Below are 230,686 nucleotides of genomic sequence, written 5' to 3'. Positions count from 1 at the left end.
GCCGATGACCGTTGGCCTGAGCTGAGCGAGAGTTTTGGCTGGCCGGTGGTAACCAATGTAGCGGGGTTGGCTGCGCTGGAGGTTCAGGTAGGAGGAGCCATTGCGGCGATTGGCAATAACGCCATGCGTGAACAGTGCGTCAAGGCCATTCTTACAGCTGGGCTGCCGCTGGTAACGGTGGTGCACCCCCGAGCCTGCGTGAGTCCTAGCGCAACCATTGGCGCGGGCACGGCAATAATGGCGCTGGCGATGGTGGGCGTCGATGCGACGATTGGCGAGGCAGCTATCGTCAATGCCAATGCAACAGTCGATCATGATGCCAGTCTTGGCGATTTTGCTCATCTTGGGGTCGGTGTTCAGTTGGCCGGCGGGGTTCAGGTTGGCGCTCGGGCTTGGTTACAGGCAGGGTGTAGCGCGGGGTATCAGGTTGTGGTTGGCGCCGGGATGGTATGTGCGCCCGGTACGGTATTGCTAGCTAACTAGGTCGTGAGTGTTTTTTGGGCATGTGACCTGGCTTTGATCGCTGGATGTGCCTTGCATGCTGTTTAGTGTGGATGGCGGTGCGATGCTTTTGATTGTTGGGCGGACGGTGTCCGCCATCGCCGCGGGGCGCGCCTCCTACAGGGGGGCGGCGTGCTTTGCTTATGTAGCTGACAGGCATTCGCTGTTAGGCTTTCCGATCAATAGTCATGGTTTTACCCGGCGGAGGGCTTTACCTCGCTGGTTTTCATGCTCCAAGGATTGAGGTGTTGTTGTGTTGAGACTTGCCGAGAAATTGCGCAGCCGTCTGGTCAATCTGCCACGACGGCATAAACGACTGATTCAGGTGACCATGGACGTGGTGCTGGTCTGGATAGCGCTGTGGCTAGCCTTTGTCGTGCGTTTAGGCGATTCGGAGAGTATCGAGCCTTTTGATGGTCATGCGTGGCTTTTCATCTCCGCACCGCTCATCGCCATTCCGCTATTTGTGCGCTTCGGTATGTACCGGGCGGTGATGCGTTATTTCGGCAACGATGCGCTGCTTGCCATCGGCAAGGCGGTCACGCTGTCGGCCTTGCTCCTGGCATTGGCGGTGTACTGGCATCAGGGCGCGCCCAAGCTGATTCCCCGTTCGATGGTGTTCAACTATTGGTGGTTGAGCCTGGTGATGATTGGTGGGCTGCGGCTTGTCATGCGCCAGTACTTTATGGGCGACTGGTATTCATCGGATAAACCTACTTGGCTCAAGGGGCGTGATAGCAGTTTGCCTAAGGTGGCGATATATGGTGCTGGCGCGGCTGGCAACCAGTTGGTTGCTGCGTTGCGGTTGGGCCGGGGTATGCGACCGGTGGCCTTCATTGATGACGATTCAAATATTGCCAACCGGGTGATCGCCGGGCTGCGGGTCTACACCTCCAAGCATATCCAGCAGTTGGTCGATGAAACGGGCGCCGACGAGATTCTGCTGGCGATTCCTTCGGCTAGCCGGGTTCGCCGTCGCGAGATTTTGGAGCTGTTAGAGCACTATCCACTGCATGTGCGCAGTGTCCCTGGGTTTATGGATCTGGCCAGTGGTCGGGTCAAGGTCGATGATGTGCAGGAAGTGGACATCGCCGACCTGCTCGGGCGCGATGCGGTGCCACCGCAGCAGGCGTTGTTCGAGCGTTGCATCCGTGGCCAGGTGGTGATGGTGACCGGCGCGGGTGGTTCTATTGGCTCGGAACTGTGCCGGCAGATCGTAGCCACAGGGCCGACGACCTTGTTGTTGTTCGAGCACAGCGAATTCAATCTTTACAGCATTCACAGCGAGCTGGAGCAACGCATTCGGCGCGAGTCTCTGCCTGTGCGTTTGGTGCCGATCCTGGGTTCGATCCGCAATGCCGGGCGTTTGTTCGACGTGATGCGCACCTGGGCGGTGAATACTGTGTACCACGCTGCGGCCTACAAGCATGTGCCGATGGTTGAGCACAACATCGCCGAGGGTGTGTTGAATAATGTGCTGGGCTCCACCTTCACCGCTCAGGCGGCGGTGAAGGCCGGGGTTGAGCACTTCGTGCTGATCTCCACCGATAAAGCCGTGCGCCCGACCAATGTGATGGGCAGCACCAAACGTCTGGCCGAGATGGTGCTGCAGGCCTTGAGCGCGGAGCCCGCTCCGGTGTTGTTCAGAAGTGAAGATGGTGTGCATCAAGTCAATACGACCCGTTTCACCATGGTGCGTTTCGGCAACGTTTTGGGCTCTTCGGGCTCGGTGATTCCACGGTTCCATGATCAGATTCGTCGGGGTGGCCCAGTGACGGTAACCCACCCGAATATCACCCGTTATTTCATGACCATTCCCGAGGCTGCTCAGTTGGTGATTCAGGCCGGCGCCATGGGGCAGGGCGGCGATGTGTTCGTGCTGGACATGGGCCAGCCGGTGAGAATCGTCGAGTTGGCGGAGAAGATGATTCATCTCAGTGGCCTCAGCGTGCGCTCGGAGAAGAACCCTCACGGTGATATCTCCATCGAGTTCACCGGTTTGCGCCCTGGCGAGAAATTGTATGAGGAGTTGTTGATAGGCGATAACGTCAGTCCAACTAATCATCCGATGATCATGAGGGCCAACGAGGAATGCCTGTCTTGGGAGGTCTTCAAGAAGGTCTTGGCCGATCTGCTCAATGCGGTTGAGCGCGACGACTACGACCGCGTGCGCCAACTGTTGCGTGAAACCGTGAGCGGTTATGCACCTGAAGGTGAGATCGTAGATTGGATACACCTGCAACGGCGGGTTGAGCCTTAGTCAGCGGATTTTCGGTGCTGCTTTTGCGGGAGGGCTGATCTCAGTGCGATGCTTTTGATTGTTGGGCGGACGTTGTCCGCCATCGCCGCGAGGTCGCGCCTCCTACAAGGGGTCGCGGTACTGGCCGCTTTTGTTGGAGGGTCCGGGCGGCGCTCCGTGACCTCGGCGCGATGTTTTGGGTTTTTGGAAAGGAATCCATCATGCTAAAGGACAGTTCACCCGCGTCTCGGCGGCTACGTGCGGGGCGTTGGTCGGAGGTTGGGCGGATCTATCTTGTTACTGCGGTAACTCGCGATCGTCTCCCGCTCTTCGACGACTTTGATATGGCGCGGATGTTGATAGGCACTATGCGGGAGGACCAAGCCAGGGGCTCACATCAGACCTTGGCGTTTGTGGTCATGCCAGATCATCTGCATTGGCTGCTGGAGTTGAAGCAGGGATCACTTTCGCATTTGATCGGGCGGGTAAAATCTTTGTCTGGGAAGCGAGTGGGGCGATCCGTCTGGCAGGATGGTTTTCATGATCGGGCCCTGCGCCGAGATGAGGACTTACAGGCCGTGGCACGTTACATCGTTGCCAATCCTGTGCGTGCCGGCTTAGTGGAGCGTGCCGGGCTGTATTCGCATTGGGATGCAGTTTGGCTGTAGTGACAGTGTGTTTTTGTGGCAGGGCCGAGCCGGCGCGATGCTTTTGATTGTTGGGCGAACAATGTCCGCTGTCGCCGCGAGGTCGCGCCTCCTACAGGATGTAGCTGTGTGGTTGATATTGTGTGAGGGTCCGGGCGGCGCTCCGTGACCTCGGCGCAATGTTTTTGATTTTTTGAGCGGATGTTGTCCGCCATTGCGCGTGGTTGAGACCCTGCTGTTCAGCGCGGGTACAGCGGTGGCAGTGGGCTGGTTTCCTGGGTGGCGGTGTTGCTGCCGGCTTCGTTGCTGGGGAGGGTGCGGATGGCGCGCCAGAGGTCTTCGCCTTGCCAGTGCTGACCGGTTTCGCTGTAGAGCGCGCCGTTCAGGCCGTCCAGGGCGTCGGATAGCGGCACGAAACGGGCGGCCATTTCTGCCAGGGTTTCCGGTTGTTGGCGGGCCCAGGCGTCGAGGGCGTGGCGGGTGGCTTGCGAGTCGTTGGCCAGGCAGGCGCGCTTGAGGTCGTCGAGCAGGGTGCGCGGGCTGGGGCCGGTCTGGTTGGCGCGGGCGATGGCTGGCTGGCGGCGGGCATGCCACCAGAGGCCGAAGCCAAGCAGAGTCGTGATGGTCAACAGGGCGCTGCTCAGTTGCCAGGGCCACAGTGTCGGGCCCTGGACCCAGGCCTGGGACGGTGTTTCGTCGGGCAACGGCTCTGTTTCCAGGCCGGGGGCGGGCGCAACCTCGAGTCTGCGCGCCGGCAGGCTGGTGCGTTCCAGGCGATCTTCGTGGGTATTCCACCAGACGATTTCTACCGCTGGCAGTTCGAATTGTCCGCTGCGATTGGGCACTAGGGCTTCGCGTTCCTCGCGGCTGCCGATCACGCCGCTGTCGCTGATCTGGTTGGCCAGTTGCGGCTGGTCCGGGTAGCGCCGCAGGCCTTTGACTGCGGTTGCGGGTAAGGGGGAGAGTTGTGCACTGGACAGTCCATCGACCTTGAGCAGCAAGCTGCGGGTCAGCGATTCGCCGACCTTGGCGCTGTCCGGTTGCGGGCTCCAGGTTTCCGCCAGACTCAGCGCGCGGGCCGGCAGCCAGGGGGCGTCGCTCGGGTAACCGGCGGGCTTGGCTTTGACCGTCAGGGGGATCTCCGGTGACTTGACCCGTGCGACCTTGCCGGGACGCGGGCCGAATGGCTGGAAGTCGTTGCTGTTGGCGCGGTCGACCAGGGTGGCGCTGAACGCCTGGGCGGGAATGGTCAGTTCGCCGCTACGCTGGGGGAAGATCGCGTAGCGCAGTTCGATCACGCCATGGCGGATGCCGTTGATGTCTTTTTCGTAGGTGCGCGGCTCGCCCAGTGGTTCGATGCGTGCCTCGGGCATTTCCAGTGGGCTCAGGCTGCTGTCGTCATACAGCGAGACGGAGTGGTAGATGCGCAGGGTCAGCACGCTCTGCTCCTGAACGTAGACGCTTTCCTGGTCCAGGCTGGCGTCGATGAATACTGGTGCCAGTTTGCTCGTCGCACTGTCGCTACCGGCTTCCTGTACGTGAAGGCTGATCGGCAGGGTCCGTAGTTCGCCCAGGCTCAGCGGCGGCACGACCACGTAGCCGCTGTGTTTCGGTTGCAGGGTAACGATCCAGCGGTTGATGGCGCGGGACTCGCCGTTGAGCGTGGTCAGGCGATTGACCTGGCGGCTGCCGTGTACCTCGAACAGGGTGTCGAGCGGGCTGAGGTCGGGTTTGCCGAATTGGGTGGCGTCGTCGGATTCTAGGGTCAGTTCGAAGGTTTCGCTGGCACTCAGGCGGGCGCGGTCGATGCTCGCGGTGAAGCTTTGCGCGCTGACCTGGAGTGCCAGCAGGCTGAGGAGAAGGGTGCAGAGCAGGCGGGTCATCGTTTTTGTTCCTGACGCTGTTGCTGTTCGTACCAGAATTTACGTCGCAGTAATTCACCGGGTTCATCGGGGATTTGCCGCAGCCATTGTTCCAGGGCCTGGCGCCGCTCGCTATCGAGGGGCGGCGCGGAGCTGGCGATTTGTTCTTCGCTCTGGAGGTCATCGTCCGGTTCGCTGGGTGTTGGCTTGTCGCTGTCGCCGGGCGTGGGCTGGCTGGGCGCTTGCTCCTCGTCGCCCGGGCTGGTTTGGCCGGAGGCGGGCGGCGGTTTGTCGGCATCAGGCTGCGCGGGCCCGGCCTGCGGTTGCGGTGGGGTGGGTATGCTGTCCGCTTGTTCTGGCGAATTTTGCTGCTGGTTTTGCTCTTGTTGGTTTTGCTGCAACAGTTGTTCGATCAGGGTTTTGTTGTTCTGCGCCGGGAGCAGGTCCGGCTGCAATTCCACGGCTTGGCTGTAGGCATCCAGGGCGGCTTCGAGTTCATTGCTGCGGGCCAGGGCGTTGCCACGGTTGTAGTGGGCGATGGCGTTGTCGCCGCGAGCGAAACGTTCGGCCGCGGCCGGGTAATCGCCCGCCTGGTAGAGCGCCAGACCCTGCCACTGCGGATCCTGGAAGCGTTCGGCAGCTTCGCCCGGGCGTTGCGCATCGAGCAGGCGCTGGCCTTGTTGATCGGCGCGCCACCAGAGGTCGTCAAAACTGAAGGCGTAGCTGGTCTGCGGTGCGCCGAGCAGCAGTAGCGGCAGGCAGAACAACCAGCCGCGGCGGCCGGCGCAGGCGGCTAGCAGCAACAGCGGCAGGAGCAGCCAGTGGCCTTGATCGGCCCAGGCCTGCAGGCGCGTCTGTTCGCCGTCGCGGTGCAGTTGTTGGGGCGCCGCGAGCAGACCGAGGTTGCGCAGGTCGCGGTCATCCAGGCTGACCTGCTGATAACGCCCGCCGATCTGTCGGGCGAAGCGGGCGAGGCCAGCGCTGTCGAGGCGCGGGATGAGGATTGCGCCTTGGGCGTCTTTGAGAAACGAGCCGTTTTCCTGAACGATAGGCGCACCCTCGGTGCTGCCGATCCCAAGCATATGCAGGCGTGCACCGTTGCTGCCGAGCGCCTGGCGGATACCGAGGCGTTCCTGCTGATCCAGGCCGCTGCCGATCAGGAGGATGCGGCCCTGGCCCTGGCCGCCCTGTTCAAGCAGTTGCAGCGCCTTGTTCAGCGCCAGGTCCGCGCGCCGGCCGGGCTCGGGCATGATCGAGGGTTTGAGTGATTCGAGCAGGTTGCGACTGGTGGCCAGGTCGTCGGATAGCGGCACCAGGGTGTGTGCGCTGCCGGCGAAGACCACGATTGCAGTCTGCGCATCGCGGCGCGCCTGGAGCAGGTCGAGCAGCTTGCGTTTGGCCTGCTCCAGGCGGTTGGGCGAAGTGTCGCTGGCGAGCATCTGTGGGGTCAGTTCGAGCATGATCACCAGCGGGTCGGCGGGTTTCAGATTGCTCTGCTCCAGGCGTTGCCAGCTGGGGCCAAACAGCGCCAGCAGGGCCAGCAGCCAGGCCAGCCCGAGGGCGATCGAGGGCAGGCGGCTGGTGCGACCTCGGCCGCCGCTGAGCAGCGCCGCGTGAAACGCCGGCGGCAGCAGCAGTTGCCAGCGCCCGGCGCGTTTCTCCCGGTGCCAGAGTTGCCAGAGCAGCACCGCCAGCAGTGGCACCAGCAGCAGCCAGTAAGGGCGCAGCCAGTGGGGCCATAAACCCAGTAGCCAATCTTCGATCATGGCTGTCTCCGCCAGGGACGTTGCGCCAATAGGCGTAGCCGTTGTTGCGGTTGCGGCCAGAGTTCGCGGCCCACCAGCAGCATGCTCAGCAGCAGCGCGGCGCTCAGTGGCCAGGCATACAGCGCCTGGGCCGGACGGGCCAGGGTCGGCTGCTGAGCTACCGGTTCGAGGCGGTCGAGCTGCTGCTCGATGGCACGCAGTTCGCTGCTGTCGCGGGCGCGGAAGTATTCGCCGCCGGTCACATCGGCTATCGCGCGCAGGCTCGGTTCGTCCAGATCCAGCCCCGGATTGAGACCGAACAGGCCAGCGATCCCGCCTTGTTGCGGGTCTGCGCCAATGCCGATCGGGTAGATCTTAATTCCTTCCTCGGCGGCCAGACGTGCCGCGATCATCGGTTCGATCTCACCACCAGTATTGGCGCCATCGGTCACCAGCACCAGCACGCGACTATCCGCCGGGCGTTGGCGTAGGCGCTTGACCGACAGGCCGATGGCATCGCCGATGGCGGTGTTCTTGCCGGCGATGCCGATCACCGCTTCGTCGAGCCAGGTGCGCACGGTGCGCCGGTCGAAGGTCAGGGGCGCCTGCAGATAGGCCTGGCTGCCGAACAGGATCAGGCCGACGCGGTCGCCCTGACGGCCTTCGATGAAGTCGCCCAGCAGGTGTTTGACCAGGGTCAGGCGGTCGACTTCCTCGTCTTCCCAGCGCATGTCGGCGTAGGCCATGGAGCCGGACACATCCACCGCGAGCAGCAGGTCGCGGCCGCTGGCGGGCATTGGCAGCGGTTCGCCGACCCATTCCGGGCGGGCGGCGGCTGTAAGTAGCAGCAGCCAGAGCAGGGCGAAGGGCGCCTGCTGGCGCCAGGCCGGCAGGTTGGCCCGCGCGCGGCGTCCGGCCAAACCTTCCAGCTCGCCGAGGAAGCTGACTTTCAGGGCCGCCTCGCCGCTGTCTGCCGCCGGCAGCAGCAGACGCAGCAACCAGGGCAGCGGCGCGAGCAGGATGAGCCACGGCCAGGCGAATTCAAACATGCTTGCGAATCCAGATGGCGACCGCCTGGTTGAGCCCGTCGATGGCCTTGTCGTCGAGCGTGCAGTGCGGTCGATAGGCGCCTTCGACCAGAATCATCCAGCGGGTCAGGCCGGCCGCCGGGCAACGGCTGTCGAGAAACGCCAGCCAGCCTCGACTGCTCAGGGTGTGGCTGTGGCTTTGCGGGTAGTGCTGGCGGCACAGGCGCTTGAGCAGACCGTTGAGCTGTTGCAGCCAGGGGCCGGCGGGAGCACCGTCGTAGGGTTTGCCCAGTTGTTCGAGCTCCACCAGGGCGGCTACCCGCAGCGGATCGAGGGCGTTGTCGCTGACGTTCGCTGTGCGCGTGCGGCGTAGACGTTGCAGCAAGCGCGTCAGGCCCCACAGCAGCAGTGGCACGAGCAAGGCCAGCAGCCACCAGCCAGGTGCGGGCGGCCACCAGTCGATCGGCGCCGGGGCGATCAGGGGCTCGAGTTGATCCAGCGGGTTCATAACCGTTTACCGGGGCGTTGCGCGTTGAGGTGGTCGCGCAGTTGTTCGATCATCTCACGCTGGGTGCTCAGCGCGAGCAAGGGCACACCAAGCTTCTGCGCCAGGCGTTGCCAGCGTGCCTGGCGCTCCTCGCCTTGGCCGCGATAGGCCTGGCGCAGGCTGGCGTCATGGGTGTCGAGCTCCAGTTGCGCGCCGCGTTCGGCAAAGCGCAGCAGGCCGGCGGCCGGCAGGGCATGGTCGAGCGGGTCGGAGATCGGCAGCAACAATATGTCGGTGTGGCGCGCCAGCAGGTTCAATTGTTGTTCGCTGCTGTCGCCGAGGGTGCGTTCGTCGCAGATGATCACCGCCAGGCTGCCGGGGCGCAGTACTTCGCGGGCGCGGCGCAGGGCCAGGCCGAAGCTGTCACGACTGGCTTGGCCGTCGCTGGACAGCGCCTGGTTGGCGCGGGCCAGGCGATTGAGCAGCTGCAGCAGGCTCTGCTTGCTGCGCCGCGGTTTGATTTCGTGCTGCTCCCCGCCGAATACCAGGCCGCCGATGCGGTCGTTATGACCCAGAGCGGCCCAGCCGATCAGGCTGGCGGCCTGGGCGGCGAGCACCGATTTGAACATCAGCCCGGAGCCGAAAAACAGCCGCTGGCTCTGCTCCACGAGGATGTAGGTCGGCCGCTCGCGTTCCTCATGGAACAGCTTGGTGTGCGGCTCCTGGGTGCGCGCGGTGACCCGCCAATCGATGGTGCGCACGTCGTCGCCCGCCTGGTAGACCCGCACCTGGTCGAAATCCACGCCGCGCCCGCGCAGCTTGGAGTGGTGCAGGCCGATTAGCGGGCTGCGCTTCGCCGGCGTGGAGAATAGCTGTACCTCGCGCACGCGGTGGCGCATCTCGATCAGTTCGGCGAGATTGACTCGCACGCCGGGTTGGGTGGGCTGGCTGTGCATGGCGGTTCAGCAGCGCGCCCGGATGCAATCCGGGCGCGCTGTTCGGTGCTCCCCGGATTGCATCCGGCTTATGGCTTGCGGCTTATGGCTTATGGCTTGCTGCTGCATTTATGCCACCGCCACCACATCGAGAATGCGCTGGACCACGCGATCCTGGTCGATACCGGCGGCTTCAGCCTCGAACGACAGGATGATGCGGTGGCGCAGCACGTCGAACAGCACGGCCTGGATGTCTTCCGGGCTGACGAATTCGCGCCCGGCCAGCCAGGCGTGGGCGCGCGCGCAGCGATCCAGGGCAATCGAGCCGCGCGGGCTGGCGCCGTAGGCGATCCATTCGGCCAGTTCCGGGTCGAATTTTGCCGGCGTACGCGAGGCCATCACCAGTTGCACCAGGTATTCCTCCACCGCATCGGCCATGTACAGGCCGAGGATTTCTTTGCGCGCGGCGAAGATCGCTTGCTGGCTGACCCGGTGCTCGGGCTTGGTTTCGCCATGCAGCGCTTCGCCGCGGGCCTGGGCGAGGATCTTGCGCTCGACGCTGGCATCCGGGAAGCCGACGGTCACGTGCATCAGGAAACGGTCGAGCTGGGCCTCCGGCAGCGGGTAGGTGCCTTCCTGCTCGATCGGGTTCTGCGTGGCCATCACCAGGAACAGCGGCGATAGCTGGTAGGTGCTGCGGCCAACGCTGACCTGGCGTTCGGCCATGGCCTCGAGCAGCGCCGACTGCACCTTGGCCGGGGCGCGGTTGATCTCATCGGCCAGCACCAGGTTGTGAAAAATCGGCCCCTGCTGGAACACAAAGCTGCCAGTCTCCGGACGGTAGATCTCGGTGCCGGTGATATCGGCAGGCAACAGGTCCGGAGTGAACTGGATGCGATGGAATTCGGCTTCGATCCCTTCGGCCAGTTCCTTGATCGCCTTGGTCTTGGCCAGCCCGGGCGCGCCTTCGACCAGCATGTGGCCATCGGCGAGCAAGGCGATCAGCAGCCTCTCGATGAGTTTCTCCTGGCCAAGGATCTGGGTAGAAAGAAAGGTTCGCAGCGCGAGCAGCGCTTCACGGTGTTCCATCGTTGGACTCTTTTGGCGGGGGAATGCACGTCGTGCCGGGCGCAACGACGGCTATGACTTTAATGCATTTGCCGATGCCTCGGCTATGCGTGACTCGGCATCCTCGCCAGGTGACAGGCGCTTGGCAAGGGGCTGCGGAAACAATCACCGTCTTGCTGCCACTGGCACTGCCATATTCGAGTGGTGAGGGCCGTTGCGATACGGTCGGATGGCTAATGTGCATTTGCTCGGTGAGGGGCTGAGGCATTCTCATTAGCCGGAGGGCGGTACAGGCGCCCGGCAGGCCATCGATACACTGCTCGATGTATGGTCCACCCGCGCCAAGTGGTGTGCCTCTGACGGGGTTTTAGAGAAGCAACGGCTGCTCAGTCCTCAGCCTTGCCGCCATTGCTTGAGCAGGCGCAGGTGCGCCTCTTGCGCCGATTCCTGCTGCACCGGCGCCAGGCGCAGCTCCTCACCGGGCAGACACTGCGCCAGGCGCGCTACTGCTTGCGGGGTGAGGGCGCCGAGGCGCGGGTAGCCACCGATGGTCTGGCGATCGTTGAGCAGGACGATCGGCTGGCCATCCGGCGGCACCTGCACGGCGCCCAGGGGAATACCTTCGGAAACCATGCTCGAGCGGCGGCATTGCAGCTGTGGGCCGAGCAGGCGCATGCCCATGCGATCCGAGCGTGAATCAATCTTCCAGGCGCTATTGAATACGTCGAACAAACTCTGCCCACTGAAGTCGCCGATTTGCGCGCCCATGACCAATTGCAGTTGCGGTGCAGGCGTGAATACGGGAATTAGTCGCTCATCGATCGTGCGTTGCCGCCGCTCGGCACCGGACCAGTTCAGCCGCTCGCCGGCCGCCAGTGGTTTGCCGTTACCCTGCAAGCCGCCCAGCTCTTCGCGGGCAATGCTGGCGCAGCTGCCGAGCACGCTGGGGGCATCGAAGCCGCCGGGAGCCGCCAGGTAGGCGCGCGCGCCGTGACGCGGTTGAGCAAACTTGAGCTGCTGGCCTTGGCGCACCATGAAGCTGTGCCAGGGTGCCAGGGGCTGGCCGTCCAGGCTGGCGCCGAGATCGGCGCCGGTCAGGGCGAGGCAAGCGTCCTGTTCGCAGATCAGGTTGAGATTGCCCAGGGTGATTTCCACTACGGCGGCGCCGAGCGGATTACCCAGCAGCCAGTTGGCCCAGTACATGGATATCCAGTCCAGGGCGCCGCTCTGGGTCACGCCCAGGTGGCGCACGCCGAAGCGACCGGCATCCTGCAGTTGGATAAAGGGTGTGCTGCGTTCGACGCGCAAGCCGCCAGTCTTGGGGGAGTGGCTCATTACGTCATCTCCAGGGGGCTGTCATCGCCGCCGAGGCGGATGAATTCGGCGTGGTCGATGGGCGCGAAACGCACCCGGTCGCCCGGCTGCAACAGGCTGTAGCCGTCGATGCTGCGGTCGAACAGTTGCGCGGGGCTGCGCCCGATCAGGTTCCAGCCGCCGGGCGAGACCACCGGATAGACGGCGGTCTGGCGTTCGGCAATGCCCACACTGCCGGGGGCGATGCGTTTGCGCGGGGTGCTCAGGCGTGGCGTGGCCAGGGCTTCTTCGACCAGCCCCATGAAGGCGAAGCCGGGTGCGAAGCCGATGGCGAACACCTGGTATTCATGGCCACTGTGGCGGCGGATGACTTCGGCCTCACTGAGGCCGCTGCGCTGCGCCAGCAGCGGGAGTTCCGGACCGACGCTGCGGTCGTACCAGGTCGGCAGACTATGGCAGCGACCCCCTGTGGTGCTGGCTGGTTGCAGGTCGGCGAACGCCTGGGCGATCAACTCACGGGCCTGGGACGCGCTGATGTGTTCGAGGTCGTAGTGCAGTAGCAGGGTGGTGTAGGACGGCACCAGGTCGATCAGCGCGGCGCCGAAGCTGGCGCGCAGGCGCTCGGTGGCGGCCAGCATCCAGGGCATGTTGCTTTCTTCGATGCAGTCGAACAGGCGCAGGATCAGGCTGTCGATGCCGGCGACTTCGAGCCGGGGTACAGGGGCACGTGCAGTCATGCCTGGGCCAATGCGTCGAAGGCTTGGCGAATGCGTTGTACCGCGGCGACCGAGCCGGCGTTGTCGCCATGCACGCACAGGGTGTGGGCCTGCAGGGGCAGGGCGCTGCCATCGCTGGCGACCAGTGCGTCGCCCTTGGCCAGGGTGACGGCCTGGTTGACGATGACGTCGCTGTCGTGATGCACCGCGCCGGGCTGGCTGCGCGCGACCAGAAAACCGGCCGCGTCATAGGCGCGGTCGGCGAAGGCCTCGAACCACAGGCTGATGCCGAATTCGTCGCCGATGGCTTGCGCCTGGCGGTTGTCGCTGGTGGTCATCAGCATCACCGGCAGGCTCTTGTCGTAGCTGGCCACGGCGCGCATTACCGCGCGGAGAATGTCCGGCTTGCGCATCATGTCCTGGTACAGCGCGCCGTGCGGTTTGACGTAGCTGACGCGAGTGCCTTGGCTGCGGCAGAGCGCTTCGAGGGCACCGATCTGGTAGAGCAGCAGGTCCTCGACCTCCTGCGCCGAGCAATCCATCGAACGGCGGCCGAATCCAACCAGGTCTTGATAGGCCGGGTGGGCACCGATGCGCACGTCATGACTGACCGCCAGGGCAACGGTCTTGCGCATGGTGCTGGGGTCCGAGGCGTGGAAGCCGCAGGCGATGTTGGCGCAGTCGATATAAGGCATGACCTCGGCATCCATGCCCATTTGCCAAGGGCCAAAACTTTCGCCGATATCGCAGTTCAGAAGCAGGCTGTTCACGGAAGTGTTCCTCTGGGCGGAGCGTCATGCGCTGGTCGGTCAGACGCAGGCTACGACGGCTGTTGAGTGGCCACTGCACGGGTTTGTCTATGAAAAAATGGACCGTATAGCATTCTTGATCGGGCCACCTGACGCGTCCAACTAATTAAAACGTGCACCGGAGATAGGAAAAGTCGATGGCAGTTAGGAACTGCCGGCTACGTCATCGGCTCGCAGCACGCTGCGTCGCTGCAACGATGAAGTAAGGGGCAGGGCATAGGCTTTCCGAATTCGCCCCTGCGTTTCTTGTGACGTGCTCCTAATCGCTGGCAAGCAGCAGAAACGGGGCAGCGACGGGCCGACGCTACCCGCCCGTCGGCCGTGCAGCGCTTTACCAGAGCGCCACGCTGTAGCTGAGGATCAGGCGGTTCTCGTTCAGGTCGTTGCCGAAGTTCGAACGCACAGTCGCATTCCGCCATTTGACGCCGAAGTTCTTCAGCGCGCCTTGCTGGACGACATAGGCGATGTCGGTGTTGCGCTCCCACTCCTTGCCACCGTTGCTGGCGCCAACCTGTACGTTATCGCCGGAAACATAGCGGCTCATGAACGTCAGGCCGGGCATACCAATGGCCGCGAAGTTGTAGTCGTAGCGCGCCTGCCAGGAGCGTTCGTCGATATTGGCGAAGTCATTGATCTGGATGAAATTGACCAGGTAGGGATCGCTGCTGGCGATGTACGGAAACGGGTCGTCGCCGCTCATGCGCTGGTAGCCGGCGCCGAAGGCATGGCCGCCGAGGGTGTAGGTGAACATGGCGCCGAAGGCCTGGTTGTCGATGTCGCGGAAGTTGCCGTCTTCCTGGCTCCTGGAGAAGCGCAGGTCGGTCTTGAACGACTGGCCTTCGCCCAGTGGCTTGAGGTAGACCAAGGTGCTGTAGTACTGCTGGTAGATGTCTTGCAGATTGCCGTAGTGCAGGCCAGCGCTGAGCTCGGGGGTCAGCTTGTAATCGCCGCCGCCGAACACGAACGAGTCGCTGCTGCCACCGATGCGGTTGGCGCTCATCGCGGTGTAGTCGCTGGAATTGTTGGCCTTGATCCGGTCGATCTTGCCGCCCTGCAGGGTGAGCTTTTCGATCTCTTGCACATTCAGCAGTGCGCCGCGGAACGATGCGGGGAGCAGGCGCGTGTCATTCGAGGAAACGATCGGGCTGCGAAAGGCCAGGGATCCCACTCGCAGGGTGCTCTTGGATGCTCTGAATTTGGCGGTCAGGTCGAGCTTGGAATACTCGTCCTGCGAGCCGCCGGAGCGGTCGGCTGGCAACAAGCCGCTGCCAGAGGTGCCGTCACCGGAGTCGAGCTTCAGACCGAGCATGCCAAGCGCATCGACGCCTATGCCGACCGTGCCTTCGCTGTAGCCTGACTCCAAGCGCAGGAGAAAGCCCTGGGCCCATTCTTCCGCCTTGTCGCGTGCGTTGTGCTGGCGAAAATCACGGTTGAAGTAAAAATTGCGCAGATCGAGGCTACCTTTGCTGTCGCTGATGAAATCGGCGTTGGCCAGAGCGGGCAGGCTGCTGGCGATCAGTAGGGCAGCTATTCGTTGGTTCGGGGTCATCCGGAGTATCTCCTGGACGCCATGCGCGCAGCGTAGAGGCGGTTGCTGGGCAGGGCGCAGTTGTATATTTGTTTTTATTGGGGCTTGCGATACCGCCGGCGCATTCTTGGTAGGGGAAGGAGTAAGCGTCCAACGAGAAAAAGCAGGGGGCCGGCGATAAGAAAATCCAATGCGCCACCGAGGTGGCAGGCACGCAATTGGCATGCGGCCTGTTTCGCGTGCATCATTGCGACTTGTTCTACCCGCAACAGAACTTCATTACCCAGAGGGTGCCGTCGGCCATGAACCTGAGATTTCTCGAGACTTTTGTGTGGGTGGCGCGACTGAAGAGCTTTCGTCTCACTGCAGAAAAGTTGTTCAGCACCCAGGCCTCTATTTCAAGTCGAATTGCTGCGCTGGAAGACGAGTTGGGGGTGCGCCTGTTTCTGCGTGACTCGAAGGGCGTTTCGCTGACGCCGGAAGGGCAGAAGGTGCTCGAATACGCCGAACGGATGATCGACACCATGCAGGCGTTGAAGCAGTCGATCAGCGATACCGGCAACATCCAGGGGCGCATCCGGGTCGGGGCGATGGACACGGTTATTCACACCTGGCTAAGCCCCTTCGTGACCAAGATCATGGAGCGTTACCCGGCAGTGGAAATCGAGCTGACGGCCGATACCGCGCGTAATCTCTGCGATCAATTGCAGAAGGGCTATCTGGATATCATTTTGCAGACCGACATGGTCAACGGCGACAGTGTGCGCAATCTGGAACTGGCGAACTTCCCAGTGCACTGGATAGTGCCGACTGGCTCGTTGTATCACCGTGGCTATGCATCGATGAATGAATTGGCTAAAGAACGCATCATTACCTTCTCGAAGAATTCCCGCCCGCACCAGGACATCCTCAACCTGCTGCACGCCGGCAATGTCAGCGCGCCGCGGATCAGTTGCGTGAATTCCGTGGCGGCCATGACGCGCTTGGTTCGTGACGGTTTCGGCATCGGCGCGTTACCGGCGGCCTTGGTCAGTGAAGAGCTGAAGCAGGGTGTGCTGACCATCCTCGATGACGTACCGCAACCTTCGCCACTCGGCATGGTTGCCACGTGGCGCACCGGTGCTGGCCTCGAGCTGAGCGAAGACATAGTCGCGCTCGCCTGTGAAGTGCTCTGCGAGTACGCCGAGCAGATGGGCGAAGCCATGGTTGCGTTGACCATCCCTAGCGCAGAACACCGGGCGGACTGAGTCGGTAGTACCGGCGTCGCCGCTACCGACCGTGACGAGTCGGTTCGCTGAGAGGGCACGCGAGCGCTGTTGCACGAATTTCTGCGCGCTACAGTCGCGACTGCAATCCAGTCATCGACTGCGCCATAAAGGGCAGGCCACGTAAAGCCACCCCTTTCCCTAGCATGGATGCACATCGATGGTGCGTGGGTTCTGTGCCTGCCGCGTTTCGCCTCATAACAATTTCCGATCATGCGTTCCCGGTTTTTCTAGTTGGACAGGCTTTGCCTATTAAACAAGACTCGGGGTGTTTTCCCTCAAGCGCCGGCACAGACCATTGCGCCTACAACAATAATCTGGAGAAACTCATGAAAAGTACTTCGTTTCGCTTCGCACTGTCGGCTATGGCCTGTGCCTTGAGCATTGGTGCGTTTGCCGCGCAGGCCGCCGAGCGCTGGAACATGTCGGTCGAACAGCCCGACGGCAACTTCATTACTACCGTGGCCAAGGACTTCGCCAAAGATGTCGAAGCCGCCACCGCTGGCGAGTTGCAGATACGCATCCATGCTAACTCGGTGCTGTTCAAGCGCCCCGAGGTCAAGCGCGCGGTGCAAACCGGCCAGGTTCAGGTTGGCGACGTGCTGATGTCAGTCTTGGGCAACGAAGACCCGATCTATGAAGTGGATAGCGTGCCGTTCCTTGTGCGCAATTACACGGATGCACAAAAACTTTGGGTGGCCAGTCGCCCCGCGGTGGAAGAACGTCTTGCCACGCAGGGCATCAAGCTGCTCTATGCCATGCCCTGGTCGCCGCAGAGTATCTACAGCAAGACCCCGATCAGCAGCATGGATGACTTCAAGGGCATGAAATTTCGGGCCTACAATCCAGCGACCTCGCGCATAGCCGAGCTGATGGGGGCTATTCCGACGATTATCCAAACCGGTGAAATCCCTCAGGCGTTCAGTACCAGCATGATCAGCGGCATGCTGACGTCCCCGACTACCGGAGTGGACTCCCAGGCCTGGGATTTCGTTAGCTACTACTACGACGTTAAAGCGTTCATTCCGAAGAACTTCGTGATCGTCAATGCACGTGCCTTTAAGCGTCTGCCACCAGCATCGCAAAAGGCTGTGCTGGAGGCCGCTGCGCGTGCCGAAACGCGCGGCTGGGCGATCGCGCAGGAGGAGACCAGCAAGTTGGTGAAGACTCTCGCCGATCACGGTATGCAGGTCGCTGAAAGCGCGCCTGAGGCAGTCGAAGCCGGCTTCGATAAAATCGGTGAAACCATGCTCGACGAATGGCTGGAGAAATCCGGTGCCGACGGTAAGGCCATTATCGACGCGTACAAAAACTGACGCCGTCGGCTCAAGTCGCCGGGGTTAGCGAGCATCTGTGAATGCAGTGTGCGTTGTATCCCGGCATCTCTACCAGCGATCAGGGGAGTCTTGACCATGACGCCATTGCATAAGCTTTACACCCTATCCGGATGGCTGTCCGGTGTGTTTCTCGTCCTGATCTGCCTGTTGGTAGTCGCGCAGATCGTCGCGCGTCAGCTAGGCACGATGGTGCCTTCGGCGGATGAGTTTGCTGCTTACGCCATGGCCGCCTCAGGCTTCCTGGGGTTGCCTTATGCCTTGCAGCGTGGCGCACACGTGCGCGTCGAAATGCTCTGTAAGTTGTTGCCGGCTCGTGGGCGTTTTTTTGCCGATGTGCTGAGTACCTTCATCGGGCTGTCGATCGCCGCCTATCTGGCCTGGTATTGCAGCCTGTTCGTGATCGAGTCCTACGAGTTCGACGAAGTATCGTCGGGCCTGCTGCCCATTCCAATGTGGTTGCCGCAGCTGTCGATGCTGCTGGGCACCCTGATCCTGGTTATTGCGATGGCCGAGCGTCTGGTGCTGGTCTGTCTGGGGCGGCGCTTCGAGGTCGCCGAGGTCAGCACGGCGATGAGCGAATGAGCGCTACCCGAGACGTTGTTCTTTTCTGCGGCCGTGCCCGCATCGCATTAGTGAGCTAGCCATGGAACACACAATAATTACAGTCACTCTGCTGGTGGCGTTGTTTGCGCTGCTGGGTGGGGGAGTATGGGTCGCGCTGTCGCTGATCGGCGTCGGTATTATCGGCATGGAGCTGTTCGGCGGCGCGCCGGCGGGCTCTATTCTCGCCTCTACCAGCTGGGCTTCGAGTGCCAGCTGGACGTTGACGGCATTGCCGCTGTTTATCTGGATGGGCGAGATCCTTTACCGCACGCGGCTTTCGGAAGACATGTTCAATGGTCTGTCGCCGTGGATGCGCGGGCTGCCGGGACGCCTGCTGCATGTCAATGTAGTTGGCTGCGGTATCTTTGCGGCGGTCAGCGGTTCGTCGGCGGCCACGGCGGCGACCATTGGCCGGATTTCCCTGCCGGAACTGAAGTCTCGCGGCTATCCGGACAAAATTGCCATGGGCTCGCTGGCGGGTGCCGGCACCTTGGGACTGTTGATTCCGCCGTCGATCATGATGATTGTCTATGGCGTGGCTGCGCAGGTGTCCATCTCCCGACTGTTCATTGCCGGCATCCTGCCGGGTCTGCTGTTGCTGGTGATCTTCAGTGGTTTTCTCATGCTCTGGGCGACATTCAATCGCGACAAGCTGCCGGCAGAAACCGAAGCCATGCCGTTTATGGATAAGCTGCGGGGTTCCAAGTTACTGATTCCCGTGGTGCTGTTGATCGTGGCAGTGATCGGCTCGATCTACGCCGGCTTTGCTACGGCGACTGAAGCGGCAGCGGTTGGGGTTGTCGGTGCCTTGCTGATTGCCTTGTGTTCCGGCTCACTGAGCCGCGAGACCTTCATGGCGAGTTTGATGGGCGCGGTTTGCACATCGTGCATGATCTTTTTCATTTTGCTGGGGGCCGCTTACCTGACGTCGGCAATGAGCTTCACTGGGCTACCTTCGGCGCTGGCCGACTGGATCATCGCCAAGCAACTGTCGCCCTACCTGCTGCTGTTGGCGTTGAGCGTGTTGTTTATTGTCCTGGGCTGCTTTCTCGACGGTATTTCGATCATCCTGCTGACCACCGCGGTGGTGCTGCCGGCGGTGCAGGCGGCGGGAATCGACCTGCTATGGTTTGGCATCTTCCTCATCCTGGTGGTCGAGATGGCGCAGATAACCCCACCGGTGGGCTTCAATCTGTTCGTCATTCAAAACCTGACGGGCTATGACATGTGGACAGTGGCCAAGGCCAGCTTTCCATTCTTCCTGCTGCTGGTGCTGGCGGCGATCCTGATTACCGTCTTTCCGCAGATCGTTCTGCTGTTACCGCAGGCGATGCGGGGCGCCTGAGTCCGCCTTGGCTAAGGCGGCTGCGACGCCTTTTGCCAGCGATCGAGCCGCCACTTGACGCTGCAAGTGGGTGGAATGGCCTTCTTTTCATCGCATTTGCCTGCCGGGGGAACAGCCTTGAAAGAAAATGTCGCAGCGCGGCAAGCGCTGCAAGGCGTTCCCTCGTTAAGCTCATGCGGCAATTGTGACCAGCGAGTCGTTGCTGTCGCCACACCTTAGGGGCAAGCATTTGAATGCAGCAAATGCGACCTGGACTAAGGTTGTGGCGTAAGTGCAAGGCTCGCGACTGCCTTTAGCCTGCTAATCGAATCTCAAGCCAATTGGAGCTTAACCATGGCGTTCTTTACGGCGGCCAGCAAAGCCGACTTTCAGCATCAACTGCAAGCGGCCCTGGCGCAGCACGTCAGTGAACAAGCATTGCCACAAGTCGCGCTGTTCGCCGAGCAATTCTTCGGCATCATCGCGCTAGACGAACTTACCCAGCGCCGGCTTTCCGACCTGGTCGGTTGCACCCTGTCATCCTGGCGTATGTTGCAGCGCTTCGATCACGGCAAAACTGAAATTCGCGCCTTCAACCCCGATTACGAGAAGCACGGCTGGCAGTCGACGCATTCCGGCGTGGAAATCCTGCGCAGCGATATTCCCTTCCTGGTCGACTCGGCACGCATGGAGCTGAATCGCCGTGGCTACAGCATCCACACCCTGCAGAACACCGTGTTCAGCGTACGCCGCAATAAACAGGGCGAGCTGCTGGAAATCCTGCCCAAGGGCACCCAGGGTGAGGGGGTGCTGCAGGAAGCGCTGATGTTCCTGGAAATCGACCGCTGCGCCAGCAGTGGCGAGCTGAAGATCCTGGAAAAAGCCCTGCGCGAAGTCTTCGAGGAAGTGCGCCTGAGCGTGGTTGATTTTAAACCGATGAAGGCCAAAGCCCAGGAGCTGCTGGCCTGGCTGGGCAGGGCAAAACTCAATGTCGAGGGCGCCGAAGTCGAGGAAATCAAGGTTTTCCTGAGCTGGTTGCTGGATGACCACTTCACCTTCCTTGGCTATGAAGAATTCACCGTGGTCGATGCGCCGGGTGGCGGCACCATCGTCTACGACGAGCAGTCCCTGCTGGGTATGTCCAAGCGCTTGCGCGGCGGTCTCAAGAGCGAGGACCTGAGCATCGAGCCGGAAGCGCTCAGCTACCTGCGTGAGCCGCTGCTGTTGTCCTTCGCCAAGGCGGCGGTGCCGAGTCGCGTGCACCGTCCGGCCTATCCTGATCTGGTGTCGGTACGTGAGCTGGACAGCAAGGGGCGGGTAATCAAGGAATGCCGCTTCATGGGTCTGTACACCTCGGCGGTGTATGCCGAGAGCGTGTGGAACATCCCCTATATCCGCCGCAAGGTGGCGGTGATCGAGGAGCGTGCCGGTTTTGACAGCAAGGCGCACCTGGGCAAGGAACTGGCCCAGGTATTGGAAGTGCTGCCGCGTGACGACCTGTTCCAGACCCCGGTCGATGACCTGTGCGATACCGCCATGGCCATCGTGCAGATTCAGGAGCGCAACAAGATCCGCGTGTTCCTGCGCCGCGACCCCTATGGTCGTTTCTGCTACTGCCTGGTCTATGTGCCGCGTGACGTCTACTCCACCGAGATCCGGATGAAGATCCAGCAGGTGCTGATGGAGCGCCTGCAAGCCACCGATTGCGAATTCTGGACCTTCTTCTCCGAGTCGGTGCTGGCGCGCGTGCAGTTCATCCTGCGTGCCGACCCGAAGAACAAGGTGCAGATCGATCCGGTGCGCCTGGAGAAGGAAGTCATTCAGGCCTGTCGTTCGTGGAAGGACGATTACGCTAGCCTGATGGTGGAAAGCTTCGGCGAGGCTCAGGGCACCAATGTGCTGGCGGATTTCCCCAGTGGTTTCCCGGCCGGTTACCGTGAGCGGTTTGCCCCGCATTCGGCGGTGGTCGATATGCAGCACCTGCTCAACTTGAGTAGCGAGCGGCCGCTGGTGATGAGCTTCTATCAGCCGTTGGCCGATGCCGGTCAACAGCTGCATTGCAAGCTATACCATGCCGACACGCCGTTGCCGCTGTCGGACGTGCTGCCGATTCTGGAGAATCTTGGCCTGCGCGTGCTCGGTGAGTTCCCTTATCGCCTGCACCAGCAGAATGGCCGCGAGTTCTGGATTCACGATTTCGCCTTCACCTACGCCGAAGGCCTGGACGTCGATATCCAGCAGCTCAACGACACGCTGCAGGACGCCTTCGTCCACATCGTCGGTGGCGACGCTGAGAACGATGCCTTCAACCGCCTGGTGCTGACTGCGGCCATGCCGTGGCGTGACGTGGCGCTGCTGCGCGCCTATGCGCGTTACTTGAAGCAGATTCGCCTGGGCTTCGGCCTCAACTATATCGCCAGTACCCTGGTCAACCATGCCAACATCGCCAAGGAATTGGTGCGTCTGTTCAAGACTCGCTTCTATCTGGCCCGCAAGCTCGGCGCCGCAGACCTGGAGAGCAAGCAGCATAAGCTGGAGCAGGCCATTCTTGCTGCGCTGGATAACGTAGCGGTGCTCAACGAAGACCGCATCCTGAGGCGCTACCTGGACCTGATCAAGGCCACCCTGCGCACCAACTTCTACCAGCCCGATGCCGCAGGGCAGAGCAAGTCCTACTTCAGCTTCAAGCTCAACCCGCGGGCGATTCCGGACATTCCCAAGCCGACGCCAAAATTCGAGATATTCGTCTATTCGCCGCGAGTCGAAGGCGTGCACCTGCGTTTCGGTGACGTCGCCCGCGGTGGCCTGCGCTGGTCGGATCGTGATGAAGACTTCCGTACCGAAGTGCTTGGCCTGGTCAAGGCGCAGCAGGTGAAGAACGCCGTCATCGTGCCGATGGGCGCCAAGGGCGGCTTCCTGCCGCGGCGTATGCCGGTGGGCGGCTCGCGTGACGAGATCATGGCCGAGGGCATCGCCTGCTACCGGATCTTTATCAGCGGCCTGCTCGACATCACCGACAACCTCAAGGAAGGCGCGGTGGTGCCGCCGGCCAACGTGGTTCGCCACGATCAGGATGATCCCTATCTGGTGGTCGCGGCCGACAAGGGCACCGCAACATTCTCCGATATCGCCAACGGTATCGCGGGCGATTATGGCTTCTGGCTGGGCGATGCCTTCGCTTCCGGTGGTTCGGCCGGGTATGACCACAAGGGCATGGGCATTACCGCCAAGGGCGCCTGGGTTTCGGTGCAGCGTCACTTCCGTGAGCGCGGTATCAACGTGCAGCAGGACAACACCACGGTGATCGGGATCGGTGACATGGCCGGTGACGTGTTCGGCAACGGCCTGCTGCTGTCGGACAAGCTGCAGCTGGTCGCGGCCTTCAACCACCTGCATATCGTTATCGACCCCAACCCGGATGCGGCCATGAGCTTCGTCGAGCGCAAGCGTCTGTTCGACCTGCCGCGCTCCAGCTGGGCCGATTACGACACGTCGCTGATTTCCGCGGGTGGCGGGATCTTCCTGCGTAGCGCCAAGAGCATTCCCATCAGCGCGCAAATGCAAGAGCGCTTCGACATCAGCGCCGACAAGCTGGCGCCGAACGAACTGCTCAATGCGCTGCTCAAGGCGCCGGTGGACCTGATCTGGAACGGCGGTATCGGTACCTACGTCAAGTCGAGCAAGGAAAGCCATGCCGATGTTGGCGATAAGGCCAACGATTCGTTGCGCGTCGACGGTCGCGAGCTGCGGGCGCTGGTCGTGGGTGAGGGCGGCAACCTCGGCATGACCCAGTTGGGTCGCGTCGAGTACGGCCTCAATGGCGGGGCGAGCTATACCGACTTCATCGATAACGCCGCCGGGGTGGATTGTTCCGACCATGAGGTAAATATCAAGATCCTGCTCAACGAGATCGTTGCGGCTGGCGACATGACCGGCAAGCAGCGCAACAAGCTGCTGGTCGAGATGACCGATGCGGTGGGCGGCCTGGTCTTGGCCAACAACTACAAGCAGACCCAGGCCCTGTCGTTGGCCGAGCGTCGTGCGCGTGAACGGCTGGGCGAGTACAAGCGTGTGATGGCTGGGCTGGAGGCTGCAGGCAAGCTGGATCGTGCCCTGGAGTTCCTGCCGTCCGACGACGAACTTAATGAGCGTGCCGCCAAAGGCCAGGGCCTGACTCGCCCGGAGTTGTCGGTGCTGATCTCCTACAGCAAGATCGATCTGAAAGAGTCGCTGCTCAAATCCCAGGTGCCGAACGATGAGTACCTGGCGCGCGAGATGGAAACCGCCTTCCCGCCGCTCCTAGCGCAGAAGTTCGGTGAGCAGATGCGTCGTCATCGCCTCAAACGCGAAATTGTCAGCACGCAGATCGCCAACGATCTGGTCAACCACATGGGCATCACCTTCGTGCAACGCTTGAAGGAGTCCACCGGCATGAGTTCGGCCAACGTCGCCGGGGCCTATGTCATCGTGCGCGATGTGTTCCGCCTGCCGTATTGGTGGAAGCAGATCGAGGCGCTGGACTACCAGGTGCCGGCCGAACTGCAGTTGCAAATGATGGATGAGCTGATGCGTCTGGGGCGTCGGGCCACCCGTTGGTTCCTGCGTAGCCGCCGCAATGAGCTGGATGCGGCGCACGACGTGGCGCATTTCGCGCCCCGCATCGAGGCGCTGGCGCTGAGCCTCGACGAGTTGCTCGAAGGCCCGGCGCGTGAGCAGTGGCTCGCACGTTTCCAGGCCTATGTCGAGGCCGGTGTGCCTGAAGTGCTGGCGCGTATGGTGGCCGGTACCAGCCATCTGTACACCCTGCTGCCGATCATCGAGGCGTCGGATCTCACCGCCCAGGATCCGCAGCGGGTTGCCGCAACCTACTTCGCTGTTGGCGGGTCGCTGGATCTGTCCTGGTATCTGCAGCAGATCACCGGGCTGACGGTGGAAAGCAATTGGCAGGCACTGGCGCGGGAAGCCTTCCGTGACGATCTGGACTGGCAGCAGCGGGCGATCACCGTGTCGGTGCTGCAGATGGTCGAGGCACCGACAGAGGTCGAAGAGCGGCTGGTGGTCTGGCTGGAGCAGCATCGCCGCCTGGTCGAGCGCTGGAAAACCATGCTCGCCGAGTTGCGTGCGGCGACAGGCTCCGATTACGCCATGTATGCGGTCGCCAATCGCGAGCTGATGGACCTGGCACAAAGCGCCCAGCGTGGGGTGTGCGCGCCCTGAGTCGCGCCTGAGCTGAACCCGAGCCCCGCCTAGTGCGGGGCTTTTTACTGTGGGTGCGCCGTTCGGTTCGCGGGCTGTGAGCTGGAGGGCTTGGCGGTCGGAGGGGGCGGCACGGGTGTGCGGGTGACGGCGGCTGCGCAGGAATCCCAGGCAAAAAGGCTGGCCTGGCGCTACATTGTTCAGCGGCCTGTCAGCTCCGCGTATGCAGGCGTGGGGGGGAGGAGGCGCGATAAGTAGTGGTGGGCCGCAGCAGGTCGCTGCTGGCCCACCCTACAGCCCATCTTGCCAGGGCTCAGTCTGCCTAGGTCAGGGGATCAGGCCCTGGCTGCGCAGGTAGTCGTCGTAGGTGCCGCTGAAGTCGATTACGCCGCTGGCAGAGAGCTCGATGATGCGCGTGGCCAGGGAGCCGACGAACTCGCGGTCGTGGCTGACGAAGACCAGCGTGCCCGGATAGTTTTCCAGCGCCAGGTTGAGTGCCTCGATGGATTCCATGTCGAGGTGGTTGGTCGGTTCGTCCATCACCAGCACGTTAGGCTTTTGCAGGATCAGCTTGCCGAACAGCATGCGGCCCTGTTCGCCACCGGAAATCACCTTCACCGACTTGAGGATCTCGTCGTTGGAGAACAGCATGCGGCCGAGGGTGCCACGCACCAGTTGCTCGCCGCCCTGGGTCCAGCGGCCCATCCAGTCGAACAGGTTGCTCTCGTCTTCGAAGTCGGAGGCGTGATCCTGGGCGTAGTAGCCCAGTTCGGCGCTTTCGGTCCATTTGACGGTACCGGCATCTGGGTACAGCTCGCCGACCAGGGTGCGCAGCAGGGTAGTCTTGCCGATGCCGTTGGGGCCGATGATGGCTACGCGTTCGCCGGCTTCGACGGTGAAACTGAAGTTCTTGAACAGCGGCTTGCCGTCGAAGCCCTTGGCCATGCTATCGACGATCACGGCCTGGCGATGCAGCTTCTTGTTCTGCTCGAAGCGAATGAACGGGCTGATCCGGCTGGACGGCTTGACCTCGGCCAGCTGGATCTTGTCGATCTGCTTGGCGCGCGAGGTGGCCTGCTTGGCTTTCGAGGCGTTGGCCGAGAAGCGGCTGACGAAGGACTGCAACTCGTTGATCTGGGCTTTTTTCTTGGCGTTGTCCGACAGCAGTTGTTCGCGCGACTGGGTCGCGGCGGTCATGTACTCGTCGTAGTTACCCGGGAACAGGCGCAGTTCGCAGTAATCCAGGTCCGCCATGTGGGTGCACACACTGTTGAGGAAGTGGCGATCGTGGGAAATGATGATCATGGTGCTGTTGCGCTGGGTCAGGATGTTTTCCAGCCAGCGGATGGTGTTGATGTCCAGGTGGTTGGTCGGCTCGTCGAGCAGCAACACTTCCGGATCGGAGAACAACGCCTGGGCCAGCAGTACTCGCAGTTTCCAGCCTGGAGCGACTTCGCTCATCGGGCCGAAATGCTGAGCCAGCGGAATGCCCAGGCCCATCAGCAATTCGCCCGCGCGGGATTCGGCGGTGTAGCCGTCCATCTCGGCGAACTCGGTTTCCAGTTCGGCCACGGCCATGCCGTCGTCTTCGCTCATTTCCGGCAGCGAGTAGATGCGGTCACGCTCGGCTTTGACCTTCCACAACTCCTCGTGGCCCATGATCACGGTATCGAGCACGCTGAAGTCTTCGTAGGCGAACTGATCCTGGCGCAGCTTACCCAGGCGCACGTTCGGCTCCAGCATCACCTGACCGCCGCTCGGTTCCAGGTCGTTGCCGAGAATTTTCATGAAGGTCGACTTGCCGCTGCCGTTCGCCCCAATCAGGCCGTAACGGTTGCCGCCGCCAAACTTGACGGAAACGTTCTCGAACAGGGGTTTGGCCCCGAATTGCATGGTGATATTGGCGGTGGAGATCACGTAATCGTTGTCCAGGAAGCGAGCGCGGGAGCGCGAAAGGGGCAAGATTGTACAGCTTTATGGCCCGGCAAGGCAGCGGGGAGGACAGATGGGAGGGTTTTGCCGGGTGATCTGCGGTTGTGAAAATATCGAGCGCCGTCGCGAGGCTGCCTCAAGGCGTCCGCAGCACGCCGCAGCGGACGTTTGGAGGCTGCCGCAGTAGGCGAGAGTTTTTTCACAAGCGCTCTGCTCTCAGTCGCGGTAGAACACCTGTACCAAGTGATAGCCGAACTGGCTCTTCACCGGGCCATGCACCTCACGCAGGGGTTTCTTGAAGATGACCTGATCGATCGCTCGGACCATCTGTCCGGGGCGCACTTCGCCGAGATCGCCGCCGCGCTTGCCGGACGGGCAGGTGGAGTACTGCCGTGCGAGCAGATCGAAGGCCTCGCCGGCGGCGATGCGCTTCTTCAGTGCCGCGGCTTCTGCTTCGGTTTTCACCAGAATATGGCGGGCCATTGCTTTTGCCATGACGAGTTCCTCATTTCTACCGGGCGCGTATTGTGCCAGTGTTTGCTGCGCCATCAGAATGACGTCACTGTTCAGGTTTGCCGATTCTCCGGGGGCACGGCTGAATTCTGGCCTAACGTATTAAATCCAATCGACGGAAACGCTGCTCATGGATATCCACGCAATGTTGAAAGTCCTGGCCAGCCAGGACGGTTCTGACCTCTATCTGTCTACCGGCGCGCCGCCATGCGCCAAGTTCAATGGCGTGCTCAAGGCGCTCAGTCAGGAACCCTTGAAGGCCGGCGAGGTGGCCGCCATCGCCGAAGCGGTGATGGATGTCGCCCAGCGTGAAGAGTTTGAGCGCGAACTGGAGATGAACCTGGCGATTTCCCTGTCTGGCGTGGGGCGCTTTCGTATCAATATCTTCAAGCAGCGCAACGAGGTGTCCATCGTTGCGCGCAATATCAAGCTGGATATCCCCAAATTCGAAGACTTGAAGCTGCCCGAAGTGTTGCTCGGCACCGTCATGGAGAAACGCGGCCTGGTGCTGTTCGTCGGCGGCACCGGTTCGGGCAAGTCCACCTCCCTGGCGGCGCTGATCGACTACCGCAACCGCAATAGCGGCGGACACATCATCACCATCGAAGACCCGGTGGAGTATGTCCATCGGCACAAGAAATCGATCATCAACCAGCGGGAAGTCGGCGTCGACACCCGCAGCTTCCACGCGGCGCTGAAGAACACCCTGCGCCAGGCGCCGGATGTGATCCTGATCGGCGAGATCCGCGACCGCGAGACCATGGAGCACGCCCTGGCCTTCGCCGACACCGGCCACCTGGCGATCTCCACGCTGCACGCCAACAACGCCAACCAGGCGCTGGACCGCATCATCAACTTCTTCCCGGAGGATCGCCGTCCGCAGTTGCTCAACGACCTGGGCAACAACCTCAAGGCTTTCGTTTCCCAGCGCCTGGTCAAGACCATCGATGGCAAGCGCCGCGCCGCGGTGGAGGTGCTGCTTGGTACGCCGACCATCCGCGACCTGATCAAGCGCAACGAGTTTTCCGAGATCAAGGAAATCATGGAAAAATCGAAGAACCTGGGCATGCAGACCTTCGACCAGGCGCTGATCGATCTGGTCAATGAAAACGTTATCGACGAAGAAGAAGCGGTGAAGAATGCCGACTCGGCGAACAATGTGCGTTTGAAGCTCAAGCTCTACCGCGACACCCCCGCGCCTGCGGCACCGGCAGCACCGATTGCCACGCCGGCACCGACCGCCAAACCTGCTGCTGACTGGGGGCTGGAGTTGACCTTGGAGGATATTGATGGGCCGGAGTTGCCCGAAGATCCCGGCCGCTCAGGGATTTAGCTAATAGTTGCCGGTCGTTCGCCTATGCCTTCATGAATGCGCAACAGATCACCATCGGGGCCGCTGACGAACAACTCTCGCGGGTCGTATGCCACTGCAGCGCCGCGGTACCAAACGGCGTACATCTGTTTGGCCAGGGCGAGCGCGGCCCGCTGCAGCAGACCCACCTGGACTCCACACCCACCTGAACGTGCAGGCCCTTGTCCGTGGGCAGCATGGATGAGGAAGGTAGGAAAAAAAGACTATGTACCCATTAGTTGTTGCATCTCTCGTAGGGTGGGTTAGCCGCGCAGCGGCGTAACCCACCATTGCTGCCGCAGGCAGCACCTTCACCTCGCAACACCATTGCCGACCTGACGGCCGGATGGCGGGTTACGCCTTCGGCTAACCCACCCTACGTGAAGGGTTACCCACGCAACAGTTAACGGGTACATAGCCAAAAAAAATATCCGGAACATTTTCGAGCGCGGCGCGGCGGCCTGCCAGGTTGTGGACAGGCTTGAGTCCATGGATAAACGGATTAACCGATCAGGCCACTAGGCGCTCAACGCACAAGCTGATACCGAAGATGCCCTGATAGAAGCGTCTGCGATGGGGTAGTCCTCGCTCAGCAGTTCGGCTATCAGCTTGTTTCATTCCAAGGTGTGGGATTGCTTGTCTAACGTTCTTCGGCTTTGAACCAGAATTCGATTTCGTCGGTTTCCTCGGCAAACTCGGCGGCGTGCAGCATGCCGGCCGGCACCTGATACCAGTCGCCGATCCTGTAGGTGGTGGTCTGCCCGTCGATGGTCAGCTGCAGCGCGCCCCGGGTGATCACCCCGTAATTATCGGTGTCATGGCTATGGGCTGGGATCGAGGTGCCCGCCGGGTAGGAGGCGAACAGCACGTCACTGCCCATGGCCGCCAGCTTGTAGGCGTCGAAACGGCCGTCATACAACGGCAGGGATTTTATTTTATCGGGGTACTGGCCGGCCATGATGTTGCTCCTTGTGTGTGATGTCCTGGGCCTATGACCCTCTTATCTAGTTGCTGTTATGCAATAGCGGCAGGGCTTTGGCAACGGGGCGTGAACACGGCCTGTGCTATTAGCCGAGCTCGAAGCTGGTCACGCCGAATACGCGCTCGACCGGCAAATTCGGTGGGGTGCCCAGGTACATGCGTGCGGTCTCGAACGAGACCTGCATGCCGTAGCGCTGCGCCAACGCGACTGCCGCAGGGTTCAGCTCCGGCGTATCCAGGAAAAGCTCCGCGCCCGCTGGTGCGCTGGCTTTGAGGGCGAGAAAGAGCTGTTCGGCGAGCTCGCCACTGTTGGCAAACAATGGGCCGATCTTGTAGCCGCTACGGCACTTGCGCAGCATCGCGTAGCCGGCCAGCTTGCCCGCCTGCAGGATGCCCAGCGCGATGCTTGCCGGCTGCTCGATCCAGCAGCGCAGAAAGGCCGTGCGGTTCTCGGCAAACAATGCCTGGTCGTAGGCGTCTAATTCGGCAAAGGGCCGCGTGGACAACGGCACTATGTCGGGATTGGCCGGGAAATTTCCGCCAGCGATACCCTGATAACGAATATTGGTGCAGGCCAGCGTGAACCCCGATTTCATGTAGTTGTCTTGCTGCGCCACCACGCCGTCCAGGCCAACGGTGCGCCCCAGCAGAGAGGTCAGCCCGGCCTTCCAAATCTGCATGCCATAGCCCTGGCCACGGTACTCCGGCTTGACGATGTAGCAGCCGAGAAAGCCAAAGCCGCTGCCGTACTTCACCACCGAAATGAGCGCAATCGGCTCATCGCCCAGCAGCCCGATCAGAAAGCCATTGGGGTCGGCCGCATAGAAGCACTGCGCATCATGCAGCCCAGGATTCCAGCCTTCGGCCGCGGCCCAGTCGATGGCGATATCGACTTCTGCACGGGTCATGGTTCTGATCTTGTAGTCGGGCTTGTGCACGGTCTTTGTCCATTGCCTAAGGCAGGGCTGGGCGCGACGGTGTGGCAGCCAACGCGCGCAAACCGTCGCCGTTCGACGCTATTAGATCTTTTCTGCCCTGTCCATCCGTCAGCAGCAGTTGGACAGTCGTTTATCCGGCGCCACCAGCTGGCTGGGATGGTCTGGTCTTGGTGATCAGTGCTGCAGCTCCGGCAGATTCCGATACAACTTCAGCGCCTGGGGGTTGGCCAGGGCGTCGGTGTTCTTCACCGGCTTGCCGTGCACCACGTTGCGCACCGCCAGCTCGACGATCTTGCCGCTGAGGGTGCGTGGAATGTCGGCCACGGCGATGATCTTGGCCGGTACGTGGCGCGGCGTGGTGTTGCTGCAGATCGCCTGGCGAATGCGTGCCTGCAGTTCATCGGTCAATGTCACGCCGTCGCGCAGACGGACGAACAGCACCACGCGCACGTCATCGTCCCAGTCCTGGCCGATGGCGATGGACTCCAGCACCTCCTCGATTTTCTCCACCTGGCGGTAAATTTCCCCGGTGCCGATACGCACGCCGCCCGGATTGAGTACGGCGTCGGAGCGACCGTGAATCACCAGGCCGCCGTGGCTGGTCTCCTCGGCGTAGTCGCCGTGGGCCCAGACGCCGGGGAAGGTGTCGAAGTAGGCGGCGCGGAACTTCTCGTCAGCCGGATCGTTCCAGAAACCCACCGGCATCGAGGGGAAGTGTTGGGCGCAGACCAGTTCGCCTTTCTGGCCAATAACCCGCTGGCCTGCCTCGTTCCACACCTGGACATCCATGCCCAGGCCCTTGCACTGCAACTCGCCGCGCCAAACCGGCAGCAGCGGATTACCCAGGGCGAAGCAGGAGACGATGTCGGTGCCGCCGGAAATCGATGACAGGCACAGCTCGCTTTTGATCTCGCGGTAGACGTACTCGAAGCTCTCGTGGGACAGCGGCGAGCCGGTCGAGAGGATGGCTTTCAAGCGTGCCAGTTTGTGCGAGCTGCCCGGCTTGGCGCCAGCCTTCTCTAGGGCGGCGAGGTACTTGGCGCTGGTGCCGAAGATGCTGATGTTTTCCGCGTCGATCAGGTCGATCAGGCGTTCCGCGTCGGGGTGAAACGGCGAGCCGTCGAATAGCACCAAGGTGGCGCCCAGAGCCAGGCCGGAAACCAGCCAATTCCACATCATCCAGCCGCAGGTGGTGTAGTAGAACAGCGTGTCGCTGGCGTGCAGGTCGCTGTGCAGGCCGAGTTCCTTGGCGTGCTGCAACAACACGCCGCCGGTGCCGTGGACGATGCACTTGGGCACGCCGGTAGTGCCACTGGAATAGAGGATATACAGCGGGTGATCGAAGGGCACGGCAGTAAACTGAGGTTCGCCGCCGGCCTGGTAGAAATCCTGCCAGAGCGCGACCTTGGCTTCCGTGGTGAAGTCGTCGACCTTGGCTTGTGGCCGGGAGTAGGGCACCACGATCAGCTGCTGCAGCGACGGCAGGCGTTCGAGTATCTCGTTGAGTTTGCCGGTCAGGTCGAGGTTCTTGCCGGCATAGCGGTAGCCGGCGGCGGCGATCAGCACCTTGGGCTCGATCTGACCGAAGCGGTCGATTACCCCTTGGGTGCCAAAGTCCGGCGAGCAGGATGACCAGGTGGCGCCGAGGCTGCTGGCGGCGAGCATGCCGACCAGCGTCTGCCAGGTGTTGGGCATCAAGGCCACGACCCGGTCGCCTATGCCTACCCCGGCGGCCTTGAGGCTTTGCTGCAGGCCGGCGACATGGGCGGCCAGCTCGGCGTAGCTCAGTTGCTCGCGCGAACCGTCCTCGCCGACAGCCACCAGCGCCGGGTGGTCATCGCGGCGGCGCAGCAGGTGCTCGGCGAAGTTCAGCTGGGCGCCGGGGAACCAGCGGGCGCTGGGCATGACCAGGCCTTCTTCCAGCACGGCGTGGGGTTGCTCGGTGAAGCGGATCTCGAAGATGTCGACGATGGCCTGCCAGAACGTCTCGCGGGCAGCCACGCTCCAGGCATGCAGGGCCGGGTAGTCGGGCAGTTGCAGGCCATGGCGCTGGTTGACGAAACGGCGGAAGGCGTCCAGCCGGGTGGCGGCGATACGGTCCTTGGAGGGGGTCCATAAGGGCTTTTGCATGTCTGTTCCTCCGAGGCTCTTGTTGTGCCAGGCCATCGTGCATGGCGATGGCACCATAGTCTGCCGAGCGGCGGTCGCCTTGGACTGCAACGACCTTTACTACAAGGGATCCGACCTCCGGCCCAGTGGCATGGACAAAGCCTGCGGGTAACGGCTCGTTTGCCCCGCAACAACCTGGGGCAGCTGCAGGCCACCGCAGCCCGCCATCAGGCTGACCGCCACAGTTGGCTGGTGCCGTGGACTGCAACGCCGATGCTGGCTCGTCGGCCCGATGCCGGATACGGGCGGCATCAGGGGTCAACCACGTGACGGCCATAGGTTCTGGAGCGGCCGGTTCATCGCTACCCCGACGTATGCTTTACATAATGGCACGCAGTCGGCGGCGTTGCCTGGCGGGCACCGTCAGCTGCCGTTCGGCGGCGTTTCGACCCGTGGAAGATTCAGGCTGTTCCAGTCCGTGACGTGTAGCAGCACATCGCTGAGGGCTTGGGCCGCGCTCGACAACTCGTGCCCGGCCAGGCGCAACAGGCCGACGCGGCGTTCCACCCGCGGCTCGGATAGGGCGATGCAACGGGCGCCGAGCTCTTGCATCTGCTGGATGCACAGGCTCGGCACCGCGCTCACGCCGAGGCCCTGGGCGACCATGCGGCCGACGGTCACCAGCTGGTGGCTCTCAAAGGCCACCCGCAGTTTGCCATGTTGGGCCGCGATGCTTTCCTCCAGTAGCAGGCGCACCGCAGACGGGCGCTGCAAGGTGATAAAGCTCTCTTGCAGCAGCTGCGCCCAGCTCAGTTCGGGCAACTCGGCCAGCGCACAGTCAGCGGGTACCACCGCGACAAAACGGTCGGTATAGAAGGGGATAAAGTCCAGGCCATCGAGGGATTCCGGTTCGAAGGCAATGCCTAGCTCGACCCGGTGGTTGCGCAGCATCTCCAGCACCTGTTCGTTGATGACGTCATGCACCGCCACATTGACCTTCGGATGCCGCGTACGAAACGCCTTGAGGGCAACCGGCAGCAGGTTGCCGGCGAAGGAGGGCATGGCGGCGATGGCAACCTTGCCCAGCTGCAGGGTGAAGTGCTGGCGTAGCAACTCCTCGGTGTTGTCCCAGTCGGCCAGCAGGCGTCGGGCGATCGGCAGCAGCAGTTCGCCTTCCGGGGTCAGGCTGACACTGCGGGTGGTACGCACCAGCAACGGGCCACCGAGGGATTGCTCCAGGTTCTTGATCGCCAGGCTCAGCGCCGGCTGGGACAGATGCAGGCGCGCGCAAGCCTGGACGAAGCTCAGGCTCTGCGCCACGGCGAGGAAGGCACGCAATTGCTTGACGGTCATTGGTTTGTTTTTCTGATTAATGGCTTAGAAAAACAAACTTAACAAATTAGTCCGTAGCGGTGAAGCTCTCACTTGCTTTCTGGCGGCACGGCTGCCGAACCGACAATTACAAGAGGCGCAGCGATATGAGTGGACTCGACAAGCGGGTAGGCAGTTATGCAGAGGCCTTGGCCGGGCTGACCGACAACATGACCGTTCTGGCCGGCGGCTTTGGCCTGTGCGGAATTCCGGAGAACCTGATCGCCGAGATCCGCCGCCTCGGCGTGCGCGGCCTGACCGTGGTCTCGAACAACTGCGGGGTCGATGGTTTCGGCCTCGGCGTGCTGCTGGAAGACCGGCAGATCCGCAAGATGATTGCCTCCTACGTGGGTGAGAACGCCCTGTTCGAGCGGCAGTTGCTCAACGGCGAACTGGAGGTCGAGCTGACTCCACAAGGCACCCTGGCGGAGAAACTACGCGCTGGTGGCGCCGGCATTCCGGCCTTCTTCACCGCTACCGGCTACGGCACCCCGGTCGCCGAAGGCAAGGAAGCACGCGAATTCAATGGCCGCCATTACATCCTCGAACCGGCCATCACCGGCGACTTCGCCATCGTCAAAGGCTGGAAGGCCGACCACTTCGGCAACGTGATCTATCGCCACACCGCGCAGAACTTCAACCCGCTGGTGGCCACCGCCGGGCGCATTACCGTGGTCGAGGTGGAGGAAATCGTCGAACCCGGCGAACTCGATCCGGCACACATCCACACCCCGGGCATCTACGTCGATCGCATCATCCAGGGCAGTTTCGAGAAGCGCATCGAGAAGCGCACCCTGCGCGCCTGATCAGACTACAACAAGAGGATTTCTCCATGGCACTTACCCGCGAACAGATGGCTCAGCGTGTGGCGCGCGAATTGAAAGATGGTTACTACGTGAACCTGGGCATCGGCATCCCGACCCTGGTGGCCAACTATGTGCCGGAAGGCATTGACGTGATGCTGCAATCGGAAAACGGCCTGCTCGGCATGGGCGCGTTCCCGACCGAGGATGAGCTGGACGCCGACATGATCAACGCCGGCAAGCAGACGGTGACCGCGCGTAAAGGTGCGTCGATCTTCTCCTCGGCCGAGTCCTTCGCGATGATCCGCGGTGGCCACGTCGATCTCACCGTACTGGGCGCCTTCGAGGTGGATGCCAACGGCAACATCGCCTCCTGGATGATCCCCGGCAAGTTGATCAAGGGCATGGGCGGCGCCATGGACCTGGTCGCCGGTGCCGACAACATCATCGTGACCATGACCCACGCCTCCAAGGATGGCGAGTCCAAGCTGCTCAAGCATTGCAGCTTGCCGCTCACCGGCTGCGGCTGCATCCGCAAGGTGCTCACCGACCTGGCCTACCTGGAGATCGACAACGGCAGCTTTATCCTGCGTGAGCGCGCACCGGGCGTGAGCATCGAGGAGATCGTCAGCAAGACCGCAGGCCCGCTGATCGTGCCGGACGATGTCATCGAAATGACCTTCTGAGCACCTCCCCGCTGCGCAGGCGTGCCACCACGCATGGCGCCCCGCGCAGCGGTTTTTCATTTGTAGGATGGGTCGGGCGGCGTTCCGCGAGCGCAGCGTTACCCATCGATTGTCGATGCCCCGAGCGGCATCGACGCCACTCGCAGGAGTCTCACCATGCAAGAAGTCGTCATAGTCGCCGCCACCCGCACCGCGGTCGGCAGCTTCCAGGGTTCGTTGGCGGGCATTGCTGCCCCCGAACTGGGCGCCGCGGTGATCCGCCGCCTGCTGGATCAAACCGGCCTGAACGGCGCCGAGGTCGACGAAGTGATCCTCGGCCAGGTGCTCACCGCAGGCAGCGGACAGAACCCGGCACGCCAGGCGGCTATCCTCGCCGGCCTGCCCCATGCGGTACCGGCACTGACCCTGAACAAGGTCTGCGGTTCGGGCCTGAAAGCCCTGCACCTGGGCGCCCAGGCGATCCGCTGCGGCGATGCCGAGGTGATCATCGCCGGCGGCATGGAGAACATGAGCCTGGCCCCCTACGTCATGCCCGGCGCCCGTACCGGTCTGCGCATGGGCCACGCCCAGCTGGTCGACAGCATGATCACAGACGGCCTGTGGGACGCCTTCAACGACTACCACATGGGCATCACCGCCGAGAATCTGGTGGACAAATACGCCATCAGCCGCGAGGAGCAGGATGCCTTCGCCGCCGAGTCGCAGCGCAAGGCCTGCGCCGCCATCGAGGCCGGCCGTTTCAAGGATGAAATCACCCCGATCCTGATCCCACAGCGCAAAGGCGAACCGCTCAGCTTCGCCACCGACGAACAGCCGCGCGCCAGCACCACCGCCGAATCATTGGCCAAGCTCAAGCCGGCGTTCAAGAAAGACGGCAGCGTCACCGCCGGCAATGCCTCCAGCCTCAACGACGGCGCCGCCGCGGTGCTGCTGATGAGCGCAGAAAAAGCCCAGGCCCTCGGCCTGCCGGTGCTGGCGCGTATCGCCGGCTACGCCAACGCCGGCGTCGATCCGGCAATCATGGGCATCGGCCCGGTCTCCGCCACCCAGCGCTGCTTGGCCAAGGCCGGTTGGAGCCTGGAGCAGCTGGACCTGATCGAGGCCAACGAAGCCTTCGCCGCCCAGGCCCTGGCCGTCGGCAAGGAATTGCAGTGGGACGCGAGCAAGGTCAACGTCAACGGTGGTGCCATCGCCATCGGCCACCCGATCGGTGGTTCCGGCTGCCGGATTTTGGTGACCCTGCTGCACGAGATGATCAAGCGCGATGCCCACAAGGGCCTGGCCACTCTGTGTATCGGTGGCGGTCAGGGCGTGGCTTTGGCGATTGAACGCTAACTTCACGCCCAGCACGCGCATTTGCTGCGTCGGCGTCGCTTGCCGTAGTGAATCTACTGTCTGCGCGCCGCCTCCTTGCTACTACGGGCGCTGGACAAGAAGTCCTCACAGCCAAACGCCGGTCGCCCATCGATGGAGGGCGCCGGCGTTTTTTCGCTTATCTGCGAGAGCGGCTGGTTGGCGAACAAAAAAAGCAGCGGCACAGGGTGACCACGGCCAGGGAAAGGCGTGGAAGTGTTCAGGCCTGTGCCTGGGCCAAGCGAGCGCGGGCCACCCGTGAGCCGTTGGGCTTGTCGAGCACCGCGCAGATGCGCGCACCGGCTTGGATCAGCAGATCCATATCGATACCGGTGCTGATGCCCAGGCCATTGAGCAGATACAGCACATCCTCGGTCGCGACATTGCCGGTGGCGCCCTTGGCATAGGGGCAGCCGCCGAGGCCGGCGACTGAGCTGTCGAACACCTCGATGCCTTCCAGCAGGCTGGCGTAGATATTGGCCAGGGCCTGACCGTAGGTGTCGTGAAAATGCCCGGCTAGCTTGTTGCGCGGGACCTTGCCGCCGACTACTTCGATCAAGCGCCGGGTTTCTCCGGCGGTGCCGGCACCGATGGTGTCGCCGAGGGAGATCTCGTAGCAGCCCATGTGGTAGAGCTCGCGGGCCACATCCGCCACTTGGGCCGGGGCGATGGTGCCCTCGTAAGGACAGCCGAGTACGCAGGACACGTAGCCGCGCACGCGAATGCCCTGCTGCTTGGCGGCGTCCATCAATGGCAGAAAACGCTCAAGGCTTTCGCCAATCGAGCAGTTGATGTTCTTCTGCGAGAAGGCCTCGGAGGCGGCGGCGAAAACGGCCACTTCCTTGACTCCGGCCGCCAGTGCCGCCTCGAAGCCCTTGAGGTTGGGGGTCAGGGCGGCGTAGGTCACGCCGGGCAACTGCTGGATCTGGTCGAACATCTCGGCGCTGCCAGCCATCTGCGGCACCCACTTGGGCGAGACGAAGCTACCGACTTCGATATAGCTCAAGCCGGCGGCGCTGAGGTCATCGACCAGACGTACCTTGTCGGCCACGCTGATCGGTTGTTTTTCATTCTGCAGGCCGTCACGTGGGCCGACTTCGACCAAGCGCACCTTGCTGGGAATTGTCATCGCGTCATCTCTTGAATCGGGATCTTGGGCTTCGTATCCAGGCAGCACCTTACGAAGGACCTTAGACGGTAGGATGGGTTGAGCCCCGCGTTACCCATCGCGTGGTTGATGGGTATCGCTTCGCTCAACCCATCCTACGCAGTCAATTCAGCATTCGACAGCAGCGAGCCGTCAGGCTTCGTCCAACTCAACCAGCACGCTGCCTTCGCCGACCATCTCGCCTTCGCTGCAATACAGGGCCTTGACGGTGCCGGCATGCGGCGCGCGGATGCTGTGCTCCATCTTCATCGCTTCCAGCACCACCAGGGCGGTGCCGGCCTCGACCTGCTGGCCGGCTTCGACCAGTACGCGGACGATGCTGCCGTTCATTGGCGCCGTCAGGCCACCGTGCTGGCTGTGGCTGGCCTCGACGGCGGCAATTGGGTCGACGCGATTGACCGGGTGCAGCTCACCATCCCACTCGACATACAGGGTGTCGCCTTGGCGAATCGCCGTGTGACGCCGCTGCACGGCTGTAGGCGCCCGTGATTCGCCTTGCAGGCGGACGTCGCCACTGAGCTTGACGGTCTGTTCACGGCCATTGCAGTGCAGGCTGATCGAGCACTCGCTGGGCAGCCCGGCACGCCAGCCGCTGCTGGTTGCCCACGGCGAATGGAAGTCTTCGTGCTTGCGCCGTAGCGGCTCGCTCTGCACGAAGGCCTCGCCGGCCAGTTGCCAGAATTCGGCGGGCAACTCGCCTGGCGGCGGCAGCAGTTGCGCTTCGTGGCGCGGGATAAAGCCGGTATCCAGTTCGGCGTCGGCGAAGGCTGGGTGGGCCAGCACGCGGCGCAGGAACGCCAGGTTGGTCTTGACCCCGCCGATGCAGGTTTCATTGAGCATGGCCAGCAGACGCAGGCGCGCTTCCTCGCGGTTGTCGCCCCAGGCGATCAACTTGCCGAGCATCGGGTCGTAGAAGGGCGACACCTCGTCACCTTCGGCCACGCCCATATCGACCCGCCGGCCCGGCCCGGCACTGGCCTCGCGGTACAGCGCCAGGGTGCCGGTGGAGGGCAGGAAGTCATGATCCGGGTCTTCGGCATACAGGCGTACCTCGATGGCATGGCCGATCAAGGGCACCTGCTGCTGGGTCAGCGGCAGCGCCTCGCCACGGGCGACGCGGATCTGCCAGGCGACCAGGTCGAGGCCGGTGATGGCCTCGGTGACCGGGTGCTCGACCTGCAGGCGGGTGTTCATCTCCATGAAGAAGAAGTCGCCGCGCTCGTCCAGCAGAAACTCCACGGTGCCGGCGCCGACATAGCCGATGGCCTGGGCTGCCTTGACTGCGGCCTCGCCCATGGCGCGGCGCAGTTCCGGGCTGAGGCCCGGCGCCGGCGCTTCCTCGACCACCTTCTGGTGGCGACGCTGGATCGAGCAATCGCGCTCATTCAGGTACAGGCAGTGGCCGTGTTGGTCGGCAAATACCTGGATCTCCACGTGGCGCGGTTTGAGTACGTATTTTTCCACCAGCATGCGCGAGTCGCCAAACGAGGACTGCGCCTCGCGCTGAGCGCTGGCCAGGGCTTCGCCCAGTTCACTTTCGCGCTCGACCACCTTCATGCCCTTGCCGCCGCCACCAGCGGTGGCCTTGAGCAATACCGGGTAGCCGATGACTTCGGAGGCGGCGCGGAAGGTCTCCAGGTCCTGGGCCTCGCCGTGATAGCCAGGCACCAACGGCACGCCGGCGGCGTCCATCAGCGCCTTGGCCGCGGACTTGCTGCCCATGGCGTCGATGGCGCTGGCGGGCGGGCCGAGGAAGAGCAAGCCGGCCGCTTCGATGGCGCGGGCGAAGCCGGCGTTCTCCGAGAGAAAGCCATAACCGGGGTGGATGGCCTGGGCGCCGCTGGCCTGGGCTGCGGCAATCAACGCGTCGATACGCAGGTAGCTGTCGGCCGGCTTGGCGCCGCCCAGGTCGATGGCGATGTCCGCCTCGCGCACGTGGCGGGCGTTACGGTCGACGGCGCTGTGTACCGCCACGGTCGTGATGCCCATGGCCTTGGCCGTGCGCATGACGCGGCAGGCGATTTCGCCGCGGTTGGCGATCAGCAGGGTGTCGATGTGCGTGCTCATGCGTGTTGCTCCTGCCGGAGGGATTGACGTTTATCTAGCCAGCTGCCGCACTGAACGGTATGGAGCACTAGATCGCGAGGAATAGTCATTGTTGCTCCTGCCAGAGGGATTGGCGTTTATCGAGCCAGCTGTCGCACTGGACGCTATGGAGCACTAGATCGCGAGGAATAGTCATTGTTGCTCCTGCCAGAGGGATTGGCGTTTATCGAGCCAGCTGTCGCACTGGACGCTATGGAGCACTAGATCGCGAGGAATAGTCATTGTGGCTCCTGCCAGAGGGATTGGCGTTTATCGAGCCAGCTGTCGCACTGGACGGTATGGAGCACTAGATCGCGAGGAATAGTCATTGTGGCTCCTGCCAGAGGGATTGGCGTTTATCGAGCCAGCTGTCGCACTGGACGGTATGGAGCACTAGATCGCGAGGAATAGTCATTGTGGCTCCTGCCAGCTGGGTTTGCGTTTATCGAGGAACGCGCGCAGGCCTTCCTGGCCTTCGGCGCTGACGCGGATGCGGGCGATGGCGTTTTCGGTGTAGCGGCGCAGGGCTGGAGTGAGCACGCCGCTGGCGACTTCCTTGAGCAGATCCTTGCTCGCCTTCATGGCCTGCGGGCTGTTGAGCAGCAGGTTGGCGACCCAGTCGTTGACGGCGTCGTCCAGCGCGTCAGCCGGATAGCTCTCGGCAAACAGGCCCAATTCACGGGCCCGCTCGCCGCTGAAGCGTTCGGCGGTCAGGGCATAACGGCGCGCCGCGCGTTCGCCGATGGCCTGCACGACGAAGGGACTGATCACCGCCGGGGCCAGGCCGATGCGCACTTCCGACAGGCACAGTTGCGCGTCGTCGGCACCGATGGCCATGTCGCAGCAGGCGATCAGCCCTAGCGCGCCGCCGAAGGCCGCACCCTGGACCACGGCCAGGGTCGGAATCTTCACCTGGTAGAGGTTGTGCATCAGTTCGGCCAGTTCACGCGAATCGGCCAGGTTGGCGCTGTAGTCGAGGGTCGCGGCGTGTTGCATCCAGGCCAGGTCGGCACCGGCAGAGAAGTGCTTGCCACGCCCGCGCAGCAGGAGGAAACGCAGGCTCTTATCGGCCTGCACGTCATCGAGGGCGAGGATCAGCTCGCGGATCATCTCGGCGTTGAAGGCGTTGTTCTTGTCGGCGCGATTGAGCCAAAGCGTGGCGAAACCGCGTGGGTCTGTTTCGAGCTGGATGGTGGTGAAATCGGTCATGGTGTCAGGCTCATAAAGTTGTCCGGTGCGCTGTGGGAGGGGCCGGGCGGCGGTCCGCTTTAGCCGCGAAGCGTCTAGGCCAGTCGCGGCTAAAGCCCCTCCCACAAGGGTGATCACATGCGGAACACACCAAAGGTGGTCGGCTCGATCGGCGCATTGAGGCTGGCGGACAACGCCAGGCCGAGCACCTCGCGGGTCTGCGCCGGGTCGATCACGCCGTCGTCCCATAGCCGCGCGCTGGAATAGTAGGGATGGCCCTGGCGCTCGTACTGTTCGAGGATCGGCTGCTTGAGCTTGGCCTCATCCTCGGCGGAGAAGTCGTGGCCGGCGCGTGCCGCCTGTTCGTGTTTGACCTGGACCAGCACGCCGGCGGCCTGTTCGGCGCCCATCACGCCGATCCGCGCATTGGGCCACATCCACAGGAAACGCGGGTCGTAGGCGCGGCCGCACATGCCGTAGTTGCCGGCACCGAAACTGCCGCCGATGATCACGGTGAACTTCGGCACCTTGGCGCAAGCCACCGCGTTGACCAGCTTGGCACCGTGCTTGGCGATGCCACCGGCTTCGTACTTCTGCCCGACCATGAAACCGGTGATGTTCTGCAAAAACAGCAGTGAAATGCCGCGCTGGCAGGCCAATTCGATGAAGTGCGCGCCTTTCTGCGCCGATTCCGCGAACAAGATCCCGTTATTGGCGAGGATCGCTACCGGGTAGCCCTGGATATGCGCGAAGCCGCAGACCAGGGTGGCGCCGAACAGCGCCTTGAACTCGTCGAACACCGAGCCGTCGACGGTGCGCGCGATCACCTCGCGTACATCGAACGGCTGCTTGGCGTCGGCGGGAATCACGCCATAGAGCTCTTCGGCGTCGTACAGCGGGGCGATAGGCTCACGATTGTTCAGCACGCCGAGCTTGCGCCAGTTCAAATTGCTGATGCTGCGCCGGGCCAGAGCCAGGGCGTGCTCGTCGTTGTCGGCGTAGTGGTCGGCCACCCCCGAGGTCTTGCAGTGCACGTCGGCGCCGCCGAGATCCTCGGCGCTGACCACTTCACCGGTGGCGGCCTTCACCAGTGGCGGGCCGGCGAGGAAGATGGTGGCCTGGTTGCGCACCATGATGGCCTCGTCGGCCATGGCCGGCACATAGGCGCCGCCGGCGGTGCAGGAGCCCATGACCACCGCGATCTGCGGGATGCCCATGGCGCTCATGTTGGCCTGGTTGAAGAAGATCCGGCCGAAGTGCTCGCGGTCGGGAAACACCTCGTCCTGGCGCGGCAGGTTGGCGCCGCCGGAATCCACCAGGTAGATGCACGGCAGGCGGTTCTGCTGGGCGATGGCCTGGGCGCGCAGGTGTTTTTTCACGGTCAATGGGTAGTAGCTGCCGCCTTTTACCGTGGCGTCGTTGGCCACGATCATGCACTCGACGCCTTCGACCCGACCGATGCCGGCGACTACGCCAGCGGCCGGCACTTCTTCGCCATACACCTCGTGGGCCGCCAGCTGGCCGATCTCGAGGAACGGCGAACCGAGGTCGAGCAGGCGGTTGATCCGCTCGCGCGGCAGCAACTTGCCGCGTGAGGTATGCCGATGCTGAGCCTTCTCGCCGCCACCTTCGTGGACGCGGGCGAGCAGGGCGCGCAGGTCGTTGACCTGGGCGAGCATCGCCGCGCTATTAACGGCGAACTCCGGGGAACGGTTGTTGATCTGGGTATGCAGGATGGCCATCGAGTTGGCTCCGTGAAAAACCGTAGGATGGGTTGAGCTTGCGATACCCATCGCAAACACCGGCATGGGTATCGCGTTGCTCAACCCATCCTACGGCTCTGGCTTATTTGGTTTCGTTGAACAACTCGCGGCCGATCAGCATGCGCCTGATCTCACTGGTGCCGGCGCCGATCTCGTAGAGCTTGGCGTCGCGCAGCAGGCGGCCGGTGGGGAATTCGTTGATGTAGCCGTTGCCGCCGAGGATCTGGATCGCCTCCAGGGCCATCTGCGTCGCACGTTCGGCGCTGTAGAGGATCACCCCGGCAGCGTCCTTGCGGTTGGTCTCGCCGCGGTCGCAGGCCTGGGCCACGGCGTACAGGTAGGCGCGGCTGGCGTTGAGCTGGGTGTACATGTCGGCCACCTTGCCCTGGATCATCTGGAACTCGCCAATGCTCTGGCCGAACTGCTTGCGGTCGTGGATATAGGGCACCACCACGTCCATGCAGGCCTGCATGATGCCGATCGGGCCGCCCGACAACACCACGCGTTCGTAATCCAGACCGCTCATCAGCACCTTCACGCCGCCGTTTTCCTTGCCGAGGATGTTCTCGGCCGGTACTTCGACGTCATCGAAGAACAGCTCGCAGGTGTTGGAGCCGCGCATGCCCAGTTTGTCGAACTTGCTGCCACGGGAAAAACCCTTCCAGTCGCGCTCGACGATAAAGGCGGTGATGCCGTGCGCGCCTTTCTCCAGGTCGGTCTTGGCGTAGATCACATAGGTGTTGGCGTCTGGGCCGTTGGTGATCCAGGTCTTGCTGCCGTTGAGCACAAAATGGTCGCCACGGCGCTCGGCGCGCAGCTTCATCGACACCACGTCGGAGCCGGCATTCGGTTCGCTCATGGCGAGGGCGCCGACGTGCTCGCCGCTGACCAGCTTGGGCAGGTACTTGGCCTTCTGCTCGGCGCTGCCGTTGCGGTTGATCTGGTTGACGCACAGGTTGGAGTGGGCGCCGTAGGACAGGCCGACCGATGCCGAAGCCCGGCTAATTTCCTCGATGGCGACCACGTGGGCCAGGTAGCCGAGGCCGGCGCCGCCGTATTCCTCGGAGACGGTGACGCCGAGCAGGCCCATGTCACCGAACTTCTTCCACATGTCGGCGGGGAACAGGTTGTCGCTGTCGATGGCCGCGGCGCGCGGCGCCAGTTCAGCGGCGACAAAGGCCTGGACCTGATCGCGGAGCATGTCGATGGTTTCGCCGAGGGCGAAGTTGAGGCTGGAGTAGGTCATGGGGGCTACCTTGTTTGTTGTTGTCGGGTGAGGCACCTAACAGGCCGTTGAAAAACTACTGCGCTCGGGTATGCGGCGTTGAAATCGGCCTCACAAAAGCGAAGCGTTGAACGCGCTTCAGCGTGGATCCAAAGGGTGAGCGAAGCGAATCTAATGGTCATGTACACCACGTAAACGGTGCTTTTCGCCGATTGACTCGCTTCGCTCGCCCTGCGGGCCAGCCTCTGGTTGTTACTCCGCTTCGCCTTGCCTGGCCTTCGCTTGCTACATTTTTCAACGGCCTGCTAAGTGGTTGTCAGTGTGTATTGCTTTACGTTAACGTAAAGGTGACTTCGGGGGCTGTCAACTTCGAATTCAGGTTGACGCTGAATACCTAACCTCACAAAAGCACAAAATCGAGGGGATTTATGACTTCACCAAGCTATACCCACGGTCCACAGGATAAACCCTTGTTAGCGATGACTATCGGGGCGGCATTCGATCAGACGGTTTCTCGCTTTGCCGAGCGTGAGGCGCTGGTGGTGCGTCATCAACACCTTCGTTATAGCTGGGGTGAACTGGGTGAGGCGGTGGATCGCTGCGCCCGTGCCTTGTTGGCCATCGGCATGCAGCCCGGCGAGCGCCTCGGCATCTGGGCGCCGAACTGTGCCCAGTGGTGCATCGCCCAGTTCGCCAGCGCCAAGGTCGGCGTGGTGCTGGTCAATATCAATCCGGCCTACCGCCTCAGCGAACTCGAGTATGCGCTCAAACACTCCGGCTGCCGCTGGCTGATCTGCGCCGATGCGTTCAAGAGCAGCGACTACCACGCGATGCTCGGTGAACTGTTGCCGGAGCTGGCCGGTTGCGCCGTCGGTGCACTGCAAAGCCGCCTGTTGCCCGAGCTGCGTGGGGTGATCAGCCTCGGCCAGCAACCGAGCACCGGTATGTTCGGTTGGTCGGCGTTCCTCGACCGGGGCGATGAGGTCGGCCCGGAGCAGCTGCGCGCCTGCAGTGCCCAGTTGCAGTTCGACGACCCGATCAACATCCAGTACACCTCGGGCACCACCGGCTTCCCCAAGGGCGCGACCCTCAGTCACTACAACATCCTCAACAACGGTTATATGGTCGGCGAGAGCCTGGGTTTGACCGAGCATGATCGCCTGGTGATTCCGGTGCCGCTGTACCACTGCTTCGGCATGGTCATGGGTAACCTCGGCTGTCTGACCCATGGCAGCACCATGATCTATCCGGGCGCAGCCTTCGAGCCGCTGGCCACCCTGCAGGCGGTGGCCGAGGAGCGGGCCACGGTGCTCTACGGCGTGCCGACCATGTTCATCGCCGAGCTGGATTTGCCGGAGCGCGCCGACCTGGACCTGTCCAGCCTGCGCAGCGGGATCATGGCCGGCGCCACCTGCCCGATCGAGGTGATGAAGCGGGTGATCGGCGAGATGCACATGGCCGAGGTGCAGATCGCCTACGGCATGACCGAGACCAGCCCGGTGTCGACCCAGACGGCCGCCGATGACGATCTGCAGTGTCGGGTCACTAGTGTCGGTCGGACTCAGCCGCATCTGGAGAGCAAGGTGATCGACGAACAGGGACGCATCGTCCCGCGCGGGCTGGTCGGCGAGTTGTGCACCCGTGGCTACAGCGTGATGCTCGGCTACTGGAACAACCCCGCGGCCACCGCCGAGGCCCTGGACCCGGCGCGCTGGATGCACACCGGCGACCTGGCGGTGATGGACGAGCAGGGCTACCTGAGTATCGTCGGGCGCAACAAGGACATGATCATCCGCGGTGGCGAGAACGTTTATCCGCGCGAGATCGAGGAGTTTCTGTTCAACCATCCGGCGGTGGCCGACGTGCAGGTGGTGGGCATTCCCGACGACAAGTACGGCGAGGAGATCGTCGCCTGGATCAAGTGCCACCCGGGCCACCAGGCTGCTGCGGCGGAACTGAGCGAGTTTTGCAAGGGACGCATCGCCCATTTCAAGGTGCCGCGCCACTTCCTCCTGGTCGACGAGTTCCCCATGACGGTAACCGGCAAGGTGCAGAAATTCCGCATGCGCGAGCTCAGCATCGAGCACCTGGACCTCACCCCGAAACCCTAGGCGTTGACCCCTGTGGCGTCTGTGAGCCGGGCGTCGCGTCAGATAATGGAGTATCCGATGTCCCCGCAGATCAGCCGCTTTGCCCTTCCCGAAAACCTTGAACAATTACCGGACGACCTGCGCCAGCGAATACTCGCGGTGCAGGAGAAGGCTGGCTTCGTGCCTCATGTGTTCCTCATGCTGGCCCACCGTCCGGACGAGTTCCGGGCCTTCTTCGCCTACCACGACGCCCTGATGGAGCGTGAGTCCGACAGCCTGACGCCGGCGGAAAAGGAGATGATCGTGGTCGCCACCAGCGCCCGCCACGGCTGTCTGTACTGCGTGGTGGCGCATGGCGCGGTGTTGCGCATCTACAGCAAGGATCCGCTACTCGCCGACCAGGTGGCGGTCAACCACCGCACGGCGCCGATCGGCGAGCGCCAGCGCCTGATGCTGGATTTCGCCTTTCACGTCGGCCTCGAGCGCGGCGGCCTGGATGGCGACTGGCAGGCACGCCTGCAGGCAGTCGGCTTCAGCCTCGACGACATCTGGGACATCGGCGCCATCACCGCCTTCTTCAGCCTGTCCAACCGCCTGGTGTCGCTGGCCGGCACGCCACCCAACGCCGAGTTTTACCTGATGGGCCGCGTGCCCAGGGCGCCGTGTTGAAACTGCGCCCATAGCCGCAGCGCAAGCTCCCTGGGCATGCCGGGGAGCCGAGCATGACTTTTTCGTCTTTCCAGTGCGCGTTCAGGGGCGTGGGCAGGGCTGTGCGCGGCGAATGTGGAGGTTCAGGCTGATGAGGTATTTATGCATAACGCACCTGAGAATTTGCTCATTATTATTTTATAAATGCCTGCCTATACTCTGACTTGCCGGTCATGGGCGCATTGTCCGGCAGGCTCGCCAGCAAAAACCGCGGTCGGAATAAGTGGGGTCTGAGCGCATCAATACCTGTTCTCAGCATGAGGCGTCATATTCAGACTTTCTGGTCATAGGTAGACCTTCGTATAGTGTTTTCGTTTACGTAAAGGTAATAGTGTCAGCAGCGCCATAACCAATAAAAACAAGCAAGGTTAGAGGGCTCCACATGTCACCCGAATTCGTTTTGGAAACGCGCGGATTGACCAAGGAATTTCGCGGCTTCACCGCGGTGGATTCGGTCGATCTTCGTGTGCAGAAGGGGCATATCCATGCCTTGATCGGACCCAACGGGGCCGGCAAGACCACGGTATTCAACCTGCTCAGCAAGTTCCTCGCGCCCACTAGCGGCGAGATCATCTATCAGGGCAAGACCATCACCGGCCTGCAGCCGAACCAGATCGCCCGTCTCGGCCTGGTGCGTTCCTTCCAGATTTCCGCGGTATTCGGTCACATGAGTGTGATGGAGAACGTCCGCGTGGCCCTGCAGCGCAAGCTGGGCAACTCCTTTCACTTCTGGAAGTCCGAGCGCAGTCTCGAAGCCCTCAACGAGCGCGCCCTGCAGATGCTCGACGAGGTGGGCCTGCTCGAATACGCCGACACCCTGACCATCGAATTGCCCTATGGCCGCAAGCGCGCGCTGGAGCTGGCCACTACCCTGGCGCTGGACCCGGCCGTGCTGTTGCTCGACGAGCCGACCCAGGGCATGGGCGGCGAGGACGTGGAAATGGTCATCGGCCTGGTACGCCGCGCCGCAGTGGGGCGCACGGTGTTGATGGTCGAACACAACCTCAGTGTGGTCAGTCAGCTGTGCGATCGCATCACCGTACTGGCCCGCGGCGCGATCCTCGCCGAAGGCGACTACGCCAGCGTGTCCGCCAACCCCCTGGTGCGCGAGGCCTACCTGGGCAGCGAAGCGGCCGTCATCGAGGAGGCCGGCGCATGAGCAGCCTGCATAGCCCGGATTACGAGCAACTGCGGGTCAGCGACCTGCATGCCTTCTATGGCGAGTCGCACATTCTGCATGGCATCGACCTGTTGGTGCGCCGCGGCGAACTGGTGACCCTGCTCGGGCGCAACGGCTCGGGCCGCTCCACCACCCTGCGCGCGATCATGAACATGGTGGGCCGGCGCACCGGTTCGATCGTGATCAACGGCAATGAGACCCTCGGTATCGCCGCGCACCTGATCCCGCGCCTGGGCGTTGGCTTTTGCCCGGAAGAACGCGGCATCTTCGCCAGCCTCAACGTCGAGGAGAACCTGCTGCTGCCGCCCATGGTGCGCAGCGGCGGCATGAGCCTCGATGACATCTACGAGATGTTCCCCAACCTCTACGAGCGGCGTTTCAGCCAAGGCACCCGGCTGTCCGGCGGCGAGCAGCAGATGCTGGCCATGGCGCGCATCCTGCGCACTGGCGCCAACCTGCTGCTGCTCGACGAGATCACCGAGGGCCTGGCTCCGGTGATCGTGCAGAAGCTCGCCGAGGTGCTGATCAAGCTCAAGAACAAGGGCCTGACCATCGTGTTGGTGGAGCAGAACTTCCGCTTCGCCGCCCCCTTGGCAGATCGGCATTACCTGATGGATCACGGCCAGATCGTCGAGGAAATCAGCGCCGCCGAGCTGTCGTCCAAGCAGGAACTGCTGCACCGCTGCCTGGGCGTCTAAACCCAGTTTTACCCCTCGAAACATGCAGTACGGCGTGGCCCAGGCCCGCCGTGTCGGGGTTGCTTTGCCCGGTACAACAACAATAACTGTGGAAGGTAACGAGATGAATCTGTTCCAGAAGACTGCTAGCACCATCCTCGCCACTAGCCTGATTGCCAGTGCCGCCCAGGCGCAGCTTAGCGACGACGAAATTCGCATCGGCTACCTGGCCGATATGTCCGGTACCTACCGCGATCTCTCCGGCCCGGGTGGCCTGGAAGCACTGAAGATGGCGGTCGAGGACTTCGGCGGCCAGATTGATGGCAAGAAGATCGTGATCTTCAGCGCCGACGACCTGAACAAGCCGGATGTCGGCGCCAGTACCGTGCGGCAGTGGGTCGATGAGCGCAACGTCGACATGGTCACCGGCCTGGTCGCCTCCTCGGTGGTGCTGGCGGCGAGCCAGGTGGTGGAGCAAGCCGGCAAGCTGGCGCTGATTTCCGGTGCCGCGGCCTCGAGCATTACCAACGAATACTGCTCGCCCAACCACATCCACTGGACCTACGACTCCTACGCGCTGGCCAACGGCACGGCCAAGGCGGTGTTGGCCAATGGCGGCAAGAGCTGGTTCATCCTAACCGCCGACTATGCCTTCGGCCATGCCATGGAAGCCGACATCACCAAGGTGGTCAAGGCCGATGGCGGCTCTGTGCTGGGCACGGTGCGTCATCCATTCCCGAGCAGTGATTTTTCCTCCTACATCCTCCAGGCCCAGGGCTCCGGCGCCGATGTGATTGCCCTGGCCAACGCCGGTGCCGACACGGTCAATTCGCTGATGACCGCTAGCCAGTTCGGCGTTGCCCAGTCCGGGCAGAAGCTGGCCGGCATGGTGGTATTCCTCAACGACATCCATGCCATGGGCCTGGACGTGACCCAGGGGCTGATGCTGACCACCGGCTGGTACTGGGACCTCAACGAGGAAACCCGCACCTGGTCCAAGCGCTACGAGGACCGTTTCGGCAGCAAGCCGGGCATGGTACCGGCGGGTATCTACTCGGCGACCATGCATTACCTGAACGCGGTCAAGGCCGCCGGTAGCGACGAGGCGCAGGCGGTGCGGGCGCAGATGATGGCGACCCCGGTCAACGACATGTTCGCCAAGAACGGCAAGATCCGCGCCGATGGCCGCATGGTCCACGACATGTACCTGGCTCAGGTGAAGACCCCGGCCGAGTCGAAGGGCGACTGGGACCTGTACAAGATCGTGCGCACCATTCCGGGCGACGAGGCCTTCCGCCCGCTGGCCGAGAGCCAATGCAAGCTGCTGTCGCAGAACTGATCGAACTCATCACCCGGCTGCCAGCAGCCGGGTGTCACTGACTTTCAGCGGGTAGTAACTCATGACTATGGTATTCGACATACCGCTGACCGTACTGCTCGGCCAGCTACTGCTCGGACTGATCAACGGCGCTTTCTATGCCTTGCTCAGCCTGGGCCTGGCGATCATCTTCGGTCTGTTGCGGATCATCAACTTCGCCCATGGCGCCCAGTACATGCTGGGGGCCTTCGCCGCCGTGCTCGGCCTCAACTACCTGGGCATCAACTATTGGATGGCGCTGATTCTGGCGCCGCTGCTGGTCGGCGCCCTCGGCATGCTTATCGAGCGTGGCCTGCTGCGGCGGATCGCCGGCGAGGATCACCTCTACGGCTTGCTGCTGACGTTTGGCCTGGCGCTGATCGTCGAGGGCTGCTTCGTCAAGCTGTTCGGCGTCTCCGGCGCGTCCTACCCGATGCCCGAGCTGCTCAAGGGTGGTTACAACCTCGGCTTCATGTTCCTGCCCACTTACCGCGCCTGGGTGGTGGTGGCAGCGCTGGTGGTGTGCCTGCTCACCTGGTACATGATCGAGCGCACCCGACTGGGCTCCTACCTGCGTGCCGGTACCGAAAACCCCAAGCTGATGCAGGCCTTCGGCATCAACGTGCCGCTGCTGATTACCCTGACCTATGGCTATGGCGCGGCGCTGGCGGGGTTGGCCGGGGTGCTGGCCGCACCGATCTATTCGGTCACGCCGACCATGGGCGCCAATCTGCTGATCGTGGTGTTTGCCGTGGTGGTAATCGGTGGCATGGGTTCGATCATGGGCGCGATCGTCACGGGTTTGGCCATGGGCGTGATTGAGGGGCTGACCAAGGTGATCTATCCAGAAGCGGCCAACACCATCGTGTTCCTGGTGATGGTACTGGTGCTGCTGGTTCGTCCCGCGGGACTGTTCGGCAAGGAGACATAAGCATGACCAATCTGCACATCAAACAGGACAGCTTGGTTCTGCCGCCGCAAGTGGTACGCGAGCGCCAGCAGGCGGCGCAGCGGCGCAAGCTGTGGTTCTACCTGGCACTGTTGGGCGTCGCGCTGGTCGCGCCCCTGGCGGTGTACCCGATCTTTCTGATGAAGCTGCTGTGCTTCGCCTTGTTCGCCTGCGCCTTCAACCTGTTGCTCGGCTATGCCGGCTTGTTGTCCTTCGGCCATGCCGCCTTTTTCGCCACTGGTGGTTACATCACCGGCTACTTGCTCAGCGAGTACAGCGGCCTGGGCACCGAGCTGGGAATACTCGCCGGCACCCTGGCGTCCGCCGTGCTCGGCCTGCTGTTCGGCCTGCTGGCGATTCGGCGCCAGGGTATCTACTTCGCCATGATCACCCTGGCGCTGGCGCAACTGGTGTTCTTCATCTTTGTCCAGGCGCCCTTCACCGGCGGCGAGAACGGCCTGCAGGGCGTGCCGCGTGGGCAGTTGTTCGGGCTGTTCGACCTGAACGACAACCTGACCCTGTACTACTTCGTCCTCGCGGTGTTCATCGTTGGCTTCGCCATCATCCAGCGCACCATCCACTCGCCCTATGGCCAGGTGCTCAAGGCGATCCGCGAGAACGAGCCGCGGGCCATTTCCCTGGGCTACAACGTCGACGCGCACAAGCTGTTGGCCTTCGTTATTTCCGCCACCTTGACCGGCCTGGCGGGCTCGACCAAGACCGTGGTGTTCCAGCTGGCCTCGCTGACCGACGCGCACTGGCACATGTCCGGAGAGGTGATCCTGATGACCCTGCTCGGCGGCGTCGGCACCGTGCTCGGGCCGCTGGTCGGCGCCAGCGTGGTGGTCACCCTGCAGAGTTACCTGTCCAACGGCCCATTGGGCGAATGGGTGCACGTGATCCTCGGGGTGATCTTCGTCACCTGCGTGCTGCTGTTCCGGGCTGGCATCGTCGGCTGGGTGCTGAAACTGGCGAAGCGCAACTTCTAAAGCAAGCCTCCTGCTGCCTGTTCAAGGTGCGGACCCTGATCCGCGCCGGGGGGCTGTTTGCCTGATTTTTGCTCTGCCGAGTCGTCGGCAGGGTTGTCTGGACGCCACGGGGAACCCCGTGGGTAACGGGCCGGTTGCATCGGCCGTCGCGGGTAGTGCTTGGCAGTTGGCTGCCTGGCGTTGCTGCACTACCCACCTACAAGAAGAGAGACCTATGCACGTTGAAAAATTGATCACCAAGCCCGTCAAGGCCAAAGTCCTCTGCGTGGCGATCACCGCCAGCCTTGCTGGCTTCATGGCGCCCGCCAGCGCCGACACCGCGTCCGACATGAAGGCGTTGAAGGCGCAGGTCGAGGCGCTGCAGAACAGCATTGCGGCGCTCGAGCAGAAGCAGGCCGAAACCGCCAAGGCCGTCGCGCCCGCCAACAGCGTGACCGCCGGCACCACCCCAGGTTCGTTCAAGCTGCCCGGCTCCACTACCTCGGTCAAGTTCGGCGGCTACGTCAAGGCCGACCTGTTGTACAGCGACACCAGCGCGGGCGTGGGCAGCACGCTTGACCAGTTGCTGGTTCCGGGTTCGATTCCCCTGGACGGCGACACTAATACTGAAGACGGTCAGATTACCCTCCACGCGCGCCAGACCCGTCTGAACTTCGCCACCAGTACGCCGACCGCTTGGGGCGATCTCAAGACCTTCGTTGAGGCCGACTTCTTCGGCTCGAATGGCAACGAGGCCGTCAGCAACTCCAATGGCCCGCGCACCCGCCATGCCTTCGGCAGCCTCGGCGGCCTGCTCGCCGGCCAGACCTGGTCTACCTTCATGGACGCGGGCTCCCTGCCCGAGACCCTGGACTTCGGCGGCCCGGTCGGCGAACTCTTCGTCCGCCAGACCCAGGTGCGTTGGACCGAGGGCTTCGACGGCGGCTCCTGGTCGATTGCGGCGGAAAGCCCCGAGTCCTTCCTGACCACGGCCAATGTCGGCGGCGGTACCAATGCGCTAACCGACGACGACAAGGTGCCCGATCTGGTTGCTCGACTGGACTTCAACACCGCCGTCGGCCGCTTCGCCCTGGCCGCGATGGCGCGCAACATTCGCGTCGATACGGCCGCCGGTGCCGACGACCAATGGGGTGGAGCGCTCGCCGCTTACGGCGTGGTGCCGACCGTCGGCAAGGACACCTTCCAGTTCTCGCTCACCGCCGGTAACGCGCTCGGCCGCTACATGGGCCAGGCCGTATTCTCCGACGGCAGCGTCGATACCGCCGGCGAACTCAGCCTGAACAACCAGTGGGGCGCGATTCTCGCCTACCGCCACTTCTGGATGGATAACCTGCGTTCCACCCTGGCGCTGTCGACCGCCCGCGCGAGCAACCCGAGTGGTGTGACGACTGCGAACATGAACGAAAGCTCCGACACCGCTCACCTGAACCTGCTGTGGAGCCCGGTTGCCAGCACGACGTTCGGCCTGGAACTGATTCACGCCAGGCGTGAAACGGAAGATGGCCGCAATGGCGATTTGAACCGCGTGCAAACCTCGGCGCAGTACAACTTCTGATCGCTCGCGCCGTTTGACGGCGCTGCGGCCGGGCACGATTCATTCTTGTGCGTTGTGGCGGGATGCTCCACCCGTAGCAACCTGGACGAGAACCACTTGATCGTCAGCAAAAGCTGCCGCTCTGGTAAGCCCGGGCTAACCGCTCGATCCGATTGCTCCTTGGTGTGAAGTTTGCCGGGCCCTGGTGGCCCGGTTTTTTTTGTCTTCGATTTGGCATTGCGCAGGTCCGAGCGCCTACCGACAGATCATCACCATTGCCTGCCGGAGGGCCGCTCTCGCGGGGGTGGGGCGAGTCGCTCGCGTTGACGTTAACGTAATGAGTTGTTAGCGTTCCAAGGCTTATAGCCATGAACCCATGTCGCGGGAGCCCCTGTGCGGCATGGCTCGTGGACAATCGACCAAGGATCAAGCATGACGGCCAAGACCTACAGCATTTCCGAACTGGCGCGCGAGTTGGATGTGACCACTCGGACCATTCGTTTCTATGAAGAGCAGGGCATGCTGATACCGACCCGTCGCGGCCAGGAGCGGATCTTTACGGCCAAGGACAGGGTCGCGCTAAAGCTGATTCTGCGCGGCAAGCGCATTGGCTTCTCCCTGGCCGAATGCAAGACCCTGATCGAGCTGTACGACCCGCAGGGCGACAACCGCAACCAGCTCGAGATCATGCTGGGCAAGATCGCCGAACGGCGTCTACAGCTGGAGCAGCAGTTGCTGGACATCCAGCAGATGCAGCTGGAACTGGACACGGCCGAAGAGCGTTGCCACGCCGCCTTGCAGGGCATCCCCGCGACGCAATAAAGACTCGGCTGGCGCCGCAGCGGTCGTTTGGCGGCGGCCGCAGTCGGCGTGAGTTTTATCACTGGCTCTCAGTCCTGGGGCGCGCGCAACGCGCCGCCCAGCGCGCTCAGCACCATGTCGCGCAGCAACGCGTGGCGTGCCGTCGGGCTCATCTCGGGCGCCTCGACCCAGGCCGGTAACTGATTGAGCAGGGCCACGATGCCGTTCAACGCGGCGCGGCGGCTGTTGCCGGCCGGCTGGCCGGTAAGTCGCTCCACGCACTCGACCAGCAGCTGTGTGTAGCGCGCGCGTAGTTCGCGGATGTGCGCCTGCTGCTCGCTGGCCAGGCAGTGACTGTCGTATTCGGCAAGACGAAAATGCGCGGCCATGCTGGCGTGCAACCGTAGGTGCGCCTCGAGCAGGCCGTGCAGCCGTTCGGCGGGCGTGGCAGCGCGCCGTTGCACCTGGCGGGCGCCGTGCAGCAGCTGTTCGTAGAGCTCCTCGATCAGCTCGAACAGCAGCGCTTCCTTGCTTTCGATGTGGTTGTAGAGGGAGCCCGGCTGGATGCCCAGGTGCTTAGCCAGGTCGCGCATGCTGACAGTGCTGAAACCGCGGCTGGCAAACAGGCTCAATGCCTTGAGGCGGGTGGACTGATAGCGCGAGGAATCGGGGATGGGCTGGGTGGCTGGCATGAAGGTGTTCGGCAGGTGGTGGTCGAGCGCCGAGCATGGCGCTCCGGGCGGGTAAAACCCAGGTCGCCAGCGCTCGGTTTGCCTGAGCGATTTGGCCAGTGGCCGTTTACAGCGGGTAATGCGCCAGTTCGCGGGCGATCAGCAGGCGCTGGATCTCGCTTGAGCCCTCGTAGATCTGGGTGATGCGCGCGTCGCGGTAGTAGCGCTCCACCGGGTAATCCTCCAGGTAGCCGTAGCCGCCATGGATCTGCAGCGCCTTGGAGCACACCCGCTCGGCCATCTCCGAGGCGAACAGCTTGGCCTGCGAGGCCTCCGACAGGCAGGGATGCCCGGCGCTCTTCAGGCGTGCAGCATGCAGGATCAGCAAACGCGCGGCGTTGAGCTGGGTGTGCATGTCGGCAAGCATGTTGGCGATGCTCTGGTGCTCCGCGATCGGTTTGCCGAACTGGATGCGCTCGCGGGCATAACCCAGGGCGGCTTCGAAAGCCGCGCGGGCGATGCCCAGGGCCTGGGCGGCGATGCCGATGCGGCCGCCTTCCAGGTTGGACAGGGCAATGGCCAAGCCCTTGCCGCGCTCGCCGAGCAGATTGGCCTCGGCGATGGTGCAGTCATTCAGGGTGACCGCGCAGGTATCGGAGGCCTTGATGCCCATCTTGTGTTCGCTGCGGTCGACGACGAAACCGCGATTGTCGGTCGGCACCAGGAAGGCCGACAGGCCCTTCTTGCCCAGCTGCGGATCGGTGACGGCGAAGACGATAGCCAGCTTGGCGCGTTTGCCGTTGCTGACGAACTGCTTGGCACCGTTGAGTACCCACTGGCCGTCGCGCAGTTCGGCGCGGGTACGCAGGTTGTGTGCTTCGGAGCCGGCCTGTGGCTCGGTCAGGCAGAAGCAGCCGATCGCCTGGCCGCTGGCCAGAAGCGGCAACCAGCTGTCTTGCTGCGTCGGGCTGCCATATTTCAGCAGGGGGCCGCAGCCCACCGAATTGTGGATGCTCATCAAGGCGCCGAGGGCACCGTCGCCAGCCGAGATTTCTTCCACGGCCAGGGCGTAGGCTACATAGTCGGTGTAGCTGCCACCCCAGGTGTCGGGCACCACCATGCCGAGCAGGCCCAGTTCACCCATCTGCGCCACCACGGCGTCATCGATCCAGCCGGCCTTCTCCCAGGCTTGGGCATGCGGCGCGACTTCGCTGCGGGCAAAGTCGCGGGCCATGTCGCGGATCATGCGTTGTTCTTCGGTCAATTGGCTGTCGTGCATGGCAGTGCTCTCCTCAGTTCTGGCCGCGCCATTCAGGTGCGGTGCAGGGGGTTGCTGGCAGCGGGGCGCAAGCCGTTGAAGAAGGCCTGTACCCGCTGCGGGTCCAGTTCGGCCAGGGTCGCTGGGTTCCAGCGCGGAGTCTTGTCTTTGTCGATGATCAGCGCGCGGATGCCTTCGATCAGGTCGCCGCGTTCGAACCATTGATAATCCAGGTGCAGTTCCTGAGCGAAGCAGTCGGCCAGCGCTAGGTGCTGACCGCGCTGCAGCAGCTCCAGGGTCACCGCCATGGCGAGCGGCGAGCGGCTGTCCAACACCCGCACGGTGTCTTGAGCCCAGGCCTGCAACTCTGGGCGGCTCTCGCTGAGCAGGGCGGCGCGGATCGCCGGCAGGTCGGGCAGGGCGAAGTAATCGTCGATGGCCTGGCGCAGGGCCTTGAGCTCGCCACCGGGCAGATCGCTGCAGGTCATGCTGTCGAGCAACTGCTGCAAGTTATCCATTGGCGCTGCCGACCAGCTCAGAGTGTCCAGCGCCAGGTCGAACTCGGCCAGCCGTTCGCTGGCCAGACAATGGTCGGCCAGCCCAGCGTAGAGCGCGTCGGCGGCGCCGACCTGGAGGCCGGTGAGACCCAGGTAAAAGCCCAGTTGGCCGGGCAGCCGGGGCAGGAAGTAACTGCCGCCGACATCCGGGAAGAAGCCGATGCTGACTTCCGGCATGCCCATCTTCACCCGCTCTGTGACTACCCGCAGGGCAGCCGCCTGGGCCAGGCCCATGCCACCGCCGAGAACGAAGCGGTCGAGTAGCGCCAGCACCGGCTTGGGGTAAGCATGCAGGTACTGGTCGAGGGCGTACTCCTCTTCGAGAAACAGCTCGTGCTGATTGCTGCCGCCGGTGTAGCTGTCGTACAGCATGCGAATATCGCCACCGGCGCAGAAGGCCTTTTCACCGTTGCCACGCAGGACCACGGCGAGCACTTCAGGATCCTGCTCCCAGGCATGCAGGTGCTGCAGGAGCAAGCGCACCATGGGCAGGGTCAGGGCGTTGAGGCCGCTCGGGCGGTTGAGGGTCAGGTGGCCGATGCGGTTGCGCACCTCGGCCAGGACCGCCGCTTCGGCGCTGCTCATGCCTCGCTATCCCGACGGTACAGCTTGATGATGGCGGAGAAATCCAGGCCGCCATTACCCTGCTGGCTGAAGCTTTGGTACTGCTGCTGGGCGGCGGCGCCGAGCAGTACTGGCTGGCGCACGTGCTTGGCCGCTTCGGTAGCCAGGCCGAGGTCCTTGAGCATCAGGTCGGTGCCGAAACCGCCGCTGTAGCCACGCGAGGCCGGAGCGTTCTCCAGTACGCCGGGGAACGGGTTGTTGATTTCCGAGCTCCAGCAGCGGCCGCTGGATGTGTTGATGACCCCGGCCAGCACCTTGGCGTCCATGCCCAGGGCCACGCCCAGGGCCATGGCTTCGGCGACGCCGATCATGGAGATGCCGAGCAGCATGTTGTTGGCAATCTTGGCCACCTGGCCGTTGCCGCTGTCACCGCAGTGGACGAGGTTCTTGCCCATGGCGCTGAGAATGGGCCCGGCCTGGTCGAACGCACTTGCCGGACCGCCGACCATAAAGGTCAGGGTGCCAGCCGCGGCGCCACCGGTGCCGCCGGAAACCGGCGCATCGAGCATGGGGTTGCCTTGGGCGATGGCCAGGGCGGCCACTTCGCGGGCACTGAGCGGGTCGATGGTCGAGCAGTCGATCAGCAGCACGCCCTGGCCGACGTGCGCCAGCAGGCCATCTTTGCCCTGGTAAACCTGTTTCACCTGAGCCGCCGCCGGCAGCATGGTGACGATCGCCTCGACCTGAGCCTGGGCCACCGCCGCCGGCGAAGTGGCACTCGTGGCGCCGGCCTCGACAAGGGCGGCGACAGCTTGGGCGCTGGGGTCGAAGACGGTGACGCGGTGGCCGGCCTTGAGCAGGTTGCAGGCCATTGGGCCGCCCATGTTGCCGAGACCAAGAAAACCGATATGCATGGTGGATACCTCTGTAATTAGGGGGGCTCAGCGGTGCTTAAACTGCGCTTGGCGTTTTTCCACGAAGGCGCGCATGCCTTCTTTCTGGTCGTGACTGGCGAACAGCGAATGGAACACCCGACGTTCGAAGCGCACACCCTCGTTGAGGCCGAGTTCGAAGGCTCGGTTGACGCATTCCTTGACCAGCATGCTGGCCGGCAGCGATTTGGCGGCGATACCTTGGGCCACCTTCAGGGTCTGCTCCAGCAGCTCGGCGGCGGGGAAGACCTGGGCCACCAGGCCGGCACGCTCGGCTTCTGCGGCGCCCAGATGGCGGCCGGTGAGGCACAGTTCCATTGCCTTGGCCTTGCCCAGGGCATGGGTCAAGCGTTGGGTGCCACCGATGCCGGGGGTCACGCCCAGGCTCAGCTCAGGCAAGCCGAAGCGGGCGTTGTCGGCGGCGTAGATGAAGTCGCACATCAGCGCCAGCTCGCAACCACCGCCCAGGGCGTAGCCGGCGACCGCCGCAATCAGCGGTTTGCGCCGGTTGCCGATGCGATCGGCGGCGGCGAAGAAGTCGTCGAGGTAGATCGACGGGTAGTCCTTGTCGACCATCTCCTTGATGTCGGCACCAGCGGCGAACGCCTTGGCCGAACCGGTGATGACCATGCAGCCGACCTCGGGGTCGGCTTCCAGGCGGTCGAGGACCAGGTTGAGTTCGCTGATCAGCTGGCTGTTCAGCGCATTGAGCACTTGCGGTCGGTTGAGGGTGATCAGGGCGACCCGTTCGCGCACCTCGACCAGCAGGGTTTGATAGTCCATGGTGATATCTCCCAGGGGGCCGGCCCCAGAGCCTGTTCACGATCTGCTGCGCGTCGGCCCTGCTGCGTTAAAAGCAGGCTCGGAATGCTCATTTACAGCTCGTAAACTCCGCTTCCTCGCCTGCTTTCGCCTTGCATGGCTCTAGCTCGCGAGATCGTGAACAGGCTCTCTTGACCGGCCGATTGGTTACTTGAGGGTGATGGTGGTGTTGACCACGGCGCTGCTGTCGTCCTCGTCGAACCAGCGCTGGGTGACCGTCTTGGTCTGGGTGTAGAAGGTCACCACTTGCTTGCCGTAGGGGCCCAGGTCGCCGAGCTTGGAGCCGCGCGAACCAGAGAACGAGAACAGCGGCACCGGGACCGGGATCGGCACGTTGATGCCCACCTGGCCGACGTCGATTTCTTCCTGGAAGTGCCGGGCAGCAGCGCCGGAGCGGGTGAACAGGGCGGTACCGTTGCCATTCGGGTTGGCGTTGATGATCTCGATCGCCTCGTTGAGGTTGGCGGCATGCATGACGCACAGCACCGGGCCGAAGATTTCTTCGCGGTACACCGACATTTGCGCCGTGACGCCGGAGAAGATCGTCGGGCCGACGAAGTTGCCGTCCTGGTAGCCAGGCACACTCGGGTTGCGTCCGTCCAGTTCGAGCGTGGCGCCTTCTTCGATGCCGCTGGCGATCAGGCCGTTGACGCGCTCCAGGGCCGCGCAGGAGATCACCGGGCCGATGTCGGTGCCAGGCTCGGTGCCGCCATTGATCTTGAGGGTCTTGGTCCGCTCGATCAGCTCCGGCAACCAGGCCTGCGCTTCACCCACCAGGATCACCACCGGCAGGGCCATGCAGCGCTGACCGGCGGCGCCAAAGGAGGCGCCCAGCAGGCTGTTCAAGGTCTGCTGCTTGTTGGCATCCGGCAGGACGATGGCGTGGTTCTTGGCGCCCATCATGCACTGCGCGCGCTTGCCGTTCTGGGTGGCGCGGTTGTAGACATGGGTACCGACCTTGGTCGAGCCGACGAAGGACACCGCCTTGATGTCCGGGTGGTCACAGATCAGGTTCACCGCGTCGACGCCGCCGTGGATGACGTTGAGCACGCCCTTGGGTACGCCGGCCTGCAGCGCCAGCTCGACCAGGCGCATGGTCACCAGCGGATCCTGCTCGGACGGCTTGAGGACGAAGGTGTTGCCGGTGGCGATGGCCATGGGGAACATCCACAGCGGGATCATTGCCGGGAAGTTGAACGGGGTGATGCCGGCGCACACGCCCAGTGGCTGCATCAGGGTGTAGGTGTCGACGCCACTGGCGACGTTGTTGGCCAGTTCACCCATCTGCAGGTTGCCGATGGAGGCGGCATGCTCGACCACTTCCAGGCCGCGGAACACGTCGCCCTCGGCGTCCGGCAAGGTCTTGCCCTGCTCGGCGGTGAGCAGGGCGGCCAGCTCCTTGATGTTCTCGCGGATCAGTTGCTGGTACTTGAGGAAGATCCGCGCACGGGCGCCGATCGGGGTCTTGCGCCAGGTCTTGAAGGCTTCCTTGGCGCTGGCCACGGCGGCGTCCATTTCCTCGGCAGTGGCGAAGGGCACACGCGCCAGGACTTCCTGGGTGGCCGGGTTGACCACGTCGCGCCATTGGGTGGTCTTGGATTCGACGAATTCGCCGTCGATGAGCAGCTTGACGCTGGGAACTGTGGAAGCGGTCATATTCGGGTCCTGTCTGCTGTCGTAGGTCGAGTGCGCCCCCTCGGCGCCGATGCCGAGTGGGCGGGGGAGTGGTTGGCTGGGCCGGCGCGCCGGCCCGGTTCAGCCCTTGAGCTGCGGAAAGTCTTCTTCGAAGTGTTCCTGCGGCCCGCGCGTGTCGCCCTGGCGGCGCTCCAGCTCCATCTGCCGCAGGTCCACCCGGCGGATCTTGCCGGAGATGGTCTTGGGCAGTTCGCTGACGAACTCGATGCGCCGCACCCGCTTGTAGGGCGCCAGGTGCTCGCGGGCGAAGGCGAGGATGTTCTTGGCCAGTTCGGCGCTGCCCGGCTGGTCGTGGGCCAGGATCAGGAACGCCTTGGGTACCGCCAGGCGCAGCGGGTCGGGGCTGGGCACCACGGCCACTTCCATCACCGCCGGGTGCTCGATCAGCGCGCTCTCCAGCTCGAAGGGGCTGATGCGGTAGTCGGAGGCCTTGAACACGTCATCGGCGCGGCCGATGAAGGTGATGTAGCCGTCGGCGTCGATGGCCGCGGTGTCGCCGGTACGGTAGAAACCGTCACGCATCGCTTCGGCAGTCTTCTCCGCGCTGTCTTCGTAACCGAGCATCAGGCCCAGCGGATGGGGGTCCAGGGGCAGGGCGACTTCGCCTTCGTTGCCAGGCTGGCCATCCGGGTCGAGCATGCACACGCTGTAGCCGGGCAACGGCCGGCCCATGGAACCGGGCTTGAGCGGCTGGCCGGGGGTGTTGCCAACCAGCGCGGTGGTTTCCGACTGGCCGAAACCGTCACGCAACGGCAGGCCCCAGGCTTCCTGGATTTGCTCGATGATCTCCGGGTTGAGCGGCTCGCCGGCACCGACCAGTTCGCGCAAGCGCAGACGCTCGCGGCAGCCGGCCAGGTCTTCCTGGATCAGCATGCGCCACACCGTGGGCGGCGCGCACAGGCTGGTGATGCCGTAGCGCTCCAGCACCTCGAGCAGCGCCGGGGCACTGAAACGCGCAGTGTTATGGATGAACACGCAGGCGCCGGCGTTCCACGGGGCGAAGAAGCAGCTCCAGGCATGCTTGGCCCAGCCCGGCGAGGAGATGTTCAGGTGCAGGTCGCCCGGCTGCAGGCCAACCCAGTACATAGTGGACAGGTGGCCAACCGGGTAGCTCTGGTGGCTGTGCAGGACCATCTTCGGCTTGCTGGTGGTGCCAGAGGTGAAATACAGCAGCAGCGGGTCGCTGGCCTTGGTCAGGGCATCGGCGTGGAACTGGCTGGCACAGTCGACGGCGCTGTCGTGATTGATCCAGCCGCTGACTGCCGCGCCGACGCAGATGCGGGTGCAGCCCAGGGCTTGCTCAGCAAACTTGTCGGTATGGTTGCTGCCCACCACCAGGTGGCGCACACCGCCGCGCTCGATACGGTCGCGCAGGTCCTCGGCGGTGAGCAGGGCGGTGGCCGGGATCACCACGGCGCCGAGCTTGAAGGCCGCGAGCATGGTTTCCCACAGGGCGATATGGTTGCCCAGCATCAACAGGATGCGCTCGCCGCGGCGCACGCCCAGCTCGCGCAGGTGGTTGGCCACGCGATTGGAGCGCTCGGCCAGTTCGGCGAAGCTGTAGCGCTGCTCGCTGCCGTCCTCCTCGACAATCCACAGCGCCGGGGCCTGGTTGCCCGCGGCCATGCTGTCGAAATAGTCCAGCGCCCAGTTGAAGGTGTCGAGCTGCGGCCAGCGGAAATCGCGCACGGCGGTGGCATAGTCGCTGCGGTTGGCCAGCAGGAAGTCGCGGGCAGCGAGAAAGGGGAGGCAGTTGCTATTCATGATTCTGGCCCTGTTTTGTTGTTGTAGGGACTGGCCTGATGCCCAGCTCAATCAGGCTTGTGCATCGAGTATAGATAGGCGTTTGCGCAGTAAGAAGGCGCAAATTAACCGAATGGATATGCAAAAATATAATTACTGTCGGGGCTCAGCCGACTCGGCATCTAGCAGCTTGGCCTCGCCAAGGCAGTTGGCGCGGGGTATATGTGTGCATATTTACGGCGACCACTCTTGTAAATAGACGAGTGCATATGCAAAAAAATATGGTTAGCGACAAGCTCAATTGGGACGACCTGCGTTTCTTCCTCGAAGTGGCGCGTACCCGCACTGCCAGTGCGGCGGCCCGGCGCCTGGGGGTGGACTACACCACGGTATCGCGGCGTATCCGCACCCTGGAGCAGAGCCTCGGGGCCCTGTTGTTCGAGAAATCGCGCGCGACCGGCTTTGCCCTGACCGTGGAGGGCCAGCGCCTGCTGGGCTACGCGGAAACCCTGGAAAGCACCTTGCTGGCTGCCTGCGAACAGGTGTCCGGCACCCGCCTGGGGCTTTCCGGGCACCTGCGCATCGCCAGCACCGAAGCGTTCGGCTGCTGGTTTGTCAGCGCGCAGATGAGTGGCTTCCTCGAGCGCTACCCGCACATCTCCCTGGACATCCTGCCGGTGCCGCACTTCGTCAGCCTGTCGCGGCGCGAGGCGGATATCGCCATCACCCTGGAACGCCCGGAGCGCGGGCCCTACGTCTGCTCCAAGCTATGCGACTATCGCCTGCGGATTTACGCCACGCCCGGCTACCTGGCCAGCCATGCGCCGATCCACACGCGCGAGGACCTGGCTGACCACCCCTTCGTCACCTACGTCGACGATCTGGCGTTCAGCTCCAGGTTGCTCTACCTCAACGACTTGCTACCCGGCGCTACCAGCCACCTGCGTAGCACCAGTGTAATTGCCCAGTACCACGCCACCCTGCAGGGACGGGCCATGGCCATTCTGCCGAGCTTCCTGGCCGGGCCGGATCCGCGCCTGTGCGAAGTGTTGCCGGATCAGGTCGACATCATTCGCCAGTTCTGGCTCTCCTACAGCGAAGACCTGCGCAAGCTCAAGCGCGTGACCCTGGCCGCCGAGTACCTGCGCGCCTGTGCCGACCTCAATCGGCCGTTGCTGATGGGGGAGTCGAGCGAAATGCATTACCTGGCCATGGACTGAGCCTGCGGGCAGCGATTCTGCTGGTTCCGGCTGCGCTACGCCCTTGCCCCCAGGAAGGCAGGGCGAGCATCCGGCGGCGCTGCGGGCGCTTGATCCATACGACCAATGGGTGACTGGACGACCGGCGCGGCCTTGCTATAGCTTGCCGTTAACGTAAGGATAAGGCTGGATTCTCGCAGGGGCTTCTAAGCTCTGTAGGCCACCCCATTACAAGCACAAGAAGGGCAAGCCATGAATCACCCCAGCTATACCCGTGGCCCGCAGGACAAGACGCTGCTGGCCATGACCATCGGCCAGGCGTTCGATGACACAGTGGCGCGTTTCGCCGAGCGCGAGGCCCTGGTGGTGCGCCACCAGAACCTGCGCTACTCCTGGTCCAAGCTGGCCGAGCAGGTCGACAGTTGTGCCCGTGCCTTGCTGGCGCTGGGCGTCGAGGCGGGCGAGCGGGTCGGCATCTGGGCGCCGAACTGCGCCGAGTGGTGCATTACACAGTTCGCCAGCGCCAAGCTTGGTGCGATTCTGGTCAACATCAACCCGGCCTATCGCGGTAGCGAGTTGGAGTACGCGCTGAAGCACTCCGGCTGCCGCTGGCTGGTCAGCGCCGATGCCTTCAAGAGCTCCGATTACCACGCCATACTGATCGAACTGTTGCCGGAACTGGCCGCCAGTCAGTCGGGCGCGCTGCACAGCCCGCGCCTGCCGGAGTTGCGCGGGGTCATCAGCCTGGCCGCGCAGGCGCCGGTAGGCTTCCTCTGCTGGCATGAACTGGCGGGCCTTTCCACCCAGGTCTCTGCGGAAAAACTGGCCGAGCGCCAGGCGCTGCTGCAGTTCGACGAGCCGATCAATATCCAGTACACCTCGGGCACCACCGGCTCGCCCAAGGGCGCCACCCTCAGCCACTACAACATCCTCAACAACGGTTACCTGGTCGGCGAGAGCCTGGGCCTCACCGAGCACGATCGGCTGGTGATCCCGGTGCCGCTGTACCACTGCTTCGGCATGGTCATGGGCAACCTCGGCTGCCTGACTCATGGCAGCACCATGATCTACCCGGCACCGAGCTTCGAGCCGGAGGCCACCCTGTTGGCAGTGGCGGAAGAGCAAGCCACGGCGCTGTACGGCGTGCCGACCATGTTCATCGCCGAGCTGGATCACCCGCGCCGCGCCGAGTTCGACCTGTCCAGCCTGCGCACCGGGATCATGGCCGGCGCCACCTGCCCGATCGAGGTGATGAAGAGGGTAATCGGCGAGATGCACATGGCCGAGGTGCAGATCGCCTACGGCATGACCGAGACCAGCCCGGTGTCGACCCAGACGGCTGCCGATGACGATCTGCAGTGTCGGGTCAGCAGTGTCGGCCGCACTCAGTCACATCTGGAAAGCAAGGTGATCGACGAGCAGGGACGCATCGTCCCGCGCGGGCAGGTCGGCGAGCTGTGCACCCGTGGCTACAGCGTGATGCTCGGCTACTGGAACAACCCGCAGGCCACCGCCGAGGCACTCGACCCGGCGCGCTGGATGCATACCGGCGACCTGGCAGTGATGGACGAGCAGGGCTACCTGAGTATCGTCGGGCGCAGCAAGGACATGATCATTCGCGGCGGCGAGAACGTCTATCCGCGGGAGATCGAGGAATTCCTCTTTGGTCACCCGGCGGTGGCCGACGTGCAGGTGATCGGCGTGCCCGACGCCAAGTACGGCGAGGCGATCGCCGCCTGGGTGCAACTGCATCCGGGCCACACCTGCGACGCCGAGGCGCTGCGCGCCTACTGCAAGGCCAATATCGCCCACTTCAAGGTGCCGCGCTACTTCAAGTTCGTTGACCAGTTCCCGATGACCGTGACCGGCAAGGTGCAGAAATTTCGCATACGCGAACTGATGCAGGCGGAGCTGGAGCAGGGCGCCAGCTGATGGCGGCGAGCATGCAGTGGGCATGACGGCGACCGCGGTCGAGAAGGGCACCATCTCCGTGCGCCTGGTCGGCGAGGCCCTGCAGCAGTGGCGCGCCCAGGGTCAGGACTGCGCCGCGTTGCTGAGCCAGTCCGGGATCGCCCCGGAATTGCTCAACAAGCCCTATGCGCGGGTGTCCGCGCAGGCCTATGCGCGTCTGTGGCTGGCGCTGGCCAAGGCGATGGACGACGAGTTCTTCGGCATGAACCCGCGGCGAATGAAGTCCGGCAGCTACGCCTTCATGACCCGCGCCGCGTCGCGCGAGCCGACCCTGGGTGCGGCCCTGGACAGTGCCCTGACGTTTCTCGGCCTGGTCTTCGATGGCCTGACCCCGCGCCTGGAGCGCCAGGGCGGGATGGCGGCGATCGTCATCGACGAGCCAGCGGGGCAAGCCTGTCGGGCGTTCGGCTGTTTCACCCTGTGGATGATCGTGCATGGCCTGGCCTGCTGGCTAGCGGGACGACGTATCCCGATCCTGGCGGTCGAGCTGCACTGCCAGGCCCCGGATTATCTTGAGGATTACCGGGTGATGTTCAGCAGCAACCTGCGCTTCGCCCGCCCGCGCAGTCGCCTGCTGTTCAATGCCGAGTGCCTGGAGCAACCGCTACGGCGCAGCGAGCGCGAGCTCAAGCGCTTCCTCGCCGGCGCGCCGGCCAACATTCTGGTGCGCTACCGCGACCCGCGCAGCCATGCCGCGCGGATCAAGGTCTACCTGCGCAGCCTCAAGGCCGAGCGCTGGCCGGATTTCGAGGCGCTCTCCAGCCACTTCTTCATGGCGCCATCGACCCTGCGGCGCAAGCTGGCCCTGGAAGGCCAGTCCTACCAGGGGCTCAAGGACCAGGTGCGGCGCGACCAGGCCATCGCCCGCTTGGACAGCGGCGCGGGCAACTTCACCGAGCTGGCCTTCGAGCTGGGGTTTGCCGACAGCAGCGCCTTCTACAAGGCGTTCAAGAAGTGGACCGGCACCACTCCGGGGCAGTATCGCGCGCTGATGCATCCCGAGCAGTAGCCACCCTTTGCGATGGTGTGAAAGAACTCTCGGTTACTGCGGCCGCCTCCAAACGACCGCAGCGCGCTATGCCACGAACTCATGCAGTCGCACTTGCGACGACGCTCGGTATTTTCACAACCTCTGAGTCCAGTTGTCCAAATTGCTCAGGCCGATAGACGCCTGTCGACATTGTCGCCGCCAGCCTGCAGCGCGACTATTCCGAGACAACAACAAACTAGGAGTCACCGCCATGCAGGATTACCTGAGCGCTGCCCGCGACTTTGATCTGCCCAGCACGGCCGCCGCCACCCTGGCCGGTTCTCTCGACGCCCTCAACGCCTGTGTCGAATGCTGCGACCGGCATGCCTTGCCGGGGCGCATCGCGCTGTTCTGGGAAGGCCGCGACGGCAGCAGCGCCAGCTACACCTTCTGTGAGTTGCAGGAGCAGGCGGCGCGTTTCGCCAACTTTCTCCAGGCCCAGGGCGTGCGCCCCGGCGATTGCGTGGCGGGCATGCTGCCGCGCAACGTCGAGCTGCTGATCTGCATCCTCGGCACCTGGCGCCTCGGTGCGGTGTACCAGCCGCTGTTTACCGCGTTCGGTCCCAAGGCCATCGAACATCGCTTGCAGGGTTCCGGCGCCAAGGTTGTGGTAACCGATGCGGCCAACCGCGGCAAACTCGATGAGGTCGAGGGTGCACCGCTACTGGTCACCGTCGCTGGCGCCAAGGGCCAGGGCATCCAGCGTGGCGACTTCAGTTTCTGGGCCGAGCTGGAGCGCCATTCTGACGAATTCGAGCCGGTGCTGCGCTCGGCCGAAGACCCTTTCCTGATGATGTTCACTTCCGGCACCACCGGCTTGGCCAAACCGCTGCCGGTGCCGCTCAAGGCGATCCTGGCCTTCGTCGGCTACATGCGCGAGGCGGTCGACCTGCGCCCCGAAGACGCGTTCTGGAACCTGGCCGATCCGGGTTGGGCCTACGGCCTCTACTATGCGGTGACCGGACCATTGGCCATGGGCCACCCGACCACCTTCTACGAAGGGCCGTTCACGGTGGAGAGCACCTGCCGGATCATCCGCAAGTACGCCATCAGCAACCTGGCCGGTTCGCCCTCCGCCTACCGCCTGTTGCTGGCCGCCAAACAGCAGGTCGAGCCGTTGCTCCGTGGGCGTCTGCGCGCGGTCAGCAGTGCCGGCGAGCCGCTGACCCCGGAGGTGATCCGCTGGTTCGAAGGCGGCCTGGACACCTGCATCCACGACCACTACGGCCAGACCGAGCTGGGCATGGTGCTGTGCAACCACCATGCCCTGGCCCACCCGGTGCGCCTTGGCGCCGCCGGTTTCGCCATTCCCGGGCATCGCGTGGTGGTGCTGGACGAACAGAATCGCGAATTGCCGGCCGGCCAACCGGGCATTCTGGCGCTGGACCGGCCGCGCTCGCCGCTATTCTGGTTTCCCGGTTATCTGGGCATGCCGACCAAGGCCTTCGTCGGTGACTACTACCTCAGCGGTGACACCGTCGAGCTGAACCAGGACGGCAGCATCAGCTTCGTCGGCCGCAGCGACGACGTGATCACCACCTCCGGTTACCGGGTCGGCCCCTTCGACGTGGAAAGCGCGCTGATCGAACATCCGGCGGTGATCGAGGCGGCGGTGATCGGCAAACCGGACCCGGAACGCACCGAGCTGGTCAAAGCATTCGTCGTGCTGCAGCCGCAGTTTCGCGCCGATGCCGCGCTGGCCGAGGAGCTCAAGCAGTACGTGCGCAAGCGCCTGTCGGCACATGCCTACCCGCGCGAGATCGAATTCGTCGACGAGCTGCCAAAGACCCCGAGCGGCAAGATCCAGCGCTTTCTCCTGCGCAATCAGGAAATCGCCAAGGCCCAGGCGGCCGCTAACTGAACAAGGAACCGCAAACATGCGTATCGAAGACCGAGTATTTCTAGTCACTGGCGGTAGCTCCGGGCTGGGCCTGGCCACTGCCCGTGCGCTGATCGAGCAGGGTGGCAAGGTAGTGCTCGCCGACATCAACGCCGAAGCCGGTACGGCCCGCGCCGAGGAGCTGGGTGGTAACGCGCGTTTCGTGCAGACCGACATCACTCGCGAGGCCGACGGTCGCCACGCGGTGGCCGCTGCGCTGCAGGCCTTCGACGGCCTGCATGGCCTGGTCAACTGTGCCGGCGTGGCGCCGGCCGAGAAGATTCTCGGGCGTAACGGCGCCCATGGCCTGGACAGCTTCAGTCGGGTGATCCAGATCAACCTGGTCGGTAGCTTCAACATGCTGCGCCTGGCTGCCGAGGCCATGGCTCAGGGCGAGCAGAACGAGCAGGGCGAGCGCGGGGTGATCGTCAACACCGCCTCGGTCGCCGCTTTCGACGGGCAGATGGGCCAGGCCGCCTATGCCGCCTCCAAGGGTGGCGTGGCCGCCCTGACCCTGCCGGCGGCGCGCGACTTGGCGCGTTCGGGGATCCGCGTGATGTGCATCGCCCCGGGCATCTTCGAGACGCCGATGATGGCCGGCATGCCGCAGGAGGTGCGCGATTCGTTGGCGGCCAACGTGCCGTTCCCGCCGCGCCTGGGCCGCCCGGACGAATACGCCGCGCTGGTGCGGCACATCATCGAGAATCCCATGCTCAATGGCGAGGTCATCCGCCTGGATGGCGCCTTGCGCATGGCGGCCAAATAAAGCGGTCCAACTACTATAAGGGCTCGATAGTGCTAGCTAACGGGCCAGAGACAGATCGGGTAACGCGCAGCGAAACCCGCCGATGAGGGCAACGAACATGAGCAAGCAACAGGATCCGGTAGTCATCGTCAGCGCCGCACGCACGCCCATGGGCGGCTTTCTCGGCGACTTCAAGGAGGTCAGCGCCGCGCAACTGGGCGCCGCGGCGATTCGCGCCACCCTCGAACGCGCGGGCCTGGCCAGCGATGCGGTGGACGAGGCGATCATGGGCTGCGTGCTGCAGGCCGGCCAGGGTCAGGCGCCGGCGCGCCAGGCAGCCTTGGGCGCGGGCCTGAGCCAGGGCACGGTGTGCTCGACGGTGAACAAGATGTGCGGCTCGGGGATGAAGGCGGCGATGTTCGGCCATGACCTGCTGCTCGCCGGCAGCGCCGAGGTGGTGATCGCCGGCGGCATGGAGAGCATGTCCAACGCGCCCTATCTGCTGGAGCGCGCGCGTAGCGGTTACCGCATGGGCCATGGCCGGGTGCTCGACCACATGTTCCTCGACGGCCTCGAAGACGCCTACGACAAGGGCCGGCTGATGGGCACCTTCGCCGAGGACTGCGCGCAGACTTACGGCTTTACTCGTGAGCAGCAGGACGCCTTCGCCATCGCCTCGCTGACCCGCGCGCAGCAGGCCATGAATGCAGGGCGCTTCGCCGCCGAGATCATTGCGGTGGAAGCCAAGGCCGGCCGCGAGCTGCGCCTGATTAACAGTGACGAGCAGCCACCCAAGGCGCGTCCGGACAAGATCCCCACGCTCAAACCGGCCTTTCGTGAGGGCGGCACGGTGACCGCGGCCAATGCCAGTTCGATCTCCGATGGTGCCGCCGCGCTGCTGCTGATGCGCCTGTCCGAGGCCGAGAAACGCGGTCTGACCCCGCTGGCGGCGATCCGTGGGCACGCCACTTTCGCCCATGCGCCAGGGCTGTTCGCCACCGCGCCGGTCGGCGCCTTGCAACGGCTGATGACGCGCACCGGCTGGGAAATCGGCCAGGTCGACCTGTTCGAGGTTAACGAGGCCTTCGCCGTGGTGCCGATGGCGGCCATGCGCGACCTCGACATCCCCCACGACAAGCTCAACGTGCACGGCGGCGCCTGCGCCCTCGGCCACCCGATCGGCGCGTCCGGCGCGCGGGTACTGGTGACCCTGCTCAGCGCCCTGCGCCAGTACGACCTCCAGCGCGGCGTCGCCTCGCTGTGCATCGGCGGCGGCGAAGCCACGGCCATGGCCATCGAGTTGCTCAACTGAACCGGGAGAGCCCCATGATTCCTTCTGAACAAGACCTGCAGATCCGTGACATGGCCCGGCAGTTCGCCCAGGAGCGGCTGAAACCCTTCGCCGCCGACTGGGACCGCGAGCACCGTTTCCCCGCCGAGGCCATCGCCGAGATGGGCCAGTTGGGTTTCATGGGCATGCTGGTGCCGGAAGACTGGGGCGGCGCGCAGACCGGCCACCTGGCCTACGCCATGGCCCTGGAGGAAATCGCCGCTGGCGATGGTGCCTGCTCGACCATCATGAGCGTGCACAACTCGGTGGGTTGCATGCCGATCCTGAAATACGGCAGCGAGGAACAGAAGCAACGCTTCCTCAAGCCGCTGGCCGAAGGCACGATGCTCGGCGCCTTCGCCCTCACCGAACCCCAGGCCGGTTCCGATGCCAGCGATCTGCGCACCCGCGCCCGCCGGGACGGTGAGCACTATGTGCTCAATGGCAGCAAGCAGTTCATCACCTCAGGCAGCCACGCCGGCATGGTGATTGTCTTCGCCGTGACCGATCCGGCGGCCGGCAAGAAGGGCATCAGCGCCTTTATCGTGCCCACCGATACGCCCGGCTACTCGGTGGTGCGGGTCGAGGAAAAACTCGGCCAGCATGCCTCGGACACCTGCCAGATCCAGTTCGACGACCTGCGCCTCCCGGCCAGCCTGCGCCTGGGCGAGGAGGGCCAGGGCTATCGCATCGCCCTGGGCAACCTGGAGGGCGGGCGCATCGGCATCGCCGCCCAGGCGGTCGGCATGGCCCGTGCGGCGTTCGAGGCGGCGCGCGACTACGCCCATGAGCGGCAGACTTTCGGCAAGCCGATTATCGAACACCAGGCGGTGGCGTTCCGCCTGGCCGACATGGCGACGCAGATCGCCGTGGCGCGGCAGATGGTCCATCACGCCGCCAGCCTGCGCGAAGCCGGGTTGCCGTGCCTGACCGAGGCATCGATGGCCAAGCTGTTCGCCTCGGAGATGGCCGAACGGGTCTGCTCGGCGGCGCTGCAGACCCTCGGCGGCTACGGCTACCTCAAGGACTTCCCGCTGGAGCGGATCTACCGCGACGTGCGCGTGTGCCAGATCTACGAAGGCACCAGCGACGTGCAGCGGTTGGTGATCGCGCGCAGTCTCTAGCGGGCTGTATCGCCTGTCAGGTCGCCTCGCGTGCGCCAATGCGCCACACGGGGCTGCGCCCTGACTGCTAGCTAGGCTTCGCGCGGGCTCTGCGGCGGCGGGTTGATGCCCATGGACAGATAGATGCTGGTGAAGGCGTCGACGCCGATATTGGCTGGCTTGACCCATTCCACCGGCACATACAGCAGGCCGCCACCGATGGGGATAGGCGCGGTGGGCACCAGGACGGCGTAATAGCTGCGGCCATCGATATCAATGGGTTGTGGGTTGGGCATCAGCGCCAGCACGGCGACCCCATCGCCACCGAACAGGCACCAGACGGGGCTCATGGCGTTGATGTCGGCCCCTTCCTTTTTCTCCAGCAGGTCGACAAAGCGGTCCGCCAGGTTGTACAGCTTGCCGAACAGCGGAATACGCCGCAGGGTCAGGTTGGTCAACCATTGCAGCGGGCGGCGCAGCCCGAGTTGTACGCCCAGGCCCAGTGTATAGATGCCCACCAGCAGCGCCGCAGTACCCAGGGTGTACGCCAGGTAGGCGTTGCTGGCGAATGGCTGGCCCATGCTGGCAAATACCTGGCCGATATAGCTGGACGGTCCGATTGCCCGGTTCAACAGGCCGACTATCCAGGACAGCAGCGTCAGGCTCAAGGCCAGCGGCAGCAAGACGATCAAGCCGGTTAGCCAGGTAGCGAGGAGGGCGTTGGCGCTTTTCTTGATCATGGGTGAGATCCGGTCGAGTGGCGGTAGCAGGCAGACAGCTGCGCAGGGCATGTGAGTGGACTGCACATTCAGGCGATGGTTTTAAGGGTGAAGACTTCGCTGATCCGCTGCAGCTTGCCATCCCAGACGTAACGCAGATGCACGCCCTGGTGCGGAATGCTCGCCGCCGGCGGGCGGAACAGGGCGGCGCATTCACCTTCAGGGTGGCGCACGCTGCGGTAAAGCAGGCCCCAGGAACCCTGCTTGCGCTGCTCAGCGGCGAAACGCTGGGCGATCGGGTAGGCGGCCGGGTCCGGGTCGTGCAGGTGTTCGTGATCCTGGCGAATGTCATCCAGCGCTTTGACCACCCGGCAGACGTAGGCACGCAGGGTCAGTTCCAGGCTCGGCTCATGGGTCGCGCGCAGGAAACGCTCGCGGTGGTAGCGGGTTTCCGCCACCGCGGTGTGCAGGCTGTCGCCACAGTAGTAGACGCCATACTGGCCGGCGGTGAAGCGGCTGACCGCGCCGATATGGGTGAAGGCGGCCATCAGTGGCGACGAACCGGGGCCGCTGACCCGGTCTGCTGGCGCCACGTGGGCGAGCAGGCCGGCTTCTTCGCGCAGGCGGTCGTTGGTCAGGCCCTCGATCAGGAACGCCTGTTCGAGATCGGCGGCGTCCAGCACATCCTCGAACACCGAGATTGGTGGAAAGGCGCTGGAAACCAGGCGATAGGCCCGCGGCCAGGCGGGCAGGGTCTGCCTCAACCCCTGACCCCGTCGAGGTAGCGGCGCACGTCGGCGAGGTCGACCACGCCGCCGGCGAGCATCAGCTCGAGCGCGCTGTTGCCATTGAACGGCGCCTCACTGTTGGCTTTTCTCACCCATTCATAGGTCGAGGGTTTGTCGCCGAACAGGATGCGCAGCGACTTGTGAATGCCCATCAGGTAGGAGACTCGCTCCATGGTGTCGCGGGGCAGGCGCACTTCCGGCAGTTGCCGGTATTTGTACAGGGTGCTGCGGCCAATCGAGCCCAGCAGAACCATCTGCTCCTCGACCGAGCACTGCCACTTGTTCATCAGGTTGAAGAAGAATTTCAGCGCGACCTGACCCGCCTTGGTCGATTCGATGTCGAGGGCTGGAGCGTTGCGTTGCGCGGTAGCCGTCATGCTGGCTTCTCCATTTGTAGACTTATTATCAATACTAGTCTTCATCTGGAGTCGTGGCAACGCCTCGTCAAATACCCGCAGCACAGCTGAGTCCACCCTGGCCGAGTCCTGGGTAATAAGCCGCAACCGTTCTCGATAACCTTAAATGGTGGGCAGGTGCCGCTCGGCAGCTTTTCGATAATGGCCGTGTGCGAGGCTTGTCGAACACCTTGGTTAGCGCTAACATCGCTTCAAACAATGAGCGGCCCCACGCCGATGGCGCCCTGGAGAACCCATGCAGACAGTCAATCCTGCCACCGCCGTTAATCCGGCACGCCGCACCCTGGTGGTCATGGGTGTGAGTGGCTCCGGCAAAAGCGAAATCAGCCAGGCCGTGGCCAGCGAGCTGACCTGGCGGCATATCGAAGCCGATCATTTCCATCCCGAGGCCAACGTCGAGCTGATGCGCGCCGGCACTGCCCTCACCGATGACGACCGCATTCACTGGCTGGATGCGTTGAGCGCCGAGATGCAGGCCGCGCAGGCTAACGGTGAAGGCTTTGTGCTCGCCTGTTCGGCGCTCAAACGCATCTACCGCGAACGTCTGCGCGCCGCCGTGCCGGGTTTGCAGTTCGCCCATCTGGATATTGATCGGACCACCGCCTTGCAGCGGGTGGGTGCCCGCCCCGGGCATTTCATGCCGATCTCGCTGGTCGACAGCCAGTTCAATACCCTTGAGTCGCCCCTCGACGAAGCCCATGTATTCAACGTCAGCGCCGCGCAGAGCCGCGCCGAAGTGGTTGCGCAGGTGTGTGCCTGGGTACGCCGTGACGCCACCGGTGAGGAGATCGAGGCGCAAGTGGATCTTTCTTCGCAGCCGTTTGATAGCGCTAACCATGCGCCGCAACTGACGGCCGAACCTATCTACGGCGGTGGCTTGGCGCAGTTGTTCGACCGCCTCACCGACGGCCTGATGGCTGCACTGATGGCCTTTATGGTGGCCGCGGTATTCATCAACGTAGTGCTGCGTTATGCCTTCGGCACTGGCTGGGCCGGTGTCGAGGAACTGTCGCGCCTGGCTTTCGTCTGGTTGGTGTTCGTCGGTGTGGCCTCGAGCATGCGCCGCGGCGAACTGATGACCTTCCGCATGATTCGCGACCGTTTTCCCAACGCCATTCGCCGCCTGGTCGACTCGCTCAGCTGGCTGCTGGTGATCGGCGCCAGTCTGCTGTCGGCCATGGGCGCCTGGAGTCAGGTGCAGTACGGCTGGGGCAATCACAGCACGGTGGTCGGCTACCCGGTGGTGCTGGCGATGGTGCCGGTGTTGGCCAGCATGGCGGTGCTGGCGCTGTTGGCGCTGGTGCAACTGATCAACGTCTGGCGCCGACCCAGCGAGCAGGCAGCGGCACCGGCCAATGTCACGGCCGATTGAGCGGTTTTTCGCGTTGCATTCATTAGATAACAAGATCGGGCACTGCCCACCGAGGACCCGCTGATGACCGTCGCTGTCTTCCTTGCTTCACTCCTGGGTTTCATGTCCTTCGGCATGCCCATTGCCTTCGCCTTGATTCTTACCGGCGCGGTGCTGATGTGGTACCTGCAGTTCTGGGACGTGCAATTGCTGGCGCAGAACCTGCTCGCCGGGGCCGATAGTTTTCCGCTGCTGGCCGTACCCTTCTTCATCCTGGCCGGCGAGCTGATGAATGCCGGTGGAATTTCCCGGCGCATCATCAACATGGCCCAGGCCTACTTCGGCCACCTGCGTGGCGGCCTGGGCTATGTGGCGATCGCCGCGTCCGTGTTGCTGGCCAGTATGTCCGGCTCGGCCCTGGCCGATACCGCGGCGTTGGCGACCCTGTTGCTGCCGATGATGCGTCAGCGTGGTTATCCGCTGCACTCCTCGGCGGGGTTGGTCGCCGCTGGCGGCATCATCGCGCCGATCATTCCGCCGTCGATGCCCTTCGTGATCTACGGCGTGGTGACCAATACCTCGATCAGTCAGCTGTTTATGGCCGGCCTGGTGCCGGGCCTGATCATGGGCGGTGGTCTGATCTTCGCCTGGACCCTGATCGCCCGCGGTTTCACCGAACCGACTCCGCCCAAGGCGAGCAAGGCCGAACGCCGCCACGCATTGGTGGACGGTGCCGCCGCGCTGATGCTGCCGGTTATCATTGTCGGCGGCCTGCGCTTTGGCATCTTCACCCCGACCGAAGCGGCGGTGGTGGCGGCGGTCTACGCCCTGGCGGTGTCGACGCTGCTGTATCGCGAGCTGAGCTGGGCGGCGCTGAGCGAAACCATGACCCGTGCCAGTCGCACCACCGCCTCGGTGATGTTTCTCTGCGCGGCGGCCACGGTGTCGGCCTATATGGTGACCCTGGCCCAGTTGCCCGAGGAAATCGGCGCCATGCTCGGGCCGCTGCTCAACCATCCGCATCTGCTGATGGTGGCGATCATGCTGCTGATGGTCGCGGTCGGCATGGTTCTCGACCTGACCCCGACCATCCTGATTCTGGCACCGGTATTGGCCCCCATCGCGGTCAAGGCCGGTATCGATCCGGTGTACTTCGGCGTGATGTTCGTGCTGATCGGCTCCATCGGCCTGATCACCCCGCCGGTGGGCACCGTGCTCAACGTGGTCGGAGGTATCGGTCGGCTGCGCATGGAAATCCTGGTGCGCGGGGTGATGCCGTTCTTCCTGATTTACCTGGGCATAGTCGCGCTGCTGATCGCCTTCCCGGCCATCGTCACGGTGCCGCTGGCATGGTTGCGCTGACGCCGTGGTTTTCCACGCCCGCTGGCAAGCCGGCGGGCATCGCGTAATACGTTGCACAAAATAGTCGTTTTACTTCTCACAACAATAAGAGGCACTTGCTGATGAAACGTCCACTGATCACCGTTCTGGCTGCGGCCATGCTGTTGAGCCCGCTGGCCACGCTGACCGCGCAGGCCGATGAAGTCCGCTCGCGCATGATTCGCTTCGGCTACGGCCTCAACGAACAGAGCAACCAGGGCCGGGCGGCCAAGCTGTTCGCCGAGGAAGTCGGCAAGGCCTCCGCAGGCAAATTGAAGATGCGCACCTACGCCGCGGCCAGCCTGGGCTCGGACGACCAGATGCAGAGCGCACTGATCGGCGGCGCCCAGGAAATGATGGTCGGTTCCACCGCCACCCTGGTTGGCATCACCCAGGAAATGGCGGTGTGGGATACGCCGTTCCTGTTCACCCGCGAGCAGCAGGCCGATGCGGTGCTGGACGGCCCGGTCGGGCGTCAGGTGATGGACAAGCTGGAAGAGAAGGGCCTGGTCGGCCTGGTCTACTGGGAAAACGGCTTTCGCAACATGACCAACAACACCCGGCCGATCACCAAGCTGGAGGATTTCTCCGGGATCAAGCTGCGCGTAATGCCTAATCCGGTGTTCCTCGAAACCTTCAATCTGATGGGCGCCAACGCCGTGCCGCTGCCGTTCTCCGAGCTGTTCACCGCGCTGGAGACCAAGGCGGTGGATGGTCAGGAAAATCCCTTCAATACCATCCTCTCGTCGAAGTTCTTCGAGGTGCAGAAGTACCTGACCGTGACCAACCACGTCTACAGCCCGTGGATCGTCACCGCCTCCAAGCGCTGGTGGGATGGTCTGTCGCAGACCGAGCAGGGCATCATCATGGACGCGGCGCTCAAGGCCCGCGACTTCGAGCGTCAGGACACCCGCGCAGAAGCGGCCAAGGCGCTGGCGCAACTCAAGGAAAACGGCATGCAGGTCAACCAGATCAGCGCCGACGAGGTGCAGCGCATGCGCGAACGGGCGAAGCCGGCGATCCAGCAGGTGATCGATACCGTCGGCCAGCCGCTGTTCGACCAGGTGCAGGCCGAGTTGGCCAAGACCGAAAACTGAACCGTGCGGCGCGCACCTGGCATGCTTTGCCTGGTGCGCGCGGTGCACCCGACAGATGCTAGTCGCTGCTAGAATCGCCTGCCTTTTCCAGGGAAGTAGTCATGAGCCCACGTCGTCGTCGCTCCGCCGAACGCGTCACCCTGTCCGATGTGGCCAAGGCCGCGGGCTGCTCGCTGATGTCCGCCTCGCGCGCCTTGTCGCAACCGGAGCGGGTTTCCGATGCGCTGCGCGCGCAGGTCATGCAGGCGGCCAAGGAGCTCGGCTATGTGGCGAATCCGGCCGCGCGGGCGTTGGCCAGCTCCAAATCGAACCTGGTGGCGGTGTTGATTCCATCGCTGTCCAACTCGGTGTTCGTCGACACCGTCGAGGCAATCCAGCGGGTGCTGATGCCCGCCGGCTTCGAGATGATGATCGGGGTCAGCCACTATCGGCCCGAGGAAGACGAGCGCTTGCTACGGTCCTATCTGGCACATCAGCCGGCCGGCCTGCTACTCACCGGCTTCGAGCGCAGCGACACGGCGCGGGAGATTCTTGGCGGTTGCCGCGGCCCGATCGTCACCATGATGGGGCTGAGCGATGCCGAGGACGAATACTGCGTCGGCTTCTCGCAACTGGACGCCGGCGCGGCCATGACCGGCGCGCTGATCGAGCGTGGTTACCGGCATATTGCCTTCGCCGCCGCCCAGCTCGACCCGCGCACCCTGCAACGTGCCGAGGGCTATAGGCAGTGCATGCAGGCGCACGGGCGTTATAACCCGAGCCTGGAACTGCTCACCCCGGAGCTGTCGTCCATCGGCCTGGGCGCGAATCTGTTGGACCGCCTACTGGCGCAACACCCAGAGATAGACGCGGTGTTCTTCAACAATGACGACCTGGCCCTGGGTGCATTGTTTCGCGCGCGTCAGCTCGATCTGGCGGTGCCGCAACGCCTGGCGATCGCCGGTTTCAACGACCTGCCGGCCGCCGCCTGGGTGCATCCGGCGCTGACCACCGTGCGGACCATCCGTGGTCGTATCGGTCAGTTGGCCGGGGAAATGCTGCTGACCCTGATGCGCGGCGAGCAGCCGGCCGCGCACTGCATCGATGTAGGCTTCGAACTGGTGCTGCGCGATAGCGCTTGAGGTGGCTCACTGTTGATAAAAAAGCCCCGGATTCGGGGCTTTTTTATCAATGGTTTACAGCGCTAACTTGAAGCTTTCTCGAGTTTCTTTTCCTGGGCGATGACATGCTGGCAGATCTCGATGATCTGTTCGCGCATCCAGCGGTTGGCCGGATCCTGGTCGGTGCTCTCGTGCCAGTACAGGTGGGTTTCCAGGGCCGGCACGTCGTTGACCGGCAGCTCCATGTAATGCAGATCGTTACGCCGGGCGAAGCGTTCCGGCACGGTGATCACCATGTCGGTGTTATGCAGCACGGTGGAGGCCATCAGGTAATGCTGCGAGCGCAGGGCGACCCGCCGTTTCAGGCCGATCTTGCCCAGCGACAGGTCGATATAGCCGAGGCCGCTGCGGCGGCTGGAAATCTGGATGTGGGTCAGTGACAGGTATTCGTCCAGGCTGATCTTGTCCTTGGCCAGGGGGTGGCCCCTGCGCATGGCGCAAACGTAGCGATCTTCCATCATCTTGACGTGACGTACCTGGGGATCGGTGTTGAGCGGCGCATCGACGGCAAAGTCGAGGCGGCCCGCGGCCAGTTCCTTGGTGGTGTCGCGGCGCCGGGCGAGCATGCTCTCGAGGCTGACCTTCGGCGCCAGGCGGTGTAGGCGCTGGAACAGCGAGGGCAGCACCACTGCCTCGGTGAGGTCGGTCATGCTGATGCGGTAAGTCTTGTTGGCCTCGGCCGGATTGAAAATGCGGCTTTCCTGCACCGAGATGCGCAATTGCTGCAAGGCACTGCGCACCGGGGCGATGATGTTCTGCGCCATCGGTGTGGGCACCATGCCCTGGGCGGTGCGCACGAACAAGGGGTCGTTGAAGGTCTCGCGCAATCGGGCGAGGGCATTGGACACGGCCGGCTGGGTGATGCCAACGATCTGCCCGGCACGGGTCAGATTGGCCTCGGTGTAGATGGCATCGAAGACGATAAAGAGGTTGAGGTCGACCTTGTTCAGATTCATTCCGCGCTCGCTTAGAGTTGTCGGGATCCGTGGATCATATATCGGTGATGAATGTTTATACACGGTGAGAATAGATTAGATAAATCTTAGTCCCTGTTCTAGCATCATTTTCAGATCGAACACCTCACCAAATTAGCCGCAGAAGGTAGCTCCCATGGATTTCGCCTACTCCCCCAAAGTTCAGGAACTGCGTGAGCGCGTCACCGCGTTTATGCAAACCCACGTCTATCCGGCCGAGGCCGTTTTCGAACAGCAGGTCAATCAAGGCGACCGCTGGCAGCCGACCGCGATCATGGAAGAGCTGAAAACCAAGGCCAAGGCCGAAGGCTTGTGGAACCTGTTCCTGCCGGAGTCGGAGCTGGGCGCCGGCCTGACCAACACCGAATACGCGCCGCTGGCGGAAATCATGGGCAGCTCGCTGATCGGCCCCGAGCCGTTCAACTGCGCTGCACCGGACACCGGCAATATGGAAGTGCTGGTGCGCTACGCCAACGACGCGCAGAAGGAACAATGGCTCAAGCCGCTGCTGGCCGGCGAGATTCGCTCGGCCTTTGCCATGACCGAGCCGGGCGTCGCTTCATCGGATGCCACCAATATGGAAGCCAGCGCGGTGCGCGAGGGTGACGAGTGGGTGATCAACGGCCGCAAGTGGTGGACTTCCGGCGCCTGCGACCCACGCTGCAAGATCATGATCTTCATGGGCCTGAGCAACCCGGATGCGCCGCGTCACCAGCAGCATTCGATGATCCTGGTGCCGATGGACGCGCCTGGGGTCAAAGTCGTGCGTTCGCTGCCGGTATTCGGCTACGACGATGCGCCCCATGGTCACGCCGAAGTGTTGTTCGAGAACGTCCGCGTACCTTACGACAGCGTGTTGCTCGGTGAAGGTCGCGGCTTCGAAATCGCCCAGGGTCGCCTTGGCCCAGGCCGTATTCACCACTGCATGCGCTCGATCGGCATGGCTGAGCGCGCACTGAAATTGATGTGCGAGCGCTCGGTCAACCGCACCGCCTTCGGCCGGCCGCTGGCACGCCTGGGTGGCAACATCGACCTTATCGCCAACTCGCGCATGGAGATCAATATGGCGCGCCTGTTGACCCTGAATGCGGCGTACATGATGGACACCGTGGGCAACAAGATCGCCGCCAGCGAGATCGCCCAGATCAAGGTGGTGGCGCCGAATGTCGCGCTCAAGGTGATCGACCGCGCCATCCAGATGCATGGCGGCGCCGGGGTCTCCAACGACTTCCCGCTGGCCTACTGGTACGCCATGCAGCGCACCCTGCGCCTGGCCGACGGCCCGGACGAAGTGCACCGGGCGGCGATCGGCAAGTTCGAGATCGGCAAGTACATGTCGCGTTAAACGCCCAAGGCCAGCCGCTAAAGACGCTGGAGCCGGGTGGTAGTGATGCCACCCCGCCGCCTCAAATGACCAGGTCCGCATTTATGTGGGCCTGGTCATTTGAGTCGACAGCTATCTAGGCGCTCAGTTGTCCTGGTTGTCCTTGACTACCTGCTCCTTTAGCCAGGCAAGACGTACATGCAGCTGGGCGGCAAAGCTGCGCGCAGCCAGTTCTTCGTGAAAGGTCAGCGCACGCCGGCCCATGCGTACCTGCCAGAGTTGGCGGCCGCGTTGTTGCAGGGCTTCGATCCGTATCTCGGAGTGAATCAATGGGTTGGCCGATCCTTTGCAGGGTGATTGCGGGTTTTCAGCAACGACAACATCACGCCGCCCGCCAGTAAACCAAAGGTTACGCTAAGCGACACCAATGCTGGAATCTTACCGATAAAGCCGTGCAGGAAAATCTTCCCGCCGATAAAGATCAGCACTAACGCCAACGCGTATTTCAGGTAGATAAAGCGGTGCATCAGCGCGGCCAGGGCGAAGTACAGGGCGCGCAAGCCAAGGATCGCGAAGATGTTCGAGGTGTAGACGATAAACGGGTCCTGGGTGATGGCGAATACCGCAGGCACGCTGTCCACCGCGAATACCAGGTCAGCCAGTTCGATCAGCACCAGTGCCAGCAGCAGCGGGGTGGCGTAGCGTAGCAGCTGGCCGCTGGCCGGGTCACGCAGGCGCACGAGAAAGCGCCCGCCATGCAGTTCATCGGTGACCCGGATGTGCCGGCGCAAGAATTTCAGCACGGGGTTTTGCGCCAGGTCCGGGTGCTCTACTTCGCGGCTGAACAACATCTTTATCCCGGTCAGCAGGAGAAAGGCGCCGAAGACATAGAGAACCCAGTCGAACCGCTGCACCAGTGCCGTACCCAGGCCGATCATGATCGCGCGCAACACGATGACCCCGAGGATGCCCCAGAACAATACCCGGTGCTGGTAGCGTCGAGGAATGCCGAAGAAACCGAGAATCATCGCCATGACGAACACGTTGTCCATCGACAACGATTGCTCGACCAGAAAGCCGGTGTAGAACTCCAGCGCCTTGCCCGCCCCGAGTTGCCCCCAGATCCAGCCGCCGAACAGCAAACCCGCGGCGAAATAGCCGCTGTACAGCAGCAGGCTCTCGCGCATTTCAATTGCATGCTGGTCGCGGTGGAGTACGCCGAGGTCGAACACCAGCAGCGCCAGGACAACGGCGATAAAGGCCAGCCAGAACCAGGTAGGTGTGCCAAGAAAGGGGGCGGTAAACAAAGCCTGCAGAGTGTTCATGAGCCCTCCCTGTTATCAGCCTAAGTTGAGAAGCAACTTAGTGACTCCGACATCACGGTGAGGGATTCACCGCCAGAGGGGCCCGGTGTCACATGCCTAAAGGCTAGGGGTGAAATGCGGACTCGGCAACATCGTAATGGTGTCCCAGGCGGGGATGCAGTGGCACTGAGAACATGAAAACTGCTGCCCCGGATCGGGGCGCAGTGCATAACGCTGATTGCCTTGGTGCGCAACCCGGCGACCCCACTGCATCGGGTAGGCAGAACTCAATACACCCAGACCTCGACACGGCGGTTCTTGATCCGTCCCTCATCGACGTTGTTGGCGGCCACCGGCAGCTCGTCGCCGAGCCCGATAATCTCGTGAAATATCACCCCGCGCTTAGCCAGTTCGCGGCGCACCGCCATGGCCCGCAGTTTTGACAGCAACTCGGCCCTGGCCGGATCGGCCTTGGGGTCGCCGAAGCCTACCAGCACTACCTTGTGCTGCAGTTTGTCCTGGGCACTCAGGTAGGCGAGTAGCCGTTCCAGGTCGCGCTGGGCCTTGTTGTCCAGCGCGGCGCTACCTTGCTGGAAGCGGAAGTTCACCGACAGGCGTTGCGCCTCACGGGCCAGGGTCTGATAGGCCTCGGGCATGGCGCTGTCAGGGGCGACCTTTATCGCTCGCACGGTCTGCGCGATAAAGCCGCTTTGCGCGACTATGGCCTGCCCGCGCGGACTATGGGCAAAACTGATCAGCGCCTTGGCCCAGGGATTGGACACGTCCGGTTGGTTATAGAGAAACAGTCGCCGCGACAGCGGGTAGTCCTCGGTGGCGATCAGGGTCACGCTGGGCAGCATGGCTTGCGACTTGCCGGCGGCGATGGCCACGGCCTTGGCCTGGCGAATATAAGGCAGGCCGATAAAGCCGATGCCGTTCGGATCTTGGCTGACCGCGTCGGACAGTGCTTCGCTGGACTCGAAGCGCGGCGCGCTGGCCGCCAGGGTTGCGCCGTTGGTACTCAGCACCAGTTCCTTGAAGGTGTCGTAGGTGCCCGAGTTGTCATCGCGCGCATACAGCTTGATCGGCCCACTGTTACCGCCAAGCTGCGCCCAGTCCTGCAGCTCGCCAGAGAATATCCGCGCCAACTGATCGATGCGCAAAGCCCCGAGCGGGTTGCTCGGGTGGAGGATGATCGCCAGGCCATCGATGGCGATGATCTGTTCGGCATCGCGGCTTTGCAGGTCGCCCAGGGCCACCAAGGCGCTGGCCTCGCGGTCTTTGATCGGGCGCGAGGAGGCGGCCAGGTCGGCGCTGCCATTCTGCAAGGCGGTGAAGCCGGTGCTGGAGCCATGGGCGGCGACTTCTATGGTCACGCGGCGACCGTCGTTGCTGGTGCCGATGATCTTCTGTTCGTTGTCGACGCTGCCGGCCTCGATGCGTATCGCGTTCAGCCCCTGTGCTTCGAGCAGGCCTCTGACCAGCGCCGGGCCAAGGGTCGCACCGATGGTGTTGGAGCCCTGGATACGCAGGGCGCTGCTGTTGTCAGCGGGGATCGGCAGGGCGGCGAATACAGGCCAGGGCAGGGCATAGCAGATAAAACCGAGCAGCAGGACGGTGCAGGTCCTGCTCCAGGTTGGCTGATTACAAGCAGGCAGGGCGCGCGGTATGCGGTAGACACCTTGTAGAGGCAATTGAAGGTGTCGTGACGATAAGACAAAAAGATGACTGGAACATGACAGTGGGGTGTTGGCCTGGCCGCTCTAGCGCGGCTGCGTAGGGCAGCACAGGCGGCGATCCGTGCGGAGGTAGGGCGGCCTCGGAGCGCAGCGACAGCCCGCCAGCATTGTGCTGCACAGCTAAACCACGGTGCACTACCGGCGGCAATGTCTACGGATCGCGGACTGCTCGAGGTAATGGGTCGGGGCGTAGGCCACCACTTCATGGCGGCGGCCGCAGCAGGCGAGAGCCTTTTCAAGACTCTCAGCTCAACTCAGTTCCAGCCAGATCGGCGCATGATCCGAGGGTTTTTCCATGCTGCGCAACTCGTAGTCGATTCCTGCATCCTTGAAGCGCGATTGTAGGGGGAGCGAGGCCAGGATCACATCGATGCGCAGGCCGCGTTTGGGCTCATCCTCGAAACCGCGACTGCGGTAGTCGAACCAGCTGAATCGATCATTCACCGTGGGGTTGAGGTGGCGGAAGCTGTCGACCAGGCCCCAGTCCTTCAGGCTGGCCAGCCACTCGCGCTCTTCTGGCAGAAAGCTGCACTTTCCGCTTCTGAGCCAGCGTTTGCGGTTTTCTTCGCCAATGCCGATGTCGCAGTCTTGCGGTGAAATATTGATATCACCCATTACCACAAGCGCTTGTTCTGGCTGGAACTGGCTGAGCAAGAGCTGCTGCAGGTCGGCGTAGAAGCGTTGTTTGGCGGGGAACTTGGTCGGGTGGGCGCGACTTTCGCCTTGCGGGAAATAACCGTTCATTACGGTTACCGGATTGCCTTGGGCATCGGCGAAGGTGCCATAGATAAAGCGCCGCTGGCTGTCCTCGTCATCGTCGGGGAAGCCCTTGTGTAGCGCCAGGGGTTCCTGGCGCGAAAGCAAGGCGACGCCGTAATGGCTTTTCTGGCCGTGGTAGTGCACGTGGTAGCCGAGTTGGCGAATTTCCGCTTCGGGGAATTGCTCGTCGGATACTTTGATTTCCTGCAAACCGATCACGTCAGGCTGGTGTTTCTCGATCAAGGCCGCCAATTGATGGGGGCGTGCGCGCAGGCCGTTGATATTGAAGGAGACGATCTTCATGGGCGGCAAGTCCTGGGGTCGTTGTAACAAGTCGATGATGCTAGTCGATCCGGTGACCCCTAGGCCAGTTCTGGCTGTCGCCGGGTTGCGGTGCTAGGGTGGCTACAGGCCAAGTAGATCAAGAAAAATCAGAGGTCGCACCCTATGCCGAACAGTCCTGCTGAAGTCCGAATGCTTGATAGCGGCTATGCCCGCGAAGCGCGTTCGCTGCTGTACCACGCCTATCGCCATGAACCGACCTTTTCTTACCTGTTCGAAGCCGAACGCCCTGGTTATGACCAGCGTGTGCGCGCCACCGTTCGCGAGTTGGTGCAGCAACATTTCAGCGAGGATCTGCCGGCGATTGGTCTACTGATCGATGACCGCCTGATCGGCATGGCGCTGATCGCACCACCCCAGCGCCGGCTGGATATCACCGAGAGCTGGAACTGGCGTATGCGCATGCTGCTGACCACCGGTTTTCGCTGTACCAAACGATATTTGGCCTATCACGATGCCATTCTGGCCTGCCTGCCGCCTGGGCCTTACCACGTGCTGCCATTGATTGGCGTACACCCCGAGTTCCAGGGCAAGCACCTCGGCGAGCAGTTGCTCGAAGCGTTGCACAACTGGTGTGCCGAGGATGCAGGCTCGCTCGGCGTGGTGCTGGACACCGGTAATCCGCACTACCTGGACTTCTACAAGCGTCATGGCTACGAAGAAATTGGTGAAGTGGCGGTTGGGCCGATCATCGAACACGTGTTCTTCCATCCCAACCCGCAACAGGCCGTCAAAGCCAGCGCTTGATGGCGTGCTGGCCTGCAGAGGGCGTCGCGCAGACGGGCGTTTCCTCGCTGGGCTGAAACGGATCGCCGCCTGATCCAGCCTGAGGCGCTGGGGTACGGTAATAAAGAGTAATTGCGAGAACATTGCCAGGTGCTCTAGGTTGCTGCGTGGCACGTGCTAGCATCGCGTTCATGAGAACGTTTCCCACATATTGCGCCGGATTGGCGTTGTTCCTGCTCGGCTCGTCGGTACTGGCGGAGGCGCGCTTGGTGGTCAGGGTGCAGCCGGCCAATGCCGCGCTCAAGGCGAACGTGGAAGGCTATATCGGCGGCCTGGGCGAGCGCGACCTCGATGCCTTGCAGCGTTTTAGCCGGGTGGCCGAGGCACAGGCGGAAAAAGCTGCGCAGGCCCTGGGTTACTACCAGGCGCAGATCGTCAGCGAGGTCAGTGAAGGCGATCCATTGCGCCTGACCATCCGCATCACTCCCGGCGAACCGGTCAGGCTGCGTGAGGTGATCCTGCGCATCGACGGGCCGGCCAACCAGTTGCGCGAATTTCGCCTGCCTAGCGGCTCCGGACTCAAAGCCGGCGCGGTACTCAATCATGGCCGGTACGACGCGGCCAAGCGGCAGATCCAGAACCAGGCCTCGCGCTATGGTTTTTTCGCGGGGCGCTTCACTCATCAACGCCTGAGTATCGATCCGCGTGCCGGGGTTGCCGACATCGAACTGATCTACGACAGTGGTCCGCGCTACCAGTTGGGTGCAGTGAGTTTCGCGGGCGATGCTCCGTTTGATGAGCAACTGCTGCAACGCATGGTGCCGTTTGCCGCCGAGTCACCCTATGACTCCGAACTGATCGCCGAGCTGTACCAGGCGCTGCGTTCCAGTGGTTATTTCGAGTCGGTGAGCGTCGATGCCAATCCGAACGCCGCCGAGCAGCAGCGGATTCCGGTGAGTGTTCAGTTGCAAACGCGCAAGCCACGCAGCATGGGGCTGGGGCTGGGTTTTTCCACCGATGTCGGTCCGCGTGGGCGCGCCAACTGGACACGTCATTGGGTCAATCCACAGGGCCACAGCTACGGCGCCGAGATGGAGTTGTCGGCGCCGCGGCAGAACGTCGGCCTGTGGTACGACGTGCCCGGTGATCCACCCCTGACCGACAAACTGCGCTACGCCGGCGGTTACCAGTATCAGGAACTGGCCGACACCGACAGCCTCAGCCGCCTGCTGACCCTGGGGCCGGAGTGGCACAGCAAGCTGGACAGTGGCTGGCAGCGGGTTATCTCGCTGAAGTGGCAACATGAGCAATACCAGCTCGGCGATGATTCCGGGCTGAGTACCTTGCTGATGCCCGGCATCAGCTATGCCTACCTGCACAGCGACAATCAGGTCGATCCGCAGCATGGATATCGCCTGCAATTCGATCTGTCGGCGGCCAAACGCGGCTTACTCTCCGATGCCGACGTGCTGCACGGCACTGTCCTGCTCAAAGGCTTGACCACCCTGGCGGACAAGCATCGCCTACTCGGGCGGGTGCAGTTCGGTGGTACCGAATCCGGCGGGTTTGCCGCGGTGCCGCCATCGCTCAGGTTCTTCGCTGGCGGCGATCAGAGCGTGCGCGGTTACGACTACCAGAGCCTGTCACCGGAAAACGCCCAGGGCGATAAAATCGGCGGCCGCTATCTGTTCGCCGCCAGCGCCGAGTACCAGTACAGCGTGGCCGAGCGCTGGCGCGTGGCGACCTTTGTCGACCAGGGCAACACCTTCAACTCGCTGGACTTTCCCTCCTTGAAAAGCGCCGTCGGCATCGGCCTGCGTTGGGTCTCACCGGTCGGTCCGCTGCGCCTCGACCTGGCTCATCCGCTGGATGACCCGGGCGGTGTGCGGGTGCATTTCTCCATGGGGCCGGAACTGTGAGGAGCGGGCTCAAATACAGCCTCTATGCTTTGCTCGGCGCCCTGCTGATGCTGGTGTTGACGCTGACCTGGATACTCGCCAGCAATACCGGCAGCCGCTGGGCGTTGGCCCGGGTTGCGGGTTTGCAGGTGAGCAATTTCACTGGCCAGTTGGGCGGGCAGTGGCGCGCCGAGCAGTTGCGCTGGCAGCAAGGCGAGCGGCTGGTGGACATCCGCCTGGCCGAGGTGGCTTGGTCGCCGCTCTGCTTGCTGCGTATGACCCTGTGCGTCGAGCGGCTGCAGGTCGAGCGCATCGAGCTGCTGTTGCCGCCTGGCGAGGAGGAGGGCGACGCGCCCTTGCATTTGCCGCAGTTGCAGCTGCCTTTGGCCCTGGAGTTGGGTGAGGTGCAGATCGGCAGCGTGCAACTCAATGGCGATGAACAGCTGCAAGGCCTGCATCTGGCGGCACGCTGGACCAGCACCGGTGTGCAGCTCGACAGTCTGCGCCTGCAGCGCGGCGACTTTGCCCTGGACCTGAGCGGCCAATTGCAGCCCAGCGGTGACTGGCCATTGAGTCTCGTTGGCAAGGTGAAACTACCGGCGCCCGAGCAACAGGACTGGCAGCTTGCCGTACAGATTGTCGGTGATCTGCAGCAAAGCCTGCAGGTCAGCGCCGATAGCACGGGCTACCTGAATGGCCGTTTGCACGGCGACGTGCAGCCGCTGGCGGATAACGTCCCGGCCAGCCTGCAGTTGCACGCCGACGGCTTCAAGGCCAGCAGCGAGCTGGCGGATACTCTGCGCCTGAACAAGATAACGCTGAATGCCAGCGGCGATCTGGCCGACGGTTACCACGTCAGTGGCAACGCCGAGTTGCCGGGCGAGGGCGAGCCACTGGCGCTGACCCTGCAAGGGCTGGTGAAGGCTGATGGTGCCCAGATTGCTAGCTTGACGCTAGGCGCCAGCGCCGAGCAGCAGCTGCGCCTCAGTGGCCAGTTGGACTGGCGCGAGGGGTTTGGCCTGGACAGCAGTTTCGACTGGCAGGATTTTCCCTGGCGCCGACTGTATCCCGATCTTGCACAACCTGCGGTGGCATTGCACCGCCTGAGCGGTGAGCTGAGCTATCGCGACGGCAACTACCTGGGCCACTTCGCCGCCGAGCTGGATGGCCCGGCCGGGGCTTTCACTCTGGCGAGTCCGCTCAGTGGTGATGTGCAGCAGCTACAACTGCCCGATCTGCAGCTGCGCGCAGGTCAGGGCCGGGCCGATGGCCAGCTGACCCTGGGTTTTGCCGATGGCCTGCGCTGGGATGCGCGCTTGCAACTGCATGAGTTGGATCCGGCCTACTGGCTGGCAGAACTGCCGGGCACTCTGGGCGGACCGCTGCATAGCCAGGGCGAGCTGAAGGATCAGCAACTGAGCCTGAATGCGCAAATCGACCTCGACGGCCGGTTGCGTGGCCAGCCGGCGCAGTTGCAGGCTCAGGTCACAGGGGCCGGGCAGCGCTGGGGGCTGCAGCGATTGGCGCTGCGCCTGGGCGACAATCGCATCGACGGCAGTGCTGAGCTGGATCAGCGCCTGAGCGGGCAATTGCGCCTGAAACTACCGCGCCTGGGCCAGCTATGGCCGCAGTTGCAGGGGCAACTCGAGGGCCAACTCGACCTGGCCGGCAGCCTGCAGGCGCCCCAAGGCCAGCTGACCCTACAGGGTCAGCGCCTGGCATACAGCGACCAGCGCCTGCAGCGCCTTCAGCTCGATGCCAGTCTCGATAGCGGCCAGCACGCGCGGGTCGAACTGGATGCCCAAGGCATTACCCTGGGCGAGACCGAACTGGGCCGGCTGACGGCCAGCGGGCAGGGTGATCAGCGTCAGCAACGCCTGCAGCTCAAGCTCGCGGGCCCCTTGCTGCAGAGCGCCTTGGCCCTCGATGGACGTCTGGATCAAGGTGCCTGGCGCGGACGCCTGAGCAGCGGCGAGGTACAAAGCGGCGGTCAGGATTGGCGTTTGCAGCAACCCGCCGCCCTGGTGCGCTTGGCCAACGGCCAGATCAGCCTCGCGGCGCACTGCTGGCGTTCCGGCGCGGCCAGCCTGTGTGGCGAGGATCAACGTCTGCAGCCTGAGCCCAAGCTGCGCTATCGTCTGCGCGATTTTCCCCTCGACAGCCTGGCCCAATGGTTTCCCAAGGACTTCGCCTGGCAAGGCAAGCTGAATGCCGAGGTGCAGCTCGACATGCCGGCGGCAGGGCCGAGCGGACAGGTAGTGCTGGATGCCGGCAGCGGCACCTGGCGCATCCGCGACCGGGGCCAATGGCTGGACTTTACCTATGACAGCCTGCGTCTGGAGAGCCAGTTGCGGGCGCAGCAAATCGATACGCGGCTGAATTTGCGGGGGCCGAAAATCGGTGAATTGTCCCTGCAAGCCCGTCTCGATCCGCGTCCGGCGAGTAAACCATTGACCGGCGATTTCCGCCTGACGGGCCTTGATCTGGCTCTGGCGCGCCCGTTCCTGCCGATGGTCGAGCATCTGGCTGGGCGGCTCGACGGCAGTGGCAGCCTGTCCGGCAGCTTGCTGGCGCCGCAAATCGATGGTCGCTTGCAACTCAGTGGGGGCGAACTGTCCGGCGGTCAATTGCCCGTGACGGTCGAGGCGTTGCAGGTGGACGCGCGGATTGCCGGGGAAAGCCTGCAACTCAGCGGTGGCTGGCGCAGTGGCGAACGTGGGCAGGTCAGTCTGGTCGGCGAGTTGTCCTGGCGCGATGGGCTGCTCGGGGAATTGCGCCTGCGTGGTAGTGGTCTGCCGGTCAATATCGAGCCCTATGCGCAGCTGGAGGTCGAACCGGATCTCACCCTGCGCATCGCTGCCGAGCAACTGTCCATCGCCGGCAAGGTGCTGATCCCGCGCGGCAAGATTGTCATCCGCGAGTTGCCGCCGTCGACGGTCAAGGTTTCGGAGGATGCGGTGATCGTCGGCAGTGCAAGCAATAAGCAGCAGCCGGTGGCGATCGCCATGGATATCGATGTCGAGGTGGGGCAGGAGCGCCTGAGCTTCAGTGGTTTTGGCCTCAATGCCGATCTGGCCGGACGCGTGCATGTCGGTAATGACCTCGACACCCGCGGCGAGCTGAGCCTGAACAACGGCCGTTATCGTGCTTATGGCCAGCGCTTGACCATTCGTCGCGCACGTTTGCTGTTCGCCGGGCCGATCGACCAGCCCTATCTGGATGTCGAGGCGATTCGTCGGGTCGATTCGATGGTCGCCGGTTTGCGCCTGAGCGGCAATGCCGAACAGCCCACCACCGAGGTGTTTTCCGAGCCGGCCATGAGTCAGCAGCAGGCGCTGTCGTACCTGGTGCTCGGCCGGCCGCTGGGGCAAAGCAGCGGCGACAACAACATGCTGGCCCAGGCGGCGCTCGCCATGGGTTTAGCCGGTAGCGCCTCGGTGACCGGCAGCGTGGCGCAGGTGCTGGGCATCACTGATTTCCAACTGGACAGCCAGGGCAGTGGCATCAGCACCAGTGTGGTGGCCAGCGGCAGCCTGTCGGAGCGCCTGAGCTTGCGCTATGGGATCGGCGTGTTCGAACCGGCAAATACCATCGCATTGCGCTATGAACTGAGCAAGCGCCTCTATCTTGAGGCTGCCAGCGGCCTGGCCAGTTCTCTTGACCTGTTCTATAGGCGCGATTTTTAGTCACGCTGGGGCGTGTCGAGTGGTCGCTGGCGCTTGATGGACAAGGTTGATCGCTGAATATGCGGTGTCTTTCCGGTATACGGCTATCTATCTCTGGTTTATTCGCCTATTAACGGTAAATACAGCTAAGTATTGTCTTCTAAACAGTTAAATAGACTGCAATTCTCTTCTTATACTGGCGCCCGCTATAGCTAAGGGCATGCATCTTCATGCATACCCTCTTGCTGAATCTGTAGCTGATGGCGTCAGTCGGTCAAACAGCACTGCCTACCCGGCGGTCGAGCATGCGAAGGGTACCCAACCTCGCGATTACTACAAGAATAAGGAACCTTAGATGGAAACCCTCAACAGTTTGGTCAATCAACTCAATGGTCTTGTCTGGGGCCCGCCGATGCTGGTGATGATCCTCGGCACCGGCCTGTTCCTGATGCTGCGCCTGAAATTCATGCCGCTGAGCAAGGTCGGCGCCGGTTTCAAATTGATGTGGCAAGGCCGCAAGAAAGGCGATAGCGAAAGCGGCGAAATCACCCCGTTCCAGGCACTGATGACCTGCCTGGCGGCGACGGTCGGTACCGGTAATATCGCCGGCGTAGCCACTGCAATCTTCCTCGGTGGCCCCGGCGCGCTGTTCTGGATGTGGTGTACCGCGTTGGTTGGCATGGCCACCAAGTACGCCGAAGTCGTACTGGCAGTGCATTACCGCGAGAAAGACGAACGCGGCGAGCACGTTGGCGGGCCGATGTATGCGATCAAAAATGGCCTGGGCAAGAAGTGGCTGTGGCTGGGTACTGCGTTCGCCATCTTCGGCGGCTTCGCAGGCTTCGGCATCGGCAACATGGTGCAGGTCAACAGCATGGCCGCGGCCCTCGAGGCGACATTCGCCGTGCCGTTGTGGCTGACCGGTCTGGTCACCATGTTCTTCGTCGGCCTGGTCATCCTCGGTGGTATCAAGCGTATCGGTAAGGTCGCCGCAACCCTGGTTCCCTTCATGTGCGTGGCCTATGTCATCGCCGCCATTGTGGTGCTGGTGGTTAACTCCGCACAGATCCCGGCTGCGTTCGAGATGATCTTCACCTACGCCTTCACCCCGGTTGCAGCGACTGGCGGTTTCGCCGGTGCGGCGGTCATGGCGGCAATCCGCTTCGGTGTGGCGCGCGGTATCTTCTCCAACGAAGCGGGCCTCGGCACTGCCGGTATCGCTCAGGCGGCCGGTACCACCAACAGTTCGGTGCGCTCGGGCATGATCGGCATGCTCGGTACCTTTATCGACACTATCGTCATCTGCACCTTGACCGGCCTGGCGATCATCTGCTCCGGCGTCTGGACCAGTGGTCTAAGCGGTGCGGCACTCTCGGCCGCAGCCTTCGAATCGGCCATGCCGGGTGTCGGTGGTTATATTCTGACCGTTGCCCTGGTGGTGTTCGCCTTCACCACCATCCTCGGCTGGAGCTACTTCGGCGAGAAATGCTGGGAATACATGGTCGGCACCAAGGCCATCCTGCCGTTCCGCATTCTCTGGGTCCTGGCTGTGCCGTTCGGCGCGGTGGCCCACCTGGACTTCGCCTGGTTGGTCGCAGACACCCTCAACGGTCTGATGGCAATCCCCAACCTGTTGTCCCTGCTGCTGCTCAGCCCGGTGGTGGTCAAGCTGACCCGCGAGCACTTTGCCCGTGAGGCTAGCGTGGGTGGCATCGCAAGCCAGCAGCGCTAGGTCGCTCATGGCCAGGGTCTGAATAGACGCTGGTTATCCGCTGAAATGAAAAAGCCCTGCACTGCAGGGCTTTTTTGTGGGTGCGCCAGGCATGGCGCGTTGCGCGCAAGCGCAACCAGTTTGGCTGTGGTGGCCACGCTGGTGACTTGGAGGTGCAAGTCCTCTACACACCCGGCAAGGGGAAGTGTTAGCCAGAGGCAAGGGTGTCGTGGGTGACTGCGAATCTGAAGGAAGCCCGAGGCAAAATGCTGGCCTGACGAACAGGAAGCGGATAGAGGCGGCGCAGCGAGGTGAGGCGGCCCATACCGTCAAAGCCCAATACTTGCACGGAACGCTGCGACGTAGATCCGACAGGCATAAGCAGGAAGGTCGCGCGAATTACCCTGGGAGATCTGCATGTTTGCCAGTGTGCTACCGAGCGCCGCGAGGCGTCGGGATGAGCGTGCAGAAGTCAGCCGACGCCGTAATAAGTGGTGAATAACCGCGCCACCAAGGGCCGAACAGGTTATGCCGCCAGTAGGCGTCAGAGTCTCGTCGAATGTTGAAACGCAGAATATTCTCCAAGAGAAAACTGTTACCCCAGGTCCCGGACGGTATCCGAGGATGACGGCTGACAGGGCGCAAGCATCGACGGCGTCTGTGGCGTGGACGAACGCGGAGCCGGACACGCTGATGGAGCGGGTGCTTGCACCTGCCAACCTCAAACGTGCGTATCGCCGCGTGGTCAGCAACAAGGGTGCGCCGGGTGCCGATGGCATGACGGTCTACGAATTGGCGGGCTACGTGAAACAGTATTGGCCAACCCTCAAGGCGAGGTTGCTGGCCGGCGAGTATCACCCGCAAGGTGTGCGCGCCGTTGACATGCCCAAGCCCAAAGGCGGCACAAGACAGCTGGGTATCCCCAGCGTCGTGGATCGCCTGATCCAACAGGCTCTGTTGCAACAGCTCACGCCAATCTTCGACTCGCTGTTCTCGGACTACAGCTACGGCTTTCGTCCGGGCAGAAGCGCCCACCAAGCCATCGAAACAGCCCGTGCCCATGTGGCGGCAGGCCACCGCTGGTGCGTGGAACTCGATCTGGAGAAGTTCTTCGATCGGGTCAACCACGATGTATTGATGGCCCATGTGCAGCGCCAGGTTGAAGACAAGCGAGTGCTCAGGCTGATTCGCCGTTATCTCGAGGCCGGGGTGATGTCGGGCGGGGTCACCAGCCGCCGGCAGGAAGGGGCGCCGCAAGGCGGCCCGCTCTCGCCGTTGCTGTCGAACATCCTGCTCAACGAACTCGATCGCGAGCTGACAAAGCGGGGCCATCGCTTCGTACGCTATGCCGATGACGCGAACATCTATGTGCGCAGCCAGCGAGCCGGTGTGCGCGTAATGGCCAGCGTTGAGCGCGTCCTGAACCGGCGGCTGAAACTGACGCTGAATCGGGAAAAGAGCCGAGTGGCACGCCCCTGGATCTGCGACTACCTGGGCTATGGGATGAGCTGGCACCAGCAGCCGAGACTGAGAGTGGCAACCATGAGCCTGCGTCGCCTGCGCGACCGACTCAGAACGCTTCTGCGTAGCAACCGGGGACGCAAGATGGCGCATGTCATCGAGCGATTAAATCCGGTACTGCGAGGCTGGAGCGGGTACTTCAAACTGAGCCAAAGCAAACGACCGCTCGAAGAGCTTGATGGCTGGGTGCGCCATAAACTTCGCTGTGTAATCTGGCGACAATGGAAACGGCCCTTTACGAGGGCGCGTAACCTGATGCGTTTAGGACTCAGTGAAGTGCGCGCCTGGAAATCGGCAGTCAACGGTCGGGGGCCATGGTGGAACTCAGGGGCATCGCATATGAATCAGGCGCTGCCAAAGAAGCTGTGGGATCGGCTTGGGCTGGTCTCAATACTGGATACGATCAACCGGCTTAGCCGCATAGCCTGAACCGCCGTATACGGAACCGTACGTACGGTGGTGTGAGAGGACGGAGGCCGTGAGGCCTCCTCCTACTCGATGTGTCCCGTCCTGAACAAGGTTTTCTCCTGCTGAGCTAACTAGCAGGAGGATGCGCTGGGTTTGGAGAAGAGGCGCAGCAGGGCGATTACCTCCTTGCCTTTATTGGCCGGTCGTCGATCCGGTCGATAAGGGCCTGCGGGGCCTGCACCGCTCTACAGCGCGGCGCAGGAGGCGAGCGCTGCTCTGGTATTGGCCTGTCCTCCCAATACCAGTCCGACTTCCTCCCAAAGTACCATTCTGTCGCGCGCTGTTTGGGTGCATAACTAGCACTACCGGAATTTGCCGGCTTGATAAGAAGAGGACCGCGCCATGTGGACTAAACCCGCCTTCACCGATATGCGTATTGGTTTCGAAGTCACCATGTACTTCGCCAATCGTTGATTGGCTTTGCCCCGACACTGTCGGGGCATATCACCCGGAATTCACCATGCATATCCAGATTCTCGGTTCCGCCGCCGGCGGCGGCTTTCCCCAGTGGAACTGCAATTGTCGCAACTGCAGTGGCGTGCGCAGCGGTAGCCTGCGCGCGCAGCCGCGCACCCAGTCCTCGATTGCCCTGAGTGACAACGGCAAGGACTGGATCCTGTGCAACGCTTCACCGGATATCCGCGCGCAGATCGAGGCGTTCCCGGCCCTGCAGCCCGCGCGCAAGCCGCGGGACACGGCGATCGGCGCCGTCATGCTGATGGACAGTCAGATCGATCACTGTACCGGCTTGCTGACCCTGCGCGAGGGTTGTCCGCATCAAGTCTGGTGTACCGAGATGGTGCATCAGGATCTGACTACGGGCTTTCCTCTGTTCAACATGCTCGAGCACTGGAACGGTGGCTTGCGGCACAACCTGATCGAGCTGGATGGCGTGCCGTTCAGCATTCCCGTCTGCCCGGATTTGCAGATTACCGCGATTGCCTTGCGCAGCAGCGCGCCGCCGTATTCGCCGCACCGCGGCAACCCGCACCCGGGCGACAACATTGGCCTGTTTGTCGAAGACCTGCGCACGGGTGGCAGCTTGTTCTACGCTCCCGGCCTGGGCCAGATCGATGATCGGCTGCTGGCCTGGATGCGCCGCGCCGATTGCCTGCTGGTCGATGGCACCTTGTGGCGCGACGACGAAATGCGCCAGTGTGAGGTCGGCGACAAGCTCGGCAGCGAAATGGGCCATCTGCCGCAAAGCGGTCCTGGCGGCATGATCGAAGTGCTCGACGGCCTGCCGGCCAAACAGAAAATTCTGATTCATATCAACAACACCAACCCGATCCTTGATGTCGATTCGCCAGAGCGCGCCGAGCTGAATGCGCACGCCATCGACGTTGCTTGGGACGGCATGAGCATCCAGCTGTAAGGAGCCAGGCACATGAGCCAACCCGCGATGAGCCCTGCCGAGTTCGAGCAGGCATTGCGCGCCAAGGGCGCCTACTACCATATCCATCATCCATTTCATCGGGCGATGTACGCCGGCCAATCCAGCCGCGAGCAGATCCAGGGTTGGGTGGCGAATCGGTTCTATTACCAGGTGAACATCCCGTTGAAGGACGCCGCGATCATGGCCAACTGCCCGGATCGCGACACCCGACGTGAATGGGTGCAGCGCATCCTCGACCATGACGGCGCGCCCGGCGAGGAGGGTGGTATCGAAGCCTGGCTGCGCCTAGCCGAGGCCGTGGGCCTGGAGCGTGAGCAGGTGCTGTCGCAGGAACTGGTGTTGCCGGGGGTGCGCTTCGCCGTCGATGCCTACGTCAATTTCGCCCGTCGCGCCAACTGGCAGGAAGCGGCCAGCAGTTCGTTGACCGAACTGTTCGCCCCGACTATTCATCAATCGCGTCTGGATGCCTGGCCGCAGCATTACCCCTGGATCGACGCCAGCGCTTACGACTACTTCCGCAAGCGCTTGAGCGAGGCGCGCCGCGATGTCGAGCACGGGCTGCGCATCACCTTGCAGCACTACACGACTTACGAGGGTCAGCAGCGCATGCTGGAGATCCTGCAATTCAAGCTGGACGTACTGTGGAGCATGCTCGATGCCATGAGCATGGCCTACGAGCTGGAGCGTGCGCCTTACCACACGGTCACCAGCGCGCGGGTTTGGCACCGAGGTATTACCCTATGAATCAGTTGAACATCCAGCAAGTGCCCAAGCTGCGCCGCGGCTTTCGTCTGCAATGGGAGCCCGTGCAGAACTGCCATGTGCTGCTTTATCCGGAAGGCATGATCAAACTCAACGACAGTGCCGGGGAAATTCTCCAGCAGGTCAATGGTGCGCACAGCGTCGGCCAGATCATCGACACCTTGAGTGAGCGCTTCCCGGACGTGCCGGGACTCGATGAGGACATCCTGGCCTTTATGGAGGTAGCCAATGCTCAGTTCTGGATCGAGTTACAGTAAACCGGGGCATGAGCCGGGCCCGCCACTGTGGTTGCTGGCCGAACTGACCTACCGCTGCCCGCTGCAGTGCCCGTATTGTTCAAACCCGTTGGATTTTTCCCAGCAAGGTCAGGAACTGACGACTGCCGAATGGATTGAGGTGTTTCGCCAGGCCCGCGCGTTGGGTGCGGCGCAGCTGGGCTTTTCCGGCGGCGAACCGCTGGTGCGCCAGGATCTCGCCGAGCTGATCAAGGCCGCGCGGGATCTTGGCTATTACACCAACCTGATCACTTCCGGCATCGGCCTCAGCGAAGCGCGTATCGCCAGTTTCAGCGAAGCCGGCCTGGATCATATCCAGATCAGCTTTCAGGCCGCCGATGAGGAAGTGAACAACATGCTGGCCGGCTCGAAGAAGGCCTTCGCCCACAAGTTGGCGATGGCTCGGGCGGTCAAGGCGGCCGGTTATCCCATGGTGCTGAATTTCGTCACCCACCGGCACAATATCGACAATATCGAGCGAATCATCGAGCTGTGCCTGGAGTTGGAGGCCGATTTCGTCGAGTTGGCCACCTGCCAGTTCTATGGCTGGGCCGAGCTCAACCGCGCCGGCCTGCTGCCGACCCGCGCCCAGCTAGAGCGTGCCGAGCGCATCACCAACGAGTGGCGCGCTAAGCTGGCGGCCGAAAACCACCCGTGCAAGCTGATCTTCGTCACCCCGGATTACTACGAAGAACGGCCGAAGGCCTGCATGAACGGCTGGGGCAACCTGTTCCTCGACATCACCCCGGACGGCACCGCGCTGCCATGCCACAGCGCCCGCCAGTTGCCGGTGCAGTTTCCCAATGTGCGCGAGCACAGCATCGAGCACATCTGGCGACACTCCTTCGGTTTCAACCGTTTTCGCGGCGACGACTGGATGCTCGAACCGTGCCGCTCCTGCGACGAGAAGGCCAAGGATTTCGGTGGTTGCCGCTGCCAGGCTTTCATGCTCACGGGAGATGCCAGCAACGCCGATCCGGTGTGCAGCAAGTCGGCGCACCATGACGTGATTGTGCAAGCCCGCCTGGACGCCGAAGAGGCGCCAGGGGCATTGGATACGTTGCAGTTTCGCAACGAGAAAGCCTCTAAGCTGATCTGCAAGGTCTGAGGGAGTAACTATCGCCTTGAGCAGCACTAGCGCCGCTTATGGATTTTGGCACAGCGCCTGGTCGAGCGATCAGGCGGCTGCGGCCGGTCGCGATTTCGCCGAGCTGCGCGCCGGGCTGGGTGGTGTGGTATGGCTGCAATATGACCCTGCCGATGCTCGCTCGACGCTGTGGCACTGCACACCGCAGCAGCGTGAGTGCCTGACGCCCGCCACGATGTCGGTGCGTAGCCGGGTGTATGAATACGGCGGCGGCGCATTCTGTTTGACCGATGATGGCCTGGCGTTCGTCAACGAGGCCGATCAGCAGATCTATTGGCAGCGGCTGGGGGCAGTCCCCGAGGTGCTGAGCCGACAAGTCGACTGCCGCTTCGGTGATCTGCAATTCGACCCGGTGACCCAGGCGATAGTCGCCGTCGAGGAAAACCACGGAGCAGGGCAGGTCACCCATAGCTTGGTCAGCATCGCCCTGGCCGATGGGGCGCGGCAGGTGGTGGCCGAGGGTGGTGATTTCTATGCCGGGCCGGCAGTCAGTGGCGATGGTCAGCGTCTGGCCTGGATCGAGTGGGATCGCCCACACCAACCCTGGATCGCCACACGTCTGTGCAGCGCCCGGCGTGATGCCAGGGGTGCTTGGCGCGATGCACGGGTAGTCGCCGGGCAAACGGCCGAAGAATCGCTGCAACAACCCTGTTTCGACGCGCAGGGACGCCTGCTGGTGCTCAGTGATCGCCACGGTTATTGGCAACCCTGGCGTGAGGCGGCCGAGGGCCAGATGATGCCGTTGCCCTGCGCGGCCGCCGACCACGCCAGTGCACCCTGGCAGCTGGGCAATCGCAATTACTTGGCGCTGGCTGGCGACAGTCTGCTGCTGAGCTGGTTCGAGGAGGGTTTCGCGCTGCTGGCCGAGTGTGAGCCAGGTGATGAAAACGGACAGCCCTTGGCTCAGGGCTACAGCCGCTTTCGCCAACTGGCTGCCGATGAGACGAATTTCTACCTGATCGCCGCCTCGCCCGAACGGGGCAGTGCGGTGCTGGCGATCGACCGCAGCAGCCGCCAGTGCCGGGTGCTGGCCGGTGCCGAGGTCGCCTTGCCACAGGCCGAGGTATCACACCCGCAGCCGCTGCTGTTCGTCAGTGGCAGTGAGGAACCCTGCCGTGGGTTCTTCTACCCGCCGCGTAACAGCGGCTGTCGTGGGCCGGTTGGGGAAAAGCCGCCGCTGCTGGTGTTCCTGCATGGCGGGCCGACCTCGGCGTGTTACCCGGTGTTCGATCCGCGCATCCAGTTCTGGACTCAGCGCGGCTTTGCCGTGGCCGACCTGAACTATCGCGGCAGCACCGGCTTTGGCCGTGCCTATCGGATGCGTCTGCATGAGCAATGGGGCGCGCTGGATGTCGAGGATGCCTGCGCGTTGGTCGAGCACCTGGCCGGCCTCGCTCTGATCGACCCGGCCAAGGCCTTTATCCGTGGCGCCAGCGCCGGCGGCTACACGGCCCTGTGTGCCTTGGCCTTCAGTCGGACATTCCGCGGCGGCGCGAGTCTCTACGGCGTAAGTGATCCCTTGGCCCTGCGCCAGGTGACGCACAAGTTCGAGGCCGATTACCTCGATTGGCTGATCGGTGATCCGCTACGGGATGCGCAGCGCTATGCCGCGCGCACGCCGTTGCTGCATGCCGAGCAGATCGTGGCGCCCGTGATCTTCTTTCAGGGTGGCCAGGATGCGGTGGTGCTACCGGCACAAACCGAGGCCATGGTTGCCGCCCTGCGCGCGCGCGGAATGACGGTGGACTACCACTTGTATCCGCAGGAAGGACACGGCTTTCGCCAGGCCCGCAACCAGGCCCATGCCCTGGAGCAGGAGTGGCGCTTCTACCAGCGACTGCTGCAACAACCTGCTTGAGCCGCCCGCAATTGCCTGACGGGATACCAGTGGCAGTGGTCTCGACCGAAAGCGGCGGCGTCTACATCAGCAACTTTTGCAGTTCGCGGCCAACACCGCTGCTACCTGAACAGCACTACTGCGCAACGACAGCCAGCCGGCTCAGGTGGCATTGCATTGGCAGGTGAATCCAGTACGCTGAGCGGTAGTCAGAACAACAAGCAGTAGGCAGTGGCATGAGCGCCGATATCAGTCTTCATCGTAAATTCGTCTCGCCGGAAATCGTCTTTGGTGCGGGCTGCCGGCATAGCGTGGGCAACTACGCGGCCAACTATGGCGCGCGCAAGGTACTGCTGGTTTCGGATCCGGGCGTCTTGGCCGCCGGCTGGGTCGCCGATGTACAGGCCAGTCTGCAGCGTCAAGGCATCGAACACTGCCTGTACACCCAGGTATCGCCCAATCCACGCAGCGAAGAGGTTATGCTCGGCGCCGAGACCTACCTCAGTCAGGGCTGCAACGTGATAGTGGCAGTGGGTGGCGGCAGCCCGATGGATTGCGCCAAGGGCATCGGTATCGCCGTGGCCCATGGCCGCAATATTATCGAGTTCGAGGGTGTCGATACCCTGCGCGTGCCGAGTCCGCCGCTGATCCTGATCCCTACCACCGCCGGTACCTCGGCCGACGTGTCGCAGTTCGTGATCATCTCCAATCAGGACGCACGGATGAAATTCTCCATCGTCAGCAAGGGCGCGGTGCCCGATGTGTCGCTGATCGACCCGGAAACCACCCTGAGCATGGATCCGTTCCTCTCCGCCTGCACCGGCATCGATGCCCTGGTGCATGCCATCGAGGCCTTCGTCTCCACGGGTTCAGGACCGCTGACCGATGCCCACGCCCTGGAAGCCATGCGCCTGATCAACGGCAACCTGGTAGCGATGATCGCCAATCCCGCGGATATTGAGCTGCGCGCGAAAATCATGCTCGGCAGCATGCAGGCCGGTCTGGCGTTTTCCAACGCCATCCTCGGGGCGGTGCATGCCATGTCGCACAGCCTCGGCGGCTTCCTCGATCTGCCGCACGGCCTGTGCAACGCGGTGCTGGTCGAACATGTGGTGGCGTTCAACTACAACGCCTCGCCGGATCGCTTCAAGATGGTCGCCGAGACCTTGGGCATCGACAGTCGTGGCCTCAGTCACCGGCAGATCCGTCAGCGCTTGGTCGAGCATCTGATCCAGTTCAAGCACGCGGTCGGCTTTCATGAAACCCTGGGGCTGCATGGGGTTGGCAGTTCCGACATTCCATTCCTGTCACGCAATGCCATGCAGGATCCGTGCATCCTCACCAATCCGCGGGATTCGACTCAGGGCGATGTCGAGGTCGTCTATGCCGAAGCCCTCTGACCAGCAGCGACAGGCGCTCACCGACCTGCTCGGGCTGGGCACCCATTCGGTGCGCAAGAGTCATTACCCGGAGTTGCTGGCGCGCCTGGAAGACCTGGAAACCGAGCGCAACCGCTACAAGTGGCTGTTCGAGCACGCCGTGCACGGCATCTTCCAGGCCAGTTTGCAGGAGGGCTTGCGCGCGGCCAATCCGGCCCTGGCGCGAATGCTCGGTTATGACGACCCGGAAGAAGTGCTCTGGTCGCTGACCGACCTGGCCACCTACCTGTTCGTTGGCGGTGCCGAGGAAATGCAGCATATTCGTCAAGCGCTGGAAACTGAGCGCGGCCTGATTGGCTACGAAACCCAGCTGCGGCGCAAGGACGGCCGGGTCATCGACGTGCTGATGAACCTGCTGCTCAAACCGGACGAGCAGGGCCTGTTCGAAGGCTTCGTCGCCGATATTAGCGAGCGCAAGCAGGCCCAGCAGCGCTTGCAGCAGCTCAATGAAGAGCTGGAGCAACGGGTCAGCGCACGGACTGCCGAGTTGCAGGAAGCCAATCGCAACCTGCTGCAGCAGATCGTCGAGCGCAAACGGATCGAGCAAGAGTTGCGCGAGGCACGCGATGCCGCGCAAGCAGCCAACCACAGCAAGGACAAGTACCTGGCAACCGCCAGCCATGATCTGTTGCAGCCACTCAACGCTGCACGTCTGTTGATCTCCACCCTGCGCGAGCGCAGCTTGCCAGCGGCCGAGCACCATCTGGTCGAGCGCAGCCACCAGGCACTGGAGGGGGCCGAGGATCTACTCACCGATTTGCTGGATATTTCCAAGCTCGACCAGGCGGCGATCAAACCGGATATTGATGCATATCGGTTGCAGGATTTGCTGGCGCCTCTGGCGTCTGAGTTTCAATCGGTAGCCGCCGCCGAGGGGGTGCACCTGAAGGTGCACATACCTGACTTTACGATCAGCACGGATTTCCGCCTGCTGACACGCATCCTGCGTAATTTCCTGAGTAATGCCTGTCGCTATACCGAGCAGGGCCGCATCCTCTTGGGCGTACGAAAACGCGGCGAGTTTCTCGAACTTCAGGTGTGGGATACCGGGCGCGGTATCTCCGAAGATCAGTTGGGCAACATCTTTCTCGAGTTCAACCAGCTGAATGTCGGCCGCGCCGCCGAACGCCGGGGAGTTGGTCTGGGGCTGGCGATAGTCGAGCGGATTGCGCGGATGTTGGGTTATCCGGTCGAGGTGCGCTCGCAGCCAGGACGCGGGTCGGTGTTTGCCATTCGGGTGCCCTTGGCACAGCAGGTTATTAGTGCGACCCCCGCTACTGTATCGATTCAGCCGTTAGTCGGTGATCCGCTGCCGGGACGGCGCCTGTTGGTGCTGGATAACGAGTTGAGCATCCTTCATAGCATGGCGGCGTTGCTCGAGCAGTGGGGTTGCGTGGTAGTGACTGCGGTCGATCAGGAGGCCGCTGTGCAGGCGCTTGATGGGCGGGCACCGGATTTGATTCTGGCGGACTTCCATCTTGACCATGATGTGCTGGGTTGCGCTGTGGTGGCGTATTTGCGTCAGCACTTTGACTCATCGATTCCAGCGGTGATGATCACTGCGGACCGAAGTGATCAGTGTCGTCGCGAGTTGCAGCGCATGGGCATGCCGCTGCTCAATAAACCGGTCAAGCCCGGCAAGCTGCGCGCGGTAGTCAGTCAGATGCTGCACGACTCGACCATCTTGTGAGAAAGAGGGCTATATGTGTGCTGTCAGACAGTCGAGTGGTTTTTATTGACTATGCTGGGATGGAGTCCTTTCAAACCGTTCAGGTTTAGGGACATGGTTCTTCAAGGAGATAACCCTTATGCACAATCACTCGTTCTTCCGGCGTATGGCTGCAATGTTGGCGGTGTTTCACGTTCTGATGATTGTCCAGATCCCCCTGGCTAATGCGGCCATGATAGGCACTGGTGAGGTGTTGGCCGAGCAACAACAGCAGGTCGATCGCCAACAATTGCTGAGCATGCTTGATGAACAGGGTGTTCAGGAAAAGTTGTTGAGTATGGGTGTTGACCGTTCCCAGGTTGAAGGGCGTATCAACAGCCTGACCAGTGCCGAGTTGGCACAGTTCAATCAGCAACTATCGCAAGCCCCCGCAGGTGCCGGTGGTGTTGTAGGGATCATCGTGCTGTTCCTGGTGATCTTTATCATTACCGATTTGCTCTGCGCCACTAACATCTTCAATTTCGTCAAATGCATAAATCGTTGATTGGCAGGAACCTCCTTCCACTCGTTCTGATTGTTCTGCTTGCCGCCTGCGCGAAGTCTCCGGTGTTGCCACCGGAGACTTCGCGTTTGCCGGAACGAGTAGAGCTGAGCGATGTGCCGTTTTTTGCGCAGAGTGCCTATCAATGCGGACCGGCAGCGTTGGCGACCATGCTCAACCAGCGTGGAGTAGTGACCAGTCCCGGCCTACTCAAGGATAGGGTGTTCATTCCTGCGCGTGACGGTAGCCTGCAAGTAGAAATGGTGGCGGCCGCCCGGGCCCACGATATGCTGGTATACCCGCTGCAGCCGCGTCTGCAAGCATTGATTGCCGAAGTGGCAGCGGGTAATCCGGTGTTGGTGCTGCAAAACCTGGCCTTCGATTGGTACCCGCGCTGGCACTTTGCCGTGGTGGTTGGCTATGACCAGCGGGAACGCACCTTGATTTTGCGTTCGGGCACCACGCGGCGCTGGCTGACCAGCTTCAGTAGCTTCGACAAGACCTGGGAGCGGGGTGGCCGTTGGGCTGTCTTGACCTTGCCGACAGATACGCTACCGGCTCAGGCTGAACTGCGGCCCTGGCTCAAGGCCGCCAGCGATCTGGAAGAAACCGGGCGGGTCGCTGCGGCGCAGCGCGCCTATCGCACTGCCACTCAACAGTGGCCGAATGAGTCATTGGGTTGGTTTGCCTTGGCCAACAGCCGCTATGCCAGTGGGGATGCGCTCGGGGCTGAAACGGCTTTACGTAAAAGCCTGGCACAGCAGCCGGACTTTGCCGCGGGTTGGTTCAACTTGTCGCAGGTATTGACCGATCGAGGCTGCCAGCAAGCCGCCGAGCAGGCGAGGGTCTGCGCCCGGCGGCTGGCTCCAGATGATCAGCGATTTACCACGGGAGTGAAATCTACGGTCGATGGATCGGCACAACAGTGCTTATCTCCTCCGGTTTGCCCACAAGCTAACTGACAGGGCAGACAAACCAACGGCGCCATAAGGCGCCGTTGGTTTGTCTGGACGAGTAGTTAGAATCCGAACTTGTCGCGCAGGCTGTAGTACCAGGCGCCCATTGCGGTGAAGGGGATGCGCAACAGGTCGCCACCCGGGAAGGGGTAGTGCGGCAGTTCGGCGAAGGCGTCGAAACGCTCGGCCTGGCCGCGTAGGGCTTCGGCCAGCACCTTTCCAGCCACGTGGGTGTAGGTCACGCCATGGCCGCTGCAGCCCTGCGAGTAGTAGATGTTGTCACCGAGGCGACCGACCTGGGGTAGGCGCGACAGGGTTAGCAGGAAGTTACCGGTCCAGGCGTAATCAATTTTGACGTCTTTGAGCTGGGGGAAGGTCTTGAGCATGTTCGGCCGAATTATCGCCTCGATGTTGGCCGGGTCGCGCGCGCCATAGACTACGCCGCCGCCGAAGATCAGGCGCTTGTCACCGCTCAAGCGGTAGTAGTCGAGCAGGTAGTTGCAGTCTTCGACGCAGTAGTCCTGCGGTAACAGGCTCTTTGCCAACTCGTCCGATAGCGGTTCGGTGGTGATGACCTGGGTACCACAGGGCATCGACTTGGCCGACAACTCGGGAATCAGATTGCCTAGGTAAGCGTTGCCGGCAACTACCACAAACTTGGCTTTAACCCGACCCTGGGGGGTATGCACGATCGGATTGGCGCCACGCTCGATCCGGATAGCCGGGGATTGCTCGTAAATTACTCCGCCCAGGGATTCGATTGCCGCGGCTTCACCCAGCGCCAGATTGAGCGGGTGGATATGTCCGCCGCTCATGTCGAGCATGCCGCCGATATAGTTCTCGCTCGCCACCACTTCACGTATGCGCTTGGCGTCCAGCAGTTCTAGTTGAGTATGCCCATAGCGCTCCCACAACTTCTTCTGTGCTTCCAGGTGTCCCATTTGCTTGGGCGTGATCGCGGCGAACACACCACCATCCTTGAGGTCGCACTGGATGTTGTACTTGGCTATGCGCTCACGAATGATCCGGCCGCCTTCGAATGCCATCTGGCCCAGCAGTTGCGCATGCTTGGGGCCGACGGTGCGCTCTATGGTATCGATGTCGCGGCTGTAACTGTTGACGATTTGACCGCCGTTACGACCCGAGGCGCCGAAACCTACCTTGGCAGCCTCGACAATGCTTACCTTGAAGCCGCTTTCCAGCAGAGCTATGGCCGTGGACAAGCCGGTGTAGCCCGCACCGATAATGCAGACGTCTGTTTCCACTTCGCCATTCAGTTCCGGGCGTGGCGGAGCCGGGTTGGCAGAAGCGGCATAGTAGGATTGTGGATAAGCGGTGTGCGCCATATTGCAACCTCTGTTCTTTATTTTTTACGGATGTGCTGATGCTACCCGAGTTGAAAATGTCCGGCTAGTGCCCTGTGCGAAATATTAAACGCTGCGCTGAACAGTAAAAAATTCATTTATTCAGGCAGTTAGAGAAAAAAGTGTTGACTCTTTTTAGCGCCTCCGTAGAATGCGCACCCATCGGAGGCACATAGCTCAGTTGGTTAGAGCACCACCTTGACATGGTGGGGGTCGTTGGTTCGAATCCAATTGTGCCTACCAATTCGATAAAAAGGGTCGCCCAGGCGACCCTTTTTTATTGGGCGGCTTGCCAGTGCTCAGGCTTTCTGGAAGCATCCGGCCGTTGCTTAATGCGTATAAACCTCCAGTGACTCTGGTTCGGTTCAGGTTGGCTAACAAGCTCCTGCCACTGTAAGGCAGGCATACCGCCGAATCGCTTACTGGCTCATCCCAACCCATGTGGCCTTTGGTAGAGGTCACCACTAGGAGAGGAGGCGCCATGCCCATCATTACTCTTCCCGACGGCAGTCAGCGTCCATTCGATCATCCGGTATCTGTGCTTGAAGTGGCGCAGTCCATTGGCGCTGGCTTGGCTAAAGCCACGGTGGCCGGCAAGGTCAATGGCAAGCTGGTCGATGCCTGTGATTTGATCAGCAGCGACGCGACCCTGCAAATCATTACGCCAAAAGATCAGGAAGGGCTGGAGATTATCCGCCACTCTTGTGCGCATTTGATCGGTCATGCGGTCAAGCAGTTGTTTCCCGCTGCCAAGATGGTGATCGGTCCAGTCATCGAAGAAGGCTTCTACTACGACATTGCTTCTGAGCGGCCCTTTACGCTTGAGGACGTGGCGGCGATCGAGCAGCGCATGCAGCAGCTGATCGAAAAAGACTACGACGTGATCAAGAAGGTAACCCCGCGCGCCGAGGTGATCGATGTGTTTGCCTCGCGTGGCGAGGACTACAAGCTGCGCCTGGTCGAAGACATGCCGGACGAGCAGGCCCTGGGCCTGTATTACCACGAAGAATACGTCGACATGTGTCGTGGTCCGCACGTGCCGAATACCCGCTTCCTCAAGGCGTTCAAGCTGACCAAGCTGTCCGGTGCCTATTGGCGCGGCGACGCGAAGAACGAGCAGCTACAGCGCGTCTATGGCACCGCCTGGGCCGACAAGAAGCAGCTGGCGGCCTATATCCAGCGTATCGAAGAAGCTGAGAAACGCGATCACCGCAAGATCGGCAAGCGCCTGAATCTATTTCATACCCAGGAAGAAGCGCCGGGCATGGTGTTCTGGCATCCCAATGGCTGGACCCTGTACCAGGTGCTTGAGCAGTACATGCGCAAAGTGCAACACGAGCATGGTTACCTGGAAATCAAGACGCCGCAGTTGGTGGATCGCTCTTTGTGGGAGAAATCCGGGCATTGGGCCAACTATGCCGAAAACATGTTCACTACCGAGTCGGAAAGCCGCGATTACGCGATCAAGCCGATGAACTGCCCGTGCCACGTGCAGGTGTTCAATCAGGGCTTGAAGAGCTACCGCGAGCTGCCGATGCGCTTGGCCGAGTTCGGCGCCTGCCACCGTAATGAACCGTCCGGTGCGCTGCACGGCATCATGCGTGTGCGTGGTTTTACTCAGGACGATGCGCATATCTTCTGTACCGAAGAGCAGATGCAGGCGGAGTCCGCTGATTTCATCAAGCTGACGCTGGCGGTCTATGCTGATTTCGGCTTTACCGATATCCAGCTCAAGCTTTCGACCCGCCCGGACAAACGCGTGGGTTCCGATGAGTTGTGGGATCGTGCCGAAGCGGCGCTGGCCTCGGCGCTGGACAGTGCTGGCCTGACTTATGATCTGCAGCCGGGAGAAGGCGCCTTCTACGGGCCGAAGATCGAATTCTCGCTGAAGGATTGTCTGGGTCGTGTCTGGCAGTGTGGTACCCTGCAGCTCGATTTCAACCTGCCGGTACGTTTGGGCGCCGAATACGTCAGTGAGGACAACAGCCGTAAGCATCCGGTGATGTTGCACCGCGCGATTCTCGGTTCCTTCGAGCGCTTTATCGGGATTCTGATCGAGCACTACGAGGGGGCATTCCCAGCGTGGTTGGCGCCAACTCAGGTCATGGTGATGAATATCACCGATAAACAGGCCGAATTTGCCTTGGAAGTGGAAAAAACACTCAACCAAAGCGGCTTTCGTGCCAAGTCTGACTTGAGAAACGAAAAAATTGGCTTTAAAATCCGCGAGCATACTTTGCTCAAGGTTCCCTATCTCTTGGTTATCGGAGATCGGGAAGTAGAGATGCAAACTGTCGCCGTGCGTACCCGTGAAGGTGCTGATCTGGGCTCGATGCCCATCGCTCAATTCGCTGAATTTCTCGCGCAGGCGGTTTCCCGGCGTGGTCGCCAAGATGTGGAGTAATCATTATTAAGCGTGAAATGAGACAAGATAAACGAGCTGCCCCGAAAGCCCCGATCAACGAGAATATCTCGGCACGCGAGGTTCGGTTAATTGGCGCTGAAGGCGAGCAAATTGGCATCGTCTCGATTGATGAAGCGCTTAGAATCGCCGAAGAATCCAAACTGGATTTGGTGGAAATTTCTGCTGATGCGATTCCTCCGGTTTGCCGAGTCATGGACTACGGCAAGTCGATCTTCGAAAAGAAGAAGCAGGTCGCTGCTGCAAAGAAAAACCAGAAGCAAGTCCAGGTTAAAGAAATCAAGTTTCGTCCAGGGACGGAGGAAGGGGATTACCAGGTAAAACTGCGCAACCTGGTACGTTTCCTGAGTGAAGGGGACAGGGCCAAGGTATCTTTGCGATTCCGTGGCCGTGAGATGGCGCATCAGGAGCTGGGAATGGAGCTGTTGAAGCGGGTTGAAGCTGACCTGCTTGAATATGGCTCGGTTGAACAGCATCCAAAGATGGAAGGACGCCAACTGATAATGGTCATCGCCCCCAAAAAGAAGAAGTAACCACCAGGGCACGGCAGGCCTTGCGGTTATGTTTATCAACTGAATGCGGAGTACCGAACATGCCAAAGATGAAAACCAAGAGTGGTGCAGCCAAGCGTTTTCTTAAAACCGCTAATGGCTTCAAGCACAAGCACGCTTTCAAGAGCCACATCCTGACCAAGATGTCCACTAAGCGTAAGCGTCAACTTCGCGGTAGCACCATGGTGCATCCGTCTGACGTGGCAAAAGTGGCGCGCATGCTGCGCGTTCGTTAATCGGTCAAGATAGAGGAAATTACTCATGGCTCGTGTTAAGCGCGGCGTTATTGCTCGCAAGCGTCACAAAAAAATTCTGAAACTCGCTAAAGGCTACTACGGTGCGCGTTCGCGCGTATTCCGCGTTGCCAAGCAGGCAGTGATCAAGGCAGGCCAATACGCCTACCGCGACCGCCGTCAGAGGAAGCGTCAGTTCCGCGCCCTGTGGATCGCTCGTATCAATGCTGGTGCTCGTGTTAACGGTCTGTCTTACAGCCGTTTCATTGCCGGCCTGAAAAAAGCGTCCATCGAGATCGACCGTAAGGTTTTGGCTGATCTGGCAGTGAACGAAAAAGCGGCGTTTGCTGCGATTGTCGAAAAAGCGAAAGCCACTCTGGCTTAAGTCCCCGGCAATCACCGGGTTCGCCCGGTGCTAAACGTCACCAATAGGGGAAGAGCTTTCAAGCTCTTCCCCTATTTCGTATCTGGAGTCTGTAAATGGAAAATCTGGATGTGCTGGTCTCGCAAGCGCTTGAGGCCGTTAGCCACACCGACGATGTGAATGCCCTCGAGCAATTGCGGGTTCACTATCTGGGCAAGAAAGGCGAGCTGACCCAGGTGATGAAGACCCTGGGCAACCTGTCGGCAGAAGAGCGTCCGCAAGCCGGCGCCTTAATCAATGCCGCCAAGGACAAGGTTCAGGACGCCCTGAACAGCCGCAAGGCAACTCTTGAGCAGGTGGCGCTGAGTGCCAAGCTGGCGGCCGAGCGCATAGACGTGACTCTGCCTGGGCGCGGCCAGACCTCTGGCGGTCTGCATCCGGTTACCCGGACTCTGGAGCGAGTCGAGCAGTTCTTCACTCGGATTGGCTACGGCATCGCCGAAGGCCCCGAAGTGGAAAACGACTACCACAATTTCGAGGCGCTCAATATCCCCGGCCACCACCCGGCCCGGGCGATGCATGACACCTTCTATTTCAACGCGAATATGTTGCTGCGCACCCACACCTCGCCGGTTCAGGTGCGCACCATGGAATCGCAGCAGCCGCCGATCCGCATTATTTGCCCAGGCCGCGTATACCGCTGCGACTCCGATATCACTCACTCGCCGATGTTCCACCAGGTCGAAGGCCTGCTGGTCGACGAGAATGTGAGCTTTGCCGACCTCAAGGGCACCATTGAAGAGTTCCTTCGCGTGTTCTTCGAGAAGCCATTGGGCGTGCGCTTCCGTCCGTCCTTCTTTCCGTTCACCGAGCCCTCGGCTGAAGTCGATATGCAGTGTGTGATGTGCAGCGGCAAAGGTTGCCGTGTATGCAAGCAGACCGGCTGGCTGGAAGTGATGGGTTGCGGCATGGTGCATCCGAACGTGCTGCGCATGTCCGGTATCGACCCCGAAAAATATTCCGGCTTCGCCTTCGGCATGGGCGTCGAGCGTCTGGCCATGTTGCGTTACGGCGTCAACGACTTACGTCTGTTCTTCGATAACGACCTGCGATTCCTGGCGCAATTTCGCTAGGGCCGCACGACCGTAACCGATCAGTTTTAGGAGAGCAGGATGAAATTCAGTGAACAGTGGCTGCGTAGCTGGGTAAACCCGCAGGTTTCCCGTGACGAGCTGGTGGCGCGCCTGTCCATGGCGGGCCTCGAAGTAGATAGCGTGACCCCGGCTGCCGGGGCATTCAGCGGCGTGGTGGTGGGTGAGGTGCTCAGCACTGAGCAGCATCCGGATGCCGACAAGCTGCGTGTGTGCCAAATCAGCAATGGCGAGGAAACCTTTCAGGTGGTGTGTGGCGCGCCTAATGTGCGCCCCGGCCTGAAGATTCCCTTCGCCATGATCGGTGCCGAGCTGCCGGGCGACTTCAAGATCAAGAAGGCCAAGCTGCGTGGCGTCGAGTCCAATGGCATGCTCTGCTCGGCCTCCGAGCTGCAGATCAGTGAAGAAAACGATGGCCTGATGGAGCTGCCGAGCGACGCGCCGGTGGGGCAGGATATTCGTGCTTATCTCGAGCTGGACGATGCCAGCATCGAGGTCGACCTGACGCCGAACCGCGGCGATTGCCTGTCCTTGGCGGGCCTGGCTCGTGAAGTCGGTGCCTTGTACGACGCGCCTGTTGCTCGTCCGCAGATTGCTGCGGTTGCGCCGAGTCATGATGAGGTACGCCCGGTCGAGGTGTTGGCCGCGCAAGCCTGCCCGCGCTACCTCGGGCGCGTGGTGCGTAACGTCGATCTGTCCAAGCCGACGCCGTTGTGGATGGTCGAACGTCTGCGCCGCGCCGATGTGCGCAGCATCGATGCCGCGGTAGATATCACCAACTACGTCATGCTTGAGCTGGGTCAGCCGATGCATGCCTTCGATCTCGCCGAGATCAATGGCGGCATCCGTGTGCGCATGGCCGAGGAGGGCGAGAAGCTGGTGCTGCTCGACGGCCAGGAAGTCAGTTTGCGTGCCGACACCCTGGTCATCGCCGACCACAATCGCGCACTGGCGATTGCCGGCGTGATGGGGGGTGAACATAGCGGCGTGAGCGCAAAAACTTGCGACCTGTTCCTGGAAAGCGCCTTTTTCGACACCATCGCGATTGCCGGCAAGGCGCGTTCCTATGGCCTGCACACCGACTCTTCGCACCGTTTCGAACGTGGCGTGGATTGGCAGCTCGCGCGTGAAGCCATGGAGCGGGCCACTGGATTATTGCTGGAAATTGTCGGTGGTGAGGCTGGTCCGATCATTGAAGTCGTTGATCAGCAGCAATTGCCGAGCATCGCCCCGGTTACCCTGCGCGCTGAGCGCATCGAGCAAATGCTCGGATTGAAAATGGACGATGCAGAGATCGTCCGTTTGCTGGCGGCGCTGGGGCTGGGTGTCAGTGCTAGTGGTGAGGGGCATTGGCAAGTGACAGTTCCCAGTCACCGCTTCGATATCAGCATCGAGGTCGATCTGATTGAAGAGCTGGCGCGCTTGTACGGCTACAACCGTTTGCCGGTGCGTTATCCGCAAGCGCGCCTGGCGCCGCAGCCAAAGGCGGAGGCGGCTGTCGAGTTGCCGGCTCTGCGTCGTTTGTTGGTGGCACGGGGTTACCAGGAAGCCATCACCTACAGCTTTATCGATCCCAAGCTGTTCGAGCTGTTTCACCCTGGTGTTGAGCCGCTGATGTTGGCTAACCCGATATCGGCCGACATGGCTGCTATGCGCTCATCACTATGGCCAGGCTTGGTCAAGGCGATGGAGCATAACCTCAATCGTCAACAGTCACGTGTGCGTCTGTTTGAAAGTGGCTTGCGCTTTGTTGGTCAGCTGGAAGGGCTCAAGCAGGAGCCGATGCTCGCAGGGGTGATTTGCGGTAGTCGGCTGTCGGAAAACTGGGCCCATGGCCGCGAGGATGTCGACTTCTATGATGTGAAGGCCGATGTTGAGGCGTTGTTGGCCAGTGCAGGGGCGGGTTACCGCTTCAATTTCACTCCCGCCGAGCATGCGGCTTTGCATCCAGGGCAAACCGCGCGTATTGAGCGTGATGGTCAATTGGTCGGCTTCTTGGGCGCCATGCATCCTGAACTGAGCAAGACGCTGGGGTTTGATCAGCCTGTGTATATGTTCGAGTTGGTATTGGCGGAAATCGCTCAAGGCCATATGCCGAAGTTCCAGGAGCTGTCGCGCTTTCCTGAGGTGCGCCGAGACTTGGCTTTGCTGGTGGATCGTGATGTGCCGGCTGCAACATTGCTCGCGGAAATTCGTGAAGCGGCGGGCGAGTGGTTGACTGACCTCAAGCTATTTGACGTGTATCACGGTAAAGGTATTGATCCGCATAGAAAAAGCCTTGCCGTCGGCTTGACCTGGCAGCATCCATCGCGCACTCTTAATGACGATGAGGTGAGCACTGCAGCACAAAATGTCCTCACCTCCCTGGAACAAAGGTTTAACGCCACGTTAAGGAAGTAGCGTATGGGGGCTCTGACGAAAGCTGAAATGGCGGAACGTCTGTATGAAGAGTTAGGCCTGAATAAACGGGAAGCCAAGGAATTGGTAGAGCTGTTCTTCGAAGAGATCCGGCAAGCGCTTGAGCTCAACGAGCAGGTCAAGCTCTCGGGGTTCGGCAACTTTGATCTGCGCGATAAGCGTCAGCGCCCCGGTCGTAATCCAAAAACGGGAGAGGAAATCCCAATCACGGCGCGCCGTGTGGTGACTTTCCGTCCAGGCCAGAAACTAAAAGCCAGGGTTGAAGCGTATGCTGGAACCAAGTCATAACGACGAATTACCCGCCATACCAGGCAAGCGGTATTTCACGATCGGCGAGGTAAGCGAACTCTGTGCAGTCAAACCGCATGTATTGCGGTATTGGGAGCAGGAGTTTCCCCAGCTCAACCCGGTCAAACGTCGCGGTAATCGGCGATATTATCAACGCCAGGATGTGTTGATGATTCGTCAAATCCGCGCATTGTTATATGAGCAAGGCTTTACCATCGGAGGGGCTCGTCAGCGTCTTTCTGGTGATGAGGCCAAAGATGACACCACGCAGTACAAGCAGCTCATCAGGCAGACGATTGCCGAGTTGGAAGATGTCCTACATGTACTCAAAAAATAGCGTAGCTATTCAAAAAAGTTTCCATATTTCAGAAGCTTATAGTATAGTTTGCGTCGTTTTAGGGTGTACGAAAACAGTTTCACGCCTAGTCGGGGCGTAGCGCAGTCCGGTAGCGCACTAGCATGGGGTGCTAGGGGTCGAGTGTTCGAATCACTCCGTCCCGACCATAAATCTCCAGAAAATCCAGTCACTTAGCGGTGACTGGATTTTTTTATGTCTGATGTTTTTTGTTTCTACTGTGGATTTGACGGTTCTGGTTGCCAATTGGTTGCCAATTGAGATTGGCTTGCCGGTCGTGTGGGATTAGGATGAGGCTAGATGTGGAGCAGTTATCGTTCTAATCCAATTGTGCGGACATTTGCAGGGACCAGCATCATGACGCCAGAAACAAAAGCACGTCAGCAGATCGATCAAAAGCTCGAAAACGCCGGTTGGGTCATCCAGGACATGAAGCTGATCAATCTGTCTGCAGGCGTGGGCGTAGTCGTTCGTGAATATCCTACGGACACCGGCCCAGCCGACTATGTGCTTTTCGTTAACCGCATCGCCGTGGGTGTGATTGAAGCCAAGAAAGACAGTGCAGGCGAGAACCTCACTGCCACCGAAAGCCAGACCGAGCGTTATGCCACTGCCAATCTCAGATGGCGAAAAGACAACACACCTCTGCGTTTTCTGTTCGAGGCCACCGGCCAGATCATCCGTTTTACTGACAACGCCGACCCTGCGCCTCGCTCGCGCGAAATATTCAGCTTCTTCAAGCCTGAAACGCTTGCGACCTGGTTGACTCAGCCGGAAACCCTGCGCCGCCGTCTGGCCGAGCAAATGCCCGTACTGCCTGAGCGCGACCTACGCGACTGCCAGGTCAGCGCTGTTACTGGACTGGAGCAGTCGCTGGCACTGAACAAGCCTCGCGCCTTGGTACACATGGCAACCGGAGCGGGCAAAACCTTCACTGCCATCACCTCCGTCTACCGCTTGCTCAAGTTCGGCGGTGCCAAACGCATCTTGTTTCTGGTCGATACCCGCAACCTCGGCAAACAGGCCCATCAGGAATTTATGGCCTACACGCCGCCGGATGATGGCCGCAAGTTCACCGAGCTTTACAATGTGCAGCGGTTGGCCTCGCCCAACATCGACCCGCACTCGCAGGTGTGCATCAGTACCATTCAGCGCATGTACTCCATTCTGAGCGGCGAGCCGATTGATGACTCGGTCGAAGATGTCTCGCTCAACGAAGTGCAGCAGACGGCTAAACAAGTAAAGCTCGTCCGCTACAACCCCGCCGTGCCAGTGGAAACTTTCGATTTCATCATCATCGATGAATGCCACCGCAGCATCTACAACCTCTGGAAGCAGGTGCTCGACTATTACGATGCCAGCCTGATCGGTCTCACCGCTACGCCCGACAAGCGCACTTTCGGCTTCTTTAACGAAAACATCGTCGCCGAATATACCTATGAGCAATCGGTGGCCGATGGCGTCAACGTCGGTTACGACGTATACGAGATTGAAACCGAAGTTACCCAGAAAGGGAGCCAGCTCAAGGCTAAGGAGTGGGTCGACCACCGCGACCGGCAGACGCGCAAAAAGCGCTGGGCTGAGACCGATGAAGACACTGCCTACACAGGCAAGGAGCTCGACCGCTCTGTAGTGAATGTGAGCCAGATCCGGCAGGTGATTCGGGCCATGAAAACCGCTGTGGAAACGCAGATTTTTCCGGCGCGCAAAGAAACACCCAAAACGCTGATCTTTGCCAAGACTGACAGCCACGCCGACGACATCATCAACATCCTGCGCGAGGTCTACGGGCAAGGTAATGCCTTCTGCAAAAAGGTCACTTACAAAGCTGAAGAAGACGCCGACAGCATCCTCAGTAGCTTCCGTAACGATTACAACCCGCGCATAGCCGTGACTGTGGACATGATCGCCACCGGCACCGATGTGAAACCTCTGGAAGTGCTGCTCTTCATGCGTGACGTGCGCAGCAAAGGCTACTACGAACAAATGAAGGGGCGCGGTGTGCGCAGCCTCGATGGCGACAGCCTCAAACGCGTCAGCAACAGTGCCGATGGCGCGAAAACTCGCTTTGTGTTGATCGATGCTGTAGGCGTGGAGAAATCGCTTAAAACAGAAAGCCGCCCGCTGGAGAAAAAACCCGGCATAGCGCTGAAAGACCTGCTGCAAGGCGTGGCGATGGGCAGTCGCGACGACGACACTGTGCTTTCGCTCGCTAACCGCCTGGTACGCCTGGCCAAGCAACTGGACGACAAGGCCCAGGCCCGGATCGAGAAAGCCAGCGGCGGTATTCCCGTGGCCCAATTGGGCAAGGGGCTGATCGCTGCGCTGGACCCCGATGCCATCGTGCAAGCCGCTTTGGCCACCGCCAAGGTCAAGGGCATCACCCGCTCTGAGGATACCTTGCTACACGAAGAAATTGAAGTCGCACGCGCCGAACGCGTGGCCGCTGCCTGCGCCCCTTTCGACCAACCGGCTCTGCGCGACGAGATCGAAAACGCCCGCCGTGAGCGCGAGCAAATCATCGACCATATCAACCTGGATCAAGTGACGTTTTCGGGCTTCAGTGAACAGGCGGAAGCGCAGGCAAAAGCGTTGATTCAAACCTTTGCTGACTACCTGAAGCAGCACCAGGACGAAATTGCAGTTTTGGACTTTTTCTATCAACAACCCTACCAACGTCGCGCAATCACTTTCGACATGATCGAAGACCTGCACGAACGCCTGAGCAAACCGCCGCTGATGCTCACCACCGAGCGCCTGTGGAGCGCCTATGCCCGCGTGCAGGCCGGTGCAGTGAAGGGCGCAGACCGCAAACGCCAGCTCACCGATTTGGTCTCGCTGCTGCGTTTTGCACTCGGGCTGGACGCTGAGTTGAAGCCCTTTGCCGATGAAGTGGATAAGCGTTTTCAAACATGGATCTTTCGTCACAACGCCCAGCGCGGTACCGCCTTCACAGCTGAGCAAACTGAATGGCTACGCCTGATGAAAGACCATATTGCAAGCAGCTGTAGCATCAGCCGAGACGATTTTGACTATGCCGAACTGGCCGACAAGGGTGGCTTGCAAAAGGCCTGGGGGCTGTTTGGCAAAGACTTGGATACCTTGATGAATGAAATGAATATGGAGATGGTGGCGTAATGGCTTTCACAATGACCGTCGCCGAGTTGATCGATGCTGACACGTCGGGAATGCTCGGGAAGCATGCAACGTGGGAGCGTGTGCCGCTTGCAGAAGTCGCCACCATACTAAATGGTGCGCCCTTTGACTCGGCACTCTTTAGTACGACAGAAGGTATGCCGCTTATTCGCATCCGGGATGTAGTCACTGGTGAAACAAACACCTATTACGCCGGGACTTACGAAGATGCTTACCTTGTGCAGCAAGGTGATCTACTGGTTGGTATGGATGGCGACTTCAATTCGGGGTTCTGGGGCAGCAAAACAGCACTGCTGAATCAACGGGTCTGCAAAATTTCACCAGTCGAGTCGCTGTACGACAAGCAACTGCTCTCACTCGCGCTGCCTGGCTACTTGGCAGCGATTAACGCCAATACGCCCTCCGTGACGGTGAAGCACCTGTCGTCAAAGACGATTGGTGAGATTGGTCTTCCGCTGCCGCCCCGAGCCGAACAAACCCGCATCGTCGCGAAACTCGAAGAGCTGCTCACTGACCTCGATGTCGGCGTGGCCGAACTCAAGGCCGCGCAGAAGAAGCTCAAGCAATACCGTCAGTCGCTGCTGAAGTCCGCTGTGGAGGGCGCGCTCACCGCTGAATGGCGCGCCCAGCACACGCCTGCTGAGACCGGCGCACAGCTGTTGCAACGCATCCTCACCGAGCGACGCGCCAGCTGGGAAGCCAAGCAACTCGCCAAGTTCAAGGAACAAGGCAACGCCCCGCCCAAAGACTGGCAAAAGAAATATCCCGAGCCAGTGCAGCCGGACACCACCGACTTGCCGAAACTGCCGGAGGGCTGGGTGTGGGCGAGTGGCGAGCAACTGTGCGTGTTCATCACGAAAGGGACGACGCCGCCAAAGAACTTGGACATTTTCGGAGAAAAGACAGTCCCGTTTCTGCGCGTTACTAACCTCACGGATCGTGGTGAGTTGGATTTGGCTGACGAAGTATTCGTATCCGTTGAGACGCATCAGGGCTTCTTAGCTCGTTCCGCCGTCTATCCCGATGACGTACTGATGAATATTGTTGGCCCGCCACTCGGTCAAGTTTCAGTAGTGCCGTCAGATTTCCCTGAGTGGAATATCAATCAGGCTATTGCGATATTTCGCGCCGTTGAAGGTGTATTACCATGGTTCATCTGTCGATATTTGCTGTCTCCAAGCGCTCAACGCTGGCTCAAGGCTCGATCCAAGACGACGGCGGGTCAGACTAATTTGACGCTGGAGGTTTGCCGCAGCTTGCCATTTCCGCTGCCTCCGCAAGACGAGCAAAAAGCGCTTCTGCATACCCTTGAAGCAGCATTGAGCTCGATCGTGAGCGAAGGTGGGAGCATTGCCTACGGTCTAAAGCAATCCACGGCCCAGCGCCAAAATATCCTACGCGCCGCTTTCGCGGGCCAGTTGGTGCCGCAAGACCCAAACGACGAACCCGCCAGCGTGCTGTTGGAGCGTATCCGCGTCGAGCGGGCCGAGCGTAAGAATCAGCCTAAGGTACGCAAAACCAAACAACAGAAGGAGGTCGCCGCCGTGGTGAGCAAATTGATCGACGTGCTTGCTGGAGCGGGAGACTGGGTTCCGGCACAAGAAGCTTTCCGCCGCTGCGGTGTGGCCGATGGTGCGCTGACAGATCAGATTGAAGCGCTCTATGCAGAGTTGCGTGCTTTGGACAAGGCGGGACGGCTGGCCGTGGAAGCGGTCACCGATGCGCAGGGTCGCAAGCTCCACGACCGTCTAAAACTGCTGGTAAGCTGACCATGCGGCTCGACAAAATCATCATCGGTAGCGCCATAGACAGCCCGGCCCACCAGTTCAAGAATTTGAAGAACGTCACCATAGACTTTGATCAGGATCATTGGGTGACGGTGGTAATCGGCTGGAACGGCACCGGTAAGTCCAACGTGCTGGAAGCGCTGGCTATTATCTTCCGCGACTTGATCTGCAAGAAACGTGCGCCAGCCTTCGCTTTTCAACTGGCCTATCGCATGGGGGCGGGCGAGAGCGTTCGGCACATTCACATCGACGCAGACCCTGATCGCGAGAAAGAGCCGTTCACTATTCACGTTGCGACGGATGCACAGGCTCGTGGTGAAGGTACCTTGATCCCACGCATCGAGGGTGATGAAACAGTATCGGCTCTACGTGGCAAAGCTATCAAACTCACGGCCTTCTTAAACGCGGACGCCGAGTACTTGCCGCGATATGTGTTCAGCTACTACTCGGGCGAGAGCCCGCGCATGCACGAGGTGTTTCGCCCTTACCTGGAAGGTTACGACAGCAAGCTGCGCAACGGCGAAGACCCAGGCCTGAAACGCTTGTTTTATGCCATGCCAGTGCACAGTCAGTTCGTGTTGTTGGCTTTCCTGATTCAGCAGCCTGAAGTGGTGCGAAAGTTCCTCGATGACCACCTAGGCCTCGATCCTAAAGAAGGTATTGAGTCGGTGCTGTTCGTGCTCAAACAGCCTGGATGGAGTAAGAAGCGAGGCAAAAAGAAAATCAGCGGCGACGGTGACGACCGCTTCTGGGGGGCGAAGGGTGTTGTGCAGACGTTCTTGGAGCGTTTGCAAAACATTGCGCTTGCGCCAATTCGAATAACTCGAGACAAGCAACTTACCCTCTGGAATAAGGAAAGCACTGAGTTCCAGTACCTGTTCATCAAGGATATCGATGCGCTCCGGCGACTCGTTGGCAACCAACCGCCCAGCGCTTTTTTCCGCGACTTAGAAAGTACCCATGTCTCCGAGTTGATCGAGGAGGTGCGCATTCGTGTGCGCCTCAAGAAAAACGATGGCAGCGTGACCTTTCGTGAACTCAGCGAGGGTGAGCAGCAGTTGCTGACGGTGTTGGGTTTGCTGCGCTTTACTGCTGAGGATGAAAGTCTGTTCCTGCTTGATGAGCCAGACACGCACCTCAATCCACGATGGTGTGTGGACTATCTGAACTATCTGAAATCGTTTGTCGGGCAGAACAGTGATGGCCAGGACAACAGCCATATCGTGCTGACGACCCACAACCCTTTAGCCATTGCAGAACTGGTCAAGGAGCAGGTTCAAATCTTGTACCGCGAAACAGGCAGCCGCACGGTGCGCGCTGAGAACCCGGCCGTCGATCCCAAAGGCATGGGCTTCGCTGGCATCGTAACCAGCGATATGTTCGGCTTGGGTACCAGCCTGGACAAAGCCACGAATGACGACTTGCTGGCCTTGCACCAACTCGCCACCCAGCAGCAGCCTCTCAGTGAGGCTGAGCGGGAGAGGTTAGTAGACATCCGCCAGCGGCTCGAAGGTCTGGACTTCAACTTCGCCTCGCGTGACCGGTTGGAGCAAGAGTATCTACGTGCCAGATTTGATTTGGCTGCAGATGGCGATATCGAGGGTGCCGTTGTCACGCCAGAAAACAAACAAAAGGCACTCGATGCCTTGTTACAAAGCCTGCTGCGCAGCTTGCAGGAGGGGGAGGCTTGAGGTTTATTCTGATTCCATTGCCACCTCACTTTCCCGTGCGCTGGCTCAAAATTTCTTCCAGCAGAATAACGACGGTTGGGGCATTCGCCTCGCATGATCTCCGCTCCGCTTATATCAAGAAGAACGGTAGCTGGGGCTTGCTCAAAAAGTGGCTCGCCAAGGCCAGCGGTCAAAAATGCTGGTACTGCGAAGCGAAAAGCCCACGCGCGCCTTTTGATGTCGACCACTTTCGGCCCAAATTGGGCATCACAGTGGATGGGGTCAAGTTGGCTGGTCATAGCGGGTACTACTGGTTGGCTTATGAATGGTGGAACTTCCGGCTTTCGTGCCAACGCTGCAATCGTCCAGAGAAGGATGAAGGCGGAACCCTGTATGGCAAGGCCAATGAGTTTCCGATTCAGGATGAGGCAGTGCGTTGCTCTCTACCCGTAACTCCTTTGGGTGCGGAGTTGCCTAGACTATTGGACCCGTGTGTGCTTGCTGATTGCGAACTGCTAGCCCACGGTATTGACGGCGAGGTCAAGCCAGTAGCTCCAACAGGAACTTGGGAGTTCCAGCGCGCGCGGTACACGATTGACCAGCTTGGATTCAACGAATGGAATAGCCCTGAGGACAGGCGCAGTCGGTGGCAGGCACTTGCCACGTTGCTTGCTGTTGTAGGCGACGCAGCCAATCCTGCAGTCATTGTTGAACTGAAAAAACATCTTTCCTACGAACACGAATACGCGAGTTTTTTCCGATCTGCCATTGGCACGCATCGCGATAAGACTTGGGTGGAGTCACTTTTATGAATACTAATTCCCTTGTCCAGAAAGTCTGGAATTTCTGTCACACCTTGCGCGACGACGGCGTGGGCTATGGTGACTACCTGGAACAACTTACCTACTTGCTATTCCTGAAGTTGGCGCACGAATACGCGCAGGAGCCCTACAACCGCGATACTCACATTCCGAAGGGCTATGACTGGGCCGGCCTGACCTCAAAGGTGGGCGAACCGCTGGAAGCGCATTACCTGGCCACGCTGCACAAGCTGGGGCAAGGGTCAGGCATGCTGAGCGCTATCTTCTTCAAGGCGCAGAACAAAATTCAAGACCCGGCCAAGCTTTCGCGTCTGGTACAGCTGATTGATGCCGAAAGCTGGATCAGCCTGGGGGCCGACACCAAGGGCGACCTGTATGAAGGCCTTCTACAGAAGAACGCCGAAGACACCAAAAGCGGTGCAGGCCAATACTTCACACCACGCGCACTGATCGAGGCGATTGTGGCCTGTGTGCGCCCCGAACCGATGAAAACCATTGCGGACCCGGCCTGCGGTACAGGCGGCTTCTTCCTGGGCGCATACAACTGGTTGACGCGGTCCGGTGCCAAACTGAACAAATCGCAAAAAGAATTCCTGCGCGACAAGACATTCCACGGTAACGAGATCGTGCCAAACACACGCCGCATGTGCTTGATGAACCTTTTTCTGCACAACGTTGGCGAGTTGGATGGTGAGCCTTTGGTGGAACGTTCGGATGCGTTGATCACTGAGCCCAAATTGAAAGTTGATTACGTGCTGGCTAACCCGCCCTTCGGTAAGAAGAGCAGCATGACCATCACCACCGAAGAGGGTGAGGAAGACAAAGAGGCGCTGACCTACGAGCGGCAGGACTTCTGGGAAACCACATCGAACAAGCAGCTCAACTTCCTGCAGCACATCGTCAGTATGCTGAAAGTGGACGGTAAAGCGGCCGTGGTGTTGCCCGATAACGTGCTGTTTGAAGGTGGCGCTGGCGAGAAGATTCGCAAAAAGCTGCTGGAAAACTGCGATGTGCACACAGTGCTGCGTCTGCCCACGGGCATCTTTTATGCCCAGGGTGTGAAAGCGAACGTGGTGTTCTTCGACAGCGCGCCCAAGGATGGACGTGTGCACACCAAGGGCGTGTGGTTCTACGACCTGCGTTCCAACAAACACTTCACGCTAAAGACGCGCACGCTGAAGCTGGACAATTTGCAGGATTTCGTCACTTGCTACAACCCGGAAAATCGCCACGAACGCGTCGCGACAGAACGGTTCAAGTTCTTCAGCTACGAAGAACTAATGGCCCGCGACAAAGCCAGCCTGGACATCTTCTGGCTGAAAGACGATAGCCTGGACAACCTCGACGATTTACCGCCGCCGGATGTGCTGCAGCAGGAGATCATTGAGCACCTCGAAGCTGCATTGCTTGCGTTTCGTGAGGTTTCTTTGAGTTTGCCTAGATCTGAGTTGGGCGATTGAGTTGCGATTACTGTGAGGTCTGAGGGAGATTAAATGACGCGGATGTGGATGGTACGTGGTGAAGCGGGAAGCCTATATGACTCTTTTCGGGAGCGCGAAGTTGCTGCAATCGGTTGGAGCCAGTTAGTGCCACATGCGAAGCCTGGTCTCGGGCGTAAAGAGCTGATTGCCCTGTACCAAGCACTTGAGCCCCAGATGAAACAAGGCTCGGTGATCTCGGGCGCTTCGCAAGTGTGGCGCTTTGTTAACGAGATTCAGGACGGTGACTGGGTTGTTACCTATTCGCCTGCCAATCGCTTGTATCTGGTTGGCAAGGTCACGGGGCCTGCCGAACACCATCCCGAATGGGCTGAGCAGGGCATGCCGCTTGTGCGCAAAGTGCAGTGGCAGCAGCAGGAGTTGCCGCGCGATAACCTGGGCACCAGCACCAAGAACAGCTTGGGCTCGACTTTGACCTTGTTCGAGGTGCCTTCTAGCGCCGCCACCGAGGTGATTGAAGCGCTAAAAGGCAAGCCAGTTTCCCCAGTGGAGGATGTGCCAGAAGAAAGCATCGCTGACCCGCTGGCTGACGTTGAGTCTCAGGCGTTGGAGCGCATCAAGGATCGTGTAAGTGAGCTTGATTGGGACGATATGCAGCAGCTAGTCGCCGGTATCCTTCGGGCGATGGGCTACAAGACTCAAGTTTCTCCACCTGGCTCCGATCGCGGTAAGGACATCGTCGCCTCACCCGACGGCTTCGGCTTCGAGCACCCCCGTATCGTCGTGGAGGTCAAGCACCGCAAAGGGCAGATGGGCAGCCAGGACATCCGTAGCTTTCTGGGCGGGCGGCACAAAGATGATCGAGGTCTTTACGTGAGCACGGGAGGCTTTAGCAAAGATGCCCAGTACGAGGCTGATCGAGCCTCTATCCCGCTAGCGATGTGGACATTGGATCATGTGGTGCGCGCGCTGATCGAGCATTACGACGCAACCGATGCTGAGACCAAGCGCATCGTGCCTCTAAAGAGATTGTATTGGCCGGCCTGAGCTACAGTCTTTCTACTAGGCGGTAGCCGGTCGGTTACACGCAAGGAATGCAATGGCGAGAATCTACAGCTATCTCAGCTCAATCAGAGTCGGTCACCCGATTAATTTCCAGGCATTCGCCAAAGAAATGTTTGGTCAAGGCAAGAGTATGGTCTACCTGCTCGACACATTTTCTGTGTCGAAAGTAGGAAGAAACAGTCATCAGGTGACTGTTTTGCGGGAAGATCGCTTTGCTGAGCTGATTCGGGAATACGAGCCATCAGCGATTACCGGCCGGATAGGCGCTGCTTTCGATGGTGACAGTCACAGGGAAGCTGTCAGCGGTTCGCTCCTGATAACACGAAGCGTGTCACAACCCCATCCGAGCGTGGTTTTGTTGGGTGAGCATGCTTGGGTGTCTCCACATGCTCCACGGCTGGCGGCATTGCTAGTTGAAAACCTAGAAAACTTCCTAGCCCTCGAACAAACACTCGCTTTTCTTGCCGGCTGCGGTGTAGTTGAGCGGAGTGATGATCTGGACATCATTTTCAGTGCCGGTAACCAGATTACCAATAGGCTGAACGTGCCATTTCTCAGTCAGTACCAAAGTCTGTACTGCTTGTTTGATGCTGACTTGGGTGGCTTGAAGATGTATCGAACTCTCCTCCACTCGCTCCCAGACAAAACCGAAGTCGTGTTCGTGTACCCCGGTGATATTGCCCGTCGGCTCGGTGCCTCCAGATACTTGCTAAGCCGGCAAGCGAGACAAGATCTCCTCGAATTCGTTGGCTTATCCAAGGAAACGAATGAGCTGATTGGTTTGATGCGAGACAGCCAAAAAGCGCTGGAGCAGGAAACCTATTTGATGCCAATCACGGCAAGGGACTGACGATGCTCAACGATTCCTATGCGTTCCAGGACGTGTACAAATTCCACAGGCTGATCTTTGTGAATAGTGCAGCCTATGCCTATACCGCGATTCGGGTGGACAAGCACACGGCCTTGTGTGGTCAGAATAACCTCGGCAAGACTTCGATGCTGAACGCATTGAAGCTTTTTCTGCTGCCCCACGAGAACTTCAAGAGCTGCGATAAGAAATTCGCCTTCAAGGGGCCGGCTGGGACGTACTACTCGGCCGACGCCAGCTACAGCTACTACTTCCCTGAGAACCACTCTTTCATCATCCTTGAAGCAGAGAATATGCACGGGCCTTTTTGCCTGGTGCTTCACCGAGGAAATCGACCATTCTCATACGGCCGCTTGGCAGTACCTTGCGTGTATGCTGACATCCAACACCTATTTTGGGACCTTGAGTCGCCGATTAACGGAGGCATGGGGGCTCCCATCGAAGGCATCTCACTTTCAGGTGTACTCTCGGATCTCCGAGCACGAGGTGGGGAGGCCATGAATGACGGGACTGTCATCCGCCAGAGGCTCTTCGGTCAACAGGCTCTGAATCGTGAGGAAGGCCGCTTCTGTTTGCTGCCTCTTAGGAATGGCGGTACTGCACGCGAGATCGACGCGTGGAAGATGCTTATCCACCTTGCCTTCGATATCGGTGCGAAGGACCGCCGCACTCTGCCGGATACCATCGCCACGATCATCGAAGGAGACAAGGACCGGAAGAATGCAGAGCTGAGTGTCAGCCTCAGCGAGATCCTTGATGACTACGAGAACCTGAAAAAAGAAGGTGATCGTCTGGTCGACATAGAAAGCGCGCGGAAGCCTTGGGAGCGCTTTGATAGCCAGTTCCAGCAGTTTGAGACGAAGTCCGAGCTGATCGTTCAGAATATCGTCGATGTTGAGCATGCCTTGGCAGAAAGGCAGTCCTGCATTCTTGATGAGGTGAAGACGGCGTCTGAGGGATATCAAGCTCTTGAGGCTGCTCACTCTGCGAAGAGGCAGCATCACGGTTTGGTCAAAGCTGAGTATCTGAAGCTGGCTGGAGCACTTAATCTTCGGCAGAAGGATTTGGAAGGTGCCCAAAAGCAGCTATTTAAGGTCAGCGAGATTCTTCGGCGTTACCCTGGCACAACAGAGCATGAGGTTCGCGAGCTCTTATCCGATCTCTCAGCAGAGTTGAGTACGGAGATCCAGACCCTGACAAACAAGGTCCATAGTGCTGAGCAACTAGCCCAAGCGATCAGGAATAAGAACAGTCTTAGCCATCAGCGCGACCAACTCCGAAAAATCCTTGATGAGCATGTGGAAACTGTTCTCGAGCAGGTCGATCGTCACAGTGCGTCGGTGCTGAGTAGCTTGAACTCGACGCTGTTCACTAACCTGACTCCTCGACTCAACTCCGACCAGAAGCAAGCCATCAAAGAGTTTGGCTGTCTATTCCAAGAGCGAGATTCTTTCCTCAGTTTTCTGAGCCAGGAGACCTCATTCGGTTTCATGTCTTTCGACCCGACCAGGGCAAGGAAGCAGCATGAGCAAGATCTGATCAAGCTTGATGATGATATCAAGGACTGCGATGACCTCATTCAGCGCCTAAACGATGACAGTAAGTTGACTGCTGAGCAGGCCAAGGATAAGGCCAAAAAGCTGAACCGCGAGCGGACTGAAACTGATGAAGAGGTCCAACTACTCAGCCGGCATGGCTACATACGCGAGCAGCAGAAAGCATTGGAACTTGAAGTGGGGGGACAGACGGTAGAGTTGGCCAAGCTACTTGAGAGTGTGACGGATGCCGCCGGCGAGCTGGAGGACCTAGCAATAGAGGCTGAGCGCGCAAAAGAAGTACTCGCCAGAGTCAGGAAGGAAAACGACGATCTGCGCAGTTACCTAGAGCAGATCCGCAACCTAGCAGAGATCACGTTAGGATTCCTTTCGATCCGCGAAATGAAGCTAAACGCTCGCGATATTTCCTTTCACCCCAATCAGATCAAGGAGATTTCTCAGTTCGCATCTGAGGTAGCCAAGAGCAGAGAAGCTCTGCAAGTGGCCCTGGATGAATTACTGAGACGTAACTTGCTGGGCGAGGAGGGCAGAGACTTTGGCTACCATGCTTTCCATGACTTAGGTCGGATGCGTAGCTGTCGGAAAGCTTTCGCGGCGATGTTCGGAACCTTGGAAGGTGAACTGCAAACCTACCAGGCCAAGGTCACCGCGCATAACTCGAATACCTCGATTCAAATCGACGAAATTAAACACGCCAGAAGGATGATCAAGGAGTTCGAGAAAGAGGTAGATGACCAGCTCTCGGAGTTCAGTGTGTCTGACCTCGAGGCGATAGAGATCTACTGCGTGTTGAATCCCCATTTCGAAGAGCTGTTGGTCGATATTGATTCCATAAACCTCATGACAACCGGGCTCCACGAGAAGCGCTTGTATGAACGGTTACGAGCTTTCTGCACCGAGTTTTTTGTTAATGGTGGTCGCCGGGGGGCCACCCTGGATATGAGTCTGCTGATCGATCGGGTTGGATACCGATACCGCAAGCGTGGACATGACAAGTACACCGAAGAGGATCAATCCAACGGTACTACGGCAATGATCAACTGCCGTTTGCTATCGATCCTTCTGCGCAGGCTGCTGGTTGCGAATACACAGATCTGTTTGCCATTGGTGATGGACGAGCTGTCGAATCTGAGCCACTTGAATCTGAAGGCTGCGCGTGGCATCGCTGAGTCTGAAGGGTTCGTGCTATTCGGGGCAACACCGGAGCCGACGTCCACTATTGCGAAAGTAATCGAAAACTACATCGACCTTTCGCATTTTCTTGCTACCGACAGAACTTACAGCCACTTACGTCGAGTGATCTACACAGGTGAAAGCGAGTCTCTGAGGACAAAAAAAGATTCCGCCGATGATGCTGTGGAGATCACTGCAGGATGATCGTTGCAGCTGACAAAACGGTCATGCTCATGATCGAGCACAAGCACATTTTTCTTGATCTTATCGACATCATGGATGAAGGCTCGGCTGGTGAAGAGGTCCCAACTCGTCTGTACGAGTCCACGGTAATGAAGCTGCTTGATTCGCTGGGAGACAATAGATCCGATCGGCAAAAAATTGAAGCGGCCTTCGACGTGCGTAACCTCGTCCGGGCAAGCCTGATATTGCACCATGACACCAAGCGAGGAGTCATTGCCTTCGCCCCGTTTCTGATCGAGTTATTTCGCCACTTTGATAAATCGCGTCTTCGGCAGCTGAGTAGCGCCGATCTTGAGGCGCTGTGCGGCAGCTTCAACGATAGTCTTGAAAAGCTTCGCGATTTGACAGTGATTGAGCAGGGGAACGACACGTTCGAGGATGAGCTTAAGCTACTCCGGGAGCGCATCCGCTACGCTCAAGGGAAGATCAAGGAGAACGTGGACAGCCTTCAGGGGCAGACACTTCGCCTGGCTGAGATCGTCGAAGGGATGAGCCTTGAGAACCTCGACGAGGTGAAGCAGGCGCGCGGCGCTTTGCAGGCGATCACCCGAATCTACGGTAGGCATGTTCTCCCCACATTGCAGTTCCTCAATGAGAGGGAGCCTTTGAAGAAAGGTCTGCCGGCACTCACTGCCTTGCTGCGGATATCTGAAATTTTTCGCGATGCCAAGCTGCCAAAATTGGGCCAACAGGTTCTCTATGCAGTGGCATCCATTCGTTCGTACCGCTATGACGTGGAAGTCATCAGCAAATCCCTGCAGCGCTACGTTCATCAGAATGAACGTCAGCGCCGTGAGTACGATCAGGTAGAGAGTGTTTTCAACGACTTGCTGGTTGCATGCCGGGAGCTCCATGACGGGAAGCTTAGGGGCAATCTCATTCCAATGGGCCATGAGGTGCTTGAGCGTTTCTCTACCTTCAAAGGCCTGAGGAGGCAGAGAGCCGAAAGCAAGATTGAATGGCACAACGTAGACCATTGGCTTCACCTTCAGGAGCATCTGCGAAGCAGCCTGGATTCGCTCAAAAATACCCGGGTAACGACAACGTCAGTTGAGCCGGTTGGAGAGGAGGTGCTCAAAGCTAGGCGTGCTTCAGACGTGCGTCGAAAACTAATTGGAAGGTTGATAGATGAGTGGCCTCTTCAGGTTGGGCCTGACGCCCATGCGTCGCTTCACACTCATCTGGCCCAGCAGATCAGCGACTACGAAATTGCTGACCTGGTAGAAGGCGTGTCTTGGCTAAAGCACCGAGAGGACATCGTGCTAATCCCTCGATTTCAGTTAGGAATCATTGAGGACGACAGGCAGAAACTGACCTATTACAAATTGAGGATCGAGGAGCAGAACAGTGAGACAACAGCTTAGCCAGGCCATCTACAAAGAGTTGATGTCGGGGAAGGTGATCAACAAAGACACTTACGATAGTGGTGAAATAAAACCCAACCCGCTCTTCGAAGAGGTCCTCAATAACTACGACCAAGGCTACAAGCCCTTGTACCTGAACATCGGCTTTGAGTTGGTTATGCGCAATTGCTTTATCTACATTCGCTCAGTCGAACGCGATGAGGAGTACAGCGAGGTGGTCAGGAAAATCCAGGTTCTACTGCTGATCCTGGCTCGTGGACTGCACGAACTGGGCTACCAGCTTGATATTCTGCGGGACGGTGAAGCAGGTGTGTCAGATGTGGTTATGGCGGAGGTCGGGAAGGGAGAAGACAAACAGGACGTCATGTCGGCCAGCAACATGAAAGGTGAGGCTCTGGCATCGGCAGTTAGGAAAAATCTCGAGCAGCGTGGGATTGCCTACAGGAATGCAAAAGGTAATCTGGTACTGACGCATGCTGGATTAGCGTTCTTTGACGACGTGTTCAAATACAGTAATTCAGAGCCTGGGGTAGTGTTGGTGGCTTGAGTTATGACTGCGTTATTGTGTAGCGTCGCTTTGGAGAATTGGCAAACTGCTGGCCCGCAAATGAGTGGATCAACGGAGGTGTTTTGCCTCACGAGTGAAATCGTATGGTTAATACGCTGATACCTGGTCTCGCACCTAACCATTACCAAGGTCTTTAGTGATGGTAGCCATATTCGCAGACGAGGCTGAATGCGGTCGCTTGATGAGCGCTTTGTTGCCCGCATCGAGGAAGATGAGTCGCTGCTCGGTGGCAACTTGCAGTTACCGCCCGCCAGAGATGCTCCGAAAGGATGCAGCTGAGCGGATTGTGAAACCCGAAGATATTCAGTCTGAGCTGCAGGCAAGAGCGACCCGACCCTGGCCGACGCCATCCTCGACCGCCTGGTGCACAATGCCTACCGGATCAACCTGAAGGGCAAATCGATGCGCAAGCGGGCGAAGAAATTGACGGCACCGGGCGCCTCAGACTAACAATGCCACCCCTGCGTCGCTGCGCTCCGACTGCTCGCCGGATGGCCGTGGAACGGGTGGCCGGATGTGCGTGGAAATCCCGGCCGGATAAGCGTGGACTGGGTGGCCGGATGACGTGGAATGCGCAGTCTCGGGTATTGCGATGCGGCAAACCTGGGAGGAGCGGATTGTGGCCTGTATTTTGGGGTATGCCGGCAACTGACTCAGTAACTTACCAATCAGATGGCGAGACCACATGTACTTTGCCCGGGTATCATCCCCGTCTTTCTTGTCCCCTTGCTAAGCCCTTCACGGACACTCTGCCATGAGCCAATCAAACGGATTTTCTACACCGAACGCCTCCGGGCACCTACTTCATGGCGAAGGCGAGCACGAGCGCCAAGCAGATCTGCTTAGTCAAGTCGCATTCGCTGACGCGGGCAGTGCGCCCAAGGCTGCCGAGGTCATCTGGAGCTTTATTCGCTCCTACGACCAGCATCGTAAGGAGATGCCACTGGATCAGTGGCTCACGCAGGAATTCAACAAGTATCCACATCTGTGGGAAAACAATGCCGAAGTCGAAGGTGTCGCGCGCACGCTGATCGACTCGATCACGCGTACCAACCAGCATAAAGAGTCGTTGCAGCAGCATCTCGACAAGGGCAAAAGCACGGCTAACTGGCTAGCCAAGGAGCTGGAGCAGGATGCTCAGGTCAATCCCGATCTGAATCTGGGCGAGTACGCCGAACAAGTGCAGGACATGCTGGCGTCGGCCAACGTATCGCTGGTGCAGACGCTCACGCCGGATATTCGTGACACCACTGTATCTACTAGTGTTGCCATTGGCGGTACGACAGTCGCTACGGAAAAACAGCCAACGATCTGGGACGAAAACTCCCGCTTGGCCATTGCCAAGGACATCAACAACCAGGCATTGCTCAATGCGGCTCTGAATGCCTCCTACCACGGCGCTCGCATTCTCGGGCAGCGCACTTGGAACTGGATGAGTGGTCATGAAAATGCACCGGCCAGCGTGGCCCTGCAGGAGTTTTTCGACAGCTCGCTGAAGTCGACCCAGCATATCGGTGCGCAGATTGCCGTTTCCGGCGGCGTGGTGGTTGCCGCTAAAAGTGGTTGGCTGAGCTTTTTCCGCGATATGCCTGCCGAGATGATAGCAACCACGACCTATACCGGTCTTGAGCGTGCTAAAGCGCTGTATAAGCTGGGGCAGGGCGACATCCTCGCCGATACCGCAATCAATGCCATCGAGCAGACAACTATGGTAGCCGCTCGTTCGCTGGCGCAAGCCGTTGAACAGAAAGGTACCCAGCTAGGCACCCAATGGGGAGCTGCGTTAGGTTCCGTTTTTGGTCCTGGAGGCACGGCTTTTGGCGGTTTTGTTGGCGGTATTGCCGGTCGCCTAGCAGGAAAGGCGGTGGGCACACTTATTGAAAAGGGTGGCAGAAAGATTGTCGAGGTTGCCAGCAAGGTGGTTCGGAAAGTGACGGAAACCATTAAAGAGGTTAGCTCGGCTGTAGTCGGTGCTTTAAAAAGCGCGGTTAGCTCGATTTTTGGCTGAGGCTCTTTCGTGAAAAGCAAAATGAATTTCGAAGTAAAGCTGGAAGAGCATTTCCTGGCTGGCGCTCCCGCCATCTATATCCAGTCCGCCGAAGAGGCACGTGTCGATCGACTGCTGATTCGACTTCAGGGTGAGCTCGGGCTGAAGCGTATCCACGAGTGGAACCTTGGGCATGGCTGGGTTGATTTCGACAACAAGCGGCCATTGGCTAACCCTGAGTCCGGTAAAACCGAGCTGGAGCATGCACTGCTGGCGCTGCTGGATGCGGACCTTGAGCAGTCGCTGATTGTGATCAAAGGTGCCCGGCTTGCCTTGGAGCACAACACGCTCGCGATTGCCCGCCTCAAGCAGTTGCTGAACTTGATCGAGCGTCATCACGCCGGCGAATGCTCAGTCATCCTGGTATCGGAGGCGGTCTGTATCCCCGCCTCGATTGAAGCCCAAGTTACCCTGCTATCCCTACCTCTGCCGAATCGCGAGGAGATAAAGGTCTTGCTGGCTCAGGCCGAAGCCTGCGGGCAATTGGCCGTTCCGAACACTTTGAATGATTTGGCGGTTTCTGGACTGAGTGGGCTGACCGCCAGCGAAATCGGTCAGTTGCTAAGGATGATGGGGCGGCAGACTGCGACGCTAGATGAGAATATGTTGAAGACGATCCTTCACGAGAAGGAACAAATCATCGCCAAGAGCGGTGTACTAGAGATGGTCCCCAGCGTCGTTGAATTGGGCGACATCGGCGGCCTGGAGAATCTGAAACACTGGCTGGAGCAGCGCGCCACTATTATCCGTCGGCTGGACGAGGCCACTCAGCGGGGAGTCAAGGCTCCTAAGGGAGTGCTGATCGCCGGCATGCCCGGTTGCGGTAAATCGCTGACGGCCAAGGTTGCCGCTAGTCTGTTCCAGTTGCCCCTGCTGCGTCTGGATATTGGCTCGTTGCTTGGCAAGTATGTCGGCGAAAGCGAGCACAACATGCGCCGCGCGCTGAGCATGGCCGAGACCGTTAGCCCCTGCATTCTCTGGGTAGATGAGCTGGAAAAGGCCTTTGTGGGTATGGGCGGCGGTAATGCTTCGGAAGTGACTGCGCGCTTGCTGGGCTACTTCCTGACCTGGATGCAGGAAAAGACCGGAGCTGTTTTCGTCATCGCCACCGCCAACGACATCAGCGCTCTGCCACCGGAACTGCTGCGCAAAGGGCGTTTCGACGAGATCTTTTATGTAGGCTTTCCCAATGCAGTGGAACGGGAAAGTATCCTGAAAATTCACTTGGGCAAGTCGCGCCAGGCGGTTAAGGGCTTGAAGATGGGCGAGCTCGTAAAGCTATGCCGCGATTACTGTGGTGCAGACATCGAGAATGCGGTCAACGAAGCCTTGGCCAATGCCTTTATCGGCGACAGCGCGTTGACTCAGGAACTGCTGGAAGACGCGATCCAGTCCACCATTCCTCTGCGCGAAACCCTGCGTGATCAGGTCGGTAAGTACGAAGAGTTGTTCGAGAAGCTCAAGTTACGCCCGGCCTCCGAGTATCAGGGGCTGAGTGTGGCGCAGATGATCAAGATGGCTGCCGACCCTAACCAGGTGAAACGTGAGGAGGTTGCGAGCAACCCTGATTGTCCGGACGATCAGCTAGAGAAGCTGGCCATGGATCCGCAGCGCAGAGTGATCAAGGCCGTTTACGAAAACGTGCGCTGTCCGGAACGCCTACTGTCGATCCGCATCAATATTCCCGAGAACAGCCCGCAGTACGACCTTGAATTGCTTGAGCTGGCCTGCCTGAATAGCAATGCGCCGGAAGATTTGCTGATTCGTCAGATTAATGACGGCACCCTTGCCAAAGATCTGCGTACCAAGCTGGCAAGTCGGGCGGAAGGAATGGCGTTGCAGCAGACGCTGGTAGCGGATAGTGAGGTCGTCGTCCGTCGAACCCTGTCCACCAAAAAGGATTTGAGTGAAGTACTTCAAACGACACTTGCTAACGACAAGGATGTGGTTGTGCGCCAGAACTTGGCAAGAAATAGAAAAATATCGGGATGCGTTGCTGAGCAGCTTGTTGAGGATAAATACGCCGAAGTAAGAGCTGCACTGGCCTGCAACCCGATATTGGTTGAAACACTGCAGCTCAAACTGGCTTCAGATAAAGATGCTTCGGTTGGCGCTGCTCTGGTTTCGAATCCATCGCTTACAAGCAGTGTAAAAATTCACCTGCTCGAAAGTGGTGAAAACAGCATCAGGCAAGCATTCGCCAGGCGTCCAGAGTTGGCAGAGGGCGAGCAGTTACTGCTACTAAAAAATGCGGATATCGCGTTGAAAATAATCCTCACCTTACATCCAAATCTTGCGAAGGAAGTGCAAGCAAGGCTCGCGGTTGATCCGGAGCAAAGTGTAAGGGTGAATCTGGCTACTAATCCTGGTTTGACAAAAGAAATCCAGGAACTGTTGCTGGAGGGTGGTGATTACGGAGTTAGGCATGCCTTGCTAAAAAACCCTAGATTGCTCTTGGATAAAAGCAAAATAAAAAAAGAATCTATTTTTGGTTTTATTATCGAGCACAACAACGCAGTTCTTGGATCTCCGGTTGGCAGGGGGGGTGGATTTCCACGAAAATAAGCAAGGACTGAGTGTGACAGTTGTTCAGTCGCTATCTGACAGGTGCCAAACGCATCATCAGGCTGCCTGATAGCTCAGTACCACCAGCATCAGTACCAGCATGATGCTGATGCGAACGAACAACAAGTAGATAACGCACATGGCGCTCATGGTGTTGTCTCCGTGAATTGCGCTGAAAAAAATTGTTGTAGGTGCAGCTCATGCCGATGACTGCACCTGACCAAGGTCAGGTGCAGTCATCGGCGGGAGAGCAAGTGGAAAGGACGCTGCTACCTACAGATAGCCACGTTCAGCCAATGATACGCAGCCTTCGCTGCCGACGACGATGTGATCCAGTGTCCTGGTGCCGACCATGTTGAGTGCGTCCTTGAGTGTCGTGGTCAGGTGACGGTCAGCGTTACTGGGCTCTGGATCACCAGAGGGATGGTTGTGGACCAGGATCACTGCTGCTGCGTTGTGTTCCAGGGCGATTTTGACGACCTCCCGTGGATACACGCTGGCGCCGTCCAAGGTGCCCCGGAACAATTCTCGAAAGCCGATTACCCTATGTTTGGTATCGAGCAATAGCAGAGCAAAGACTTCGTGTTCATAGTGCTGCAGCAGTGTTTGCAAGTGGCTGAATACGTGTTGTGGATCGGCCAGCAGTCTGCCTTTGGCCAACCGCTTGCTGGCGAACTGCTGGGCCATGCGAAGGATGTCCGCTTCGGTAACCGGTGATTCCATGACATAGGTGCCGGTCGCTTCACCGGCCCTGAGCTTGTGATATCTCATCAGTATTCTCCTGAGGTTGAGGCATTGGGTGAAGATGGATGCATGGTTAGTGGGGGCGGCCAGGTTGCCCGCTGCTACCTTGGAGGGCTTTGGATTCCAGCTTTTCCGCCAGTGAGGGTTGGGATGTACGTGAAGGCTTGATGACGGATTCCGCGTTACGGATCTCCTCTCCAGGAGCGGAGAAGAACTCTTCAACGATGGCGCTGGTATCTTCTTCGCTGTCTTCGAATGCCCCGTTGTTGAAGCCCTGTCGTGCGGCACGATCCAGTGCTTCTTGATCGAACCCCGCGTTGCGACGGGCCTCATCGGTTTTCTGTGCGTCCAACAGCGCAGCCTCTAGCGAAAGGCCTCCTCGCACCGTGATGTCGACGTAGAAAATCGGCGTGCCGTGGCTTTGTCGGGTGGACTTTCCGCGCAGACGCATCTCCAGCGGTAAACAAGCCAGCCGATTACCGGAGAGGGCCTGGAAGTACTGCAGGCGTGCCGACAGGGTGCGGATGCTGTTGAAGCCGGTGGTGCGAAATACGAAGCTGCCGAGTGGATCATCGTCGCCGATCACCACATTCAGTCGCCCGTAAGGCTTGCAAGCACCGCCCTTGGCCAACGGGCAGGCATCCGGCGAGGGGCAGGGCATGGACTTGACGCCATCCTCACCCTGGCGCTTACAGGTCTCGCCGTTGCCGACGCACACCGGTCGACCCGTGTTGCGATCGAACAAGGTGTAATCGGCGCGGAAGTTGAGATCCGGCTCATTGAACAGAAATCGAATCGGGATGCTGCGCAGCTTGTCTTCCTGCGTCTGGCGCAGCTCGTCGTTCAGTGGATGCAGTAGCCAGCCGTCCCGGCCTTGTACCTGCGAGGTGATGGTGAATTGATCGTCCTTCTCCGGTAGGCGCTTGCCGTTCTTCTCGACGACCTTGCCGATGGAAATGCGCCCGAGCACAGGCGGGGTGATAGCCAGACCTTTGAGCATGGTGGTTTTCCTTCATCTGAAAATAGAAAAACCACCGAGTCAGCGAACTAACCGGGTGGCTTGAGAGTGGGATGTTTGGATTCAAGCGATCAGGAAGCGGCGACTGCCTTCTTTGATCTTGCTGTAGCGAGCCTGCAGGTAGGGCTTGTCCTTGAGCATCCGGTCGACATCCAGTCCGACGCTGTCCTTGGCTTTCTTCCAGCTGATGTAGCCGCTGGAGAACTCCGCACGGGTGGCTTCGCCCATGGCTTGCTGCAGGGTTTGCTTGAGTTGGGATTCGCGCTTTTCCTGCTGGGCAATGTTCAGGCGTACTGATTTTAGTTCCACGTAGGCAATCGACAGAGCAGGATTCGAGCTGAAGTCCATCACTTGGCCGTTGTCCTCGGGATAGAGGCAACGCAGGGCCGCCTCTGCTGACGCAGAACCATCAGCCGCTGGTGGGGTGTCGGTCTCGACGTACTCCCAGAACTTGCGCTCCAGCTCGATCAGGCGGGCGATCATCCGCTCGTCCCGTTCGATGCGATGGATCTCCAGGATCTGACCGCCCAACAGAACAGCCACGTCGGCGGCTTGCTTACCGGTCACGGCCAGCTGGTGCATGACCTGCAATTGCACATACTCGGGCACGCCTTCTTTCCAGAGGCGTGCCCCGTTTATGCCGGCCGTCTTGCATTCGAGGATCTGTACGTCGTCCGCACCGATCACCTCCCGGTCGATGTTGGCGAGCATCCAGGGCAACTCGGGATCAGGGTGCTGCAGCACGGCGTTGATGCGCCGTACGCGGTTGCTGGTGCGTTTGCTGTAATGCCAGGCAACAATGGGTTCGAGGACATTGCCCCAGTACGCAGGGCTTTCCTCATCGTGCGGGTCTAGCTTCGGCAGGGTGGCGTCGCGGCCGGTTTTCTCCAGCCAGAGTTCAAGCTGCGACTTGTAGGGGTTGAGCCCGACAGCCGCCGCTGCGTCTGAACTGCCGATGCCTTGCTTGCGCACGGCCAGCCAGTCTTCACGCGGCAGTTCTTTGGTGTTGACCAGGCGCAGGGCAGGGCGAGGTTTGACGGTGGTGCTATTCAGGTTTTTGGCTTTCATAACGGTTACCTTGCGGGCATAAAAACGCCCGAGCAGCACGAGGCTGACCGGGCGTGATTGGGTGTGAGGAAGTAGGGCGTTTAGGCGGCGAGTTGCAGGGCCGCATCCAGGGCGCGTTGCTTGATCTGTGCGCCTTGGCCGAACCAGGCCGAGTCCATGCGGTACTCGTTACTGCGCGCACGGCGTTCGTGATCGACGTACTCGGTGACTGCATTGAGCAAACCCCATGCAGTGCCTTGCGCTGACTCCAGCTGACTGCCACGGCCGCGGCCTTCATAGAGCGCCTGCACCTTGCGCAGCGCCCGTTCGTTGGGCAGCACCTCAGGCAACTGGCTGTTCGGGCTGACCTCGCACAGCACGTTCATGAAGTAGCCCATGGCTTCATGCCACTGCACCTTGCGTTCAGCCAGGTTGCGCATGCGGTACATGAACTCGTCCCATTGCGAGACGGCGATACCCAATTGCTTCTTCACGGCCTTGGGATCGAAGCGGGTGTTGTGCGGCACCTTGATCGCACGGGTGGTGCCATCCAGGGCGATGGTCAGCGTGTTGTTGCACACCACGCGAACGGTGGTCGGCGTTGCTGTCGTAGCCAGAGTGCCGTCGCAAGAAGTGGCCAGCAGCAGGTAACCGTTGACCTGGTCATTGCCCTTCAATGCGGTTGCCTGTCCGGTACGGGCCAGCGCCCAGAACTTGCGACCGCCCTTGAGTACGCCAGCTGTTTCCAGCTCGTAGCCAGAGACCTCCGTCAGATCCCGATAGAACTCCAGCACCTCACGTGGCTGCACGGTGTGGTAGCGGTTGGAGACCACCGACAGCGGCGCCTTGGTGTCTGAGCGGAACAGAACCTTTTGCTCAGGGAAGGAGTGGATGCTGCCCAGATGACCGATGGCGTCGGCTTTGAAGTGCACAGGGCTTTCCTGGATCTGCCAGTTCATGCCGGCTTCGCGTTGCCAGACCTCGATAGGCTGTTTCTGAGTGAGCTGATTGCCGAGGCCGTGCCACGGCGTAGCACCAACGTAAGCCATTTGTTCGATGAGATGGGCCATGGTGAGGTATTCCTAGTCGTAGAGGCGGGGGAGTCCTGTGAGGGTAGGACTGAGATTGAGATGTCGCGAGGTCAGCTGTTTGCGCTGAACGTGTATCCGCATTCCAGGCATTCGTAGTTATTAAGTACGCGCTCATCGAGTTGCTCGCCAATTGTTGCGCCGGCTAATCCACCCGCTGCACCGCCAAAAAGACCTCCCAGGATTGCACCGGCAATACCTCCAAGGGCTATGCCGACGGGGCCACCTACAACACCGATAGCGCCACCAATCTTCGCTCCGGATAAAGCGCCGGCAGCTCCACTAGCAGCACCACCAACCGAGCCGATAACGCCGCCTGTAGTGCGCCCAACATTTTTCGTGATGACGCGTCCTGAATTGCAGCAAAGGCATGGGGTATACATATGCAAATTCCTCTCTATTTCACGCGTTAGTGCTGAACGATTCGCTCATCGCTGAGCGTTCACCCGAGTGATATAGGTTTGAATTTTTTTTGAATGAGATACCCAACAGGCTGGGCCGGCGCTAACCGGTGAGCTTTTCCTTTTTTTTCGTTCGCATCTACGCCGTGGTAAATTTTTGGGAGAAACGTTGAGGTCTGCTACGCCACGTCGCGCGCGAGGGCGCAGGTCAAGCGTTGCAGGCACCCCAAGCTGGCTGAGGTGTATGCCAATTCAGGCGGAATTTGAGCTGCCAGCGCTCGACACCAACAGCCGTGAGGTAAATTCCGGCCGCAACGGATGTGCGAGGCCTGTGTTTTACCCGCAATTGACCGATTCCCGCCGGTTTCAGCTGACTGGTTCGGGTCATCTCCGGCCGATCAGGGCCGGTCGGGTGATTTCCTGGAATCAAGGGGGACAATCAGCGCTGCTCCAGTGTTTTTGACGTTACCCACCGCCTTGCTGACCTGATACCACTCGAACTCCTCGGACTGAAGGCCCCGCTCCTGCACGATCTGTTCGGCCCGCCGCGGAGTTGTGTTCGGGTCTATCCACTCTCGGGCCAAATCCGCTGGTAGCACCACGGGTCGGCGATCATGGATGTCCAGCATGCCGCCCTGGGCGTCGGTAGTGATGATCACGAACCCATCGTCCTCGTGAACCTCGCTGCCGCCGTGTGGGAGTTGGCCGATAGCGGCGAAGAACATCGGCCCGCCACCGCGTAGGCGGATGAAGTAGGGCTGCTTGCGCTTCGGATCGGTCTCGTCTTTCAACCATTCGTACCAGCCATCAGCGGCGACCAGCGCGCGGTGCGGCCATATCTGCTTGAAGAACTTGCCGCTCGCCACGGTCTCGACACGGGCGTTGATCGGCGGCGGCATCTTCCCCTTCTTCGCCCAGTGCGGTGCCCAACCCCATCGCACCGCGGCAATCGTCAGGCCGCCTCCCTCCGCGTGTAGCAGCTGCACGTTGGTCTGTGGCGCCACGTTGTAGCGCTCGATCGGCAGGTTGTCGTAGCCGCTGATTACCTCCTGCTCGCTGTTCAGCTCGCGCAGGTAATCCGCCATCCCCTGATACTGCGCAAATCGTCCGCACATGACCGTCCGCTCGTCATCGCCTTTCTCATTCTGATTGTAGGCTGGCTGGTTTGTTCTGTACTGTACATGCACACAGTATTTTTACAGGTGCACCATGTCCTGCACGATTCTCGGCCCTGTGGGCAGCTCCCATATTGAGCTGCCATTTTTTTCCTCTCGCGTCCCTGCTGGCTTCCCCAGTCCGGCGCAGGACCACCTGGAGCAAAAGCTCTCCCTGGATGAGTTGCTGGAAATAGATGCGCCGCATACATACCTGGTGCGCGCCGATGGCGAGAGCATGACCGGCGCCGGCATTTTCGATGGCGATGTGTTGGTGGTCAGTCGTGCACTACGAGCGAACAGTGGCGATATCGTCATCGCCGCGATCAACGGGGACACCTTCGTCAAGCGCCTGACCATGGACGGCAAGTTGATCGTGTTGCGCTCGGAGAACCCCACGTTCGCCCCACGCTTCATCATGGAGGGTGACGAGCTGATTATCTGGGGCGTGGTCACGGCCAGCCTCCGCCGGCACCGCTGCCATGGCTGAGCCAGCCATCGCATTGATCGACTGCAACAGCTTCTACGCCAGCTGCGAGCGAGTGTTTCGCCCAGACCTGCTGCGCACGCCTATCGTGGTGCTGTCCAACAACGACGGCTGCGTGATCGCCCGCTCGGCCGATGCCAAGCCCTTCGTGAAGATGGGCGAGCCGTACTTCCAGATTAAGCACAAACTCCGCCAGCACGGCATCGTGGCGTTCAGCAGCAACTATGCGTTGTACGGCGACATCAGCGAGCGGGTGATGACGGTGATCGAGGGCATGGTGCCGGCGCTGGAGGTGTACAGCATCGATGAGGCCTTCGCCGATATCAGCGGCATGCCCGGCTCGCTCGAACAGCTTGGTCGGCAGATCCGTGCCCAGGTGCTGCAGTTCACCGGCATCCCGACCGGGGTGGGCATAGCCCCGACCAAGACCCTGGCCAAGTTGGCCAACCATGCCGCCAAACAATGGCAACGCCAGACCGGTGGCGTGGTGGATATCCGCGACCCGGCTCGCCGTGACCGGCTGTTAAAACGCATGGACGTGAGCGAGGTGTGGGGCATCGGCCGCAAGATGACCGCGCACCTGGCCGGTATCAATATCCGCACTGCCTGGGATCTGGCCCAAGCCGATACCTGGATGCTACGCAAGAACTTCAGCGTGTTGATCGAGAAAGCCGCCAGGGAGCTACGTGGCACGCCTTGCCTGGAGTTGGAGGAGGGGGCGCCATCCAAGCAGGAGATCTGCTGCAGCCGCATGTTCGGTAAACGCTTGCACGAACTGCCGCCGATCCGCGAGGCGGTGGCCACCTATGCGGCGAGGGCCTGCGAGAAGCTCCGCGCCCAGCAGTCGGTATGCAAACAAGTCCGCGTAAGCATTCGCACCGGGATGTTCAACCCGCAAGAGGCCAAGTACGCCAAGGGTGTGCTGTGCGAACTGCCATACCCCACCGACGATACCCGACTGATCATCAGGGCTGCTTTGGCGGGTTTGGAGCGCGTTTATCGCAGTGGTTTCGCCTACAGCAAAGCCGAGGTGCTGCTGCTTGGTCTATGTCAGCGCAACCAATGCAGCGGTGACCTGTTCGCAGCAGTGCAGTCGAGCGAGGCCAGCCAGGTGATGGACGTGCTTGATCAGATCAATAGCAAATGGGGCAGGGGAACCATCCGCCCGGGGCGCGTGCAACTGGCCCCAGACTGGGGGATGCGGCGGGAGATGATGAGCCAAAGCTATACCACGAGATTGGATCAGTTGTGGCGGGTAGGGGCGCGTTAGGCAGCAGGCAACCGAAGCTGTGCAAAAAACTGCGTTATTACACAGCCTGAGTCGGGAACTGTCGGGTGCAAATGACAGAAGTCGCCCCCTGGCGGCCTGTGGCGACAGGCAGCTATCTACGATGCCAGGGGCGATTCAATCAGATTTCAGGCATGTCCTGTCGCGAAACGATGTTGTAGTTGTGGAGGCCACCTTCTTCAAGTTTTCTGCTTTTTGGGGTACAACTCATAAAAGCACCCACCCATCGGATCGGCCCAGACCAACTCACCAGTAACAGGTCGTCTCATGATGTTATCGAGTTTGGCATCGACGTTCCCTTCATGACTCTCCGCGAAGTCTGCGGCCTCAGCCAGGGTTCTTAATATCCCAGCCAAGGCTGGTTGCTCATTGGCTAAGGACCGGCATCGTTTAGAAAGCACAGCATTGTCTGGCAACTCATCATTGTCATCAAATAACCCAAAAATTACTCTGGCGAGCACAGGTTCACTGTGCTCGTCTACGCTCACCAATCTTTCCACTTCGGCTAGCCAGTAGAACTCTTTTTCGCTTCCTGGGAGTGAAGAGTCCGAGGGCCCGACGGCACCGTAATCATGAATGACCTCAACCACATTGCGATTGCCTTGGACCCATTGTTGGGTTAGGAAATTATGGCCACAACCTTCAAGCGTAAGGCGATAAAGTCTGCCACCCCGATCAAACAGCATGCTATTTGAGCCTTGACAAAATATAGCAGATCCTTTTAATGGTTCTTTTGTCAGCAACGCTTGAAAATGAGCGCCTTCGAATATCGCTGTATTAGTCATTAGTACTCATTACGAAAAAGGTATTTTTTATAAAATAACTGCCGATAGCTGAATAAGGAGACGCCCGATCGCCTTTAATTGTAACTAGGAGCAGCAGCCAATGGCGGCAGGGGCAACATTTCCTATGTTGTGGGCGCTACACAGCTGTACCAATTGATGAAATCGAGCAACTCGTCTCTATCGGTAAGTTTCCATACTAACGCTGGGTTACCCAAGCGTAATGCAGGGCAATTTTTACGATTCAAATTAGAATTACGGGGGTCAGTATTAGCGTAGCGTTTGGCTGGTTCCAGCTCAGCCTCATTTACAGGTACACTTTGGGTCCAAAGTGTAATGACTTGGCTTTCGCGTTCAAGTGCGATTTCTTTGCCGTCAGCGGTACGGAATCCGGCAATGTACTTCGTTGGCTCAGCGATCCGGGCAAAAAAATATTCCAATATTGCTTCGATATCCGAGATTGATTTGCCTTCTTGTTCGAGCGCACTCTCTGTGGTTTCTGTTTCGAGTGTTTGTACCTGGGTCACTATATCAACGGCTTGCGCTTCAGCGACAGGCATCGCTGAAATGTCTCTGTTTTGTTCAACCTCCTTCGTCGAATCAGTTGCATATCCTTCTGCGGGGTCCGGCGCGGCAGAGTCGGCCCCCGCACCTCCGGCTGTAATCAGTTGCCGTAGTTTCTGCACAATCAGTTGCTTTCTTGCGACAATGAACTTTTCGAAGTTGGCTAAATCCCATAAGCTGGGCTGCGCAGGAATTAGATGCATCTCCAGATAAGCTTCCGATTTATCGGCAAACCAGTCCTTTGGCTCTTGGTCGCATTTACCCTCGAAGCCGTTTTCATCGGCGGTTAGTAGCATGCAGTTGGCCAATTGGTCGCGCGCCGCTGCCTGATAGCGCATCAGCGATTGTCGCCCGGTTTCAGGATTATGATCCTTGACCGAACGCAGCAGCGACTGCGGAAAAATATGGTCCACTTGCGGCAAGTTCCCCGTGTACGCTGGTTGGTAATCGAACTGTCGGTACCAGAGGTTAAAGATGAGATGAATTGCTTTCGAGCCATAGGAAGCCTGAAGAAGGCTTTCCTCCGATACATCGAGATTTCGACCGTCGTTATGGATGACCTCGAACAGATCACTCACCGAAAACTGCTCATCCTGCTTGATGCACCGAACGCACTTGTCGATCAAACCATCAGGGCGGCCACTGAATGCACTGCACAGGAGGGTGCGTAACAGGTACGTATCCAATCCTCTAACGGATGTCCATCGTTGCGGATAATGGAAGCGAAAATAGATTACCGGGATGAGAGCTAGGTATGAAGGCAGCGCATGGTCCGAACGGATATAGGTCTTGCGGTAGAGATAGTCACGAACGTCGCGGATGGCCGCCGATATGCGGGGCCACTGGGAAACGATTTCCTGCTTAGTCACATCATCCCTGAATTTTTTGACGTCGTACGCAGCGCCCTTGCCTAAAAGTACCAGGCACGTTTTCAAGATGAAGTCGCGCGTAAACTCATAGCCACTCGCGTTCAGCTCGGAAATCAAGTCCTCCATGGCTTCGTCCGCATCGTCCCATGAGGCGGTCAGCAAGGAGAACAGCAGGTCCGACTTACCCAGCTTGGTACCGCCGGAGTTTGCTCGAATGAAAATCTCAACTACGTCATTTTCAGTGTAGGCATCAGGGTTATCGACGCTGTCGAGTTCTTGGTAGCCGATTGCCTCCTCAATGACAAAGACCTTTTTTGCTTGCCACAAATTTTTCAATAGAGCGTCCTGCTGCTCGGCATTCAGCGTCATGCTAGCCTGCGCCATCAATTCATTAGCCAGTACGTTTGGCATGCCCTCACTGAAAACAATTCTCTTGAAGTTAACCCACGGAAACATGGCCTTGGATGGGCTCAGAAAGCGAAACTTGAAACGCACCTCATCTGGGTCAGCCTGCGCGCCACTAAGCACATGGAAGAACAGTTCCTCCTTGCTGTGGCTGCCGCACAGGGAAATATAGAGGCTTTGCAGCCGCTGCTGCCCGTCCAAAACTAACAGCTTGGTCCGCCCATCTTCTGGCACCTGAAATTGTGACAATTTTAGATCTTCGCGATAATTGTCGATGAACTTCCGACGCTTTATGTTCGATCGAGTGCGCCAAACCAGCAAAGTGCTGATGGGGTATTCACGCATGATAGAGTCGAATAGTTTCTCGATCTGCTCCTGCCCCCATACGAATGGCCGTTGGATGTTCGGTAGCCAGAGTCCACCGTCGTATTCCGGGTTGTTGAGGTATTGTACGATTTTACGGATGGAGACATTTTTGTTCTTCACAGCTGGTCCTTAGCGTTAATCGGGGTAAATGTCCATCGCGAAGCAGCCTCTATCGCCCGGATCACTGGAAAATCGATCATGACTGACGGATACGTTGCTGGCAACGCGTAGCCATGGGACGTAGAGCGTCGCACACCAAATTCTGCATATTTGGAGCGTGTACAGCACGAAGCTGCCGATCGTCTGCCTCTGGCCGAAAGTTGCTGGTGGCGACAGGGAGCTTTTGGCCGGTTGTTGCCTGTCGCCAAGGGCAGTAGACGACCCAAACCGGACATCCAGATGGCTGAAGGCTGTTAACTGGCAGCCCACCATGACCTCCTGTTTTCTTTCGTGAAATTGGTCGGATGCCTCATACTGACGGTTCTATAAAAAAGTGCTGAAGATTGAGCCCGTTAGTGACCGAGACCATGATCTCTCTATTAAAAAACGTCAATCTGTTCACCCCAGAGCCTGTGGGCATCAAAGAAGTGTTGGTTGCGGGTGGTAAGATCGCCGCGATATTTGATGCCAACGATGTTGATCAAGACAACCTGCCCAGAAATTGGAACGTCGAAGTCATCGACTTGGCGGGAGCCTCGCTTGTTCCCGGCTTTATCGACAGTCACGCCCATATTACCGGTGGCGGTGGTGAAGCGGGATTTGCCAGCCAGGTCCCCCCCGTTCCGATTTCAGAATTTACCGGTGCGGGCGTCACCACCGTTGTCGGACTGTTGGGCACCGATGACTGTACGCGCAGCACCGGCAACCTGCTGGCCCGGGTTTATGGACTTAGAGAAGAGGGGATGTCCGCGTATTGCTGGACCGGCGGCTATCACTACCCGTTAACGACGCTGACCGGCAGTGCCAAATCGGATATCGTCTACCTAGAGCCGGTCATTGGTATTGGTGAGTTTGCCATCAGCGATCACCGTTCGAGCCAGCCTACCTATCAAGAGTTCGTACGACTGGCCAGCGAGGCCCACGTTGCCGGTTTAATCACCGGTAAAGCGGGGGTGATCCACATTCATCTGGGGGATGGCGAGCGTCGGTTGGAACTCATCGAGCGTGCTATCGCTGAAACTGAAATCCCTGCTAGGGTGTTCAACCCCACCCATATCAATCGCAATAGGGATCTGTTCGACGCCAGCTGCCGACTACTCAACAGCGGCGGCTACGTCGACATTACCGCCTTTCCCAAAGGCACCGCAGATCCCGGTTTAGAAGCGGTTGAGGCGATTGAACAGGCGATCAGCCGCAATCTGCCGCTCGACCGGATCACCGTTAGCTCAGACGGTGGCGGCTGTCTGCCCTGTTTCGACGCCCAGGGTGAACTGCAGCATATGGATTTTGGTCGCGCCAGCACCCTGCTCGAAACCATCCAGGCGGGATTAAACGCTGGCTTGGCTCTGGAAATGCTACTACCGATGTTTACCAGCAATGTCGCCAAGCTATTACGATTTAAGACTAAAGGTAGAATCGCCCCCGGTTTTGATGCCGATCTGCTGGTGTTAGATGAAAAACATCAAATTACCGACGTGATGGCCAAGGGGCACTGGCATAAACGTAACGGATCGTCAGTCATTATTGGAACGTTTGAATAGAGGTATTTATGTGTCCTGCAAAGAGTGATGACGGTGTTCGACGTGGCTTTGTTATCCCCATTGGTGGTGCTGAAGATCGGTCTCAGGATCCGGTTATTCTGCAGCGTTTTGTCGAGCTATGCGGTGGTAAAGACGCCCGTATCGTGATCATTCCCACTGCGTCAAGATTGGAGGAAACCGGTCCAAATTATGAGGCGGTTTTTACCGAGCTTGGCGCAGCCAAAGCGATCTCCTTGCCGATCTATTCCCGCGAAGATGCGCAGCGGGATGATTACCTCGAAGAGATGGCGCAAGCAACCGGGATCTTTATGACAGGCGGTAACCAGTTGAGGCTGTCGACCATACTAGGCGGCACCCCGGTAGCACAGTGCATCAGAAGATCGAATGCGGCCGGTGTTCATGTGGCAGGCACCTCAGCGGGAGCCGCCATCATGCCCGAGCATATGATTGCCGGAGGGGCGACCGGGGCATTACCCAGCGAGCAAGGTGTCACCTTCGCACCAGGTATGGGGCTAATCAGCAAGGTGATCCTCGACCAGCATTTCAGCCAGCGAAATCGTTTGGGAAGGCTACTATCGGCCGTTTCCTATAACCCCTTTGCCTCCGGTCTCGGTATCTGCGAAGACACCGCGGCGTTTATCGGCCCCGACGGTATTCTGGAAGTGGTCGGTAGCGGCAGCCTCACCGTGGTCGACCCATCGGATCTGCAATATAGCTCCATGGCCGAAGCCAGTACGGGGGAGTCGATCACTCTAATCGGACTGAAACTACATATGCTTAGCAGCGGCGCTAAATATTGCCTGAATACCCGCCAAGCCTGGCCTAAATAACGTCTGTGGCTATCTACCCGCGGATATTTAACCTATCTATATAGATTGACGAGTGATCTTTCGGAAAAGATCTTCGGTCTATTCACTCATCATTCTATTTTCGTTGTAAAAAAGGCGCCTTCAGACATGTTGTGAGACAGGCATCATTACGGTATCGCAGCCAAGCTCAAGTATCTGATTTTACTAGGAAAAGCCAATGAAAATCATTTCCTCAAACGTGTACGTTGGCCCGAACTTCTATGCGCATTTTCCTGTTATCCGCCATGTGGTCAACCTGGGTGTATTGGAGCAATTTCCGTCAACCAAGCTCGGCGATACCTTTGTCGATGAACTGGTAAGCGCATTACCTGGTTTGCAAGAACACGGTTGCTCGTACGGCGAGCCAGGCGGCTTTATCCGCCGGTTAAAAGAAGATGACGGCACCTGGATGGCCCATATCTGGGAGCATGTGACCCTCGAACTACAATGCATGGCTGGCACCGAAGTGACCTTCGGTAAAACCCGCGGAACCGGCAAGGAGGGCCAGTACAATATGGGCGGCCGCGGAAACTGAGTGCAACACCTGACCTTTCCGGTAAGGTGCGGCCCAATGGAATATCACGAACTCAGCATTGAAGAGCGCGCCACGATTCAAGTGGGTCGGTTGCATGGCATGAGCCAGCAAGCAATTGCCCAAGCACTTGGTCGCAACCGCTCCACGATCAGTCGTGAACTGCGACGTAACACCGGCTCCAACGGCATCTATCACGCACCTACGGCCCAGGGGCATATGCGTCAACGTCGAGAGGCGTGTCGCCCGCAAAAGAAGCTAGTGCCGGGCAGCGAACTGCTTGAGTTGGTGGTGGAGTTGCTGCGAAAAAACTTCTCTCCCGAACAGATTGCCGGCAAGCTGCGCAGCATGGATATTCCCAGTTTTGAAGATGCTTACGTTTGCCGCGAGACGATCTACAGCGCGGTCTATGCCCTGCCTGTGGGCGAGCTGCGCAAGGAGCTGATCCAGTGCCTGCGCCAGGGCAAGAGTACGCGTAGGCCGCGTGCAGGGGGCGTTGATCGGCGCAACCAGATCCCGGAGATGGTGAGCATCCATCTGCGTCCGCCAGAGATTGAAGACCGCTTGATGCCGGGGCACTGGGAAGGTGATCTGATCAAAGGCAAGGCCAACGCCTCTGCTGTGGGCACGCTGAACGAGCGCAGTAGCAATTACCTGATGCTGATCAAGATGAACGATGCAACGGCAACTTCGGCGGTTGAGGGTTTCAGTGCGGCCCTCAACCGGATGCCGCTGGCTGTGCGCAAGAGCATGACCTACGACCAGGGCAGGGAAATGACCCGGCATGCTGAGATCACCCAGAAAACAGGGGTGGCAATCTACTTCTGCGACCCGCACAGCCCCTGGCAGCGCGGCAGCAACGAGAACATCAATGGCCTGATTCGCCAGTATCTGCCCAAGGGCACGGACTTGTCTGTATGTAGCCAGGAACAGCTGGATGCCATCGCTTATGAGTTGAACATTCGTCCACGTAAGCGCTTCAACTGGAAGTGCCCAATTGAGGTGATGTCAGAGATGATGGAAAAAGCGATGACGATGCAACATGATGCGCCCGCTTCAATTCAATAACCGTGTTGCACTCAGCTCCTGCAACCGCCATGGTTTTCCAGTACACGCAGCGCGATGTCGGATTAGAAGCCGCCCAGCTGGCGAGAAAACTGCTGGTTTCGTTGATACCTGCAGCCGTTCAAGCGCAGCTGGATACCAAACTGGAGGCTGACTTCGATTTCTCCCAAGAGTTATCGGATTTCATCCGCTTCGCCCAGCGCAAGCAGTTTGGCCCCAGTACCCAGTCGCTGGTCAGTGCCGCCGAAGCACGTAACATTCCATGGATACGACTCAATCAATACAGCTTGGTGCAGTTTGGCCACGGCAAGTATCAGCAGCGGATACAGGCGACAATCACCAGCCAGACCAACCATATTGCCGTCGAAATTTCCTGCGACAAGGAAGACACCCATAATCTGCTCAACGATCTCGGCTTGCCGGTCCCGAAACAGCGGATGGTTTATTCTGCCAAACAAGCGTTCAGCTCGGCCAAGACCATTGGTTTGCCGGTGGTGGTTAAGCCGCTGAATGCCAATCACGGTCGTGGTGTTTCCATTGACCTGAGCACCGAAGCGGAGATCGCTACCGCCTTCGACTACGCCAGCGAGCACGGCACCAGTCGCGCGGTATTGGTGGAATCTTTTCTGACCGGATTGGATCACCGCATGCTGGTCGTCAATGGTGAGTTGGTGGCCGTGGCCAAACGGGTGCCAGGGCATGTCGTCGGCGATGGCAAGAGCTCGATTGCCGAGCTGATCGAGATCGTCAACCAAGACCCCCGTCGCGGGGTCGGCCATGAAAAAGTGCTGACCCGACTGGAGATGGACACCCAAGGAAGGCGCTTGCTGGACGAGGCCGGGTTGAACCAGGACAGTGTGCTGCCCGAGGGCACGATATTTTATCTGCGCGACACCGCCAACCTGTCGACCGGCGGCACTGCGATCGATATGACCGACGTGTGTCACCCCGACAATAAGGCGATGGCCGAGCGGGCGGTAAAAGCGGTCGGTCTGGATGTCGGCGGCGTCGACTTCATGACTGCCGACATCACCCAGTCGTATAAAGAGGTCGGCGGTGGCATCGTCGAGGTCAATGCGGCACCCGGCTTTCGCATGCATGTGGCGCCGAGTGAAGGCAAACCCCGCGATGTCGCCGGCAAAGTGATGGACATGCTGTTCCCGCCCGGCACGCCGGCGCGGATCCCGATTGTCGGTATCACCGGCACCAATGGCAAGACCACCACCTCGCGGATGTTGTCGCATATCCTCAAGACCGCTGGCCATGTGGTCGGCATGACCTCGACCGATGGCGTCTATGTCGATGGCCATCTATCGGTCAAGGGCGATATGACCGGGCCGGTGGCGTCACAGATGGTGCTGCGCGATCCGGCGGTCGATATCGCGGTGTTGGAGACGGCGCGTGGCGGTATTCTACGGGCAGGTTTAGGCTATCGCGACAGCGATATCGCCGCCTGCCTCAACGTTCAGCCCGACCATCTGGGGATGAAGGGCATCAATACCCTGGAGCAGCTGGCTGAGATCAAGCGGATCGTGGTGGAAGTGGCCAAAGATACCGTGGTGCTCAATGCCGATGATCTCGAATGCCTCAAAATGGCCGATCATACCCAAGCCAAGCACCTTTGTTACGTGACCATGAATGTCGGTCACGGCCTGGTTCGTGAGCACATCCGCGCCGGCGGTCGGGCAGTGGTACTCGAGAAGGGCATCAACGGCGACATGATCACCATTTTCGATAATGGCGCGCATATTCCGCTGCTGTGGACCCATCTGATTCCGGCAACGCTCGAAGGCAAAGCTACCCACAACGTTCAAAATGCGATGTTTGCCGCCGCGCTGGCCTTCAGTCTGAACAAGTCGATCGGCGATATTCAGCACGGCCTGCGCACCTTCAGCACCACTTTCTTCCAGGCACCGGGGCGGATGAACGTCTACGATGAGCATCCGTTCCGGGTCATTCTGGATTATGCCCACAACCCCGACGGCATTCGCTGCATGAGCGAACTGGCCAGCAAGCTCGACGTGAAAGGCAAACGCATCGTGGTGATCGCCGGCCCCGGCGATCGCCGCGACGAAGATCTGGATGAAATTGCCAAGGCGGCCGCCGGCCATTTCGATATCTACATCTGCAAAGCCGATGACAACCGTCGTGGCCGTAGTCACGACGAAGTGCCCCAGCGGGTCGCCCGGGTGCTGAAAGAACAAGGCATCGACGCGGCCAATATTCTTATCGTCCCGGACGAGGTCGAAGCCATCGATACGGCACTGGGCATGGCGGTGCAGAACGATCTGGTGATGGTGTTCGGCGATGCCATTACTCGGTGCTGGAAACAGATCATCCACTTCGATGGTAAATCCGGCGTGCAACCCGAGCCCGAACTGGCCCCGGTACATACGGTGGTATCGATGCTGGATAGCAATGCTCCGGATCCCTTTGTGCTGGAATCGGGGATGAAGATCGTCAAAGACGAGCGAGGAGTGCGTGTCGTTGCCGAATTTGAAGAAGGCAGCGACTGATGGCCGACGCAGCGATCACCCTGACACTGGACGATGGCCGGCGCCTGACCGGCAAGAACTTACTCTGGGACCACCCCGGCGCGATCATCGATGCCTTCGTCGACGGCATCGACAAGCAGCAGGTTGTCGATATCTGGCAGGTTCATGTCCGGAGGTTGATGGACAACCTGGGCTGGCAAGCCGAGGCAACCTGTTACCGCCGGTTCGAGGACGGCATCAGTGTCGCCATCAGCGCGCCGCTGGATGCCCTCTATGCCGCTTGTGAAATCAACAAGGCGGCTTGGGAAATGACCTGCGCCGAGATCATCGGCACGGCACGACAGGAGAGTCCGGTGCAAACCCTTGACCGGCTCAGACAGGCCATCGACGAAGAGGCCAACCCCGCCCTGCTGCGGCTGATCGAGTTTGCAAAAGCGCATAACGCACCCTGGCTCTGGGACGACGATGACTTTTCTCTCGGTTACGGGGCCAGTGTGCAGGTCTGGCCGGTCAGGGCCCTGCCCGATCCCGACAGCATCGATTGGCAGTGTTTCAAAGCCGTGCCGCTAGCACTGGTCACCGGTACCAACGGCAAGTCGACCAGCGTGCGAATTCTGTCGCAGATGGTGCAGCAGTCGGGCAAACGCTGTGGCGTGACCTCGACCGATTTTATCCGGGTGGGCGACCATATCATCGATAGGGGCGATTATTCCGGCCCGGGCGGCGCGCGGATGCTGCTGCGCCACCCCGACACCGAAACCGCGGTACTGGAAGTGGCCCGGGGTGGCATTCTGCGTCGAGGCTTACCCGTCGACCGGGTCGATGCCGCCTTGATTACCAACATCGCCGAAGATCACCTGGGGCAGTACGGTATCAATACCATCGAAGCCCTGGCCCGCGCTAAGGCGGTAGTGGCGAAGGCGCTCGACGGCGGTACGCTGGTCCTCAATGCCGATGACCCGCAGTTGGTGCAACTGGCGCCCGAACTGAACGTCACTAAATGCTGGTTCTCGCTGAACGCCGGCAACCCGGTGTTGCAGGTTCACCGTGGGCAGGGGGGCGCCGTCTGTTTTCTGCGCGAAGATCCGCACGGTGAAGCTCAACTGGTCTACATCGACGCCAGCGTCGAGTCCGAGATCATCGCCGTCAACGACATCCCCATGACTTTGAAGGGTGCGGCTCGTCATAACATCGAAAATGCCCTGGGTGCCATTGGCCTGGCCAAAAGCCTGGGCCTCGACGACTCGTCGATCGCCTCCGCACTACGGCAGTTTTCCAGCAGCATCGATGACAACCCTGGGCGCGGCAACCGGTTTGAAGTCGACGGTGCTACCGTGATCATGGATTTTGCCCACAACGCCCACAGCATGAACGCGATGGCCACCACCCTCGCCAACATGCCGGCGCAACGAAAGCTACTGATGCTGAGCATGGCAGGGGATCGCAGCGATCGTGAGATCGCCGAATCGACCCGGGCCGCGTTAGCTATACAGCCGGACCTGTTGGTGGCGGCGGATCTGGAGGCGTATCTAAGGGGGCGCGAACCGGGTGAAGTCCCGCGGCTGATCGCCGATGCTGCCGTCGCTATGGGCATGTCGGCACAGAACATCCTCTTCAGTGACAGCCCTTACGCGGGGGCCAAGCTCATCGTTGAACAGTTACAGCGCGGGGATCTGGCCTTGCTGTTGGCGCTATCGGATAGGGAGGAAATTATCGACTTACTCGGGAAATCGTCCGCGCAGCATTCGGATAGTGGCTAATCAGGATGCCTGGTCTGTCGGTAATCCTCCCATTCTTGGCACAGCCGTGCCGGCCGCTCTGGGCTGAGGCTTTCGCGCAGTTGGTGGGGTGATAAGGTTGTTATGCACCACACGACAAGTCCTTTTTCGTGTGGTGTTCTGATGGGGCTGAGGCTACCGCTGGCGCGGACAAATATCCACCAAGCCAGCGACCCCGACCAGTGCCTGCGTTGAAAATACAGACAGTCCGCTCCTGGCCGAGAGCAGGCATTTTCGGCTGAGCGTTTTCGACGCTAAGTTGTCGGTGGCAACAGGCAGAAGTCGGCCCAGACTGTGTAAAAACGCAGGCACCAATCTTGATATGATTTGACCAGACTTCATCTCAGCAGGAGATGCCTGTGCGGCGATTCATTCAGGGTGAAAATCGGACTCAAGTTACCTTGCTCCCAGAGAGTTTGGATGACTATGTGACGGACACTAACCCAGTGCGGGTAGTCGATGTATTCGTCGCTGAGCTCGACCTAGGCAAGCTGGGTTTTGAAGGTGTCGTACCGGCGGAAACAGGTAGACCCGCTTACCATCCTGCTGACCTGCTGAAGATTTATATCTACGGTTACCTCAACCGCATCCAATCCAGCCGGCGCCTTGAGCGAGAAGCTCAACGTAACGTTGAGCTCATGTGGCTGACTGGGCGCTTGATGCCGGACTTCAAAACCATCGCCAATTTTCGCAAAGACAACGGCAAGGCAATCCGCGCTGTTTGTCGTCAATTTGTGGTGCTGTGCCAGCAGGTGGGGTTGTTCTCGGAAGCACTCATCGCCATCGACGGAAGCAAGTTCAAGGCGGTCAACAACCGGGATCGCAACTTCACTAGCGCCAAGCTCCAGCGGCGCATGGAAGAAATTGAATCGAGTATCAATAGGTACCTGAGCGCACTCGAAGCCGCGGATCGTCAGGAGCCTGTCGTTTCGCAACCGAAGACTGAGCGACTGCACGGCAAGATTGCTGCGCTGAAAGTAAAAATGCAGGAGCTCAAGGAAATCGAGGTGCGGCTCAATGAGACGCCGGATAAACAGATATCGCTGACCGATCCTGATGCCCGCTCGATGAAGACCCGAGGCACGGGCATCGTTGGCTATAACGTGCAAACAGCCGTAGATGCCAAGCACCATTTAATCGTGGCTCATGAAGTGACAAACGACGGGAGTGACCGAAGCCAACTAAGTCCGATGGCTAAGCTGGCGAAACATGCCATGGGTGTAGAAAAACTATCGGTGGTGGCTGATCGGGGCTACTTCAAAAGCGAAGAAATATTGGCCTGTCACCAGTCGGATATAACCGTACACGTACCGAAGCCTATGACCTCAGGGGCCAAGGCAGATGGGCGATATAACAAGACTGAATTTATCTACGATACAGAAACCGACGAATACAAATGCCCAGCAGGGCAGCGCTTGATTTGGCGGTACGCCAGTGTTGAAAAGGGACTGCAACTCCACACTTATTGGAGTTCACACTGCCAGAGTTGCGAGCTGAAAGGGCAATGCACGCCCAGCACGGAGCGACGCGTCAGGCGGTGGGAGCATGAAAGCGTGCTGGAGAGTATGCAGCACCGCCTAGATCAGGCCCCCGAGATGATGCGTATCCGTAAACAGACCGTTGAGCACCCCTTTGGAACGCTCAAGGCCTGGATGGGGGCTACCCATTTTCTAACCAAAACCTTGCCTCGGGTCAGCACTGAAATGAGCTTGCATGTGCTCGCCTACAACATGAAGCGCGTCATTAAGATATTGGGAAGTGCAGCGCTGATGGAGGCAATAGCAGCCTAGGGCTGAATGCCTTTTGGGCGCGCCTGGAGCTTACACAGCAGGTTTCTTGCACCTAATCAGCCAGAAAGCCCACCGAAACGCTGCATTCGACGTAGAAGTCCACGGACTAGCTCTTTATCGTATCTAGGGCTCGTTCTGCCGGCCAATCAGTTTCAGCGACGTTTTTACACACTCTGGGCCAAAAGCGGCCATCTGGGTGAGGGAAATATCCCCCTTAAATTGGGCTTAGGAGGGGGCATTGCAGATGTAGTACCTGCTACCCGATCAACTCATCACGCACCAGAGAAGCAGGTATGGAGCAGTACAACCAAGACAGCGACAACATCGGCAAGCAACGAGAAGCCGCAGCGCGGGAGTGGAAGCGCATCACTCGCGAATTTGATGATCTTGCGGTGCTCTGGAGTGCAATGGTGGAAAATGGCGGGGCGTGAAATGGTGCCCACCTAAATCAGGTGGGCACCGCGCCGTGACATCGAGGGATCAGGGAGGCGTGCTGGCTGAACGTTTGCTCCAGACTTCAGTGTCCGGACGTCTAGCTAGCTGTCTTCGAGTGCGGCCAGTTGAGCGCGTGTGGGCAGACCATCGCTATCACCGGGAAAGGTAACTACGCGGGCGCCAATGGCGTTGCCGCGCTTGGCTGCATCCTGAACAGACAAGCCTTCGAGCAGTGCGCTGACCACACCTGCAGCAAAACCGTCACCCGCGCCGACCGTATCCACAATCTGCTCAACTCTCACACCAGGCGCAAAGCCACGTGTTTCGCGAGTGGCATAGTAGGCGCCGTCGGCACCTAATTTGATCACGACTACCGAGCAACCACGGGCGAGATAAAAGTCAGCGATTTCGCTTGGTTCCTGCAGCCCTGTCAGCAACTGGCCCTCGCTCAAACCGGGGAAGATCCAGTCGCTGCTCTCTGCCAGTTGGTTGAGGCAGTTGATCATCTCTTCATTGGAACTCCACAGGGTCTTGCGCAAGTTCGGATCAAACGACACGGTTTTTCCGGCGGCGCGCATATCCTTGGCCATGTGGAAAATTAGTTCGCGTGCGCTCGAGCTGAGTGCGGGACCGATCCCGGTGATATGCAGGTGGCGAGCCGAGCGGCAATATTCAGCCGGATAATGCTCAAGGCTCAAGGTGCTGGCGGCAGAGCCTTTGCGGTAGTACTCAACATCCGGGTCACCACCGTCGAGCCGGCGCGATTTGAACATCAGGCCGGTAGGATGATGGGAGTCGAGTGTTATGTGGCGGGAATCAATGCCCTCGCCCGCCAGTACGTCGAGCAACCAGTGACCGAGGCTGTCATCGCCCAGGTTGCTGATGAAACCGACCTTGTGTCCCAGCCGCGACAAACCAACGGCAACGTTCAGTTCCGCTCCGGCAGGCAGGCGCACAAACCGCTCGGCATGCTTGAGGCAACTGGCATGGTCCGATGCAAACAGGCCCATCGGCTCGCCGCAGGTCACGACATCGACTGCTGTGGTCTTTTCCATCTCACATCACCGCGCCAATTTGCCAAGGTAGGAATTCGTTATCGCCCAGCCCGTTTTCTTCGCTGCAGGTCTTGCGTCCGCTGGCTGTCGCCAGCATCAGTTCAAACAGTCGGGCACCGGCTTCGGCCACCGATAACTCACCATCGACGATGGCACCGGCATTGAAATCCATATCCAGTCGCATGCGCTCGAACAGTCGGGTATTGGTCGCGATTTTCAGGGACGGTGTCGGCTTGCAGCCATAGGTCGAACCGCGCCCCGTGGTGAAGCAAATGAGGTTGGCGCCCCCTGCGACCTGACCTGTGGCGGATACCGGGTCGTAGCCGGGTGTGTCCATGAATACCAAGCCGCCATGGCTGACTGTTTCGGCGTATTGATATACCGCCATCAGCCCACTACTGCCGGCTTTGGCGACGGCGCCCAAGGACTTCTCGAGAATGGTGGTGATCCCGCCAGCCTTGTTGCCGGGGGATGGGTTGTTGTTCATGTCACCATCATTATGACGTACGTAGTCTTCCCACCAGTGCACACGTTGCATCAACTTGTCGGCCACTTCCTGCGAGGCTGAACGTGCCGTCAGCAAATGCTCTGCGCCATAAATCTCAGGGGTTTCGGAGAGAATTGCGGTGCCGCCGTGACTGACCAGGATATCGACCGCGGCGCCCAGGGCCGGGTTGGCACTGATGCCTGAGTAACCATCTGAGCCGCCGCATTGCAGGCCGACGGTTAGGTGGCTGACGGGCACTCGGGTGCGTTGCGCGGCGTTGACGATGGGAAGCATCTGCTCAATCAGGGCAATCCCGCGTTTGACCGTGTCACGCGTGCCACCGGCATCCTGGATGACCAGACTGGCCATCAATTCAGCTGGCCGAGGGGTCAGTTCGCCGAGCAACGGGGTCAACTGATTGACCTCACAGCCAAGGCCAATCATCAAGATGCCGGCGAAATTGGCATGGTTGGCGTAACCGGCCAGCGTTCGCTTGAGAATGTCCATGCCATCGCCTTTGGCGCCCATGCCGCAACCGCTGCCATGGGTAATCGCGACTACGCCGTCGACGTTCGGATAGGCCTGTATCAGGTCATCGCGGAAGGCGTCAGCGATGTGTTTGCAGACCGTGGCCGAGCAATTGACGCTGGCAATGATGCCGATGTAATTGCGCGTGCCGACGCCTCCACCTAAACGGACGAAGCCTTCAAAGGTGGCCGTTTCTGCGGCGAGAGTGCTAGCCGCGTACGTGTTCTGCATGCTGTAGCCGGAGCTGGCTGTTGGCATGTCCAGATTATGCACGTGTACGTGGTCCCCCGGAGCGATTGGAGTGACAGCCTGGCCAATCACCTGACCATATTTGATCAGTGGTGAGCCTTGGGCGACGACTTTCAGGGCAATTTTGTGGCCCGAGGGGATGTCATTTCGGGCGAGCAAAATGCTGCCTTCGTATGCCACTTCACTGCCTTTGGCGATATCACGACGTGCCACTGCAACATCGTCACCGGGTGCCAGCACCAAGAGTAATTGGCTTTGCTCAGTCATATGCGCTCCTAAGCGAGGTATACAGGGTGGTTAGCAGTCGCTCGCAAGAGCCGCCTTGAGCTTGGGTTGTGCCAGGTCAGTGACTCGCTGCCCAGCAAGCTCGACGATGGGCAGCATTCGGCGAAGCTTTTTCATCGAGTGATTACCGGCAATATCGGCGATCCGGTGGTTGAGGAACGGATTGAGAAAGCGATCCCGTACCGTCTCCAGATAGGCTTGCGCGCTACTCATTTGGCCGAGGGCGGCAAACACCGGCAGCACTTCCTCGCTCCACATGGCTTCCAGATCCTCACGCAGTTCCTCGGAGTTCATAGCCTGGTACACGGTTTCATCGGCGTCGCGCTTGTCCAGCAACCAGCGCTCGGCCAGGTAGGTGTGACCCGCGTTGAGGATGAACAGCTTGAGCCGTTCGTAGTGATCGAGGTCATCGGTAACGACGATGGCGGGGTGCGTGCATGGCAGGGTCAACCCCGACTGCTGTTCTATCGCCCACAAAGCATAGGGTTCGGCCACTGCGCCAACTGGCTCGAGCGCCTGCGAGACGATCCGATCAACCAGCGAGTTGGCCCAACGGCACTGGAGCTTCAGGTAGTCGCAGAAGGCCTCATCCAACCCCCACTCCACGCCGAGTTCAATCACGATGTTGCGCAATATATCGCCATTACGCGCGACCAGCTCACAGGGGAACAGTGAGATCGGCTCATCCGGATTGGACTGCCAGCGACCATGTAACAGCACCAGCAGCTTTGCCGGAAAACTGATTGGCGCGCCGGCATCCGCAGCGAGTAAGTGAACGTTGTCGGTGTCAGTGAGGCCGTAACCCTGATCCCCGGTATTGGAGATAACCACCTTGATATCGCTGACGAAGGCCTGTCGTAGCAGCGGCCACTGGCTGGCAGCATGCACCGCCTGTTGCACAGATGACGACCAGCACATGATGTCGACGGGCTTGCCGTCTTGTAGGCCCTGAATATGCACCGGATAAGGCTCGCCAGATGCCAGTGCCTTGATGCGCGCAGTACTGCCTGGATTATCAGTGGTCTGGACCATGGCAATTTTGCCGATGGCCGCACCCTGCTCCAGCGCCTGCGAGACGAAAAAGTCGACGTGCGCCTGCAAAAACCGGCTGGTTCCAAACTGCACGATGGGTGCAAAGCAGTGCTGATCCATTACCTTGCTCCTAGCACTCAATGATGGCCTTGATGACACCCTGGCCTGGATCGAGCAGCGTTGAGAATTTCTCAGGAACATCACTCAGCGCCATGCGATGGGTGTTAAGCGCGGCATCTGGAATCAAGCCGTCGCGCAGGCACTGCTCGACATATTTGAAGTCCTCGGCGGTCGCGTTGCGGCTACCGAGAAGACTGGCCTCACGCTTGTGAAACTCAGGATCGGAGAACGTGATGGAATCGCGCACCACAGAAATCAGCACGTACTTGCCGCCGTGCGCGATAAATTCGAAACCGCGCTCCATGGCTTTCGAGTTTCCCGTGGCATCGAATACCACATCGAAGAAGTCGCCTTGAGTGAGCTCGCTGAGCTGCTGCTTATCGCTATTGCCAATCTTCACCGCAGCATCGACATTGAGTTGCTCAAGACAGAACTGCAGACGGTCATCGCGGGTATCCAGCACCGTGACGACGGCGCCGCGCAGCTTGGCAAAAATAGCGGCAGCCATACCTATAGGGCCCGTACCGACCACCAGCGCACGCTGGCCTGCTTTAACCTCCGAGCGGCGCACGCCGTGGGCGCCGATCGAGAGGAATTCGACCATGGCGGCCTGGTCGAGCGTGATGCCTTCAGCCTTGTGCACAAACTGGTGGGGCAGGCTCAGTAATTCGGTAAAGGCGCCGTCGCAATGAACCCCCAATACCTGGATTCGCGTACAGCAATTGGTCTTGCCTTGACGGCATGCCACGCAAGTACCGCAAGACAGATAAGGCATGACATAAACTGCATCACCGACTGCCAGGCCGCTGGCCTCATCGGTTTCGGCAACGATGCCCGAGAGCTCGTGCCCCATGACCCGCGGGTATTCAAGAAAAGGCTGATTACCGCTGAAGATATGCAGATCGGTACCACAAACACCCACGCGCTTGATCTTGACTAATGTTTCGTCTGCCGCACGTTCAGGGGCCTGACGGTCCTGGGATATTAATACACCGGGTTTTTCACAAGTAACAGTCAGCATTTTTCTCTCCAGACGAATAGCGGCGCTATTGCAGGGGGTTGGCGCGAAAACCGCACGACGCCACTAAATAAGCGCGGTGGATATTGCCGGAATAAATGTAATCAGAATCAAGGCCGCGAGCAGAGCAAGAAATAACAAGCCCGACTCTTTGATAAAATCGATGACACGAACCTTGGTGATATTGCAGACCAGCAACATAACAGTGCCCACTGGCGGCGTTAGCGTACCGATCGCCAGATTTAGAATCATGACAATACCGAAGTGTACCGGGTCAATGCCCAATTGATTGACTGCAGGCATCAGCAACGGCACTAGGATAATCATGATGGCAGTGCCTTCAATCAACATCCCCAGCAGCAACAGGACGGCATTGATTGCAATCAGGAATGTGTATTTATCCGAAGTCAAACCAACAATAAACTGTGCCAGTTGTTCGCCGGCATGTTCCAGCGAGAACACCCAGGCAATTGCCGAACTGGCCATGATCACCAGCATCACAGCCGAGGTTGATTTGGCTGTTTCAACCAACGCTTGAGTAACATGGGAGACCTTCATTTGCCTATAAATGAAGAAACCGATAATCAACACAATGGCCACTGCAAATGCACCGGCTTCGGTTGGTGTGAATATGTTGAAACGGATGCCGCCAATAATAGCGACGATAAGAATCAGTGCCGGCCAAGCTTCGCCCATGACACTGCCGACTTCCTGGCGGTCCGGCCAGTTTTGCCGTGTAGGTACATAGCCACGGCGTTTGCACACTATGTAGACGGTCAGCATCAGCAAGGCTGCACAGAGCAGGCCTGGTAGGATCCCGGCAACGAACATCTGGCCAATCGAAACGTCCGCCACCAAGCCATAAATGATCAGCGCAATGCCAGGCGGAATAATCGGTGTAATCAATGAGCCGCTAGCGGTTACAGCGGCAGCAAATGCTCGGCTGTAACCCTTTTTCTCCATCTCGGGAACCATCATCCGGCTGAGCATGGAGGCGTCTGCGAGATTGGACGCAGAAATGCCGCCCATCAGGGTGCTCAACAGAATATTGGCCAGGGCCATACCGCCGGTGAGTTTTCCAACCAGCAGATCCGCCACCTTAAGCATGCGCTCGGCAATGCCCGTATGACTCATCAACGTGCCAAGCAGAATGAAGAAGGGAATCGCCAGTAGCGAGTTGTTCTGGCTCGGGCCAATAAATTGTTGCACCGATATCTGCATCGGTATCGCGGCAAAGAACACGAAATAAAACAGTACGGCCAAAAACAGAGCCAAGAACAGACGCATGTTGACGGCAAACAAGCCCAGCATCAGCGCTGCGAGAATCGCCATATTCATATCTTGTTCTCCCGGCTGCCAACCGTTGCTGATGTGGCTTCTGGCTGATCTGTACGCTTGAGTTCACGGGCATAGCCGACCAGGCTGAATGCTAGATAACCTGCTATACCGATAGCCCCAACAGTCACTGCAATATCAATCCAGAACCAAGAGATTTGAAGGATCTGCGTGCGTTTGAACTGCGCCATCATCGATAGTGTGTAAGCGAGGAAGGCCATGTAAAGCAGGCCCAGAATTGATACGGCAGAGACTAAAAGATTGATTAGATTGCCGGCCTTTTTCGGCAGGCAATCGAGTAGCAGAGAAATGCTCAGGTGTTCTTTATCCCGCTCTGCGGCCACGCCGCCGATCATCACCACCCAGATCATGAGTAGACCGGAGACTTCTTCTGTCCACTGCAATGGACTGTCGAAGAAGTAACGCATGCTGGCAGCCGTAATGGTGATGACTACTAGCGCTAGCAAAATGCCGGCGGCAGCGTAGTCCCAGAGTTTTCCTAGTTTCATTGTTTAATCTCCTGCGAATACAGATGCACCGAGCTTGCGCGAGGGCTTATTCAGCCAGCTCTTTCTGAATTCGGTCATACAAGCCAAGTGTCCACTGGGGGTACTGGGTGTACACCACTGCAGAGGCTTGTTTGAACGGCACGGTATCGGGGTAGATGACCTCAACACCCTCTTGCTTCATCTTCTCGACCATCAACTGATCCGCTTCGCTGGTGATCGTCTGACTGTGCAGGCCGGCCTGATACGCCGTGTCATGAATCAGCTTCTGTTGCTCGGCAGACAAGGTGCTAAAGAAGGCTTCACCGCCGACAAACAATGACGTATTGGTGAGGTAGTTAACCATGCTCAGGTATTTGGCTTGTTCGTGCAGCTTTTGCCCATAGAGCACGGAAACGGGATTTTCCACGCCATCAATGACGCCCTGAGTCAGCGCTGGATACACCTCACCAAGCGGCATGGGGGTTGGCGTTGCACCCATCGCTTGAATGGCACTGACCTGCATTGGGTTATTCGGTACGCGAATCTTCAACCCTTGCAGGTCGGCTGGTGTTCTGATGGGTTTTTTCGCAAGAATCTGACGCACACCATACAGATAGTTGCTCATGACTATATGGATGCCTTTCTCTCGCAGCGCCTGATCTTTCTGCTTGAACCAGTCACTTTGATAGATTTTGAACAGTTGCTCCTGATTGTCGGTCAGGTAAGGGCCAAAGAGAATGCCCAGATCAGGGTCGAAGTCAGTCAGAAAGCCGACATCGGTAATGGTGATGACATTCATCCCCATCATGGCCTGTTCAGTCACATCTTTTTTAGAACCCAGACGCGAACTTGGGTACAGCTCCAGCTCGATCTCGTCATGACTTTGCGTTTTCAACAAGTCGGCCCAGTAGTGCATCACTTGGTCCAGTGGTTCACCTGGGTTGTTCTCGTAGGCAACTTTGATACTTAGCGGTGCCGCACTGGCGAACGGAATGGCAGTAAGCGTGATGAGACATGCAGTCGCAAAACCCGCAATTACTTTTTTCATCATAAGTCCTCTAATTATTTTTATCTGACAGAAGTCGCTCTGACTCAGTCAGGCTCACCCCATGTCTGTGCCGCAATGCGGTCACGCAGTGCTGAGGGGCGCGCCAACTTGGAGCCAATCTAATCCTTGACTCTTACCCCGTCAAGCAAAAATGAAACGCCGTTTCATAAAATTGCTTTGGTATACTGGGGCCGATTTTCACTGGGGGAACAGAGATGGATCGAGCCACCAACACGAATAACGAGTCAGTCACCGGGGTCATGCGCACCATGGCCATCCTCGATGCGTTGGGGGAGGTCGAGCGTGATAGCGGCGTCTCGGAGATCGCCCAGAAACTCGATATGTCGAAGAGCACCGTCTATCGCTTCCTGCAAACGCTCAAGAGCCTCGGCTATGTGATTCAGGATGAGGACGATCGCTACCGCTTGAGCGTCCGCCTGTTCGAACTGGGTGCTAAATCACTGCCTCAGCTGGACCTGGTGCGCGAGGCGGATCCGGCCATGCGCCATATCAATGCGCTGACCGGAGAAAGCGTGCACTTGGGCATTCTCGAGGCCGGCAACATCGTTTACGTACACAAGCTCGATTCGAGCTACAACCTGCGCATGTATTCACGGATCGGATTGCGGGCACCGCTCTATTGCACCGGCCTTGGCAAGGTCCTGATGGCATGGCTCGAAGAGAGCGAGGTGCGCAAGCATCTGGAAGGCGAAACATTTGAGCCGCGTACCGCCAATACCATCCCGAACATCGAGGTTTACCTGGAGGAGCTGGCGGAGATTCGCGCGCATGGTTATGGCGAGGATCGCGAGGAGTTCGAAACCAATATGCGCTGCCTGTCCGTTCCGCTGTATAACCGGATGGGAGTGGTGATTGCCGGCATGAGCGTGTCGTTCCCGTGTTTTCGCTTTCAGGAAGACCTCAAGGCCTCCTACGTGCGTGAACTGCTCGAAGCCGGCAGGGCCACGTCGCTGCGTCTGGGCTGCCCTCAAGAGTTTCTTGGGAACTTCGTGTAGCCCAGTGTGATCAGGGAAAAACGAGAGTTGTCGTGGAGGCTACGCCAACTCAATTAGAAACGCTCGCCGCCGCAACTCTCCAGGCGTACGATCATGAGCCCAAACCAGCCCGTTGCCTGCCCTTCATCCGCACCCGTGAAGTCGCCAGTACCCTGCGCCGGGACCGCTTAGCTAGGGACAGGCGACGTGCATACGCCCGTCAACCACCCACTCGTACAGGTCCAGGTCGCCGCACAGGGGCTGATGAAGAAAGGTCGCAAATAGGAGGCCATCATGCGTCAGGCCGATTCGGAGGACGTGTAGGCTGACTCGGCGCTGCAGCGCATCATCGTAGATGATGCGTCGGTCGAGGTACTCGGCGAGCGGATGCGTGAAAAGCTGGCCGGCTGGATCAGTCTGTCGATGCAGGAAGATCGACAGATGGATCGAGCCTTCTTTCTAAAGACATTCAACGGCAACGGCAGCTTCACCTATGACCGCTTCGGGTCGACTCCGGTCATTCGCGACCGGTAGATTCCGACCCAATATAGGACCTTGGATCCTTGATTTAGTCCTACGTCTCTCTCCGGCCAAGGGGGTTGGGCGGACTGATGAAAGACCGTTACCTACCTGACAAATCCACCTAGGAACGTGAGAGGCAATCTCGATTTAACATGGACGTATATGCCAGTTAACACTGATCACTGCTTCGCTCATAAGTCACGGGTAATATCCAATATTTCCAGTGGAACAGAAAAAAGCCCGGTACTGGACCGGGCAAAGTTGTCGCTGAGCAAATCTGGGATCAAGCGTCAGCGAGGATTAGATCGGCGCCTTTTTCGGCCACCATCATCGCGGCCGCGTTCGTGTTGCCTGAGGTGACGTTGGGGAAGATCGAAGCATCGACGATTCGCAGCCCTCTCAGTCCATGCACCTTGAGATGCTTGTCGACCACCGAGGTCTGGGCGTCGCTACCCATCGCGCAGGAACCACATAGGTGGTAAATGGAGCCAGAGTTTTCGCGGAAGTACTGCAGCATGCCTGCCTCGTCGTTCACGCGGGGGCCGGGAAGCACTTCCTCCACGGTGATCTTTTTCAGCGCCGAGGTGTTCATGATCTTTCGGATCAGTTTGCTGCCTTGGATAGCTTCATCGATGTCCTTCTGAGTACTGAGGTAGTTCAGACGGATCAGCGCAGCGTCGGCCGGGTTATTCGAGGCTATCTCGATACAACCGCGGCTGGTGGGACGGCAGGGGTTGAAACACAGAAGGAAGCCGGAGTAAGGCTCGGGTTTGAGGCTGGCCTTTTTGCTTTTCGGGATCTGATACGACAGCGGGTTGAAATACAGTTGTAGGTTGGGGTGCGCAGTACGCTCATCGCCACGAAAGAAACCGCCAGCCTGGTTGACGCTCATGGCCAGCGCTCCTTTGCGGGTCAATAGGTACTGTAGGCCGAGCTTGAGTTGGCCGAACAGCGAGTTCAGGTCATCATTGAGGGTGGCAACATTGGCCCTGTAGTAGTAGCTGGCGCAGAGGTGATCCTGCAGGTTCTGGCCCACGGCCGGCAGGTGGTGCACCACCGGGATGGCATGCTTCTCCAGTAGCGCCAGATCGGCTACGCCGGACAGCTGTAGCAGCTTGGGTGAGTCCACCGCGCCGGCGGCCAGAATGACTTCCTTATTGGCGTTGAAGGTGCGTGCTACGCCGCGTTGGCGGATGAGAATGCCGATCGCACGTTTCTCCGAATTGAACAGCACGCGTTCGACCTGGGCGTGATGTTCGATGCGCAGGTTGGTACGCGACAACGCCGGATGCAGATAGGCGAAACTGCTGGAGCAGCGCTGACCGTTCCTGGTGTTGACGTCGTACAGGCCGGCACCTTCGAAATCCTTGCCGTTGAAGTCTTCACTGCGCTTGTAGCCGAGTTGCTCGCAGCCTTCGATGAAGGTGTCGCAGATAGGATGCGTGTGGCCCTTCATAGGGCTGATGTGAATCGGCCCGCTAGCACCGTGGTACTCGGTATCGCCCAAGGGGTGACTTTCCAGCTTCTTGAAGTAGGGCAGCACGTCCTTGAACGACCAGCCGTCATTGCCACCTGCAGCCCAATCATCAAAGTCGTGTGCCTGGCCGCGCACGTAGATCATCGCGTTGATCGAGCCGGAGCCGCCTTGCACCTTCCCGCGTGGGGCATAGATGGCGCGGTTGGCGAGTTGTTGCTCGGGCTGGCTGTAGTACATCCAGTTGTGGGTCGGGTTGTAGTACATCTTGGCGAATCCGACCGGGATCCTGAACCAGGGGGAGCTGTCCTTGCCGCCGGCTTCCAGGAGCAGCACCGAGTGCTCGCCGGATGCCGACAGTCGGTTGGCTAGGATGCAACCGGCGGAGCCTGCACCCACGATAATGTAGTCATACGTCATAGCTGATTACCGCGTAAGTCGTTTAACGAGCCACTGGCATAAAGCCAGTTGGCTGCGCAGGATATTTCCCGCATAGGGTGGGAAAGGGCGGTCGCTCAACCCAGGGCGGTGGCGGTGTGTTTCACATCGATGGGGTCTGGACCCATTTGCAGGTGAAGGCGTTGGCCGGTGTAAGGCGAGTGCTTGCGCACCACGTCCATGTTTAGCTCGACCCCCAGGCCAGGCTCTTTCGACGGAATGATGTAGCCGTCCTCCCATTGCAGCGGCTGCTTCAGCACCTCGGCATGGAAGCCACCCCAAGTCTCGATGCTTTCCTGGATCAGGAAGTTTGGCGTGCAGGCGGCCAGCTGGAAGCTGGCCGCGGCGCCGATGGGGCCGTTGTAGAGGTGCGGGGCGATCTGGGCGTAGTAGACCTCGGCCATGCTGGCGATCTTTTTTGCCTCCAGTAGGCCGCCGCAGCGGCCAACATTCATCTGCAGTATCGAGGCGCCGCCGGCCTGCAGCAACTTGTGGAATTCGTACTTGGTGGTCAGGCGCTCACCACTGGCGACGGGGATGCTGGTCTTCGCCGCGACCTGCGCCATGGCTTGCTCCTGGCCCGGCGGCACCGGTTCTTCGAACCACAGTGGATCGTATGGCTCCAGACGCTGTGCCAGACGGATGGCCGAGGACGGCACCATCTGCCCGTGGGTGCCGAACAACAGGTCGCAGCGGTTACCCACGGCCTCGCGGATCTTGCGGCAGAAGGTCTCGCAGCGTTCCAGCACCTCCAGGGAGATTTGATGGCCGGAGAAGGCGGTGTAGGGGCCGGCCGGATCGAATTTGACCGCAGTGAATCCCAGCTCCATGTTTTTTACTGCGCACTCGGCGGCTAGGTCCGGGTCGTCGTAGTCGTACTCGCCTCGGCTATTGCGCGGATAGAGGTAGGTGTAGGAACGCAAGCGCTGATTCACCAAGCCGCCGAGTAGTTCATACACCGGTTTGTTGGCAGCCTTGCCGATGATGTCCCAGCAGGCCATCTCCAGGCCCGAGACCACGCCCATCATGGTCAGGTCAGGGCGCTGTGTGAAACCGCTGGAGTAGGCTTGACGGAAGAAGCGCTCTATGTGGTGCGGATCTTGATCGAGCAGGTAGCGCTCGAACACATCCTCGATGATCGGCAGCATGGCTTTGGGGCCGAAGGTCGCCGCGTAGATCTCGCCAACACCCTCGATACCGCAGTCAGTCTTGATCTTGACGAACAGCCAGTACATTCCGCCGATGTGCGGTGGCGGCACGGCGACAATATGGGTTTCAAGAGAGACGATTTTCATATCAGGCACCTGCCTTGTTGCGAGTTATGTTGTGGAGCACCAGGGCGGCTAAGGTGCCCAGGGCGCCGATGAAAGCGATGTAGCCGAAATAGATTTGATAACCGAGGAGGCCCGGGAAGGCATCGGTGATCCAGCCGTTGATCAGCGGGATGAACACATCGGGCGAGTAGCCGATTACCGAGATGATGCCGATGGCCAGGCCGGTGATGCGTGCAGGAATGTCGCAGCGATCGAGGATCGCCCAGTACAGGCCTCGAATGGCGTAGGTCAGCAGGCCGATGAGCAGCACCAGGGCGATCAGCAGGCCGAGGCTGTTCAGGCCGGGGAAGACAATCAGACCGAGCATGCCCAGGCTGGCCAGGGCGAGCGCCACTATCAACACCGCAGTGTTGGATAACTTGTCACCCAGGTAGCCACCGCCGATGCCGCCGATCGGGCGCATCCATAGCTTGGCGGTAGTGATGGCACCGGCCATCACCGCACTGAGGCCGAAACTGCCCTCTTGCAGGTAGGCAGAGAAGCTGTAGGTGGCCCAGAAGATGTGGTAGCCGCAGAATACGATGGCGGCCACCAGCCAGAGTTCGGGGATGCGCGCCAGGGTCCTGAGATCGCGGAGCAGGTCGTTCTTTTGCGGTTCGACTGGTGTTGTTTCTGAGTCGCTCGGATGGGCATCTTTCACCCCGAAGAGTAGAGCGCCAATGAGGATGCAGCTGAAGGCATAGAGGTAGACCACATGACTAAAGCCGACCTTGAGCGACTGACCTTGGGTTTCCGTGGCATAGGCGAACAGGGCGATGGCGGCTGTGGCCAGTAGCGCTTCCACTACGCCTCGGCCTCCATCGAGGATGCCGAAGAAGCGGCCCTGTTCGGCGTGTCCGGCGAGCATCTTTATCCGCTTGATCACCGAGGCCCAGAACGTCAGGCCGGTGCTGATGCCCCAGCAGGCGTAGATCATCAGTAGAGCCTGGAAGTTCGGGGTGGTGGCGTACCAGAGGGCAAGCAGGCCAGTGGCTCCCAGAGAGAAGCTGATCAGCAAGCGCGGCGCGATACGGTCGGCGAGCCAGCCGCTGGGCAGGTAGCTGACCATAAACAGGATGCCGAGCATGGAGTAGAGGTAGCCGAGCTCGGTATTGCTGATGGCAAAAACATCGAGCATGGTGCTCTGGTACACCTGGCGCAGATAGAGCACCGGGTAGATGGCCCCGGCTGCCAGCACTAACAGCAGAAGTTGCAGGTAGCGCTGGGCTTTGCCTGTGTCGTGGCCGACGGGCATGGCGCTCAGGTGAATGGTGGACTTGGACATCGAGGCAACCTCGGGTGGCGCTTCACTGTTGTTCACTAAGCCTGCGCGCCGTAAGCGCGCAGGGGGGGGGCACAGTTCAGTACTTCATTACCACCAGGCGGGTCTGGGTGAATTCGAGCATGCCGTGTTTGCCGTCATCGCCGCCTAGGCCTGAGCGTTTCCAGCCTGCGTGGTAGCCCTGGTAGGGGTCTGCCGGTGTGCGGTTGACGTACAGTTCGCCGGCTTCGATGTTGTTGGCCACCTTCAGCGCAGTCTTGTAGCTCTCGGTATAGAGTACGGAGGACAGGCCGAACTGATGATCGTTGGCCATGGCCAGCGCTTCGTCGATATCCCGGTATTTGAGCACCGGCATGATCGGGCCGAAGGTTTCTTCCTGAACGATTTCCATGTCCTGGCGGCAACCGCTGAGCAGGGTGGCCGGGTAGAAGTGGCCCTTGCCAGAGGGTAGCTGGCCGCCGGTTTCAATGGCGGCACCCGCGGCGACAGCGCGCTCGACCATCGCGTGGATGTTCCGCTGCGCACTGGCGTTGACCAGCGGACCCATTAGGCTGGAATCCTCGGCGCGGTCGCCGATGCGCACTGCCGCCATCTTTTCTTTAAGCAGAGCCAGGAAGCGGTCGTGCACGCTTTCCTGCACATAGACCCGTTCGATGGCGGTACACAGTTGGCCGCAGTGGGTGGTCTTGGAGGCCACGAGGTCACTTGCGGCCCTCTCCAGGTCGGCGTCGGCCTCGATGATAGCCGGGGTTTTGCCGCCAAGTTCCAGGGACGGCTTGGCGATATTGGTTTTGCAGTATTCCAGCACTGTGCGACCTGCGTTGACGCTGCCAGTGAGGGTAATCAGGCCAACCGCCGGGTGAGTACAGAGGTGGGCGGCGGTGGCGTGGTCCATGGTCAGCACGTTCAGCACGCCAGCCGGCAGTCCAGCCTGCTGCGCCGCCTTGGCGATCTCGAATGCCGAGGTCGGGGTGTTGTTGCTCGGCCGCACTACCACGGTGTTGCCGGTGATCAGCGCGGGCGCCACTTTGCGTAGCAGGGTATAGACCGGGTAGTTGAATGGGATCAGGCAGGCCACGACCCCAATCGGTTCTCGTTGCAGAAAGAGGTTCTCATCCGGCGTATCGCTGGGGATGATCTCGCCTTCGATTCGGCGCGCCCATTCGGCATGGTAGCGGGTGATCTCGGCGGCGTAGCGTGCTTCGTTGCTGGCGTCCTGCAGGCTTTTGCCTGACTCGGCCGTCAGGGCCTGACCGATGGCTTCGGCATTCGCTGTCAGGGCGTCAGCGAAACGGCGCAGGTGTTCGGCGCGCTCGATGCTGGTCAGTTTGCCCCAGTGCTTCTGCGCGGCTGCAGCTGCCTCGACCGCCCGTATGGCCTCTTCGGCTGTGGCGGCGGGAACTTGGGCGATCAGCGCTTCGGTGGCCGGGTTGTAAACGGAAATGAGCGCAGGGCTCGCGGGAGCGACGAACTGGCCGTCTAGGAAAATCTGATCATGTCGCATCTGTAAGTACCTGGCGTGTGGCTGATCTTCGATCCCGGGCACGGGCCGTGGGGAGCCCGGGCGAGACCCGGGCTAGGGGGCTAGAAAATATCCAGCGGGTACTGCGTGATAATCCGCACCTGATTGACGTCGCCGTCCGCTTGCGCCGAGTTGGCGCGATGAACGGTCTGCTGCAAGGTCAGCGAGAGGTTCTTGGCCGGGCCACTCTGCACCACGTATTGCGCCTGGATGTCTCGTTCCCAGTGCTTGCCGTTGTCGCCCAAGGCGGCGTAGTAGGCATAGGCGCCGCTGGGATCGACCTGGCTGTTTTCGATGTTGCTGCCACGCAGGTAGCGAGTCATCAGGCTCAGGCCGGGAATGCCGAACTTGGCCATGTCGAGGTCGTAGCGTACTTGCCAGGAGCGCTCGTTGGGCGAGTTGAAGTCCGAGTAGAGTACCGAGTTGGCCAGGTAGATCGAGTCGCCGTCGCCGAGGTAATCGAAGGGTTGATCTCCATCGATGCGCTGGTAGGCCAGGGTGAACTTGTGTGCGCCCAGGGCTAGGCTGGAGTAGGCGCTCCAGCTATTGGTGTCGATTATGCCGGCTAAGGCGCGGCCCTCGTCGCGGGTGCGGTAGAGGTTGGCGCCCAGGGCCAGGTTGCGCGCCTGGCCGAGGTCGAAGCTGTGGGCGAGGCTGACGTAAGTCTGGTTCCAGACGTCCTCGAACTGCGCCTGGTAGAGACTTAGCAGCGGGCCATTGGCGAACTGGTAATCACCGCCAAAGTAGCTGGCCGAGCGGTAGGCCGTGCCACCGTACTCGGTGGTCATCTCGCCGTTATGGTTGCTGCTGGCCTTGTTCTTCGCTGCATGCAGGTGGCCGCCCTGCAGGCTCAGGCCGTCGAAGTAGCTGCCTTGTAGCGATACGCCCTGGAAACTCTGCGGCAACAGGCGGCCATCGCCGCGCTGGAACACCGGTGTAATCGGGAATAGGTCTCCGGCTTTCAACTCGGTGTCGAAGGCGCGCAACTTGAGGGCGGCGCCGGCGCTGGAGTAGTCGTCCTCGGCGCGACGCTGGCTATCGAGCGGCAGCAGGTTGGAGCCCGAGGTGCCGCCTCCGCTGTCGAGTTTCACCCCCAGCAGGGCGTGGGCATCCAGGCCGACGCCTACGGTCCCAGCACTGTAGCCGGAGCTGTAGAGCGCCTGAAAGCCATGCGCCCACTCCTCGCGATAGCTCTGCTGACGACCGTTGAAGGCGCCATCGCCACGGCTGCGAAAGTCGCGGTTGAAGTAGAAGTTGCGGTTGATCAGCTTGAGCGTGCTGCCGTCGATGAAGCCATCGCTGTTGGAGGCCTCGCTGGCGGCCAACAGAGGCAGGCTGACCGGCAGAAGACTCAGAACAAGCGCGGACAGCAGACTTTTGGCAGGAGCGTTGGGCAGGACAAAACGGGAGTGGGGCACGGGTCAATCCTCGGTTGTTGTTATTTGAGGTCGGCCGGCAGTCTTGCGAAGGGGAGGCGATTCGACAAACGACTAATTTGTCGATCAAACATACGTAAAGCGCATGTTACTCCTGGCAATGGATAGGAGGAGTGCGCAAATGTTTAGCTATGAGATTAAATCAATGCCCCTTGAGATTTAATGGTTTTAGCCCGCCCGCACCGGGGTGGTAAAAATCGTCGCAGCCAGCCTGACTGGTTCAGCTCTCTCTAAAACAACAATGAGCACCGCGACTATGAAAACCATCCGTCACTTGACGTTCTGGCCCGCCTTTATCTGTCTGCTGCTAACCGTCTACTTCACCACTGTCGATAAGCCCGGCTTCATAGCAGCCACCTCGGCACTGAACAACATGGTCATCGCTAACTTCGCCTGGTTGTTGAATAGCGGTGCGGTATTCCTAGTGGGAGTCTGCGCCTACGCGTACTTCTCCAAGGCGGCCGATATCCGCATCGGTGGCGCCGAGGCCACGCCGCTGCTGTCTCCGTTCAAATGGTTTGCTGTATCACTGACCGCGGTCATCGCCATGGGCATCCTGTTCTGGGGCGCGGCCGAGCCGGTGCTGCACTTTCGCGAGCCGCCAGCCTTCCTCGGCCTGGAAGCCGGCTCCAGCGGCGCCATGCAGTTCGCCATGTCGACCATGTTTGTGCACTGGACCATCACGCCCTACAGCATCTACACCGCCACGGCGCTGGCCTTCGCCCTGGCCTTCCACAATTTAAAGATGCCGTTCTCGATCGGCAGTCTGTTGCGTCCGCTGCTGGGACGGTATGTGGATGGACTGGGTGGTCAGTTGATCGACGCACTGGCGCTGTTTGCCGTGATCATCGGCATGTCGGCCACTCTCAATAGCGGCCTCCTGGCTATCGGCGATGGCTTCAGCTACCTGATGGGCATCGAGAAGTCGCCGCTGCTCTACGCGGTGATCGCTATCGTGATCATCGGCGGTACCTTGATGTCGGCGGCGTCCGGCCTGCACCGCGGTATCCAGGGGCTGGCGCGGATCAATACCTGGCTGTACTTCGTCGGCCTGGGATTCATCTTTCTGGTCGGCCCTACCGCCTTCATCCTCGGCCTGGGCACCGAGTCGCTGGGCGTGTATTTGACCCATTTCTTCGAGCGTAACCTGGTAACCGGCACCGCTGCCCAGGACCAGTGGGCTGGCTGGTGGACCACTGCCTACTTCGCCAGCTGGTTCGGCTGGGCCCCGGTTACCTGCCTGTTCCTCGGTCGAATCGCCCGCGGCTATACCGTACGCCAGTTCATCACGGTCAACCTGCTGTTGCCGTCGCTGTTCGGTTTCATCTGGTTCAGCGTGATCAGCGGCAGCACCCTGTTCTTCGACCTGAGCTCAAACGGTGGCTTGTACCAGGTGTACAAGGACCAGGGCCTGGCGAGCGTGACCTACAGCCTGTTTGAACACTTGCCGGGCAGCCTAGTGCTCAGCGTGCTGTTCATCTTCGCCTGCTTCATCACCTTTATCACTGCCGCTGACTCCAATACCGATGTGATCGGCGCGCTCTGCACTCGTGGTGTCAGCGCCGAAAACCCGCGCTCGCCACTCTGGGTCAAGGCGGTCTGGGGCGGTGCCATCGCCTTCGTGGCCTGGGTGAGTGCCAGCTACATCGGCGCCGAAGGCATTCGCATGCTGATGAACCTGGCCGGCCTGCCCGGCGCCCTGATCTGTATCGGCGCCGGTTTCGCCCTGCTGCGGATTCTGCGCGGTCTGACTTCGCCGGCACCGGCACCGCTTTCACAGGCGCACAGCTCACTGCCGGTAGATGACTCGCAATCCCCCGTCGCTCAGCCGCTGCTGGGTAATTCTTGATACTCCCTGAACATCTGTGAGGCTCCATCCATGAAACAACTCGATCTGTACATCGGCGAAGGCTTTGAAGGTCCAGGCGTCAATGCCGCTCACATCAACATCTTGCTCGGGCCGCGCAACGGTCCGGCCGGTCAGGCTTTCTCTAATAGCCTGGCGTCGCCAAGCCAGGGGCATTGCCCGTTCATGGTAATTGCTCAGCCGAACATTCCGGTCAAACCGATGACCTTGTATGTGAACAAGGCCGCCATCAGCAGTGATCTGCACGGCAATGCCACCTGGGGCGCGTCACAGGCCGGTATCGCCAAGGCTGTGCTTGAAGCGCTGTTGGACGACACCTTGCCGCCGGAAGCCGAAGACGAGTGGGCGATCGTGACCGCCAACTGGGTCAATCCGGCCTGTGATGACCTTGATGCGGTCTACCTGAATAACTACAACGCCTGCCGCACGGCGATTCGTGCAGCGCTGACCGGCAAGCCGGAAAAGGCGCAACTGGCGGATGTGGTCGATCACATCAGCAACCCTTTCTACACCCCAAAAGCCTGAGGTCCGCGCCATGCAATACATTCGTTTGGGCAACTCTGGCCTGCAAGTCTCCCGCCTGTGCCTGGGCACCATGAACATGGGCACCCCGGACTGGAAGCCGTGGATCTTCGATGAGAAAAAGAGCGAGCCGATCGTCAAGCATGCGCTGGACAACGGCGTGAACTTCATTGACCTCGCGGATTTCTACTCCGCCGGTGTCGGTGAGGAGGTGGTGGGGCGCATCGTCAAGCGTCTGGCTCGTCGCGAAGACCTGGTGATCACCACCAAGGTCGGATACGGCACCCGCACCGGGATCAACGCCAGCGGTCATTCACGTAAGCACATCATGGACAGCATCGACGCCTCTCTGAAGCGTCTGAACATGGATTATGTCGATGTGTTCATGCTGCATTACTTCGACGTGAACACCCCGGTTGAAGAAACCATGAGCGCAATGAACGATATCGTGCGCTCCGGCAAGGCCCGTTATATCGGCGTGTCTACCATGCTCACCGGACAACTGGCGAAGATCCTCATGGCCTGCGAGCGCAATGGTTGGGTCAAGCCGATCAACATGCAGTTGCAACTAAACTGCGCCTACCGCGAAGAAGAGCGCGAGATGATTCCGTTCTGCCGCGATCAGGGGTTGGGCGTGTCGGTGTTTAGTCCACTGGCCCGCGGTTTGTTAACCGGTGACGTGCAGTCGACCCGTAACCAGACCGATTTTTTCACCCAGCAGATGTACAGCGACGAAGCCTCGTTCGAGGTCGCTCATTCAGTACAGCGTGTGGCCCGTGCCCGCGGCGTGTCCAACGCGCAGATCGCCCAGGCGTGGGTTGCCAACCATCCGGGTGTGGATTGCATGCTGGTGGGTGCCGACACCACCGAGCAGTTCGACAGTGCCTTGGCGGCGCTGGAAACAAAGCTCGATGCTGAAGAGCTGCATGAACTGGAGCGCAATTACACTCCATGCGATGTGATCAACGATTACACCGCCGGCAAGCGTATCCTGCGTTCGGCCCGTCCGGGTCTGGAGCGCTTCAATCTGACTGAGGCTGTGGCATGAGCGCGTTGATCCGTAATGGCAATTTCATCGACGGCCAATGGTCCAGCGGTGGTCCGACATACTCGGTATTCAACCCTGCCAACGGCGAGTTGATCGTCGAGGTGCAAAAGGCCGGCGCCGAAGAAACCATCCTGGCCATAGACGCAGCAAATCGCGCCTTGCCGGCCTGGCGCAAACTGACTGCCAAGGAGCGCAGCCAGCGACTCAAGCGCTGGAGCGAGCTGATGCTGAGCAATCAGCGCGACCTCGCGACCCTGCTCAGCCGCGAGCAGGGCAAGCCGTTGGCCGAAGCGATGGGTGAGGTGGTTTACGCCGCTAGCTTCCTCGAGTGGTTCGCCGAAGAGGCCAAGCGCGCCTATGGCGATGTGATTCCGAGCCATAAGGCTGACGCGCGGATCATCGTAACCAAGGAAGCCATCGGCGTGGTGGCCGCGATTACCCCGTGGAACTTCCCCTTGGCCATGGTCACCCGCAAGGTCGGTCCCGCGCTGGCGGCCGGTTGCACGATGATTCTCAAGCCCTCGGAAGAGACGCCGTTGTCAGCCTTCGCCCTAGCAGTGTTGGCGGAGCAGGCAGGCATTCCGGCCGGTGTGTTCAACATCGTCTCCGGCGACGCCGTGGCAATTGGCGGGGTGCTGCAAGCCTCCAGCGTGGTGCGCAAACTGTCGTTCACTGGCTCCACCCGCACCGGTAAATTGCTGATGCGTCAGGCCGCCGACACCTTGAAAAAGGTCTCGCTGGAACTGGGCGGCAACGCGCCGTTCATTGTTTTCGACGACGCCGATCTGGATGCCGCGGTCAAAGGCGCCATGGCCTCGAAGTTCCGCAACACCGGGCAGACCTGCGTCTGCGTAAATCGTTTTTTCATTCAGGACGGCGTCTACGAAGCCTTCACCGGCAAACTTGCCGAAGCAGTTGCTGCCATGCGAGTTGGCAGCGCCCTGGATGGTGAAACCGAGCAAGGTCCGCTGATCAATGCGGCGGCGTTGGCGAAGGTCGAACTGCATGTGGGCGATGCATTAGAGAAGGGCGCCAAGCTGATGTGCGGCGGTCGTCGTCACGCACTGGGCGGGACGTTCTTCGAACCGACCATCCTCACTGAAGCCAACAGCGACATGCTGATCGCTCAGGACGAAACCTTTGGGCCGGTGGCCGCGTGCTTCCGCTTCAAGGATGAGGCCGAAGTGCTGCAACGGGCCAACGACACGCCGTACGGTTTGTCGGCCTACTTCTACAGTCGCGACATCGGCCGCGTGTGGCGCATGGCCGAGGGCCTGGAAGCCGGCATGGTCGGGATCAACGAAGGGATCATTTCCACGGAAGTAGCACCATTCGGTGGCATCAAGGAATCTGGCCTGGGGCGCGAGGGTTCGAAGTACGGCCTGGACGACTACCTGGAAATCAAATACCTGTTGATGGGTGGACTCTGAGCCCATGCTCTGAGGGGTTTCCATCCGAAGCCCCTCAGGGCGCAACTTGGACCATCAGCCAGTCGCTGAACAACTCGACTTTGGACAAGCCCTGGCTGCTGGGGGGGATGTCCAGCCAATAGCCGTACGGGCCGAGCACCTCCACCGGGCTGATGGGCAGCAATTGCCCTGCTGCCAGCTCGCGCTCAATCATTTGCCGGTCGATGACCGCCAGCCCGCCTCCGGCCAGGGTGGTATGGATCACCTGGTCCAGAGTGCTGAATTCCAGACCCTGGCTTGGATCTACGTCATTGCGCCCGGTCGCTTCCAGCCAGTTCTCCCATACCTGCAGGTGCTTGCCTTCATGGATGATGTGCAGCAGTGGATACCCGTCGAGCGCGGGTGGCAGGCCCTGATTGAAGAGTTCTGGGCTGGCCACCGCGATATGTCGCTCCAGCACCATCAGATGACTGACTTGGCCGGCGGCGGCCTGCAGACCGAAACGAATTCTGCAGTCCGTTTCGCTGGCACTGTCATGCCCTGCATCACTGCTGATGCTCAGGCTGATGGCGGGGTAGCGCTGGTTGAAACTCTTCAGTCGCGGCGCTAGCCAGCGAGTGGCGTAGGTGGGCGGTGCGAGGATGCGCAGGCGTTGGCGCAGGTTGGGCACTCGCACGGCTTGCAGAGCCTGCTGCATCCGCTCGAAGGCTTCACTCAGATGAGGCACCAGCCCCGCGCCTTGGGGCGTCAGGCTCAGTCCCTGCGGCGTGCGCACGAACAATGCCACACCGAGGTACAGTTCGAGCTGCTTGATCTGCCGGCTGACGGCACCCTGAGTCACATTCAGCTCTTTGGCGGCCTGGCTGAAGCTGTGGTGATGTGCGACTTCTTCGAAGACCCGCAGGGCATTCAGGGACGGTAGCTCACGCATCTTGGCCTCGGCTGCTCAGGGCGTCATGCCCACGGTCGATGGAGGGGGCTAAGGGCTCGAGGCTGCGTTGCGCCAGCCATATCTCCTGTTGTAGCCATTCGCGGAACACTTGCAGCTGGGGTGACTCGGCCTGTTCGGGGCGGGTCACCAACCAGTATGACTGGTGGCCGGTGACGTGCACATTGAGCAGCTGGGTCAATTGTCCGCAGGCCAGTTCACGGTTGACCATATGGTGGTCTGCAATAGTGATACCGAGGCCGTCTACTGCTGCGCGAATGGCCAGGTCAAGCAGGTCGAACTCGTAGCCGGTCTGGGTATCCACGCCTGTGATGCCCGCAGCATCCAGCCAATGGCGCCAAGTCTGGAAACGCCGCTCCTCGCTGGCCAGCACGTGCAGTAAAGGAAGACTAGCAAGGTCGGGCGTATCATCGCCGGTCTGCAGACTGGCGAGTAGGGTCGGAGCACATACGGCGATATGCTGCTCGTGGAAGAGCAGCGAGCTGTTGAGCTGGTCCCACTCACCGTTGCCGAAGCGAATCGCACAGTCCAGCGTGCTGGATTCCCTGAGGCTGTCCTGCAAGAGCGTGGTGACGCTCAGCTCCAACTCTGGATGCTGCTCGCGCAGGCGGCCGAGGCGCGGCAGAAGCCAGCGGCTTGTGAAGGTCGGTGGTGCATTGAGGCGTAAGCGGTTGATATGGTTCTTCTGTTGGATGCTGCGGACGGTCAGTTCGATCTTGTCAAACGACTGATGTAGGGCCCGTAGTAGTTGGCGGCCGGCATTAGTCAGTTCCAAGTGATGGTGACGGCGGGTGAGGAGCGGCTCGCCAAGCTGCGCTTCGAGTTGACGCACTTGTCGGCTAATAGCGCTTTGTGTGACGTTGAGTTGCTCTGCTGCGCGAGTGAAGCTCCCAGTGCTGCCAGCGATCTCAAAGGCTTTCAGCGCATTTAGTGCGGGCATCTGACGTTTCAAGTTGGGAGCCTTCTTGTTCTTACGGTATTAGAAAGGGAGGCCGGCGAATCATTTTCACTGATTCTGTTAGATCATGAGAAGCAGAAAAAACGATGACACCTAGGCTTAATGCCCGGGTGCCGTTTTGTCAGGGGTAATCGTAGGGGGCCTCGCTCAAGATGAGTCCACGTCGAATGACCACTAGCGAACTTGTACCGTCTGCTGCGATAGGCGTTTCCGGCCAGAAGCTACTGACTGTCCGCTATTGGCCGATATCTGCCTGTCACGACCGACTGTCGGGTTTGGGTCGTTATGGCCTTGATGCAGGCGCCGCTGACTCAACCAGACACCGGTGCCATCCCAATGCAACAGCTTGAGTCGCGAGCCGCGCCGATTACGAAAGCATAGGCCGTGCCATCGCAGGGTGGGCGCCCGAGTGCCTGCTGAATGTGTGCCGAAAGCTCGTCGATCCCCAAGCGCATATCGACCGGTTCGACCACTAGCCAAACCTGTGCCGGCGTCAGTATCAAGCCATCCCCCGCAGCAACCCGGCCATCCAGGCCGCATCGACGCCAGCCGGCAATGCCAACTGCCAGCCGCTGGCATGTTGCAGCAGCAACTCCCTGCTGACTGTGGCCCCTGCACCGCCAGCGGCACCAGGGTCAGTGGACTGGTGGCCTGTTTGTGGCGCCTGATCCAGTAAGCGAGGGCCTTGGGCTTGAGCTCATGCTGCTGGCAGTAAGCGACCTGAGTCAGCCGGCTGGCCGGCCAGGCCTGGACATGCTCGACCCAGAACTCCCGTCGCGCGCGCATCGTTTTCATGTGAATCCCCTGCTGAAAGATGCAGAGGATGCCGGCCAGGGGGGCTCAAGGTAACGATGGGCGGGTTGGACGCTTACGGTAGCCACGGTCATCCACGCGGGCCTTGATCGCAAGTGGGAGGTTGGGCTTGGGGCCCATCATCACCTGGGGGTTGAAACGCCGGAGCAGACCCTAAGAGGTCAATGTGGGAGGCAGGAACATCTATGCTCGATGGGGCCACAGCTGGCGGATGGGGGAGTCGATGATCGCTGCTCTGGCAAGTGTGAAATTCGGAAGCTGGGGCACAGTCAAGCTGCTATTTCCGCTACTGATAGCGGAAATAGCAGCTCAGGCCGGACGTTTGTTCAAGAATTCAGGGCTGGTCGCTTGGCTTGTCTGTGGATAGGTCTGTTTGATGAGGGCTCTCTCGTCGTTACGATCCCCCCAATTCAAAGGAATTGCTACCGTTACGCTCAGATCGTGTCATCGCCCGTCAGCGCCACGGCGCGCGTGGCCTAGCCGATTTGGGGGCTGAACCGTTAGCAACCGTTACGCTCACGGCCTTTAGTTTTCGTTCGAACTACTCCTAGGATGGGCACAAATCCACTCACCGAACGGAGTAATACGATGGCACCTCAAAACCAACCCGCCTTGGTCATGCTCAGGCTGGCGCAGGTAATCCTACGCACGGGCCTGTCGCGGTCAACCATCTACAGCAAGCTTGATTCAGGTTCAGCACATTACGATCCGACCTTTCCAACACAAGTCCGACTTGGCAGCGGGTCGGCGGTACGTTTTATCGAAGCTGAAGTAAATGCATGGCTGGAGCAGTGTGTGAGATCAGCCAGAAGTGGAAAAATTAAAGCCGTCGTGCCTGGCACTCGGTCAGCAGGTCGACGGGAGATCGAAGGCCCAGAGGTGATTGCGTAATGAGTGATAATCCATATAAACAGACAATCTCACGGTCTTGGCCGCATCCATTTGTCGGCTGCCTGCCACTGCCGTTGCTTAACGCAGTCGTCGACGAAGTTCATAATAATATTCAGGCTCCTCGGCCCTTAATTTTGACAGCGGCGTTGGCAAGTATTGCTGTTGTTTTGCAAGGGCTACTAGATGTCAGCAAACCAAGCGGTCAAGTTGTTCCCACGTCACTGATGCTACTCGTTATTGCGGGCTCAGGGGAGCGGAAGTCCACGGTGGATAACATTTTTATGAAGCCAATTGATGAATACCAGATAGAACAATATGTGTATTACCAGAGGCTATTCAAGGCTTGGATCGTTAAAAAAGACATCTGGGAATCAGAAAAAAAAGCAACCTTAAGATGTGTGACAAAAAACGCTGAAAAGGGGTTAGCTTCGGATGAAGAAGAACTGCGGTTGCTAGAGCATGAGATGGCTAAGCCGGTAAGGCCTAAAGAGTTCAAGCTCCTCTATGAGGATGCTACGTCTGAAGCCTTGTTTCATGGACTGCACCAGAATTTACCAACAGCTGGATTGATGTCCAGTGAAGGAGATGCCGTCTTAAGTGCACGAGCATTTGGCGATTTACCAAAACAGAATGCTATCTGGAGTGGAGACACAATAACTGTCGATCGTAAATCAACCGAAAGTTTTAAGCTTGAAGGTGCCCGCCTGACGGTGTCGATCATGGTGCAAGAAAGCGCTCTTAAAGGCTATATGGCAAGGCGTGGAGAGCAGGCTCGAGGAACCGGGTTGTTGGCGCGATTCTTGGCATGTCACCCGATGTCGACGCAGGGTTCTCGAGTGATCAATAACGGCACTCAGTCATGGGAGCATCGTGATAAGTACAATGATCGCCTGACAGAACTGCTTAAGCAGAATCTAGGCTTGTTGCTAGATCCCGTTAGAGAAAAAAAAGTGATTAAGTTCACGCCAGAAGCCGGTGATCGGTGGTTGTCGATTTACAACGTCATCGAGGCAGAAATTCTTCCGGGTGGATGGTTTGAGGGGGCTGGTGACCACGCATCAAAACTGGCAGACAACATAGCTAGGGTGGCTGCGTTATTTCATTATTTTGAGGGGTTTGAGGGCGATATCTCACTAGAGACGCTTGAAACTGCTATCAGTGTATGTAAATGGTATTCAGATGAATTTATGAGGATTTTCATGGAGCCCCCGCAAGTGGAGTCTGACTCCTATGAGTTGCAATTCTGGTTAAATAATGTTGCTTCTAAAGGTCGGCGATATGTACGTAAAAACCATGTGCGTCAGTATGGTCCTAACAGGGTAAGAGATAAAAAACGCTTGGATTCAGCTTTGGAGTTCCTCTGTCGTCAGCGTGTAATTTCAATATTAGATTGGAGTAATGTTACTTTAATTGATCTTTCTCCTCACTTAGCGCCAAATCCGTACGCGGCCAACTGTTCAAATTTTTGGAGCATATAACTATAGGTTTGCTTGAGTACTAACTTATTTTCCCCATATTCCCCGTTGTTTGTTTTATAACCCTGTGTGTCTTGAGGTTTATGTGTGCCTGCGGGTGTGCTGGGTGTGTGGCTATTATGGAGTGTTATTTAATTAGTTGTATTGCTTTAAATGTGTTTACTGATGGAGGTGTTGTTAAACATGTAATCTTGATAGATGTGGTGAATCGTGCATATGGCTAGAATAGTCAATATGCACGGTTACTCATTGTATTTGAGAGTGATGTTCATGACGGTAGTAGTGTGTGGTTTTCAGTATTCATTTTATTTTAATTGTTGGTGGTATAGGTATGTGCCTAGACGAAAGTTATGATGGAGTGACTAGTGATGTGGAAGAAGGCCAGTTCCTTGAGGTCACGGTCGAGGATGGCTTGCTAGGTCAACTAAAATTAATTGAACCGCTTGCGGTTGAAATAATTGGCAGTGATGAGCAGTTGTTCGCTGCGGTTAAGCGAACTGACGGTAAGCTCGCGTTTAAGGCGTCGTCAACTGGAAAGCGTCTGCTCAAGGTTTTAAGTAATGGACAAAGTGAGTTCACGTACTGTTTCCCTGTTCATGAACTGAATCCATATGTGGATCTGCTTTTCAGTTGTGCTGGAAGGGTCGCTAGCCCTTTGTTGTTCTCAAATGCAACTAGGGTTCACTCAAGCGAGGTTCTGAAGACCGTGGAGATTTTGAGCGGACTTGTTGCGGATATAAGACGGGCGGCCTTGGGGCATGACTTTAAGAGCCTTGTAAGGAACTTTTCTAAGGCGGCCAGCAAGCGAGCCAAGAGTCTAGACGCTTATATCGATGCCTTGTTTGAAAGGCACTCTAGGCTGGTGGTAATTCGTTTGGATCTGTCATACGAGTCAGGCTTGTTTCGTCAGAAGGAAAGTCTGCAGGAGTCCTTGCTACAGGTTAAGCATGACTGGGCCAAGATGCAGCGTGATTTGCACAAAGGTGTCCCTATCAAGGGGTTGCTAGGCTTTGCTTGTAAATTGGAGTACGGCCATCGGAAGGGCTTCCATTTCCACCTTTTGGCTTTTTATGATGGGGCGATTTATCGCAAGGATGTTGTCTTGGCTAAACTGCTAGGTGAGCACTGGCAGAACGTCGTAACAAAGGGGAAAGGGCACTATTTCAATTGTAATAATCAGCAATGGAAGTACCGGCACCGAGGCATAGGGGTCGTGGGTCACCTTGACACTGATCTCATCCGAAACTTAAAAGATAGAGTGGCGTCCTACCTGACCAAGGTGGACTATTGGGTGCGTCTCTCCCCTGGAAGGGGTAGATCATTTTTCAGGGGAAATATGCCTAAGCTGAAGTCAGTGAAAAGAGGGCGCCCCAGGGGTCTGGGGACTGTTCAGGCAGCTCCTCACTTGGCCATCTAGGCATGTCTTGGGGCCTATTATTTTCTGGACTTTAGGCTGATGATGGTAGCTGCTGCGCTGATCAATTTCTCCGTGAGCCCCCACTCTGAATTTTGTAGAAATGTTATGATTTCTGCTCTTTTGGCTGGAGCTTTCTGAACTGTTTTTTGACTATCTTTCCAGATGCTCTTTGCCGCTGTATTGATAAGTATGAGTGCGGTAGATGCGTGTTTTGGGTATTGCTTTGAGAGCTTTATGGGAAGTTTATTATTCGATACTTCGGCGTGGTAGTGTTCGTTGGGTAAAATTGCGAAGGCAGCTTGTTCGAGTGAATCTTTTCCCTTAAAATCGAATTTCCCCTCTAAGTATTTTTTTATTTTTCCGATAAGCTCCATTCGCTCCTTCTCTGAGGTGATATTTGTTTCGGAGATAAATATATCTGAGGCTTTGTTTAATTCGAAAAGATTGTCTGATTGCCATATTGGTTTTTTGTTTTCTTTGTGGTGTTTGTTGGTCTCTGCTGCTGATTCTATAATTCTGTTTGAGTCCTCTGTTTTTATAAATATGTCGTTTTTACTAATTAATATCTTTTCTATCTCGTGGGGTGAGATTGTTGAGGTGGTGAAGAGATCTGCGTCTTCTATGATGCCTTTAAGTGGTTTTAAACTGGACTTTAGCAGAAAGTGTGCTGAGGCTTGAGTAAGGCCATTTCCGTTTTGGTGAAAAAAACATTGCGTAAAATTGGATGTTACGGTCTCGCCATAATTGGCGATTTTCTCCCATTCGGCGGTGCTGATGGAAAGAAATATTATGTCTAGGTCTACTTTTGAATGATAGTCGTGGTCCGCGTTGAAAGGAGTGCCTTTATGCCGTTTGCGTGGAATATTTACTGTTCTGGGAGTATCGTCATTTGGGACGAATGCCGAGCCTGATACGTGAACTTCAACTGTTTTCGGGCAGCGGCATAGAAGGGGGATCTGAAATTTTTCGATGCTGTCTTTTAGTTCACTTTCGGAGATGCTGTGCTCCTCAAGAAGTGCAGTTACTGATATAACAAGCTCGGCGTTTTTCATTTTTAATCGTGTCCTTGTGTAGCGCTGCTGGTTTTTCTCAGGGTGGTTGGAGTAGCTGTTTATATCAGATTGGATAAATGCTTACCGAGAACTTCCCAAGCCTCCGCCATTTCTTTGGCATAGCTGTGACGCTGATAAATGCGTTTTACCTTGTTTTCCTCTGTGTGGTTGAGGCAGCGTTCAGCCACTTCAGGAAGCACGCCAAGTGCAGTCATAATCGTCGCGCCTGTACGCCGCAGATCATGAGGCGTCCACTTGCCGCCTGGAAGCAAGAGTGCTTGGGCTTTGGCGCTACGTCGGCTCATGGAGCCTTGTTCTGGAAGGCGCTGGCGATCACCTAGCTGCTTAGTTACTGTTTTAGGGCATACATGGTCAGTTATGTAGGTGTTCGGGTAGCACCAAGGTGACAGGCTATTACTTTGCTTTACGCGCTTGAAGTGGCTAATGGCAAAATCTGAAAGGATAATGCTGTGTGGCTTGCCGTTTTTGCTATTCTCGGCCGGAATCAGCCAAGTGTTTTGCTCCAGATCTACATGCTCCCATCGGGCGCTCAGGAGCTCACCAATTCGACAGCAGGTCGATAGGGCAATCCAGATTGCAGCTTCGGTGGTGACTAGCAGCCCTGCATCAGGGGCTTTCTTAGCAAGCAGCTTGATTTCGTCATCACTCAGTACTCGGTCGCGCTCAGTGTCTTTACCACCTATCTTGGCTTTGCGGATACTGGCACTGGGATCGTGTTCGATCAGGTCACGGTCTACAGCAAAGCGGAACATTTGACGCATAAGCGAAAAAACCATCTTGGCCATACGGTTTACACCGCGAGCGAGGAGGGTATCTGTCACCTCGGTAATGTGGCCCTTTTTCACATCAGCGACAGCCAAGTCGCCCAAGAAGGGCAGAACGTCCTTTTCAAACATCCGACGAGCCTCTGCGCCCTTGTCCTTGCGGTTGATAAGGTCAACCTTAGCCCAGTGCTCGAATAGGTCGGCAACAGTCTTGCGTGCAGCCTGTCGAGCTTGCTCTGCATCAATGGCAGCTTTCTCATTGATCAACCTTGCCAACTCGGCATTCCGAGCTGCAATACGAGCGGTTTCCTCGTCTTCAAAGTGTTCCCGAAGATCCTTGATGCCGGTTTTGTGTAACCCGGCTAGTTCTTTGGCCCGTTGCCCAGCTTCCGCCAAGGTCATGGTGCCTTCATGGCCATCGCGACTGTAGGTGCCGATAGGGTAGGTAACCCGTTCGCCGCTGCTTTTAGAGTAACGGAAGTAGAACAGGCGTTCGCCACTGGGGGTGATGCGTGCGACCAGGCTGCCGTGCCCCCAAATGGCTACCTCGCTGAGCCATTTGTCGCTGATGCCTGGCTTGGCAGTCATTTGCCTGTCAGTGATCTTCGCCATGGTCTGCTCCTCGTTCTCCGTTGCCAATTAGGATCTGCTGGTTGCCAATTGGTTGCCAATTGAGATTGGCTATCGCAGGATTTTATCGGATCATTTTGGACGATAGAATGACTTTGTTTCAACAAAATCAAGTGGTTGGCGGTTATTGTTTGGAATCGTACGGATGGCCTTGGATGTAGCTTTACCTTTATGGGGTGCTAGGGGTAGAGTGTTCGAATCACTCCGTCCCGACCATATAATCCTAGAAAATCCAGTCACTTAGCGGTGACTGGATTTTTTTATGGGCTGGAGTTTTGACTGAATGCTGAATTTGGCCCCACTTTTTGCCCCACCGAGTGAATGTGTGGTTCCAATTTGCTTTTAGCAGGGCTAGCTTGCGCATTCCACGCCATCCGGCCAGGCAGTCGGAGCGCAGCGACGCAGATTTGCATTGTTAGTCTGAAGTACCCGATGTCGTCAATTTCGTCGTGCGTCTACGCATCGATTCGCCCTTCAGTTCGATGCGGTAAGCGTTATGTACCAGTCGGTCGAGGATCGCATCGCCCAGGGTCGGATCGCCGATCAGATCGTGCCATTTGTCCACCGGCATCCGGCGTTTTGCAAGGTAGTTGTCGCGTCAGCCGTGTTTTTAAGCTGCTATTTTCAGTGCCGGCTGCTCCCTTTCCGGGTTGAGTGTGACGGCGCCGATAGGTTGCCAATTTCGCGTTGCACCTGACCAGCGATGCGGGTGTTTATGACGGGCTTGCTGGTACAGCGCATGACGCTTGGCTAGCACTTCTTGATCCTCTCCACGATGGCGCTGTGCCGGGGTCACGAAGCGGATGCGGCTGTGGCGGTGCTCATGGTTGTACCAGCGGATAAAATCGCGCACCCAGCTGCGTGCTGCGTCCAAATCGGCAAAGCCATCCTGCGGCCATTGCGGGCAGTATTTCAGGGTTCTAAACAGCGACTCTGAGTAGGGATTGTCGTTGCTCACCCGCGGTCGTCCGCGCGATGGGGTGATGCCCAGGTCGTACAACTTACTCAGCAGCGTCACCGATTTCATCGGCGCGCCGTTGTCCGAGTGCAGCACCAAGGGTTGGCCCGCGCAGCGCTCGCCGAGCACGGTACGCTGCATCAGTTCGGCCGCACGCTCGCCGCTTTCTTGCTCGTAAACCTCCCAGCCCACGGCCTTGCGGCTGTAGATATCCTCGATCAAGTACAGGTAGTAATACTGCCCGCGCACCGGCGATTGCAGGTAGGTAATGTCCCATGACCAGACCTGATTGCTCTTCCTCGCACTGTGCGTGGTCGGCGCGGCGTGCTTGTGCGGCGCATGGCTGCGGCCACGTTGGTGCAGCTGATCAGCGGCTTTCAGCACGCGGTAAAAGGTGGCTTCTGAGGCTAGGTAGCGACCTTGATCGGCCAGCCTTGGCACGATCTGACTCGGCGGCAAGCTGGCGAATGGCGGGCTGTTGCAGGCATCCAGGATGGTGCGGCGCTCCTCAGCACTCAGGGCATTGCTCGGTCGCGGACGTAGTGTGGTCGTACGCACATCGGCCTGTATGACAGGTGTCAGCGCCCAGCGTTGCAGGCTGCGCAGCGACAGCCCGATCTCTGCACAGGCAATTGCCTTGCGTGCACCAGAAGCAACGGCATGGTTAAAGCGTTCAACGAGTTGTTGCCGTTCTGGCAGAGAGGTCAAACGTCCTCGCTGTCGTTTCCCCAGAAGGCATTCATCTTTTTTCGCAGCACCAGGATGGCGGCGGTTTCCGCCAACGCCTTGTCCTTGCGTCGCAGTTCACGCTCCAACTCGGCGATGCGTTTCTTGTCGGCGCGCGCCTGCTCTCGATCAGCCTGACGCTGTGCCTGGGCAGACAGCTGGCCACTGATGCAGGCTTGGCGCCACGCGTTGAGTTGTTCAGGGTACAAGCCCTTGCTACGACAGTATTCGCTGAGCTCGATCTCGCTCAGGGTGGCCGCGTGCAATACCGCTGCGAACTTGGCTTCAGCCGGCCAGTCATCGGCGTTTTTCTTGTCTCCGGGCACTACCGCGCCTCCCGCTTTGAGCTTCGTGCGCCAAGCATACAGGGTGGCTTGGGAGATACCTTCTTGACGCGACAACTCGGCCACGGACATGTTTTGCGGCGGCAGTAATTTACGGATAAGGGCAGCTTTACGCTCAGGTGAATAGCTCGACATTACAGCTCTCTTTGACGCCCCCGATCTATCGTTTTGATAAATCAGCTCAGGCGACAACTAGCCTGACACCGGGGGCATCTGGCTGGTTACCAGTGTTGAGCGATGCCCGTAGCGGTCGTCCAGCAGTTCCAACATGTCGCGTCGTTGCGGCGCAGTAAACGGCGCCAGGCCCCAGTCATCAAGGATCAGCAGATCGGTCTTCGCATAACCGGCCATCAGTTTGGCGAAGCGGCCGTCACCGTGGGCCAGGCCCAGTTCTTCCATCAAGCGCGGCAGGCGCAGGTAGCGCACGCTGTAGCCGTCCCGGCAGGCCTTGTGTGCTAGCGCGCATGCGAGCCAGGTTTTGCCCACGCCAGTGGGGCCGCCGATGATCAGGTTCAGCCCGTCGCGTAGCCATTGGCCGCTGCCCAGTTGCAGGATCAGGGATTTGTCCAAGCCGCGCGGGCTGCGGTAATCGATGTCTTCCAGGCAGGCGTTGTGGCGCAGTCGGGCTGCTTTGAGGCGAGTCGTTAGACGTGCGTTTTCACGCTCAGTCAGCTCGCGGTCGACCATCAGTCCCAGGCGTTCATCGAAGCTGAGGTCGTTGATGTCCGGTGTTGCGTGCTGCTCGCTCAAGGCTTTGATCATGCCGTGCAGGCGCAGGGTTTGCAGCTTGTCTAGAGTCGGGTTGGGTAGCATTTTGGTGCTCCTTTTTTAGGTCAGTGGTAGTAGCCGGGGCCACGCAGGTTGCTGTGTTCGTCGGGCAACAGCGGCAGGTTCTGCTGGCCCAGCGGTAGCCGCTCCAGGCCTTGGCGCAGGATCGATTCGAGGCTTTTGTAACTGCATGCGCCCAGCGCCAGCGCTCGCTGACAAGCGGCTTCCAGCCGCTCTTCGCCGTGGTGTTTGCCCAGCCGCAGGATGCCCAGGCAGGCGCGGAAGCCGTGCTGCGGATGGATCCGGCGTTCGAGGATGTAGGCGATGACGCCGGCAGTGTTCGGCCCGGTCTGCTCTGCCCAGTGGATCAGCCTTTGCGGCGTCCATTCGGCGTGTTCGCGGTGGCTCTTGGGCATGTGTTCGGTTTGGGTGGTGTGGCGGCCTTTATGTGGCGAGCGCAGATGGCTGGCCACACGCTGGTTGGCGTGGAAGCATTCAACGGTCTGCGCGGTCAACCGCACTTCAAGCTGGTGCTTCACCAACTGATACGGTACGGAGTAGTAATGCCCGTCGACTTCGACGTGGTAGTCGATGTGCACCCGTACCTTTTTCCATTCGGCGTAGACGTACGGATGTTCCGGCAGCGGTTGCAGTGCGGGGCGGTCAATGGCCTCGAAGGCTGAGCGGCGTGAGCCGGGCAGCTTCTTGAAGGGCCTTTGGTTGAGGCGTTCGAGCAGCACGCCGATCGCCGTATTGAGTTCGCCCAGCGAGAAGAACTGGCGGTTGCGCAGCGCGGCGAGGATCCAGCGCTCGACCACCTGCACACCGACTTCGACCTTGGCTTTATCCCTCGGCTTACGCGAGCGAGCGGGCAATACAGCGACCCCGTAGTGCTCGGCCAAGTCGCGGTAACTGGGGTTGATGTCCGGCTCGTAGCGATGCGCCTTGGTGACGCCGCTGCGCAGATTGTCCGGCACCAGGATCTCCGACGTCCCACCGAGAAAAGCGAAGCAGCGCGCGTGCGAGCCCAGCCAGTCGGGCAGTTTCTGCGACCAGGTGGCCTCGGCAAAGGTGTAGCTGGAGGCGCCCAGGACGGCGACGAATATCTGGGTCTGACGGATTTCCCCAGTCTGCCGGTCGATGACCGGCACGGTTTGGCCGGCGTAGTCGACGAACAGCTTTTCGCCTGCGCGATGTTCCTGGCGCATGACCACATCGACCTTGGCGGCCCAGAGGCGGTAGTGCTCGCAGAACCAGCTGTACTGGAAGCCTTGCGGGTGGCTGAGGCGATACTCCTGCCAGAGCAGGGCCAGGGTTACGCCGGGGCGCCGTAGTTCGGCGTGGGCCCAAGCCCAGTCGGGCATAGGACGCTGCTCACTGGGGACGGCGGGCAGTGGTGGAAAAAGACTCCGTTGCAACTCGGCGTCGGTCAGAGCAGAGGGCCAAGTCAGGCCGCTGGCAGCAAAACGATTGAGGTAGTCACCGACGGTGGCTCGCCCCACTTGCAGGCTGACAGCGATCTGGCGGGCAGATAGACCAACCTCAAACTTGAGACGCAGTACTTCTCGAATCTTACGCATGGATAACCGCTCCACAACGACCTCTTCGCTTCGATAAAAGAGGTCGATGGTAGTGAATTAATCCTGCGTTGCTGCCTGCCTGAACGGTGGCCGGATGTGCGTGGAACGGGTGGCCGGATCACCGTGGAATCGGTGGCCGGATGCTCATGGAACAGGTGGCCGGATGGCCGTGGAATCCGCAGCCTGGGCAGGAAAACCATTGTCTGGTATCTGCTGACGACAGCCATTGCCATGATTGTGGGCATTGCCGTAGCGTCGCTGCTGTCTCCGGGCACCGGTATGCAGATTGCTAGCGAGGCCATGGTCGATGTGAAGAAGCAGGCAAGTATCGTTCAGGTCATTCTCAGTATCGTTCCGGACAATCTGTTTACAGCCTTTGCTCAGATGAACATGCTTGGCATCATATTTACGGCCGTGACCTTCGGCCTTGCACTGCTAAAGCTGCGCGAATCTCCGGTTTATGGAGATGCTGCCAGACAGGTACTCAAGGTTGTCGAGGGGCTCAACGAAGCTACCATGCTGATCATGCACGGCGTGCTGCACTACTTGCCTATCGGAATATTCGCTATCGTGGCCGGTACTGTTGCAGAGCAGGGGACCGCCACCATTACATCATTGGCAGGCATGGTGCTGGTGTTGTATGTCGCCTTGTTCGTGCACGCGGGGCTTTATTGCTTGGCCATGCTTGTATCGGGCGTCAAGGTCGGCAATTTCATTCGGTACGCGAGGACCCCCATCGTTACCGCCTTCGCCACTCAGAGTAGTTCCGGTACATTGCCGATTACCATGAATGCTGCCAGCAACATGGGACTCTCCCACCGGGCGTATAGCTTGATTCTGCCTCTGGGGGCTACGATCAACATGGATGGGGCGGCAATCAGGATAGCGATATCGGCCGTCTTTGCAGCCAACGTGATCGGTGCACCGCTGGATCTGATGCAGATGGTACAAATCGTAATCGTTGGAACTCTGGCAACGATAGGTACGGCAGGTGTGCCAGGGGCCGGGATTATCATGATCGCCACCGTGTTCGCACAAGTAGGTTTGCCGATCGAGACGGTTGCCCTGCTCGCAGCGATTGACTCACTGGTTGGCATGGGGGCTACCGCCTTGAATGTAACCGGTGACTTGGTGGGAGCCGCGATTATCAGTCGCAGTGAAAAAGACGAAGCCATTGAATAAGTAGTTGGCCTGACAGTAGAGCCCTGATAGTCAGGGCTTCAGGCTACTGTCCAGTGCTTCGAGTTCTGTCAGAAGATCAATCAGGTCGTCATACTTGTCTTCACTCAATGCAAGCTTGAAAGAGGCTGATATCTCTATGGCTATATCGAGATTCGTGAATCGCCCCGGATTTCGTAGAAACATTTGTGTGACTGCTTGCTATTGGCCGAGGCAGTGTAAAAGCTTTTTTGAGCAGGCTTGTGGGGTAGAGTCAGAACGCAAATCGCGCCTCTACGCAAATTCCGAGTCTGTTGATTAGCCACACGCGGGCAGATTTCACGTAGCCGCCCAGACCTCAAAACAGCGGCGGCGTTTTTATACAGTCTGGGCCGTTTCTGCCGGTTGTCACAGGCAGCGGTGGGTTGTGGATTCAACCGGTCGATGCAACACACTACTGTACTGGAGAAACCTCAGACTCTGACCCCATTGATCGCCGGGGCACTGCCGGCGGGTGCAGATTCTCGATATCGAACGCACTTTTCATGGACTGGTGCCGCTCGCCTACCTGCCGGCTGCGCCCGAACTGTCCGGCGACCAGCTCGCCCAACTGCAGCGGCGCGGGCGCTGGTGGTGGATGACTCGAGTGTAGCCCTGCACCAGACGCTCAATACCTTGCGCGGCCGTGCCTGCCACTGCGCAATGGCGAGGAGGCGCGGGCTGAACTGCTGCGCCTGACCGACACGCCCCAGGCCATCGAAATTGTGGTTTCGGACATCGGAATGCCTGGGATGGACGGCTACCAACTGACCCGCGAAATGCGCGCCAATGCGGCCTTGCGCGGTATCTATGTGCTGCTGCACACCTCGCTGGACAGCACCATGAACACCGCAAGGCCATCAAGTTCTCCGCCAGCTCACGGCGTAAGACCCTGCTACGTGCCGTCCAGGACGTCGAGGAACAAAGTCCGGCAAGTGAATAATACTTGACTAAAACACTTGGTTATTACATGGTACAGACCTGTCCGGCCGGCTTGGAGCCGTTAATGAGACTGACTACTAAAGGCCGCTATGCGGTAACGGCGATGCTTGATCTAGCCTTTCATGAGGATCAAGGCCCCATCACTCTTGCGCAAATTTCCCAGCGCCAGGGGGTGTCTGTCTCCTACCTGGAGCAACTGTTTGCCAAGTTGCGTCGTTGCAAGCTGGTGACCAGTGTTCGCGGGCCCGGCGGCGGCTACCGCTTGGCGAGCAGTCCCGCACAGATCAGCGTGGAGCAGATCGTCGAAGCGGTGGATGACTCCATGGATGCCACGCGCTGCCTCGGCCGGGCCGACTGCCAGCAGGGTGAGGTGTGCCTTACCCATCACTTATGGTCGGACCTGAGTGAACGCCTGCAGCAGTTTTTAAACAATATCAGCCTGGCAGATCTGATCTGCCGCGAGGATATCAGAAGGGTGCATACGCGCCAGAACGAGTCCGACTGCGCCCCTGGCCAGTCAACTGCAAGCCCGGAACACATTATTTGCAGCGGCCGTTAGAGCCGCCTGATTCGTGCAGTACGCCAACCGGGTGCCATCGGCACAAGGCAGTGTGACTGCAAGCCTGAACTGACTTTGCCGCCAAGGGCCTTCGCCGATTGGCTGCATGACTGAGGTGATACCGTGACTGAGCAAGTCAAAAGCCTTATCAAGCAGGACTACGCGGCTGGATTTCATTCCAATATCGCGTCTGACACCCTGCCGCCTGGCCTGAATGAAGATACCGTGCGTTTTATTTCGGCGAAAAAAGGCGAACCACAATGGATGCTGGACTGGCGCCTGAAAGCGTTCCGCGCTTGGCTGGAAATGGACGAGCCAACCTGGGCCCATGTGCATTACCCCGAAATCGACTTCCAGGCCATTTCCTACTTTTCCGCCCCGAAAAGCATGGCCGACAAACCCAAGAGCCTGGATGAAGTTGATCCCGAGCTGATCGCCACCTACAAAAAACTCGGCATTCCGCTGCATGAGCAAGAAATGCTCGCCGGGGTAGCGGTGGATGCGGTGTTTGACTCGGTTTCGGTGGTCACCACCTACCGCGCCAAACTGGAAGAAGCCGGGGTGATTTTCTGCCCGATCAGCGAAGCCGTACACCGCTGCCCTGAACTGATCCAGAAGTACCTGGGCAGTGTGGTGCCGCAAAAGGACAACTATTACGCCGCGCTCAATTCTGCGGTGTTTTCCGACGGCTCCTTTGTCTACATCCCCAAGGGCGTGCGCTGCCCCATGGAGCTGTCGACCTACTTTCGCATCAACGAGATGAATACCGGGCAGTTCGAACGGACCCTGATCATTGCTGAGGACGGCGCCCACGTCAGCTACCTCGAAGGTTGTACCGCGCCGATGCGCGATGAGAATCAGCTGCACGCGGCGGTGGTCGAGCTGGTCGCGCTGGATAACGCGACCATCAAATATTCGACGGTACAGAACTGGTATCCGGGCAATGCCGAGGGCAAGGGCGGCATCTACAACTTCGTGACCAAACGCGGCATTTGCCACACCAACGCAAAGATTTCCTGGACCCAGGTGGAGACCGGTTCAGCGGTCACCTGGAAGTACCCCAGCTGCATCCTCAAGGGTGACAACAGCGTGGGCGAGTTCTACTCGGTGGCCCTGACCAATAATTTCCAGCAGGCTGACACCGGCACCAAGATGATCCACCTGGGCAAGAACACCCGTTCTACCATCATCGCCAAGGGGATTTCCGCGGGCCGCAGCAACAGCGCCTATCGCGGCTTGGTGCGGATCAATCCGGGGGCCGATGGGGCGCGCAACTACACCCAGTGCGATTCGCTGCTGATCGGCGATCGCTGTGGCGCGCACACCTTTCCCTATATCGAAAGTAAAAACCCCACGGCCGTGGTTGAGCACGAAGCGACCACGTCCAAGGTCAGCGATGACCAGATGTTCCTCTGTCAGCAGCGCGGACTGGACGCTGAGAAGGCCATTTCGATGATCGTCAACGGCTTTTGCCGCGACGTGTTCAAGGAGTTGCCGATGGAGTTCGCGGTCGAGGCAGGCAAGTTGCTGGAAGTCAGCCTCGAAGGTTCAGTGGGTTGACCTGAACACCTCAGAACGACCTTGAATGCCCCCAATTTATACAGATATCAGGCATTAAATATGTTATCAGTCAAAGACTTATGCGCAAAAGTTGAAGGCCTTGAAATTCTCAAAGGTCTTGCTATCGAGATCAAACCCGGCGAAGTACACGCCATCATGGGCCCCAATGGTTCCGGCAAAAGCACCCTGGGCAATGTCCTCTCGGGCCGCCCGGGCTATGAAGCCACCGCCGGCGTCATCACCTTCAAGGGCCGTGACTTGCTGGCCATGAGCACCGAAGAACGGGCCCGTGAAGGTTTGTTTCTGGCCTTCCAGTACCCGGTGGAAATTCCCGGCGTGAGCAATATGGAATTTCTCAAGGTGTCGGTGGATGCCAAGCGCAAGCACACCGGTCAGCCGCCGCTGTCGGCGGTCGAGTTTATGAAACTGGCCCGGGCCACCAGTAAGCGTGTGGATCTGGATGCGAGCTTTTTAAAACGCGGGGTTAACGAAGGTTTTTCCGGCGGCGAGAAGAAGCGCAACGAGATCATGCAGATGATGCTGCTTGAGCCTGATCTGTGCATCCTCGATGAAACCGACTCCGGGCTGGATATCGACGCCCTGCAACTGGTGGCCGAAGGCGTCAACAGCATGCGTGACGGCAAGCGCAGCTTTATCGTGGTAACCCACTACCAGCGCCTGCTGGACTACATAGTGCCGGATTACGTGCATGTGCTGGCCGATGGCCGCATCGTCAAATCCGGCGACAAGAGCCTGGCCCTCGAGTTGGAAGCCAAAGGCTACAGCTGGTTGGAAAACGGGGTCGCCTGAAACCATGACTGACTTTCAAAAAAACGCCATCACCCTGGCCGCCGCACAGAACAATCCGGCCTGGCTTGCCACCTTGCGTCAACAGGGCGCAGCAGACTGGTCGGCAGCCACCTGGCCGGGGCGAAAAACCGAATTATGGCAGCACACCACGCTGGCCCCCCTGCAAACCAGCGGTCCGGTTCGCTGGGCCTCGGCGGGCGCTGGCGACTGGCAGGCCAGCGTCGATGCCATGCCGCTGGACGCTACCCGCCTGGTGTTTATCAACGGCCAGTTTGCCGCTGAGCATTCCAGCCCATTGCCGCAAGGGGTGGTGCGCTTTGCCGATGCCGACACGGCGCAGCAACAGCTGATCAAACAGCACCTGGGCCAGGTGGTCGATGTTCAGCGACACCTGTTTGCCGCGCTAAGCAACGCCTGGCTGGCCGACGGTATTCTGGTGCAGGTGGGCAAGGGTCAGACGTTCGACAAACCGGTGTATATCCTCAATGTCTCGACCCCCGAGGCGCAACCAGCAGTGAGCAATCAGCGCGTGTTGCTGGTGCTGGAAGAGGGCAGCCAGGCTGAGTTGATCGAGCACTACGTCTCCAGCGCAGCCACGCAGAACGGCTTCGTCAATTGCCTGACCGAGGCCGTGGTAGGCGCCAATGCCCAGCTGCAGCATTACCGCATCAACCTGGAGCAGGAAGACCTGCTGCATGTGGGCGGCGTGCATGTGGACCTGCAGCGCGACGCGCGCTTTTACGGTTTCACCCTGGCCCAGGGCAGCCGCCTGAAGCGCATCGACTACCAGGTCAATCACCGCGGCCCGGGCGCACACCTGGAGCTGCATGGCGTGTACCTGCCGCGCAACAAACAGCTGATCGATTACCACACCAATGTCGAGCACTGCGTGCCGCACTGCAGCACCAATGAGATTTTCCGCGGCATTATTGGCGACTCGGCCAAGGCGGTGTTCAACGGGCGCATTCATATTCATCCCCAGGCCCAGAAGACCCTGGCCGAGCTCAGCAACAAAAACCTGCTGACCTCGCGCAACGCCGAGGTCTACACCAAGCCCGAGCTGGAAATCTACGCCGACGATGTGCGCTGCGCTCATGGTGCAACCATTACCCAGCTCGATCAGACCTCGCTGTTTTACCTGCAGAGCCGCGGGCTGTCCCATGCCGAGGCCATGAGCATGCTCAGTTTCGGGTTTATCAACGAGCTGCTCAATCAGGTGCCGGAACCGGCGGTGCAGGCCTATCTGCGCCCGCGTATCGCCGCTCTGCTCGGCCGTGAAACAGCCCACCTGGAGCAACTGGACGATGACTGAGCACGCACTTCACTCGCACCCGGCCTTTGATGTCGAACACATTCGCCAGGATTTTCCGATTCTGCACCAACAGGTCAATGGCCATCCGCTGGTGTACCTGGACAACGCCGCCACCACGCAAAAGCCCGAGGCGGTGATTCAGGCCATTGTCGATTACTACCGCCAGGACAACAGCAATGTGCACCGCGGTGCCCATGCCCTGGCCGAGCGCGCCACCGAGAAATTCGAGGCAGCGCGCGGCAAGGTTGCCGGCTTGATTAATGCGCCACACAACCGGCAGATCATCTGGACCCGCGGCACCACCGAAGGCATCAATCTGGTGGCCGCCTGCTGGGGCCGCAGTCAGCTGAAAGCGGGTGATCGAATTCTGGTCTCGGCCATGGAGCATCACTCCAATATCGTGCCCTGGCAGATGATTGCCGCCGAAATGGGCGCCACGGTCGAGGCGATTCCGGTAGACGCCAGCGGCACGCTGAACATGGCCGCCTTTGCCGACATGCTCGACGAGCGCGTACGCATGGTCGCCTGCGCGCAGGTGTCCAACGCCCTGGGCAGCATCAATCCGGTCGACGAGATCGTGCGCATGGCCCATGCCGTCGGCGCCTTGTGCCTGATCGACGGCGCCCAGGCCATGAGCCACTGGTCGGTGGATGTGCAGGCGCTGGACTGCGATTTTTACGTGTTTTCCGCCCACAAGCTGTTTGGCCCCACCGGGCTGGGCGTGTTGTATGGCAAGGCCGAACTACTGGAAAGCATGCCGCCCTACCAGGGCGGCGGCGAGATGATCGAATCGGTGAGTTTTGCCGGCACCACCTACAACCAGCTGCCTTACAAGTTTGAAGCCGGCACGCCGGACATTGCCGGGGTGATTGGTTTCGGTGCGGCGGTGGATTACCTGCAGCGCCTTGACCGCGTGGCCGCGGCGGCGCACGAACAGGCCTTGCTGACCTATGCCGAAGCACGCGCCAAAGCCACTCCGGGGATGCGCCTGGTCGGCACGGCGGCGCACAAGACCGCGGTACTGAGCTTTTTGCTGGACGGCGCCCATCCGCATGACGTGGGCATGTTGCTGGATCAGCAGGGCGTAGCCGTGCGTTCCGGCAACCACTGCGCGCAACCGATCATGGATCAGTTCGGCATTCCCGGCACCGTGCGCGCCAGTTTCAGCATCTACAACACCTTTGCCGAGGTTGATCGGCTGTTCGAGGCGCTGGCCAAGGTCAGAGAGTTTCTATAAAGAGTCACACAGTTTTTTAGGAGTCATGGCATGAGCGTTGAATCCTTCGATCCGAGCCAGCAGGTGGTCACCGTCACCCCGGCCGCTCTGGAATATCTGCGCCGTCAGCTGGGTAGCCAGGCGGGCAAGGCGGTGCGCGTTAGCGTCAAGAAAAGCGGCTGCACCGGTTTTATGTATGTGCTCGATATGGTCGAGCGGGCCGGCGAGAATGACCTGCATTACCGCCTGGATGAGCAGATCGAATTGTTCATCGAACGCGAGAGCTTGCCGGTGCTGTCCGGCACGCAAATCGACCTGGTCAAGGAAGGCATCAACCACCAGATCAGGTTCATCAACCCCAACGTCAAAGACCAATGTGGTTGCGGCGAAAGCTTCAGTGTGAGTTAAAAAATGGAACGACGTATGGTAGTTGCGCAGGCCGATTGCCCCGCGCGCCGGGTCCCCGATGGCACACCGCTAACCATCCCCAAAGATACCTTTGTAACTATCACCCAGTCCCTGGGGGGTAATTACACCGTGACCTATAACGGTCAGATGGTGCGGGTCGATGGCACCGATGCGGCCAATATCGGCCTGGAACCGGAGCTGCTGAGCTTCCCCGCGCCGACCGATGAGCTGATCCACGAATCCCAGGTGTGGGAGGCGTTGCGCACGGTGTTCGACCCGGAAATCCCGGTGGACCTGGTCAATCTCGGGCTGATCTATGCGGTTGAAATCGATCAGCACGCCAAGCGTGTGGATATCCGCATGACCCTGACTGCGCCAAGCTGTGGCATGGGCCCGGTGCTGGTGGGGGACGTGGAGTATCGGCTGCGCCTGGTACCCAACGTGGCAACGGTCAAGGTCGACCTGGTCTTCGATCCCGCCTGGAGCCGTGAAATGATGAGCGAAGAAGCGCAGCTCGAAACCGGGATGTTCTTTTGAAGGGACCAAGGTTGAACGAGTACGGTTTGCGAGGGCTAAGGGCATGAGTCAATTCGGCACCCAGATCAGCAGCGACGACATCATCGAGACGCTGTCTTTTTTCGATGACTGGGAAGAACGCTACAAATACATCATCGACCTGGGCCGCGAACTGCCGCCGCTGGATGACGCCCAGCGCACCGATGAGCATCTGGTGCGCGGTTGCCAGAGCCAGGTCTGGTTGGTCAGCCAGCAGCGCGACGACCGCTTGTTCTTCGACGCGGACAGCGATGCCTTTATCGTCAAGGGCCTGCTGGCCGTGGTATTGGCCGCCTATAACGGCAAACGCCCGGCCGAGATCCGCGATTTCGATATCGAGCAGTATTTTGAGCAATTGAATCTGATCAAACACCTGAGCGTCACCCGCGGCAACGGCCTGCGGGCCATGGTCCAACGCATTCAGGCGACTGCCGCCGCGGCCCTCTAGCCACGCGCCGAGGCTGGCGCTCGGTTAAAAAACTCAGCGCCGGCCTAAGCTGGCGTGGCCGTGGGCCACGGTCCAGTCCAGCAGCCGCGCGGCTAACTGATCGGCCTAGTCAGGCCGAAGGCTTCCACCACCTGCGTCACCTGACTGAAGCGCAGGGCGCACTCAAATCACGGGTGATCGAGCATCGCCTGGGAGGTTGTTGAGAGGATGTCGAAATGGTTTTGAAGATACCCGCTCTGGCGGGTTTTTGTTGCCTTCTCAAACAAACGCGCTCTAAAACATTTTCATACAGCCTGGGCCGATTCAATCAATTATTCTGGTCATCGCAGGCTTAGACCACGCGAGCGGCTTGGGAGTGGCGTTGTTCAGTCCAGTAATTTGCGAATGGCTTGTTCAAGCTGGCGCGTCGAGCGGTTAGTGTCACGGCGGATGTATTGGTTGATCGGCGTGGAGAACCAGCGCTCGACCTGATTTAACCATAACGCTGAAGTGCGGTGAGGGGCGCCTGGAGCCTCAGATGTTTTCCGTGCCCCGTAGGGATCTCCAGCATTTATCGCGCTGGCGATCCCGGTCAAGGACAAAGTCAGGTGAGGGTCGTCAATACCCCAAGAGCGCGGGCAGGGTCAGGCTGATCGCCGGCACGTAGGCGATGATCAGGGTTGCGATGGTCAGGATCGCCACGAAGGGCAGCGCCTTGTGCGAGATTTCCTCGATCGCCGTGCCGGAAATACCGGAGGCGATGAACAGGTTCTCGCCCATCGGCGGGGTCATGAAGCCGATGCTCAGGCAGCAGATCAGCACGATGCCGAAGTGCACCGGGTCGATGCCCAGGCTGTAGGCGATCGGCAGAATCACCGGGGTGAGGATCATGATCGCCGCCAGGGTTTCCATGAACATGCCGACGAACAGCAGGAAGCCGATGATCAATATCCAGATCAGGTAAAGATTGTCGGTCAGGCTGAGCATCGAGTCGGCGACGATGGCCGGAATCTGGTTCTCCACCAGCAGGCGGCCGAACACCGTGGCGGTGAATAGAATCACCAGCACCCGCCCGGTGATCCAGGTGGTGGTCTCCAGCGACTTGAACAGCTCCTTGATGTGCAGTTCCTTATGGATGAACAGGCCGACGAACAGGGTATAGAAAATCGCCACGATGGCCGACTCGGTCGGGGTGAACAGGCCGGTGTAGATACCGCCGAGAATCACGAAGGGGGCGAGGATCGACCAGAACCCATCACGCAAGGCCTTGCGAATATTCGCCGCGGACCAGCCTTCGCCACTGCCGGTGTAGCCAAGTTTTTTGCAGCGGAAGTAGTTCATCACCAACAGCCCGCCGGCCAGCATCAGCCCAGGCACGACCCCGGCGATGAACAGCTTGGGAATCGATACCGAACCGAATTCGCCGTACTTCTCTATCGCATCGGAGGACGGCAGCATGCCCATGGCCGAGATGCCGAAGATCACCATCGGAATCGACGGCGGAATGATGATGCCCAGGCCGCCGGAGGAGGCGGTGACCGCCGAGGCGTAACCCTTACCGTAACCACGCTTGACCATGGCCGGGATCATCAGCATGCCGACCGCGGCGGTGGTGGCCGGGCCGTAGCCGGAAATGGCGAGCCGCATAACGTCGCGCTCAAGGCCAAGCAGGGGGAGGGCGGCGGTTTTGTGGTGGCGCGCAACCTGGGGCTGGTCGATTCACTGGATGTAGCGTTGTTCAAGCTCAAGCCAGAGACTGTCTACAGTCTCTACCTCGCTGGCCAGAACCAGCCGGTAGCGAGTTTCAAGACCAACGCCGCCGGGGCGGCCAACGGCAGCGCCATCGGCCCGTTACGCGAGGTGGTCAGTTCGTTGTCGAAGCGCGAAGTAATGCCGGCAACCTTGCTGGTCATGGAGGGCGACGGCGCTCTGGACAGCAGTAGGGCGGTGCTCAGCAGCGTGCCCTGAGAACTTGCGAACAGATGCCCGCCTACTGCGACCGCCTGGAGGCGGCCTCGCGACGGTGCTTGATATTTTCACAACCTCTGATCGCCGCACGTCTACCCCTAAGCGGCGATTGATCCAGTAGTGAAAACCAGTGGCCTGAATCAGATGCTTGTCGCAGGCCCCCTCAAAATCACGTTCGAATTCGTCGACGCATTCGCCAAGAAAAATCGCATTCCGGTGGGTATGACTAAGGGCACTCTGAAAAATATTTCCTGATTTCGGCAACAATTCGGCTGTTTTCGAAAGTACGAATTTGTAGGGCGGAGCAGGGTGTCGGTCGCCCACGAGCGTAGCGGCATTGGCTGTAACGGCGTACTGCTTCGCGAGTACGCCCTACGCTACAAAATGACGTGAGCTTGTTGGGCGGCGTTCCTCGGCCTGCGCCGCCGAGGGCCTGTTAATCTACGCCTGGATCTGTGCCCACATCTGGAGTAACCCATGAATATCGTCAATGCCCGTCTGCGTGGCCGCAGCGGCCTGTTTCGCATCGAGCTGGCGCAAACGCGCATCGCCGCCATAGCCGCGCAGGCGCAGGAACTGGTCGCCGCGGCAGACGAGCTGGACGCCGCCGGCAATCTGGTGGCGCCACCCTTCGTCGAGCCGCATATCCACCTCGATGCGGCTCTCACCGCCGGCGAGCCGAGCTGGAACCTCAGTGGCACGCTGCTCGAAGGCATCGAGCGCTGGGCCGAACGCAAGGCCCTGGTCACCCACGAGGACAGCAAGCAGCGGGCGCGCAAGGCCATCGACATGCTGGTCGACCATGGTATCCAGCACGTGCGCAGCCATGTTGACGTCACCGATCCGACCCTGGCCGCGCTCAAGGCGTTGCTCGAGGTGCGCGAGGAAACCCGCCACCTGATCGACCTGCAGCTCGTTGCCTTTCCCCAGGAGGGCATCGAGTCTTACGCCAATGGCCGCGCGCTGATGGAACAGGCGGTAGCGCTTGGCGTCGACGTGGTTGGCGGTATTCCGCATTTCGAGAACACCCGCGAGCAGGGCGTCAGCTCGATCAAGTTCCTCATGGACCTGGCCGAGCGCAGCGGCTGCCTGGTGGATGTGCACTGCGACGAGACCGACGATCCGCACTCGCGCTTTCTCGAGGTGCTGGCCGAAGAGGCGCGCGTGCGCGGCATGGGCGCGCGGGTCACGGCCAGCCATACCACCGCCATGGGCTCCTATGACAACGCCTACTGCTCCAAGCTGTTCCGTCTGCTCAAACAGTCACAGATCAACTTCGTCTCCTGCCCGACCGAGAGCATCCATCTGCAGGGCCGTTTCGACGTATATCCCAAGCGCCGCGGGCTGACCCGCGTCGCCGAACTCGACCGCGCCGGGATGAATGTCTGCTTCGGCCAGGACTCCATCGTCGACCCCTGGTATCCGCTGGGCAACGGCAATATCTTGCGCATCCTCGAGGCCGGCCTGCACATCTGCCACATGCTCGGTTTCGAGGATCTGCAGCGGGCGCTGGATCTGGTCACCGACAACAGTGCGAAAACCCTCAACCTGGGCGAGGGCTACGGCATAGCAGTGGGGCGCCCGGCCAACCTGTTGATCCTGTCCGCGGCCAGCGACTACCAGATGCTGCGCAGCCAGGGCCATGCCCTGGTGTCGATTCGCGCCGGCCAGGTGCTGATGCGCCGCACACCGGCGCAGGTGGTGCGCGTCACCGAGCCCGGGGTAGGGCGATAGCTGCATGGCAGGGGATTGCCGCGGCTAAACATTCGCCCCCGAACTGCGCCAACGCTTATGTGGGCTACGTAGCTGTCGGTAGGATGGCGTTGAGCGCAGCGATACCCATCGCCGTGAATGCCAGCTGCATCAGGGGCGGGGCAGCAATGGTTGCGGGTGAGTATGGTCGTGCTGCGCGTTGATTTACGGATCGCCGATGGGTTTCGCTGTGCTCAACCGTATCCTACAAAAGCCACCGATCTCAGTATGTGTAGCCCGGATGAAATCCGGGGAATTCCTGGACTGACACATAGCTCCCGGATTGCGCTAAGGCATATTCGGCTACATAGCGACTTGCACGGTGATTTCAGGCCTCAGGCCGCCGCGAAGCGCTCGTTCAGATAGGCAATGATCGCCTTGGACTCATACAGCCAAGTGCTCTGGCCGTTGTCCTCGATGCGCAGGCACGGCACCTTGATCTTGCCACCTTGCTCCAGCAGGGTTTGCCGATGCTGGTCGTCGTTCTTAGCGTCGCGCAGGGTGATCGGCACGTTGAGTTTGTGCAGGGTACGACGGGTTTTTACACAGAATGGGCAGGCATGAAACTGGTACAGCGCCAGGCCTGCGGCGGCCTGCTCGACTGCCGCCTGCGCGGCAGGCGCACGTTTGAGCTTGCGCGGGCGGGTGATGAAGTCGAGAAACACGATCAACTGGCCGAGACCGATTCTGAGTGCCTTGATGAGCATTGCGTGACAACCCTGGGTAGCAAATGGCGGGGGCAAAGCTTACCCGAGTTTGCCGGCGCCGGCCTGTGCGTTGGTCGCCTGCCGGGGCTTTTGCGCCGACTAGGGCCGTGGTTAGGCATAATTGCGCACATGATCCGCATGGCCGAGCCACGTTGTCCATGATCACCCATGAACCCGAGCGCCCAATGAAACCCGAAGACCTGCAACTGCTGGTGACCCGCGAAATGCCTTTTGGCAAATATAAAGGTCGCTTGATCGCCGACCTGCCAGGCCGCTACCTCAACTGGTTCGCCCGCGAGGGCTTCCCCAAGGGAGAAGTTGGCCGCCTGCTGGAGTTGATGCAGGAAATCGATCATAACGGCCTGTCATCGTTACTCGATCCATTGCGCAGCAAACCGCGCAGTTAATGGCCTGTTTGGTCGGTTCGATTAGTCAACTTCGGCGCATGAAACCCAGATACTGCGTTGCGGCTCATCGCCATAGCGGGCGATGACTCGTCGTCGCGACTTGTCTCAGAACCTCATGCATCCGAACGTTAACCGCACAGGCCGCTAGCCGCAGACGCCGCGCCATGATTGGACAGCCTCCGGCGCACTCGACTACCTTGAGGGTTCATCCTCCATGGGTGATAGCCGATCATGGCCTTGAAGCACGCAGCATCGGGAGAAGTGGTCAATCTGCTGTCTGCCGCAAAGTCGCCTGATTTCATCTCCCAGGCAATTGTCAGCGCCCCGCGCATCGAGGTCATGCGCCTGGTGTTGCAGGCCGGCAAGGTCATCCCCGGGCACGCCGTAGCCGGCCCTCTGACCCTGCATTGCCTGCAGGGCTGCGTCGACGTGCAGGCCCAGGGCACATGGCATGAAATGCGTGACAACGATCTGATGTACCTGGCCGAAGAGGCCGAACATGCCCTGCGGGCCAAGACCGACTCGATCATGCTGGTCACGCTCTTTCGCCCGGCTCATGCATCCATCGACAGCTGAAAATCCGCGAATGACCTCCGTTCAGCCGACAACTGTACTAGCGCCATTAGCTCTGCCCGTTCCGTCGATAGGCCCCTAAGCAACTATTCACTGATCTGCGTCAGCCCCCATTCCAGAGCTGTTGAGTAGCCTTGGCGTAGCGTTCGCAATGCAGTCGAACGCACATTAGGGGCTGAGGGGAATGAGTTATCTGGCTTGGCAAGACGATCTGAATACAGGCATTCAAGTCATTGATGACCAGCACAAGCGCATCGTCGATATGATCAATTCCCTGCACCAGGCGAAGGTTAGCGGGGGCAGTGGCGGCGAGGTGGGGGATGTGTTGAATGGCTTGGTGGATTACACCCTGTCACATTTCGCCTTCGAGGAGTCGCTGTTGGAGGAGGCCGGCTACGCGTTCACGCGCCCGCACAAGCGAGTCCATGAAATCTTCATCGGTCGGGTCAAGGACTTCAACCTGCGCTTCCAGGCCGGCGAGGACATCACCGATGAGTTACTCGGTTTGCTCTCGCGCTGGTTGTTCAACCATATCCGTAGCGACGACGCCGGCTATGTGCAGGCGGTCAAGGACAACATGAATAGTTTGGTCAGCAATCAACAGGTCGACGGCTGGTTCTCGCGCTCGATGAAGAAGTTCTTCAACTGAGGGACTGGCCGCCCCGGCCGGTTGGCGGGGTGTCCCGGAGCAAGACCACAGTGGCAGCGCTGACTATCACTTGAGCACCTCCGCGCACGCACAGGCTGACATCCTCGGCTGCAGCAACCCATAAGCGCGGCACCCGCAGCCAGAAGACTGCGCGCTAAAGCCTTCGCGACAAAATTTTCACATCGAACTTGGCAGACTTTCCGGCGTTTTCTCTGGGTTGGCTGTGGAGTGGTGTCGATGCAATTATTTTTGCGCTACAGGCGGTGGCTGCTGTGCTGCCTGGTACTGGTTGTGCCTGGCTTGGCTTACCCCGCCTGGCGGCATTTCTACCCGGTAACTGCTTCCTCTGATTGGCAATATCAGGTTTTTAAAGCGGATATTGACCGCGTCAGTGCCTTAGCTCTCGATGCTCGGGGCAGGCTTTATATCAGTCAGGAGTTTTCCGACGGCAAGGGCACGATCCTCAGGCAAAACCGTGACGGTAGCCTAAAGACGGTCTTGCATGGCTTGTCCAAACCAGACGGATTGGCTGCATTTGGCAATGGGGTGGCGGTCAGTCAGGAGGCGGACAAACTACCGCTGTTGCTGTTGCAGGGCGACACGACCGAGCCGCTGTTCTCCAGCGATAGTGTCGAAGGCATCGCCAGCGACGGCCATTACCTGTATGTCATCCAGGACAAGCAACGTGGTCGGCTGTTGCGTTACGACCCAGTTAACGATGAGGTCGTCACCTTGCGTGAGGGGCTGGATGAGGGCGAAGCGGTCACGGTCTGTGCCGATGGGCGGCTGTTCTATAGCGAGAAGAAAAAGGGCTGGATCAAGCAGTGGCAAGCCTCGGGTGAAGACGTTCTGGTGCAGGCCGGCCTCAATCAGCCGGGTTTTTTACTGTGCACCGCCGACGGCCTGTGGATCACTGAAGACAGTACCCATATGGCTCGCTTGCTGCTGCTCGATTCTTCTGGAGAGTTGCAGGTAGTCTTGCAACATTTGCGCTCCGCACAAACCATCATCGCCGTGGCTCCCGGTCGCTACTTGCTGGCCGAGCAAGGCCGCAAGCGTATTCTCGAACTCAAGCGTCGATCCCACGGAATCTGAACCTATGGCCTCCACTCCGGCCCTCAATCATCCAGCGTCTGCATCTCATCTCGCGCGTCCGACCCTGAAAAGTCACCTGGCCTTCACCCTCTTGAGTGCGATGGCGCTGCTGCTGATCTATGCCTTGCTGCGGGTGGCCTTGCTGGTCTACAACCGCGAGCTGATCGGCATCACTCCGGCGGCTAGCTTTGCCGAGGCCTTCCTCAATGGCCTGCGTTTCGACCTGCGGGTGGTGGTCTATGCCTGCATCCCGTTGCTGCTGTCGTTGCTCAGCGTGCGCGCCATGGCTGCCCGAGGCTTGCATCGCCTCTGGTTGACGGCATTCGCCAGCATCACCCTGTTTCTCGGTCTGTCCGAACTGGACTTCTACCGCGAGTTTCATCAACGCCTCAACAGCCTGGTGTTCCAGTACTTTCAGGAAGATCCCAAGACTGTCTTGAGCATGCTCTGGAACGGCTTCCCGGTCGGCCGCTATCTGCTGGCCTGGGCCGTGGCGACCTGGTTGCTGAGCAAACTGTTCAAGCGCCTGGACCTGCTCAGCCGGCCAGCGGCCAAGGCGTCATCCGCAACGAGTGCGCCGGCCTGGTATTGGCGTATCGCTACCTTCGGCGTCTGCCTGCTGGTGGCCGTGATTGCGGCCCGTGGCCACATCAGCTCGGGTCCGCCGCTGCGCTGGGGCGATGCCTATACCACCGAGTCGATGTTCGCCAATCAGCTCGGCCTGAATGGCACCTTGACCCTGATCTCGGCTGCCCAAGCCAGTTTTTCCTCGCACCGTGAAAACGCCTGGCAGTCGACCATGACCGACCAGCAGGCTCAGGAAACCGTGCGCGAACTGCTACTGACTCCCTACGATCAGCTGGTCGATGCCGACACTGCGGCGATCCGCCGTGACTTCACGCCGCCCGCCGACGCCACCTTGCCGATTCGCAATGTGGTGGTGATTTTGATGGAAAGCTTTGCCGGCCACTTTGTCGGCGCCATGGGCTATCCGGGTAATATCACGCCGCACTTCGACAAACTGGCGCAAGAGGGCCTGTTGTTCGATCGCTTCTTCTCCAACGGCACCCATACCCACCAGGGCATGTTTGCCAGCATGGCCTGCTTCCCCAACCTGCCGAGTTTCGAGTACCTGATGCGCACCCCCGAAGGCGCGAACAAGTTCTCCGGCCTGCCGCAACTGCTCGGCGCTCGTGGTTATGACAACCTGTACGTCTACAACGGCAACTTCCAATGGGACAACCAGTCGGGTTTCTTCAGCAACCAGGGCATGAGCAATTTCATCGGCCGTGAGGACTTCGTCGATCCGGTATTCATGGACCCGACCTGGGGTGTGTCCGACCAGGACATGTTCGACCGCGGTGCCAGCGAGTTGGCCAACAACTTCGGCAGCAAACCGTTCTATGCCTTGCTGCAAACCCTGTCCAACCACACCCCCTATGCGCTGCCGGAGAACCTGCCGGTCGAGCCGGTGACCGGTCACGGCTCGGCCGATGAACACCTCACCGCCATGCGCTATGCCGACTGGGCGCTCGGTCAGTTCTTCGACAAGGCGCGCAAGGCGCCGTATTTCAAGGACACCCTGTTCGTGGTGGTCGGCGATCATGGTTTTGGCAGCACCGAGCAACTGACCGAGATGGATCTGTTTCGCTTCAACGTGCCGCTGTTGCTGATCGGCCCGGGCATCCAGGATAAATTCGGCGCCGTCAGCCATACGGTCGGCACCCAAGTCGACATCGTGCCGACCATCATGGGCCGCCTGGGCGGCGAGGTGCGTCATCAGTGCTGGGGGCGCGACCTACTCAATCTGCCCCAAGGTGATCTGGGCATCGGCGTGATCAAGCCCTCGGGCGGCGATCAGACCGTGGCCCTAGTGACCTCGAAGCGCATTCTGATTCAGCCCAAGGGCTTCGAGCCGCGGCTGTATGATTATCGCCTGGGGGCCGAGCCGAGCGCCGAGCGGGTACGCAGCGATCTCGATCCCGAACTGCAGCAGAATCTCGAGGCTTTCCTGCAGACGGCCACCAAGAGCTTGCTGGATAACAGTGCGGGGGTGGAGGATGGGCTGCCGGAGCGGCAGTGAGGCGACTGTTAATACTGCAAAACACTGGATTAGCTGCTGTTTTTCGGCTGTTTTGTCGCGTCGAAAACCTTCCGATGGCAAGAGCATCGCGCCGCCTCGGCCCTCCCACAAAAGCAGTCAGTGCCCCGATCCCCGACCCGACCTAGAGCGATGCTAAAACTGGCGGAGTGCCCATGTAAGCTGTCTGGCAGCGTGGGCAATCGCTGACTCCGCTACTTGATCGGTAAGCGCGCGTGCCATGCTTTTGCAGAGCATCGTTTACAGTGACCAGCGCGTTGCGCGAAAAGCCTAGGGCGCTGGTGCCTGCGGGCTAGACCGAGGTTGCTGACACATGTATCACGGGGAAAAATTCAACGCCTGGACCCACCTGGTCGGCGCCGTGCTGGCGTGCATCGGGGCGCTCTGGCTGCTGGTGCTGGCGAGCCTGGATGGCGAGCCGATGAAGATCGTCAGTGTGGCCATCTACGGCGTCACCTTGCTGCTGCTCTACAGCGTTTCGACCATCTATCACAGCGTGCAGGGGCGGGCGAAGGTGATCATGCGCAAGATCGATCATTTGTCGATCTACCTGCTGATTGCCGGTAGCTACACGCCGTTCTGCCTGGTGACCTTGCGCGGCCCCTGGGGCTGGTCGCTGTTCGCGGTGGTCTGGCTGCTGGCGCTGGTTGGCATGCTGCAGGAGATCAAACCACGCTCTGAGGCACGGGTGTTGTCGATCGTGATCTATGCAGTGATGGGCTGGATCGTCCTGGTGGCGGTCCAGCCGCTACTCGCCACCCTGGGCACTGCGGGCTTCGCCTGGTTGGCGGCGGGTGGCGTTTTCTACACGGTCGGGATTATTTTTTTCGCCTACGACAGCCGCTTCCGTCATTGGCATGGTATCTGGCACCTGTTCGTCATGGCCGGCAGCTTGCTGCATTTCGTCGCGATCCTGTTCTACGTCCTTTGACTCAGCCAGTCGATGAACGCACGCACAGCGAGAGTGCCCGCGGTTGTTCGCGTCGCCAGCTATACCCGTCGATCAAGGTTATCAGGCCGTGGCGGCAGGTTTGTCGAAGAGTGCCACGCCTTGATCCAGGCATTGGTCAACCAACCATTTGCCGTGCGCTATGGATGCACGCTGGGCACTTTCCAGCTCGGCGAAAAAGGCCTGGTCGAAGGGCAGCGGTAGCCGCCTGGTGGTGCGCCCGTCCGGAGTGGTGATATGGCAGCCGCCAGCCCAGGGTGTCGGAATGCCTGGGTGTTCGACAACGTCAGAGCTAATGATGTGGTCGCGGTGGGTGCATTGCATCGTAGTCATGAGATCGACCTCTATGGTTGAAGGCCTCTGACAGATCCACACGACTGAAATCGAATCGGTCAAAGAGCCTGATGGGCGGCATGGATATCCGTGCTGGGTATAGGCACTGCGCGTTCCTCGCTGCTTTTTCCTACTCTCGATGTATAGCACATGCCGATTCCCTCAAGTCATCGGCGGTCATCCACGCCTGCGCGGCCTTGCGCTGCTGCCGTGAGCAGACTTGCGCTGAAGGCCAGGTGGCGTTGATCAAACGGCCGCTTTCTCGGCCTGATCAGCAAGAGCGGCGTACTCAATCTCGGGTGTCGCACCCTGCGCTGCGGAGGACTTGGCGTAATAGTTCGGCCAGCCCCCACTTGTCAGGTAAACCGAGATCCTCTGATGCCCCTTTAGCAGTATTTACAGTGAAGTAATTTCACCCGGTTCCACACATTGCAGTGTAGGACTGGCATCGGCGGCATCAAAGGCCAGGCTCAATTGCTGGCCGCGGCCTTCCACCACCGGCCGGTAGTGGGGGTGGGTAAACACATACAGTTCGTTATTCAACACCGCTTCCAGCAACCGATCGGCCACGATAAACGTCTCGATACCCGTGGTTACCGCCTCTTTCGCCTTGGCCGCGACCTCCAGGGTGCGGGGACTCGGCTTTGCATTAAGCCCGGGAACACCGCCGTATTCCGCCTGACGGTTACGCTCACTGCAATAAATACGGGACTGGGCAAACGCCGGGCAGAGCACTGAAACGCCAATGTCGGCGGATTTGAGCTCCCCTTGCCAACTCTCCGAGAGCGATACCACCGCCGCTTTAGTCGCACAATAAGGACCGGCAAAGGGTATGCCGAGCGTTCCAGCCACCGACGCCACATTGATCACATGGCCACCTTCACCGTGCTCCTTGATCAGCGGAACAAAAACCTGTGCGCCGTAAACCACGCCCATCAGGTTTACATCGATAATCCAGCGCCAGTTGTTTTCTGAAATCCGATCCTGCGGCCCCGCCACCGATACGCCGGCATTGTTCACCAGCACATGCACCTTGCCGAAACATTCCAGGGTAGCCTTGGCCGCTGCTTCCAGCGCATCGCGTTTCGCCACATCGCAGACAACGGCGGCCACACTATGGCCCTCATCTGTCAGCGTCTGCCGCGCCTGCTCCAGCATTACGGCGTCTATGTCCGCCAGCATCACGTTCATGCCCTGCTGCGCAAACGTGCGGGCGATGTGAAAACCGATGCCTTCGGCGGCGCCGGTGATGAATGCGGTTTTGCCAATAAGAGTTTGCATAAAAAGTCTTCTACCCCACCTGAATTCCTGGAATTAAGTGCGCCATTTGAAACGACGCACGAGTGTTTTCGCTCAGGCGCTGTCGGTAAGCAGTCGCTCGTCAGAGAGCATGGATATCTAGCCTGGAGATCGCCTGTCTACCAACAGAATCTGTTGCCTGTATAGGTCGGCATCTTCGGCGTGTATAAGTGCTACAAGACCACTAGCCGCCTGTCGGACTTGACCGTTCAGCGAGGTAAAGTCCGGCAGCCCGGCTTTTGCGCAGTAGCACAGTGCTAAGTCCGACAGGCGGCTAGACCTTGACCTGTCGTCGCCTGACCCACGCCCCGGAGTTGACGCCTATGAATGCAGCCGCTGAGTTCACCGCGCCCGCCGCCGACCAAGCCGTTTTGCGCCGCCTGCTGCGTGGCGCGCTGCGGGTTTTGTTCCGTGGCCTGGTGCGCCCGCCGATGCCGATTGCCGGGCAGCGTGCGCTGCTTAGCCTGCTGACGGCAGCAAGTCCGCCGCAGCCTGGGGTCAAACGCAGCGTTGCAACCCTCGGCGGACGGCCCTGCGAGTGGCATCGTCCGCTGCAGGCCAATGGCTGCGTGTTGCTGTATCTGCATGGTGGCGCCTACCTGATCGGCGGGCCGCATACCCATAGAGCGATTTGCACCAGTCTGGCCAAGCGTGGCCAGATCGAGGTGTGTGCCCTGGATTACAGTCTGGCCCCGGAGTTTCCGTATCCGGCGGCACGTGACGATGCGCTGGCGGCCTATCAGGCGCTGTTGACGGCCGGGTACACCGCCGAGCAGATCGTCATCGGCGGCGATTCCGCGGGCGGCAACCTGAGTCTGATTACCAGCCTGCATCTGCGCGATTTGGGGCAGGCACAGCCGGCGGCATTGGTGTGCTTTTCGCCGGTCACCGACTACACCTGCCAGCAGTTGCACAGCCCGGCGGCGGGTGACCCGTTGCTCCATCCCGAGTGGATCGAGCAGGCGATCGGTTTGTATTGTCCGGCGCATATCCCGCGCAACGATCCGGGACTGTCGCCGCTGTTCGCCGACCTGGTCGGCCTGGCGCCGCTGTTGATTCAGGTAGGTGAGGATGAATTGTTGCTCAATGACAGCCTGCGCTTCGCCGAACAGGCTGAGGCGGCGGGGGTGAGCGTGCGTCTGGAGCGTTACCCGGGGCTGTGGCATGTGTTCCAGGCCCACGCCGGCCTGCTCAATGCGGCGGATTTCGCCCTCGATCGGGTCGTACACTTCTTGCGGGAACGGGGCTGCTGAATGAACAACGCCCTGATTGCCGGCGGCGTATTGATGCCGCCTTACGTCAATACGCCCATGCTGAGCAGCCAGCGTTTCGTCGTGGCGGTCCTCAAATATCTGGGCGTCAGGCTCAAGGCCGAAGACCTCGCCCTGGCTGGCTAGCCATGACACAGCGCAGCGTGATGCTCCGAACAGCCCGTAACCAGCCTGAATCCGGGCTGCGCTTGCAATGTTGCGCCGATTACCGCTAAACCCGACAACCTGCTGACGGTCGCCGGTTTTGTCACAAGTTGTCTTTTGGTCCTGCAAATCTTTCTGCTTCGCGCTACTCTGCAATCGACAGCTTCGCGCTATTCGCTCTGAATGGCGCATCGTCGACCAGCCCTGTCTTCAGGTCTGGCTTATGACACATCAAGCAGCTCCTTGCTTGAATCTCGGGCGGCATGGTTACAGGTGTCGCAACACCGTCGTGGTTATGGCGGTTGCAATGGGAAAGCAGTTAATCCTTCCATCGCTGAGGAGATCACTTCATGAGCACAGCCTTGCACGATGATGTCAGTAACGGAGTTTTGCGGCGGATGAAAGAAGGTGGTTTCGACTTCACCAGCTTCCATCCCATCGAGTTCTACGCCATTTTCCCGGATGAGGAGCGGGCACGCATGGCGACCAGAAACTTTCGTGGCGAGTCCTTGCATGCCTTGGTCACCGAGCGTGATGACGGCGCCTGGCACCTGCAAGTGAGCAAAGTGATGTATGCGACCTACCACGGCATTGGCGACTTCGAACATGACCTGGAGTCGGTCGTGGCCCCGCTTGGCGGAAAATTGGACGGTTGGGGTGTGACGCAGGAGGTCAAAGGCCTGCAACCTTGATAGCCAGTTAGCTTCCGCCATGAGCATCGGCCGGTTTCTGACTGGCCGATGCGCTTATCTTTCGCTATTGCCCTCTCGACCCGAGCATCCGCTTTGCTGCAGACTTGGCGGCGGAGGCTGTTAATGAGCGATATCCTGATTTTGACCCACATCGATTATTGTCCGCCGGGCCATTTAGCCAAGGTGCTGGATGAGGCGCGGCTGGATTTTCATACGCTACGGGTCGATCTTGGCGAACTGGAAGGCATTGACCTGGATCGCCCCAAGGCTGTGGCGATCATGGGTGGCCCCATGAGCATCAACGATCCCTTGCCCTGGCTGGCTACCGAAGTAACGGCGCTGCAGCATTTCATCCGGCGCGATATTCCCCTGATCGGCCACTGCCTGGGTGGTCAGTTGCTGGCCAAGGCGTTGGGCGCCGAAATCAGCCGTATGCCTTACACCGAGAGCGGTTGGCAGTTGCTCGAGCAGGTGCACGGGGCCGTAGCGAGTCCCTGGTTGGCCCATGTGCCACAGCAGTTTCCGGTCTTCCAGTGGCACGGTGACACCTTCGGCCTACCGCAGGGCGCCCAGCCGTTGTTGAGTAGCCCCTGGTGTGACAATCAGGCGTTCAGCTGGGGTGAGAAGATTTTCGCTATGCAGGGGCACCCGGAAATGACCGAGGCGTTAGTGCGGCAATGGCTCGGCGACTGGCTGCATCTGCTCGATGAGCATCAGCCCAGCCAGCAAAGCCAGGCGCAGATGCTTGATGATTTGCCGGGCAAAATAGCCGCCCTCAATCAGGTGGCCGAAGGTTTCTATCGGCATTGGTTGAAGCTGGCGTTGGCTTGAGATGCACGGCACTGCCGCATGGCAGTGCGTGACGCCCGGCGAGCGTTTGGTCGCCCTGCAAAGCGCCGGCGATCTGGCTACTTCGCAGTCGGTGATCAGCCTGCTGCGCCATCGCCTGGAGGGGGCGGCGAACATTTTCACGGTGTATCGAACCTGTTTCCGCTGCGACCTTGGTGGGCGATACCCTGCGCGAAGTGTTGGCCCGCGGTGGCGGCGCCACCCTGACTCAGGGTATAGAACTGGGCTGCTCGTTTCTGCTCGGTGGACAGATCCACGGTTATGCCCCCTGCCTCTATAACCTCTATCCGCAGGGCCGCTTCATCGCCTCTACCAAGGACGCCCCGTCCTTCCAGACTGGAAACAGCAAATACGGCTAGCCGATCCTCGATCGCGCGCTGAGTTACCAGACGTCTCTGCAGCTGGCGCTGCGTTTCGCGTTGATTTCCTTCGACTCGACCATCCGCAGCAACCTGTCGGTCGGTATGCCGCTGGATTTGCGGGTCTACCAAGCGGACAGCTTTGAGGTGCCGAGCTGTTTGCGCGTCCGTGAAGGCGATACCTATTTCGAAGAAATTCGTCAGCAGAGATGCGGTGGCCTGAGCGCACGGCTCGGCCAACTAGCGGAAGCGCCAGGCGATTACTGGGAGTAGCCGTTGGCAGATTTGCTGCGCAGAACGTAATCCTGGCGCATGGGCTGGTGTTTCATTTGCTCGGGTGGGGGCGTCGTGCCCACCGCCGGCATCGGCTGTTGTGCATTTAACCAGGAGCAGTAGCCTTCACGTTACCCTTCGGCACCTTGCGTCCAGCCATATGCCGCAGATAGTCGAGTAGCTGCGCCAGTTCGGCATCGCTCAATACCGCCTCTGCGAACCCCGGCATCCGGCCTTGCGGCCAGCGCCGCACATGCTGCGGGTTGCGGATATAGATGTGGAGAAAATCAGCCGTGAAATACTCGGTCGGGTTATGCGGCACATTCAGGTCGGGGCCAAATTGCGAGTCACCGGCAGTGTTCAGGCGATGACAGGCCATGCAGTGCTTCTGGTACTGCACGAAGCCGGCCTGCACCTGCGCAGGAGCATCGGCGGCGGGCAGTAATTGTGGAAAGCGCTCGGCCACTGCCGCCAGCTTGCGGATGCGTGCGACCTGAAACGGCCACTGCTCCGGGCCGATATGACTGGCCGCCGGGTGTTGCCAGACCAGATAAAACGGCCCGGCACTGGGTTTGCCGGTCGCCAGGGGTGGCCAGGGCATAGCCGGATCTTCCACCGCCAGCCAGGCCTGCGCGCCGCTTTGGTTGAGCACGGCGGCCGCCGGCAGTTCTGCGGCAAAACCATCGAGTGCCACTACCTGTAGATGATCGCCGGGTTGCACGCCGTCGAGCAGCGCCGCCAGCGGCACCGCGCGGTAGCTCATGACGCGCTTGTAGCTGACGTCATCGGAAATCTCGATGTGCTGGGCCTGAGGGTGGGCGAGTAATTCGGCGCTGCTCCAGATCCGGCTGGCGCTGCCGAGCTGCAGTCGCAACTCGGCGCTCTGCGTGGCGCTACTCAGGGTCAGCAAGGCAAGCAGCACTACCCGCAGATTCAATTTTTCTGGGCCAGAGCCTGCTTCAGCTGGTCGTAGCCGCCAGCGTTGATCACGTTGCGATAACCCAGTTGCGCCAGGCTGTCCTGAGCGATTGCCGAGCGCCTGCCGCTGCGGCAATAGAGCACGATGGGCGTGTTTTTATCGGGGACCAAGGCGGTAATCTGCGTAGCGATCTGCTCATGGCCAATACGGCTGGCTCCTGGCCGGGCGCCGGCGGAGAATTCTTCTGCAGTGCGTACATCAATCAGCACCGCGTCAGGTGTTTGCAGTGCAATAACAGCGCGCTGTAGCGAGATTTCATCTGCGGCAAGCGGCAAGCTGAGTAACAGTGCCAGAACGGTAGCCAAGACACGCATGCAGAACTCCTCGGGGAAATATCGATCATCGAGGCCTTAGCATAATTGAAAATGCCCGAGCGCAAGCGCCGGCGTTGCCAGTGTTTGATCTGGCCATGGCTGCCACCCTTGCCAGTGCCGTGCTGCGTTGCCGCGCTTTATGCGGCACACAGCAACTGGACGGGGAAGTGGTCAGCCGACCAGGCGGGTCAGGTTGGGAAGAATCAGGATCAAGGCCGTGGCGAATACGATCAGACTCGCTTGCCGGATTTTTGGCTGTTTGAACATGGCCATCTGCCTTTTGTTTTTGTTGGTGTGGCGTCGAATACCCGCTCTAAAGACCTGACGGGCTGCAGCGTCACGCCTGGGCGTGGACTGAAAAACCACCCCGGCAAAACCCGACGGCGGCACCTACTTATGTAGCTCTATTTCCGTGTAGTCATGCTAACTCTAGGGTGCATGTCACAGATCGCTTAGATGACTTGGTTGCTAGCCGCTTAAAATCTGAAACATTGAGTTATGTCTGGTTCGGCAAAGAGCCTGAGCAACCCTTGAGCCAGAGCCATTAGACCGGCCTGTGCCTGCATAACGCCAGCAGGTGACCGTTCGTCTGAGCAGAGTGGTCAATGTGCCTGAGCACTTCGGTCATTGAGCTTGGTTAGGCTGAGGGTATGGTAGAGCCACTCATCAATAACTGGCGCAATCTTGTTCCGGGAGTCTGCCGGACCCAGGGTCGCTCTACTTGCCGAAGCCCGACAGCCGCCTGTCAGCTAACGACGCGCCACTATCTATCCCTCCGCTGGAAATTTGAGGACGCCATGACCGAAGCATTTATTTTCGATGCGGTGCGCACGCCCCGCGGCAAAGGCAAGAAAGACGGCGCGCTCTACAGCGTTAAACCAGTCAACCTGGTCGCTGGTCTGCTCAACGCCCTGCAAGTGCGCAACAACCTGGATACCAGCCAGGTCGATGACATCGTGCTCGGCTGTGTGACCCCTGTGGGTGACCAGGGCGCCGATATCGCCAAGACAGCCGCCATGGTCGCCGACTGGGACGTCAGTGTCTCGGGCATGCAGCTCAATCGCTTCTGCGCATCGGGCCTGGAGGCGGTGAACCTGGGCGCGATGAAAGTGCGCTCCGGTTTCGAGGACCTGGTGGTAGTGGGCGGCGTCGAGTCGATGTCGCGCGTGCCCATGGGCTCCGATGGCGGCGCCTGGGTCATGGACCCAGCGACCAATCTGCACAGCCATTTCACCCCCCAGGGCATCGGTGCCGATCTGATCGCCACCCTGGAGGGCTTCAGCCGTGCCGATGTCGACGCCTATGCCCTGCGCTCACAGCAGAAGGCGGCGCGCGCGCGTGCCGATGGCTCGTTCGACAAGACGCTGATCCCGGTGACCGACCAGAACGGTATCGTGCTGCTCGCTCACGATGAATTCATTCGCGGCGACAGCACCCTGGAGGGCCTGGGCAAGCTCAAGCCGAGCTTCGAGATGATGGGGCAGATGGGCTTCGACAGCACCGCACTGCGGGTCTACAGCCATGTCGAGCAGATCAACCACGTGCACACCCCAGGCAACAGCTCCGGCATAGTCGACGGCTCGGCGCTGATGCTGATCGGCAGCGCGGCCAAGGGCAAGGAACTGGGTTTGCAGCCGCGGGCGCGCATCGTCGCTACGGCAGTGATCGGCACCGACCCGACCATCATGCTCACCGGCCCGGCACCGGCTACGCGCAAGGCGCTGGCCAAGGCCGGCTTGACTATCAGCGACATCGATCTGTTTGAGGTCAACGAAGCTTTTGCCTCGGTGGTGATGAAGTTCATGAAGGACATGGGCGTGAGCGAGGACAAGGTCAACGTCAACGGCGGCTCCATCGCCATGGGCCACCCGCTAGGGGCTACCGGCTGCGCGATCCTCGGCACCCTGCTTGATGAGTTGGAGAAGCGCCAGTTGCGCTATGGCCTGGCCACCCTCTGCGTGGGCGGCGGCATGGGCATCGCGACGATTATCGAGCGTATCTGACCCGTAGGATGGGTGGAGCGAAGGGATACCCATCGATGGGTATTGCAGGCTCACCCCATCCTACGCCGCTGATGATCGCGGGCATGAACTGGGCGTCCCCGCCGCTCCTACGGTTTTCGCGTTGCCCTCCAGTCGAGCGCAACTGCCTGCAAGTAAGGAATTAAGTAATGACTGACGCCATCCGTTACGAAAAGGGCCAGGACAATATTGTCGTCCTGACCATGGACATGCCTGGCCAGAGTGCCAACACCATGAACGCGGTGTACCGCGAGTCCATGGGTAACACCGTTGCGCGCCTGGAAGCTGAAAAGGATTCCATAGCCGGGGTGATTGTGACCTCGGCGAAGAAGACCTTCTTCGCCGGCGGCGACCTGGGTGAACTGATCAAGGTCACCAAGGCCGACGCCCAAGCCTTCTACGCGATGATCCTGAATATCAAAGGCCAACTGCGCCGCCTGGAAACCCTGGGCAAACCGGTGGTGGCGGCGATCAATGGCGCGGCCCTGGGTGGCGGTTGGGAAATCTGCCTGGCCTGTCATCACCGCATTGCCCTGGACAGTTCCAGCGTGCAACTCGGCCTGCCGGAAGTGACCCTCGGCCTGTTGCCCGGCGGCGGCGGGGTGGTGCGCATGGTGCGGTTGCTGGGGCTGGAAAAGGCCCTGCCGTATCTGCTCGAAGGCAAGAAGGTACGCCCGGATGCCGCGCTCAAGGCTGGCCTGATCCATGAGTTGGCCTCCGACAAAGAGGACCTGCTGGCCAGGGCTCGCGCCTGGATTGTCGCCAACCCGGCACCCAGGCAGCCATGGGATGTGGCTGGCTACAAGATCCCCGGCGGCACGCCATCAAGCCCCAACGTGGCGCAGATGCTCGCCATCGCCCCGAGCGTGCTACGCGACAAGACCAAGGGCTGCTTCCCTGCGCCGGAGAAGATCATGTGCGCCGCGGTCGAGGGCGCCCAGGTCGATTTCGACACCGCACAGATCATCGAGGCGCGCTACTTCACCGAGCTGACCACCGGGCAAGTGGCGAAGAACATGATTGGCACCTTCTGGTTCCAGCTCAATGAAATCAACGCCGGCGGTTCACGCCCGCAAGGTTTCGCGCCCTATGTGACCAAGAAGGTCGGCGTGCTCGGTGCCGGCATGATGGGGGCGGGCATCGCCTATGTGTCTGCTGCCGCTGGCATCGAGGTGGTGCTCAAGGACGTCTCGCTGGAAGCCGCAGAGAAGGGTAAGGCCTACTCGGCCAAGCTGCTGGAGAAGAAGGTCGGCCGTGGCCAGATGAGCGCCGAGAAACGCGACGCTTTTCTCGCGCGAATCACCCCGAGCGCACGCGAGGCGGACTTCGAGGGCTGCGACCTGATCATCGAGGCGGTATTCGAGGACCGCGACCTCAAGGGTAAGGTCACCTCGGCGGCCGAAGCCGCGGCGCTGCCCGGTGCGCTGATCGCCTCTAACACCTCGACTCTGCCGATCACCGGCCTGGCCAGCGCGGTGCAGAACCAGGACAAGTTTATCGGCCTGCATTTCTTCAGCCCGGTGGAGAAGATGCCACTGGTGGAAATCATCAAAGGCGAGCGCACCAGCGACGAAACCCTGGCCCGCGGTTTCGACTACGTCATGCAGATCAACAAGACCCCGATAGTGGTCAACGACAGCCGGGGGTTTTTCACCTCGCGGGTGTTTGCCACCTTCACCAATGAAGGCATCGCCATGCTCGGTGAGGGCGTGTCGGCGGCGATGATCGAAAACGAAGCGCGCAAGGCCGGCATGCCGGTCGGCCCGCTGGCGATCAGCGACGAAGTGTCCATGAGCCTGATGAACCACATTCGTCAGCAGACCCTCAAGGATCTGGCCGAAGAGGGCAAGAGCATCACGCAGCACCCGGCCTTCGCGGTGATCGAGCTGATGCTCAATGAATACAAACGTCCGGGCAAAGCGGCCGGTGCGGGTTTCTACGAGTACCCGGTCGGTGGCAAGAAGCACCTGTGGCCGAAGCTCAAGGCTCGTTTCGAAAATCCTGACGCACAGATTTCGCAGCAGGATGTGCGCGACCGTATCCTGTTCATCCAGGCCATCGAGACCGTGCGCTGCGTGGAGGAGGGTGTGCTCACGTCGGTGGCGGACGCCAACATCGGTTCGATCTTCGGCATCGGCTTCGCCGCCTGGACCGGTGGGGCGCTGCAGTTCATCAACCAGTACGGCATCCGCGATTTCGTTGGCCGCGCTCAGTACCTGGCCGAGCAGTATGGCGAGCGCTTCCTACCACCGGCCTTGCTATTGGAGAAAGCTGCGAGGAACGAAAACTTCTGACCCTGTCAGTCGATGTGGTGATTCTGCTCGCGTAGCAACGTCGTAGCGAAATATGGGCTGCTGCGCGAGCTAGTTTCGCGCAAGCGTGATGGTGTTCAGCTCTGCAGTAAGGCGACCGCTTTGCTGATCTGCTGCACGGCGCTGGCTTGGCTCTGTGCTTTCGCGTCGCTCAGGCTCAGCAAGGGGATGGCGATCATCAGGTACAGCCCGATACTGGCCAGGGCGCCATTGCGTGTGTACTTGATGGTCAAACTGCTCATATCCCTGCTCCGTGATGCCGACGTTTGCTTACGCTCAGTTGATTAGAGAATAAATTGATTTAAAAAAGCATTAATCACGCTTTAGTGATTAATGCTTTAGATGTATGTGTGTGTAGAAACAGACCAAAAAACTGACATCACGCTGGGTAATGAGGTGCCGTTACCAACTAGGGTGTGCGCTCCGCCAATCGCTGCTCAGCATTCCTGGCGGCCGCATACCAGCCGCTGAATGGCCTGGCGCTCGCTTAACTGGGTCGGCATCTTCAGGGTGGTCAGGGTGCCGTCGCTCAAATGGATGACCCGTTCGCTTTCGAAGTGGATGCCGCTTTGATCGACGCTGGCATAGGTGATGGCGTAAACGTTCTGCTCCGAGACCAATTGGCTGCTACTCATGGTGGCAATTCCTAGATGCTGGCGCTGCCTTGCGGCAACGCCGGCCCGTTTAGTTATGGGTGGTTTTTTTGGCACTGCCGACAAAGGCGGAGGCGGCAAGCAAGCTGGCAATAGCGGCGAAATTGTTCATGGCGATTATCCTTCTGCGATGGTTGGCGATGCCCGATGAACAGATCATCCTCGCGTGGCGTCAGCGGCAGAAGTGAATGGGCGTTATGGTGACTATCGAACGCGCTGATACAGGCGCAGACTGGGTAATCGGTCGATTTTGTGCCTGGTTGACGACTCGCCCTCTTGCCTTGCCGTCTTGTCGCAGGCAGGCTTTATCACCGTACGAACCATTACTCGCGTTTCAGGTATTTGCCCCATGCCGTTGCAGATTTGCATTCTGGAAACTGACATTCTTCGCCCCGAACTGGTCGGCCAGTATCAGGGTTATGGCCGGATGTTCGAGCGGCTGTTCGCTAGCCAGCCGCTCGCCGCCGAGTTCGCCGTATACAACGTGATGGAAGGCAGCTACCCGCCTGACAGCGAACACTACGACGCCTATCTGGTTACCGGCAGCAAGGCCGATTCGTTCGGCAGCGATCCCTGGATCGAAACCCTCAAGACCTATTTACTCGAGCGTTATGCCCGTGGCGACAAGCTGCTCGGCATCTGCTTCGGTCACCAATTGCTGGCGTTGCTGCTCGGCGGCAAGGCAGGGCGCGCCGAGCAGGGCTGGGGCGTGGGCACTCATCGCTACCGCCTGGCCCACCAGCCAGCTTGGATGACCCCGGTGCTGGAGGAACTGACCCTGCTGATCAGCCACCAGGACCAGGTCACCAAGCTGCCGGAAAATGCCACCCTGCTGGCCTCAAGCGACTTCTGCCCGATCGCCGCCTACTGCATCGCCGACCAGGTGCTGTGCTTCCAGGGCCACCCGGAGTTCATCCACGACTACTCCAAGGAGCTGCTGGAGATTCGCCAGCAGCACATTGGCGAAGAGGCTTATCTGAAAGGTGTGGACAGCCTGCAGCATGAGCACCAGGGCCATACGGTGGCCGAGTGGATGATGCGTTTCGTCGCCCACGGCAAGCAGGGCCTGGACCTTTAGGTTAGGCCCAACAAAAAGCCCGGCATTGCAGCGATATTGCCCGGGCTTTTTCTGTCTCTCAGATTTTTCAGGCGCCTCGCGCCAGCTCCTCATCCATGGCGTTGATGCACTGTTGCATCTGCGCGCGGCAATCGAGCATCAGTTGGGGCAAGTCGTCCAGTTTCAGGCCGGCGGTGGGAATCTCCGGTAATGAACGAATCATGATGTTGCCGCTGTTCCAGCGGTTCAAACGCATGCGCTTGGCGTAACTGCTGGCGCACACTGGGATGATCGGTACACCTGCGGCAAGCGCCATCTGAAAGGCGCCCTTCTTGAAGGGCAAAAGATCCTCGCCGAGGTTGCGGGTACCTTCGGGGAACACCCAGATCGAGGTGTTCTTATGCTTAAGGGTGTCGGTGGTGGTGAGCATGGCACGTTTGGCCTTGAGCGCATTGCTGCGGTCGAGCAACACGTTGCCGGCCAACCAGTAGAGCTGACCGAAAAAGGGTACCCATTTCAGGCTTTTCTTGCCGATGCTGACGGTGCGCGGTGGTACCACGCGGCCAAGTACATAAAGATCGTAATTGGATTGATGGTTGGCGACGATGACACAGGGGCTATTGTGCTCCAGCAGCGTTTTGACGTCGGTCTTCAGTTTCAGGCGTAACAACCACAGTGCCGGCAATGAATAGAGGCGGGCGCACAGGCGGCTGTTATCGGGGTTGAACGGACGGCTCAGGCCGAGGAGTAGGCCGAGGATACCCGCGAGGATAAAGTGCATGACCATCGCCAGCATGCGCAGAAGAAAAAGCATTGGTTACGACCGCCAGAACAAAGGGCGCGCAGTGTACGGGGGGGGCAGGGTTTACGGCAAATGACGCTGATCGGAGGCCATTGACGGCGATTCTGCAGCGTTTCACCGGGGCGGATCGAGCGAGCGGTCAGCCACTCGCCCGTTCGATCCCGTGAAGGGTGGCCGCCAGCCAGGGCGGCCACGGGCTCACACCTTGAAGCGGCTCAGCAGGCGGTCCTGATGACTCACTTGGTCGACCATCACGGCGCATTGTTGCACCTGCTGCTCGGCCCCGCTGGCGACTTCATGGCTGATGTCGCGGATGTTGGTGGTGTTGCGATTGATCTCTTCGGTGGTGGCGCTCTGTTCTTCTGCGGCGGTGGCAATCTGCAGATTCATGTCGTTGATGCGGGTGATCGCCTCGCGAATACGCCCTAGCATGTCATTGGCCGCACTGGCCTCGTCAGCCGTTTTGCTGGCAGTGTCGCGGCTCTGCTGCATGCGCGTCTCGGCTTGTTTCACCCCGGTCTGCAGCTGATCGATCATCTGGCGGATTTCCTGGGTCGACTGCTGAGTGCGCGAGGCTAGCGAGCGCACTTCATCGGCCACAACAGCGAAACCTCGACCCGACTCGCCTGCGCGAGCCGCCTCGATCGCGGCATTGAGTGCGAGCAGGTTGGTCTGGTCGGCGATGCTGGTGATTACCGACAGGATCGACTCGATACTGTGGCTGAGCTTGGCCAGCTCGTTGATCGACTGGCTGGTGTCGTCCATCTCATCGGCCAGGCGCTTGATCGCGGCGGTGGACTGCGAAACCACGGCGACGCCGTTCTCGGTTTCCTGGTCGGCGGCGATGGCCGCTTGAGCGGCGGCCTGGGCATTGCGTGCAACTTCTTCGGCGGTGGAAGCCATTTCCTGCATGGCAGTGGCCAGCTGGTCCAGTTCCAACAGCTGTTGTTGCAGGCGATTAGCCGATTGGTCGGCTTCGTTAGAGGTCAGCGTAGTGCTTTCTCTGACCTGACGAGAACTGCTCATCACATCGCCAATCAGGCTCTGCAGGTTCTCCAGAAAGCTATTGAACTCGCGCTCGACCAAGGCGATTTCATCATTACCCTGGGCCGGCAGGCGGCGAGTGAGGTCGCCTTCGCCGCGGTTGATTTCGTTCAGCGAGCTGTGCAGGTTGGCCAGGGGTTTAAGCAGTCGGCTCATCAGCGCGGCCAGCAGCAGCAAGCTCAGTGCCACGCCGATCAAGGTACCTACCGCCGCACGCCAGCTCAGGGCGTTGGCTTCGCTCATCACTTTAGCTTCATCGAGCACCACGCCGATGTACCAATCCATGCCGTTGAGGTTGCTCAGCGGGGTAAAGGACACCAGCAGATCCTTGTCGCCGCCTGTAATGGCAGTCAGGGTTTGGTTTAGCGCCGGACTCTTGCCGTCGAACAGGGCGCTGAAGGATTTGCCGTTCAGGTTGGTATCCGGGTGCGAGATGATGTTGCCGTTGCGCGCGAGGAGAAACGCGTAGCCGGCGTCGTTGAAGTTCAGGGTATTGATGGTGTCGGAGATGGTCTTAAGGCTGATGTCACCGCCGAAGGCGCCCTTGAACTGGCCTTGATCGCTGAACTTGGCCACTGCAGAGATCAAAATTTCACCGGTGGCGGCGTCGGGGTAGGGTTCGGTCAGCATTGCATGACTGGCGGACTTCGCCACTGGGTACCAGGGCCGTTGCCGCGCATCCCAGCCAGTCGGGTTCCAGCTAGGGTCATTGGTGATGCGATTACCGTCGCTATCCAGTCCACCGAAAATCAGCAGGAATTGCTGCTTGAGGAGGGGTTGGTTGAATACGCGCTGGATCTGCTCATCGCCGAACTGGCTGTCGATATTTTGTGCCATCATGTCGATTAACTGCAGTTTGCCGTTCAGCCAGTTCTCAATCTGCCGGGCCAGAGCCCCGCTCGCATCATTAATGCTCGAGGCCGCTTGGTCGCTCAAGCTGGAGCGCACCTGGCTGACTTGGACAAACGAAAGCAGGCTGGTGGTGATAAACAACACCGTTGCTGCTGCCAGGCCCACTTTATGAGCAATCTTCATACGCGCATGTTCCTTGTAATTAGGTCGGCCAGCCTACGGTTGGCGGCGCGAGTCTATACGACTAAAGGCTTCGGTCATGATTTGATCGGCAGGCGACACGCTTTCTTGATGATCCGTCGATCGGTTGTTCGACGAGTGGCGTAGCGCAAGCCTGGCATGCCTAAGCATCTGCGCAGAGAAGGCGAATCAATAGAGCCAGTAGCAGGGTCCGATGGGGGCAAACATTGGGCATTGATCAGCGGTCTGATGAGCGCACGGTGGGACGGCTCTGCGCCTGAGGCACACGCGCTGCATACTTTTTTGGCTGCGGGCTTCACGGCGTGGCCCACTTGACGAGGCTCGCATGTCGACAATTAGCCGCGGGCGGAGGGCTATGATCGTTTGCGTTTGGGAGGCATGAAGTCTTTTGTGTTGCCTGGTTTCCAGCCCTTATGCCAAAGAAGGCGGTGGTGGTCATGGCCGTGGCGAGGGTGGTGACCATGCCGGCCGGGAGGCTGAGCATGACGGTTCCGAACATGTAGGCCGAGAAGGCGATCATAGGGGTGTCGAGTTTGGCGACGACAGAGGTGGAATGAACGCAGGCGTTATCAGTAACCGAGATAAGGCTGTAGTCCGCCCATCTGGTGTGTCTTCCCTAATAATGAAAAGCCCGGCATCGGGCCGGGCTTTTCATTATGCAGCGGAGACTTAGGCCAGCTGCTGCCGATCCAACTCAATGGCTTTGTCGAGGGTCTCCAGCAACGCCTTGCGCACTTTCAGTTTGGTGTTCTTGTGCGCAGTCATGTTGATCTTCTTCATCTGCTGGGCGACTGCCTGAGCGGTGGCCAGCAATTGCTCGGCAGGCACCACCTTATCGAGGAAGCCAGCAACCACCGCGCCTTGCGGATCGAACATCTCGCCATTGATCACCGAACGGTGGAACGCCGATTTGCGCAGGCGGTCGCGCGCCAGTTCGATGCCGACATGGTGCATGGTCATACCGATCTGCACTTCATTCAGGCCAATGCTGAACGGGCCCTCGACGCCGATGCGGTAGTCGGCCGAGAGCAGGATAAAGGCCCCCTTGGCCACGGCATGGCCAGGGCAGGCGACGATGATCGGGAAGGGGTGGGCGAGCATGCGCCGAGCCAGGGTGGAACCCGCCGCAACCAGGTTGACCGCGTTCTGTGGGCCGGAGGTCATCACCTTGAGGTCGTAACCGCCGGACAGGATGCCCGGCTGGCCGGTGACGATGACGATTGCCTTGTCCTGTTCGGCACGATCCAATGCGGCATTGAAGGCGGCGATTACGTCTGGCGAGATGGCGTTCACCTTGCCGTTGCACAGGGTCAGGGTGGCAATACCGTCTTCGAATTGGTAGCTGATCAGGTCGCTCATTGCAGGTTCCTTGTACTGAAGTACCACAGACGTTACCCACCCGCACCGCCCAGGTAAAGCGCCGTGGCTGACTGGTGAGTCAGCTGTGGCGGGCGATTGCAGCCTGTCGGCCTGATTGATACGGCAATTGGCGTCATGGGCATGCGCTGCCTTAGCGTAGCGCGCAGACTTGAGAGCTAGGCTGTGATGATGAGAAACAACAAGTTGGTCATTAGCTAGTGTGCCGGCTTGCGGGCAGTATCTCCGTTGGCGCTGCTACTGTTGGCTAGCAGCGCACGCAGCTAAAGCCCGCAGGGCGTGATGGCCATGTTCTTGTTCAACCTGTTTATTTCCCTTAGCGTCCTGCCGTTCGGCCACCTGCGTTTCGAAGCCACGCCTCTGGCTTGCCGAGTGGATGCCGAATATTTGTTATAAGCGCATGAATCTTCTGAAAAAACCTTTGCCTTTGGCGAGCTGTTCGGCTAGATTAGCGCGCCTCGACAGACACCTAGTGTCAGTCGAGATCCGGTGAAGTGTCCGAGCGGTTGAAGGAGCACGCCTGGAAAGTGTGTATACGAGAAATCGTATCGTGGGTTCGAATCCCACCTTCACCGCCACTTTCGCAAAACCCCTGAAAGAGCAATCTTTCAGGGGTTTTTTGCTTTATGGATTCGCTGGTGTCGCAGGCGGTCTCGGATGACCTCCTCTGCCGGAAAATTAGGCGCTGGATGCGGACTTCGAGCAATCAGGTTCCACGGTGAAGGTCTTGTTGGAGTCCACCAGTCCAACCTTCTCTAGGGTGCGCCGACCGACAAGCACTGGATAGTTCATCCTGTCCCGGTCGTTCAGTGAGAACTGCTCTTCATATACCCGGTCGCCAAGGCATACCTTCATCAATACGACAGGGCGTCTTTCTGCCCCACCGGCGCCACGGACTTTTATAGCTCGTTCTACCTTGCGTTCGAGCTGGGAGTTCACTTGCTTATTGGTATCGATGTCTTCCAGCTCGATGTTGAAGCGCACCCAGTCGTCGCCATCCTTCTTGAAGCGTTCGACATCTTCGGCATGCATCGAGGAGGTCAGAGCGCCGGTGTCGAGCTTGAACTTTACTGCGACGTTCTCAGGCAGGATCACGCCTTCTTCAACCCAGCCAAGCACTTGCTGGGATTCGGCGAAAGCAGGTGCTGCGCATAGCGAAAGCAGTATTGCAGCCTGCACCAGGCCGCCGGATAAGCGGATGGGGGATAGCTTTTTATTGATCATCTACTACCTCTTTCAGTCGCTTGCTAAGAGATAAGTAGAGTCGCCAGCCAGTGATACGTTCATAAAACCGTTACCGACAGGCGGCCAGTACTCGGGCTTTTGTTGCTTTGCGTTCCAATTCGCCGCTGGCTTCAGGCGCGTCCGTGCTTGGTGATGAGGCGTCCTGATCCATACCTTGCATAGGTACTATTAAGCCGAGTGATTTTAGCTGTGGTGCGTGAAGGCATAAGGTGACCCCAAGTCCAAGCAAGGTTCTGGAGGTGGCTATGCCGCACATCAACATCATGTCCATGGTCGGAACTGCGGTTCCGAGCGTTCTCAGGCTCGAAGGACATCTGGCTTGCTGGTATGTGGCGGTGGATGGCGTGCAGAAGTCCGGCCCTTTTACCTCCCTGGATGCTGCGGTTCACAGCAAGTCGATCTGGGAGCTTGAGTGGGTCATGCGCCAGAACGGCTTTCAGGTGCTGGCCGCGTAACGGTTTCCTGCGCTTCCCCTGGCGCACTTCGGCAGCGTGGACTGCCTGTTTTCTCCTTGTGCTTGCTCCGCACTCTTTGCCCGCCATTTGGCGGGTTTTTTTATGTTGCCTCCTCCTCGCGCGCTGCTGTTCGGGCCTGCTAAGGCGCTAAACTGCGTGTTTTATGGTGGGAAGCCCAAGCGTGAAGTGGGACATTTTCTGTAGCGTTGTCGATAACTACGGCGATATCGGCGTGACCTGGCGCCTGGCGCGGCAGTTGGCGGCCGAGCATGGGGTGGAGGTACGCCTGTGGCTGGATGACCTCGACGCCTTCGTTCGCTTGTGCCCACAGGCCGACAGGCATGCGGCGCAGCAATCCCGGCAGGGCGTGGAGGTTCGTCAGTGGCCGCTGCCTTGGCAACCGGTGCAGCCGGCGGATGTGGTGATCGAGGCGTTTGCCTGTGAATTGCCGACGGCTTATGTTGCGGCGATGGCCGCGCGGCCGCGCAAGGTGTTGTGGCTCAATCTGGAGTACCTCAGCGCCGAAGACTGGGTCGAGGGCTGCCATGGTTTGCCGTCCTTGCAGTCGAATGGGCTACAGAAGTTTTTCTTCTTTCCCGGCTTCACCTCCGGCAGCGGTGGCTTGTTGCGCGAGCGTGATCTACTGGCGCAGCGCCGCGCGTTTCAGGCCGATCCGCTGGCGCGTGCGGCTTTTCTCCAGGGCCTGGGGGTGGCGTCGATCGCGGGCGCGCGGCGGGTCTCGTTGTTCGCCTACGAGAACTGCGGCCTGGCCAGTTGGCTGGAGGTCCTGGCGGCGGACACCCGTGTTACTCAACTGCTGGTGCCGGAAGGGCGCATTCTCGCCGATCTGCAAGCCTGGTTCGGTTGCGCGGCGCTGGTCGCCGGCGATCGTCAACGGCGTGGCCAGTTGCACGTCCAGGTGCTGCCTTTCGTCGAGCAGGAACAGTACGACCGTCTGCTCTGGAGTTGCGACTTCAATGCGGTGCGCGGTGAGGACTCGTTCGTCCGCGCGCAGTGGGCCGGGCGACCGTTGCTCTGGCATATCTATGAGCAAGGGGAGGGCGCCCATTGGGACAAGCTCGAGGCGTTTCTGGCGCTTTATACCAAGGGCCTGTCGCCTGCCGCGAGTGCGGCGCTGGAGGGGTTGTGGCGGGCGTGGAATGCCGGTGAAGGCATGGGCGCGAGTTGGAATGCGCTGTTGCAGGTGTGGCCAGAACTGGCCGAGCATGCCAAACGCTGGTGTCTACAACGGGCTTCTCAGGCTGATCTTGCAGAGACACTGGTAGTGTTTTACCAAAATTGGCTATGATACGCGGCCTAGAATTCCGTATCTCCATCCAAATCCGGATATTAGTATGAAAACCGCACAAGAAATGAAGCCCAACAGTGTGGCCCTGATTGACGGCCAGCCTTGGCTTATCCAAAAGGCCGAGTTCACCAAGTCCGGTCGTAACAGCGCTATCGTTAAAATGAAACTGCGCAACCTGCTGACGGGTTCCTCGACCGAGACCGTGTACAAGGCCGACGACAAGCTCGAGCCGGTCATCCTCGATCGCGTCGCTGTGACCTACTCCTATTACAGCGAGCCGAACTACGTCTTCATGGACGATGAGTTCAACCAGTACGAACTCAACCAGGATGACCTGGAAAGCGTTATGCCGTTCATCGTCGACGGCATGACCGATATCTGCGAAGCCGTGTTCTTCGAAGGCAAAGTGGTTTCGGTCGATCTGCCGACTACCATCGTGCGTCAGATCACCTACACCGAAGGTTCCGCCCGTGGCGACACTTCCGGCAAGGTGATGAAGACTGCCAAGCTGAGCAACGGCACTGAAGTTCGGGTTGCAGACTTCTGCAATATCGACGACTGGATCGAAATCGATACTCGCTCCGGCGAATACAAGTCCCGCGCTAAAGCTCCAGTCTAAATACTGGCTTTACCCGCGAGCAGAAGAAGCCCGGCCTGGTGTCGGGCTTTTTTCTGCCTGGGATTTGTCGATAGGCCAGGAGGTTGTTGCGGGCCGCGCAGGCTGAATGGTGCAAAGTCCGACCTGGCGTCGGTGAGTCGTGAAAACAGCGGAGCGCCGCCTGGCCCACCAATCTAGCTGGTATTGGTGTTGTCTGATGGTGGGTTGCGGTACGGCAAATTTTGCGGTTGGCCGTGCTGTTGTGCGTTGCGTTTAACCTACCCTGGTTAGTGGCGGTTCAGGCCGCTATGCAGGGTCAAGTCCCAGGGCGGTATTGGGCCGAAACGGGCTTTGAGAAACTCCAGCAGTAGGCGACTGCGCGAGGCGCTTTCTCGTTCCAGGCGCAGGGCGTAAATACCGCTCGGTTCCGGCGCCGGCAGACCGGCTTCGCAGAACAGTGGCAGCAATTCGCCGCGCAGCAGGTAATCGCTGATCAGCCAGGTCGGCAGGTGAGCGATACCCAAGCCGGCGAGGGCGCCGAACAGTAGGGTTTCGGCGTTGTTGGCGATCATGCGCAGGCGTTTCGGCCGGCAGATCTGCAGCTTGCCGCCGACGTCGAAGCGCCAGGCGTAGGGTGGCGCCAGGCTGTCCCAGTCGAGACCGTCGTGCTCGACCAGTTCGCAGGGCGAGCGCGGCACG

At 59.9% G+C, this 230,686-nt stretch carries 194 protein-coding genes, 3 tRNA genes and 6 pseudogenes (2 of these 203 only partly in view); 121 read left to right on the top strand and 82 right to left on the bottom strand.

What is annotated here, in order from left to right; translation table 11 throughout:
• The 3 genes from VCJ09_RS13705 to VCJ09_RS13695 form a co-directional block, all read left to right on the top strand.
• A protein-coding gene (locus VCJ09_RS13705) for an acetyltransferase (protein WP_324730735.1) crosses the window boundary here: on the top strand, positions 1-483 show its 3' portion. Its footprint begins 99 nt before the window's first position; only the last 483 of its 582 coding nucleotides appear in the window; its start codon lies beyond the left edge, outside the window; it ends in the stop codon at positions 481-483.
• A gap of 349 nt (positions 484-832) precedes the next feature.
• Positions 833-2,761 (top strand): polysaccharide biosynthesis protein, encoded by a 1,929-nt coding sequence (locus VCJ09_RS13700; RefSeq protein ID WP_407693043.1) that lies wholly within the window; start codon positions 833-835, stop codon positions 2,759-2,761.
• A gap of 200 nt (positions 2,762-2,961) precedes the next feature.
• A complete protein-coding gene (locus VCJ09_RS13695) occupies positions 2,962-3,408 on the top strand; it encodes an REP-associated tyrosine transposase (protein WP_324730733.1) in 447 nt (148 codons plus the stop codon).
• 218 nt (positions 3,409-3,626) lie between these two features.
• Here VCJ09_RS13695 and VCJ09_RS13690 read toward each other — a convergent pair whose 3' ends face one another.
• The 10 genes from VCJ09_RS13690 to VCJ09_RS13645 form a co-directional block, all read right to left on the bottom strand.
• Positions 3,627-5,270, bottom strand: coding sequence for a BatD family protein (locus VCJ09_RS13690; protein WP_324730732.1), 1,644 nt, complete (start codon positions 5,268-5,270; stop codon positions 3,627-3,629).
• Positions 5,267-7,015 carry a VWA domain-containing protein gene (locus VCJ09_RS13685; RefSeq protein WP_324730731.1) on the bottom strand — a complete coding sequence of 583 codons (1,749 nt, stop codon included), beginning with the start codon at positions 7,013-7,015 and terminating at the stop codon, positions 5,267-5,269. The genes VCJ09_RS13690 and VCJ09_RS13685 overlap by 4 nt, the downstream gene beginning before the upstream one ends.
• Complete coding sequence (locus VCJ09_RS13680) at positions 7,012-8,043, bottom strand: vWA domain-containing protein (RefSeq protein ID WP_324730730.1); 1,032 nt, start codon at positions 8,041-8,043, stop codon at positions 7,012-7,014. The genes VCJ09_RS13685 and VCJ09_RS13680 overlap by 4 nt, the downstream gene beginning before the upstream one ends.
• A complete protein-coding gene (locus tag VCJ09_RS13675) occupies positions 8,036-8,530 on the bottom strand; it encodes a DUF4381 domain-containing protein (protein WP_324730729.1) in 495 nt (164 codons plus the stop codon). Before VCJ09_RS13675 ends, VCJ09_RS13680 begins: the two co-directional genes overlap by 8 nt.
• Positions 8,527-9,465 carry a DUF58 domain-containing protein gene (locus VCJ09_RS13670; RefSeq protein ID WP_324730728.1) on the bottom strand — a complete coding sequence of 313 codons (939 nt, stop codon included), beginning with the start codon at positions 9,463-9,465 and terminating at the stop codon, positions 8,527-8,529. The genes VCJ09_RS13675 and VCJ09_RS13670 overlap by 4 nt, the downstream gene beginning before the upstream one ends.
• 108 nt (positions 9,466-9,573) lie before the next feature.
• Positions 9,574-10,533, bottom strand: a complete 960-nt coding sequence (locus VCJ09_RS13665) for an AAA family ATPase (protein WP_324730727.1) — start codon at positions 10,531-10,533, stop codon at positions 9,574-9,576.
• Positions 10,534-10,905: 372 nt separating this feature from the next.
• Positions 10,906-11,847 carry a 5-oxoprolinase subunit C family protein gene (locus VCJ09_RS13660; protein WP_324730726.1) on the bottom strand — a complete coding sequence of 314 codons (942 nt, stop codon included), beginning with the start codon at positions 11,845-11,847 and terminating at the stop codon, positions 10,906-10,908.
• Positions 11,847-12,563 (bottom strand): 5-oxoprolinase subunit B family protein, encoded by a 717-nt coding sequence (locus VCJ09_RS13655; RefSeq protein WP_324730725.1) that lies wholly within the window; start codon positions 12,561-12,563, stop codon positions 11,847-11,849. Before VCJ09_RS13655 ends, VCJ09_RS13660 begins: the two co-directional genes overlap by 1 nt.
• Positions 12,560-13,312: a 5-oxoprolinase subunit PxpA gene (locus VCJ09_RS13650; protein WP_324730724.1), complete on the bottom strand. Its 753-nt coding sequence runs from the start codon at positions 13,310-13,312 to the stop codon at positions 12,560-12,562. Before VCJ09_RS13650 ends, VCJ09_RS13655 begins: the two co-directional genes overlap by 4 nt.
• Positions 13,313-13,682: 370 nt before the next feature.
• Positions 13,683-14,900 carry an OprD family porin gene (locus tag VCJ09_RS13645; RefSeq protein ID WP_324730723.1) on the bottom strand — a complete coding sequence of 406 codons (1,218 nt, stop codon included), beginning with the start codon at positions 14,898-14,900 and terminating at the stop codon, positions 13,683-13,685.
• Positions 14,901-15,181: 281 nt separating this feature from the next.
• Here VCJ09_RS13645 and VCJ09_RS13640 point away from each other — a divergent pair, with 281 nt between their 5' ends.
• From VCJ09_RS13640 to VCJ09_RS13620, 5 genes are all read left to right on the top strand, one after another.
• Positions 15,182-16,126 carry a LysR family transcriptional regulator gene (locus tag VCJ09_RS13640; RefSeq protein ID WP_324730722.1) on the top strand — a complete coding sequence of 315 codons (945 nt, stop codon included), beginning with the start codon at positions 15,182-15,184 and terminating at the stop codon, positions 16,124-16,126.
• Between the two features lie 194 nt (positions 16,127-16,320).
• Positions 16,321-17,460, top strand: coding sequence for a TRAP transporter substrate-binding protein (locus VCJ09_RS13635; RefSeq protein ID WP_324730721.1), 1,140 nt, complete (start codon positions 16,321-16,323; stop codon positions 17,458-17,460).
• A 96-nt stretch (positions 17,461-17,556) separates the two neighbouring features.
• Positions 17,557-18,063 (top strand): TRAP transporter small permease, encoded by a 507-nt coding sequence (locus VCJ09_RS13630; protein ID WP_324730720.1) that lies wholly within the window; start codon positions 17,557-17,559, stop codon positions 18,061-18,063.
• A 61-nt stretch (positions 18,064-18,124) separates the two neighbouring features.
• The gene (locus tag VCJ09_RS13625) at positions 18,125-19,429 is read left to right on the top strand and encodes a TRAP transporter large permease (protein ID WP_324730719.1); all 1,305 of its coding nucleotides are present in this window, start codon (positions 18,125-18,127) and stop codon (positions 19,427-19,429) included.
• A 333-nt stretch (positions 19,430-19,762) separates the two neighbouring features.
• On the top strand, positions 19,763-24,625 hold the full coding sequence (locus VCJ09_RS13620) for an NAD-glutamate dehydrogenase (RefSeq protein ID WP_324730718.1): 4,863 nt from the start codon (positions 19,763-19,765) through the stop codon (positions 24,623-24,625).
• A gap of 306 nt (positions 24,626-24,931) precedes the next feature.
• On the opposite strand, the gene VCJ09_RS13615 is transcribed toward VCJ09_RS13620, so the two are convergent.
• On the bottom strand, positions 24,932-26,521 hold the full coding sequence (locus VCJ09_RS13615; protein WP_324734662.1) for an ABC-F family ATPase: 1,590 nt from the start codon (positions 26,519-26,521) through the stop codon (positions 24,932-24,934).
• A 231-nt stretch (positions 26,522-26,752) separates the two neighbouring features.
• Positions 26,753-27,031, bottom strand: coding sequence for a peptidylprolyl isomerase (locus tag VCJ09_RS13610; protein WP_079202230.1), 279 nt, complete (start codon positions 27,029-27,031; stop codon positions 26,753-26,755).
• Positions 27,032-27,179: 148 nt separating this feature from the next.
• Here VCJ09_RS13610 and VCJ09_RS13605 point away from each other — a divergent pair, with 148 nt between their 5' ends.
• Positions 27,180-28,382, top strand: a complete 1,203-nt coding sequence (locus VCJ09_RS13605) for a PilT/PilU family type 4a pilus ATPase (RefSeq protein ID WP_324730717.1) — start codon at positions 27,180-27,182, stop codon at positions 28,380-28,382.
• Here VCJ09_RS13605 and VCJ09_RS13600 read toward each other — a convergent pair.
• The 5 genes from VCJ09_RS13600 to VCJ09_RS13580 form a co-directional block, all read right to left on the bottom strand.
• Positions 28,379-28,549 (bottom strand): hypothetical protein, encoded by a 171-nt coding sequence (locus VCJ09_RS13600; protein ID WP_324730716.1) that lies wholly within the window; start codon positions 28,547-28,549, stop codon positions 28,379-28,381. The two genes, VCJ09_RS13605 and VCJ09_RS13600, sit on opposite strands and share 4 nt — an antisense overlap.
• A 491-nt stretch (positions 28,550-29,040) precedes the next feature.
• The gene (locus tag VCJ09_RS13595) at positions 29,041-29,358 is read right to left on the bottom strand and encodes a cupin domain-containing protein (RefSeq protein ID WP_324730715.1); all 318 of its coding nucleotides are present in this window, start codon (positions 29,356-29,358) and stop codon (positions 29,041-29,043) included.
• Positions 29,359-29,467: 109 nt separating this feature from the next.
• Positions 29,468-30,289 (bottom strand): GNAT family N-acetyltransferase, encoded by an 822-nt coding sequence (locus VCJ09_RS13590; RefSeq protein ID WP_324730714.1) that lies wholly within the window; start codon positions 30,287-30,289, stop codon positions 29,468-29,470.
• Positions 30,290-30,493: 204 nt separating this feature from the next.
• Complete coding sequence (locus tag VCJ09_RS13585; RefSeq protein ID WP_324730713.1) at positions 30,494-32,449, bottom strand: acetoacetate--CoA ligase; 1,956 nt, start codon at positions 32,447-32,449, stop codon at positions 30,494-30,496.
• A 402-nt stretch (positions 32,450-32,851) separates the two neighbouring features.
• The gene (locus VCJ09_RS13580; protein ID WP_324730712.1) at positions 32,852-33,781 is read right to left on the bottom strand and encodes a LysR family transcriptional regulator; all 930 of its coding nucleotides are present in this window, start codon (positions 33,779-33,781) and stop codon (positions 32,852-32,854) included.
• A 125-nt stretch (positions 33,782-33,906) separates the two neighbouring features.
• Between VCJ09_RS13580 and VCJ09_RS13575 the strand changes: the two genes are divergently transcribed.
• From VCJ09_RS13575 to VCJ09_RS13565, 3 genes are all read left to right on the top strand, one after another.
• Positions 33,907-34,605 (top strand): CoA transferase subunit A, encoded by a 699-nt coding sequence (locus VCJ09_RS13575; protein WP_079202224.1) that lies wholly within the window; start codon positions 33,907-33,909, stop codon positions 34,603-34,605.
• 26 nt (positions 34,606-34,631) lie between these two features.
• A complete protein-coding gene (locus VCJ09_RS13570; protein ID WP_324730711.1) occupies positions 34,632-35,288 on the top strand; it encodes a CoA transferase subunit B in 657 nt (218 codons plus the stop codon).
• Between the two features lie 156 nt (positions 35,289-35,444).
• Positions 35,445-36,623 carry an acetyl-CoA C-acetyltransferase gene (locus tag VCJ09_RS13565; protein WP_324730710.1) on the top strand — a complete coding sequence of 393 codons (1,179 nt, stop codon included), beginning with the start codon at positions 35,445-35,447 and terminating at the stop codon, positions 36,621-36,623.
• 238 nt (positions 36,624-36,861) lie between these two features.
• Here the strand turns inward: VCJ09_RS13565 and VCJ09_RS13560 are convergent, their stop codons facing one another.
• From VCJ09_RS13560 to VCJ09_RS13540, 5 genes are all read right to left on the bottom strand, one after another.
• A complete protein-coding gene (locus VCJ09_RS13560) occupies positions 36,862-37,770 on the bottom strand; it encodes a hydroxymethylglutaryl-CoA lyase (RefSeq protein ID WP_324730709.1) in 909 nt (302 codons plus the stop codon).
• A 171-nt stretch (positions 37,771-37,941) separates the two neighbouring features.
• Entirely contained in the window at positions 37,942-39,876 is a 1,935-nt protein-coding gene (locus VCJ09_RS13555; protein ID WP_324730708.1) for an acetyl/propionyl/methylcrotonyl-CoA carboxylase subunit alpha, read from the bottom strand.
• A 429-nt stretch (positions 39,877-40,305) separates the two neighbouring features.
• On the bottom strand, positions 40,306-41,103 hold the full coding sequence (locus tag VCJ09_RS13550) for a gamma-carboxygeranoyl-CoA hydratase (protein WP_324730707.1): 798 nt from the start codon (positions 41,101-41,103) through the stop codon (positions 40,306-40,308).
• Between the two features lie 113 nt (positions 41,104-41,216).
• Positions 41,217-42,824, bottom strand: coding sequence for a carboxyl transferase domain-containing protein (locus VCJ09_RS13545; protein ID WP_324730706.1), 1,608 nt, complete (start codon positions 42,822-42,824; stop codon positions 41,217-41,219).
• Positions 42,825-42,927: 103 nt separating this feature from the next.
• Positions 42,928-44,091, bottom strand: coding sequence for an isovaleryl-CoA dehydrogenase (locus tag VCJ09_RS13540; protein ID WP_324730705.1), 1,164 nt, complete (start codon positions 44,089-44,091; stop codon positions 42,928-42,930).
• A gap of 407 nt (positions 44,092-44,498) precedes the next feature.
• Between VCJ09_RS13540 and VCJ09_RS13535 the strand changes: the two genes are divergently transcribed.
• The 9 genes from VCJ09_RS13535 to VCJ09_RS13495 all read left to right on the top strand — a co-directional run bounded on the left by VCJ09_RS13535 (position 44,499) and on the right by VCJ09_RS13495 (position 54,376).
• Positions 44,499-46,181, top strand: coding sequence for an AMP-binding protein (locus tag VCJ09_RS13535; RefSeq protein ID WP_324730704.1), 1,683 nt, complete (start codon positions 44,499-44,501; stop codon positions 46,179-46,181).
• Positions 46,182-46,238: 57 nt separating this feature from the next.
• The gene (locus VCJ09_RS13530; protein WP_407692968.1) at positions 46,239-46,829 is read left to right on the top strand and encodes a peroxidase-related enzyme; all 591 of its coding nucleotides are present in this window, start codon (positions 46,239-46,241) and stop codon (positions 46,827-46,829) included.
• Between the two features lie 421 nt (positions 46,830-47,250).
• The gene (locus tag VCJ09_RS13525) at positions 47,251-48,027 is read left to right on the top strand and encodes an ABC transporter ATP-binding protein (protein ID WP_324730702.1); all 777 of its coding nucleotides are present in this window, start codon (positions 47,251-47,253) and stop codon (positions 48,025-48,027) included.
• Positions 48,024-48,746, top strand: coding sequence for an ABC transporter ATP-binding protein (locus tag VCJ09_RS13520; protein WP_324730701.1), 723 nt, complete (start codon positions 48,024-48,026; stop codon positions 48,744-48,746). Before VCJ09_RS13525 ends, VCJ09_RS13520 begins: the two co-directional genes overlap by 4 nt.
• Positions 48,747-48,849: 103 nt before the next feature.
• Entirely contained in the window at positions 48,850-50,064 is a 1,215-nt protein-coding gene (locus VCJ09_RS13515; protein WP_324730700.1) for an ABC transporter substrate-binding protein, read from the top strand.
• Between the two features lie 61 nt (positions 50,065-50,125).
• Positions 50,126-51,013 carry a branched-chain amino acid ABC transporter permease gene (locus VCJ09_RS13510; RefSeq protein ID WP_324730699.1) on the top strand — a complete coding sequence of 296 codons (888 nt, stop codon included), beginning with the start codon at positions 50,126-50,128 and terminating at the stop codon, positions 51,011-51,013.
• Between the two features lie 2 nt (positions 51,014-51,015).
• Positions 51,016-52,020 carry a branched-chain amino acid ABC transporter permease gene (locus tag VCJ09_RS13505; protein ID WP_324730698.1) on the top strand — a complete coding sequence of 335 codons (1,005 nt, stop codon included), beginning with the start codon at positions 51,016-51,018 and terminating at the stop codon, positions 52,018-52,020.
• Between the two features lie 214 nt (positions 52,021-52,234).
• Positions 52,235-53,575 (top strand): DcaP family trimeric outer membrane transporter, encoded by a 1,341-nt coding sequence (locus tag VCJ09_RS13500; RefSeq protein WP_324730697.1) that lies wholly within the window; start codon positions 52,235-52,237, stop codon positions 53,573-53,575.
• 411 nt (positions 53,576-53,986) lie between these two features.
• Positions 53,987-54,376, top strand: coding sequence for a MerR family transcriptional regulator (locus VCJ09_RS13495; RefSeq protein ID WP_079202197.1), 390 nt, complete (start codon positions 53,987-53,989; stop codon positions 54,374-54,376).
• 68 nt (positions 54,377-54,444) lie between these two features.
• Here VCJ09_RS13495 and VCJ09_RS13490 read toward each other — a convergent pair whose 3' ends face one another.
• The 7 genes from VCJ09_RS13490 to VCJ09_RS13460 all read right to left on the bottom strand — a co-directional run bounded on the left by VCJ09_RS13490 (position 54,445) and on the right by VCJ09_RS13460 (position 62,618).
• Positions 54,445-55,047 carry a TetR/AcrR family transcriptional regulator gene (locus tag VCJ09_RS13490; RefSeq protein WP_324730696.1) on the bottom strand — a complete coding sequence of 201 codons (603 nt, stop codon included), beginning with the start codon at positions 55,045-55,047 and terminating at the stop codon, positions 54,445-54,447.
• A 106-nt stretch (positions 55,048-55,153) separates the two neighbouring features.
• The gene (locus VCJ09_RS13485; RefSeq protein WP_324730695.1) at positions 55,154-56,305 is read right to left on the bottom strand and encodes an acyl-CoA dehydrogenase family protein; all 1,152 of its coding nucleotides are present in this window, start codon (positions 56,303-56,305) and stop codon (positions 55,154-55,156) included.
• Between the two features lie 32 nt (positions 56,306-56,337).
• On the bottom strand, positions 56,338-57,426 hold the full coding sequence (locus tag VCJ09_RS13480) for an enoyl-CoA hydratase/isomerase family protein (RefSeq protein ID WP_324730694.1): 1,089 nt from the start codon (positions 57,424-57,426) through the stop codon (positions 56,338-56,340).
• On the bottom strand, positions 57,423-58,319 hold the full coding sequence (gene mmsB, locus VCJ09_RS13475; protein ID WP_324730693.1) for a 3-hydroxyisobutyrate dehydrogenase: 897 nt from the start codon (positions 58,317-58,319) through the stop codon (positions 57,423-57,425). The genes VCJ09_RS13480 and mmsB overlap by 4 nt, the downstream gene beginning before the upstream one ends.
• 27 nt (positions 58,320-58,346) lie before the next feature.
• The gene (locus VCJ09_RS13470; protein WP_324730692.1) at positions 58,347-59,120 is read right to left on the bottom strand and encodes an enoyl-CoA hydratase; all 774 of its coding nucleotides are present in this window, start codon (positions 59,118-59,120) and stop codon (positions 58,347-58,349) included.
• Between the two features lie 186 nt (positions 59,121-59,306).
• Complete coding sequence (locus tag VCJ09_RS13465) at positions 59,307-60,815, bottom strand: CoA-acylating methylmalonate-semialdehyde dehydrogenase (protein ID WP_324730691.1); 1,509 nt, start codon at positions 60,813-60,815, stop codon at positions 59,307-59,309.
• A 99-nt stretch (positions 60,816-60,914) separates the two neighbouring features.
• Positions 60,915-62,618: an AMP-binding protein gene (locus tag VCJ09_RS13460; RefSeq protein ID WP_324730690.1), complete on the bottom strand. Its 1,704-nt coding sequence runs from the start codon at positions 62,616-62,618 to the stop codon at positions 60,915-60,917.
• A 248-nt stretch (positions 62,619-62,866) separates the two neighbouring features.
• Here VCJ09_RS13460 and VCJ09_RS13455 point away from each other — a divergent pair, with 248 nt between their 5' ends.
• From VCJ09_RS13455 to VCJ09_RS13425, 7 genes are all read left to right on the top strand, one after another.
• On the top strand, positions 62,867-63,817 hold the full coding sequence (locus VCJ09_RS13455) for a LysR family transcriptional regulator (RefSeq protein ID WP_324730689.1): 951 nt from the start codon (positions 62,867-62,869) through the stop codon (positions 63,815-63,817).
• A gap of 231 nt (positions 63,818-64,048) precedes the next feature.
• The gene (locus tag VCJ09_RS13450) at positions 64,049-65,728 is read left to right on the top strand and encodes an AMP-binding protein (protein ID WP_324730688.1); all 1,680 of its coding nucleotides are present in this window, start codon (positions 64,049-64,051) and stop codon (positions 65,726-65,728) included.
• Between the two features lie 22 nt (positions 65,729-65,750).
• Positions 65,751-66,776 (top strand): AraC family transcriptional regulator, encoded by a 1,026-nt coding sequence (locus VCJ09_RS13445; RefSeq protein ID WP_324730687.1) that lies wholly within the window; start codon positions 65,751-65,753, stop codon positions 66,774-66,776.
• 232 nt (positions 66,777-67,008) lie between these two features.
• Positions 67,009-68,658 carry an acyl-CoA synthetase gene (locus VCJ09_RS13440; protein WP_324730686.1) on the top strand — a complete coding sequence of 550 codons (1,650 nt, stop codon included), beginning with the start codon at positions 67,009-67,011 and terminating at the stop codon, positions 68,656-68,658.
• 16 nt (positions 68,659-68,674) lie between these two features.
• A complete protein-coding gene (locus VCJ09_RS13435) occupies positions 68,675-69,442 on the top strand; it encodes a 3-hydroxyacyl-CoA dehydrogenase (protein ID WP_324730685.1) in 768 nt (255 codons plus the stop codon).
• A 97-nt stretch (positions 69,443-69,539) separates the two neighbouring features.
• On the top strand, positions 69,540-70,733 hold the full coding sequence (locus VCJ09_RS13430; RefSeq protein ID WP_324730684.1) for an acetyl-CoA C-acyltransferase: 1,194 nt from the start codon (positions 69,540-69,542) through the stop codon (positions 70,731-70,733).
• 14 nt (positions 70,734-70,747) lie between these two features.
• On the top strand, positions 70,748-71,875 hold the full coding sequence (locus VCJ09_RS13425) for an acyl-CoA dehydrogenase family protein (RefSeq protein ID WP_324730683.1): 1,128 nt from the start codon (positions 70,748-70,750) through the stop codon (positions 71,873-71,875).
• Positions 71,876-71,946: 71 nt separating this feature from the next.
• On the opposite strand, the gene VCJ09_RS13420 is transcribed toward VCJ09_RS13425, so the two are convergent.
• From VCJ09_RS13420 to VCJ09_RS13410, 3 genes are all read right to left on the bottom strand, one after another.
• Positions 71,947-72,594, bottom strand: coding sequence for a DUF502 domain-containing protein (locus VCJ09_RS13420; RefSeq protein ID WP_324730682.1), 648 nt, complete (start codon positions 72,592-72,594; stop codon positions 71,947-71,949).
• 68 nt (positions 72,595-72,662) lie between these two features.
• Positions 72,663-73,337, bottom strand: a complete 675-nt coding sequence (locus VCJ09_RS13415) for an RES family NAD+ phosphorylase (RefSeq protein ID WP_324730681.1) — start codon at positions 73,335-73,337, stop codon at positions 72,663-72,665.
• Positions 73,334-73,738 (bottom strand): MbcA/ParS/Xre antitoxin family protein, encoded by a 405-nt coding sequence (locus VCJ09_RS13410; protein WP_324730680.1) that lies wholly within the window; start codon positions 73,736-73,738, stop codon positions 73,334-73,336. The genes VCJ09_RS13415 and VCJ09_RS13410 overlap by 4 nt, the downstream gene beginning before the upstream one ends.
• Before the next feature lie 274 nt (positions 73,739-74,012).
• On the opposite strand from VCJ09_RS13410, the gene VCJ09_RS13405 reads away from it, so the two are divergent.
• The 4 genes from VCJ09_RS13405 (at position 74,013) to gntR (ending at position 78,726) form a co-directional block, all read left to right on the top strand.
• Positions 74,013-75,149 carry a gluconokinase, GntK/IdnK-type gene (locus VCJ09_RS13405; protein WP_324730679.1) on the top strand — a complete coding sequence of 379 codons (1,137 nt, stop codon included), beginning with the start codon at positions 74,013-74,015 and terminating at the stop codon, positions 75,147-75,149.
• Between the two features lie 63 nt (positions 75,150-75,212).
• Entirely contained in the window at positions 75,213-76,490 is a 1,278-nt protein-coding gene (locus VCJ09_RS13400; RefSeq protein ID WP_324730678.1) for a TRAP transporter large permease, read from the top strand.
• A gap of 101 nt (positions 76,491-76,591) precedes the next feature.
• Positions 76,592-77,605 carry a TRAP transporter substrate-binding protein gene (locus VCJ09_RS13395; RefSeq protein ID WP_324730677.1) on the top strand — a complete coding sequence of 338 codons (1,014 nt, stop codon included), beginning with the start codon at positions 76,592-76,594 and terminating at the stop codon, positions 77,603-77,605.
• 101 nt (positions 77,606-77,706) lie between these two features.
• Complete coding sequence (gntR, locus tag VCJ09_RS13390) at positions 77,707-78,726, top strand: HTH-type transcriptional regulator GntR (protein ID WP_324730676.1); 1,020 nt, start codon at positions 77,707-77,709, stop codon at positions 78,724-78,726.
• Positions 78,727-78,788: 62 nt separating this feature from the next.
• On the opposite strand, the gene VCJ09_RS13385 is transcribed toward gntR, so the two are convergent.
• Complete coding sequence (locus VCJ09_RS13385; protein WP_324730675.1) at positions 78,789-79,721, bottom strand: LysR family transcriptional regulator; 933 nt, start codon at positions 79,719-79,721, stop codon at positions 78,789-78,791.
• Between the two features lie 154 nt (positions 79,722-79,875).
• On the opposite strand from VCJ09_RS13385, the gene VCJ09_RS13380 reads away from it, so the two are divergent.
• Positions 79,876-81,084 carry an acyl-CoA dehydrogenase gene (locus VCJ09_RS13380; RefSeq protein WP_324730674.1) on the top strand — a complete coding sequence of 403 codons (1,209 nt, stop codon included), beginning with the start codon at positions 79,876-79,878 and terminating at the stop codon, positions 81,082-81,084.
• A 123-nt stretch (positions 81,085-81,207) separates the two neighbouring features.
• Here VCJ09_RS13380 and VCJ09_RS13375 read toward each other — a convergent pair whose 3' ends face one another.
• From VCJ09_RS13375 to xthA, 4 genes are all read right to left on the bottom strand, one after another.
• The gene (locus VCJ09_RS13375; protein ID WP_324730673.1) at positions 81,208-81,393 is read right to left on the bottom strand and encodes a hypothetical protein; all 186 of its coding nucleotides are present in this window, start codon (positions 81,391-81,393) and stop codon (positions 81,208-81,210) included.
• Positions 81,390-82,388, bottom strand: coding sequence for a TerC family protein (locus VCJ09_RS13370; RefSeq protein ID WP_324730672.1), 999 nt, complete (start codon positions 82,386-82,388; stop codon positions 81,390-81,392). The genes VCJ09_RS13375 and VCJ09_RS13370 overlap by 4 nt, the downstream gene beginning before the upstream one ends.
• A 266-nt stretch (positions 82,389-82,654) precedes the next feature.
• Positions 82,655-84,037, bottom strand: coding sequence for a phosphate ABC transporter substrate-binding/OmpA family protein (locus tag VCJ09_RS13365; protein WP_324734661.1), 1,383 nt, complete (start codon positions 84,035-84,037; stop codon positions 82,655-82,657).
• A gap of 318 nt (positions 84,038-84,355) precedes the next feature.
• Complete coding sequence (xthA, locus tag VCJ09_RS13360; protein WP_324730671.1) at positions 84,356-85,168, bottom strand: exodeoxyribonuclease III; 813 nt, start codon at positions 85,166-85,168, stop codon at positions 84,356-84,358.
• 144 nt (positions 85,169-85,312) lie between these two features.
• On the opposite strand from xthA, the gene VCJ09_RS13355 reads away from it, so the two are divergent.
• The 15 genes from VCJ09_RS13355 to VCJ09_RS13285 all read left to right on the top strand — a co-directional run bounded on the left by VCJ09_RS13355 (position 85,313) and on the right by VCJ09_RS13285 (position 105,224).
• On the top strand, positions 85,313-85,954 hold the full coding sequence (locus VCJ09_RS13355; RefSeq protein ID WP_324730670.1) for a GNAT family N-acetyltransferase: 642 nt from the start codon (positions 85,313-85,315) through the stop codon (positions 85,952-85,954).
• 170 nt (positions 85,955-86,124) lie between these two features.
• A complete protein-coding gene (locus VCJ09_RS13350) occupies positions 86,125-87,852 on the top strand; it encodes an autotransporter assembly complex protein TamA (RefSeq protein WP_324730669.1) in 1,728 nt (575 codons plus the stop codon).
• Entirely contained in the window at positions 87,849-91,517 is a 3,669-nt protein-coding gene (locus VCJ09_RS13345; RefSeq protein ID WP_324730668.1) for a translocation/assembly module TamB domain-containing protein, read from the top strand. The genes VCJ09_RS13350 and VCJ09_RS13345 overlap by 4 nt, the downstream gene beginning before the upstream one ends.
• A 334-nt stretch (positions 91,518-91,851) precedes the next feature.
• Positions 91,852-93,228, top strand: a complete 1,377-nt coding sequence (locus VCJ09_RS13340; RefSeq protein ID WP_079202169.1) for an alanine/glycine:cation symporter family protein — start codon at positions 91,852-91,854, stop codon at positions 93,226-93,228.
• 507 nt (positions 93,229-93,735) lie between these two features.
• The gene (gene ltrA, locus VCJ09_RS13335) at positions 93,736-95,157 is read left to right on the top strand and encodes a group II intron reverse transcriptase/maturase (protein ID WP_324730667.1); all 1,422 of its coding nucleotides are present in this window, start codon (positions 93,736-93,738) and stop codon (positions 95,155-95,157) included.
• A gap of 381 nt (positions 95,158-95,538) precedes the next feature.
• A complete protein-coding gene (gene pqqA, locus VCJ09_RS13330; RefSeq protein WP_003284930.1) occupies positions 95,539-95,610 on the top strand; it encodes a pyrroloquinoline quinone precursor peptide PqqA in 72 nt (23 codons plus the stop codon).
• Positions 95,611-95,656: 46 nt separating this feature from the next.
• Positions 95,657-96,571 carry a pyrroloquinoline quinone biosynthesis protein PqqB gene (gene pqqB / locus VCJ09_RS13325; protein ID WP_324730666.1) on the top strand — a complete coding sequence of 305 codons (915 nt, stop codon included), beginning with the start codon at positions 95,657-95,659 and terminating at the stop codon, positions 96,569-96,571.
• A 12-nt stretch (positions 96,572-96,583) separates the two neighbouring features.
• On the top strand, positions 96,584-97,336 hold the full coding sequence (gene pqqC / locus VCJ09_RS13320; protein ID WP_324730665.1) for a pyrroloquinoline-quinone synthase PqqC: 753 nt from the start codon (positions 96,584-96,586) through the stop codon (positions 97,334-97,336).
• Positions 97,333-97,611: a pyrroloquinoline quinone biosynthesis peptide chaperone PqqD gene (pqqD, locus tag VCJ09_RS13315; protein WP_324730664.1), complete on the top strand. Its 279-nt coding sequence runs from the start codon at positions 97,333-97,335 to the stop codon at positions 97,609-97,611. Before pqqC ends, pqqD begins: the two co-directional genes overlap by 4 nt.
• Positions 97,583-98,737 (top strand): pyrroloquinoline quinone biosynthesis protein PqqE, encoded by a 1,155-nt coding sequence (gene pqqE / locus VCJ09_RS13310; protein ID WP_324730663.1) that lies wholly within the window; start codon positions 97,583-97,585, stop codon positions 98,735-98,737. The genes pqqD and pqqE overlap by 29 nt, the downstream gene beginning before the upstream one ends.
• Positions 98,738-98,753: 16 nt before the next feature.
• Positions 98,754-100,634, top strand: coding sequence for an alpha/beta hydrolase family protein (locus tag VCJ09_RS13305; protein ID WP_324730662.1), 1,881 nt, complete (start codon positions 98,754-98,756; stop codon positions 100,632-100,634).
• Between the two features lie 215 nt (positions 100,635-100,849).
• On the top strand, positions 100,850-102,013 hold the full coding sequence (gene ercA / locus VCJ09_RS13300; RefSeq protein ID WP_324730661.1) for an alcohol dehydrogenase-like regulatory protein ErcA: 1,164 nt from the start codon (positions 100,850-100,852) through the stop codon (positions 102,011-102,013).
• Positions 101,997-103,742 (top strand): PAS domain-containing hybrid sensor histidine kinase/response regulator, encoded by a 1,746-nt coding sequence (locus tag VCJ09_RS13295; RefSeq protein WP_324730660.1) that lies wholly within the window; start codon positions 101,997-101,999, stop codon positions 103,740-103,742. The genes ercA and VCJ09_RS13295 overlap by 17 nt, the downstream gene beginning before the upstream one ends.
• A gap of 118 nt (positions 103,743-103,860) precedes the next feature.
• The gene (locus VCJ09_RS13290; protein WP_079202161.1) at positions 103,861-104,265 is read left to right on the top strand and encodes a PA2779 family protein; all 405 of its coding nucleotides are present in this window, start codon (positions 103,861-103,863) and stop codon (positions 104,263-104,265) included.
• Positions 104,250-105,224, top strand: a complete 975-nt coding sequence (locus VCJ09_RS13285; RefSeq protein WP_324730659.1) for a PA2778 family cysteine peptidase — start codon at positions 104,250-104,252, stop codon at positions 105,222-105,224. The genes VCJ09_RS13290 and VCJ09_RS13285 overlap by 16 nt, the downstream gene beginning before the upstream one ends.
• 56 nt (positions 105,225-105,280) lie before the next feature.
• Here the strand turns inward: VCJ09_RS13285 and VCJ09_RS13280 are convergent, their stop codons facing one another.
• Positions 105,281-106,564 (bottom strand): NAD(P)/FAD-dependent oxidoreductase, encoded by a 1,284-nt coding sequence (locus tag VCJ09_RS13280; protein ID WP_324730658.1) that lies wholly within the window; start codon positions 106,562-106,564, stop codon positions 105,281-105,283.
• Positions 106,565-106,748: 184 nt separating this feature from the next.
• Between VCJ09_RS13280 and VCJ09_RS13275 the strand changes: the two genes are divergently transcribed.
• The 23 genes and pseudogenes from VCJ09_RS13275 to VCJ09_RS13165 all read left to right on the top strand — a co-directional run bounded on the left by VCJ09_RS13275 (position 106,749) and on the right by VCJ09_RS13165 (position 134,686).
• Positions 106,749-106,825, top strand: a tRNA-Val gene (locus tag VCJ09_RS13275).
• A gap of 238 nt (positions 106,826-107,063) precedes the next feature.
• The gene (thrS, locus tag VCJ09_RS13270; protein WP_324730657.1) at positions 107,064-108,986 is read left to right on the top strand and encodes a threonine--tRNA ligase; all 1,923 of its coding nucleotides are present in this window, start codon (positions 107,064-107,066) and stop codon (positions 108,984-108,986) included.
• Positions 108,986-109,537 carry a translation initiation factor IF-3 gene (gene infC / locus VCJ09_RS13265; protein ID WP_177345268.1) on the top strand — a complete coding sequence of 184 codons (552 nt, stop codon included), beginning with the start codon at positions 108,986-108,988 and terminating at the stop codon, positions 109,535-109,537. Before thrS ends, infC begins: the two co-directional genes overlap by 1 nt.
• 59 nt (positions 109,538-109,596) lie before the next feature.
• A complete protein-coding gene (rpmI, locus tag VCJ09_RS13260) occupies positions 109,597-109,791 on the top strand; it encodes a 50S ribosomal protein L35 (RefSeq protein WP_079202156.1) in 195 nt (64 codons plus the stop codon).
• A gap of 25 nt (positions 109,792-109,816) precedes the next feature.
• Complete coding sequence (gene rplT, locus VCJ09_RS13255; protein ID WP_079202155.1) at positions 109,817-110,173, top strand: 50S ribosomal protein L20; 357 nt, start codon at positions 109,817-109,819, stop codon at positions 110,171-110,173.
• Positions 110,174-110,268: 95 nt separating this feature from the next.
• Positions 110,269-111,285, top strand: coding sequence for a phenylalanine--tRNA ligase subunit alpha (gene pheS / locus VCJ09_RS13250; RefSeq protein WP_324730656.1), 1,017 nt, complete (start codon positions 110,269-110,271; stop codon positions 111,283-111,285).
• Between the two features lie 39 nt (positions 111,286-111,324).
• The gene (pheT, locus tag VCJ09_RS13245) at positions 111,325-113,703 is read left to right on the top strand and encodes a phenylalanine--tRNA ligase subunit beta (RefSeq protein ID WP_324730655.1); all 2,379 of its coding nucleotides are present in this window, start codon (positions 111,325-111,327) and stop codon (positions 113,701-113,703) included.
• Positions 113,704-113,706: 3 nt separating this feature from the next.
• On the top strand, positions 113,707-114,009 hold the full coding sequence (gene ihfA / locus VCJ09_RS13240) for an integration host factor subunit alpha (protein ID WP_003243414.1): 303 nt from the start codon (positions 113,707-113,709) through the stop codon (positions 114,007-114,009).
• Entirely contained in the window at positions 113,990-114,346 is a 357-nt protein-coding gene (locus VCJ09_RS13235) for a MerR family transcriptional regulator (RefSeq protein WP_079202152.1), read from the top strand. The genes ihfA and VCJ09_RS13235 overlap by 20 nt, the downstream gene beginning before the upstream one ends.
• A gap of 90 nt (positions 114,347-114,436) precedes the next feature.
• Positions 114,437-114,513: transfer RNA gene (locus VCJ09_RS13230), tRNA-Pro, on the top strand.
• Positions 114,514-114,721: 208 nt separating this feature from the next.
• Positions 114,722-117,502, top strand: a complete 2,781-nt coding sequence (locus VCJ09_RS13225) for a type I restriction endonuclease subunit R (RefSeq protein ID WP_324730653.1) — start codon at positions 114,722-114,724, stop codon at positions 117,500-117,502.
• A complete protein-coding gene (locus VCJ09_RS13220; RefSeq protein ID WP_324730652.1) occupies positions 117,502-119,289 on the top strand; it encodes a restriction endonuclease subunit S in 1,788 nt (595 codons plus the stop codon). The genes VCJ09_RS13225 and VCJ09_RS13220 overlap by 1 nt, the downstream gene beginning before the upstream one ends.
• 2 nt (positions 119,290-119,291) lie before the next feature.
• Positions 119,292-120,998, top strand: coding sequence for an AAA family ATPase (locus tag VCJ09_RS13215; RefSeq protein ID WP_324730651.1), 1,707 nt, complete (start codon positions 119,292-119,294; stop codon positions 120,996-120,998).
• Positions 120,995-121,789, top strand: a complete 795-nt coding sequence (locus tag VCJ09_RS13210; protein ID WP_324730650.1) for an HNH endonuclease signature motif containing protein — start codon at positions 120,995-120,997, stop codon at positions 121,787-121,789. Before VCJ09_RS13215 ends, VCJ09_RS13210 begins: the two co-directional genes overlap by 4 nt.
• The gene (locus VCJ09_RS13205; RefSeq protein ID WP_324730649.1) at positions 121,786-123,258 is read left to right on the top strand and encodes a class I SAM-dependent DNA methyltransferase; all 1,473 of its coding nucleotides are present in this window, start codon (positions 121,786-121,788) and stop codon (positions 123,256-123,258) included. The genes VCJ09_RS13210 and VCJ09_RS13205 overlap by 4 nt, the downstream gene beginning before the upstream one ends.
• Before the next feature lie 33 nt (positions 123,259-123,291).
• Positions 123,292-124,284 carry a restriction endonuclease gene (locus tag VCJ09_RS13200; RefSeq protein WP_324730648.1) on the top strand — a complete coding sequence of 331 codons (993 nt, stop codon included), beginning with the start codon at positions 123,292-123,294 and terminating at the stop codon, positions 124,282-124,284.
• Between the two features lie 52 nt (positions 124,285-124,336).
• Positions 124,337-125,152, top strand: coding sequence for a hypothetical protein (locus tag VCJ09_RS13195; protein ID WP_324730647.1), 816 nt, complete (start codon positions 124,337-124,339; stop codon positions 125,150-125,152).
• Between the two features lie 2 nt (positions 125,153-125,154).
• Positions 125,155-128,103, top strand: coding sequence for a hypothetical protein (locus VCJ09_RS13190; RefSeq protein WP_324730646.1), 2,949 nt, complete (start codon positions 125,155-125,157; stop codon positions 128,101-128,103).
• On the top strand, positions 128,100-129,506 hold the full coding sequence (locus VCJ09_RS13185) for a hypothetical protein (protein ID WP_324730645.1): 1,407 nt from the start codon (positions 128,100-128,102) through the stop codon (positions 129,504-129,506). Before VCJ09_RS13190 ends, VCJ09_RS13185 begins: the two co-directional genes overlap by 4 nt.
• The gene (locus VCJ09_RS13180) at positions 129,490-130,053 is read left to right on the top strand and encodes a condensin complex protein MksE (RefSeq protein ID WP_324730644.1); all 564 of its coding nucleotides are present in this window, start codon (positions 129,490-129,492) and stop codon (positions 130,051-130,053) included. The genes VCJ09_RS13185 and VCJ09_RS13180 overlap by 17 nt, the downstream gene beginning before the upstream one ends.
• 348 nt (positions 130,054-130,401) lie before the next feature.
• Positions 130,402-130,524: pseudogene (locus VCJ09_RS13175) on the top strand (ATP-binding protein); the annotation flags it as partial.
• Positions 130,525-130,828: 304 nt separating this feature from the next.
• Positions 130,829-132,082: a DUF1269 domain-containing protein gene (locus tag VCJ09_RS13170; RefSeq protein ID WP_324730643.1), complete on the top strand. Its 1,254-nt coding sequence runs from the start codon at positions 130,829-130,831 to the stop codon at positions 132,080-132,082.
• Between the two features lie 21 nt (positions 132,083-132,103).
• The gene (locus VCJ09_RS13165; RefSeq protein ID WP_324730642.1) at positions 132,104-134,686 is read left to right on the top strand and encodes an AAA family ATPase; all 2,583 of its coding nucleotides are present in this window, start codon (positions 132,104-132,106) and stop codon (positions 134,684-134,686) included.
• Positions 134,687-134,959: 273 nt separating this feature from the next.
• On the opposite strand, the gene radC is transcribed toward VCJ09_RS13165, so the two are convergent.
• The 6 genes from radC to VCJ09_RS13135 form a co-directional block, all read right to left on the bottom strand.
• Positions 134,960-135,457 (bottom strand): RadC family protein, encoded by a 498-nt coding sequence (gene radC / locus VCJ09_RS13160; protein WP_324730641.1) that lies wholly within the window; start codon positions 135,455-135,457, stop codon positions 134,960-134,962.
• Between the two features lie 46 nt (positions 135,458-135,503).
• Positions 135,504-136,430: a recombination directionality factor gene (locus VCJ09_RS13155; protein WP_324730640.1), complete on the bottom strand. Its 927-nt coding sequence runs from the start codon at positions 136,428-136,430 to the stop codon at positions 135,504-135,506.
• An 81-nt stretch (positions 136,431-136,511) separates the two neighbouring features.
• Positions 136,512-137,516, bottom strand: a complete 1,005-nt coding sequence (locus VCJ09_RS13150) for a YqaJ viral recombinase family nuclease (RefSeq protein WP_324730639.1) — start codon at positions 137,514-137,516, stop codon at positions 136,512-136,514.
• Between the two features lie 80 nt (positions 137,517-137,596).
• Positions 137,597-138,565 (bottom strand): DUF932 domain-containing protein, encoded by a 969-nt coding sequence (locus VCJ09_RS13145; RefSeq protein WP_324730638.1) that lies wholly within the window; start codon positions 138,563-138,565, stop codon positions 137,597-137,599.
• 71 nt (positions 138,566-138,636) lie between these two features.
• The gene (locus VCJ09_RS13140; RefSeq protein ID WP_324730637.1) at positions 138,637-138,966 is read right to left on the bottom strand and encodes a hypothetical protein; all 330 of its coding nucleotides are present in this window, start codon (positions 138,964-138,966) and stop codon (positions 138,637-138,639) included.
• A gap of 416 nt (positions 138,967-139,382) precedes the next feature.
• Positions 139,383-140,099, bottom strand: a complete 717-nt coding sequence (locus VCJ09_RS13135) for an SOS response-associated peptidase family protein (RefSeq protein ID WP_324730636.1) — start codon at positions 140,097-140,099, stop codon at positions 139,383-139,385.
• A gap of 94 nt (positions 140,100-140,193) precedes the next feature.
• On the opposite strand from VCJ09_RS13135, the gene VCJ09_RS13130 reads away from it, so the two are divergent.
• A complete protein-coding gene (locus VCJ09_RS13130; protein WP_324730635.1) occupies positions 140,194-140,628 on the top strand; it encodes a LexA family protein in 435 nt (144 codons plus the stop codon).
• The gene (locus VCJ09_RS13125; RefSeq protein WP_324730634.1) at positions 140,621-141,895 is read left to right on the top strand and encodes a Y-family DNA polymerase; all 1,275 of its coding nucleotides are present in this window, start codon (positions 140,621-140,623) and stop codon (positions 141,893-141,895) included. Before VCJ09_RS13130 ends, VCJ09_RS13125 begins: the two co-directional genes overlap by 8 nt.
• A 197-nt stretch (positions 141,896-142,092) precedes the next feature.
• Here VCJ09_RS13125 and VCJ09_RS13120 read toward each other — a convergent pair whose 3' ends face one another.
• Together VCJ09_RS13120 and VCJ09_RS13115 are read right to left on the bottom strand one after the other, a co-directional pair.
• Positions 142,093-142,698: a hypothetical protein gene (locus VCJ09_RS13120; protein WP_324730633.1), complete on the bottom strand. Its 606-nt coding sequence runs from the start codon at positions 142,696-142,698 to the stop codon at positions 142,093-142,095.
• A 122-nt stretch (positions 142,699-142,820) separates the two neighbouring features.
• Positions 142,821-145,019 (bottom strand): DUF262 domain-containing protein, encoded by a 2,199-nt coding sequence (locus tag VCJ09_RS13115; protein ID WP_324730632.1) that lies wholly within the window; start codon positions 145,017-145,019, stop codon positions 142,821-142,823.
• Between the two features lie 395 nt (positions 145,020-145,414).
• Between VCJ09_RS13115 and iadA the strand changes: the two genes are divergently transcribed.
• The 8 genes from iadA (at position 145,415) to VCJ09_RS13075 (ending at position 155,538) form a co-directional block, all read left to right on the top strand.
• On the top strand, positions 145,415-146,599 hold the full coding sequence (gene iadA, locus VCJ09_RS13110) for a beta-aspartyl-peptidase (RefSeq protein ID WP_324730631.1): 1,185 nt from the start codon (positions 145,415-145,417) through the stop codon (positions 146,597-146,599).
• Between the two features lie 8 nt (positions 146,600-146,607).
• Positions 146,608-147,429 (top strand): cyanophycinase, encoded by an 822-nt coding sequence (locus tag VCJ09_RS13105; RefSeq protein ID WP_324730630.1) that lies wholly within the window; start codon positions 146,608-146,610, stop codon positions 147,427-147,429.
• Positions 147,430-147,625: 196 nt separating this feature from the next.
• Positions 147,626-147,982 carry a cyanophycin synthetase family protein gene (locus tag VCJ09_RS13100; RefSeq protein ID WP_324730629.1) on the top strand — a complete coding sequence of 119 codons (357 nt, stop codon included), beginning with the start codon at positions 147,626-147,628 and terminating at the stop codon, positions 147,980-147,982.
• A 36-nt stretch (positions 147,983-148,018) separates the two neighbouring features.
• Positions 148,019-149,047: an IS30 family transposase gene (locus VCJ09_RS13095; RefSeq protein WP_324730628.1), complete on the top strand. Its 1,029-nt coding sequence runs from the start codon at positions 148,019-148,021 to the stop codon at positions 149,045-149,047.
• Positions 149,048-149,076: 29 nt separating this feature from the next.
• Entirely contained in the window at positions 149,077-151,560 is a 2,484-nt protein-coding gene (gene cphA / locus VCJ09_RS13090) for a cyanophycin synthetase (protein WP_324730627.1), read from the top strand.
• Complete coding sequence (locus VCJ09_RS13085) at positions 151,560-153,299, top strand: Mur ligase family protein (protein WP_324730626.1); 1,740 nt, start codon at positions 151,560-151,562, stop codon at positions 153,297-153,299. The genes cphA and VCJ09_RS13085 overlap by 1 nt, the downstream gene beginning before the upstream one ends.
• A 377-nt stretch (positions 153,300-153,676) precedes the next feature.
• Positions 153,677-155,107, top strand: coding sequence for an IS1182 family transposase (locus VCJ09_RS13080; RefSeq protein WP_324730625.1), 1,431 nt, complete (start codon positions 153,677-153,679; stop codon positions 155,105-155,107).
• Between the two features lie 293 nt (positions 155,108-155,400).
• Positions 155,401-155,538, top strand: coding sequence for a hypothetical protein (locus VCJ09_RS13075; protein ID WP_324730624.1), 138 nt, complete (start codon positions 155,401-155,403; stop codon positions 155,536-155,538).
• Positions 155,539-155,643: 105 nt separating this feature from the next.
• Here VCJ09_RS13075 and VCJ09_RS13070 read toward each other — a convergent pair whose 3' ends face one another.
• The 7 genes from VCJ09_RS13070 to VCJ09_RS13040 all read right to left on the bottom strand — a co-directional run bounded on the left by VCJ09_RS13070 (position 155,644) and on the right by VCJ09_RS13040 (position 163,187).
• Complete coding sequence (locus VCJ09_RS13070) at positions 155,644-156,597, bottom strand: sugar kinase (protein WP_324730623.1); 954 nt, start codon at positions 156,595-156,597, stop codon at positions 155,644-155,646.
• Position 156,598: 1 nt separating this feature from the next.
• The gene (locus tag VCJ09_RS13065) at positions 156,599-158,128 is read right to left on the bottom strand and encodes a UxaA family hydrolase (RefSeq protein ID WP_324730622.1); all 1,530 of its coding nucleotides are present in this window, start codon (positions 158,126-158,128) and stop codon (positions 156,599-156,601) included.
• Between the two features lie 30 nt (positions 158,129-158,158).
• Positions 158,159-159,298: a mannitol dehydrogenase family protein gene (locus VCJ09_RS13060; protein ID WP_324730621.1), complete on the bottom strand. Its 1,140-nt coding sequence runs from the start codon at positions 159,296-159,298 to the stop codon at positions 158,159-158,161.
• Between the two features lie 10 nt (positions 159,299-159,308).
• Positions 159,309-160,319, bottom strand: a complete 1,011-nt coding sequence (locus tag VCJ09_RS13055; RefSeq protein WP_324730620.1) for a zinc-binding alcohol dehydrogenase family protein — start codon at positions 160,317-160,319, stop codon at positions 159,309-159,311.
• Positions 160,320-160,382: 63 nt separating this feature from the next.
• On the bottom strand, positions 160,383-161,654 hold the full coding sequence (locus VCJ09_RS13050) for a TRAP transporter large permease (protein ID WP_324730619.1): 1,272 nt from the start codon (positions 161,652-161,654) through the stop codon (positions 160,383-160,385).
• A complete protein-coding gene (locus VCJ09_RS13045; RefSeq protein ID WP_324730618.1) occupies positions 161,651-162,160 on the bottom strand; it encodes a TRAP transporter small permease in 510 nt (169 codons plus the stop codon). Before VCJ09_RS13045 ends, VCJ09_RS13050 begins: the two co-directional genes overlap by 4 nt.
• Before the next feature lie 46 nt (positions 162,161-162,206).
• A complete protein-coding gene (locus VCJ09_RS13040) occupies positions 162,207-163,187 on the bottom strand; it encodes a C4-dicarboxylate TRAP transporter substrate-binding protein (protein ID WP_324730617.1) in 981 nt (326 codons plus the stop codon).
• Positions 163,188-163,402: 215 nt separating this feature from the next.
• On the opposite strand from VCJ09_RS13040, the gene kdgR reads away from it, so the two are divergent.
• Together kdgR and VCJ09_RS13030 are read left to right on the top strand one after the other, a co-directional pair.
• Positions 163,403-164,203 (top strand): DNA-binding transcriptional regulator KdgR, encoded by an 801-nt coding sequence (gene kdgR, locus VCJ09_RS13035; protein ID WP_324730616.1) that lies wholly within the window; start codon positions 163,403-163,405, stop codon positions 164,201-164,203.
• 366 nt (positions 164,204-164,569) lie between these two features.
• The gene (locus tag VCJ09_RS13030) at positions 164,570-164,716 is read left to right on the top strand and encodes a hypothetical protein (protein WP_324730615.1); all 147 of its coding nucleotides are present in this window, start codon (positions 164,570-164,572) and stop codon (positions 164,714-164,716) included.
• A gap of 271 nt (positions 164,717-164,987) precedes the next feature.
• On the opposite strand, the gene VCJ09_RS13025 is transcribed toward VCJ09_RS13030, so the two are convergent.
• The 5 genes from VCJ09_RS13025 to VCJ09_RS13005 form a co-directional block, all read right to left on the bottom strand.
• Positions 164,988-166,598, bottom strand: a complete 1,611-nt coding sequence (locus tag VCJ09_RS13025; protein ID WP_324730614.1) for a GMC family oxidoreductase — start codon at positions 166,596-166,598, stop codon at positions 164,988-164,990.
• A gap of 95 nt (positions 166,599-166,693) precedes the next feature.
• The gene (locus tag VCJ09_RS13020; RefSeq protein WP_324730613.1) at positions 166,694-167,911 is read right to left on the bottom strand and encodes a mandelate racemase/muconate lactonizing enzyme family protein; all 1,218 of its coding nucleotides are present in this window, start codon (positions 167,909-167,911) and stop codon (positions 166,694-166,696) included.
• A 1-nt stretch (position 167,912) separates the two neighbouring features.
• On the bottom strand, positions 167,913-169,214 hold the full coding sequence (locus VCJ09_RS13015) for an MFS transporter (protein ID WP_407692967.1): 1,302 nt from the start codon (positions 169,212-169,214) through the stop codon (positions 167,913-167,915).
• 76 nt (positions 169,215-169,290) lie between these two features.
• On the bottom strand, positions 169,291-170,715 hold the full coding sequence (gene aldA, locus VCJ09_RS13010) for an aldehyde dehydrogenase (RefSeq protein ID WP_324730612.1): 1,425 nt from the start codon (positions 170,713-170,715) through the stop codon (positions 169,291-169,293).
• Between the two features lie 80 nt (positions 170,716-170,795).
• Positions 170,796-172,151, bottom strand: a complete 1,356-nt coding sequence (locus VCJ09_RS13005; protein ID WP_324730611.1) for an OprD family porin — start codon at positions 172,149-172,151, stop codon at positions 170,796-170,798.
• A 274-nt stretch (positions 172,152-172,425) separates the two neighbouring features.
• On the opposite strand from VCJ09_RS13005, the gene VCJ09_RS13000 reads away from it, so the two are divergent.
• From VCJ09_RS13000 to VCJ09_RS12985, 4 genes are read left to right on the top strand one after another with little or no spacing between them, the layout of a single operon-like run.
• Entirely contained in the window at positions 172,426-174,018 is a 1,593-nt protein-coding gene (locus VCJ09_RS13000; RefSeq protein ID WP_324730610.1) for a BCCT family transporter, read from the top strand.
• 30 nt (positions 174,019-174,048) lie between these two features.
• Positions 174,049-174,561, top strand: a complete 513-nt coding sequence (gene fae / locus VCJ09_RS12995) for a formaldehyde-activating enzyme (protein WP_324730609.1) — start codon at positions 174,049-174,051, stop codon at positions 174,559-174,561.
• 10 nt (positions 174,562-174,571) lie between these two features.
• Positions 174,572-175,606, top strand: a complete 1,035-nt coding sequence (locus tag VCJ09_RS12990) for an aldo/keto reductase (RefSeq protein ID WP_324730607.1) — start codon at positions 174,572-174,574, stop codon at positions 175,604-175,606.
• On the top strand, positions 175,603-177,036 hold the full coding sequence (locus VCJ09_RS12985) for an NAD-dependent succinate-semialdehyde dehydrogenase (RefSeq protein ID WP_324730606.1): 1,434 nt from the start codon (positions 175,603-175,605) through the stop codon (positions 177,034-177,036). Before VCJ09_RS12990 ends, VCJ09_RS12985 begins: the two co-directional genes overlap by 4 nt.
• 34 nt (positions 177,037-177,070) lie before the next feature.
• On the opposite strand, the gene VCJ09_RS12980 is transcribed toward VCJ09_RS12985, so the two are convergent.
• From VCJ09_RS12980 to tnpA, 4 genes and pseudogenes are all read right to left on the bottom strand, one after another.
• A complete protein-coding gene (locus VCJ09_RS12980) occupies positions 177,071-177,946 on the bottom strand; it encodes a LysR substrate-binding domain-containing protein (RefSeq protein ID WP_324730605.1) in 876 nt (291 codons plus the stop codon).
• Positions 177,939-178,916, bottom strand: a complete 978-nt coding sequence (locus VCJ09_RS12975) for a LysR substrate-binding domain-containing protein (protein ID WP_324730604.1) — start codon at positions 178,914-178,916, stop codon at positions 177,939-177,941. The genes VCJ09_RS12980 and VCJ09_RS12975 overlap by 8 nt, the downstream gene beginning before the upstream one ends.
• Before the next feature lie 180 nt (positions 178,917-179,096).
• Positions 179,097-179,377: pseudogene (gene tnpB, locus VCJ09_RS24820) on the bottom strand (IS66 family insertion sequence element accessory protein TnpB).
• A gap of 157 nt (positions 179,378-179,534) precedes the next feature.
• Positions 179,535-179,708 (bottom strand): annotated as a pseudogene (gene tnpA / locus VCJ09_RS24815) (IS66 family insertion sequence element accessory protein TnpA); the annotation flags it as partial.
• A gap of 579 nt (positions 179,709-180,287) precedes the next feature.
• Here tnpA and VCJ09_RS12970 point away from each other — a divergent pair.
• The 3 genes from VCJ09_RS12970 to VCJ09_RS12960 all read left to right on the top strand — a co-directional run bounded on the left by VCJ09_RS12970 (position 180,288) and on the right by VCJ09_RS12960 (position 183,518).
• The gene (locus VCJ09_RS12970) at positions 180,288-180,626 is read left to right on the top strand and encodes a helix-turn-helix transcriptional regulator (protein ID WP_324730603.1); all 339 of its coding nucleotides are present in this window, start codon (positions 180,288-180,290) and stop codon (positions 180,624-180,626) included.
• Positions 180,626-182,104 (top strand): YfjI family protein, encoded by a 1,479-nt coding sequence (locus VCJ09_RS12965; protein ID WP_324730602.1) that lies wholly within the window; start codon positions 180,626-180,628, stop codon positions 182,102-182,104. Before VCJ09_RS12970 ends, VCJ09_RS12965 begins: the two co-directional genes overlap by 1 nt.
• 283 nt (positions 182,105-182,387) lie before the next feature.
• Complete coding sequence (locus tag VCJ09_RS12960) at positions 182,388-183,518, top strand: YagK/YfjJ domain-containing protein (protein WP_324730601.1); 1,131 nt, start codon at positions 182,388-182,390, stop codon at positions 183,516-183,518.
• Positions 183,519-183,535: 17 nt separating this feature from the next.
• On the opposite strand, the gene VCJ09_RS12955 is transcribed toward VCJ09_RS12960, so the two are convergent.
• From VCJ09_RS12955 to istA, 6 genes and pseudogenes are all read right to left on the bottom strand, one after another.
• On the bottom strand, positions 183,536-184,570 hold the full coding sequence (locus VCJ09_RS12955; RefSeq protein WP_324730600.1) for a hypothetical protein: 1,035 nt from the start codon (positions 184,568-184,570) through the stop codon (positions 183,536-183,538).
• 59 nt (positions 184,571-184,629) lie between these two features.
• The gene (locus VCJ09_RS12950) at positions 184,630-185,967 is read right to left on the bottom strand and encodes a tyrosine-type recombinase/integrase (RefSeq protein ID WP_324730599.1); all 1,338 of its coding nucleotides are present in this window, start codon (positions 185,965-185,967) and stop codon (positions 184,630-184,632) included.
• 433 nt (positions 185,968-186,400) lie between these two features.
• A pseudogene (locus VCJ09_RS12945) lies at positions 186,401-186,571 on the bottom strand (ATP-binding protein); the annotation flags it as partial.
• A gap of 24 nt (positions 186,572-186,595) precedes the next feature.
• Positions 186,596-188,148 (bottom strand): IS3 family transposase gene (locus VCJ09_RS12940; protein WP_324730598.1). Its coding sequence is split into 2 segments (ribosomal slippage): positions 186,596-187,686 and positions 187,686-188,148, totalling 1,554 coding nucleotides; the frame shifts between segments, so codons are not numbered across the junction.
• Positions 188,149-188,220: 72 nt separating this feature from the next.
• Positions 188,221-188,826: pseudogene (istB, locus tag VCJ09_RS12935) on the bottom strand (IS21-like element ISPre4 family helper ATPase IstB); the annotation flags it as partial.
• Positions 188,827-188,846: 20 nt separating this feature from the next.
• A complete protein-coding gene (gene istA, locus VCJ09_RS12930) occupies positions 188,847-190,361 on the bottom strand; it encodes an IS21 family transposase (protein WP_324730597.1) in 1,515 nt (504 codons plus the stop codon).
• A gap of 96 nt (positions 190,362-190,457) precedes the next feature.
• On the opposite strand from istA, the gene VCJ09_RS12925 reads away from it, so the two are divergent.
• The 10 genes from VCJ09_RS12925 to VCJ09_RS12880 all read left to right on the top strand — a co-directional run bounded on the left by VCJ09_RS12925 (position 190,458) and on the right by VCJ09_RS12880 (position 199,368).
• Complete coding sequence (locus tag VCJ09_RS12925) at positions 190,458-191,543, top strand: dicarboxylate/amino acid:cation symporter (protein ID WP_324730596.1); 1,086 nt, start codon at positions 190,458-190,460, stop codon at positions 191,541-191,543.
• A 490-nt stretch (positions 191,544-192,033) separates the two neighbouring features.
• Entirely contained in the window at positions 192,034-192,171 is a 138-nt protein-coding gene (locus VCJ09_RS12920) for a hypothetical protein (protein ID WP_324730595.1), read from the top strand.
• 393 nt (positions 192,172-192,564) lie between these two features.
• Positions 192,565-193,059, top strand: coding sequence for an Rrf2 family transcriptional regulator (locus VCJ09_RS12915; RefSeq protein WP_324730594.1), 495 nt, complete (start codon positions 192,565-192,567; stop codon positions 193,057-193,059).
• Positions 193,060-193,182: 123 nt separating this feature from the next.
• Positions 193,183-194,619, top strand: coding sequence for a Fe-S cluster assembly protein SufB (sufB, locus tag VCJ09_RS12910; RefSeq protein ID WP_079202148.1), 1,437 nt, complete (start codon positions 193,183-193,185; stop codon positions 194,617-194,619).
• 60 nt (positions 194,620-194,679) lie between these two features.
• The gene (sufC, locus tag VCJ09_RS12905) at positions 194,680-195,429 is read left to right on the top strand and encodes a Fe-S cluster assembly ATPase SufC (RefSeq protein WP_079202147.1); all 750 of its coding nucleotides are present in this window, start codon (positions 194,680-194,682) and stop codon (positions 195,427-195,429) included.
• Between the two features lie 4 nt (positions 195,430-195,433).
• Entirely contained in the window at positions 195,434-196,741 is a 1,308-nt protein-coding gene (sufD, locus tag VCJ09_RS12900) for a Fe-S cluster assembly protein SufD (protein ID WP_324730593.1), read from the top strand.
• Positions 196,734-197,978 (top strand): aminotransferase class V-fold PLP-dependent enzyme, encoded by a 1,245-nt coding sequence (locus tag VCJ09_RS12895; protein ID WP_324730592.1) that lies wholly within the window; start codon positions 196,734-196,736, stop codon positions 197,976-197,978. Before sufD ends, VCJ09_RS12895 begins: the two co-directional genes overlap by 8 nt.
• Before the next feature lie 30 nt (positions 197,979-198,008).
• Positions 198,009-198,365 (top strand): HesB/IscA family protein, encoded by a 357-nt coding sequence (locus VCJ09_RS12890; RefSeq protein WP_324730591.1) that lies wholly within the window; start codon positions 198,009-198,011, stop codon positions 198,363-198,365.
• A gap of 15 nt (positions 198,366-198,380) precedes the next feature.
• Positions 198,381-198,902 carry a putative Fe-S cluster assembly protein SufT gene (gene sufT / locus VCJ09_RS12885; protein WP_324730590.1) on the top strand — a complete coding sequence of 174 codons (522 nt, stop codon included), beginning with the start codon at positions 198,381-198,383 and terminating at the stop codon, positions 198,900-198,902.
• A 43-nt stretch (positions 198,903-198,945) separates the two neighbouring features.
• Entirely contained in the window at positions 198,946-199,368 is a 423-nt protein-coding gene (locus VCJ09_RS12880; RefSeq protein ID WP_324730589.1) for a SufE family protein, read from the top strand.
• A gap of 597 nt (positions 199,369-199,965) precedes the next feature.
• Here VCJ09_RS12880 and VCJ09_RS12875 read toward each other — a convergent pair.
• Positions 199,966-200,994: a TRAP transporter large permease gene (locus VCJ09_RS12875; protein ID WP_324730588.1), complete on the bottom strand. Its 1,029-nt coding sequence runs from the start codon at positions 200,992-200,994 to the stop codon at positions 199,966-199,968.
• 45 nt (positions 200,995-201,039) lie between these two features.
• Here VCJ09_RS12875 and VCJ09_RS12870 point away from each other — a divergent pair, with 45 nt between their 5' ends.
• On the top strand, positions 201,040-201,315 hold the full coding sequence (locus VCJ09_RS12870; protein WP_324730587.1) for a hypothetical protein: 276 nt from the start codon (positions 201,040-201,042) through the stop codon (positions 201,313-201,315).
• A 477-nt stretch (positions 201,316-201,792) separates the two neighbouring features.
• Positions 201,793-203,049 carry a cytosine deaminase gene (codA, locus tag VCJ09_RS12865; protein ID WP_324730586.1) on the top strand — a complete coding sequence of 419 codons (1,257 nt, stop codon included), beginning with the start codon at positions 201,793-201,795 and terminating at the stop codon, positions 203,047-203,049.
• A 353-nt stretch (positions 203,050-203,402) separates the two neighbouring features.
• On the opposite strand, the gene VCJ09_RS12860 is transcribed toward codA, so the two are convergent.
• Complete coding sequence (locus VCJ09_RS12860) at positions 203,403-203,774, bottom strand: glutaredoxin family protein (RefSeq protein WP_079202136.1); 372 nt, start codon at positions 203,772-203,774, stop codon at positions 203,403-203,405.
• A 185-nt stretch (positions 203,775-203,959) separates the two neighbouring features.
• Between VCJ09_RS12860 and VCJ09_RS12855 the strand changes: the two genes are divergently transcribed.
• From VCJ09_RS12855 to trhA, 6 genes are all read left to right on the top strand, one after another.
• A complete protein-coding gene (locus VCJ09_RS12855) occupies positions 203,960-204,181 on the top strand; it encodes a DUF3820 family protein (RefSeq protein ID WP_079204930.1) in 222 nt (73 codons plus the stop codon).
• A 231-nt stretch (positions 204,182-204,412) separates the two neighbouring features.
• Complete coding sequence (locus VCJ09_RS12850; RefSeq protein WP_324730585.1) at positions 204,413-204,757, top strand: cupin domain-containing protein; 345 nt, start codon at positions 204,413-204,415, stop codon at positions 204,755-204,757.
• A 181-nt stretch (positions 204,758-204,938) separates the two neighbouring features.
• Complete coding sequence (locus tag VCJ09_RS12845) at positions 204,939-205,403, top strand: bacteriohemerythrin (RefSeq protein WP_079202134.1); 465 nt, start codon at positions 204,939-204,941, stop codon at positions 205,401-205,403.
• A 237-nt stretch (positions 205,404-205,640) separates the two neighbouring features.
• Positions 205,641-206,498, top strand: a complete 858-nt coding sequence (locus VCJ09_RS12840; protein WP_324730584.1) for a hypothetical protein — start codon at positions 205,641-205,643, stop codon at positions 206,496-206,498.
• Between the two features lie 4 nt (positions 206,499-206,502).
• Positions 206,503-208,581 (top strand): LTA synthase family protein, encoded by a 2,079-nt coding sequence (locus VCJ09_RS12835; RefSeq protein WP_324730583.1) that lies wholly within the window; start codon positions 206,503-206,505, stop codon positions 208,579-208,581.
• A gap of 331 nt (positions 208,582-208,912) precedes the next feature.
• Positions 208,913-209,530, top strand: coding sequence for a PAQR family membrane homeostasis protein TrhA (gene trhA, locus VCJ09_RS12830; RefSeq protein ID WP_324730582.1), 618 nt, complete (start codon positions 208,913-208,915; stop codon positions 209,528-209,530).
• An 81-nt stretch (positions 209,531-209,611) separates the two neighbouring features.
• Here the strand turns inward: trhA and VCJ09_RS12825 are convergent, their stop codons facing one another.
• On the bottom strand, positions 209,612-209,881 hold the full coding sequence (locus tag VCJ09_RS12825) for a hypothetical protein (protein WP_324730581.1): 270 nt from the start codon (positions 209,879-209,881) through the stop codon (positions 209,612-209,614).
• Between the two features lie 396 nt (positions 209,882-210,277).
• Positions 210,278-211,162, bottom strand: a complete 885-nt coding sequence (locus tag VCJ09_RS12820) for an SDR family NAD(P)-dependent oxidoreductase (protein WP_324730580.1) — start codon at positions 211,160-211,162, stop codon at positions 210,278-210,280.
• 341 nt (positions 211,163-211,503) lie between these two features.
• Between VCJ09_RS12820 and VCJ09_RS12815 the strand changes: the two genes are divergently transcribed.
• The 6 genes from VCJ09_RS12815 to VCJ09_RS12790 all read left to right on the top strand — a co-directional run bounded on the left by VCJ09_RS12815 (position 211,504) and on the right by VCJ09_RS12790 (position 214,768).
• Positions 211,504-212,433 carry an alpha/beta hydrolase gene (locus VCJ09_RS12815; RefSeq protein ID WP_324730579.1) on the top strand — a complete coding sequence of 310 codons (930 nt, stop codon included), beginning with the start codon at positions 211,504-211,506 and terminating at the stop codon, positions 212,431-212,433.
• A complete protein-coding gene (locus VCJ09_RS12810) occupies positions 212,434-212,577 on the top strand; it encodes a hypothetical protein (protein WP_324730578.1) in 144 nt (47 codons plus the stop codon).
• Positions 212,578-212,945: 368 nt separating this feature from the next.
• Positions 212,946-213,287, top strand: coding sequence for a ribonuclease E inhibitor RraB (locus tag VCJ09_RS12805; protein ID WP_079202128.1), 342 nt, complete (start codon positions 212,946-212,948; stop codon positions 213,285-213,287).
• Between the two features lie 123 nt (positions 213,288-213,410).
• A complete protein-coding gene (locus VCJ09_RS12800; protein ID WP_324730577.1) occupies positions 213,411-214,118 on the top strand; it encodes a type 1 glutamine amidotransferase in 708 nt (235 codons plus the stop codon).
• Between the two features lie 173 nt (positions 214,119-214,291).
• On the top strand, positions 214,292-214,495 hold the full coding sequence (locus tag VCJ09_RS12795; RefSeq protein WP_324730576.1) for a hypothetical protein: 204 nt from the start codon (positions 214,292-214,294) through the stop codon (positions 214,493-214,495).
• 60 nt (positions 214,496-214,555) lie between these two features.
• Positions 214,556-214,768, top strand: a complete 213-nt coding sequence (locus VCJ09_RS12790; protein ID WP_324730575.1) for an Ntn hydrolase family protein — start codon at positions 214,556-214,558, stop codon at positions 214,766-214,768.
• Positions 214,769-214,874: 106 nt separating this feature from the next.
• Here VCJ09_RS12790 and VCJ09_RS12785 read toward each other — a convergent pair whose 3' ends face one another.
• Both VCJ09_RS12785 and VCJ09_RS12780 read right to left on the bottom strand, forming a co-directional pair.
• Positions 214,875-215,699 (bottom strand): c-type cytochrome, encoded by an 825-nt coding sequence (locus VCJ09_RS12785; protein WP_324734658.1) that lies wholly within the window; start codon positions 215,697-215,699, stop codon positions 214,875-214,877.
• Positions 215,700-215,701: 2 nt separating this feature from the next.
• Positions 215,702-216,061 carry a rhodanese-like domain-containing protein gene (locus tag VCJ09_RS12780; protein ID WP_324730574.1) on the bottom strand — a complete coding sequence of 120 codons (360 nt, stop codon included), beginning with the start codon at positions 216,059-216,061 and terminating at the stop codon, positions 215,702-215,704.
• A gap of 797 nt (positions 216,062-216,858) precedes the next feature.
• Here VCJ09_RS12780 and VCJ09_RS12775 point away from each other — a divergent pair.
• Both VCJ09_RS12775 and VCJ09_RS12770 read left to right on the top strand, forming a co-directional pair.
• Positions 216,859-218,064 carry an acetyl-CoA C-acetyltransferase gene (locus tag VCJ09_RS12775; RefSeq protein WP_324730573.1) on the top strand — a complete coding sequence of 402 codons (1,206 nt, stop codon included), beginning with the start codon at positions 216,859-216,861 and terminating at the stop codon, positions 218,062-218,064.
• 167 nt (positions 218,065-218,231) lie between these two features.
• Positions 218,232-220,376 (top strand): 3-hydroxyacyl-CoA dehydrogenase NAD-binding domain-containing protein, encoded by a 2,145-nt coding sequence (locus tag VCJ09_RS12770; RefSeq protein ID WP_324730572.1) that lies wholly within the window; start codon positions 218,232-218,234, stop codon positions 220,374-220,376.
• Between the two features lie 95 nt (positions 220,377-220,471).
• Here VCJ09_RS12770 and VCJ09_RS12765 read toward each other — a convergent pair whose 3' ends face one another.
• Positions 220,472-220,636, bottom strand: a complete 165-nt coding sequence (locus tag VCJ09_RS12765) for a hypothetical protein (protein WP_324730571.1) — start codon at positions 220,634-220,636, stop codon at positions 220,472-220,474.
• A 195-nt stretch (positions 220,637-220,831) separates the two neighbouring features.
• The gene (ptrC, locus tag VCJ09_RS12760) at positions 220,832-221,029 is read right to left on the bottom strand and encodes a type III secretion system co-regulatory protein PtrC (protein WP_324730570.1); all 198 of its coding nucleotides are present in this window, start codon (positions 221,027-221,029) and stop codon (positions 220,832-220,834) included.
• 367 nt (positions 221,030-221,396) lie between these two features.
• Here ptrC and VCJ09_RS12755 point away from each other — a divergent pair, with 367 nt between their 5' ends.
• Positions 221,397-222,125, top strand: a complete 729-nt coding sequence (locus tag VCJ09_RS12755; protein ID WP_324730569.1) for an amidotransferase — start codon at positions 221,397-221,399, stop codon at positions 222,123-222,125.
• A 67-nt stretch (positions 222,126-222,192) separates the two neighbouring features.
• Here VCJ09_RS12755 and VCJ09_RS12750 read toward each other — a convergent pair whose 3' ends face one another.
• The 4 genes and pseudogenes from VCJ09_RS12750 to VCJ09_RS12740 form a co-directional block, all read right to left on the bottom strand.
• A complete protein-coding gene (locus tag VCJ09_RS12750) occupies positions 222,193-222,918 on the bottom strand; it encodes a 1-acylglycerol-3-phosphate O-acyltransferase (protein ID WP_324730568.1) in 726 nt (241 codons plus the stop codon).
• A gap of 186 nt (positions 222,919-223,104) precedes the next feature.
• Entirely contained in the window at positions 223,105-223,932 is an 828-nt protein-coding gene (locus tag VCJ09_RS24810; protein WP_407693042.1) for a methyl-accepting chemotaxis protein, read from the bottom strand.
• 30 nt (positions 223,933-223,962) lie between these two features.
• Positions 223,963-224,985: pseudogene (locus VCJ09_RS24805) on the bottom strand (HAMP domain-containing protein); the annotation flags it as partial.
• Positions 224,986-225,672: 687 nt separating this feature from the next.
• Complete coding sequence (locus VCJ09_RS12740) at positions 225,673-226,362, bottom strand: crotonase/enoyl-CoA hydratase family protein (protein ID WP_324730566.1); 690 nt, start codon at positions 226,360-226,362, stop codon at positions 225,673-225,675.
• Positions 226,363-226,868: 506 nt separating this feature from the next.
• On the opposite strand from VCJ09_RS12740, the gene VCJ09_RS12735 reads away from it, so the two are divergent.
• Positions 226,869-226,958 (top strand) — tRNA-Ser (locus tag VCJ09_RS12735).
• A 100-nt stretch (positions 226,959-227,058) separates the two neighbouring features.
• Here VCJ09_RS12735 and rloA3 read toward each other — a convergent pair.
• A complete protein-coding gene (gene rloA3 / locus VCJ09_RS12730) occupies positions 227,059-227,604 on the bottom strand; it encodes a retropepsin-like aspartic peptidase RloA3 (protein WP_324730565.1) in 546 nt (181 codons plus the stop codon).
• A gap of 266 nt (positions 227,605-227,870) precedes the next feature.
• Here rloA3 and VCJ09_RS12725 point away from each other — a divergent pair, with 266 nt between their 5' ends.
• The 3 genes from VCJ09_RS12725 to efp all read left to right on the top strand — a co-directional run bounded on the left by VCJ09_RS12725 (position 227,871) and on the right by efp (position 230,008).
• A complete protein-coding gene (locus VCJ09_RS12725; protein ID WP_324730564.1) occupies positions 227,871-228,080 on the top strand; it encodes a hypothetical protein in 210 nt (69 codons plus the stop codon).
• Positions 228,081-228,261: 181 nt separating this feature from the next.
• Complete coding sequence (gene earP / locus VCJ09_RS12720; protein WP_407692966.1) at positions 228,262-229,389, top strand: elongation factor P maturation arginine rhamnosyltransferase EarP; 1,128 nt, start codon at positions 228,262-228,264, stop codon at positions 229,387-229,389.
• Positions 229,390-229,435: 46 nt separating this feature from the next.
• Entirely contained in the window at positions 229,436-230,008 is a 573-nt protein-coding gene (gene efp, locus VCJ09_RS12715) for an elongation factor P (RefSeq protein WP_324730562.1), read from the top strand.
• Between the two features lie 266 nt (positions 230,009-230,274).
• Here efp and VCJ09_RS12710 read toward each other — a convergent pair whose 3' ends face one another.
• On the bottom strand, positions 230,275-230,686 hold the 3' portion of the coding sequence (locus tag VCJ09_RS12710; protein WP_324730561.1) for a LysR family transcriptional regulator. It continues 545 nt past the right edge of the window; 412 of the gene's 957 nt are visible here — the last part of the coding sequence; its start codon lies off the right edge, out of view — the gene reads right to left on this strand; it ends in the stop codon at positions 230,275-230,277.

This window comes from Pseudomonas paeninsulae (genome assembly GCF_035621475.1).
GTDB lineage: Bacteria > Pseudomonadota > Gammaproteobacteria > Pseudomonadales > Pseudomonadaceae > Aquipseudomonas > Aquipseudomonas paeninsulae.
Note: the sequence above shows the minus strand (reverse complement) of the source record. Positions and strands in the feature narration are given on the sequence as shown.

Excerpts from the sequence above, each read along its gene's own strand:
- VCJ09_RS13700 (WP_407693043.1), top strand. The coding sequence starts at position 833 with ATGGACGTGGTGCTGGTCTGGATAGCGCTGTGGCTAGCCTTTGTCGTG.
- VCJ09_RS13695 (WP_324730733.1), top strand. The coding sequence starts at position 2,962 with ATGCTAAAGGACAGTTCACCCGCGTCTCGGCGGCTACGTGCGGGGCGT.
- VCJ09_RS13690 (WP_324730732.1), bottom strand. The coding sequence starts at position 5,270 with ATGACCCGCCTGCTCTGCACCCTTCTCCTCAGCCTGCTGGCACTCCAG.
- VCJ09_RS13685 (WP_324730731.1), bottom strand. The coding sequence starts at position 7,015 with ATGATCGAAGATTGGCTACTGGGTTTATGGCCCCACTGGCTGCGCCCT.
- VCJ09_RS13680 (WP_324730730.1), bottom strand. The coding sequence starts at position 8,043 with ATGTTTGAATTCGCCTGGCCGTGGCTCATCCTGCTCGCGCCGCTGCCC.
- VCJ09_RS13675 (WP_324730729.1), bottom strand. The coding sequence starts at position 8,530 with ATGAACCCGCTGGATCAACTCGAGCCCCTGATCGCCCCGGCGCCGATC.
- VCJ09_RS13670 (WP_324730728.1), bottom strand. The coding sequence starts at position 9,465 with ATGCACAGCCAGCCCACCCAACCCGGCGTGCGAGTCAATCTCGCCGAA.
- VCJ09_RS13665 (WP_324730727.1), bottom strand. The coding sequence starts at position 10,533 with ATGGAACACCGTGAAGCGCTGCTCGCGCTGCGAACCTTTCTTTCTACC.
- VCJ09_RS13660 (WP_324730726.1), bottom strand. The coding sequence starts at position 11,847 with ATGAGCCACTCCCCCAAGACTGGCGGCTTGCGCGTCGAACGCAGCACA.
- VCJ09_RS13655 (WP_324730725.1), bottom strand. The coding sequence starts at position 12,563 with ATGACTGCACGTGCCCCTGTACCCCGGCTCGAAGTCGCCGGCATCGAC.
- VCJ09_RS13645 (WP_324730723.1), bottom strand. The coding sequence starts at position 14,900 with ATGACCCCGAACCAACGAATAGCTGCCCTACTGATCGCCAGCAGCCTG.
- VCJ09_RS13640 (WP_324730722.1), top strand. The coding sequence starts at position 15,182 with ATGAACCTGAGATTTCTCGAGACTTTTGTGTGGGTGGCGCGACTGAAG.
- VCJ09_RS13630 (WP_324730720.1), top strand. The coding sequence starts at position 17,557 with ATGACGCCATTGCATAAGCTTTACACCCTATCCGGATGGCTGTCCGGT.
- VCJ09_RS13625 (WP_324730719.1), top strand. The coding sequence starts at position 18,125 with ATGGAACACACAATAATTACAGTCACTCTGCTGGTGGCGTTGTTTGCG.
- VCJ09_RS13620 (WP_324730718.1), top strand. The coding sequence starts at position 19,763 with ATGGCGTTCTTTACGGCGGCCAGCAAAGCCGACTTTCAGCATCAACTG.
- VCJ09_RS13610 (WP_079202230.1), bottom strand. The coding sequence starts at position 27,031 with ATGGCAAAAGCAATGGCCCGCCATATTCTGGTGAAAACCGAAGCAGAA.
- VCJ09_RS13605 (WP_324730717.1), top strand. The coding sequence starts at position 27,180 with ATGGATATCCACGCAATGTTGAAAGTCCTGGCCAGCCAGGACGGTTCT.
- VCJ09_RS13595 (WP_324730715.1), bottom strand. The coding sequence starts at position 29,358 with ATGGCCGGCCAGTACCCCGATAAAATAAAATCCCTGCCGTTGTATGAC.
- VCJ09_RS13590 (WP_324730714.1), bottom strand. The coding sequence starts at position 30,289 with ATGACCCGTGCAGAAGTCGATATCGCCATCGACTGGGCCGCGGCCGAA.
- VCJ09_RS13585 (WP_324730713.1), bottom strand. The coding sequence starts at position 32,449 with ATGCAAAAGCCCTTATGGACCCCCTCCAAGGACCGTATCGCCGCCACC.
- VCJ09_RS13580 (WP_324730712.1), bottom strand. The coding sequence starts at position 33,781 with ATGACCGTCAAGCAATTGCGTGCCTTCCTCGCCGTGGCGCAGAGCCTG.
- VCJ09_RS13575 (WP_079202224.1), top strand. The coding sequence starts at position 33,907 with ATGAGTGGACTCGACAAGCGGGTAGGCAGTTATGCAGAGGCCTTGGCC.
- VCJ09_RS13570 (WP_324730711.1), top strand. The coding sequence starts at position 34,632 with ATGGCACTTACCCGCGAACAGATGGCTCAGCGTGTGGCGCGCGAATTG.
- VCJ09_RS13565 (WP_324730710.1), top strand. The coding sequence starts at position 35,445 with ATGCAAGAAGTCGTCATAGTCGCCGCCACCCGCACCGCGGTCGGCAGC.
- VCJ09_RS13560 (WP_324730709.1), bottom strand. The coding sequence starts at position 37,770 with ATGACAATTCCCAGCAAGGTGCGCTTGGTCGAAGTCGGCCCACGTGAC.
- VCJ09_RS13555 (WP_324730708.1), bottom strand. The coding sequence starts at position 39,876 with ATGAGCACGCACATCGACACCCTGCTGATCGCCAACCGCGGCGAAATC.
- VCJ09_RS13550 (WP_324730707.1), bottom strand. The coding sequence starts at position 41,103 with ATGACCGATTTCACCACCATCCAGCTCGAAACAGACCCACGCGGTTTC.
- VCJ09_RS13545 (WP_324730706.1), bottom strand. The coding sequence starts at position 42,824 with ATGGCCATCCTGCATACCCAGATCAACAACCGTTCCCCGGAGTTCGCC.
- VCJ09_RS13540 (WP_324730705.1), bottom strand. The coding sequence starts at position 44,091 with ATGACCTACTCCAGCCTCAACTTCGCCCTCGGCGAAACCATCGACATG.
- VCJ09_RS13535 (WP_324730704.1), top strand. The coding sequence starts at position 44,499 with ATGACTTCACCAAGCTATACCCACGGTCCACAGGATAAACCCTTGTTA.
- VCJ09_RS13530 (WP_407692968.1), top strand. The coding sequence starts at position 46,239 with ATGTCCCCGCAGATCAGCCGCTTTGCCCTTCCCGAAAACCTTGAACAA.
- VCJ09_RS13525 (WP_324730702.1), top strand. The coding sequence starts at position 47,251 with ATGTCACCCGAATTCGTTTTGGAAACGCGCGGATTGACCAAGGAATTT.
- VCJ09_RS13520 (WP_324730701.1), top strand. The coding sequence starts at position 48,024 with ATGAGCAGCCTGCATAGCCCGGATTACGAGCAACTGCGGGTCAGCGAC.
- VCJ09_RS13515 (WP_324730700.1), top strand. The coding sequence starts at position 48,850 with ATGAATCTGTTCCAGAAGACTGCTAGCACCATCCTCGCCACTAGCCTG.
- VCJ09_RS13510 (WP_324730699.1), top strand. The coding sequence starts at position 50,126 with ATGACTATGGTATTCGACATACCGCTGACCGTACTGCTCGGCCAGCTA.
- VCJ09_RS13505 (WP_324730698.1), top strand. The coding sequence starts at position 51,016 with ATGACCAATCTGCACATCAAACAGGACAGCTTGGTTCTGCCGCCGCAA.
- VCJ09_RS13500 (WP_324730697.1), top strand. The coding sequence starts at position 52,235 with ATGCACGTTGAAAAATTGATCACCAAGCCCGTCAAGGCCAAAGTCCTC.
- VCJ09_RS13495 (WP_079202197.1), top strand. The coding sequence starts at position 53,987 with ATGACGGCCAAGACCTACAGCATTTCCGAACTGGCGCGCGAGTTGGAT.
- VCJ09_RS13490 (WP_324730696.1), bottom strand. The coding sequence starts at position 55,047 with ATGCCAGCCACCCAGCCCATCCCCGATTCCTCGCGCTATCAGTCCACC.
- VCJ09_RS13485 (WP_324730695.1), bottom strand. The coding sequence starts at position 56,305 with ATGCACGACAGCCAATTGACCGAAGAACAACGCATGATCCGCGACATG.
- VCJ09_RS13480 (WP_324730694.1), bottom strand. The coding sequence starts at position 57,426 with ATGAGCAGCGCCGAAGCGGCGGTCCTGGCCGAGGTGCGCAACCGCATC.
- mmsB (WP_324730693.1), bottom strand. The coding sequence starts at position 58,319 with ATGCATATCGGTTTTCTTGGTCTCGGCAACATGGGCGGCCCAATGGCC.
- VCJ09_RS13470 (WP_324730692.1), bottom strand. The coding sequence starts at position 59,120 with ATGGACTATCAAACCCTGCTGGTCGAGGTGCGCGAACGGGTCGCCCTG.
- VCJ09_RS13465 (WP_324730691.1), bottom strand. The coding sequence starts at position 60,815 with ATGACCGCTTCCACAGTTCCCAGCGTCAAGCTGCTCATCGACGGCGAA.
- VCJ09_RS13460 (WP_324730690.1), bottom strand. The coding sequence starts at position 62,618 with ATGAATAGCAACTGCCTCCCCTTTCTCGCTGCCCGCGACTTCCTGCTG.
- VCJ09_RS13455 (WP_324730689.1), top strand. The coding sequence starts at position 62,867 with ATGCAAAAAAATATGGTTAGCGACAAGCTCAATTGGGACGACCTGCGT.
- VCJ09_RS13450 (WP_324730688.1), top strand. The coding sequence starts at position 64,049 with ATGAATCACCCCAGCTATACCCGTGGCCCGCAGGACAAGACGCTGCTG.
- VCJ09_RS13445 (WP_324730687.1), top strand. The coding sequence starts at position 65,751 with ATGACGGCGACCGCGGTCGAGAAGGGCACCATCTCCGTGCGCCTGGTC.
- VCJ09_RS13440 (WP_324730686.1), top strand. The coding sequence starts at position 67,009 with ATGCAGGATTACCTGAGCGCTGCCCGCGACTTTGATCTGCCCAGCACG.
- VCJ09_RS13435 (WP_324730685.1), top strand. The coding sequence starts at position 68,675 with ATGCGTATCGAAGACCGAGTATTTCTAGTCACTGGCGGTAGCTCCGGG.
- VCJ09_RS13430 (WP_324730684.1), top strand. The coding sequence starts at position 69,540 with ATGAGCAAGCAACAGGATCCGGTAGTCATCGTCAGCGCCGCACGCACG.
- VCJ09_RS13425 (WP_324730683.1), top strand. The coding sequence starts at position 70,748 with ATGATTCCTTCTGAACAAGACCTGCAGATCCGTGACATGGCCCGGCAG.
- VCJ09_RS13420 (WP_324730682.1), bottom strand. The coding sequence starts at position 72,594 with ATGATCAAGAAAAGCGCCAACGCCCTCCTCGCTACCTGGCTAACCGGC.
- VCJ09_RS13410 (WP_324730680.1), bottom strand. The coding sequence starts at position 73,738 with ATGACGGCTACCGCGCAACGCAACGCTCCAGCCCTCGACATCGAATCG.
- VCJ09_RS13405 (WP_324730679.1), top strand. The coding sequence starts at position 74,013 with ATGCAGACAGTCAATCCTGCCACCGCCGTTAATCCGGCACGCCGCACC.
- VCJ09_RS13400 (WP_324730678.1), top strand. The coding sequence starts at position 75,213 with ATGACCGTCGCTGTCTTCCTTGCTTCACTCCTGGGTTTCATGTCCTTC.
- VCJ09_RS13395 (WP_324730677.1), top strand. The coding sequence starts at position 76,592 with ATGAAACGTCCACTGATCACCGTTCTGGCTGCGGCCATGCTGTTGAGC.
- gntR (WP_324730676.1), top strand. The coding sequence starts at position 77,707 with ATGAGCCCACGTCGTCGTCGCTCCGCCGAACGCGTCACCCTGTCCGAT.
- VCJ09_RS13385 (WP_324730675.1), bottom strand. The coding sequence starts at position 79,721 with ATGAATCTGAACAAGGTCGACCTCAACCTCTTTATCGTCTTCGATGCC.
- VCJ09_RS13380 (WP_324730674.1), top strand. The coding sequence starts at position 79,876 with ATGGATTTCGCCTACTCCCCCAAAGTTCAGGAACTGCGTGAGCGCGTC.
- VCJ09_RS13370 (WP_324730672.1), bottom strand. The coding sequence starts at position 82,388 with ATGAACACTCTGCAGGCTTTGTTTACCGCCCCCTTTCTTGGCACACCT.
- xthA (WP_324730671.1), bottom strand. The coding sequence starts at position 85,168 with ATGAAGATCGTCTCCTTCAATATCAACGGCCTGCGCGCACGCCCCCAT.
- VCJ09_RS13355 (WP_324730670.1), top strand. The coding sequence starts at position 85,313 with ATGCCGAACAGTCCTGCTGAAGTCCGAATGCTTGATAGCGGCTATGCC.
- VCJ09_RS13350 (WP_324730669.1), top strand. The coding sequence starts at position 86,125 with ATGAGAACGTTTCCCACATATTGCGCCGGATTGGCGTTGTTCCTGCTC.
- VCJ09_RS13340 (WP_079202169.1), top strand. The coding sequence starts at position 91,852 with ATGGAAACCCTCAACAGTTTGGTCAATCAACTCAATGGTCTTGTCTGG.
- ltrA (WP_324730667.1), top strand. The coding sequence starts at position 93,736 with ATGCCGCCAGTAGGCGTCAGAGTCTCGTCGAATGTTGAAACGCAGAAT.
- pqqB (WP_324730666.1), top strand. The coding sequence starts at position 95,657 with ATGCATATCCAGATTCTCGGTTCCGCCGCCGGCGGCGGCTTTCCCCAG.
- pqqC (WP_324730665.1), top strand. The coding sequence starts at position 96,584 with ATGAGCCAACCCGCGATGAGCCCTGCCGAGTTCGAGCAGGCATTGCGC.
- pqqD (WP_324730664.1), top strand. The coding sequence starts at position 97,333 with ATGAATCAGTTGAACATCCAGCAAGTGCCCAAGCTGCGCCGCGGCTTT.
- pqqE (WP_324730663.1), top strand. The coding sequence starts at position 97,583 with ATGCTCAGTTCTGGATCGAGTTACAGTAAACCGGGGCATGAGCCGGGC.
- ercA (WP_324730661.1), top strand. The coding sequence starts at position 100,850 with ATGAGCGCCGATATCAGTCTTCATCGTAAATTCGTCTCGCCGGAAATC.
- VCJ09_RS13295 (WP_324730660.1), top strand. The coding sequence starts at position 101,997 with ATGCCGAAGCCCTCTGACCAGCAGCGACAGGCGCTCACCGACCTGCTC.
- VCJ09_RS13290 (WP_079202161.1), top strand. The coding sequence starts at position 103,861 with ATGCACAATCACTCGTTCTTCCGGCGTATGGCTGCAATGTTGGCGGTG.
- VCJ09_RS13285 (WP_324730659.1), top strand. The coding sequence starts at position 104,250 with ATGCATAAATCGTTGATTGGCAGGAACCTCCTTCCACTCGTTCTGATT.
- VCJ09_RS13280 (WP_324730658.1), bottom strand. The coding sequence starts at position 106,564 with ATGGCGCACACCGCTTATCCACAATCCTACTATGCCGCTTCTGCCAAC.
- thrS (WP_324730657.1), top strand. The coding sequence starts at position 107,064 with ATGCCCATCATTACTCTTCCCGACGGCAGTCAGCGTCCATTCGATCAT.
- rpmI (WP_079202156.1), top strand. The coding sequence starts at position 109,597 with ATGCCAAAGATGAAAACCAAGAGTGGTGCAGCCAAGCGTTTTCTTAAA.
- rplT (WP_079202155.1), top strand. The coding sequence starts at position 109,817 with ATGGCTCGTGTTAAGCGCGGCGTTATTGCTCGCAAGCGTCACAAAAAA.
- pheS (WP_324730656.1), top strand. The coding sequence starts at position 110,269 with ATGGAAAATCTGGATGTGCTGGTCTCGCAAGCGCTTGAGGCCGTTAGC.
- pheT (WP_324730655.1), top strand. The coding sequence starts at position 111,325 with ATGAAATTCAGTGAACAGTGGCTGCGTAGCTGGGTAAACCCGCAGGTT.
- ihfA (WP_003243414.1), top strand. The coding sequence starts at position 113,707 with ATGGGGGCTCTGACGAAAGCTGAAATGGCGGAACGTCTGTATGAAGAG.
- VCJ09_RS13235 (WP_079202152.1), top strand. The coding sequence starts at position 113,990 with ATGCTGGAACCAAGTCATAACGACGAATTACCCGCCATACCAGGCAAG.
- VCJ09_RS13225 (WP_324730653.1), top strand. The coding sequence starts at position 114,722 with ATGACGCCAGAAACAAAAGCACGTCAGCAGATCGATCAAAAGCTCGAA.
- VCJ09_RS13220 (WP_324730652.1), top strand. The coding sequence starts at position 117,502 with ATGGCTTTCACAATGACCGTCGCCGAGTTGATCGATGCTGACACGTCG.
- VCJ09_RS13215 (WP_324730651.1), top strand. The coding sequence starts at position 119,292 with ATGCGGCTCGACAAAATCATCATCGGTAGCGCCATAGACAGCCCGGCC.
- VCJ09_RS13205 (WP_324730649.1), top strand. The coding sequence starts at position 121,786 with ATGAATACTAATTCCCTTGTCCAGAAAGTCTGGAATTTCTGTCACACC.
- VCJ09_RS13200 (WP_324730648.1), top strand. The coding sequence starts at position 123,292 with ATGACGCGGATGTGGATGGTACGTGGTGAAGCGGGAAGCCTATATGAC.
- VCJ09_RS13195 (WP_324730647.1), top strand. The coding sequence starts at position 124,337 with ATGGCGAGAATCTACAGCTATCTCAGCTCAATCAGAGTCGGTCACCCG.
- VCJ09_RS13190 (WP_324730646.1), top strand. The coding sequence starts at position 125,155 with ATGCTCAACGATTCCTATGCGTTCCAGGACGTGTACAAATTCCACAGG.
- VCJ09_RS13185 (WP_324730645.1), top strand. The coding sequence starts at position 128,100 with ATGATCGTTGCAGCTGACAAAACGGTCATGCTCATGATCGAGCACAAG.
- VCJ09_RS13170 (WP_324730643.1), top strand. The coding sequence starts at position 130,829 with ATGAGCCAATCAAACGGATTTTCTACACCGAACGCCTCCGGGCACCTA.
- VCJ09_RS13165 (WP_324730642.1), top strand. The coding sequence starts at position 132,104 with ATGAATTTCGAAGTAAAGCTGGAAGAGCATTTCCTGGCTGGCGCTCCC.
- radC (WP_324730641.1), bottom strand. The coding sequence starts at position 135,457 with ATGAGATATCACAAGCTCAGGGCCGGTGAAGCGACCGGCACCTATGTC.
- VCJ09_RS13155 (WP_324730640.1), bottom strand. The coding sequence starts at position 136,430 with ATGCTCAAAGGTCTGGCTATCACCCCGCCTGTGCTCGGGCGCATTTCC.
- VCJ09_RS13150 (WP_324730639.1), bottom strand. The coding sequence starts at position 137,516 with ATGAAAGCCAAAAACCTGAATAGCACCACCGTCAAACCTCGCCCTGCC.
- VCJ09_RS13145 (WP_324730638.1), bottom strand. The coding sequence starts at position 138,565 with ATGGCCCATCTCATCGAACAAATGGCTTACGTTGGTGCTACGCCGTGG.
- VCJ09_RS13140 (WP_324730637.1), bottom strand. The coding sequence starts at position 138,966 with ATGTATACCCCATGCCTTTGCTGCAATTCAGGACGCGTCATCACGAAA.
- VCJ09_RS13135 (WP_324730636.1), bottom strand. The coding sequence starts at position 140,099 with ATGTGCGGACGATTTGCGCAGTATCAGGGGATGGCGGATTACCTGCGC.
- VCJ09_RS13130 (WP_324730635.1), top strand. The coding sequence starts at position 140,194 with ATGTCCTGCACGATTCTCGGCCCTGTGGGCAGCTCCCATATTGAGCTG.
- VCJ09_RS13125 (WP_324730634.1), top strand. The coding sequence starts at position 140,621 with ATGGCTGAGCCAGCCATCGCATTGATCGACTGCAACAGCTTCTACGCC.
- VCJ09_RS13120 (WP_324730633.1), bottom strand. The coding sequence starts at position 142,698 with ATGACTAATACAGCGATATTCGAAGGCGCTCATTTTCAAGCGTTGCTG.
- VCJ09_RS13105 (WP_324730630.1), top strand. The coding sequence starts at position 146,608 with ATGTGTCCTGCAAAGAGTGATGACGGTGTTCGACGTGGCTTTGTTATC.
- VCJ09_RS13100 (WP_324730629.1), top strand. The coding sequence starts at position 147,626 with ATGAAAATCATTTCCTCAAACGTGTACGTTGGCCCGAACTTCTATGCG.
- VCJ09_RS13095 (WP_324730628.1), top strand. The coding sequence starts at position 148,019 with ATGGAATATCACGAACTCAGCATTGAAGAGCGCGCCACGATTCAAGTG.
- cphA (WP_324730627.1), top strand. The coding sequence starts at position 149,077 with ATGGTTTTCCAGTACACGCAGCGCGATGTCGGATTAGAAGCCGCCCAG.
- VCJ09_RS13085 (WP_324730626.1), top strand. The coding sequence starts at position 151,560 with ATGGCCGACGCAGCGATCACCCTGACACTGGACGATGGCCGGCGCCTG.
- VCJ09_RS13075 (WP_324730624.1), top strand. The coding sequence starts at position 155,401 with ATGGAGCAGTACAACCAAGACAGCGACAACATCGGCAAGCAACGAGAA.
- VCJ09_RS13070 (WP_324730623.1), bottom strand. The coding sequence starts at position 156,597 with ATGGAAAAGACCACAGCAGTCGATGTCGTGACCTGCGGCGAGCCGATG.
- VCJ09_RS13065 (WP_324730622.1), bottom strand. The coding sequence starts at position 158,128 with ATGACTGAGCAAAGCCAATTACTCTTGGTGCTGGCACCCGGTGACGAT.
- VCJ09_RS13060 (WP_324730621.1), bottom strand. The coding sequence starts at position 159,298 with ATGGATCAGCACTGCTTTGCACCCATCGTGCAGTTTGGAACCAGCCGG.
- VCJ09_RS13055 (WP_324730620.1), bottom strand. The coding sequence starts at position 160,319 with ATGCTGACTGTTACTTGTGAAAAACCCGGTGTATTAATATCCCAGGAC.
- VCJ09_RS13050 (WP_324730619.1), bottom strand. The coding sequence starts at position 161,654 with ATGAATATGGCGATTCTCGCAGCGCTGATGCTGGGCTTGTTTGCCGTC.
- VCJ09_RS13045 (WP_324730618.1), bottom strand. The coding sequence starts at position 162,160 with ATGAAACTAGGAAAACTCTGGGACTACGCTGCCGCCGGCATTTTGCTA.
- VCJ09_RS13040 (WP_324730617.1), bottom strand. The coding sequence starts at position 163,187 with ATGAAAAAAGTAATTGCGGGTTTTGCGACTGCATGTCTCATCACGCTT.
- kdgR (WP_324730616.1), top strand. The coding sequence starts at position 163,403 with ATGGATCGAGCCACCAACACGAATAACGAGTCAGTCACCGGGGTCATG.
- VCJ09_RS13030 (WP_324730615.1), top strand. The coding sequence starts at position 164,570 with ATGCGTGAAAAGCTGGCCGGCTGGATCAGTCTGTCGATGCAGGAAGAT.
- VCJ09_RS13025 (WP_324730614.1), bottom strand. The coding sequence starts at position 166,598 with ATGACGTATGACTACATTATCGTGGGTGCAGGCTCCGCCGGTTGCATC.
- VCJ09_RS13020 (WP_324730613.1), bottom strand. The coding sequence starts at position 167,911 with ATGAAAATCGTCTCTCTTGAAACCCATATTGTCGCCGTGCCGCCACCG.
- VCJ09_RS13015 (WP_407692967.1), bottom strand. The coding sequence starts at position 169,214 with ATGTCCAAGTCCACCATTCACCTGAGCGCCATGCCCGTCGGCCACGAC.
- aldA (WP_324730612.1), bottom strand. The coding sequence starts at position 170,715 with ATGCGACATGATCAGATTTTCCTAGACGGCCAGTTCGTCGCTCCCGCG.
- VCJ09_RS13000 (WP_324730610.1), top strand. The coding sequence starts at position 172,426 with ATGAAAACCATCCGTCACTTGACGTTCTGGCCCGCCTTTATCTGTCTG.
- fae (WP_324730609.1), top strand. The coding sequence starts at position 174,049 with ATGAAACAACTCGATCTGTACATCGGCGAAGGCTTTGAAGGTCCAGGC.
- VCJ09_RS12990 (WP_324730607.1), top strand. The coding sequence starts at position 174,572 with ATGCAATACATTCGTTTGGGCAACTCTGGCCTGCAAGTCTCCCGCCTG.
- VCJ09_RS12985 (WP_324730606.1), top strand. The coding sequence starts at position 175,603 with ATGAGCGCGTTGATCCGTAATGGCAATTTCATCGACGGCCAATGGTCC.
- VCJ09_RS12980 (WP_324730605.1), bottom strand. The coding sequence starts at position 177,946 with ATGCGTGAGCTACCGTCCCTGAATGCCCTGCGGGTCTTCGAAGAAGTC.
- VCJ09_RS12970 (WP_324730603.1), top strand. The coding sequence starts at position 180,288 with ATGGGCACAAATCCACTCACCGAACGGAGTAATACGATGGCACCTCAA.
- VCJ09_RS12965 (WP_324730602.1), top strand. The coding sequence starts at position 180,626 with ATGAGTGATAATCCATATAAACAGACAATCTCACGGTCTTGGCCGCAT.
- VCJ09_RS12955 (WP_324730600.1), bottom strand. The coding sequence starts at position 184,570 with ATGAAAAACGCCGAGCTTGTTATATCAGTAACTGCACTTCTTGAGGAG.
- VCJ09_RS12950 (WP_324730599.1), bottom strand. The coding sequence starts at position 185,967 with ATGGCGAAGATCACTGACAGGCAAATGACTGCCAAGCCAGGCATCAGC.
- istA (WP_324730597.1), bottom strand. The coding sequence starts at position 190,361 with ATGCGTAAGATTCGAGAAGTACTGCGTCTCAAGTTTGAGGTTGGTCTA.
- VCJ09_RS12915 (WP_324730594.1), top strand. The coding sequence starts at position 192,565 with ATGAGACTGACTACTAAAGGCCGCTATGCGGTAACGGCGATGCTTGAT.
- sufC (WP_079202147.1), top strand. The coding sequence starts at position 194,680 with ATGTTATCAGTCAAAGACTTATGCGCAAAAGTTGAAGGCCTTGAAATT.
- sufD (WP_324730593.1), top strand. The coding sequence starts at position 195,434 with ATGACTGACTTTCAAAAAAACGCCATCACCCTGGCCGCCGCACAGAAC.
- VCJ09_RS12895 (WP_324730592.1), top strand. The coding sequence starts at position 196,734 with ATGACTGAGCACGCACTTCACTCGCACCCGGCCTTTGATGTCGAACAC.
- VCJ09_RS12890 (WP_324730591.1), top strand. The coding sequence starts at position 198,009 with ATGAGCGTTGAATCCTTCGATCCGAGCCAGCAGGTGGTCACCGTCACC.
- sufT (WP_324730590.1), top strand. The coding sequence starts at position 198,381 with ATGGTAGTTGCGCAGGCCGATTGCCCCGCGCGCCGGGTCCCCGATGGC.
- VCJ09_RS12880 (WP_324730589.1), top strand. The coding sequence starts at position 198,946 with ATGAGTCAATTCGGCACCCAGATCAGCAGCGACGACATCATCGAGACG.
- VCJ09_RS12875 (WP_324730588.1), bottom strand. The coding sequence starts at position 200,994 with ATGCGGCTCGCCATTTCCGGCTACGGCCCGGCCACCACCGCCGCGGTC.
- codA (WP_324730586.1), top strand. The coding sequence starts at position 201,793 with ATGAATATCGTCAATGCCCGTCTGCGTGGCCGCAGCGGCCTGTTTCGC.
- VCJ09_RS12860 (WP_079202136.1), bottom strand. The coding sequence starts at position 203,774 with ATGCTCATCAAGGCACTCAGAATCGGTCTCGGCCAGTTGATCGTGTTT.
- VCJ09_RS12855 (WP_079204930.1), top strand. The coding sequence starts at position 203,960 with ATGAAACCCGAAGACCTGCAACTGCTGGTGACCCGCGAAATGCCTTTT.
- VCJ09_RS12850 (WP_324730585.1), top strand. The coding sequence starts at position 204,413 with ATGGCCTTGAAGCACGCAGCATCGGGAGAAGTGGTCAATCTGCTGTCT.
- VCJ09_RS12845 (WP_079202134.1), top strand. The coding sequence starts at position 204,939 with ATGAGTTATCTGGCTTGGCAAGACGATCTGAATACAGGCATTCAAGTC.
- VCJ09_RS12840 (WP_324730584.1), top strand. The coding sequence starts at position 205,641 with ATGCAATTATTTTTGCGCTACAGGCGGTGGCTGCTGTGCTGCCTGGTA.
- VCJ09_RS12835 (WP_324730583.1), top strand. The coding sequence starts at position 206,503 with ATGGCCTCCACTCCGGCCCTCAATCATCCAGCGTCTGCATCTCATCTC.
- trhA (WP_324730582.1), top strand. The coding sequence starts at position 208,913 with ATGTATCACGGGGAAAAATTCAACGCCTGGACCCACCTGGTCGGCGCC.
- VCJ09_RS12825 (WP_324730581.1), bottom strand. The coding sequence starts at position 209,881 with ATGACTACGATGCAATGCACCCACCGCGACCACATCATTAGCTCTGAC.
- VCJ09_RS12820 (WP_324730580.1), bottom strand. The coding sequence starts at position 211,162 with ATGCAAACTCTTATTGGCAAAACCGCATTCATCACCGGCGCCGCCGAA.
- VCJ09_RS12815 (WP_324730579.1), top strand. The coding sequence starts at position 211,504 with ATGAATGCAGCCGCTGAGTTCACCGCGCCCGCCGCCGACCAAGCCGTT.
- VCJ09_RS12810 (WP_324730578.1), top strand. The coding sequence starts at position 212,434 with ATGAACAACGCCCTGATTGCCGGCGGCGTATTGATGCCGCCTTACGTC.
- VCJ09_RS12805 (WP_079202128.1), top strand. The coding sequence starts at position 212,946 with ATGAGCACAGCCTTGCACGATGATGTCAGTAACGGAGTTTTGCGGCGG.
- VCJ09_RS12800 (WP_324730577.1), top strand. The coding sequence starts at position 213,411 with ATGAGCGATATCCTGATTTTGACCCACATCGATTATTGTCCGCCGGGC.
- VCJ09_RS12780 (WP_324730574.1), bottom strand. The coding sequence starts at position 216,061 with ATGCGTGTCTTGGCTACCGTTCTGGCACTGTTACTCAGCTTGCCGCTT.
- VCJ09_RS12775 (WP_324730573.1), top strand. The coding sequence starts at position 216,859 with ATGACCGAAGCATTTATTTTCGATGCGGTGCGCACGCCCCGCGGCAAA.
- VCJ09_RS12770 (WP_324730572.1), top strand. The coding sequence starts at position 218,232 with ATGACTGACGCCATCCGTTACGAAAAGGGCCAGGACAATATTGTCGTC.
- VCJ09_RS12765 (WP_324730571.1), bottom strand. The coding sequence starts at position 220,636 with ATGAGCAGTTTGACCATCAAGTACACACGCAATGGCGCCCTGGCCAGT.
- ptrC (WP_324730570.1), bottom strand. The coding sequence starts at position 221,029 with ATGAGTAGCAGCCAATTGGTCTCGGAGCAGAACGTTTACGCCATCACC.
- VCJ09_RS12755 (WP_324730569.1), top strand. The coding sequence starts at position 221,397 with ATGCCGTTGCAGATTTGCATTCTGGAAACTGACATTCTTCGCCCCGAA.
- VCJ09_RS12750 (WP_324730568.1), bottom strand. The coding sequence starts at position 222,918 with ATGCTTTTTCTTCTGCGCATGCTGGCGATGGTCATGCACTTTATCCTC.
- VCJ09_RS24810 (WP_407693042.1), bottom strand. The coding sequence starts at position 223,932 with ATGAGCAGTTCTCGTCAGGTCAGAGAAAGCACTACGCTGACCTCTAAC.
- VCJ09_RS12740 (WP_324730566.1), bottom strand. The coding sequence starts at position 226,362 with ATGAGCGACCTGATCAGCTACCAATTCGAAGACGGTATTGCCACCCTG.
- rloA3 (WP_324730565.1), bottom strand. The coding sequence starts at position 227,604 with ATGATCAATAAAAAGCTATCCCCCATCCGCTTATCCGGCGGCCTGGTG.
- VCJ09_RS12725 (WP_324730564.1), top strand. The coding sequence starts at position 227,871 with ATGCCGCACATCAACATCATGTCCATGGTCGGAACTGCGGTTCCGAGC.
- efp (WP_324730562.1), top strand. The coding sequence starts at position 229,436 with ATGAAAACCGCACAAGAAATGAAGCCCAACAGTGTGGCCCTGATTGAC.